Below are 230,686 nucleotides of genomic sequence, written 5' to 3'. Positions count from 1 at the left end.
TGGGGAGGGCGCGAGGTTGGTGGGGCTTTGGCCAGTCTGGGGTGGTTGGGGGCTTGTAGGGTTGTGTCGGACACGGGTTGGGGGTTGAAAAGTCGTTTGGGTGAATGGCTTTCGGTTTCGTAGGTTTCGGAGTGCTGTGGGTGTTAGGGTTCAGGTGTTGGGCGGGGTCGGTCACGGTATTCGGGTCCGGGGGGTGACGCTGCGCGGCGAGGAGTCGAGCCGCACCGACGCCTGTGGGGCGTGAACGTTCGGGGACAATGGCTTCGGACACAATGCGTCCGCTGCTGGTCCTGACGTTACCCAGCTTGTGCTGGATCGGTGACGTCGTTCCTTGCACCCGCGCCCGTGCGTGCAGCCGCACCTGGGGGGTCGTGTAGGGGATCGACCGCTACCACAGTGGTGGTGATTTCCCTCCGATTCGTTCTGAACTTCAACGTTGAAAGAAGCGTATGTCCGGGGGAGGGGTGGTAACCCGAGTAGATAGCTACTCGAATTCCCTTGTGGGATCGCGTAGTTCTGCGGCGAACTGCGGTCGGCCGGTTGGCCCGGTCGGCTGGTCGGCCGCCTCTCCGCACAGCTCAGAGCCGGTGCGGCGGGATGTGCGGGGTAGCGCGTAGGTAGCGGCTTCCGCTAGACGACTTGGTCCCGCGGCGGTGTGGGTATCGACCGGATCGCGTAAGTGATCGAACCCGCGTCGGCTGAACGGTGGATTCACAAGACCCTCGAGCATGCGGCGGCTCGGGGGTATCGGCGGCCGGATCGTGTAGGTGATCGAGAGCTCTCGGCCGAGTGGTGCGCTCTACTCGGTCTTGCTGTGGCGATGGCATGTTGGTGGCTGGATCGTGTGGGTGATCGAGGGCTGTTGGTCGGGTGGTGGGTTCTGCTCAATCTTGTTGTGGCGATGGCATATCGACGCGGCGGATTGCTCGGATTACCTCGGTTCGGAGGGGGTAGTCGAATTCGCCCTGGGCGGTTTCGGGTTGGCTGCGCAGGTAAGTCGTTATTCGATCGAGCAGTTCGGCACGCTGGTGTGCCGGTATCATCGCTGTGCGCGAGTGCGTTCCGATGGTTGCGGTGAGGGATTCGGCGGTGCGTCGATGAGTGTGGGCGAACTCGGACCCTTCGAAGTCGGTGAACAATGGGTGCGACGGCAATTTGTCATCCGAGTCTGTCGATGGAAAGGGCGCGTTCGAGTGCACAACGTGTTGTAGCCCGGCGACCCATTCGACGCGGCCGTCGTCCTTATTCCAGAATGCGGCGAATACGCCGTCCGCGCGCAGCACCCGTGCGATCTCCGGGAAGGCTCGCGCCTGGTCGAACCAGTGGAAGGCCTGCCCGGCCACGACCGCGTCGACCGAGCCGTCGGGCAGCGGAATCGTCTCTGCTGCACCGGAAAGCGCCGTCACCTCGGGGAACCGTGCGATCAGTTCCGCGCGCATCGCATCGTCGGGTTCCACGGCTATGACCTCGGCGCCGATGGCCAGTAGCCCCTCGGTGAGTTTGCCGGTGCCGGCGCCCAGATCGAGTACGACGGGTGCCTTATCGCCGATCGGTGCCAACGCCCAGCGAATGCCCGCTGCCGGATAGTCCGGCCGATGCTCCGCATAGACGGCGGCCTGCGCACCGAACGAGTTCGCCCGCTGCGCCCAAAGTTCGCCCTGGTCCATTGCCTGGTCAGTCGAATCCCGTGGTCCTGGCACGCGGATGACGGTACCGCGCAAACGCGCGCCGGTGCAGCGGATCTATCGTTGGTGGGCTTCTTTGGGGCCGATCGGGAACATGATCGGGCTCAGTAGGTACTGCGAACGACCAGGTGCCGCTGCATTTTTCAGTCGGGGCGCGATGGCGGCGCGCATATCGGCGATCAGGCCGAGGAGTTCGTCGTGGTCGAGCCAGAGCGCGTGCTGGCGGTAGCCGACGAGATCCGCTGCCGGATCGACATTTTCGCGGTCGAGGTAGGCGTTGAACTCGGCGAGCAAGGTGGCCATCGCGGCGGCGAAGATCCGGCGATGGTCCTCGGGCACGGCAGATGCGGCCTGATCGGCATCGATCACCGCACGTTCGCGGCGCAGCTGATAGCGGCGTTCCACCGCGCCACGCACGCGCTGCTCCTCGACGACCTCGAGAATGCCGCCGGAGGCGAGCAATTCGACGTGGCGGTACACCGTGGCCTTCGAGACGTCCGGCATCCGGGCGCACAGCTGCGTGGTCGTCAGGGTTTGCCCGCCCGACATGGCGTGCACGATCCGCAGCCGCACTGGATGTGCCAGCAGCTCCAAGGAGTCCATGGCCATTATTTTCTCATCTGTGATACCGTTCTCAAAGTTGAGAATGATTGACCTTCCCGGGGAGGACAGCATGGAACGAACCGAGTCGGCGCAGGCGAGCGGTAGTGACGTGGAAGCACCTTGGCGGCAGCCGGATTATGTGGACCCGGCCGCATTCGATGAGCGGGAGGTCACCGTCGGTTCCGGCGAGTTCGCTGTGCCGGGCACGCTGAGCATGCCGCGCGGCGATGGTCCGTATCCGGCGGTGGTACTGCTCGCCGGTGGTGGGCCGTTCGATCGCGAGGGCACTGTCGGGCCCAACCGGATCTACCGGGATATCGCCTGGGGCTTGGCCAGTCGCGGCATGGCGGTACTGCGCTTCGACAAGGTGACCTTGGTGCATGCCGAGAAGGTCGCGGCGACACCGGAATTCACAATGCGTGACGAATATGTGCCACATGCTCTGGCGGGCATCGAAATGCTCTGTGCGGCCACGTCTGTCGATGCCGAGCGAGTCTTCGTGGTCGGACACAGCATGGGTGGCAAAGTGGCACCGCTGGTGGCGGCGGGCGCGCCCGCCCTGGCGGGTATGGTGTTGCTCGCCGCTGATACGCAGCCCATGCAGTGGGCTATGGTGCGGGTGCTGCGCTACCTCGCGGACGTAGATCCGGCGTACGTCGCCGCGTTTCCGCCGATCGAGACCATCATCGAACAGGCGAAACTGGTTGATGGTGAGGAACTCTCACCAATCACACCCGCGGCGGAACTACCCTTCGGGATGAGCGCCGCCTTTTGGCTGGACCTGCGGGCCTACGATCCGGTGGCGGTCGCGGCGACGCTGGACAAACCCATGCTGATCCTGCAGGGCGAGCGTGACTATCAGACCACAGTGGCCGACGATCTGATCGGATGGCGGACGGGTCTCGCCGATCGGCCGGATGTGACGATCCGCATCTATCCCGCCGACGACCATCTGTTCTTCCCGGGTACCGGTCCGTCCGAGCCCGCGGATTACCAGCGGTCGCAGCATGTGGATGCCGAAGTCGTCGCGGATATTGCCGCTTGGGTGAAGTCGATCTTGGTGGGGTCCAACGGATGAACCCGAGCCTAAGCTTCGGTTAAGACGCTCGGATCGGCTCGGATCGGTGACCTAGACTCGGGATTTGCCCTGTGTCCGAGGTGAGGACGGGTGCGGGCTTCGCGGGTGTTGGAGGAGCGGTCAGTGGGAAACGAGACGGCATGGTCGGGGCTGCGGGATCAGGCCAAGGCCGGCAATATCAAGGTTGATCCGGACGTGGCGCTGGCGTGTGCGCAGGCGTGCCACGATATGCTCACCCACCTGTCGGCATCCAAGGGGCTGCTGCAGGACGCCAGGATCAAGAATGCGAAGGATTTCGGCGGCCTCCGATCCGGAAACCAGCTGGCCGGCAAGTTCAACGATAAGACGACGGACTTGAACGACAAGCTGGTCGACCATATGCGGACGATGCAGGACTTCATCGAACTGTTCAAGGCCGCAGGTGCCGCATATAAGGACGCGGAAGGGGTGTCGAAGGAAACCTTCGACAATCTCGCGAAGGTTTCCACCTCCGCCAGCGCACTCGACCTGCAGTACCACAAGCCGAAATACGAGGAGCCGAGCGGGGATAAGCCGGACTTCCCGAAGGCGCTACAGCACGATGCCAAGTCCGGGGACAAGTCGGGCTGGGACGGTGCCGATATCGTCGTCGAGAACTCGGAATACCTGGGCTATCCCGAATTCTATGATCTCGGGCAGAACATCCAGCCGCAGACGCCATCGGAGGCGGGCAAGATCTGGGACTTCTTGGCGACCCAAATCGACGGGGCGGGAACCAAACTGAAGGATTCGCTGCACAAACTGACGGCAGCCAGCTGGCACGGCTACGGTGCCGACCAAGCCGTCGGTGCGATCGGCAAGTACAGCGACAATATCCGGCAGCTGACCAACGAGATGGGGCTCGTATTCCAGAATTATGAATACACCTATCGATGGCTGTATGCGACGAAGGACAATATGCCTTCGAACGGCAGTAGCAGCTGCTGGGATCATCTATGGGCCATCGAGGTCTATCGGGAGAACTTCGACAAGTACTACGCGGAGGGTCTGAACAACTCCGACAAGGGATTTCCGGTTCTCGCCGCCCCGCCCACGCCAGCCAAACCGGCCGCGCCGAAGACCGATGATCCGAAGGGCGACGGCAAAGGTGACGGGAAGGGCGACGGCAAAGGTGACGGGAAGGGCGACGGTCGGGGCGATGGTAGGGGTGACGGACGGGGATCCGGGGCGGGTGCGGGGTCCGGTTCGGGCGGGTCCGGCTCTGGCGGCACTGGTGCGGGGAAGGCATCGATACCGGGTGGCGGCACTGGTACCGGCGACGGCACCGGGACTGGGACGGGAACTGGCAAAGATAACGGGACCGGGAACGGGACCGGGAACGGGACGGGGACTGGCACCGGCACAGGAACCGGCACCGGCACCGGCACCGGAGCTGGCACCTCGGGCACATCACAGGGCCAGGACATCATTTCCCCGCTGATGAACGCATTGTCGCAGGGCATGCAGACGGTCCCCGGCCTGCTGCAATCGCTCGGACAGTACCTGGCCCAGCATCCGGTCGCGGCGCCGATCGACTTCGACAGCTTCTTCGAAAAGTTCCCGCAGATCAAGGAATTGCTCGCCACGAACCCTGAGTTGAAGCCGCTGGCCGATCTGCTGCACATCCCGACCCAGGACGGTGCGACACCGGTCTCGGGCGAGGTCCAACCAGCGAGTGCGACCAGCGCGGTGCAGCCCGCGTCCATGGCGCGGCTGTTTCCGCGCGCCGCGCTCCCCAATGTCGGAGGCTTTGCGCTCCCGGGGATCGGCAATGTCGAAAAGCAGTTGGAGTCAGTGATTCGCCGTATTGCCGATGGCGTCGGACTGGAAATACCCGGTATGCCATCCGGTGCGGGTGTTCCCGCTACCACCGAGTCCGAGGCCGGTTCGACACTCGGCATACCCGGCGTCGGCGCGCAGGACGCCGCGGAACCCATTGCGGCCCGGGCCGAGTCGCGCGACGCCCGGACCTCGGAACAGTCCGTGCCCGCGCTGCTGGTGGATCAACTGTGACATCGACCTGGGAGTTCACCGACCTGGAATTCAAGGTGCTGTGGGAGCGATGCCTGCACAGCCGATATATGCCGGAGCCGCTCACCTACACCAGCAGAACGCCATGGCGCGACGACTACGACCGGGAGAAATTCCAGACCTGGGAACGGCTACAGGACGTACTCGACGGCTCGCTGCGGGAAGTACTCGAAATCCTGGCCCGGCCCGATGTCCTGGTGAAGGTGCTCGGCTGGAACGATGCCGATAAGGACGATCCGACGCAGTGGATACGGGCACGCGCCGTCCGAACCGGAGCTCGTGGACTGCTGCTGACCCAGCTGCCCGGTGAAACCCCTTCGCACAGTGGTGGTTACGTCATCACCGAATGCGGTCCGTGGGGTGTGGCCGATGCGGTGGTGCGGACACTGCCCAAGGCCAAGCCGGGACGGATCGGGAGCATCCCGATTCTGACCGATCGGATCGATGACCATGAGCGGTTGGATTTCGGTGGCTCGCGGGTCATCGAAACTGTCACCTCGGCAACGGTGAGTCGAAGTGATCAGTTCTTCGCTGTTCCGGCCACCCGGACCGGCGCGATCACCATCCACCAGGGGCATTCGAAATTCGGCCCGCGCGGCATTCTGGAGCGAATTCTGGTGTGGCGTGATCTGCCCGACGACGGGCGCTACGTGATCGAACTCGACCAGGCGCCGTTCGCCACCGGCATCGGTGACGAACGACTAGCGATCAAGATCGACGACCGGATCGCCGAAATGCTTCAGCGCGTGGAGACGCACTGGGAGGCGGGCTGAGTTCGTCAGCCCGCGCTGGACTTGCGGAAGAACAGCACGTTATCGCCGTAGTCGGCGAGCGGAATCGCGAGTGCGGCCTGCCGAATGCCGCTGGCGGGTAGGTGGGTGAGTTTGGCGAACATGTCGGTATTGCCGAAGGCGGCCCGGACCTGGGTTTCGGAGGCGTAGTCCGCGCCGTAGTCGGCCAGCGCGGCGAAGTCCAGCGGCGCCAGTGGGGTATCGAGTGGCGCCTGGCCGCTCGGGCGACCCAGTGCGGCGTATTGGGTGGCCACGCCATTGTCGTACCGGCACAGCTCGTAGGACATCTTTTCGTTCGCGGTCACGCTGATCACCTGCCAGCGGTTGGAAAGATGCTGTGCCAGTGGATGTTTGCCGACCGGTGTCATCTCCCAGTTCAGACTCATGACGACCACCGAACCGCCGTAGGGCTGTTCGATGAGCACCACGTCATCGCCGAGGGATTCCGTGGAGTTCAGTTCGGGATCGAAGGTGTGCCAGTGGGTTTCGTGCGCACCGCGCACCGCTGAGCGATCGACCTGGCCCGCGCTATCGGCGGCGTAGGCCGCGATAATGGCCGCGCGGACCTGGGCGACGGCGTCGCGGGAACTGCAGCGCACGCTCAGCGCACCGAATGTCGCACCGATCTCCACCGGCCGCGAGGGCGGATCGGGTAGTGCGCCCGCGGCCAGCGGCTTCAAGCCGACCAGTGCGAGCTTCCAGTTGATCTCCTCGATCGTCGACAGGTCGCCCGAGGTTTGGTATAGGATCTGCTGCTGGGTCAGATGTCCCGCGCGCTGCAGTGTCCGGCATTCGAGTTTGGTCAGCGCCGTGAAGGTCTTGTTGGTGAGGTCGATATCCTCGATCCGGGTTTCGCGCAGCCGCGCCGTCATCTCGGGCGAGGTGAAAGCCGCGTACCGCTCGCGGTACATCGCGACGGCCTGCTTGCGCTGTCTGCCGACCATGAGTGTGCGCAGCAGCATATTCAGACTCGCGAGGTACTTACCGGCCTGATCCGGATTCGCCGCGAACAGCGAACTGCGGATTCGCACCGCGTCCTCGCTGGCGGCGACGGCGGCGCTCGGGTCGAGACGGCACAGCCACACGCCGCACTTCGACAGCCCGTCCGCGCAGACGGCGGCCACCTGCGGATGTGTGTGCGCCACTTGACGATAGGTGTGGCAGGCATTGCGGATGGTGCTCGCGGCCAGTTCTCGGTGGCCGATATGGCGGGTGGCCTGCTCGAATACCCGCAGCGCCTCTTGCACTTCACCCGCGAACTGCGCGGTGACGCGTCCGGCGGCGAGCCAGTGCAGCCGGATGCCGACGGACTCCTGGGAGGGCGCCAATGCCTCGGCCGTGCGGTCACGTCCCTGGCCGTTCTTGGTGGCGACCAGCGCCTTGGCGAGGTCGCAGAGCGACGTGGCCAAACGCAACTCGTTCTCGACCGTTCGGTCGACGGCTGCCCGGCGATCCTCGGCCACCCGACGCTCGAGCGCACTCAGATCCCTCAGATCCATCGCGACCTCAACTCCCGCATTACCTTCCGCGCCACGGTCGTCGAGCGGCCGCATTCTGCTCGACCGAGTTTGCCATAGAAATGGCCGGAACGAGCAGGCAATCCACCGGCGACCGCCGCCGCCGCGATCGACCGGTTGACAGCGGGTGCACTCGGCTTCCGCGCGCTGGGGTCGTTCCGAGCGGATGACATGGTTTGTGCAGGTGTGGTCGAGCAAATCAATGCCGTGCGCAGTTTGTCAGGGGTGGTTGCGCTTGGGGGTTGTGCTCAGCCCTCGAGCAGCAATGTCACCGGTCCGTCGTTGACGAGTTCGACGCGCATATGCGCGCCGAATCGGCCGGTGGCGACGGTCGCGCCGAGCTCGCGTAGCGCCTGGGCGAAGGTCTCGACCAGCGGTTCGGCGACGGAGCCCGGGGCGGCCGCGGACCAGGACGGCCGCCGTCCCTTGCCGGTATCGGCATAGAGCGTGAACTGGCTGACCACCAGAATCGGCGCGTCCAGATCGGCCGCCGACCGCTCATCCTCCAGAATCCGCAGCCGCCACAGCTTGTCCGCCAGCGCCTTCGCGGTCGCCTCGGTATCGTCATGCGTCACCCCGACCAGTGCGACCAGTCCCTGCGGGTTCGGCTCGATCCGGCCGACGGACGCACCGTCCACGGTCACCTGAGCGGCGGATACGCGCTGCACCAGTACTCGCATGCCCCGATCCTCGCATCCGGAAATTGCACGCCGTGCGGTGCATCGGGTTGGCGCTAGGGCTCGTCCTCCAGCTCGTCCGACGTCTCGACCGTTTCGGCCTCGGCGATCGGGAGTGCCGCGATGTGTGCGGTCGGCACGGGTATTCGCCTCGGCCAGGTCGAAGAGTTCGGCGGTGCCGATCCGCCTCGGTTGTTGCCGTCCATGGGGTGCTCGGCGCATGCGGGAGCGGGTGTGTAACTGCCACGGCACCTTTCGTTCATTTTCGAGCTACTGACGAGTTGCCTCGCGCTGTCATCGTCGGATCAGAGGATCCGATGGTGATGGTGCGGGTGACCGCAGGAGCTCGAGGAGTTGGCGCGATGTCGGACAAGTTGAGGCATGACGCGGACCTGTTCGAGAAGGCCGCGGAGCGGACCAGCGCGGTCCGGGATCGGGTCAATGGCGTGCTGAGCGCGTTGGACGCGGCGCTCGCCGGACGCGGTGAGCCCTGGGGCAACGACAAGCTCGGCCGACAGTTCGCCGAGGGGCCCGATGGCTACAAGGTGGCGCGCACGAATATGACCGCCAATATCACCACCACCGCAACGAATTTCGACAACTTCTACACCGGTCAGACCAAGACCGCCAAGGAGTTGCGGCGGATGGACCAGTCCAACGGCGACGGCTTTCGGTAATCGGGGGCCGGGGGTATGACGAACGAATTCGCCAAGGCCGAGATGGCCGCGGTGCTCGATGAGGTACAGCAGCAGTTTCGCGCGATCGCGAAGGTGCAGCAGCAGCGTGCCGAACTGACCGCCAGTGCGACAGTGCGTAAACGCATTACCGTCACCGTGAACGCCGACGGCACCATCATCGAGACCAAATTCGCGTCCGATATAGACGAATTGAGCTACAGCGAGATCGCCAAGGCCGTGACGGAGGCGGCGCAGCAGGCGACCGCCGAGGTGATGCGCAAGGCGCAGGTGCTGATGACGCCCCTGCACGACCGTCGCGCGCGACTGCCGAAACTCTCCGATCTGATCGAGGGCATGCCCGATTTGAGCGCCGAAATGCCGAAGGCGCCAAAGGTTTCGCTCGCACCGCCGAATGCCGACGAGCGGCGCGCGGCCGCCGACGATGACAGCGCCCCGATGGAATTCAGCAATGTCGAGGTGGTTTCTCGGCAGCCGGGTGCGGACCGCGGGGTCACCGATTCCAGCTGGTGATCCAGGGGTGAGCGCGGATGGCTGAGCTGCCCGGATATCTCAAATGGTTGGAGTGGGTCGCCGGCTCCGACTGGCCGGCGGGCGATCCGGATGGCATGTGGGGCCTGGCCGACGACTGGCGCGCGGCCGCGGCCGGATTGCGCGATATCGTGCCCGATATCAGGGATGCGAAAGCGGCGTCGCTGAAGGCGTATCAGGACGGCGACGGCATCGAGAAGATTCTCGAGAACTTCGACAGCTATCTCGAGGGGCCGCAGTCACTCGAGAATCTGGCCAAGGACTTCGAGAAGCTGGCCGATTCGGCGACCGGCGTCGGTACCGAGATCGAATACGGCCAGCTGATGCTGATCACCTCATTGGCATTGTTGGCGGCCGAGATCGCGATCGCATGGATCTTTCCGCCGACCGCGCCTGCCGCAGAGGCAGCGGCAATCGCTGGCACTCGGGTGGCGATTCGGGTGATCGCCAAACGGATCATGGACAAGATCGTCGATATCGTCGCCAAATTCCTCGGACGGCGACTGGCTGAGTTCCTGGTCCGTCACATTGCCATCGATACCGCGCTCGGCACGGTCCAGGACTGGGGTATTCAGCAGTATCAGGTGAATTCCGGACACCGCAAGGAGGTCAACTGGGAGCAGGTCGCGGTCACCGGCGTCAGTTCGGCGGTGGGCGCTGGTGTGGCCAGTCCGCTGGGTGAGATGCTCGGCAAGAGACTGGCCGAGGTCGAGATGAAGGCCTGGCTGCGCGGGCTGATCACGGGCTCGGCGGCGGGCACCGTCGGCGCGGTCGCCGGGTTCGGCGGCAGTGTGGCCACGCAATTCGGTATCACCTGGGCCAAAGGTGGTGAACAGGGCGGCTGGGATAAGGCCGTAGAAGGTCTCGAGAGCACCGAGTTCGATCTGCGCATGTTGACGGCGGGTGCCACGAATGGCGCGATGTCCGGTGCGAATCGGGCGCTGGCCGAGCAGTTCTATCAGAGTAGGCATCCGGAGTGGTATCGGCCGAGCGGTTCGCCGGTCAATCCGGATAGCTTGACCCGCATCGGATTTCGGCCCGATGCGGGGCCGATGGGTGCTGGTGACGGCGGTACCACTGTGGGTGCTGGTGACGGCTCGGGAAGCGGCGGGGTCGGCGAAGGTGCGCCGAATGCGGGCCACTCGGGGGAGTCGGTCAATGGGCGGGCTGCCGGTGACGGGACGGCGGATGGTGCGGCCGGGGACGGGTCGACTGCGCATGTTCACGATGACGGTTCGGGGGCGGCCGGTGCTGATGGGGCGGATAGTCATGGTGCGCAGGATGATTCGGCGCAGGCGCATGGTGCTGATGGCGGAATGTCGAAGGCGGGGGCCGCCGGTGATGGTTCGACCTCGCACGCTGGTGATGATGGTTCGACGGCGCGTGCGGGCGACGGATCGACTGCGCACGCTGGTAGCGATGGTTCGACGGCGCACGCTGGCGACGGTGGTTCGGCGGCGCGTGTTGGTGACGATGGTTCGGCTGCGCGCGCTGGTGACGATGGTTCGGCAGCGCGCGCTGGAGATGATGGCTCGACTGTGCGTGCCGGTGACGGCGGCTCGGCGAATACGCACAGCGCGGGCGATGCGACCGCGAATGGGCATGCGTCCGGAGATGGTGCTGTCCGACCCGCAGGTGAGACAGATCACACTGCGGTGCAGACGAATTCGACGGCGGCTGAGTCGAATGGCGATTCGGGCGCACGTGCGGCGTCCGTCGATCACGGTGCCGGGGCGTCACCGGAAGCGAATCAGTCGGCGGCGGGTCGGGCCGATGCCGGAACGCGAGCCGATCTGGCTCCCGCAGGCGCGCACCCCGTTTCGACGGCCGACGGAACCCATGTCTCCAGTGACAACGCATCCGCACCGGGTGCTCCCGCAGCAGCGTCGGGCCCGGCCCAGACCGGCGCCACCCCACCACCCCACACCGCGACCTCCCCGACCCACTCCGGAGCCGACACCCGCGGCGGCGCAACAACATCCACGCCCCGCACGACCGCTGCCGAAATACGCCAGACCAGCACTACCTCCAGCACGGACGCCCAACGCGGCGAACCCACCCGTACACAGTCGAGCCCCGAATCGCGCACCGGAGAACGCTCGACGCCAACCTCCAGCCCGGACACCCGCACCGCCGCCGACGCCCGCACCGGCGCAGACCGGGTCCGTACCGGCGAAGGCTCCGAAGCCCGCTCCGGAACAAGCCGCGCCTCAACCGAAAACCGCGCGGGCGCAGCCGAATCCACCCCGAACCTGAACGCCGCCGAACCCGTCGCCGCCCCTCGAGCAGAAGCCGCACCGCTCCACCCCGAAACCCACACCGACACCGGCGTCGCCACCCGAGCAGACACCGATTCCACAGCCCACCCCGATACCGATCGGGCCACGAGTCCCGGTGGCGAGGGTTCGACGCGGCCCGACAGCGACAGCCCCGTGCGCCCCGAGGGCGAGAGTCCGGTTCGCCCCGAGGGTGAGCATGTGGCTCGGCCTGATGGTGATCGGGCGGTGCACCCCGACGGAGACCGTGCCGTACGCCCCGAAGCTGAGGGTGCGGTGCGTCCTGAAGGGGAGAGTTCGGTGCGGCCCGACGGCGAGCGTGTGCCTCGCCCGGGTGACGAGAGCGGCGTGCGGTCGGATGGCGAGAGCCCGGTGCGGTCGGATGGCGAGCGTGCGGTGGGTGCTGATGGTGACGGTGCCCGCCGACTCGACGGTGACGGTGTTGTTCGGGCTGATGGCGATGTAGCCGTGCGCCCGGACGGTGACGGTGTTGTTCGGGCTGATGGCGATGTAGCCGTGCGCCCGGACGGTGATGGTGTTGTTCGGGCTGATGGCGATGTAGCCGTGCGCCCGGATGGTGACGGTGTTGTTCGGGCTGATGGCGATGCGGCGGTGCGCCCGGATGGTGACGGGTCTGTTCGGGCCGCGGAGGAAGGGCCAGCGCGGCACGAACCCAGCGGCGAGCGGAGTGCGGCGGATTCGGTAGCGGGCGAGCATGGTCCGGCGCATCGGGCCGATGCCGATGCGGCGGGGCCGGCCGAGACGCATCGCGTGGACGGTGCTGATGCGGCGGGGCCGGCCGAGACGCATCGCGTGGACGGTGCTGATGCGGGGCAGAGGCGCGCCGAGGATGTCGAGGCGCGACGTGCGGCTGCTCGCGAGCGGGCCGAATCCGTCTATCCCGCAGTGGCTTTCGTGCCGATCGCGGGCCCGGAAGCGGCCGCGCACCGCACGGGCGAAGCGTCCGGCGACAGAACCGCGCCGCGCGATAGCGCGGATACTCCGCATCGGCAGGCGAGTGATGATGCCCCGCTGCGTATTCCGGAGCGCAACCGCGGTCGGTGTGCCGAGCTGTCGTTGCGGCTGATCAAAGCGCTCACCGGCAGTTCGTCGATCAGGCTGCCGGAGCGGGTGGTCGGCATGGACGGTATGTCGGCCGGGGAGGTGCAGGACGCGGCGGGTGGGCAGTTGCGCGGATACGGCGATCACGGTGAGATCGCGCGGCTGTTGGCTTCCATGCCGGAGGGGTCCTCGGCGTTGGTCGTCGACGAATACAACGCTCCCGTCGATCAGTACCGGGTCGGCGCTCACGCATACGTACTCGTACACGAGAACGGCGGCATCGTGGTGCGCGATCCCGGTGCGGGCCGGGTCGAGGGATTTCCGCCGACTGTGCCGCGCGAAATCCGTGGCACCTACGCGATTGTGTTCGACGCCGCCGGAAAGCCGCTGCATCCGCTCGGCGCCGAACCGGGTGCCCAGCACTCGGCCGATCCCGCGGCACGCATCGGCCGATCCCTGGACGCGCAACCCGATCAGGTGCGGGAACTGCTGCGGCAGACCGAGATCGGCCGCCAGATCATGGCCGAGTTCGATACCGGTCCGGTACGTGACGGATTCGAGGCCGATGCCGCCGACGGCCGGGCCGGTGCGTTCCGTCGCCGCGAGCTGAGCGCCATTGCCTACACCTCCGGCGCGGATCATGTGCAGCAGGCCCTCACGCTGGCACACGAATCCGTACATGCCGAACGCTATGTCTCGGGCCGCACGGGTGATCTCCGGTCGATGACCCGCGAGGAATTCGTCCGGACCATGGTCGACGAGGAAGCGGCCGCAACCGGGCGACGATTCCAAATGGCTCAGGAATTCCGGGATCTCGGCCACGACATCAAGGTGCATCCACTCGAGCACACCTATACCGACTCCCGCGATCGCGCCGCGGCCGACCTGGCGGCGAGCGATTCGACGCTGAGCCCGGCCGAGATCCGGCAGGCCGCACACGAGGTCGGCGTCGACGCCCTGCGCCAGCAGATCGCGACTCACGAGTGGGAAAACGGCAAGAACTACACCGACTTCTACGGCAGCACCTGGGACGACGCGCATGCGGCTATGGCCGAAACGCCACCGGGCACCCGCATGCACGAACTCGACTCGCCCGAGCGGATCGCGGAAATGCGCGCCGCGGCCATCGCTCGCGCGGCGGCGCTGCGGCATCTTGGCGAGGTCTCCGAGGATCTGACCAAGCGCGCCACGGCCCTCGGTATCGATCCGACTCTCGGTCGAGAGGCATTACAGCGTCAGGTCGCCGATCGACTTCAGCGGATCACGAATGAGCTCGCCGGCCCTGGTGTTCCGTCGCAGCGCCAGGTACAACTGCGCACCGAAGCACACGACCTGCGCCGGCTCGCCGATCTCGCCGACCAGCGCCAGCACGCCCAGGCGACCTACGATCAGCGCGCCGACCAACTGGCCACGACTGCCTTCGCGGAAGTGTTGGGCGAGCACCTGCGCAACCCCAATGCCCGAATGCTCAATGAGCACATCGTCCATATCCCCGGCGAGCCCGATCGACTGATCATCGCCTCCGGTACCGACGACCATCAGCGGGTGCTGGCCGAGGCGCGGCGTAACCCCGAAATCAGGGACCTGCTGACGCGACCGGATGTCGTCCGCGAACATCTGAATGTCGATACCGACCAGACCGGCCGCATTCGGGTCGAGGCGATCGACGAGCCATCGCCACGCCAATTCGATCGCGCCAGCGACCTGGCCCCGCTCGACCGGGCGGGCGAGGCGGCGCGGGAGCGCACGGCGCGAATCCGGCAACAGTTGGTGGAGACCGAAACCGGCCGCTGGGCCGATGAAGTGCTCACCCGCCACGGCGTCGACATCGTGTACGAATCCGGCGCCGATGACCGCTACTACCCGAGCCGTCGGATCCTGGCGCTCGATGTCGGCGCCTCCGATGCGCAGCAGATGGCCGCGCTCGTGCACGGTGCCATCCACGTCGAATTGGCCCACGCCCGTGAGACGCCGGGCGGTGCGCAGGAGCGCATGCGGCTGCCGCGCGAGGAATACGTCGCCCGGATGCTCGATGAGGAAACCAGGGCGCACGCCTTGGAAATCATTGCGGTAAAGCAATTCCGGGCGGCCGGACACGATCTCGCGGAGACGTCGCTCGAACGCACCTACACCCACGCCTATGACGAGGCCCGCGCCCGCGCACACGGCGAGCATCCGGAAACCTCGGCGGCAGAACTGGATCGGATCGCCAACCAGGCGGGCCTGGACGCGATCCGGCCCGAGGTGGCCGCCCATCGTCTCGAACATTCGAACGAAACCCACGCCGAGTTCTACGGCAACGCCTGGGACGACGCGCACGGTATCCGCTCGTTCGACGATATCGTCCGGGCGGCAATCGATTCCGGCGAGCGCAAGGTCACCGTGCTCAGCCAGGGCAGTACCGTCGATTCCGCCAGGAAGGTCGAGCTGGTCCGGTTCAACAATGGCACCGAGCTGATCCGCAAGACCGTTCTGAATCCGCGTCACGCGGTCGCCGAACGGCTGGCCTCGCTACTCGGGCGCACCATCGGCGCGAATGTGCCCGAGGTGTTCCATCCCAAATCCAATTCCAATGTTGTCTACATGGAGAAGCTGGCGGGACGCGTTGCGGCCGACCGGCATCCGCAGTTCATCGATGTGCACGAACTCGGCTATGCCGATACCGTCGCCGGTCGTGCGCTCGGTCTGCTGGACACCCTGATCCGGATTCCGGACCGCGATGCCAACGGCTGGATGATCGGCCCGCAGCGCGAGGTGCTCGGCATCGACCACAGTCGCGGGTTCGAAGACAGCGTGGCGGCAAGCAATGCGTTGAGCCCGTTCGCCGAACACTTCCTGCGCCGCAATGGCGACACCATCGAATTCATCGACCACCACCTGCCTCGCGCGGTCGTCGACGCGATCACCGAACGAGTCGCGGCACTGCGTCCGGAATTCGAGAAATATGGTCGCGGCGCCTGGCACGACACCGTCATGTCCCGGCTCGCCGAAATCCGCGCGCACGCGAGTGAACTGCCGCCCGAACACGGCGCGGGCGATATCGCGCTGCGCCCGGAGGATCCGAGCAGGCAGGAGGCGGACATCGACGACCGCCCGAATGCCTACACCAACCGGTACGGCGGCGACAACCAGCACGGCATCCACGGCCGAGTCGATGCCGACGGCGTGCTGCGTGCGACGGTCCGGGTCGGCGACGGCACCCCGACCGGGCGCGAGATGTTCCGGGACATGATGCGGGAGCTCGGTCATCGGGTGACCGAGATCCGTGCCGAATGGAATGCCGACGACCGGGTCCGGGACAATCTCGACACCTTCAATGCCGGTATGCAGGACCTGTTCCTCACCCCGGAAGAGGCGGCGCGCCAGACCTTTACCGGCAAGCTGGCCGTCGAACTCGGGTTCACCGAGGTCACCTTCGACCACGAGGCGATGCGCGGCCGACCGGGCGAATACGAGAAGGTCGTCGCGCACTTCAGCAGGCCGGAGACCCCCGAATCGGTGCACCGGCCCGAGGTGCCGGGCGACGAGTCGAACTCGCCGGAGTTCCGGCCCGAAACCGATGACCCCGCCGACCCGACGGTCGCGTGGCAATCTCGACCGCGCGATCTGACCGGTGGTCCGGTGTGGCAAGTGTTGGAGCGCACCGAGGTGGGCCGGGAGGCGGCGGCCACGCTGCGTGCGGCGGGTGCGGGCGTGCGATTCGGCGTGGCGGGCGAATCCGGCCCCAGGGATTCGTTCAACGGCCGCACGATGGATATCTCCGTCGATACCCACGACCGCAGCCAACCCGCGCAGGCGGAGGCCCTGGTGCGCGCCGCGGCACTCGCCGATGCCGTGATCTCCGGTCGGGTGCCAATGGATCCGCCGAGCGTCCGTGCTACCGATCGCTCGGATTATGTTGCGGCACAGCTGCGTACCGAGGCCGAGGCGCTGGGCAGGCAGGCCGAATTCGGTCGTGAGCTGCGCGCGGCCGGATATCCGGAGTCGAGGTCGACGCACGATCTCGCGGATTCGGCGTACACCCGGGAGCTGCATACGCAGTATCTGGATGCCTACGACGCCGCCGTTCGGGCCGCGGATCCGGCCCTGGGAGCCGAAGAACTGCGCCGACTCGGCCGCGAGGCGGGTATCGAGGCGCTGCTGTCCGGCGATCTGTTCGATTCGCCGATCTATCCGAGTGAGGGCGCCAGCCTGCGCGATATCCACGGCGGTACCTGGGATGCCCACCAGCATCCGGACGCGGTTCCGGAACATGTGCCGTCGTCGCCGACGCAGGCACGGGAACTGCAACGTCTGGTCCGCGAACACGCCGCGCTCACCAGGGAACTGCGCGCGTCCGCGCGCGATTGGGAGCGTGCCGTCCGACGATTCGGCGGCTTCGATCCCGAGACCAACAGGGCCGATCGCGAGCTCATGGAACGCGGTCGAGAGGCGGTGGCGGAGAGCAGGATCCGACCTCACGATCCGGATTCCGGCTGGACCTACCACCAGAACGCGCTCGCCGAGGCGACCCGGCGGCACGTCGAGCTCGAGGCGCGGCACAACCGACTCGTCGATGAGATCGCCGCACGCGTCGGTCGCGACATTCTCGACGCGGAAGTACGTGCGGGCGAGGGTAATTGGCTGCATGATCGAGTCGCCGTGCTGCCGGGCGAGCCGCCGCGCGTGCTCGTGGTCGATGCCCGCGGCGATCACGGCGCGATATCCCGCGCGGCGGGCGATCGCGGCAGCGATCTGCACCGCGCGGTCCATGGCGAGGCCGTCGCGGAACGGCTGCGGGTCAGCGTCGACGATTCCGGGGCCGTGCGGGTGCGCCGGGAATCGGTCGATCTGCGTGCCGCGTGGGTCGAGGACGGTGCCGCGGCGGTCCGGCGGGAGGTTGCCGAGAGCATGGTCGCGCCGCGACCGCCGGACGAACCCGCCGGAGCGCCGCCATATCTCGACGAATCGATGGCCGAACTCACGCAGGCGGCGTCGAAGCGGATGCAGCGCATCCTCGGTGGCAACGACCTCGGGCGTTGGGCGATGGAAGTCCTTGCGCGGCACGATGTTCAGATCCGCTTCAGTCTCGATTTCGATTCCGGACTGTACGACGGCAGGCAGCACCGTGGTCTCGATACCGGCTACGACCCGGCCTCGAATACCCTGCTGCTGGCCCTCGCCCCGACATCCCATGCGCACGCCGAGGCGGCGATCCGGACGGCCTACCTTGCCGAACAGCTGGGCGCGCCGCACGGTCCGCTCGAGCGGCTCACTCTGGGCCGCGACGAGTACGTCAACTTGATGCTGGACCGGCAGGCCGTGGCACACGCCAGAGCCTTCGAATTCGACCGGTGGCGGCAATTCGGCACCGAAGCCGCCGTGCCCCTGGACACTTTGCTGTCCAAGGCCTACAAAGACGCCTTCAAACAGGCACAGCAACAAGCCGAGCGGGCCTACCGCGACAATCGCGCGATCGCGGACACCATGATCGATGCCGCCGCCCATCAGGCCGCCGCACGCGAGGTCCGCAACCGACTTGTCGAATTGGGTCCGCACCTCGACGGCGGTGACCTCGCCGTGTTCTATCGCGCGCAGTGGGACAGCGCGCACGGGATCGCCCCCCAGCACGACGAAGCGCCGCCGGTGCGGCACACCGATTCCCCGGCCATACGGGACCAGCGCGCCCGTCAGTACGCGGCTGAGATCGAATCCCTTCGCCTGCTGCGTGATTCGGGCCGATTCGTCCCGGTCGGTCCCGCCGAACGCGCCTACACCGACGCCTACGATCGGGCCTACCGGCGGGCCGAGCGTGCCGCGGCCCGCTCCAATGACCCCACCGCGATCCGGCCGGAGCGGGCGGGCTACGAAGCCGGGCGCGACGCACTGCGCAAGTATCTCGACAAGACCGGACTGGAAGAGGCCGAGGTCGCGTTCGATGTCGCGCGCCACGCCGACGACAATGTCGACAACTATCGGCCCTGGGATACCGACGTCGCCGACCCGGCTGGACGGCCCGCCGATACGGAGGCGCCGACGCGTCAACTCGGCGATAGCGAGGCCGCCGACCTGGTGCGCCGCGCGCTCGATCACGAACTCGCCGAGGATCCGGGTGGTGCGCGCCTGACCGATCGGGTCGCCGAGTTCCCGGGCCACAAGCCGGTGGGGCGTGGACGGTTGGTGGTCGTCGCGCCGGAGGGCCAGCACATGGACGCGCTGCGTGAGCTGGCGGCGACGCGGCCGGAGTACTCCACCGTGCTATGGGACGGTACGCAGCGGATCGAATATCTGCAGGTAGGGCTGGGTTCCGACGGTCTACACGACGTCAGATCCATACCGGACGCGGTCGCCGAGGGGCCATATCGTCGCCCGAGCGAAGACGAGGCGGCGGCCGAGATGCTGGCGCACTACCTGCGTTTCCGCGCCGCTGGGCAGACCGATCTCGGATTCGACGCCTGGGTGCGTCAACTGGGACCGGACTGCTTCAACACCCGGGACAACGCGTCCGCGGCACTCGAAGGCCGACTGCGCCTCGACTTCATGGCCCGCGGCTATGCCGCGGCCGAGGCCGATCCGTCGGTGGCGGAACCACATCCCGCCGAGGTCGCCCGCCGACTCATGACCCGTCAGGTGCCGATGCCGGTGGGTACCGACCCGACCGGCGAGGTGCGTGCCCGGCGCTGGCCGCAGTTCACACAGGTCGCGGTCAACACCCGCACGTGGGGTTTCCCGATCACACTGCAATCCGACGGCAATGGTGGGTGGCGGGTCGCGGCGCCGGGCGGGGAGGGCCACGCCGCCGACGTGCTGGCCCGGCAGTTCCAGGGCATGTCGGATACCGATTCGGCGCGGCTGGCCGACCGGATCAGCAAGATCCTGCTCGACGGTAAAGCGGATCTGAACGAGCACGGTGCCCCGAAGGGCCTGCTGCGCAGGATCACCGACCGGCTGTCCTTCGGAACCCGCTCGGACCAGGGTGATTCCGGTAGCCGACCGATCGATCGGCCACGGCCAGAGGACGATTCGTTCGACGCGCCGGAGTTCCCGCACGGTGATCCGGACGCGGGTGCGCAGGACCGGGAGGCGGCGCAGCGCCGCCAGGACGAGCTCGATCGGCTGGCCGACGAGAACGCGCTGGCCATGCGTGAACGTGATGAGGCGAGGCTCGCGGGGGATCCCGAGCGGATCGCCGCGGCCGAGGCGCGTGTCGAGCGGCTCGATGCGGAGTTGGCGGCGGCACAGCATCGCGATGCGCTCTTGCGCGCGGGTGCGATTCCGGTGACCGATCGGGTCGGTGTGGTGCCGGGCGAACCCGCGCGGATCTACTTGGTCGGCCGGGGCCATGACGACCCGTTCCGGGTGTTGGACGCGGCGGCGGCCGAACATCCGCGGTTGGCCGAATTGCGGCAGACGCCGGGCACTGTCGTGCGTGAACTGCGGATCGGACCGCACGGCGAGACGCGGGTACTGCGCATCGATGGTGAAGCGGTGCAACGGGAATCGACGCAGCGGCCGAGTGCGGAGGTCGCGCGTCGGCCCGATTCGGAAGTCGAACAGCAGCCCGTCGCGCAGGCCGGTGGTGGCGGAAAGAAGCCGCCGTCCCAGCCGCCGGTGCCCGTCGGATCGCCGGACGATCCGGGCGCGGATCCGGCACGGAACTCGCACTCCGACAACGGATCCGTCGATCCGGACGCGCCCCGCCGGGTGGTCATCGATGCCAACGGCGACGAGGTACCGCTGCGGCTCACACCGGAAGGCGACCACTGGCGCGTCGAAGCCCCCTCGGAAGGCGCCCCACCGGCGCGGCCCGCGGAGTCCGAACCGCCGGAACGGAAGTCGCCGCTGCGCCGGGCTTGGGAACGCATTCGCGAGAAGCTGCGGGTGCGCGGCTACGTCGGCGACTACCCCAAGTATCCGTCGGGATCGGGTGAGGACCGCAAGGGGCAGACGGCGCTGAAGGATGCCGTCGAAAATGCGCCGAAGCTGTTCGAACACCATCCCGCCCAGCCGACGCCCCATGCGCCGCAGACATCGGGGCACGACGTCGTGGCCCGCCCCGCACCGGAGCATTCGGATCAAGCCCTCAATTTCGCCCGGATCGCGAAGGAGGGCTGGACCGCGTGGCGCAACCGTGAACATCTGCCGATCCTGAACAAACTCTCCGGCCGAATCCGGGATGTGGCAGGTGATTTCGTCGCTCCGCGCACTCCCGACGGCGAGGAATACCGGTTCTGGGTGAGCGATGCCGATCCGGATCTCGTGCGTCAGACCGTCACCGAACTGCTCGAGGTCGAAGCGATCGCACCGGAGGAGGCCAAGGCCGTTCTCGAGGAGGCGCTCGCCGTCGCCGATCCGGAACAGCGGCAACGCATCATCGACGATCTGGAGAACTTCGACCTCATCTCCCACGACGAGGCCAGGGCGCTGGAGGCGGAACCGCCGCCCACACAACCGGATCCGGGTGCCGAACTCGACGGCGCGCCGCCACAGGACGAATCGCTGACCGATACCGCGCACCGGCTCGGCTTCGATCTGCCCGATGAGAGCCCGGAGACCATCCAGCGGGTGCTCGCCGAGCAGGAATTCCGGGCCATGCGCGAGGCGGCCGCGATCGCCGGACTCGCCGAGGCGGCCGACCGCTTCAACGAGGAGGTCACGCGTCCCTACGTCCGGGAGGATCTGGCCGGGGTGGGGCCCGAGCTGGACGGCTCGAGGCCTCCGGCGGGCGAACTCGACGATCCCGACGCCCGCGCTCGAATCGACGAGGACGACGACTACTTCGACGAGGACGAGGCGGCCGAGCAACCGAAAGCGCGCTGGGGTGTGCAAGATGCCGAAGGCCGTCCGGTGCCGCTGGCCGACCGGGTCAGCATTTTCGACGACAACCCGATGGGCCGCTTCCTCAAGGAGCTGATCAGCGCCTTCGACGGACATCCCGGTCTGCAGAACTACACCCCGGTCGGCAATGGCTCCGATCCGCTGCGCGAGTGGGGCGATATCGGGTCGGGCCAGGAACTGGGCCGCGACCAGGGCCCACGGGTGTTCTTCGAGCACGCGCTGCGCCGCGACCAACTGCGCGATGAGGTTTCGACCTGGGCGCAGATGTTCGGTCTCGACCTGAACGATGTGAATCCGAGGAATCTGGACGCCACACTGCGCCGACTCTGGGCCGAGCACGATGCGCGCGTCGCCAGGGTCACCGAATTCGCCGCGGCCGCAGAACCGCATCTGCACGCCGAATCGCCCGAGCCCGTCGGTGAGGTCCACGGCGATCAGGTCGCCCGGGTGCCGGTCGGTGACGGCGCGCCGGACCGGCTCGTGGTCATCGACGGTCCGCTGGACCGGGCGGACGCCCTGGCCAAGGCGCTCGCCGATGATCCGGCGCTGGCCGACGCGCTCAACCGCGGCGAGGTCGAACTGGATTACCGGGCCGCTCGTGAGGACCGGCTGGGACAGATCCACCTCGACCCGGTGGAAACGCCCGAGGTGTATCACCATCGGGAGACCATCGATGGCCGGGAACTGGTCGTGACGATGGTGCGCGATAACGACGGTCAGTGGCGTGCGGTCCAGGCGCCGGTCGACGCGCCGACCGGTGGTGATCCGATCGATGCTGCCACGCAGCCGCGCACTCGACTCGAGATCGTGCGCGAACTCGTCAATGTGGCAAGGGAACTCGGCCTCGGACCGGAGGACTTGCACCCGGATCGGGTGGCGCAGACGATCGCGGAGCTGAGGCTGGCCAATGCGCTGCGGGCCGGTCAGGTCGAGGCGCTGGCCGACTTCGCGCGCACGATGGACCAGATCTCGAATTTCAACGATATCGGCGATGCGCGCGGCCAACTCGCGCACCGGCTCGATATCCCCGAGGCGGAGCTGACACCGGAGCGCGCCGGGGCGGCGCTCGCCGATGAGTCGTGGCGAAATGCCCGGCGGGATCAGCAATTCAAGGATCTGGCCGACTATGCCAAGCGACTGCGCGACATCGACCTGGACGCGGTCAATGCCGCCCGTGATCGGTTGGCTTCCCGTCTCGGACTGGTGGATTCGGATCCGCTGCAGCCGACGAAGGTCAAGGTGGCCGACGACGGCGAGATCATTCGCTCGTTGGACACGAACGGTTTGGATCCGGCCAAGCTGCGCAAGGTGATCGCCGGGCTGGAGGCCGAGGGCAAGCACGAACAGGTCGTCGGTGCGCTCACCGAATACCTGCGGGCCCTGATCGATATCGATCTGTACTCCGATGTGCCGCGAGGTGATCTCAGCGCGGATCCCCGGGCCGCGGGCGAACCGCCGATCCATGAGTTGGGCGCGGTGCGGGCATTGCGCGAAATCATTGCCGAGGCAATGCAATCCGGGAATGCGCTCGATTTCGGACAGGTGCTCGCCGAGCATCCCGGCCGCGACGGTAACTTCACGCCGGGCCAGGAGAGTTCCAACCGGCACGGGCGGCCGGAGCCCAGTCGCGATTGGGCCCGCCTGGTCGGTGTCGATATCGCGGACGCGGACGATGCGACCTTCCGCAAGGTCTATGAGGCATACCGCGACGGCAAGATCGAGAAGCACGAGGGGCTCAGCCCGGCCGAACTGACCAAGGAACTCGCCCGCATCCGTGCCGAGATCCGTGCGCGGGCGGAGCGGATTCGGGCGCTGGCCGCTCTGTATGACGAGTACTCGTCGGCACCTGAGGAGTTGACGTCTGGCGGTTCCGATCCCGGCGTCGGTGGATCGCCGAAGTTGGGTGGGCCTGACGACAGTGGGTCGGGTGCTATGCCACCGAGTGGTTCCCAGCCCGGATCGGGTGGATCGAATGACGGTGGGGCTGCTGGGACGCCGCCGCGGTCGGGTGGTTCGGAGGGAACTGAGGAGGCGCCGAAGACAGGTGGATCGGACGATGGTGGATCCGCCGCCACGCCGCCGGATGGTCGCGAGCCCGGATCCAGTGGATCGCCCAAGGTGGGCGGGTCGGACGATGGCGGGTCCGTTGCGACGCCGCTGCGGTCGGATGGTTCGACGGGGTCTGGCGAAGCGTCGAAGGTGGGCGGATCGGATGACGGTGGATCTGCTACCGCGCCGCGGCCGGGTGGTTCCGATCCTGTATCCGGCCAGACGTCGAAACCGAGTGGGTCGGACGATGGTGGGGCCGCCGCGCGTCGTACCCCAGGCGGCGAAGATCCTGCCGCACAGCCGGATTCGGGAGAAGTCCCGGATACTCGGTCGGAGTGGAAGCGGCGCATGGATGCCGAGCAGGCCGAGTGGAATGCGCGGATGCACGCGGAACTCGACGAGTGGGTCGCCCAGATGCGTGGCGGCGACGAGGTACCACCGAGCACTGCGACCGATCCGCGGACCAGGATCGATGAGGCGCTGCGGCGCGAATCCGAGGCCGCCGAGGAAAGTTTCCGGCGTCGCGATGCGGAGGGTGCGGCCGAGCATCAGGAGCTGATGGATCATCTCGACGAGTTGGCACGTCGGCTGGAGGAAGGTTCGGGCGACCCCGACCCGCGCGAAGAGGCTGTGCCGGAACATGATCCGGCGCGGATCGATGCGGCGTTGGAGCGTGAGTCGGCGGCTGCGGAGGAGGCGTTCCGGCGTCGCGATGCGGAGGGTGCGGCCGAGCATCAGGAGCTGATGGATCATCTCGACGAGTTGGCTCGTCGGCTGGAGGAACGATTCGCTGCTCTGGAAGAGCTTGTCCCGGAACCCAATTCGGCGGAACCGGAGTCGCGGATCGATGCGGCGTTGGCACGTGAGTCAGCGGCCGCGGAGGAGGCGTTCCGACGTCGGGACGAGGACGGCGAGGCCAGGCATCAAGAGCTGATGGACCACCTCGACGAGGTGGGGCGGCGGCTCGAGGAACTTCGGCAGCCGGATGAGGGCCCGGAAGAGGACGGACCCGAGCCCACCGCACCGCCATCCGGTCCGCCGCGCGCCCCATCGGACAGCCCCGCGTCCGGCGCGAAGCGGATTCCGACCTCGGATGAGGGCGGCGGTTCGCGGCGGCGCGATCCTTCGGAGGGCGCGGAGTCGGGTGTGAAGCCGGTTCCGGTGCTGGGTGAGGGTGATGGTTCGCGGCCCCGTTCGGAGGGACCGGAGTCCGGGGCGAAGCCGATTTCGGCCTCGGATGAGGCCGACGGTCCGCAGCCGCACGATCCGAATGTGGATGGGGGAGCCGAGAAGTCGGCGCACCAAGCGCCGGAACATCCACCGCTGCAGGCGGAATCGCGTCCGATTGTCGACGAATGGTCCAAGCGCAGCCCGCGTAAGGTGGCCAAGATCCTCGCGCGGCGGCATTCGATCGAGGTGGAGGGCTGCCGTCGCAAGGGCATCGATCCGGAAGTGGTTCGCGAAATCGCGCGCGCCGTGGACGAGATGCTGACCAAGCATCCGCAGATGAAACTCGCGGGCATTCGTATCGAACCCCGAAGCGCGGGTCACCCTGAGGGCGGAGTCGCCTATACGAGCACGAGCCCCCGCGTCGGCCCGGATGCGCCACTGTCCGAACGCCTCCGGCAAGTGACTCCGTCGATCATCGTCCTCGAGGAATCCGCGCGCGGGCAGTCGTGGGGGCTCGATCCGGACACGCTGGCGTCGAAGACCAGCCGCGATGGGATGCGGATCATCGGCGCGGACCGCCCCGTATACGGCGTGATGGTGCACGAACTCGGCCACGTCCTGGATTACGCCGGACAGGGCCGCGCACAGCAGCGGGCGCTGGATACGCTGCGCGACCACTACCTCGCCACCCGCGCCAACCCCACCGAGGCCGACTTCCGCGCCTGGGTCGACCAACTCACCCGCTACAGCTTCGACGGCGACAACCTGGACCCCGGCGAAGCCCTCGCCGACGCCTTCCGCGAGGTCGAGCGCTACGGCGAGAACGCATCCGAACCCGCCCAAGTCCTCCACCGCCTCCTCGTCGAGGAATCGCGAGCAGGTGCGTCGAGCTCGGTCGAGTTCGTCAACCGCGCCCTCCCGGTCTCCGTCGAACTGTGGCCCGTCGGCTCCGATATCGAACAGCCCCAACATAATTCGCAACCGTCGCGAGACGCGCAGTCCGCTCCGGCCCACCCGGAACAGCCCGGTTCCATCGACCGACCGGAGACCACGACCGCGCGCACCGACAACGAGCCGGTGGCACAACAGCCGCCTTCCCCCGACCCACAGTCCGTCCCGGCTACCCCAGCACCCGGCGACCGTCCGGAAGCTGCGACACCACACCCCGACAACGACCCAGTGGCCGAAGCCGGTGGCGGCTCCAAGAAGCCTCCCGCCGGACCCCCAGCCCCACCGTCATCCAGCCCGGACGAGCCCCCACCGTCCGATCGAAACGAGCCGGACGCATCCGAACCAGATAAGCCCCTGCCATCAGGCCCAATCGAGCCGGATCCCACGGGACAGAACAAGCGGGAAGCGCTCGAGCCGGAAGCAGGCGAGCCGGAAGCGGCCGAGCAGAGCGGACCCGAAGCGGCCAGGCCAAGCGCACCTACAGCAGCACCCGAGCAGAACGGCCCCTCGGCGGCCAGCCGGAACGAGCCACCGGCGTCCGGGCCGAGCGAGCCGAAGGAAGCTGGTTCGGGTGAGTCGAGAGTGGCTGGGCGCGAGGAGGTTCCGGCTGAGGGGCGTGCGGAGGTCGAGGGCGACTCGGGGGCCGAGAGGCGGGCGGCCGGGGATGCGCATGATGAGGATGTGCGGGCGCATGCTGATGCGGTTGCGCGGCGGGACGCGCTTGCGGCTCGGGTGCGGGAGCTGGCGGATCGGCTGCCGCCGCAGGAGGATCCGGATGCGTGGACGCCGCGGCGGATTCGGGCGACCATTGCCGAATTCGCTGGCAGGCGTCTGATTTCGGATGCGGACCGTGCTGTCATCGGTGAACTCGCCCGGCTCGCACCGGAGTTCGTGCGGGTGGATGCCGAGGTGGGTGAGTTCGCGGCCCGGATCGGGTTGGTCGACGAGTACGACCGGTTGCTGCAGGAGCGGCAGGATCTGGTGCGCGAACGAGAGTTCGTGCGGGCCAAGGCGAATGAGCGCGCCGCCAATATGGGGCTGGACGATTCGACCGAATGGGTGCGGCGGGATCCGGATTCGCGCGACGAGGCGATCCAGGGGCTGCACACCCGCGCGCGTACCGATGTCGTCGAGGTGGAGGGTGGCCTCGAGGAGGCGAACCGACAGGTACGCAGTCCGGTCGAAGGCGATGAGCAGGGGCGTCGCGAGGAAGCGCTGCGCAAGCTGATCACGGCGACCGAGGATTTCGAATCCCTCGACGACCAGATCCGCGGGATCGACCAGCGGCTGTCCGAACTCGAGGACCAGGGCGTCGCGCGGCACCGGCCACCTTCGGAGGAGGGCGCCGCCGAAATCGACCGGATGGCGCGCGAACGCGCCGAGGAACTGCGCCAGATCAAACCCCGCCGCGGCATGCGCGACGACCTCGCCGTCCGCCTCGGCGTCGTCGACGAATCGGGACATCCGGATGAGGCGGCGCTGCAACCGGATCGACTGCCCGACACCATCGCCGAACTGCGCGATCGGGCCGCGGAAACCACGCTGTACGGTGACGAATACCGCGCTCGGATGCGCGAGATCGACGCCTTGGCCGACGCCGCCGACGATGTGAACCAGGCGCACAACCGCATCGGCCGCCTGCAGGACGAAATGGCGAGGGCCGCAGGCGTATGGCGTCAGCAGGTCGAGGCCGAGGGCGGGCGCATGGTGACCGACCGGGTCGGCATCGTGGAGGGTGAGCGGCCGCGCATCATCGTGTTCGGTCCGCGCAGCGACCCCGCGTCGCCGCGCGCGGATCATGATCACGCGCTGGCCGATGCGCTGCGCCGTGACCCCGCCGTCGCGCAGGCGATGGTGCGCCTCGAGACCCGTGTCGAATACCGTCAGGTGCTCGCCGATCGCGAGGGCAATACCCGCACGGTGCAGCTGGCGCCGCCGGAGATCCGCCGCCTGAGCACCGGCTGGCACAACGGCAGGCGCATGGACATGACGTCCTGGGTCGACGCCGAAGGTGTTGTGCACCACGTCGATCCGACCCGACCGGACTGGGTGGGCAATCGCGACGGCGGCACGGTGCCCAAGAAGTTCACCCCGAAGGATCCGCCGGACGGGGTGAGCGGCTGGGCGATGGAGGATGTCGTCAACGACATCACCTTGCCCACCGATGACGTCCCGCCGGGCGAAGTCCCCGAGAGCACACTGCCGGTGCACATGCCGCAGGCGCCATCGCGTTACGACACCTCCGGGGTGCCGCCGGGGATGGGTATCTTCGAACAGCACTGGGGCAATGACGCTTACAACATCACGCGGTTGATCTTGATGGCCGCGCAGACCCCGCAGCATCCCGCGGTGAAGGCGTGGATCCAGCGTCATCCGGAGATCGGTGAATGGGTGCAGGCCCGGCCGTGGCTGCAGAAGATTCCGCCGTTCGGCACCGTCTTCCGCAACTACGACTGGTTCGCCGGGCCGGAGCGCAATGTGCAGCCGATGCACCGCCCATGGGATCCGGCCGAACACGGCAACCCGGCCGATCGGGTGGAGATTTCCGAAGCGCTGCAACGCGAATGGGATCGCGACGCCGCCAACTGGCGTCGGGTGCAGGACTGGGCCGATGCCGAATACGACCGGTTCCTCGCCGATGACAGCGATATCGACCGGATCATCGACGGACTCGATGCCCATCGGCGCGCCCAGCAGCAGGCCGCGGCGCGCGATGTGGTCGGCGCCGTACAGGACCGGCTGGTCACCGGCGATCGGGGCATCGATCCGATGCGCGACGTCGATGCGCAGCTGCGGCGGATCGATGACGAAACCGGCCGCGTCGCAGCCGATGTCGCCAACCATTTCGCTACCGACGATCCGGTCGCGGTGCGCGACACCATCGCCGACATTCGTGAACTGCTGAGTGCCGGTGCCGATCCGGATGCCATTGCCGCGATCCTGGCCCAGCACATGCGCCACGACGTACCGGATTTCACCCCTGCCGAAATCGCGCAGATCAAGAACCACCTGATGGTCGACGAACATCTGGTGCGCGACTACACCGATCCCAATGGTGCCTATGTCCGTCGCCCGATGGATCGCCTCGCCGACGTCGCCGAGGCATGGCACCGCCTGATGGCGGGCGAACCGCTGCCAGCCGATCTCGTCCTGCTCCAGGACGCCCGCGCCGAATCGAACTTCCTGCGCGCCAATCCCGGCGCCACCTGGCGGGCCGCCAATACCCACGCCATCGGCCTCGGCTTCCACTGGGACGCGAACCGTCCGCCGCTCACCGACTGGCGCGCCGAGATCCCCTACGCGGTGAATACCCTGGCCCCGGACCCGGCCTGGTCGCCGCCCGCCGATCGCGGGCCGGAACTGCCGCCGGATGAGCCGCCGTTGGGTGCTGTTCCGCCGAAGCCGGATACCCCGGGCTCCGGTGGTGGCGCGCGTCGCCCCGAATCCAGTGGTTCGGACGCCGACTCGGGGGCGGAGCCACGCCCGGACGAGCAGGCCGAATCGCCACGCAACCAAGCGTCGGAGGGGGATCCCCAGCCGGAAGGCGCTGCACCGGAACGGATTCCCGATGCGGCGGCGCGGCAGGCCGAGATCGAAGGCATCGCTGACGAATGGGCGAAAGCCTTCGTCGCCCGCGAAGAAGCACGAGCGGCACGTGACGAGACGGCATCCGATCCCAGTGCGGAACCGTCTGATGAACAACGTTCGGCGACAGCACGATTCGACGCGGCCGATGCCGAACTGACGCGCCTGAACGAAGAGTTGAGCCGTGCGGTCGCCGATGACATGGCGTATTCCGCGGCGGAAGGTGCGTCGGATCCGTCGACACCGCACAACGCAGAGAACCCGTCGACACCGCCTACCAACGAACCAGGCGATCCGGTGCGACGTATCGAGGAGGCCCGGCAGCGCGCCGAGGACGGGTTCGATGAATTGCAGCGTCGGATCGACGAGTGGCACGAGGAGGCGGTGCGGGACAACGAGCGTCGCCATGAGCAAGCCCTTCAGGCGTTGCAAGAGCCGGCACCGCCCGTCTGGCGGGCCACCGAGGACACCGCGTCCGCAGCGGATCCGACGCCGCATGCCGACGAGCCGAGCGACCCGCTACAGCGCATCGAGCAGGCGCGACAGCGGGCCGAGGCCGGGTTCGATGAGCTGCAGCGTCGGATCGACGAGTGGCACGAGGAGGCGTTGCGGGCGAACGAGCGCCGTTATCAGCAGGCGCTCGCGTCGCTGAGTGAGCCGGACCCGCGAGGCACCGAGAGTGCGGCGCGTACCGACGGGGACGACGAGCAGCATCCGGCGCCTGCCGGCGATCCGCTGCAACGTATCGAAGAGGCCTGGCAGCGTGCCGAGGCCGGATTCGATGCGTTGGAGCAGCGGATCGATGCCTGGCATGAGGAGGCCTTACGGGCAAATGAGCATCGCTACCAGGAGGCTCTCGATTCGCTGACCGACCCGGGACCGCGAGGCACCGAGAGCAGGGCCCCTTCCGACGCGGGCGAGGAGCCCCTGCGTGCGGGTGAGTCCGCCGATCCGCTGCGACGTATCGAAGAGACGTGGCAGCGTGCCGAGGCCGGGTTCGATGCGTTGGAAGATCGGATCGATGCCTGGCACGAGGAGGCGTTGCGGGAGAACGAGCGTCGCTACCGGGAGGCGCTCCAGTCGCTGAGTGAGCAGGGACCGCCGCGCGCTGAAGGCCGGTCCGACGCGGGCGGCGAGGAGCATGCACCGCGTGCGGGCGAACCCAGCGATCCGGTACGTCGCATCGAGGAGACCCGGCAGCGTGCCGAGGCCGGGTTCGATGCGTTGGAGCAGCGGATCGAGGCTTGGCACGAGGAGGCGTTGCGGGAGAACGAGCGTCGTCATCAGGAAGCTCTCCAGACGCTGAACGAGTCGGAACCGCCTGTGTGGGAAGGTGAGCCGCGGCCGACTGCCGAGCCGATCCCGGATTCCGATGCGGCGCACGATGATCCGATGCGCGCCAGCGCTGACGATCAGGGCGGCGAGCCTGGGGACGTGCGAGTGTGGCCGCTCGATGCACCCGAAGCGGAGCACCGGCCGCGGCCTTCCGACGCGGGTAACGGGGGATCGCAGCATCCGCCGCAGGAGCCGCCGAGTCCGGCGCAACCGGAGCCCGATGGGCCGGGCTCACATGGGTGGCCGCAGGACGGCCCGTCGTGGATACACGAACCTGTCACGCGGGAATTGCGTGATGCGTTGCCCGGCTTGGTCGCTCGGATCGGGGAGACCACCGCCACCCGCCAGGCCATGGAGCCCGGTATTGCCGAGGGAGCCCGGCGGCTCGGACTGAATCCGGATGGGTTGAGCCCGTTTGAAATACAGGGTGCCGTCCACGATTTGGTCGCCAGGGCAGAGGCCCGCGTCGAGGCACTGCTGGACCGGGAAAACATCCCGAGCGGCGAAATGGTGCAGCACTTCGACGATCTCCGTGCGGCCGAACGGGACGCCGCCGCGATCAGGGATGCCGCCAGCGCGTACCAGGACGAACTGCGCCGCTATATCGAGGCGGTCACCGACGAGACCGTGGCCCGACAGAGCGCGGCGGTACTCGCGTCCCGGGACGTATTGACCGGCGAGCGGGTCCACATGGTCGCCGAGGGCGTCGGGATCGCGCCCGGCGGGCAGCGGGTGCTCGTCGCGTCGCCATCATTGGCACCAGAGCAGGTCATGCCCGCCGAAGTGCGCCGTCAGTTGGCCGATCAGGGTGTTCATGTCGACTACCGCCACGTTGTCGTGAACGAATCGGGCGTCATCACCGTCACCCCGATCCGCCCGCCGGAGGAAGGCACGGCACCGGTCCACCCGTCGACGCCGCCGGAGTCGCCGGGTTCGGGTTCGGCTAGGTCGGAGTCGCCGGGTTTGGGTTCGGTTAGGCCCGAGTCGCCTGGCTCGGCGTCTGCGAGGCCGGAAGCGCCGGGTTCGGGTTCGGCTAGGCCCGAGTCGCCGGGTTCGGGTTCGGCTAGGTCGGAGTCGCCTGGTTCGGCGTCTGCGAGGCCCGAGTCGCCTGGTTCGGCGTCTGCGAGGCCCGAGTCGCCTGGCTCGGCGTCTGCGAGGCCCGAAGCGCCGGGCGCGGGCTCTGCTAGGTCGGAGTCGCCGGGGTCGGGTTCGGCGAGGCCCGAGTCGCCAGGGTCGGGGTCTGCAAGGCCAGAGAAGCCCGGCTCGAGCTCCGCCGAACCGGAAGCGACGGGCTCCAGTTCACCTGCGGAACATCGTGCGGCACAGTTCGATCCATCCGAAACGCCGCACACCGATGCGGATGGACCGGAATCCGAACCCGGCACAGTGCATGCGGACGGTCTCACCTCCGAGGCCCGAGCCGAACTCGAGCGGTTGCGCGCCGAACGCGCCGAGGCCATGGCCGAGCGCGAGGAAGTGCGCGATCTGCGCCGCATCCGGGCCGCAGGGCTGCCCGTCGATGTCGAGCGAGGGCTGCGGCCAGGTCAGCCACTCGAGCAGACGCTCGAAGAGTTGCGCAACCAGACCATGTTGGTCCAGGAGCAGGCGGCGCGGCACGAACGCATCGATGCACTCGAGCGCGCGGCCAACGAATTCAACCGTGTCGATGCCGAAGTGACGCGCCTCGACGAGGCCATCGCCGCCATCGAACTGTCCGGCACCCCGGAGGGGGTGCACGCCGAGCTGGTGCGTGAACGCGCGGCACTGGCGGCCGAGCGCGAATTCTGGCGGGCCAAGCGCAATGACCGGGCCGAGCGCTTCGATCTGCGCGATCCCGATCGCGCACTGAACCAGGACAACCTGGAACCGACCATGCGGCGGCTGAGCGGCGATATCGTCGGCACCAGGGACATTGTCGGTACCGGTGATGAAACCAGCAGGTCGGAACCGGAATTGGTGGGCTCGGTCGAACGCACGCAGCGTGAGAACGCCATGTTCAAGTTGCAGGATGCCGCCGAACGGTTCAACGAGGCCGATTCCGCGCTCGCCGACCTGGATCGGCGCATCGCCGCCCTGGAAGGCGCGAATGTCGGTGCCCACCAGCCGCTTTCAGTGGAGGTCCGGGCCGAACTCGACCGGCTGGGCGCCGAACGCGCCGCCGAGGTGCTCGCTGGTAAGCCATGGCGCGGGATGCGCGACGATCTGGCCGACCGACTCGGTGTGAACCGAGAAGCCCTGGGCCCCGGCGAGATCGATGCGACCCTGCGCGATGCGGCCGACCGGCTCGAGCCGACCGAAGAGAACACCAGGCAGCTGCGCCTGCTGCGCGAGGCCGCCGATCGAGTCAACCAGGCGGACAATAGGATCGCGCGCATCCAGGACCGGATGGCCGAGCTGGTCGGGGCCTGCCGCGACGCCTTCGGCGAAGCGGGTGCCAGGCAGATCACCGATCGAGTGGGCTTGGTCGAGGGCGAGCAACCGCGGATCATCGTGGTGGCACCGCGCGGCACACTGGAACACCCGCGCGCGGGCCACGATGCGGCGCTCGCCGATGCGATTCGACGCAATTCCGCAGTGGCACAGGCGATGACCCGCCCCGAGACCACGGTCGAATATCACGAGATCGTCGCCGAACGCGAGGAACCGGTGCGACTGCGCGATCTCGCGCCGCCACGCCGCGACTACCTCACCGCGGGTTGGCGCGAAGGTTCGCCCGGCATGCATCTGACCCGGTGGCAGGACGGCGAGGGCAACTGGCATCCGGTCAACCCGACCCGTCCGGACTGGACCACGAACCGGCAAGGCCCCCGCGTACCGAAGGCTTTCGAGCCGCGGGTGCTGCCAGAGGGCGTGAGTGGCTGGGCGGTCGATCCGTTCCAATCGTCCATCGTCGACCCGTTCCTGGATCCGCCGCCCGGTGCGATCGATGAGGAACTGCTGCCGCGGATACCCGGTATGGATCCGCTCGATCCGGGTGTGCCCACCTTCGAGCCGCCGATGGCGGGCGTGTTCTACAACACCATGCGCATCATCCTCGAATCGGCGAAGCTGACCGGCTTCACCTGGTTCAGTGATAAGGACCATCCTGGACGGATCAGCCCGGGATTCAAGGGACATCCCTACTTCCGTCCGCGCGCCGCCGATGTGCAGCCGATGGCGCGCGAATGGGATGTGCAGGATCGGGTGCCCGATCGTGGTGAGCTGTCGGAGGAGTTCAAGCAGCGCCAGCGTGATCAGGAGGCGGCGTGGTCGCGGGTGCAGGACTGGGCCGATACCGAATATCGACGGTTCCGTGCCGATGACAGCGATATCGACACCATCGCCGGTCACCTCGCGACACATCCGGATGCCGAAGGCGCGGCGCGCACCGTGCGTGCCGCGGAGATCGTCGATCAGATCGCCCGCAGGCTCGACAGCTCCGGTGATCTCGATCCGGTCGTCGACGCGCTCACCGGACAGTTGCGTGACGAACAGCCGGGCGACGCAACACGATTGGTCGACGACGTCCGCGCTCGGCTCGACGGTATCGACGCCGACCGTGCCGAACTGACCCGCTTGGTGGCGGACCGACTCGACGACTCGACCCCGGGCTTCACCCGCGCCGAAATCGAGCAGATCAAGAACCACCTCATGCGTGACCCGCATCTGGTGCACGACCCCAAGGACGGCATCCTGCGCCGTCGCCCGCTCGACGCCGTCGCCGATGTCGCCGAGGCCTGGAACCGCCTCATCGCGGGAAACCCACTCCCACAGGACATTCTGCTCCTCCAGGACGCCCTCGCCGAATCGAACTACCTGCACCGCAACCCGATCGCTGCCTGGCACGACGCCAACCAGCACGCCATCCGCATCGGCTTCGACTGGAACGCCAACCGCCCACCCCGCACCGACTGGCGCACCAAGATCCCCTATGCCCCACCCCGCGTAGACCACCAGCCCCACCTCCCACGCCCCCATTCATCGGAGCTGCCGAACACCCCCGCAACCAACCAACTCCCGCAACAACCCCACCCCGATCCAACCCCCGAATCGACTCCCGCCGAACCACATTCGGCCCCCGACCGCACCGAGACCCCATCCACCACCCACCCCCTCCCACCACGCGAACCCACCGACCCCGACAACGGATCGGCAGGCCCCGAACAGAATCCGTCGGAGCCCGCACCGGATCGCGATCCGGCAACCGATCAACTGCCGCCCGCAGGAGATGTGTCTTCGGTTGGTGAAGGTGCGGATTCCGCTGAGTTGGGTGGCGCTGATGGTCGGTTGGCGACAGACGGTGTGCCTGAACGTGGTCGGGATCCGTTGGAGCCCCAGCTGGGTCGTGATCCGGCAAGCGATCTGCCGCCTGCAGGAGATGTGTCTTCGGTTGGCGAAGGTGTGGACTCGGCTGAGTCGGGTGGCGCTGATGGTCGGTTGGCGACAGACGGTGTGCCTGAACGTGGTCGGGATCCGTTGGAGCCCCATTTGGGTCGTGATCCGGCAAGCGGTGAGCAGCGGCCCACCAGGGATACAGGTATCCGGTCCGAGTCCGACCCCGCGCCCGAACAAGGGCAGGATCCGTTGGACAGCACCGCCGGTCGTGATCGCACGGGCGCTGGCGAGCCGTCTGAGGGGGGTCCGCATCGCGGTCGCGGCGGCGCTGGAGAGGCGTCCGATAGTGCGTCGGGGCGGGATCCTGTCGGCGCTGGGGCGTCCGCCGACGATGCGCCTGGTCGTGATCGTGCGGGCGCTGGGGAGTCGTCCGACGACGGCGTCCGGCGGGGTCCGGTCGGAGATGACGAGTCCTCCGACGAAGTGGCGCAAGCTGATCGGGCGGATGATGGACAGCCGCCTGCGGGGGACTCGTCTTTGGCTCGCGAAGGTGCGGCCCCTGCTGAGCCCAGTGGCCGTGATGGTCGGCCGACGTCTCACCCTGAGACTTCCCGCGGTCCGTCGGAGAGCACGGCGGGTCGTGACCGTGCCGGTCAACAGGAGCCGTCCGAAGGCACGGGTAGTCGTCATCGTGTGAGTGAGGAGGGGAGTTCCGAAGGCGCGGTGGGACGTGGCCTTGTGGGTGAAGGCGAGCCGGTCGGAGAGACGGCGGGGCGTGGCCGCGTGGGTGCGGGGGAGTCGTCCGACGATGCTGCGGGGCGTGATCGTCTCGGTGACGAGTGGGCATCCGAAGGCGTGGTGGGTCGTGATCGTGCGGGTGAGGGGGAGTCGTCCGAAGGCGCGGCCAGTCGTGACCGTGTGGGTGAGGAGGGAGCGTCCGAAGGCGTGGTGGGTCGTGATCGTGCGGGTGAGGGGGAGTCGTCCGAAGGCGCGGCCAGTCGTGATCGTGCGGGTGAGGGGGAGTCGTCCGAAGGCGCGGCCAGTCGTGACCGTGTGGGTGAGGAGGGAGCGTCCGAAGGCGCGGTGGGTCGTGATCGTGTAGGTGAGGGGGAGTTGTCCGAAGGCGCGGTGGGTCATGACCGTCGAGGTGAGGGGGGTGCGCGTCGGGGGCGCGATGGTGGGGACGGCGAGAGTGAGGGGCGCTCGAGTCGGGGCGGTGCGCAGGAGCCGCCGCGCGGGCAGGAGCCGCCCGGTGGGCAGGAGCCTCCGGGTGGGCAGGAGCCTCCGGGTGGGCAGGGGCGTTCGGGGGATTCGGGGCCGCAGTCGCAGCTGCCGGGTTCACGGTTGCGTTCCCATATCCCGCATCCACCAAGGCAATACGACGAATTCGATCTGCCCGAACCACCGCGCCGGTCCCCCTTCGATCCGACGTGGCCGCTACCGAAGCACCCACCGGAACCCCAGCCGCCGCATCCCCCGACGACGCCGCATCCCCCGACGACGCCGCATCCCCCGACGACGCCGCATCCCCCGAAGCACCCTGTGCCGCCGAAGCTTCCGGTGCCGCCGAAGCCGCCCGCGCCGCCGGTGCCTCCGGAACCGCCGACTCCAAAGCCGCCGGTGCCCCCGGTGCCGCCGACACCTCCAGTTCCGCCGGTGCCTCCGGTGCCGCCGACACCTCCGGTGCCTCCGGAACCGCCGACTCCAAAGCCGCCGGTGCCCCCGGTGCCGCCGACACCCCCTGTTCCGCCGGTGCCCCCGGTGCCGCCGACACCCCCTGTTCCGCCGGTGCCTCCGGTGCCGCCGCCACCCCCTGTTCCGCCAGTGCCTCCGGTGCCGCCGACACCTCCTGTTCCGCCAGTGCCTCCGGTGCCGCCGACACCTCCGGAACCGCCGACTCCAAAGCCGCCGGTGCCCCCGGTGCCACCGACACCTCCAGTGCCGCCATTGCCTCCACAACCGCCGGTTCCACCCACGCCGCCGACGCTTCCGGATCTGCCGGTGCCGCCGACGCTTCCGGATCTGCCGGTGCCGCCGCATGTTCCGGTGCAGCCCACGCCCCCGTTCCCACCGCTCCCGCCGACGGTTCCGGAACCTCCGACGGCGCCGGAACCTCCGACGGCGCCGGAACCTCCGACGGTGCCGGAACTTCCGAAACCACCTACGGAGCCGGAAGTTCCGAAACCGCCCGTGCCTCCGCAATCGCCGGTGCTGCCGACAACTCCGACGCATCCGTTGCCGCCGACGCCCCCGGCTCCGCCTCCGGTGCTGCCAGTCGCGCCGACACCTCCTGTGTTCCCGAACCCGCCGACCGCCCCGCACCTGCCTGACCATCCGGCCCCACCGGCTTTCCAGTGGCAGGATCCACCGACGCCGCCGGGTCCCTACGATCCGGCGCATCCGCAGTCGCCGATGCCACCGTCATCGCATGCACAACTCACGGAGCTCCCGAACCGCCCGGGCACAGTCGTGCCTCCACCGGTAGCGGTACCGTCTGATCCGCGCGGAACCGGCTGGACCGATTCGATGCAGCAACCGGTGCATCCCGATCCAACGACCCACTTTGATTCGAGCCAGCAACAGTCCCACTTCGGTTCGACGCAACAACAGGCCCACCCTGGTGCCACGCAACACTCGGCTCCGCCTCCGAGTCGGCCTTTCTCATGGCAGGATCCGTCGGCCTCGCCGGGTCCGTACGATCCGGCGCATCCGCAGTCGCCGATGCCACCGTCATCGCCTGCACAACCCACGGAGCCCCCGCACCTGCCCCCGCCGATAGCGCCATCCGACCCGCCTGTGTCCGGCTGGCCCGATTCGTCGCAGCAACCGACGCATCCCCACATGCCACAGCAACCGGCGCATTCCGATTCAACCCAACACCACTCCGGCTCCACGCAGCAACAGACCTATGCCACGCAACAATCGGATCCGTCCTCGACCCCGCCGATGATGCCTCCGCCGGTCAACCCGCCATCATCGACGAGTCGAAATCGCCCGACCAACAACGGAATCCGGCATCGCGGCGTTCAAAATGGTGACGGCACCAATCTTTTCGTACAACCGTTCTCCGGATTCGGTGTGCCCGCGTACTTCGACCCGGAGACCGGTGCGCTGCGGGCGGTCGGTGGGGGTATCGGTCCGCAGGTCGGCGTGTACGGCGATCTGGGTGACGTATCGGTGGTGTTCTATCGCGACGGATCCGGGCTTGCGCTGCGGGTCGGTGCGGAGACGATCAATCTCGATGGCCCACTCGTCGCCACCGAATGGGAACCTCTCGCGAACCGGCAAACCCGCTTCGCCGTCACCGCCTCCGGCACTGTGGTCTGCCAGCTGCTGTACCGATCGCTCCCACCCGAACTGGACCTCGGCCACCTGATCCACGACGTCTGCGCCACCCCGACCCGCCGCACTCAAATCTTCACCCGCTGACCCAACTCCGCCTACGTCGGGCCAGCGGAGCTCACGCACACTTTCGGCACCCGTCGCATACCGACACTCCGCACGACCCGCCGGGCTGAAAATCGGAAGCTCTGCGCGAGCCAGTATTCGCCCGCGCCGACCCGCCCGGACCCAGATCTTTGTCCGTTGGGTGGCAGATGTACGCACTTTGTTCAGGGACGGTTAAGGCCTGTGGTTTTTGTGAATTGGGTGGCCTGGGGGTGTGCCAGGATAGAGCGGTAATGGTTCGGGCACAGCGTCCACCGGTCGGCGGCGCGGTGCGCAGATGAGGGAGACTGCGGCGACGTGACCAGACCTGACGGTGAGACCCCCGACAAGCGGGCCGATGACAACGAGCGGGCCGTACCCGGCGCCTCCGGCGACGCGGAATTCATGGCCGAGTTCATGCAGGCCTTCGAAGCCACCGATAACGACCCCACTGACGACGCTCCCGTCGAGGACACCCCGGACGAGGACGCCCCCGATATCGGCTTCACCCTCGACGAACCCCCGGTCGACGTGGCCGAACAGGCCAAACAACTCATCCACCGCATCGCCCGCGCACTTGCCTCGGGTGGCCCGCAGGGCTGGCGCCGCCTCGACGCCGTCTTCGTCATGACGACCACCGCCGAACTCGCGCTGGTCACCTTCGCCGATGACGAGCAGCGCGAGGCCCGCGCCCAGCCGGCCGCCGAGGTGCTCACACTGGTTCGGGAGCAGCGGCACCTATCGGCCCAACTGAGCGACGGCCCCTGGTGGCGGCTGCTGATCAACTTGGCGAGCACCGGCGAGATCGAGGTCGACTACGACTACGGTGACGAGCCCTTCCCGGACGACCACCTGTTCCCGCCCGAGGTCTACGCCGCGGATCTGCAGGCATATCCGCGCCAGCAGCTGCCGGTATGGCTGGCGGCTTACGTAGGCCACGCCGACCGGCAGTCGCGCCCGGCGCTCATCGCGGCCGTTCAGGCGCGTGAGGACCGGGAGGCCGGCGTGCGACCGGTGTTGTCGGAGCGGGACTTTCCGGCCTTCCCGGTGCTGTCGGCCCGCTGGGCGGTCATCGCGGCAGCCTTCGTCGCCGCCGGATCTCAGTGGGGGCCAAGGGTTTTGCCCGCGCTCGGCTGGTTCGAAGGGGCCAAGCGCAGCGGGTCGACGCTGTATGCCCTGCCGGGCGGTCGCGCCGTGCTGTCCGGGGGCGTGTGGAACGCGCCCGAACTCGATGCCGTCTACAACGGCGGTGCGCCGATGCCGGCGCTGTACGCCGGTGCCCCGGAGTGGATCGCCAATCCGGTGCTGAATCCCCGTGCGGCCAGCGGGTTGTTGTCGTTCTGCTATTGGTGGGACGGCGGCAGATGGTATCGCGGCGACTCGCCCTCCGCGGTCGCGCTCAGCGATGCGGTGCCCGGCGTCTGGACTTCCGATACCGTGGCCGGTGTGGTCGCCGGATTGGTGGCCGACGAGCCGACCGACGGGCAGCGTGCGGCGGTGGCCAATCTGGTGTCGGCCGCGGAAATCGGTGTCGTCACCCGCGATACGCTCGTCGAGGTCTTCGGCGACGATGGCGCCTTCGATATCGACAGCGCCCTCTATCAACTCACGCTGGCCGGGGTGACGATCACTCTGCCGCAGCCGATTTCGCGCGATGCCGCGATGGCTCAGGTCCGGCAGTACATCCTGGACCAGAACATGGATACCACCGGCTATCCGCTGGAGAATCTGCGCGCGGACCGGATCAGTGTGGGCTGGATGGTGTACGTGCCGACCGAACCCGGTGAGATCTCGATCGGCCGGGCGATCTTCTATGTCGCCGATGACGGTGTGCTGGAACAGTCTTCGTCATCGGTCGCACCGTCCGTCTATGCCGCCGAGTTCGAACAGCGCTTCCAGCAGCGGCACGGATCCGTTCAGGCCTGAGGGCCGCCATCGGTGCTCCAGCGATAGCCGAAGCCACGGATGGTGGTGATCAGACCGGGGCGATCGAGTTTCGCGCGCAGCCCCGCCATGTGCACATCCAACGCCCGCGAGACCGAGGCCGACGAATCGCCCCAGATGCGGTCCATCAGCTCTTGGCGGCTCACGGCGGTGTCCGGTCGCTCCGCGAGGATCCGGACCAGCTGGAATTCCTTGTGGGTGAGCATGATCGGCACGCCGGCCACCTCGACCTGCCGAGCCATCAGGTCGACTCGCACATCCTGGGAAACGACCGCCTCGACGGGCGAGGTGTGGATGACCACGCGCCTGGTGACCGTCTCCAGCCGCGCGACCAGCTCTGCGATGCGCGGCGGCTTCACCAGATAGTCGTCGGCACCGGAGCGCAGCGCGAGCACGATGGTGCGCTCCCCGGCCCGGGCGGTGAGGATCAGCACCGGCACCGAACTGACCTCGCGCAGTCGCCGCAAAACCTCCAAACCGTCCATATCGGGCAGTCCGAGATCGAGGATCACCGCGTCATAGTCGCGATGGGTGCGTAGTAGGTCCGCACCGCGGCGCTTGCGGTCGACGACGTAGCCGCGGGCGGTGAGCGCGGCTTGTAGCGCGTCGCCTACCCCGTCATCGTCTTCCACCAGCACAAGCCGCACGCGCCGATCCTTGCAAAGCGAAGGTTCGACGCGCAGGCGTTTGCGCATTGCCATCCTCAATGGACGGCCACCTGGGCGCCGGTCTCCGCCTCGGCCTCGATCGCCGAGTTCTTCGAGGTCTCGCGCATGAAGTAGTAGATCGTCAGCGAGATCGCGATACAGACCGCGACGTACCAGAAGTACAGCGATTCGTGATGGGCCTTCTTCAATGCCAGCGCGATGGTTTCCGCGGTGCCTCCGAAGATCGCGACGGTCAGCGCGTACGGCAGGCCGACGCCGAGGGCGCGGATCCGGGTCGGGAACAGTTCGGCCTTCACAATGGCGTTGATCGAGGTGTAGCCGGTGATGATCACCAGGGCCAGCATCATCAGTCCGAACGCGCCGATCGGATTGCGGGTGTGCGCGAGCACGGTCATGATCGGCACGGTCAGCAAGGTGCCGGCAATGCCGAAGAAGATCAGCAGCTTGCGCCGCCCGATGCGGTCGGACAGCGCTCCGGCCAGCGGTTGCAGCACCACGAAGACCAGCAGCGCGATGAAGTTGATCCAGGCCGCGGTGGGCTTGGAGATATGCGCGGTATTGATCATGAATTTCTGCATGTATGTCGTGTAGGTGTAGAACGCGACGGTGCCGCCGAGGGTGAGTCCGCAAACGATCAGGCATTCCCGCGGATACTGTGCGAGCACGCGCAGCGAGCCGCGGGCCGGGCGCTCGGATTCGGCTTGGAATTGCTCGGATTCGTCCATGCCGCGCCGCAGCCACATGATCAGCAGGGCGCCGCCCGCGCCGATCAGGAAGGGAATGCGCCAGCCCCAATTGTTCATCTGCGCGTCGCTGAGAATGTGCTGCAGCACGATCTGCACACCGAGCGCTACCAACTGACCCGCGACCAGCGTGACGTACTGGAAACTCGAATAGAACCCGCGCCTACCCGGCGATGCCACCTCGGACAGATATGTTGCGCTGGTGGCGTATTCACCGCCGAGGGACAGCCCCTGCAACAGCCGCGCCAGCACCAGCAGCACCGGGGCGGCCAGGCCGATCGTCTGATATCCGGGCGTGCACGCGATCAGCAGCGAACCCGCGGCCATCACCGTCACCGAGAGCGTCAGCGCCGCACGGCGTCCGAAGCGATCGGCGTAGCGGCCCAGCATCCAGCCGCCGATCGGACGCATCAGGAAGCCGACCGCGAAGACGGCCGCCGAGTTGAGTAGCTGTGCGGTGGAATCGCCCTTGGGGAAGAAACTGTGCGCGAAGTACACGCTGAACGCGGCGTAGACATACCAGTCGTACCACTCGGCGAGATTGCCGAGGGAGCCACGCAGCACGTTGGCGATGACCCTGCGCTCGCCCGCGAGTTGTGTCGTAGTCATTGTGAATCTCCTTCTGGCGCCGCACTTACCGGCGTAGTAATGGCGACTGTGAGCGCTGTCACAGCGCATTGCCAGGGGTCCGGCGATGTTCTAACGGTCCCTTAGGAAAAAACTTCGGTCGGATTTCGACGCCCGATAATTCGACCGCCGAGGCGGCAGATGCCCTGGTCGGAGGCCGGTTCGGATTCTTAACAATCCCTTTAGCTAGTCGTCGGCGGTATCGGGATACGACCGCCGATCCGCGTGCCACTATCGGAAATAAGGCCGATGGCGACTACTGCCGATCGCCCGAAACAACACCGGGTGATCCTGAATCGGTTGTGGTGTAACAGGAACGAGAGCAGTGAAGCAAGCAGCGCGTGGCGATTCCGTGGCGGGTGGTGATCGGGCGACGGTCGCCGACCCGGCCGAGACCTTGATCTCGCACATCGCGGACGAGTTGGCCGAATTGGGCCCACCCGGCTGGCGGCGGCTGGACGCGGTCTTCGCGCTGACCGTGACCGTCGAAACGGCGCGCGTCGAATTCGCCGGTCCGCAGCGGGTGACCCGCCTCGAGGTGCCGGAGCCGGTGCTTGCACTCGTGCGCCGCTACCGCGCCGAGGTCGCCGAGTCCGGTGCCGAGCCGTGGTGGCGACTGCTGCTGTGGGCCAACGCATCCGGTGATATCGAGGTCGACTACGACTACGGCGACGAGCCGTTCCCCGCCGATCAACTCTTCCGTCCCGAGGCCTATCGCGCCGATGTGGCGGCCTATCCGCGTCCGCGCCTGCCGGTCTGGCTCGCGGCCTATATGGGCCACGCCGACCGGCAGTGCCGTCGTCCGCGCCGGGCCGCGGCGGCGGTTGTCGCCGACCGCGCCCGCGGGGTGACGGCCCGACCGGTGGACGAGGAACTGCCGCCGTTTCCGCAGCTGTGGGCCAGGTGGGCGACGATTTCGGCGGCGCACGTCGCCGTTTCGTCCGACCGTGGTCCGCGCATGGTGGCCACGAACGGCTGGTTCGAGAGCGCGGGCACCGGCAGCAGCGGCTCCACGCTGTACACCGTGCCGGGCGGTCGTGCCGTGCTGTCGGGCGGCGTATGGGACGCACCTGCCCTGAACGCGGCATACAACGGCGGCGTCGATCTGCCGAATCTCTATGCGGGAGCGCCGGATTGGGTGACCAATGCGGTGCTGAGCCCGCGCGCGGCGGTCGGCCTGCTCTCGTTCTGCTTCTGGTGGGACGGCCACGGCTGGTATTGCGGGGAATCGCCATCGGTGCAGCAGTGCGGTGTCGCGATGCCGGAGATCTGGAATACGCACACCGCGATCGAGGCGGTGGCCCGGTTGCTCTCGGCGGACCCTGGCACCCGGCTGCGAACCGCGGTGGCGCGCTTGCTGACCGCCGCCGAACGTGGCGAGATCACCAGGGCATTGGTGGCCGACGCCTTCGGCGACGAGGGCGATATCGATGCCGCCATGCGGCAGTTGACAGCGGCCGGAGCGGTGGTGTCGCGGTCGAACCATGTTCGTGCCGTCGGTCGTTGTCCGGAGCCGATCGCCAACGGTGCACCGGGGCTTAATATTCTGGACGACAGGCGTCCATGCGATGATCGAATTGCGCTATAGCACAAGGTCATAGGAGGGTTCGAGATGAGTGAAGGCTTCCGGGCGACCCCGTCCGGGTTGAACAAGCCGTCGGCGGACCTGGCCGAAGTCGCCGCCAAGATCCAGGCGATCGTCTCGCGCCTGGATGCGGTGAATTCGCAGAACTGGGGCAGTTGGGGGACCAACGGTCGCGGCCCGAATTTCGCCACCGGAGAAAATGGCTACGAGTCGTCACACGACAATCTGATCGGCGTATTGAACGCGCAAATCGAGACGCTGCAGAACTATTCGCAGGGCGTGACCGACACCGGCGTGGCGCTGACCGATACCGACCATGCGGGCCACGACGACTTCGAGAACATCTGACGCGAAGGCGCGAAGTCCGAACTGGGGTAGTCGGGGTACCGGGGTGAGCAGGAGGATTCGATGGCGGACGACATTTCGATCGGGCAATTCACCGATCTCATGGAGATGATGCGGATGGGCGTCGAATCCATTGCGCGGGCGCAGGAGAAGCAGGCTCTGCTCACCGCGACGGGTTATGCGGCGGGCAAACGAGTCACCGTCGTGGTCAATGCCAACAATGTGGTCATCCAGACTCGATTCACCGATGACGTAACGGATTTGAGCTACGCCGAGCTGGCCGCCGCCATTACCGCCGCCGGGCAGGACGCCGCGGCCCAGATCCAACGGCGCACGCGCGAGATGGTCGACGACCTGCGCGCCCAGACCGCGCGACTACCGAAACTATCCGAGTTCGTCCCCGGACTACCCGATGTGCGCGAGATGCTGCCCGTGCGGCCCGAAGTGTCGACCGCTCCACCCTCCGCACGCCGCAGCGCGGAAGCCGAGGATACCGACCCGCCCATGGTGTTCACCGATGTCGCACCCTGGGATCACACACATGCCCCCAAAAGACAGTCGGACGTGTCCGAGTCGGGCTGGTGAGCTCGCGCTTCGGCGCGATGAGGGGGCGTTAGATGTTCATCGATATCACTCCGCTGTGGAGCTGGATTCCGGGCTGGATTCTCAGTGCGCTGAATTTCGGCATGACGTATCCGAACGGCCACGTGACCCCCATGAACGATCTCAGCGAGGTGTGGAAATGGGCCGCGGGGGAAATGCGGAAGCTCGAGGACGAGCTGAAGGCCGCTACCGATGCCGCACTGAAACATTACGAGGGCGGCGAGGGCTCCGCCGAGATGAAGAAGGAGTTCGACAAGCAGTTCACCGGTGACAATTCGGTGCCGAATGTCGCTGCGGGACTGGAAAATCTCGGTGACTACACCCACGACGGCATGAAGGGCCTCTACCAGGACCAGATGTGGTCGGCGCTGTTCGCCGGAATGACGGCCTATACGGCCATCGCTTTGATCGTGGAGCTGTGGCCCTTCGGCATGGGGGCCGCATCGATGGAGCTGGTGCTGTCCCGGGAGGTCCTCGCCCTGGCCGAGCGCGAGGCGGCCGAACTCGCGGCCGAGGAGGCGGCGAAGGCGGGTCTGCGGAATCTGCTGAAGCCCTATCTCAAGAAGATCGGCCTGCAGATGGACAAGTGGGCCGGTGACTCGCTGGCCCGCAAGGCCGCGGTCGGCGGTGTGCGCCTGGCCGGGGCCGGGGCCAAGGCCGGTATGCACGGTGCCATGGCCGATCTCGGGATCCAGTTCATCTCCGATCCCGGCGGCCCGATCGATTGGGGACAGGTCGGGACCAGTGCGCTGACCTGGGGCGCGGGCGGTATGGCCGGACGGGCCGCTGGACTCGGTGTATCCAAGGGGCTGGGCAAGGCGGTGTCCTCGGACCTCGGACAGCGGATGGCGGCCAGTGCCAATCCAGTGGCCAGGGCGGCGGTATCGCCGAGAACCATGGGTCTGGCCACCGGTTTGGTCAGCGGTGCCGCGGGTGCCGTCGGGATGTACGGGGCCATGGCCGCGGTCGACCCCAATGCGAAGTTCAGTCCGCAGATGCTCGCCGCGGGTTTCGGCATGGGTGCGCTGGGCGGCGCGCGGATGGGCAGCGCGGCGGCGACCGGTGCGTCCGCCCATGGCGAGGGCACGACATCCCATGCGGCCGACGGTCATACGGCCAAGCCCGCGGTGGTGACCGCGGAGACCAGTGCGGAAGGTAAGAAACTCTATCGGCAGGTTGTCCAGACGGCCCATCCCGACCGATACCCTCCCGGTGCGCAGCGTGACGCCGCCGAGGCCATCACCAAGGATGCCACCGCGATCAAAGGGCAGGCCAAGGTCGGTGAGCTGCATGACCAGTACAGCGACAAGCAGGTCGACGAGCTGCGGAATCTGCATCAGCGGGGTGTCGAATTGGCGAGCAGCACCGCTACCAGCCATGGCGGCGGCACCGGCGCGACACCCGCCGAGAATGCGACCAGGACGGCTGGTTCGGGTGCACAGTCGGCAGGGCCGGGTTCCCATACGCCCACCGAAGGTGCCGCCAGAACAGCGGATTCGGGTGCGCGGGTGGCCGGATCCGGCGACGGCAGCGCCCGTCCACCCGCGGCGCCGGAAAAGCCCGCCGCACAGGGACAGTCGGATCGGGGTGTCGGGCAACGCGGCGCGACCGGGCCTTCGGAGAAGTCTCGCGCCGGTATTGCCTCCGATAACGCCGGCCGCGATCCGAATCTCGCTGCCGGACAACAGGACAAACCCGCTCCATCGAGCCAGGCCGACGGCGCGGCGCAGCGCGGAGTCGAGTCCGAGGCTCGGGTTCCGGAGCAGCGCGAGCCCGAACCGGCCGACGATGGATCGCGCGCTCGGCCCGCTGCGGCCGTGCCGCGCGACGGTGGCGAGCCCGAACCGCGCGTACCGGAGCAGCGTCGACCCGGCGTACCTGTCGACGATTCGCCCGCACGGCCGGCTCCGGAGCCGGACGCCTCCGAATCCGGTGTCGCGGAGCGCCGCGGTGACGATGTGGCCCCTGATGATTCCGGGCCGCGGCCGCCGGACGATCCGGCTCCGCGACAGGACCCGCCGCGGACCGCTCGAGTCGACAGCGAATCCGCAGTAGTCCCAGCCGAATCCGACGGCAGCCATGCCTATGTCGACGATCGGTCCGCGACACCGCAACCGGCTCGGGCGCATCCGGCACCGGTCGGCGAGGAGTCGTTCCGGGTCCCCGAACAGCGCACCGCCCGGGAGCCTTCGGTCAACAGCTGTGTCCCGGATGCCTTCCGGCATCTCGAGCAGGCGCAGGGCCGCCCGGTGGCCGATGGGCCAGCGCCGCAGCAGCGAAGTCTGGCCGGGGTGCCGCTGCACGAAGTGCAGCGCGCGATACCCCAAGGCAAATTCGAGGGTTTCGCGCCGGACCGATCCGCACCTGGCCACGCCCAGATCGTCGATGCGACGGAGCGGGCGGGCAAGGGGGCGAGCGCGCTGGTCGCGGAGGAGCGCGCCAAGGTCAACGCGGGCGGTGCGCAGGGGCACGTCTACACGCTGACCTACAAGGGGGACAACCACTTCGAGGTCAATGGCAAGTCCGCGGTCCATCTCGAGACCGATGGCCAGGGCCGGGAGTGGTTCGTCGCGGCGGATGAAAACGGTAGACCACTGCCGGGGCACGAGCCGCAATCGCTGGCGGAGGTGGCGGGCGGCGCGAACCGAGCGGATGCGGTGGCCACCGAGGCCATAATCGTTCGCGCCGGTGAGGTGGTCAGCGGTCTCGGTAACCCGAATGCGCCCCGCTTGTCCAGGGAACTGATGATGGGCGCCACTCCCGAGCCGCGGGCCGAGGTCCGTACGCTGCACGCCGAATACCGCCATGCGGCCATCGAGGAGGCGCGCGCACGCGCCGAGTCGACGCGGCTGCGCGAGGAGGCGCGGCAGGCACGCGAGGACGGACTGCGCGATCGGGCACGGGCACTCGACGAGCAGGTGCGGCGGCTGGACGAGCGGGCGGATGCCGCTGGTACGCAGGCAGAGCTATTGCGCGCCAGGGTGGTCGAGTCCGAGCAGGCCAAGCTGGGCGAACAGCAGCGGGCGGTGCAAACCCAGATCCGGGAACTGGAAGAGCAGTTGACCGATGCCATCGGTGACCGGGAGCAGGTACGGCAATTCAGCACCGACCTCGAGCTGATCGACCGCGTCGAGGCCGCCACCCAGGAGCGGGACCGAGTGGACGGCGCCAGGCAGGAACTGCGGAATCAGTTGGAGCCCATCGGCGAGCAGTTGGCGACCGGCCGGGCAGCCGTGCGGGAACTGGAGGCGCAGGTCCGGACGGCCGAGGCGCCGGGAACGGCCTTGACCCCGGTGGAGCGCGGTGAACTCGTCCGCGCGACCGGACCCGCGCTGACCCGTGCCCAGGCCACGATCGATTGGCTGCAGGGCGTCTATTCCGAACTGGACCATCGGCACGGCGATCTGGTCCAGCAATATGACGCGCTGACCGGTGAGATCGAAGCGGCAACGCAGGCGCGCGACCGGGTGGCCGCCACCTTCGACGTGCAGGATCCGCAACAGCTGCATCCGTCCTATCGCGGGGTGCCCGCACCCGGCACGGAACTGGTGCACACGCTGCGCGATGCGGTGGACCGGTTGCGGCGGGCCGAGGATGAGGCGGCTCGGCTGGCCGACGGTCAGCTGGGGCTGCGGGCACTCGATGAGATGGGGCTGCTGCCGATTTCGGAGCGCGTCGGCGTCGCGCCAGCGGCCGAGCCCTCCAGGACGTTCCCGGATCAGCGCATTGTCGTGGTCGGAACCGATACTTCGCCCGCTGGCTACCGGCAGGCTTTGCAGGTCACCCTGCGGCCGGGCACCGATCTGGAACTGGTACTGCGTCTTGCCGAGTCGGACAAACTGCCGCTGCAGGTGGAGTTCGTGCGCGTCGAGGTGGCCGAGCAGGGCGCGCCGGGGCAGGCGCCGGCACCGACCGCACCGGCGGCACTGGAGAAGTCGGGCGCGTGGCCGGGGCCGAGGAAGCATGCGCGGCCCTGGGAGAAGACCAAGTGGACCGAGCCGCAGCCGCCGTTCCTGTTCAAGGTGTCGATGGTCCCGGTTTTCGACAAGATCATGGCGCCCTTCCATCATTTCGAGCCGGGAGAGGTACCCGCCTTCCTCTTCCCGCAGAACCTGCCCTTCTCGAAAACGATCTACAACGTGCCCGAGGGCGTGCACACCTTCCAGTCCGATGTGGGCATGGACCTGTTCCACGCGCGGATTCTGAGTCTGGGCATTCTCGATCGGATCCCCAACCATCCTTGGGTTCGCCAGTTCGTGCAGAACCACCCGTGGATCGGCAAGGTGATATTGGGGGTCACCAAGTGGCTGCCCGCCAATACCGCGCACGGTCGGTCGGTGCACGTGCCGCTATCGGTGGATTTCGTGAACAAGCACCCACGGGTCGCCTTCGCCTTGGGCAGTGTCGAGCAGTGGATCCCCAGTGTGCGCAACGGCCGGTGGATTCATCTGGTGCCGATGATCCGGGGGACGCGCACGCATGCGTGGTTCGACGACGCGCGGCCCGATCCGGCGCCGCTGCACCGCGCTGACCTTGCGAAGCCATCGTTCAGTCCGGAGGCACAACATCTCGACGGCGGCGTCACCCGCCCCTATACCGGTGAGAGTGTGGAGATCCCCGAATCGCTCGCGCAACGCTGGCGGGCGAATGAGCGGGCGCGCGAACAGATTCAGCAGTGGACCGAGGGCGAGTACGACCGGTTCGAGCTCGACCGGGTCGCGGGTGACAGCCTGGTCCATCGGATCGCGGACCAGGCCGTCGCGCATCCCGACCGGTATTCCGGCGGTGATCCGAAACGGTGGGTGCGCGGTAAGAGCGATGAGTGGGTCCGGGATCCGGATGGTTCGCTCTTGCCGAAACATGCCGACGGATCGACGTGGCTGCGTGATGCCGAGGGCAATGTCCGGCCGCGCGCGGAGATCGTGGCGAATCTGCAGCGGGCCCGCGACTATCTGCTGCGCAATTCGGAGCTGAATCGGATTCCCGACGTGCCGGAACTGTGGAACCGGTTGATCGCTGGAAAACCGCTGCGGGAGGACGTGATCGGCCTCGAGGCGGCATTGGTCGAGGCGAACCACCTGGCCAACCATCCCGAAGCGACCGGGCACCAGGCGCATCAGGCGGCGAAGAAGGCCGGATACGACTGGGACAGCAACCGTCCGCATCTGACCGGCGATCGGGCCGAGCGCAGCCTCCCAGCGAAGCTGACCGGTCGCCGACCCCTCAGCGTCGGAGCCACGACCGAGCTCGACCCGTACGCACCGGATCCGGCGCGCACCCGCAGGTTCGGCACGACCCTGTACTACGGTCGGCATTTCGGCGATTTCGGGCAGGTGCGCGGGCAGCTCGGCGACATCATGCACGGCTGGCCCGCCGCCAAGATCGCGCGGGCCCAGGCCGAGGTGGCCGACCTCGCCCATCAGGCGACCAGATCGCATCGTGGTGACCACGGATTGGCGCGCGGCGGCGTCCATGTTTCGGGGCAGGTGACCGGCGAGCCCGGGCAGCAGCGGCTGGTGGTCAAGGTCGAAACCGATGGCGAGGGACGACAAGTCGGTGTCCGGCGCTTCATCCTGGAGGAATCCGACGGCAGCAGCCAGCGGGCGCTGCCAGCGGTGCCGACCGGTGCCATCGCCGCGGCTTCGGCGGCGGCGCTCGCGGGTGCGGCCGCGAACAATTGTGTGCCGGTGTCGTTGGGGCAGGTCAATGCGGATCAGTACCGTGAGGACGGTGGCGGTGTCGTTGACGTGCCCGACCATCCGGTAGCCGATCCGGCCGGTATGCCGATGCGAGAGGTACAGCCGCATCTGCGCGGAGCCGAACTGGAAGGCTTTGCCACCGCCGCGGATTCGACCGGACACGGGCGTCTCGCCGATGGACTGATACACGCCGATGGCGCTGGCGAGGGTGCGACCGCCTGGGTGCTCGACCAGCGCACGACGGTGGACGAGCACGGCGTCGGCGCGCATGCGTACGCGGTGACGTATGTCCGCGATAACGGCGACGGCACTTATCTTTTCAAGGTCGATGGTGTCGAAGTCACCTATACCGGAGTCGACGCCGATGGCCGGGAATGGTTCGTCACGGCCGATGGGGATCGGGTATCGCTGGCCGAGTTGACCAATGGCTCACGCGAGGAAACCGCGGCTACCTGGGCTGCGGTGTGGCGCGACGGACATGTCGTCGAGAACGTCGGCGACCGTTCCGCCGCGGCTCCGGAGGGAAGTCTGCGCGTCGGCGCGTCGGATGAACACAGCACCGGGCGCGGTCCTGAGGAGCCGACTGCCCACAGCCCGCCCGCGGTATCGGGCGAGCGCGCTGCGACGGGAGAGTCGCAGTCGCCACTCACGCGACGCGCCGAAATCCAACAGTCGCGCAATGACTTCCGGGATGTGTTCGCCGCCGAATCGCGCGCGCGAAACGAGGTGACCCGCTTGCAGTCCGAGGCCGATCTGGCTCGCACCGCCGGTGACCAGCAGCGGGCGCAAGAATTGCAGGACCGAGCGGGCGAGCAGCAGGAGCGCGCGGATCAACTACACAGTCGGGCGAATAGCCTGCGGGTCAGGGGGATTCGGCTGGAGCTGACCGAGCTCGCCGAAGCGCGTGAGGCGGTGCGGGAGCATATCCGGCAACTGGAGCACCAGTTGACCAATGCGCTCGGCGGCACGGACGAGGTCCGCGAGTTCCAGCGCGACGTCGAACAACTCGATCTGCTCGACGGTGCGATCCAGGATCGGGACCGGTCGGCCGCCGCTCTGCAACAGGTGCGGGATTTCCTTCAGGTCGCCGGGGAGCAGCGCGATACCGGTCGTGAGGCAGTGCGCGAGCTGGAGGGTGGCCTGCGCGAACTCGAATCCGGGCAGCCGGGGGCGGAAGTCGTTCCGGCCGACCAGAAGCATGTGCAGAGCGCCGAAAAAGCGCTCGTGCGTGCGCAATTCGAACTCGATCGACTCGATGAAGCGCACGCCGAACTCACCCGCCGCCAACAGGAGTTGCAAGATCGCCATCCGGCACTGGTCGAGGCCGTCGACAATGCAGCGAACGCGCGCCAGCGGCTCGCCGGTCGATTCGGGGTGGCCGATCCGGCGCAGTTGAGCCCCAGCTATCGCGAAGCGTCGCCGAGTAGTCCGCAGGCGTTCGTCGACCTGCGCGACACCCTCGGCGAGGTGGGCCGGGCGGGTGCCGAACTGGCCCGCCTCGCCGAACAGCGCGCGAATCTGCTCGCCCTCAATGCCCTCGAGCTGCTGCCGATTTCGGATCGCGTCGGGGTGGTGCCCGCGGCCCGGCCGTCCACCCTCTTCCCGTACGAGCGCGTTGTCGTGCTCGGCACGGGTACCTCGCCCGCCGAGTACCGGCAGGCGTTGCAGCGGGCATTGCGGCCCGGGACGGATCTGAGTCTGGTTCTCGGCCTGGCGAAGTCGGAGAAACTGCCCCTGGATGTGCGGTTCATTCGGGTTGTTGTCGACGAGCACGGACGGTTCCAGGACGTCCAGCAGCTGCCATCGACGGATGCGGGCGCGGTCGAGAAGTCCGGTGGCAAGGCCAGGTATCCCGCGAAGTGGACCGATCCGCAGCCGCCGTTCCTGTTCAAGGTGTCGATGATTCCGGTATTCGACGAAATCATGGCGCCCTTCCACGATTTCGGGCCGGGAGAATATCCGGAGTTCATATTCCCGCAGAACCTGCCGTTCTCGAAGACCGTGTTCTTCGTTCCCGAAGGTGTGGACGCGTGGCAGTCCCCGGTGGGCATGGACCTGTTCCACGCGCGGATTCTGAGCCTGGGCATTCTCGATCGGATTCCGAATCATCCATGGGTCCACAACCTCATCCAGAATCGGCCCTGGATCGGCCGTGCGATATTGAGCGCCACCAAGTGGCTGCCCGCCAATACCGCGCACGGCAAATCGGTGCAGGTGCCACTGCCGGCCGATTTCGTGCGGCGGCATCCGCGCATCGCGTTCGCGTTGGACGGTGTCACGAAGTGGATTCCGGCGGTGCGCGGCGGGCGCTGGATCCACCTCGTTCCGGTGATCCGGGGCACCCGCACGCACGCGTGGTTCGATGACGCGCAACCCGACCCGCAGCCGCTGCACCGCGGTGAGATCGCGACCCCACGGCCCGGTACGGCCTCCGGCCATCTCGACGGAAGCGTGCAGCGCCCCTACACCGGTGAGAGTGTGGAGATCGCCGAATCGCTGCGAGATCGGTGGCGCGCGAATGAGGAAGCGCGCGATCGGATTCAGGAATGGACCGAGGGCGAGTACCACCGGTTCGAGCGCGATCGTGTCGACGACAACGACAGCTTTGTGCTCCGGATCGCCGAGCAGGCCGCCCAACATCCCGATCGCTATTCCGGCGGTGATCCGAAGCGTTGGGTGCGCGGCAAGAGCAAGGAATGGGTGCGGGATCCGGATGGTTCACTGCTGCCGCGGCATTCCGATGGTTCGACCTGGTTGCGAGATGCCGGAGGCAATGTGCGGCCGGAGTCGGAGATCGTCGCGAATCTGCGGTCGGTTCGCGACCATTTGATGCGGAATTCGGAGTTGAACCGGATTGCCGATGTGGCCGAAATGTGGAATCGGCTGATCGACGGGAAACCGCTGCGGGAGGACATCATCGGGCTCGAGGCGGCACTGGCCGAGGCCCAGCACCTGGCCGGCCATCCCGAGGCCACCTCTGAGCAGGCCCATCAGGTGGCGAAGAAGGCCGGATACGACTGGGACGCCAACCGCCCGCAGCTGACCGGCGATCGCGCCGAACGCAGCCTGTGGGGCAAGCTGACCGGCCGCCGCCCGCTCACCGTCGGCTTCACTCCCGAACTGAATCCGCACACGCCGGACCCCGCGCTGACCCGCCGCTTCGGCACCACCCTGTACTACGGCCGCCAAGGCCACTCCCACATCATCGGGCAACTCCGCGAAATCATGCACGGCTGGCCGGAAGGCAAGATCTCCGAGGCCGAATCCGAGGTCCGGCGAATCACCAAACAGGCCACGCAATCCCACACCGGCGACCACGGTCTGGCACGCGGCGGCGTCCACGTCTCCGCGAAGGTCACCGGCAGCCCCGGCCACCAAACCCTCGACGTCACCATCGAAAGCAGCGGCGACGGCCAACCCCCGACCATCCACTACACCCTCGACCAGGGCGGGACCGCCATCGACCCCGGCCCCGGCGGCAAGCGCCCGGCTCTGCCGGAGCCGCCGAAGGGACCGCTCCCAGAGCCGCCCGGCCCGACTGCGGAACTGCCGGGGTCGCCCTCGGCTCCGGAGCCACCTGAGTCGCCCTCGGTCCCGGAGTCGCGGGGATCGTCCTCGGCTGCCGAGACACCCGAGTCGACGGTCGCACCGGAGGAATCCGGTTCCGCGGGTACACCGGGGCATTCGGCGGTGGCGCAGCATCCTGGTTCGGCTGGGTCCGGATCTCCGGCCACGCGGACATCGTCGGGCTGGACGCAGGGCGCGACGCGCGAGCATGTGCCAACGAGCGCGGCCGTAGCGACCCGGTTCGCCGACTACGGCCGTGAAATCGCCACCGCGGCAGGCGAAACCGCGACCACGCTGGATCAGGTCTGTGAGCCGCTGCGGCAACTCGGGATTCCCGATCCCGAGCGGATGACGCCAGCGCAGATGACCGATGCCGCACTCCAGGAGCGGTACCGGCGCATCGCGGTCGCCGATGCCGCCGCGAACCGCAACCCGAGCACACCCGCGGAGATGGTCGAGTACTTCACCGAGCGCGATCGCACCCAACAGCAGGTCACCGCGGCGCGGACGCTGTCAGCGGAGCTGGACCGACGCATGCCCGCGCACGTGCGGGCGCTCGAAAACGAAGCACGGGTTCGGGACGAGGCCGCGACCGTCGCCGCACGTGACGTCCTCGATGTGGTGGGTGGGGACCGGCACGGTGACGTCGTCGCGGTGGTCTACGGCAACCCCACCCGGATCGTGGTGGCCTCGCCGTCCGCCGCACCGGATCACATTGTCGGTGCCGATCTGCGCCGCGCCTGGGCCGCACAGGGCATCGACGTCCGGTTCGAGCAGGTCGCGGTCGATGAATCCGGCCACGTCTTCGTCACCGATCTGAACCCGCCGCAAGCACCGCAGCCCGCGGTGAACAACTGCGTTCCGGAGTCGCTGGGACAGGTCAATGCCGACCAGCGGGGCACCGTGGTGAGCGTGCCCGATCCACAGCCCGGCAATCTCAGCGGCCGCCCGATCGATGAGATCCGCCCGCATCTGCACGGGGCGCAGCTCGAGGGATTCCGCACCGATGCCGCGGCCACCGGACACGGGCGTATCGCCGAAGGTCTGATCCATGCCGAGGGCGCCGGCCCGGGCGCCACGGCATGGGTGGTCGAACAGCGTGCCACCGTCGACGAGCACGGCGTCGGCGCGCACGCCTACACACTGACCTACGTGCGCGACAATGGCGACGGCACTTGGACTTTCACCCTCGACGGCGTCGAGGTCACCTACCACGGCCTGGACGCACAGGGCCGGGAATCCTTCACCGGCCGCGATGGCCGCCGGGTATCGCTGCCGGAACTGGCCGGTGGTTCCCGAGCCGAAGTCGTCGACACCTGGGCCGCGGTCTGGCGTGACGGACAGGTTGTCGAAAATGTCGGCGACCGCTCCGCCACGCCGCCCGAAGGCGGCCTGCGGGTCGGCCAGACCACCCCCGGCGAGGAATCCGGTCGCAGCCCCGACCGACCGGCGGCACACGATCCCCCCGACGCACCGGATACCGAACCCGGACGCCATTCGGAGTTGGTCGTTCACGCCGCGGACCAGGCCGCACCCGATGCCGCCGCGCGGGTGGAAGCCGCGGCCGGATCATGGGATTGGCTCGGTGAGCAGCTGCCCGACTGGCCCGCCGACAAGATCGATGACGCGGGGCTCGAGCTCGCCGACCTCGTCGAGCGCGAGCTCGCGCATCCGGACGGCGAAGTGCGCATCGTGCTCGCGGAGACCGGTGTGCCGGGCGATCGGGAGCTGCACGCGACGGTCGGCGACGCCGGCTTCACACTGACCGAATCGAACCGCCTGCCGCACTGGCTCGCCGATGCGATCGAGCCGATACGTTATGTGCGCGTCCATGTTCCGGGCGAGCTCGCGATCGCAGTGGACTCGCGCAAGATCCCGCAACTCGCCAGGGCGCTGGCCGCATTCCACCACCTCGGTTCGCCCCCCGAAGTGGCGCAGGACAATATCGATCACGGCCTGCGCCATCGCGCCCGGATCAATCGCGGGCGGCTGCACGGCTTCCGGACCAATGTCGAGGGTGAGTACATCGAGTGCCGGTTCGGCGATGAAGCGGTCGAACTCACCGTCTATCCGCTGTGGGATCAGGACTTCCGAACCGGCTGGCGCGAGTTGGCGCAGGCCGGGCAGCAGGGCCGGACGGTGCCGATCGAGCGATTCGCCGAGGTAATCGTCGCCGACCTGCGCGAACGTCACGCCAATTGGTCTGAGACGCTACCGGATACGCCGCCCGTCGATGAAGCATCGCAGTGGCCGGGTGCCGCTCAGGCCGAGTCGAGCGCCGAGCTGACCGATGCCTTGACCCGAACCGCGACGGACAGTCCGACGGTGCGGCACTCGCTGCTCGGGGAGCCCGGTAATCGAACCGTGCGGGTCGAGGTGACCGATCAGAGCCGCGATCTGCCCGTGCGGGACGAGCCGGATGCGTCGACCGAATCGGTTCCGGTCACCGAATTGCTCGACGAGAAGTCCGGAGCCTGGGGCTTCCGTTTGCACAATGATGGGACGAGAACGAGGTGGTTCGAACTCTTCGAATCGGCCGGATCCCATGATGCGCAGTCGAATCCCGAGCCGATCGTGGACCTGACCCTCCCGCGCGGAGCCGTCGAAGAGCGGGTGGGCGATGCGCGTCGCGCCGTCGTCGACGTACTCGCCGATTGGCCGGAAGAAAAGCGCGAGGATGTGCGGCTCCTGGTGTCGGAGCTGGTCACCAATGTGGCCAGGTATGCGCCGGAAGGCGGTGCGCGCCTGCGAATTTGGCTCGATGCTACGAACCTGAGGGTCGCGGTCGACGATGCCAGCCGAGGGCTGCCGAAGCGGCAGCAGGAGAGCGAATTCGACACCTTCGATGTCGACGCATCGGAGATCGATCTGGATGCGTGGGAATCGGGTGCGCTGGAGATCGGCACGCACGGTCGCGGACTGGGGCTGTTGGACGAAACGGCTGCGGTATGGGGCGTCGATCTGCACCGAGCGGGCGGAAAGAGCGTGTGGTTCGAGGTCGAGAAGCCGCCGTCCAGTGGCTCGGACGCCGAAGCCGTCGCGACCACCGACCCGGTTCCGGCTGACCGGGTTCCGGCCGACCCGGTTCCGGCTGATCGGGTTCCGGCCGACCCGGTTCCGGCTGATCGGGTTCCGGCCGACCCGGTTCCTACCGACCCGGTTCCGGCTGATCGGGTTCCTGCCGACCCGGTTCCTACCGACCCGGTTGCGGAGGATCCGGTTCCAACTGACCCGGTTGCGGAAGATCCGAATCTCGCGCAGCTCAGGTTCCTTCGCGACGATATGGCGCAGTGGCTCGAGGTGGAACCAGCCGAGCTCGGGGCGGATTCGCCACGACTGGAGCAACTGCGTGCCGAGCGCGACGGTCTCCGCGCGGAGGTGGCCGAGCAGACAGGTATCCGTGCCGAGCTGGATTCACCACTGGTGGGACAGATCCTGGCCGCACAGCGGGAGATCCTGAATGCACAGGACCAGCCGCTACCGGTCACCGTGCAGCGGGTCGAACTCCTCCAGCGGCTGCAGGATGTCCACGCGCTGGTCAACACCGCAGACTTGTACAACCGCGCGCTCGCCGGGCTGCCCGAGCCGGAATCCACTGGACCGCAGGCGGAGAACCCGGCTGGCCAGTCGGACAACCCGGATAGGCCGCCGGGGCAGAACCCGGTGCAGGAGTCGGCGGATGTCCATCCGACCAGCCGCCCCGCGGAAGCGACAGAGCTGGAACGGGTACGCCCGAGCCGAGACAAGTACGACGTCGCGCCCCCGGACGAGGGACTCGTCCACACCCACACCCCGCGCAACGCGACCACCGTCACCGCACTCGCCGCCAATGCCGACGGACTGCTGTGCGACCCGGATGAACTGCCGTACAACAGCAATCCGGACCTCGATTACTTCCTACTCGGCGCGACACCTGGCGATATCCGCACCTCCAAGGACCTCACCCACCCCGATCTCTACAACACCTTCGAGAACCCGGACGATGGTCCCGCCGGATACGGGGTCTGGTTGGTTGTCGCTGGCCAGCCCACCTATATAGCGCCGTTCAGCCTGACCTTCCTCGATATCGCGAACGAATTGAAATTCACCACCCAGCTGCGAGCCGAACTAGCCAGACAAGGTGTGGATCTCACATCGGTCAACTTCGAATCCTCGCACCAGGGCCAGTTGTGGAAGCCCGCGCCGACCGCGCCGGAGGCCGGTCAACTACTCGCGCTCGGCGGTTCGGACGCACCCGGGCTGCTCGCCGGTTTCGGCGACAACCACTGGGTGGGCGTGGACGGCAAGCAGGCCGCGACCGACCGACTATCGATCTCTCTGACACTCAATCCGATTCGTTGCGAATCCGGCCGCGCGACACTGGTGCTCGCCAGGGAGAACCAAGTGAACACGGCGGAATACACCGCCATCGACTTCGGTCCCGACGCCATCCGAACCGCTGCCTCTCTGGTCGAATTGCACAGCAGGGCGGTAGCACCGTGGCTGGCCGAGTCCGGAGTCACCGTCCTCGGATCGCCGGGCGGGCACCGGGAGTTCACGGTGACCGACGCCGCGACCGTGCACGACCGAGCGGCCCTGGCGCTGGACGAATTGCAGTGGGGCAGTGCGGATCAGCGGAATGCGGTGGCGGCCGCGACGGCCGACCTGGCGGCCGATGCCTTGGCTCTCGGCAATGATCCCGTTCGCATCGGGCTACAGGCGATCCCGGGTTCGAAACTACTACTGACGCAGGTGATCGACAGGAATCCCGGGCATCGTCCAGACGGTGTGACACTGCCGTCAGACACCTCAGGCATCGCGGATCTCGAGGACGGGCACGGAACGTCGACCTGGTTCATTGTCGACGGATCCGCAAGCGAGCATCCCGGATTGCTCGCGAATCTGCTCCCCGAACCCGAATTGCACACCGCCGAGATCATCGGGCACGACCCGACCGCATCGCTGCTGCCCGAGGAGCGCGCGGTGCTGCTGAGCGAGAAGACCGCCGATGTCCGGGTGCGTGAGGCCACCAACGGCCGGACGGCGGCCCGCCGCGCCCTGCAGAGCGTCGGCATTCCGGAGACGCCGATCCTGCGCGGTCCCAAGGGGGAGCCGCTGTGGCCCGCGGGCGTCGTCGGCGCCATTACGCACAAGGAGGGTTACTACGCCGCGGTGGTCGCGGATGCGGCGCACATCCGATCGATCGGCATCGATGCCGAGGACAACGGACCGATGTCCGAAGGGGCGATGCGCATCGCGGCCCGACCCGAGGAGCAGGTGTGGCTGGCCGAAGTCGGTCAGCGCGACGGTGTGCACTGGGATCGAGTGTTGTTCTCCGCCAAAGAGAGTGTCTACAAGGCGTGGTACCAGCTGACCGGCCGCTCGAAGATCGGCTTCCGCGACGCACTGCTCACCTTCGATATCGACGCGGGCACATTCCACGCCCAACTGCTCGTCGACGGCACGGCGCTATCCGGTCCACCGGTCACCCAGATGTCGGGCCGTTTCGTCGTACGCGACGACCGAATCCTCACCGCCGCAACGGTTCCGCACGAGGACCGGCATCATCTGCATACTCGACAGCGCCAGGTTCCCGTGCCGCGCGGTTCGGCGACGGACACGACAACCGCGCAGGATCCGACCAGGCGCGATGCGTCCGCCGATCGACCAGACGACAGCGTGCCGGAACAAGATGGCCGAGAACCTGAGCAGGACGCTCGGGTGCCTGAGCAGGACGGTCGGGCGCTGGGGCGGGATGGCGGTGGGCTGGCGCGGGACGGCGGGGCGCTGGGGCAGGACGGCAGGGTGCCGGGGCAGGGCGGTCGAGTGCCTGAGCGGGACAGCACGGCGCTGGAGCGGGACGGTCGGGTGCATGAGCAATATGCCCGAACCCCCGACGAACCCGAGCTCGCCGAGGTGAACAGCAATGCTCGGCGGCCGAACCCGAACTCTGCCCACCGGCCCGACCGGTGACGGCTCAACCGACCACCACCTCCCCGACCAATCGGAGGGCATATGACCCCAATTCTTTACCGCCCCTTAGGGCGATCGACTCCCGATCGGCCACCGCGGCCAGCCGCGCGAGTTACGCTGCGCCACAGTGGGCATAGACGTCGAGATTTCGTAAAGGACCGGCCTGCGAACCGGTGGGCCGAGATAGCCTTCGGCGTTGATGCCGATGCCGAAGAGCGCAAGGACGTTTCATGATGAGGACACCGGCTGTTCACGCACGTCATGGGATGATCGGAGTCGTGTGTGCGTGGATGAGGGGCGACGCGAGTCGGGTGTGGGGAGCGCGTCGAGGCAGCGCCGAGCGGGACAGGAGTTGACCGATGGCACCAACTGATGACAAGCCCAATGCGTGGCAGCTCTCCGGGGACGACATCGGCAAGGATTCGCAGCACCTGACGGTGAAGCAGCAGAGTCTGCAGACGCTGGCGGGGCACGCCATCGATCTGTACGAGGTCTTCAACACCATCGAGGGTTGGACCCACTTCGTGGAGAATGTCGACGGGTTCGGAAATCTTCCGTCCGGCATCGCATTACAGGGCAAGTTCCAACGCGCGGGTCGCGATCTGAAGGATCGCGCCAAGAGCCACCAGACCATGCTCAAGGATCTGGCGCAGCAGTTCATCACCGCGGGCAAGCTGTACACCGCTGCCGAAGAGGCGAACACCTCCGGATTCGATCGGCTCCGGAATGCGCGCTCCGCCCAGCGGCACGGCAGTTGGAGCCTGCCCGCCGCCGGAGCGACGAAGATCCCGGAATGGGGCGGGAAGACCGGACGCACCGATAAGTACGGTGGGCCGCCCGCCGATCTGAAGGCTTATGCCAGCGAAAAGGACGGCCGCGACAAGACACCGGTTCGCGCGGAGCCGTCCAGCATCCTGGACTATCCGACCGCTTACAGCTGGCACCAATCCTTGATCGACGGCATGGGGAAAACCGCGGATGCGTCCGGTTACTGGCAGTCGATGGCGAACCAACTGGTGGCACCGGCCACGGATCTCGGCAACCAGATGACCACGATGCAGACCTCCGGAAGTTGGAACAGCGACGCCGCGGTCAAGGCGGCAGGTGCGGTCCAGGCGTATGTGTCCGGCGTGCAGAACATGATCGACGGCATGCAGACGATCGCAGGAAATCTCTTGGACACCTCGGGTTGGCTGTGGGCGGCGCAGGCGAATACGCCCAATATTCCGCCGGATCAGGTCGGCACCCAGTACGGGCGGGAACAGGTCGAGCAGGCCAAGCGCATCTTCCGGGACTGGTACGTACCCGGTCTCGACGCATCCAGCAATGCGATTCCGCTGATGGTGCAGCCGGTGAGCCCGGTGGTGCAGCCGGTAGCGCCGCCACCGCCGGAGAAGAAGCAGGAGACCGGCGGCGGGGGTGGCGGTGGTGGCACCGGCGGCGGCGGTGGTGGCACCGGCGGTGGATCCTCGGCCGCCCAATCGCGGGCAGCCCAGCAGGCGCTCGCCGCGCAGCGCCAGGCAAGTGAACAGGCCCAGAAGACGGCTGCTGACCAGCAACGACAGCTCGAGGCGCAGCGCCAGCAGGCGCAGCAGGAGGCCGCGCAGCGCCAGGCCCAACAGGAACAGCAAGCCGCGCAACAGCGCGCTCAGCAAGCTGCGCAGCAGGCGGCCGATCAAGCGAAACAGGCTGCGGAACAGGGTTTGCAGGGTGCCAAACAAGCGATGGATCAGGCATCGCAGGCCGCCGCTCAGCAAGCAGCCGCCTCGGCGGCCAAGGACATGCAGTCGGCCGGACTGGCCGGTCTGCCGTCCGCGCTGTCGTCGGCGTTGGGCAAGGATGCGCTCAAGGCGGGCAGCGGCGGTGCCGGCGCGGGCAAGGGCGGTGGTCTCGGTGGCGGTGCGGGCAGCGGTGCCGGCGCGAGTCTTTCACCCAACAGCCTGCAGAATTCGAAGCTGTTCCCGCGTGCGGTCGCCGATGCGGCCGGGGTCGCGGCGGCGAGCCGGGCCGGCCTTGCCACCGCGGGCCAGCCGGGCTCGCCCGGCGGTATGGGCCCCGCGGGTCACGGTGCTGGTCAAGGACAGGGCAAGGAGCACAAGCGCGCCTCCTACCTCGACTCGGTCGAGCACATCGAGGAGGCGCTCGGCGACGCGCCGGTCGTCGTCAAACCTGTTGTCGAGCAATGAGTCGCACCTGGAAATTCACCGACCTCGAATTCATCGTCCAGTGGGAGGCGCTGAAGCAGGACTATCTGCCGGAACCATTCGTGTACACCTGTCGTACCTGGGTGAACGAGGATTACGTCCAGGAACAGCAGGATGCGCTGGCAAGACTGCGGCGCTGCGGGGATCGGTCGTTCGACGATGTGCTGGACGTTCTCGCCTTCCCGGACCTGCGCATTATCGCCGAGGGCTACGACCCGGCGGATCCGTGGAACCGGGAGGTTCCGGTTCGGCTGCACGGTGTCCGTCGCGGTGACCGCGGCTATGTCTTCTCCGAGGTCTCCGGCGAAACATACTGGCATTCAGGTGGTTTCACTGTTGTCGAATGCGATGCGGTCGATCTGGCCGGCGCGATCGTGCGAGCGCTGCCGCAGGTCGAACCGGGGACTCGCGCCGCCGTTGTGCTGTCCACCCAGGACGAGGGCGACGGCCTGGACTACTCGCTCGGCCGGTCCGCGGTGCACGATTCCTTCGACGATTCGATCGCCGACCGCTCCGCGGAGTTCTTGGCGTTGCCGACATCCTGCACCGGGACGATCGATGTGATCCAGGGGCGTTCGCGCTTCGGACCGCGCGGGATCACTCGACATCGGCTGCAGTGGCGCGATATTCGCGATGACGGCCGCTATGCGATCGATGACCAGACACCTCCGGTCGCGAGGGGCATCGACGCGAAACACCTGACGGTGCTGATCAATACGCGGGTCGCGGAGGTGGTCCGCGCGATCAAGGACGAGCGGGTCTGACCCGCACCGGCTTCGGTGATTCGGAGGTACACCGTGAATGATCAGCAGCAGGAACCGGTCGAATGGACCGCGACCTCCCGCAGCGGCGCGATTTCGGTACGCACCACCGAACAGGGCCTGCCCCTCGGTATTTCGATCGAGCCCACCGAGTTGAGGCGAGATCCGCAGGGTTTGGCGGCGGAGGTGCTGCGGCTGTGCAAGCAGGCGGCCAACCGGGCCGGAATGGCGCGCAGGGCGGAGTTGGCGGCGGCCGGAGTGCCCGCGGACATGTTGGCGCTGGCCGGTTTGCCGACCGCGGAAGATGTGGCGCGCCAAGAGTTTGCCGAGGAGCAGGACTACGAGACCGAGCCGGACAGTTGGTTGCGCGAGGTGTAGTCGCTGTTTGTGCGAGAGGAGCTTTCGGCATGTACGAGTCCATGGATGAACTGATGGCCAGTGTGCAGCGGCGGCTGTACCGGATTCGGGATCTGACCGACGATATGGCCGGGGTGCGCGGCCGGGAGAGCGCGCAGGACGGCTCCATCACCGTCGAGGTCGACGGCAACGGCGCGCTGCTGGATCTGCAATTTTCCCAAGCGGTTTCGACGATGACGCCAGCCGAGTTCGAGTCGACGTTGGTGGCGACCGCGGCCGCCGCGGTGCGCCGCGCCTTCGAACGCCGTAGCGAACTGGTCATCGCGTTCAACGAGGAAGTTGCCGACTAGACACCCGACGTTCATTCGGTCCCCGTAGAACTTTTGTCAAGAACCTTAAGTTTGTGCAAATTTGCTTTCGGGCCTTGCACTCTGATTGATAGGTTCTATGAGTTGGTCAATTGCATTACTGGATCGGGGAATACGATGAGCGATGTCGTAGCAACACCTGATGCGATTCGCGCGTACGGGGACGCGGCGGTAGCGATGGCGACCGGGGTGGCAACCGCAGGAGCGTTCGATCAGGTGGCAACCGTCGCGGCGGCCGCGCCGGTCTTCGGCTTGATCGGACAGGACTTTCTGATGGCCTTCGCGTACGCGCAGGCCAATCACGTGAGTTCGGTGTTCGAATTGGCCGGTGTGCACGCGGGTACCGCGCTGACCGCGCACCAGGGCGCTGCGGCGTACGAGGCGGCCGAGGCGGCATCCGGTACCGAATTCGGCGCTGCTGGCGTCTGATAATGAACGCGCCGCTAGAACCATCGATCGTCGATCTGCTGCGCGGCAGTGCCCTTGCGCCGCTGGTGGATCGCCCGGTCAACGATATTTTGAAGGATATGGGCCTCGGGCCCCTGCCCGACCTGTCCGGCCTGCCGCCGCTGCCCCAAATGCCACCGTTGCCGGTGCTCGATCTGGCCGCGCTGGCCCGGCCGCTCACCGATATGGCAAGCGGTTTCGGCACGGGAGCGCTCGGCGCGAGCGCGGGCGGTGGACCCGATCCGACCAAGGTGCTCTCCGATACCGCCCAGGCCGCACAGACCGCGATCCAACTCGGCACCCAGGCACTGCAGACCGTGATGTCGCTGTGGCAGGGATTGGCCGCCATGCAGGCGGCGAACAAGGCCGGGCAGGCCGCGGACAACGGCGCGGAACTGGCCACCCAGAGCGCACAGGAGAAGGCGACGCTGGTCGGCGGCGCGACCTCGGTGGCGACCGGCGGCGCATTGCTCGCGGCCGTCATCGCCAAATACCTGGCCACGGTGACCGCGGCCTCGCCGTGGCTGGCCACCGGTGGCGGCCAAGCGTTCATCGCGGCCGCGACGGTAGAGGCGATCACCGAGGGCGTCGCGGTGGTGACCAAGACGCGGATCGAAATGACCGCGCATTCGGCGAATATGACTGCGGCCGGCAAGAAGGTCAAGGTCACCAACGCCCCCAAGGGCGTCGACTCGATGCAGCAGGTGATGCAGATGCTGACCCCGCTGATGACCATGGCGCAGACCGGCGCGCAGACGCTCACCCAGGTGGCGACCCAGAGCGCGACACAGGCCCAGAAATTGCAGGCCGACACCATCGCGAAACAAGAGCAGGAACGCGAGGCCAAGGAGCGGGAAGAGGTCGAGCGCACCGGCGGTGGCGGCGCGGGTGGCGGCGGTGGTGGTGTCGGTGTCGGCGGAATCGGCGCGGCACCGATCACCACGCCACTGAGTCCCTGGAGCGGTCCGCGCGCCGCCGGACTCAGCGGTGTCGCCGGTTTCGGCGCATCCGGAAGTGGTTCCGCCGCAGTCGAACCCGCCGCCGCGGTGCGCGGTGCGACCGGCGCTCCCGGTAGTCCCGGCATGATGCCCTACGGCGCGGCCGGTGCGGCCGGTGCGCGTGGCGCCGGGGATGCGGGCGGCGATATGCCGAGCTTCCTGGTCAACGCCGAACACGGCGAAGAGGTCGTCGGTCCGATCGAAGGGGTCTCGCTGCCGGTGGTCGGCGCGGCCGAACAAATTTCGGAGCCACCACCCGATAAGGAACTCACCCTCTAACGGTTCAGGAGGTTGCCATGGCAAGCGGCGGTACGGATTTCGATGGTGTGCTGTTCGATCCGGCGGCGGCCCGCGACGCAGCCGCCCGGCTGGACGGGCTGGCGGCCCGTTTGGAGGCGGAGTTGCGAGAGGGCTCGCCCGCGCTGACGGTGCCGCCGGCCGGTGCCGACGAGGTGTCGGTGCGCGCGGCGCAGACGATGAGCGGTGTCGCGGACTCCTACGGACAGAGCGCGGCCGCCGGAATCGTGGAACTGCGCAAACTGGCCGCGACACTGCGCTCGCAGGCCACGCAATTCGGTCGCGCCGAGAACGATAGCGTCGGCGATTTCGGCATCCCCGGCGCGGCCTGAGACAACATCGAAAACGACACGGAGCAACAATGATCGAACCACCGCAGCCCGGTTTCACCGGTGTGGTCTGGGACGCGCGCGAGCCCGATCGGCTGGCGCGCGAACTGTCCACCGGTCCCGGCGCGGTACCGATGGCCGAGGCCGGTGCCGCGTGGACCCGGTTGGCCGCCGGTTTCGGTACGGCGGTTGCCGAATACGACATGATCGTCGCGTCGATGCGTGGTGCGTGGCAGTCCACCACGAGTGGTCCCGTGCTGGACCGGATCTCGATGCTGCGCGACTGGCTCGCCGATGCCGCGACGGCCGCTGGCAATAACGCGGTGCGCGCCGAAACCCAGGCCGCCGCCTATGAATTGGCGCGGCTGACCATGCCGCACAGCGCCGAGATCGCGGCCATCCAGGCCGTACAGCGCATGCTCGAATCGATCGGCGGCGCACTCGGTGCACCGATCAAGGCGGTGGCGGCCGATGCCGATACCGACGCCGATATGGCGAAGGCGGCCGCCTCACGCGTGATGCAGACCTATGAGGCGGCCACCGAACCGCTTGCGGCACCGTGGATTCAGCAGGAACCGCCGGTGATCGCATCGCCCGCGGCACTGGCGGCCGAGGAGGCGAGTGCGACGGTATCCGCGGAGTCGGCCATGTCCGGCATGCCCGCAATACCCGCGGTCACGCCCGGCATGTTCATGCCGGGCGGAATCGGTGCCATTGCGGCATCCGCGAAACTGCAGCCCTATCGCGCGCCGGTATTCACCGAAGCCCCCCAACCGGTGGAAGTGACGACACCGCAACCGGTTTCGACAGCCAGCACCGCGAGTTCCAGTGCATTGCCCATGGTTCCGGGTGCGATGGGGGCGGCCGGGTCGGGTGACGACGAGGAGTACGCACCGCGCGCGAGTGTGGTGACCGGCGACGCCATCGGCGCCGACCTCGGTATCGTCTCCGCCCCGGCCGTACTCGGCGCGCCGGAAGCGCCCGCCACGGCGACCGGTCGGACGGCCTCGGGAGGTGCCGGATGACCACCATGACCAACGACGGCCTGCTCGTGGTCGCCGAACGGCTCGGCGTGCAAACCCTGCCGCTGGTGCTGTCGGTTGGGCCGCAACAGGATTCGATTGATGCATGGGCCGAGGCGCAGCACCGCGCGCGGACCGAACTGGTCGGCGCCGGCGTACTCGATACCGAGGGCGATGTCGAACCCGAACTGGCCGAGGCCATGTTCACGCTGGCCCAGCCCGATCGAGAGCTGGTGGCCCGGATCTACCGGACCGCGCCCGACGCGACGCCCGCGGTGACCCGAATCTGCCTGGCGCGGCGCGGCGAACACCATGCCGTGGCGGTGCGCACCGGCGACACCTTCGATGTGCGCAGCGTATGGGCGGACGGATCGGGCGGGGCGCTGATGCGGCCGCTACTCGATGCGCTCGGCCCCGCGACGCCCGCGGAGGTCGTCAATTTCAGCGCGCTGTCGAGCGAACTGAGCGAGCGGCTCGCGGCGGCGCGGACCTCTGCGGACTACGCGGACGCGGTCTATGCCCTCGGCGTCGCCGATCGCGACGCCACCGCCTATGGGCTGGCCTTCGCCGCCTGCCACAGCTTCGCCGAGATCGTGGCCTACGCCCATCTCGACGGCACCACCACCCGGCCGCCCGGTGCGGTCGCGGTCTATGACACCGGACGCGGTCGCATTGTGGCCGCGCCCGGTATTGCTGCGGATCAGCAGGTCTGGTCCACGGTGACACCGGGCACCGATCACCGTATCGCGCAAGCGATTTCGGCATTGATCGAATCTCTGCCCGGGGGAAGGTGGCTTCCGCAGTAAACCTTCCGGCGATGTCACCCGACATCGTTTCCGGGCATTGGAATCACTACAGGAGAGGGTGTCCACGATGAGTGGTGAAGGTGTACACGTAGACGAGGCGACCGCGAAGAAGGCCGAGGAGTTCATGGCCGCGGCGGTCGACAACATGCAGCGCACGCTGAAGAAGATCGACGACGAGGTCGCCGCGGCGACCCACTGGGAAGGCGATGCGAAGGCGGCGTTCGTCGCGGCCTCCACCAACTGGGCCCAGCACTCCCAGGAGCTGCACAAGAAGCTCAACGCCATTACCGAGCAGGTCGGTCACGGTACCCAGCAGTACATCCAGATGGAGCAGGAGAACCAAGAGGGCTTCCAGCACATCAGCCTGTAATCAGCTGCGCCGCAACAATAATCAGTCTTCGAATCGGAGGAACTCATCATGTCGACGATGGCATACGCCAAGGGCCCGATGATGGCCCTGTTCAACGACCTGGTCACACTGCACGGCGACCTGGTCAAGTACGGCAGCGATATGGAGGACGCGGGCGGCGTGCTCAAGGTGGCGTGGGAGGGCAACGTGGCCCACGCCAGCTTCAAGACCGTCTACGACGCCTGGCACAACGAGTACGGCGACACGCTCACCTCGCTCAACAATGTCGCGGCGGCCGTGGAGAACTCGCTGCAGCGCGCGCTGGGCACCGACGGCAAGATCGGTGACGGCTTCGGGGCCTGAGTCCGCTCGATAGGGCCGTAGCGATCGCTTGCGGGTCGCTCGAAAAGGTCAGCTATCCGGCCGGTCCGCCAGCGCTGCGCTCGCGGACCGGCCGGATTCCGTTCGGGGTCACCGTGGGAGCGGGGTTACCGCGCCGCGGTGAGGGATTCGCCGATGTAGCGCATTTCGTCGGGGGTGGTGACCATATTGACCGTCGCACTCGCCGTCGAGGTTCGCACCGTGATCAGGTTGGGAGCCGAAATATCCTGTACCAGAACGATATCGGCATCGAATTGGCCATCCGGCTGCTCGGGCGCACGGACGTGCACGATGGTCGCGCCACCGGTCAACGCGGTGGGTGCGATGCCATCGAACACCACGACGGTCGCGTTGAGAAGGGATCCGCCGCCCGGCTGCGGTGGCACGCTGTGCTGCCCCGCACCGGCGAACCGCGGTGCGAGCGAAAGCGAATGCGGCGCCCCGACATTCGCGACCATCGACTGCCAGGCTTCGGGCCGGTCGGTGTGCACGATGGTGTGCGCGCCGAGCGCGATCGCGCGCAGGATCACCTGCTGGGCCAGATCCAGCCGCCCGATGACCTCGAGATGCCGGGTGCCGTCGCCGATCAGCGGCACCGCGATGCCCTGACCGGCATTGTCGGCGCCGATCAGCTGACCGCATCCGGCGGTCGGTACCGCGATACCGTCGAGCGCGGCGAGTGGGCCACGGTAGTCGCCCCCGCTATCGCCGTCGCGGCGGGCGGTGCGGGCGGGCAGGCTGTCCAGCAGGGCGCGGAACTGTTCACCCGGCAGGGTGCGCAGTCCGTGCACCGGCGGCTCGCCCGGTTCGGCAACGGTATCGAAGCGGACCAGCGCACCCAGTGTGATCGGCGGGGAGGTGGACTCGCGCCCATCGCCGGGCCGTCGCGCACCGGGCCGCAGGCGCACGGTCACCGTGGTGGTCAGGCTCGGGGTGGCCCAGATATCGGCGAAGCCGCGCGATCCGATGAGCTCCGGGCCGATCTCGTAGCTCGTGAGGTGAATGCCCTGGTGCACCAGCGACTTCGGGGTTTCGGCGAAGGCGTCCAATGCGATGCCGCGGGTGAGTTGGCGCACGGCGCTGTTCATTTCGGTGGCGGTCAGCACCGATACCGAGATATCGCGGGCGGCCAGTCGATTGGCCACCCGGCGGGTCGCGATGATCGCGGTGCGCAGCGCGCCGGCGCCGCCACCGCCGCGATTGCCGACGGCCTCGGCATTGGCGAGCGGATCCAGCCGCAGCACCAGCCAGACCGTGCGATGCGCGATGGCGGGCAGTGGGCCGAGGATGCGGTCGTAGAGCTGGGCCACCGGGCCGCCGCCCGCGGTCCGCGCGCCGGTGCTGATCACATCGATCGAGGCCAGGTTGATATCGAATTGACTGAGGCAGCGTCCGATTTCGGTGAGCGGAAGCACCTGGTCGGTGGACAGCGAGCCACGCCGCAGCAGGGTGAGCGCATCCGGCGGCGGGTCGATGCGCAGCATGGTGAGCAGCAGGTTGCCATCCCAGCGCACGCCGTAACTGCCGCCCTCGGGCAGTGGTACGTCGAAGGCGGCCTGGCCGGTATCGGCGGGGCCGGGCCGGGTGCGCCGCCACCGGAATGCGATCGCCCGCGCCAGCATTCCGGCGATATTGCGTGGCTCACGTCGCCGCACCGGTACCGCGCCGAGAATGAGGACAATCGCGCCGACGGCAATGACGGCCGCGGTCGGCGCATGGCAGGCGGCGGTGATCCAGGCCGCGGTCGCGGCGAACAGTGCGAGCGGAATCATGAGTCGCAAAGGGATTTGGCGCAGCAGCCAGAATTCCGGATCACGCAGCGTTGTGTGCGTTGTGTTCACGGAGTTTTCGTTTCCGGTTTCTTTACGGTTCTTCGCTCCGGAGTCGGTATCGCGTTTGTTCACAGCCCCGTCCACGATAATCGGACCAGTATTGCGATAACACTACCGTGCCGCATGCTAGTTGGTTGGCGCAGTGACGGTTTGCTGAATTGTCGCTGGATTGACATGGACGCGCCGAACGATACTGTAAATATCCTGTTCCTTCCGTAGTCCGATGGAGACCATGTGCCTGCTCAGCTGACCACCAAGGCTCAGGTCAACGGCTACCGTTTTCTGCTGCGACGGCTCGATCACGCACTGGTCCGCCGCGATATCCGGATGCTGCACGATCCCATGCGATCTCAGCTGCGTTCGATGCTCGTCGGCGCGGTGTTCGGCCTGCTCGTGGTGGCCGGCGCGGCCATCTTGGCGTTCCTGCGCCCACAGGGCGCGATCGGCGACGCGAATATCGTGATCGGCAAGGACAGCGGTGCCCTGTATGTGGTGGTGGCCGAATCCGAGGACAAGAAGGACGACAAGCGCCTGCATCCGGTGCTCAACCTGGCCTCGGCCCGGCTGATCAGCGGTAGCAACGAATCACCCAAATCGGTGAAGGACGCCAAGCTTTCGTCGCTGCCGCGCGGCCCGATGCTCGGCATTCCCGGCGCGCCCGCCGCACTGCCCGGTTCGCGGCAGGGCGGTCGTTCCGACTGGTCGCTGTGCGAGACGGTGCAGCTCTCGGTCACCGGCAGCGCGGCCGCGGCCACCGGCGTCGAAACCACGATTTTCGCGGGCAAACCCCAACTGGACGAACGCGTTCGGGCTCTCGGCCCCTCGGACGCGCTGCTGGTGCGGCGCAATGACAAGACCTATCTGATCTACGACGGCAAACGCGCGGAGGTCGACCCCACCAACTCGGTGCTGACCCGTTCGCTGAATCTGGCCGGACTCAAGCCACGGCCGGTCGGCACCGGCATGCTCGATGCCGCGATCGCGGTTCCGCCGCTGGCCGTGCCGGATATTCCGCAGGCTGGACAGCCCGGTCCGGCAAAGCTTTCCGATGTGCCGGTCGGCGGTGTCATCGTCGTCGGCGGTATGGGCCGCACCGATCAGTCCCAGCTGTACCTGGTGCTCGCCGACGGCGTGCAGCCGATCACCGATTTCGCCGCACAGGTCGTTCGCACCGCGAATTCCCAGGGCATGCGCGAGATCAAGGCGGAGCCGCCGGACGTGCTGACGAATATGCCGGTGCTGCACCGGCTCGCCCTCGACCACTTCCCGGTGAGCACCCCGAAGATCCTGTCCGCCGAGGATGCCCCGGTCACCTGTCTGAGCTGGGCGAAGGGACGCGCGCCCGATAGCGACGCGAACGAAAGTCCCACCGACCGTGCGGTGGTCAGCCTGCTCGCGGGCAACCGCGTGCCGCTGTCCGGTTCGGCCGAGCCGGTGACCCTCGCAACCTCGGATGGGACCGGCGATCGGGTCGATTCCGCGTATATCCCACCGGCTTCGGGTGAGTTCGTTCAGATAACCGGAACGGAGCCGGGCAGTCTGCGCCGCGGCGGCCTGTTCTATGTGGCGGACAACGGAATCCGCTACGGCATCCCGGACGTCGCGACCGCGAAGGTGCTCGGCCTGAGCGATGAGCCCCGGCTGGCCCCCTGGTCGATCATCGGCCAACTGGTGCCGGGACCGACGCTGTCCAAGAACGACGCCCTGGTCAAGCACGACATCCTGCCCGTCGGAAACTGATCGCGGCCCTGACATTCCAGGTCACGGCCGGGTACGCCGAGTCAGCTCCTAGACGCCGAGCGAGGCGAGCACACTGCTGAGGGCCGCCTGCATATCCGGCGCCTCGATCCGCATCAGCACCGTCTCGTCCACCGCGCTCAGATCCAGCGAATCGTCATTGGCCAGCCGGAACTCGCGTTCCTCCTCGGCGGATTCGATGATGTTGCGCACGAAGCGACCGTTGCCCGCGAGATCGATGCCACGGCGCGGCTGACCGCTCTGATCGACGCGCTCGGCCTCGTACAGCCGCCCGCACGCCTCGATCAGCAATTCCATTGCCCCGTCGGACAACTCCGAATCCCGCGAGCGCGCGATGAGGCTGCCGATCTGGCCGAGTTCGGTCGGGGTATAGGACGGGAACTGCAGCCGTTTGGCGAATCGGGACGCCAGACCGTCGTTCGCGGCGAGCAGTCGGTCGATCTCGCCGTCATAGCCCGCGATGATCACGACCAGCCGGTCACGATCGTTCTCCATGCGGGCCAGCAGGGTGTCCACCGCCTCGCGGCCGAAGGCGTCGCCGCCCTGTAGGCCGGTCTGGATCAGCGTGTACGCCTCGTCGATGAACAGCACACCGTCCATGGCGGTATCGATCAACTTGTCGGTCTTGATGGCGGTGCCGCCGAGATTCTGGCTGACGAAGTCGACTCGCTTGGCCTCGACGACCTTATCGGTCTTGAGAAGTCCGACACCACAATAGATTTTGGCTACCACCCGGGCGATGGTGGTCTTACCGGTGCCGGGCGGTCCGGTGAACGCCAGGTGGTTGCCGCGAGCCATGCTCGCCATGCCTTTCTCGGCCCGGATCTTGGCCAGCTGTGCGGTCGCCTGCAGCTTCGCCACCTGCGTTTTCACCGATTCGAGGCCGATCTGCCTATCCAGTTCGGCGCGCGCCTCGGCCAGAATCTTCTTCGCGCGGTCCTCGGCATCGGCGCTCTGCATCGCTTCGACCGAGGGCGCCGACGCCGGATCCCAGCGGTTGGTGCGCGCATCGATGGATTCCTTGCTGGTCACCGTGAGCCGGTAGGTGCGATCGCGCATCGCGGCGGTATTCGCGGCGAAATCCGGTGCCTGCGAATACACCTTCTCGAACAGGGCCTGTGCCTCGGCCTCCTTGCCGGTCTCGCGCAGGCACAGGCCGCGGCAGAACATGGCGGTCGTGCGCGCCGCCGGGATCGGTCCCGCTTCGGCCTGCTCCATGCGCCGGATGGCCTCGCCGAACAGACCGAGCTGGGCGCAGGCCGAACCGACCATCACATGTGCGCCCGCCGCCAGATACGGATCGTCCCACTCGGCGGATCCGGCGAGTACGGCCATCACATCCGGCCAGCGCTGGGTGTTGAAATGCAGTACGCCACGGATATACGCGCAGATCCGATCGTCGATTTCGCGATCGGTATCGGAGAGCATCGAGGCGCGGTGCGTGGCGAGTTCGTCGAGCACGCGTTCGGCCTCGTCGTACTCCTTCTCCGAGATCAGCTGCGCCGCTTGGGCCAGCCAGATCTCGGTGTAGCTGGCCAGGGGATAGTCGATGTACAACCCGGCGAGGAAGCGTCCGGCCAGTGCCCGCTGCGGCAGTCCGAGCCGGCGCTGCTCGCGATAAAGCGTTGTCGCACTGTTCTTGTACAGGTTGTAGAGCACCTCGGTGGTGACCTCACCCGCCGCGGCCCGGCCCAGCCAGGCGTCGCACATGGTCGGATCCCACTCGGTGGCGCGCTGGAACGCCAGTTTCGCGTACTCGAGATCGCGAGCCGATTCCTGTCCGTCGATAGTCAGGCCCAGCGACAGGATTCCGGCGTCGAAGGCCCGTTGTGCTTGGCGGTTGCCGGTCATTGCTGTCAAACCCCGAAGTCTTGGTTGGAGCTATCTATTTCGGTACGCGATTGGCCGCGTTCATCTTCCGACCAGCTTAGCGATCGCGTCGGCTCGGCTCGTCCGATACATTATGTTTGCTACCGATAGGTTGCAAAGTGTGTGACAACCAGATGCCACACGGGAGCGTTCGTGCGAGAGTGGAACCGAGAGTTGGTTCGACAAGTAGGGGACTGGGCGCAAGTGTTCGGATCGTTCGGTAAAGAGCTGGGGTCGGCGCGCAATTGACCGAGCCGATGAGTGGCGGCACTCGCGCCGCCGAACCAGAACTGTGCCGAGTCTCGGTGATCGGTGGAAATACCCAGCTCGATGTCGGGTTGCCGGCGACAGTGCCGATCGCCACATTTATCGGTGATCTGGTCGCCCTGATCGAATCCCGCAATCCCGATGTGGTGGAGAGCGACGACGGCGGCACCCCGCTGCATACCGAACACTGGACGCTTGCCCGGCTGGGCCGCGACGCCATCGCGCCGAGCCGCAGCCTCACCGAGGCCGAGGTGTACGACGGTGAGCTGCTGGTGCTGCGCTCGGTCACCGCGAAGGAATCGCCCGCGCTCTTCGACGATGTCATCGATGCCGTATCCCGGCTCACCGCAGCCGATTTCCGCGGCTGGTCGCCGAACGCGGCACGCTGGACCGGTCTGGTCGCCGCGGTGTCGGCGGTGCTGCTCGCGGTGCTGCTGCTCGGCGCCGGGCGCGCGCACGGCGGTGGTCTCGCCGCGCCGTTCCTCGCGACCGGCGTCGCCATTGTCGCCGCGGTCGCCGCGGCGGTCGCCGCGCGCAGGTACGCGGACCAATTGACCGCCACCTGGTTGTCGCTGTGCGCATTGCTGTTGTTCTTCGGTGGCGCAGCGCTTTTCGTGCCCGGCGAGCTCGGCAGCCCACATCTGCTGCTCGGCTGCTCGGTCACGCTGGTGGCCGCGGCGGTGATCTATCGCGCCACCGCGACCGGTGCCGCGCTGGCGTCGGCCGCGGTGACCGTCGCGCTCTTCGGTGGCATCGCCGCGCTGTGCCGGATGGTCTGGGACTTCGAATTGCCGAAGATCTCCGCCGCGATCCTGGTGGTGGCGATCACCTTGATCTCCGCGGTGCCGCGGCTGGCGGCGGTGCTGGCCCGGCTGCCGATTCCGCCGGTGCCCACTGCGGGCGGTGCGATCGATCCGGCCGATCACGAACCGCGCCCCACCATCGAGGGCATCGGCGCGATCGGCGCCACCGCGCTGCCCTCGGCGGCCGGCCTCGGTGAGCGCGCCAGGGCCGCCAATCAGTACCAGACCGGCATGCTCATCGCCTGTGCCATCGCCGCGGCGGTCGGTGCGCTCGGCGCCGCCGATCCGCTGGGATCCGCGCGCTGGCAAGGGATTACCCTCGCAGTCATCGCCGCGGTGATCGTGAGTCTGCGCGGCCGCTCGTTCGCCGACCTGGTGCAGGCCGGCGCGCTGATCGCGGGCGGAGCCGTCACCGTCATCGGCCTGATCACCGGCCTGGCCCTCGGCGATTCGGATCTGCTGTTGTTGGCGGGTGTACTGCTGCTGGGCCTCGCCGCCGCGGTGGTGGTGTTCGGCGTGATCGGCCCGCACCTCGAGGTGACGCCGGTGACGCGGCGGGCCATGGAGATCATCGAATATCTGCTGATCGTGGCGGTGATCCCGCTGGTGCTGTGGATCATGGGCGTGTATTCGATGGCCAGAAACCTATGACGGCTCGGGCGAGCAAGCCCGGCTGGCGACGCAGGACCGGAATCACCTGCGCCGCCGCAGTTCTCGGCGCGGCGGTCCTCGGCTCATTCGCACCTGCTGGCGCGATCCCACCGCCGACGATCGATTCGGGCGCGCTCGGACCGGCACAGGCGCTCAGCGGGCGGCCCGCGCCCTTGGAGCCGACCGAGCAGAAGGTCGTCTGCGCCGAACTGTCGCTCATCGGTGGCGCCCCGGCGGAGGCGCCGCTGCCGCAGCGCGTACTCGATCTGCCAGCGGCCTGGCAGTTCAGTCGCGGTGCCGGACAGAAGGTCGCGGTCATCGACACCGGTGTGAATCGGCATCCGCGCCTGCCCGCGCTACAGGCCGGTGGCGACTACGTCTCCGATTCCGACGGCACCGCCGACTGTGACGGTCACGGCACCCTGGTCGCTGGCATCATCGCCGCACGGCCGAGCCCCGATGACGCTTTCGTCGGCGTCGCACCCGATGCCGAGATCCTCAGCATCCGTCAGCTGAGCACGCACTATGAGCGCAAGGATCGGGCGGGCGGCGATCAGCCCCCCGATGCCATGGTGCGCTCCGGCTACGGCAGTGTGCTGGCGCTGGCCGCCGCGGTGGTCCGTGCCGTCGATATGGGCGCGACCGTCATCAATATCTCCGAAGTCTCGTGCAGTGCGGTGGGAACCGATACCGCCGACGTCCCGCTCGGCGCCGCGGTGAAGTACGCCTACGACCACAATGTGGTGGTGGTCGCGGCGGCGGGCAATGTGGAGAACGGCGGCGCATGCGAGAAGCAGAACGATGGTTCGGGCTGGGACAGCGTGCAGACCATCGCGAGTCCGGCCTGGTTCCAGCCCTACGCGCTGACGGTCGCCTCCATCGACCCGAACGGCTCGCCCTCGGCACTGTCCCTGCACGGTCCGTGGGTCGGCGCGGCCGCCATCGGACGCAATATCGTCTCGCTCGACAATAAGCCGGGCGGCACCGGACTGGTCAATGGCGCGATCACCCAGGAGGGCACCGGATCCATTCAGGGCACCAGCTTCGCCGCACCCTATGTCGCCGGGCTGGCCGCACTGGTTCGGTCCCGATTCCCGGAGCTCACGGCCGGACAGGTGATCGAGCGGATCACCCGTACCGCGCACGCGCCCGGTCCGGGCCGTGACGATCGGGTCGGACACGGTCTGATCGATCCGCTGGCCGCGCTCACCGCGCAGCTGCCGGATAAGCCGATCGGCGTCGGCGCGGACACCCCACGTGTCATGGCGGCCCCGGTGCATCCGGCCGGACCTGATCCACTGCCGCGCCGCGTCGCGGTCATCGGTTCGATCACCTGCCTGATCGTGCTGGGACTCGGTGCGGCCCTGTCGATTCCGTTCCGGCGGTCCCGTGGCTCCGCCGACCTCGACTCCGAAACAGAGCTGTAGAGGACCCATGGTTACCGAAGGTTTCGTGCGCCGCCCCCGCATCGCCCCGCCGCGTGCGCCGGGCGGCGAGGTGGCGTTGAATTCGCCGCCGGAGATCCAGCGGGCCCTGCCCGGACCGCTGATCATGAAGGTAATGCCGGTGATCATGGTGTTCGCCGTCGTCGGCATGATCGCGATGATGGTGATGATGGGTCGCAACCTGCTCGCCAACCCGTTCATGCTGATGTTCCCGATGATGATGCTCATGTCGATGGGCGGCATGATGCTCGGCATGCGGGGCAACGGCCCCAAGGGCGCCGGCGAGCTCAACGAGGAACGCAAGGACTACTTCCGGTATCTGGACCAGATGCGCAAGGACGTCCGCCGCACCGGTACCAAGCAGCTGGAGTCGCTGTCCTGGAGTCATCCGGAACCGATCGATCTGCCATCGGTGGTCGGCACCCGCCGGATGTGGGAACGTCGCCCGAACGATCCGGACTTCGGACATGTGCGGGTCGGGGTCGGCAGCCACCGGTTGGCGACGAAGCTGGCCCGCCCGGAGACCGGACCGCTGGAGGATCTGGAGCCGGTCTCCACCGTGGCGCTGCGCCGTTTCGTGCGTACCCATTCGGTGGTGCACCAGCTGCCGACCGCGGTGTCGCTGCGCGCCTTCCCGGCCATCAATCTCGGTGGCGATACCGCGTCGGCGCGGATGCTGGCGCGCTCGATGCTGATGGAGCTCACCGCATTTCACGGATCCGACCATGTCGCGGTCGCCATCGTCTGCGCCGATCCCGACGGTCCGGCCTGGGCATGGGCGAAATGGCTGCCGCACCTGCAACATCCGACCGTTCGCGACGGCATGGGCTCGGCCAGGATGATGTACGGATCGCTGGCCGAACTCGAGACCGCACTCGCCTCGGAACTGCTCGAGCGCGGCCGGTTCATGCGCAATCCGCAACCGACACAGGGCCGGTTGCATCTGGTGGTCATCATCGATGACGGCTACGTCAACGGCACCGAGCGGCTGATCAGCGAATCCGGCCTGGACTCGGTTACCGTGCTCGACCTGACCGCCCCGGAGAACGGCCTCGCCGCCCGACGCGGACTGCAATTGGTGGTCGGTGACGGTGAAGTGAGCGCGAAAAGTGCTGCGGGCACCGAGAAATTCGCCACCGCCGATGTCGTCAGCGTGGCCGAAGCCGAGGCCTTCGCCCGCAGCCTGGCCCGATTCCGGATCGCGACGGCCGCGCAGATCGTCAGCCTCGGCGATGACACCAGGACCGATCCGGGTTTGATGGCGCTGCTCAAGATTCCGGATGCCGCGCAGATCGAACCGTCGAAGGTGTGGCGTCCGCGCACCGCGCGCGAGCGGCTGCGCGTGCCGATCGGCGTTACCCCGGACGGCACGCCGGTCGAAATTGATATCAAGGAATCCGCCGAGAGCGGTATGGGTCCGCACGGATTGTGCATCGGCGCAACGGGTTCGGGTAAATCCGAATTCCTGCGCACGCTGGTGCTCTCGATGGTGACCACGCACTCACCGGACGCGCTGAACCTGGTGCTCGTCGACTTCAAGGGCGGCGCCACCTTCCTCGGCCTGGATTCCCTGCCGCACGTCGCCGCGGTCATCACCAACCTCGAGGAAGAACTCTCGATGGTGGACCGCATGAAGGACGCGCTGGCCGGTGAGATGAACCGCCGCCAGGAACTACTGCGCGCCGCGGGCAATTTCGCCAATGTCACCGATTACGAGAAGGCACGCGCGGCGGGCGTCGCACTGGACCCGCTGCCCGCACTGTTCGTCATCGTCGACGAGTTTTCCGAATTGCTCTCGCAGAAGCCGGATTTCGCGGATCTGTTCGTCATGATCGGCCGCCTCGGCCGCTCACTGCATGTGCACCTGCTGCTGGCCTCGCAGCGACTCGAGGAGAACAAGCTGCGCGGCCTCGACTCGCACCTGTCCTACCGGATCGGTCTGCGCACTTTCTCGGCCAACGAATCCCGCGCGGTGCTCGGCATCACCGATGCCTATCATCTGCCCGGCATTCCCGGCTCCGGCTATCTCAAGAGCGATGCCGATGATCCGCTGCGGTTCAACGCGACCTATGTGTCCGGGCCGTATGTCTCGCCGAGCGGTAGCAGGCAGGTGGACGGCCGGGTGGTCGGCGGTCAGTCGCCGACGGTGTTCACGGCCGGGCCGGTCGAGGTCAAGGAGCAGCCGCAGCCGGTGCGCATGGAGCTGCCCGATCTGCCACCGTCGCCGGGAGCAGAGCCGGAGGCGGAGCCGCAGAGTGGGGGCGTCCCCGAGACGCTGCTCGAGGTGGTCGTGAAACGCCTCACCGGACACGGTCGTCCGGCGCACGAGGTGTGGTTGCCGCCGCTGGACGAGTCGCCGACGGTGGATATGCTGCTGCCCGATCCGGATTGGCGTTCCCCGGTCAACCGGCACGGCCAGCTGTGGATGCCGATCGGCATCATCGATAAGCCCTACGAACAGCGCCGTGACGTGCTGACCATCCAATTGGCCGGTGCGCAGGGCAATGTCGCGGTCGTCGGCGGTCCGCAGTCCGGCAAGTCCACGGCCATCCGCACCATCGTCATGGCCGCGGCCGCGACCCACAGCCCCGAGCAGGTGCAGTTCTACTGCCTCGATTTCGGTGGTGGCAGTCTCGCCGGTCTGTCCGGTCTGCCGCATGTCGGCTCGGTCGCCGGCCGCCTCGACGGCGATCGGGTGCGGCGTACCGTCGCCGAGCTGACCACCCTGATGCGCCAGCGCGAGGAGCGTTTCGCCGCGCTCGGTATCGAGTCCATGGTGGAGTTCCGGCGCCGCAAGTACTCCCAGATGGAGGCCAGGCTCATCAACGGGACCCAGGCCGACCCGAACGATCCGCTGGCCGCAGACCAGTTCGGCGATGTCTTCCTGGTCATCGACGGCTGGCAGGCCATGCGCGAGGAGTTCGACGCGGTCGAACCGCAGATCACCGCCATTGCGGCACAGGGGCTCTCGTACGGCATCCACCTGATCATCGGCGCGGCCCGCTGGGGCGAGATCCGGCCCAATGTGAAGGACCAGATCGGCACCCGGGTGGAGCTGCGCCTCGGCGATCCGACGGACTCCGAAATGGGCCGGCGCACCGCGGCACTGGTCCCGGTCGGCCGTCCAGGCCGCGGTCTGACCCCCGATGAATTGCATATGCTCATCGCGCTGCCCAGGCTGGATTCCGATTCCGATCCGCAGACCCTGGCCGAGGGCGCGGCCCAGGCCAGGGACCAGATGCAGCAGCTCTACCCCGGCCGTCGCGCCCCCGAGGTGCGCATGCTGCCGCAGCAGATCAGCCGCGAGGAGGTCGTGGCGATCGCGCGCAGACACGAGGTCGAACTCGGGCCGACCAAGATCCTCGTCGGACTCGGCGAGAACGAATTGGACCCGTTCGTCCTGGATTTCGGCCAGGAGCCGCATTTCATGGCCTTCGCCGATGTGGAATGCGGCAAGACCACGCTGCTGCGCAATATCGCCATGGGCATTACCGAGAACGCGACCCCGGAGCAGGCGAAGATCATCCTCATCGACTACCGCCGCAGCCTGCTCGGCGTGGTCGACGAGGCCCATCTCGGCGGCTACTCCACCTCATCGCAGACCTGCGGCCCGATGGTCAACGAACTCGCCAGGTATATGTCCAAGCGCATCCCCGGCTCCGATATCACCCCGCAGCAGCTGCGCGAACGCAGTTGGTGGACCGGACCGGAGATCTACCTGCTCGTCGACGATTACGACATGATCACCGCGGGCATCAATCCGCTGCTCCCGCTGCTGGAATACCTGCCGCAGGCGCGCGATATCGGTCTGCACGTGGTCGTCACCCGGCGCACCGGCGGCGTCTCGCGCGCGCTCTACGACAATGTGCTCGGCGGTATGAAGAACCTTTCCGTCGACGCGCTGATCATGAGCGGGCCCAAGGACGAGGGCAAGCTGATCGGCGATGTCCGTCCGATGAAACTGCCGCCCGGCCGCGGCATTCTGGTGTCGCGCAACCGAGGTCAGGAGATGGTGCAGATCGCCTATCTGCCGCCGCTGTGAGCCTCGAACCCGGGCAGCGGCTCCGGCATCCGCGTCAGCACGGGTGTCATCGGCTCGAATGTCCAACTGTCGGAGCGGCGTTGGAACAGGGCCTGGGACGGGCCGGATGAGACCGGTCCCGCGATCCTGACCAGGTGGAAGCCTTCTCGGCGGTAGTAGTCGTGCAGATCGGTATTGGTGGTCCAGGCATCGAGTCGGACCCAGTGGCGCTGTTGCTCGCGCGCGAGCGATGCCGCGTGGGCCAGTAGTCGGTGGCCGATGCGCTGACCGGCGAAGCGCAGGTCGACGATCATGTAGTGCACGATCACCGCGTCGGCCAGTTCCCACGGTGACCAGAGCCCCGGGTCGGCTTGGTCGTTGACGGTGATCGTCCCGGCCGGTTCACCGGCGACCTCGGCGATCCAGGTTTCCCCCGCGTCCAGCGACCGGCCGACCGCACTGGCGAAGATCTCGATCGGCCGGCCGCGACCGGCCACGGTCCACTGATCGGAGCCGCGGGCCGTCAGCCAGGCGGTGCGCTGAATCCGCAGGCGGCAGATCGAGCCGAGATCACTGAGGGATGCCCGGCGGATCACGGTAGTCATGGCAACACCGTATTCATGGCGAAACATTTTTCATGGCAAGGCGATACCCGGCCCGTAGGAGATGCCGAGGGTGTGTCGGATGAGGCCGGTGCCCGCGTCGTCACCCAATTCGTAGGCGAGCCGGTTGCGGGTGGCGATCGAGCGGTGCCGTGTGGCCCGGGTGATCCGCTCGTGGTTGGCGCCGATGCGCAGGTGATCCAGCAGAATGGTGCCGGTCGCGACGCCGAGCACGATCGCCTCTTCCGCGCTGGCCGGGCGGGCGACGATCGTGTCGCGATGTGCGGTCTCGGCGTGTCCGCGGTCTGCGAGTCTGCGTGTCGTGCCCTCCGGAATATCGTGCGGCGAATCGATGCCGGTCGCCTCCGCCAAATCCCGTGGATAGAAGCTCACCTCCCACGACCACGGCTCGTTATCGAGATACTGGACAACCGTCCTGGCCAATACCCAGGAGTCCTCCGGCACACCGAGCCAGTGCGCCACCTCCGGACTCGCCGGTTCCATCTTGGCGCTGAATTCCTTGGTCGGCTCGCGGCGTGCCGCGCGGGCGGTCTCTTCGAAGATGTCATGGGGCGACTGCGGTCGATCCGGGCGAATATGGTCGGTGACAACCGATTCCAGCACTTCTTGGCTTCGCACGATGGTGCCGCGGGAAGTGGCTGTGTAGACCAGATTCTCGGCGACGAGCACCTGAATGGCATTGCGTGCGGTAGTGATCGAAACCTGCATCTGATCGGCCAGCTCGGTATGGCTGGGCAACCGATCACCCGGATTCCACTTGCCTGCGCGGATCTCCTCACGGAGGAGGTCTGCGATCCGGTGATACGTCGGACCGTCCGCCATCTTGCTCCTCGGTCAGTCGTGCAGGTAACGAAGTGTACTCTTCGTGACTCCCTACGGCCGGGTAACGCTTGACAGGTGCCTTCAGAGGTTTATTGTAATGAACGTCCTGATCCAGCAGGTGTTGTGCGGCGATGACGGCGAGGCAACGTGGCAGGTTCGGATTCATCTACGGTTGTGATGGCTCTTCCCGGCACATCGCGGTGTGTCGATTCGACGGTGCAGTCCCTGACTCCCGGGCTGCTTCCGACCTCGGATCTACTCGTTCGCGCGTGCCGCGGTCACCGAGTTGTCGGTGGCCCGCTCCTCTGGTTCGCCCGTGACCTCGCGGTGCTGCACGAGAGACGACTCGTCGGCCGCGGTGGTTCGGTGTCGACCGACCAGGCGACGATTCTCGAAATCGAGCGTCGCAGAGTCGAATTGGTCATGGCCATCGACGATTGGGTGGCGCGCAGTGTGCCGCAGCATCGGCTCGGCGCGACGCTACACACCGAAACCGTCGGTTCGGTCATCGACCGGATCGCGGAATCGTCGGTGCGTGCCCACCACGCGTTGATGACACTGGACGCCCACGACGACCAGTTGCACAGCGCGTGGCACCATCTCGCCGAATTGGCGGATGCCTACGACGATTTGGTGCGCGACATACTCGCGGGCCGGCGGCGGCTCCCGGAGTGGTGACGACCCCGGGTTGACGAGGGGCCGTGGCAGATCCCATGGACCGGCCACGGCCCCTTGCCGATTCGGTGTGCCGTGCGTCGACAGCTCAGCGGCGTCGGGTGTGCGGGGACAGGCACCACCGCCCGTCCTCGGCCTGACGGACCAGGTCGCCGTAGGCGGTTGCCAGTTCGGCCAGTCGCCTCCATGCCACGTGCATATGTTCCCCGGACAGATCCTCGGTCATCAGCAGGTGGAACGCGCGATCAGCGGTGGCCGCGATGCGATCGATGGTGTCGCCGAGTTGGGTGTCGAGGAGATCGGCGGATCGGCGCGGCAGGTGCTCGGTCGCCCAGGCATTGATATTGGCGACCAGTTCGATTCGCAGACAGTCGATTACCGCGGTGGACTGCGGACGCTCGCGCCGGATGCGATGCAATCGGACCAGCTCACGCGACCACTGGCACACATGTCCGCGCACCTGCTGACCGCTCATCGCGCACAGTAATTCGCTTTTGCTCGGCAGTGCGGCGCCCGCGGTCGTGCGGACCAGCGCCGGACGGCTACGGAACATCGGGTTACCACAGTGCGCGGGGGCGTTCACAGCGGTGCGGTGAGCTCGAGGTGGATACCGTCGGGATCGCTGAACGATAGGATCGCGATACCGAATGCCTCGAGCCGGATGATCTCCCCGTGCTCGATTCCGGCCTCGGACAACCGGGTTTCGGTGCGCGTCAGATCGTCCACCGATGACACCTTGAAGCTGAGATGGTCGAGTCCGACGCGCTCGGAGTCGAACCGGTCGGTCGGTGCGGCCACCGGACGCAGCCCGAAAAGCATCCCGTTCGTCTGGAAAACGACGCCGCCGTAGAGCTGGGTGGGGTCGGTGCGCACCTGCGGATCGTCGGGGCTGCCCGGTGATTCCGCGGCGATATGGAAGCCGAGCACATCCCGGTAGAACGCCTTGGACCGGTCGAGATCGGTCACGGTCAGGCGGACGTGGTGGATGCCGTAGGTTTCGACGAGCGTCATGGGAACTCCGCAGGGCAGGACGGATAAGTAGTACGAGACTAGGACGCTTGTTCCGCGGATCCGAGTGTCGGAAACGACATATTCAGTACTGTTTGCGACATGGATGTTGCGGTCTTCGTGCAGGACGGCGTTGCCGATCTCGGACTCACCGCCGTGTTGGAGACCTTCGCCACCGCGAATGGGCTACGCGGTGAACTGGAGACGGCGCCCGAACCCTGGCGGGTGCACATGGTGTCCGACGGCGGGCAGGTGCGCACGGCGCACGGTTTTCTCGCCCAGACGACACCGATGACCCAATTGCCCGATGACATCGGTCTGATGGTCGTGCCCGCCTCGCGCGTGCTGGATGCGGACGGGCTGATCGGACTGGTCTCCGCGCCCGCGAATCGGCCGGTACTGCAACTGATGACGCGCGCCTACGAATCCGGTGCACACCTCGCCGCGGCATGCACCGGCACCTTCTACTTGGCCGAGGCGGGCGTGCTGGACGGTGCGGTGGCGACAACGAGCTGGTGGCTCGGCCCGGCCTTTCGGCGCCGATATCCGCGCATCGACCTGGACGAGAGCCGGATCCTGTGCCGCGCGGACCGGCTGACGACCGCGGCGGCCACCCTGTCGCATATCGACCTCGCCCTGTCATTGATCGCCGCACAGAGTCCGACTCTGGCCGAATTGACCTCCAGATACCTGGTGGTCGGCGATCGGCGCAATCAGCTCGACAGCGCGATCCCCGAGGTGGTCGCCCGCAACGACTCCCTGGTCGCCGCCTTCGAGCGCTGGGTTCGCGACCACATCGCCGAACAGTTCCTGATCGCCGACGCGGCACAGCGCCTCGGCGTCACCGAACGCACCCTGCAACGCGCCACCCAGGCCGAAATCGGCATGTCACCGCGAGATTTCGTGCACGAGGTGCGGCTCGAACGAGCCACCAAGCTACTGCGCACCACAACCCTGACGATCGAGGCGATCGCCGTCAAGGTCGGCTACCTGAACGCGGGCACCCTACGCGGCCTCTTCCGCCGCCGCCGCGGCCGATCCATCGCCGAGGTCCGCGCGTCTCGATTGTCTTGGTGAAGTGCATGATTACGGCCTTGGTGACCACCAGGTAGCGAGTCTTGCGAGTGACCCCGTCGCGGCTCGTCTCGCGATACCCGGCGCGGTTATCGACCTGAGCCGAGCCGTGGAAGCGTGTGCACTGCACCGCCGGTGCACCCGGCGTCCGTCGGTCCGGCGCTGAACGATCCGCAGATGGGGCGACCACCACTCGGCCGCGCACGCCGAGGCGCTCATCGCGGACCGCAGCTTCGCCCGCCACTACGCGCACGTGGGAGCGAGTCTCGAGAACTCGCCGCGTTGGCGGCGCGGCACATTCAACCCAGCAGGTCAGCCACCATATCTGCGGTGGTCTATGCCGAATTCGTCGGCGACCGTCGCGGCGAGTTCGACGTAGGCGCGCTTGGTGGTTTTGTGCAGGCGGTGCAGATCGATTTCGGCGCCCTCGGACAGGTGTGAGTCGTACGGGATGATGTGCACGGCGCGGCAGCGCGACAGGAAGTATTCGCGCAGCTGCTGGATGCCGACATTCGGTGAACCCTCACGCGGCAGGTTGATCACCACGACCGCATTGCGGACCAAGTGGTCATGGCCGTGCAGGGACAGCCAGTCGAGCGTCGCCGCGGCACTGCGCGCGCCGTCGATCGCGGCCGAGGAGATCAGCACCAGCGAATGCGCCAGGTCGAGCACACCGCCCATTGCCGAATGCATCAGTCCGGTACCGCAGTCGGTCAGGATGATGTTGTAGAACCGCTGCAGGATGCGGGCGACCGCGCGGTACTCCTCGTCGTTGAATGCCTCCGATGCCGCCGGATCCCGTTCGCTGGCAAGCACTTCCAATCGGCTGGTGCCCTGCGAAGTATGTCTGCGCACATCCGAGTAGCGCTGGATCGCGGGATCGAGCAGGAGATCACGCACGGTCGAGCGGGTCTGCAACGGCACCCGCTGCGACAGTGTGCCGAAGTCCGGATTGGCGTCGACCGCGATCACCCGGTCACCTCGGATGGAGGCGAAGATCGACCCGAGACCCATTGTCGTCGTGGTCTTTCCGACACCGCCCTTGAGTGAGAGCACCGCGATCCGGTAGTCACCGCGCACCGGCTGCCTGATCCGCGCGACCAATTCCTGCAGCCGCAACTCCTCCGCGGACAACCCGGGATTGATCGCACCGCCCGACACATGGTGCACGGCCTTGCGCCACCCACTACTCGGCGACTTCTTGGCCCGCCGCAGCGGCACATCATCGAGCGAGGGCTGCGGTCCATGCGGATGCTGCGCACCCTGCTGATATGGCTGTGACATTCCGCCCGGCGGCCCATACCCCGGCACGGCAGGCGGCTGGCCGTATCCGGCCTGTTGTCCGCCAACAGGTGGTTGGCCGTATCCGGCCTGCTGATCTCCCGCGGGCGGCTGACCGTATCCGGGCTGTGCATCCCCAGCGGGCGGTTGGCGATACCCGTCCTGCGGATTCCCAACGGGCGCTTGCTGTCCGATCGGCGACGGCGCATAACCCCGACCCTGCTGCCACTGGTCGGCAGGCGGCTCACCGGTCGGCGATTGCTGCCCCAACCCACCACGGGCCGCCGGATGCTGCCACTGCTCACCTTCGGGCGCCCGCCCGATCGATGGCTGCGCATACCCGGGCCCACCCTGCCACGGTGCGCCCCCCGGCGGTTGTTGCGCCATGGGCGGCTGCTGATACCCGGTCCCATTGCGCCATGGATCATTCGGCTGATCGCTGCCCGGCGCTTGCTGGCCCGGCTGAACATATCCGGCCGCGTCGCCATGCGGTGCATCCGCACCTACTGCGGATTGCCTCGCGTCGACGGCATCGCGACCTTGTTCACCGGACCCATACGACGGATCCAACGGCTCGCCCGGCCCATCGGTCGGACGCCCGGCATCATCGGCCTCGGCTCGACCCGCCGCACCAGCATCGATCTCCGACGGCAATCGATGACGCCCACCGGCGGCCATCGATCCACCCGCGGTCCCGGGCACGGGGTGCGCGGCCCAACCAGGCGCGGCCAACCCGCGATCCCGCTTCGCCTGCCCCGAATCCAGCTGTGCGGCAGCGCCATCGGGCCCGAGCGGCCCAGCGACGTCGTTCCCGGATCCCTGTGCCCCCGTCCGCCCGAATTCATCGGCCTGCGATCCTGCCGATCCAGGGCCGGGATGTGTGGCCTGATCCGACCCCACCGATCCGCGATCCCGTTGCCCCGGTACGCCACCGGTGCCAGGCGCCCCGTGGAAATCGGTCGCCTGCGGTGTGAACGGCGGCTGGATGTACTCGCCGCCGGGTGCCTGTGGTGCGGAGGCGGGTCCGTGGAAGTCGTTGCCGGGTGCCTGCGGTATGGCAGGCGGGCGGGTGAAGTCGCCGCCGGGTGCCTGTGGTGCGGAGGCGGGTCCGTGAAGGTCGTTGCCGGGTGCCTGCGGTATGGAAGGCGGGCGGGTGAAGTCGCTGCTGGGTGCGTGCGGTGCGGAGGCGGGTCCGTGGAAGTCGTTGCCGGGTGCCTGCGGTATGGCAGGCGGGCGGGTGAAGTCGCTGCTGGGTGCGTGCGGTGCGGAGGCGGGTCCGTGGAAGTCGTTGCCGGGTGCCTGCGGTATGGCAGGCGGGCGGGTGAAGTCGCTGCCGGGTGCCTGTGGTGCGGAGGCCGGATTGCGGAAGTCGGTGGTGCGTGTCTGTCCGGTGATCGGAGCCGAATCGTGGGCGCGATCACCCGGTGTCGGTCCGTACTCCGAGGAGACGGGTGCGGCGGGAACCGGGGGCGTGGATCGACCCGCGCGCCGGGTCGGATCGACGGTCGCGGGATCGAATATCGGTGTCGCACCTTGCGATTTCGCGCTATCGCCCGTCGCGGCCGACGCCTCAGCAGCGGTGCCATTCGCGGCAGGCTCCATGCCGGTGACCTGCGGCAGGTCCGGACGACCTACTCGGTCTGCCTCGTTTTCCGTCCCCTCGGACGCCGAGCCGATACCTGCTGCGACAGATCCGGTCGGCGAATCCGTCTCTGCACTCTGCTGCGCATTGAATTCCCCTGGCGGCGGCGGCAGTTCGGGCCGCCGCCCGACCGGCGCAGCGGTCTGCTCGGGGTCGGACCGGCCCTCCGTCGGCCGCTGCGGCGCAAGCCACGGCGGCGGCTCATCGCCGCCACGCGACACCGGCGCATCAGATTCGTCGTGTCGCGGCGGCGAACTATCCGATGGGTGCGGGCCCGCCGGGTGCGCTTCGTCGTGCCGCGACGGCGGACCGTCGGTGTGCCGGCCCGCCGCTGGGCGCGGGTCATCGAGTCGCACTGGCGGGCCATCGGTTCCGCGCGCATCGGGCGAATGCCGCTCTTCGAGTCGCGCTGGCGGAGCGAGCCGGCCACTGTCCACATGCTGTTCGGCCGTACGCATCGACTCCGATTGCGGAGCAGCAGAGGTCCGCGGTCCCATACCAGCGGCTTCGTCCCCCGGCTGCTCGGTGCGCGGGGTCTCGAGCCACGGCGGAGGCCCGTCGACATCCTCGGTCGCCGACATCGCGGGCTCACCAGCCGATGGCACACTCGAGCGTTCGCCGGTTGCCGGGGCGCCGGGGCGCTCGCCCGTTGTCGGCGTCGCGGCGTGCTCACCGGTCGTCGGAAAGCCCGGGTGTTCACCGGTGGGCCGCATTGCAGTGCGTTCGCCGGTCGTCGGGACTTCGCCGGTTGTCGGCATGCCGGGGTGCTCGCCGGTTGTTGGCCCGCTGGGGTGTTCGCCCGTTGTTGGCGTCGCGGGGCGCTCACCGGTCGTCGGGAAGCCCGGGTGTTCGGTGGGCCGCATTGCGGTGCGTTCGCCGGTCGTCGGGAAGCCTGGGTGTTCGGTGGGCCGCATTGCGGTGCGTTCGCCGGTCGTCGGGTGTTCACCAGTTGCCGGCACGTTGGGGTGCCCGCCCATTGTTGGCGTCGCGGGGTGTTCGCCAGTCGTCGGGAAGCCTGGCTGTCCGGTGGGCCGCATTGCGGTGCGTTCGCCGGTCGTCGGGTGTTCACCAGTTGCCGGCACGTTGGGGTGCCCGCCCATTGTTGGCGTCGCGGGGTCTTCGCCAGTCGTCGGGAAGCCTGGCTGTCCGGTGGGCCGCATTGCAGTGCGTTCGCCGGTCGTCGGGTGTTCGCCGGTTGTCGGCATGCCGGGGGGCCCGCTGGGGTGTTCGCCCGTTGTTGGCGCGCTTGGGTGTTCGCTCGTTGTCGGCGTCGCGGGGTGCTCACCGGTCGGGGGGAAGTTGGGGTGCTCGCCGGTGGTCGGTGCGCCAGGGTGTGCACCGGTCGGCGCAGGCGGTATGGCAGGCGAATGCGGTTGTGTGGGGGCCTGATTCGGTGGTGGCGGCAGGTCGGGGCGCGGCGACTGGTAGCGCACCGTCGCCTCGACGGACGCGGGCGGTTCGGTGGTAGCAGCCGATTGGCCAGCGCCCGGCTGCTGGGCAGCCCCAGGTGGTTGGGCGGGCGATTGCGCAGCGCCCGACTGTTGGGGCGCGCCTGGGTGATCCGGTGCGGCTGGGTGCTGGGTAGCGCCTGGGTGATCGGTGGTGCCTGGCTGCTGGGTAGACCCAAGTTGTTGGGCAGCAGGCGGTTGTGCAGCACCCAGCTGTTGGGTGGCACCTGGGTGCTGCGAGGCACCTGGGTGTTGGGCGGCGCCAGGCTGTTCGGGGCCGCCTGGGTGTTGGGTCGCCGCGGGATGCTGCGGGGTTACCAGCGGTTGGGAAGGGGACGTCGGGGGCCTGCCGCCGAGGGGATCGAAGCCAGCGGAGGGTTGGCGCGGGTTGCGGGTCGGCAGAGGGTGGCCCTGCCATGCGTTGGCCGGGTGCGACGAACCCTGCGCGGGAGCATCCGGATGTGGCAGCGGACCGGAGTCGTGACGCGAATCGGGCTGCGGTGGGCCCGGTCTGCGCGGGTCGCCGAGTTCGGGGCTGTGCACCGCAGGGCCACCGTGCGGCTCGGCTCCGTGAAAGCCACCCGGTCCCCGCTGTTGCTCGGGCCCGCGGTGGGCGTCAGATCCGAGATAGGCATCCGGTCCGCGCTGTTGCTCAGGTCCGCGATAGGCCTCGGGCACACGGAAGGTTTCGGGTCCGCTGTGTTGGTCGGGTCCTCGGAAGGTTTCGGGTCCGCTGTGTTGGTCGGGTCCTCGGAAGGTTTCGGGTCCGCTGTGTTGGTCGGGTCCTCGGAAGGTTTCGGGTCCGCTGTGTTGGTCGAGTCCTCGGAAGGCTTCGGGTGCGTTCTGATGCTCAGGTCCGCGGAAGCCGTCCGGCCCGCGCTGCTCGTTCGGCGCGCTGTGCAATTCGAAACCCGGCCCGGCCAACTCACGTGGCGACGGACCGCGGCGCTGCGGATCGGCCTGATCCTCGGACTGTTCGTCCTTACCCTTGCGCCGACCGAACCGGCGCTTGTCCCGCCGCCCCGCCTCGGGCCGCTCGGTCTCGGGAGCGCGCTTGGAACGCCCACGCCGAGAGGGCGCTTCGTCGATGAGGTCGTCGTGTGGCAGGTTCTGAACGGGCGCTTCGTAGCCGCCGGTGACATCACTTTCGGAGAGCCACGGAGGCAGCATGGGGAGGCCGTCATTATTACGGCTCACACGTCCCCCTTTGGATCTGCTCGACCTATACCTGGGCTGTGGTCAGTTTACGCGACGACTCCGGCCCATCATGGGTGGGGAGTGGGCCGAATGACCGGTTTCTGAACACCCCATCGGCGGGTTCCGTTGGCCCCCTGCGCACCTCGTCAGCAACGCGCCGCGAAATAAGTTGCGAAGCAAAAGTAGCAGCGCGCCACCCCCTCGTCCTGTGTATTGCGGCACAAGGGTTTCGCGGTAGCGGCCGCCGCTGACTTACCGCACCACCACACATCTCGGCCATCCAGCCGATCCACTGCTCGCCGTCCCGCTGATGGAACGCGCCGCGCGCAAATATCTGATGATCGCTCCGGTGGGTCCGGCCGCAGTCTTCGCCACCAGCGCCCCTACTCCTCTTGATCTCAGGCGACCTCCGCACCTCTCGCGAGCAACATCATCGCGACGAACTGCATACCATCTGCCGGAGCGCTCCTGACCTATCTGCCGGAGGTACTTTCCGACTGCGCTGTCCTGTTCGGATCTACCTTGCGGTGTTCGGGGATAGTCCGCGGGGGTTGTTGCGAATTTCGGATGTAGTCGTCGGATCTCGGGGTGTGGAAGAGTGCCGTTCGTGCTTAAGCTCCGGGTGGGTGTCCTCGTTTCGCACAACGGTTCCAACCTGCGTGAGGTGCACAGGGCGTCGCTGGTGCCGGGGGCTCGGTTCGAGGTTGCTGCTGTTATCAGCAACAACAGCGGTTCGCGCGGGTTGGCCTACGCGAGAGAGAACCGGATCCCCGCTCGGCACTTGTCAGGGCGGACGCATCCCGATCCTGATGAGCTCGACGAGGCCATCAGGGCGACGCTGATGCAGGAGTCGGTAGACCTAGTGGTGACTGCCGGCTACATGAGGAAGCTGGGGCCGCGCACACGTGGGCAGTTCGTGTCTCGGATCATCAATGTCCACCCGGCCCTGTTGCCGCGCCACGGCGGTAGCGGCATGTTCGGCGAGCACGTCCATCGGGCGGTGCTGGCCGCTGGCGACAGAGTGAGCGGCGCGACGATTCATCTGGTCGACGGCGAGTACGACACCGGTGAGGTCATTGCGCAGTTGGAGGTCCCGGTATTGCCCGGCGACACCGTCGAGGTGCTGGGTCGTCGCGTGCTCGAGGCGGAGCACAGGCTTTTGCCGATGGTTGTGCAGCAGATCGCTATCGGGCAGAGGCCCTAGCTGAACCTATCGATGCGAGTACGCTGGCCGGAGCCCGCAGTCCGACGGCGGATAGGCGAGGGCGGGGATGGACAACTCCGGCGTGCCCGCACCGCCGTGCTGGTCACGATGATTACGCAGGCCGCGATCCGGTGATGTACACCGGCCAACACGCGCAAGCTGCGGAATAATAGGCGGTCCAGACCGCGATGACCAGGGCGAATTGGTCTGCCCGCGAATAAACCGGTAAGCTAGGTCGGCGGTGCACCTACGCGCCGACTGTCTGCATGCCGCCGGTCCGGTCAACTGATCGGTTACATGCAAGCAGATACAAGGCAATCAAACCAGGTTTGAGCGTAAACCGGGATCGCGGAGGACATGGCGAAGAAAGACGGGGCCATCGAGGTCGAGGGTCGAGTTGTCGAGCCGCTGCCCAATGCGATGTTCCGGATCGAGCTCGAGAACGGGCACAAGGTTCTCGCGCACATCAGCGGGAAGATGCGGCAGCACTACATTCGCATCCTCCCCGAGGACCGTGTGGTCGTCGAGCTCTCGCCCTACGACCTGTCGCGCGGCCGCATCGTTTACCGCTACAAGTGATCGCGTGCGGTCCTCGGCTCCGAGGACGGCGTGACCATCGAGCCGCCAGGCTCACCACAAGGCTTCCCCAGTCTTCCGACTGGGGAAAAACTGTGTTCACACCTGTGTGAACCGAACAAGATTGGACGGACGTGAAGGTTCAGCCGAGCGTCAAGAAGATCTGCGAGAAGTGCAAGGTGATCCGCCGTCACGGTCGGGTCATGGTGATCTGCGAGAACCTGCGCCACAAGCAGCGCCAGGGCTGATTTTCGCCGCACCAGCCGGGCACCGATCACTGATCGGCTTGGCCAACTGAAAGAAGAACTCCCAGCTCCAGCCGCACACTGCGGAATTCGGGCCGCGCGGTTCCTCGGAATCGCAGAGCCCGAGGTGTGCGAGCCAACCACCGGTACGGAGGCCGGTGCCCCACCAGACGAGGGGACGGACAGGGAGCAGACCTCCGCAACGATTAAGGAACCTGCCACATGGCACGTCTCATGGGCGTTGATCTCCCGCGCGAAAAGCGCATGGAGATCGCGCTGACCTACATCTACGGCATCGGCCGTACCCGCGCCAAGGAGATCCTCGAGGCGACGGGCGTCAGCCCCGACCTGCGCTCGAAGGACCTCAGCGACGAGCAGGTCACGCAGCTGCGTGACTACATCGAGGGTTCGGCCCTCAAGGTCGAGGGTGACCTGCGCCGTGAGGTGCAGGCCGACATTCGGCGCAAGATCGAAATCGGCTGCTACCAGGGTCTGCGCCACCGTCGTGGCCTGCCCGTGCGCGGCCAGCGCACCAAGACCAACGCGCGCACCCGCAAGGGCCCGAAGCGCACCGTCGCCGGCAAGAAGAAGTAGGGGATAAAGGATGCCTCCGAAGAGTCGGGCCTCCGGCCCCAAGAAGACCCAGAAGTCGCGTCGCCGGGAAAAGAAGAACGTCCCGCACGGCCACGCGCACATCAAGAGCACGTTCAACAACACCATCGTGTCGATCACCGACCCGTCCGGCAACGTCATCTCGTGGGCGTCCTCGGGTCACGTCGGCTTCAAGGGTTCGCGCAAGTCGACCCCGTTCGCCGCGCAGCTCGCCGCCGAGAACGCGGCCCGCAAGGCGCAGGAGAACGGCGTCAAGAAGGTCGACGTGTTCGTCAAGGGCCCGGGTTCGGGCCGCGAGACCGCGATCCGTTCGCTGCAGGCCGCTGGCCTGGAAGTCGGCACGATCTCCGATGTCACCCCGCAGCCGCACAACGGCTGCCGTCCGCCCAAGCGGCGTCGCGTCTAGCGGGAAAGGAATAACGAAACATGGCTCGTTACACAGGCCCCATCACCCGCAAGTCGCGTCGTCTGCGGGTCGACCTCGTCGGAGGCGACCAGGCGTTCGAGCGTCGTCCGTACCCGCCCGGCCAGCACGGCCGCGCGCGGATCAAGGAGAGCGAGTACCTGCTCCAGCTGCAGGAGAAGCAGAAGGCGCGCTTCTCCTACGGCGTCATGGAGAAGCAGTTCCGCCGGTACTACGAAGAGGCCAACCGCCTCAAGGGCAAGACCGGTGACAACCTGCTCCGTCTGCTGGAGACCCGCCTCGACAACGTGGTGTACCGCGCCGGTCTGGCGCGCACCCGTCGGCAGGCCCGCCAGCTGGTCAGCCACGGTCACTTCCTGGTGAACAACCGGGCCGTGAACGTCCCCAGCTTCCAGGTGACCCAGTACGACATCATCGATGTCAAGGAGAAGTCGCTCGGCACGCTGCCGTTCCAGGTCGCGCGGGAGACCGTCGGCGACCGCCCGGTTCCGGGCTGGCTGCAGGTGCTCCCCGGTCGTCTGCGGATCCTGGTGCACCAGCTCCCGGAGCGCGCTCAGATCGATGTGCCGCTGCAGGAACAGCTGATCGTCGAGTACTACTCGAAGTAAACAGCTTTCGTGCTGGTGGGTGACCGCCTGAATCAGGTGGTCACCCACAACCCCCAAAACGTGGGCATCAAATAGTGGGTGCCCGTACAGGAGGATGATCCCAATGCTGATTTCACAGCGTCCGACGCTGACCGAAGAGGTCGTCGCCGAGAACCGTTCGAAGTTCACCATCGAACCGCTCGAGCCGGGCTTTGGTTACACCCTCGGCAACTCGCTGCGGCGTACCCTGCTGTCCTCGATCCCGGGGGCCGCGGTCACGAGCATCCGTATCGACGGCGTCCTGCACGAGTTCACCACCGTTCCCGGTGTGAAGGAGGATGTCACCGACATCATCCTGAACCTCAAGGGTCTGGTCGTGTCCTCGGAGGAGGACGAGCCGGTCACGATGTACGTGCGCAAGCAGGGCCCGGGCACCGTCACCGCCGGTGACATCGTGCCGCCCGCCGGAGTCGTCGTGCACAACCCGGATATGCACATCGCCACCCTGAACGACAAGGGCAAACTGGAGATCGAGCTCGTCGTCGAGCGCGGTCGCGGTTACGTCCCGGCCGTGCAGAACAAGGCGTCCGGCGCGGAAATCGGCCGGATCCCGGTGGATTCGATCTACTCGCCGGTGCTCAAGGTGACCTACAAGGTCGAGGCCACCCGTGTCGAGCAGCGCACCGACTTCGACCGTCTGATCCTGGACGTGGAGACCAAGAACTCCATCAGCGCCAGGGACGCGCTCGCCTCGGCGGGTAAGACCCTGGTCGAGCTCTTCGGCCTGGCCCGTGAGCTCAACGTCGAAGCCGAAGGCATCGAGATCGGCCCGTCCCCGGCCGAGGCGGATCACATCGCCTCGTTCGGCCTGCCGATCGAGGATCTGGACCTCACCGTCCGGTCCTACAACTGCCTCAAGCGCGAGGGTGTGCACACCGTCGGCGAGCTGGTCGCCCGCACCGAGTCGGACCTGCTGGACATCCGCAACTTCGGCCAGAAGTCCATCGACGAGGTCAAGGTCAAGCTGCACGCGCTCGGCCTCTCGCTCAAGGACAGCCCGGCGTCGTTCGATCCTTCGTCCGTGGTGGGTTATGACGCGAGCACCGGAACGTGGAGCGACAGCGGCACGTTCAGTGACACCGATGGCGGCGAGCAGGACTACGCCGAGACCGAACAGCTCTAGGCCGTCGGGGTAGGCACCCCGGCTCGGCCTCACACAAGGAGAACAAACAATGCCCAAGCCCAAGAAGGGTGCCCGCTTCGGCGGGTCGGCGTCGCACCAGAAGGCGATCTTCGCCAATCTGGCCACGGCGCTCTTCGAGCACGGTCGTATCACGACCACCGAGGCCAAGGCCAAGGCGCTGCGCCCCTACGCCGAGAAGCTGGTCACCAAGGCGAAGGGCGGCACCCTGGCCGACCGTCGCGAGGTGCTCAAGGTGATCCGGAACAAGGACGTCGTCCACGAGCTCTTCGCCTCGATCGGGCCGTCGTTCGAGGGCCGCGAGGGCGGCTACACCCGCATCACCAAGACGCTGCCCCGCAAGGGTGACAACGCGCCGATGGCGGTCATCGAGCTGGTCCGGGAGAAGACCGTGACCAACGAGGCCGACCGCGCTCGCCGCGTTGCCGCGTCCAAGAAGGCCGAGGCGCCCGTCGCCGAGACCGTTGTCGAGGAGCAGGCCGAAGAGTCCGTCGCCGAGACCGCTGAGGCCGAGGCCCCGGCTGCCGACGAGGCCGCTGAGGACAAGAAGGACGCCTGACGTTCGCTCGCAAGTCCGGAATGAGCCCGCCGCCCCCCCCAGTGGGTCGGCGGGCTCATTCGCATCCGTCCGAGATCACCGCGCTGGCATCGGGAATGGTTCCGGCCGGAGCGCCACCGGCGTTCGTATCGATTAGGAGATCGCCTGTGACCGAGGAGGATTCGGTGGACTCGACCGCGTCGCACGAGCCTGCACCGGTGGATTCGCCGGAAGCCGCGGCGGCCGATGCGCGGCCGGAGTCCGATCTCGGCTCGGTCCGGGTGCGGCTCGATATCAGTTACGACGGTACCGATTTCATCGGCTGGGCGCGCCAGCCCGGCCTGCGCACCGTGCAGGGCGTGCTCGAGGAAGCGCTGAGCAAGGTGTTGCGCGAGCCGATCCAATTGACCGTCGCGGGCCGCACCGATGCCGGGGTGCACGCCGAGGGGCAGGTCGCGCATTTCGATACCGGCGCCGAACCCGATGCGGCCAAGCTGCTCCATCGTATGGCGCGATTTCTTCCGAAAGATGTGCGGATCACCGACATTCGCCTCGCCCCACCCGAATTCGACGCACGTTTCTCGGCGATCCGTCGGCACTATGTGTACCGGCTGACCACGGCACCCTATGGGGCTGAACCACTGCAAGCCCGCAGCGTCGTCGCGTGCCGCCACGATGTGGATCTGGAAGCCATGCGCGCGGCCTCGCAAAAGCTCTTGGGCCTGCACAATTTCGCTGCCTTCTGCCGCCGCCGCGATGGCGCGACCACCGTTCGCGAACTCCAGCGCTTCGACTGGGCGCGCGACGGCGACCTGCTCACTGCCCATGTCAGCGCGGATGCCTTCTGCTGGTCCATGGTTCGCAGCCTCGTCGGCGCGGTGCTCGCGGTGGGGGAGGGCCGCCGCACCCCCGACTGGGTCGGCGGTTTGTTGAACGAGACCGAACGCTCCAGCTCGGTGACCGTGGCCCCCGCACATGGCCTCAGCCTCATCGGCGTCGACTATCCCGACAATTCCGACTTGGCCGCCCGCAACGCCCAAACCCGCGAAATGCGTTCGGTGCCAACCGTGGACGACGGCTGCTGCGGCAGCTGACCCCGATCCGGTCCCATCCAGATCGGTCTCTCGTTAACTCGGGTCAGCCGCGGCGGTCACGGTCACCGCTCAACGCGCGGCCACATAGAGAGTTCCTGGCGTGCGATGACGCAGCCACCTGCGAGCGCGGACCGGGCCGCCCGGCGAGGGCAACACCAGTATCGATGACCCTGTCGACCGCTGTGCGAATGTCGTCCGGACGCACGATGTCGAAGCTGTGATCGCGCCGGGACTGTCGCATTTGGGCAGCACGGTTCCGCATGGGCTCCTGCGGGTATTCGAGTTGAACACGGTCGATCCCGCGGCTGCCTACACCCGACTGGATCAGGTGTTCCACGCCGAAGGGGCGTAATCCCGCACGTAGCGACGACGCTCGAAGGGAGGTGACGACATGGTGGATGTATTGGGTCCTGGGCCGGACGGTGCGGCATGCGACAACTGGAACCAAGCCCTGAACTGCGATGACGACGGTCAGGACGACTGAGTGACAGCATGCGCCGCGACACTCTGGTTCGCGAAATGTGTGCGGTGCCAACGACTACCGAGGTGATCCCGGCTGGGTGCGTGAAGTGGCGCTCCCGCACCGCGATTCGGCGGGCGCACTGCGGTGCGGAAGCATGACCACCCGATCAGCCGGACGAACCCGCCTCGATCGTCCGCGGTTGGCTGGAACCGGAGATTTCGATGCGGCGCGGCTTGGCCTTCTCGGCGATCGGAAGCGTCACCGAGAGCACGCCGTTGTTGTAGGTCGCGCTGATGTTGTCGGCGTCGACATTGTCGCCGAGGCTGAGTTGGCGCATATACGTACCGGCGAAGCGCTCGGACGCAATCCATTGGACGCCTTCATCACTGGGCAGGCTGCGCTGCGCGCGCAGGGTGAGGGTGCCGTTGTCGACGCTCACATCCACCGAGCCGGGGTCGACGCCGGGCAGGTCGGCATTGAGTACGTAATGGTCGCCTGCCTTGAACAGATCCATCGGCATGAATCGCGGCGCACGAGATGTCCCGACGGATTCGCCGAGCAGTTGGCGGGCGACGGTGTCGATGTCATGGAATGGATCGAACCGGAGCACAGCAATCACCTCCATTTCACTAGCGGCGACGCCTGCCACGGCGGCAAGCGCCGGAAGCTGTGCACTACCCAAGTTAGCACTCTCAACACGAGAGTGCTAATAGGTTACCGGCGATTATTCACCTGCGCGGCGGGTGGATCTCGCGTCGGAATAGGAACGGCCGCAGGTTGGTTGGCTCGGGGCATGACTATCGAAGGTCTCGGACGGTTCGGTATTTGGCGCGGCTACCTGGGGTTCACCCCGCAGGACGCGCGCGAGTTGGAGGAGCTCGGCTACGGCACGCTGTGGCTCGGTTCGTCCCCGCCGGCGGAGCTGCCGGAGATCGAGTCGCTGCTCGACGCGACTGAGTCGATCACCGTGGCGACCAGCATCGTGAACATCTGGACGGCGCCCGCGAAGCAGGTCGCGGAGTCGTTCCACCGCATCGATGCGCGGTTCCCCGGGCGGTTCCTGCTCGGTCTGGGCGCGGGTCATCCCGAGCACACCGGCGAGTACCGCAAACCCTATGAAGCGCTGGTCGAATACTTCGACGAGTTGGATGCCGCCGGCGTGCCCAAGGAGCGTCGCGCACTCGCGGCGCTGGGTCCGCGGGTGCTGAAGCTGGCGGCGGACCGGTCCGCCGGCGCGCTGCCCTACCTCGTCACCACCGAGCACACCGCGCGCGCCCGCGCCGTACTCGGCCCGGATGCGCTGTTGGCGACCGAACACAAGGTGGTCCTGGACGAGGATCCGGCGCGGGCCCGCGCCACCGCCCGCCCACGCGTCGAGTTCTATCTCGACCTGCAGAACTACGTCGCCAACCTGCGCAGGCTCGGCTTCACCGACGAGGACGTGACCAAGCCGGGCAGCGATCGCCTGTACGACGGCCTGGTGGCACATGGCAGCCCCGAGTCGGTCGTCGACCAGCTCGCTGCGCATCTGAGCGCGGGCGCCGATCATGTGGTGATCCAAGTCCTCGACGACGAGCCCGCCGTCCTGCGCACGCTGGCTCCCTTGCTGGCGAAGCATTCCTGAGACCGCGCGGGCGATCGGCCTAAGTTACTGGCCGATCGCCCTAAGGGAACGTTAGAAACCGGCTCGCCCGGTTCCGTGTGCGCTGTGACTGCGCACACACTGGTCTCCGACCGACGCAAGGCCGCGTCGAAGAAGGAGATCTTGTGACTACGACACAGCCCGTGGGCGAGCGCCGAGTGGTCGCCAACGTATTGCGCGGTTCCATCGGCAATCTCGTCGAGTGGTACGACTGGTATGTCTACGCCGCGTTCAGCGTGTACTTCGCGAAATCGTTCTTCCCGAAGGGTGATTCCACCGCGCAATTGCTGTCCACCGCAGCGGTTTTCGCGGTCGGCTTTCTCATGCGGCCACTCGGCGGTTGGGCACTCGGACGCTATGCGGACAAGTTCGGGCGTCGCTCGGCGCTGACCCTGTCGGTGACCGTGATGGCCGCGGGTTCGCTGCTGATCGCGCTGACGCCCGGGTACCAGACGATCGGGATCGCGGCTCCGGTGCTGTTGTTGCTCGCCCGCTTGGTGCAGGGCCTTTCGGTCGGCGGCGAATACGCGACCAGCGCAACGTATCTGTCCGAGGTGGCCTCCACGGGTAAGCGCGGGTTCTACTCGAGCTTCCAGTACGTCACGCTCGTCGCCGGTCAGCTGGTCGCGCTCGGCGTGCAGATCATCCTGCAGCAGTTCCTGAACAACGCCCAGATGAACAACTGGGGCTGGCGCATTCCGTTCGTCATCGGTGCGGCGGCCGCGCTCATCGTGATGTGGCTGCGGCGCAGCATGGACGAATCCGAGCACTTCGAGGCCGAGGTCGAGGCCGAGCGGGCGCCGCAGCAGGGGCTCGCAGCCCAGCAGCCGGCGCGCGGTTCGCTGCGGATGCTGTTGCAGTATCCCCGGGAATGCCTGCTGGTGATCGGTCTGACGCTCGGCGGCACCGTGGCGTTCTACACCTACACCACGTACATGCAGAAGTTCATGATCAATACCTCCGGCATCTCCAAGTCGACCGTCTCGTGGATCAACTTCATCGCGCTGCTGGTCTTCGTGATACTGCAGCCGCTGGCGGGGGCGCTGTCGGACCGCATCGGGCGGCGCAAGCTGCTGATCTTCTTCGGTGTGGCTGGCACCTTGCTGACCGTGCCGATCATGACCGTGCTCGCGCACACCAAGAATCCGCTCGCGGCGTGGGCGCTCATGATGGGCGCACTGGTCATCATCACCGGCTACACCTCGATCAACGCCATTGTGAAGGCCGAACTGTTCCCGACCAAGATCCGCGCGCTCGGCGTCGGCCTGCCCTATGCGCTGACCGTCGCGATCTTCGGAGGCACCGCGGAGACCATCGCGCTGTCGCTGAAGCAGGCCCATCACGAATCGCTGTACTTCTGGTACGTCGCCGGGTGCATCGGGATATCGCTGCTCACCTACTGGTTCATGCGGGAGACCTCGAGCGGGTCCGCCATCGATGCCGATGCCGATATCCCGCTGACCAAGACGGATGCGCCGGCCGCCGAGCCCGACCGTGACCTCGCAACCGTGCGACCGTGATCGCCCATCCGCACACGCCGATCATCCGCTGTGGGAGGATCGGCGTGTGCGGCTTGCGGTGGTCGAAGATGATGACGGCGTAGGCGACGCGCTGGTCGAAGCCCTCAACGCCCGCGGCTATCAGGCCGAACGCAAGCGCCGCGGCGCGGATCTGCTCACCGCCCACCGCGGTTACGACGCGGTCATTCTGGATCTCGGACTGCCCGACGGTGATGGTCTGCAGGTGCTGCGCCAATTGCGTGAGGTGAGTTCGGTGCCGGTGCTGATCCTGACCGCGCGCAGTGACGAACGCTCGATTGTGCGTGGGCTGCGCGGCGGTGCCGACGACTATCTGGTGAAGCCGCCGCGGATCGCGGAATTGATGGCCCGGCTGGAGAATGTCGTGCGGCGCGCGGCCGCCGGATCGCAACCGGAGCGGGCCGAAGTGGTCACCGGGGATGTGCGGGTCGATCTCGCGGCCCGGGTGGTCGAGGTCGCCGGTCGGCCGATCGCATTGACCCAGAAGGAATTCGAGTTGGTCGAGGCATTGGTGGAGCGGCCCGGTGCCGCGGTCAGCCGCCAGCAACTGATGGATCGGATCTGGGGCGATGCGTTCGTCGCGGTATCGCGTTCGCTGGACGTCCACATGACCGGACTGCGTGCGAAATTGGACCGACCTGGGCTGATCACCACCATTCGCGGCTACGGTTACCGCTGGGGTCAGTGATCGCATCGACCCGCGAGTTCAGGTAAGAGAAGCGGAGCCAGTATGCGCAGACGACTACTCGTCGCGCTGACGGTATTCGCGGCGATCGCGGTATTCGCCTTCGCGGTACCGCTGTCGCTGACCTTCGCGACCAGCCGCACTCAGGAATTCGTGGCCGATCGCTCCGGCGATGCCGACCGGTTCGCCGCCCTCGCCGATGCCGCCGTCGCGGAGGGGGACAGTCGGGCCCTGGCCGATGAGGTCGGCCGCTATCACGATCTATATGCGGAAAATGTGCTGGTCGTCGATGCCCGCGGCGCCCGGACGGTGAATGCGGGGGTGGATGTGGCCTCGGCTCCGGTGGTGGCCGCGGTCGCGGCGGCCCGCCGCAACCAGCGGCCGCAGCCGGTGAACCGACTGACACCGTGGAGTGGGCCGACGGTGCTGATCGCCCGGCCCGTCGGTACCGGGGTACAGGTCAACGGTGCGGTGGTGATCGAGGCCTCCACCGCGCGTGCCCGCCGCGATATCGCCCGCGCGTGGGCGGTGATCACGGTCGGGGCCGTGCTGATGATGGTGGTGTTCACAATGCTGGCGCTGAGCCTGGGGCGCTGGGTGCTGCGCCCGCTGGCGGCGCTGTCACAGGCGGTCGCCGAATTGACCGCGACCCTGCCCAAGCCGCGCGCCGAGGCCGCCGCGCACGTGTCTATCGCCCGGCATCACGGCGGGCCGCCGGAGATGCGCGCGGTCGCCGAGTCCTTCGATGCCATGGCGCTCGCCGTCGCGGATTCGGCGGACGCGCAACGTCAACTGGTCGCCGATACCGCACATGCCATGCGAAATCCGCTCGCCGCCTTGACGATTCGTCTCGACTCCCTGGAGCATGCGATCCCGGAGAGCGCGGTGGCGACCTTCCGCAGTGCGGGTGCCGAGGTCGAGCGGCTGACCGCGCTGCTCGATGGCCTGCTGAGTCTGGCGGTCGCCGAGACGCCCGCCGCCTTCGAGGCCGCGCGCACCCCGACCGGTACCGAAAACCACTGCGACGCGGTACAGGTGGTCGCGGACCGGGTCGACGCCTGGTACTCCGCATACGAGAACGCCGGACAGGAATTGTGCGCGGCACCCATGGTGCGGGAGGCCGATACCGGGGTCTCCGCCGATGTCCTCGCCCAGATTCTCGATGTGCCGCTGAGCAATTCGTGCAGCTATGCCGGATCCGGCGCGCAGACCGTCATGGTGGTCGATACCGAGCCGGGTTGGGTAACGGTGACCGTGCGCGACGATGGCGCCGGTGTCGAACCCGCGGAGATCGGCAAACTGACCACCCGCTTCTTCCGTGGCTCCGGGGCCGCCTCCGGCGGTTCCGGTCTGGGCCTCCCGATTGCCGCGGCGCTGGCCCAGGCGCGTGGCGGCACGCTGAGCGTGCGGCCGGTCGAACCGCGCGGACTCGCCATCCAGATCCGCCTGCCGGAGGCGGTGCGGACGTGATCACGCGGCGGATGTTCTTGGCGCTGACCGCCGCTGGCATCGCGGCCGGTGCCGTCGGGTGCGGCGGGGACGTGGCAACGGTGCGGCTGGCCTCCGGTGAGGTCGGCGGCTTCTATCACGCGTTCGCTCGGCTGCTCGCGGCCGTCGCCGCGGAGGCGGGGACGGTGCGGATCGAACCGGTGACCACTACCGGATCGCAGGAGAATCTGGCGCTGCTGACCAGCGGACGGGTGGATGCCGCACTGGCACTCGCCGATTCGGTACAGGGTGAGCGTCAGCCGGTCGTGGCGCTGGGCCGGGTGTACGAGAACTATCTGCAACTGGCCGTGCGGTCCGAAGGCGCGATCCAGCGGGTCACCGATCTGCGGGGCACCCGGATCAACCTCGGCGCCGCGGGCTCCGGCGCCGCGGTCACCGGAGAGCGGCTGCTGTGGGCCGCGGGCGTGAATCCCGGTGCGGACGTGGACATTTCGCATCGTCCGTTGCGCGATGCGGTGGCGGGCGTGGAATCCGGTGAGTTGGATGCGTTGCTATGGGCCGGTGGCGTACCCACCGATGCGCTCGACGTACCGGAACGGCTGCGGCTCATCGAACTCGGTGAGCTGGCGGCGCCGATGCGGGAACGGTTCGGGCATCTGTACGACCTGGTCGAGATTCCCGCCGACGCCTATGACGGCGGCGCGGCGATCCGGACGATCGGCGTCGCGAATCTGCTGCTCGCCGCCCCGACCATGTCGGACACCGCAGCGGGAGCGATCGTCGAACTGCTGGTCTCCCGGGCGGATGCGCTGGTTCCGGCCGAGGCGGCGGGAACCCAGTTCCTCGATACCCGCTCACTCATCGGAACCGATTCCGTTCCTTTGCATCCGGGCGCGGCCGCGGTCTACCGACGACGGCACGGCTGAACGCCGGTCAGGAACGGACCAGGCGCGCGATGGCGTCGGTAGCCTCCTTGATCTTGGCGTCGGCCTCCGGGCCGCCGGTGACCGCCGCGTCCACCACACAGTGGCTGATGTGGTCCTCCAGCAGACCCATGGCCACGGCCTGCAGTGCCTTTGTCATCGCGGAGACCTGGGTGAGGATGTCGATGCAGTACTTCTCCTCCTCGACCATGCGCTGCAGGCCGCGGGCTTGGCCCTCGATCCGGCGCAGGCGCTTGAGGTAGTCGTCCTTGGCGGTGATGTAGCCGTGCGAGGCATGGTCGTGCGCGGCGTGGTCGTGGCTGGTCGTGCCCTCGGCCGCGGTGTCCCGGCCCGGCGCGGGCGTGGTGTCATTGTGCGACGGGGTGGGTGTCACCGACTGTCTCCTCGCTGCTCGCCGGATCTCCGGCCCGACCTGGACTAATACCCCCCTAGGGTACAGTGTCGTTGGGGAATTGTCAGGTCGGTGTGCGCTCGGTCGCGTCGGTCGGGTCCGATGTTCGGCGCCGCTGCGGGCCGCGCGATGCCGCCGATCGCCAGCGCCCGCCGATCAGCTGCACCGGTGCGACCGATTCGGCCGACATCGGCCACGGCAACACCGCCGATGACCAGCGCGGCGCCGCCGAGTGCGACCGCCGCGCCGAGGAGGGTTGCGCCGGATGGCCGCCGCCCGCGCACCGTCCGGTTCCGGGCGATCACGACGACCGGCGCCAGGAATTGGATCATTGGCGTCACGCCGACTTGAAGATGGGGCAGTGACACGCTGGCCCGCACCCCGGCAGCCGCGATCACGCCGAACGTGCCGAGCGCAGGTGTCGCAGGCTGACGCGCGGGCCATCGTGGACGAAGGTCCAGTTGGCCGGATCCGGACCCGTCTGGTCGGGCGGCGAGGGCTGGCGAGAGAATCGGTGCATGAGTTTGGATGTTCGGCCCGCGCTCGCCGTGATCGGCGGTAGTGGCTTCTACGATTTCTTCGATAACGAGGCGACCACAGTCGAGGTCGATACGCCCTACGGCAAGCCGAGTGCGCCCATCGCGGTCGGTGAGGTGGAGGGTCGTCCGGTGGCCTTCCTGCCCCGGCACGGCAAGCAGCACGAATTCGCGCCGCACACGCTGCCGTACCAGGCCAATATGTGGGCGCTGCGCTCGATCGGAGTGCGGCGGATCTTCGCGCCGTGCGCGGTCGGCAGCCTGCGCGCGGACTGGGGGCCGGGCACCGTCGCGGTGCCGGATCAGCTGGTCGACCGGACCTCCGGCCGTCCGCAGACCTACTTCGACGGCGGAGGTGTGCACGTCTCCTTCGCCGACCCGTATTGCGACGAACTGCGTTCCGCGGCAACGAAATCCGCGACCGACGCGCTGCCGATGAAGCCCGCGGGGACCATGGTTGTAGTGCAGGGGCCGCGGTTCTCCACCCGGGCCGAGAGCCGCTGGTTCGCCGCGCAGGGCTGGGAACTGGTCAATATGACCGGCCATCCCGAGGCGGTGCTCGCCCGTGAACTCGAAATGTGCTACGCCGCAGTCGCTTTGGTGACCGACCTGGATGCCGGTCTGGAGGAGGGCGACGGTGTGCACGCGGTCGACGTCTTCGCCGAATTCAAGAAGAACCTCGGCCCCTTCAAGGAGCTGATCCGGCGTTCGGTTTCGGCGGTCACCGGAACCGACACCTGCGACCGCTGCCGTGTCCACGCGGGGGTGTCGCTGCCGTTCGAACTACCGTGAGCACTGGTACGGGCTGTACCGAGTGACCGACAGGTACGGAAATATCTTGGACAGATTGGGTTCGGAATCGAACGCGGGGTGTGGATGCGATGAGAGTGCTGGTCACCGGGGCAGCGGGGTTCATCGGGGCGCGGTTGCGGCGGGCGTTGGCCGCGGCCGGGCACGAGGTAGTCGGGATCGATGTGCTGTACGAAGCGGTGCACGGACCGGACGCGCAAGTGCCGGAAGGGGTTTCGCGGGTCGATGTGCGCGATGCCGAGGCGCTGGAACCGCTGCTGCGCGGCATCGATACCGTATGCCATCTCGCGGCGGTCACCTCCGCGACCGAATCGGCGGTGTTCGCCGCACACAATGAGCTGGGCACCGCGGTACTGCTCGATGTGATGGGACGGGCGAAGGTTCGTCATCTGGTGCTGGCCTCGTCCATCGCGGTGTACGGCGAGGGGCGCTATCGCGGAATGAACAGCGGGCCGTTCTATCCGGGGCTGCGGCGGCGGGCCGATCTGGATCGCGGCATGTTCGACCACCTGTCCCCGCGCACCGGGGAACTGCTCACCTGGGAGCCGGTCACCGAGGATGCACCGCTGCGCCCGCGCGGATTCTACGGAGCGAGCAAGATGGCGCAGGAAAACTATGCGCTCGCTTGGGGTCTGGCAACCGGTGCCGCCGTTACGGCGCTGCGGTACCACGGCGGCTACGGCGCGGGCGCGCACGCGGGGTTCATCGGAAAGTTCCTCGCCGCACTCGATCAGGGACGACCGCCGCTGGTGGACGAGGACGGCGGACAGGTCCGCGACGTCGTACACGTAGACGACATCGTGACCGCGACCGTGGCCGCCGTCGACCGCCGCCTCCCCGGCTTCGTGCCCGTGAACATCGCCTCCGGCCACCCGATCACCATGTGGGAGATCGCCTCGATCATGGCCAGGTCCCGCGGCGGCCCCGACCCGGTGGTAACCGGCCGCTACCTCCTGGCCGATGCCCGCCACATCGCCGCCGACCCCGAACGAGCCAGGCGCGCACTGGGTTTCACCGCCCGAGTCCCGCCCACCCAAGGCCTGGCCGATCTCGCCGCCCCCGCAGTGGAAACCACCACACCCCGCCCGGAATCCGCACCGCTACATGTGCGGGTCGCACCGAACCCGTCTGGGCCACAACGCCCCGAGCCACATCCCGCCGCACCGATCACGAAGGACCCACGCCCGAACCCGCCCGCCCCGAACGCCAACGCTGTGGTCCCGCATCCGAACCCGCCCGCCCCGAACGCCAACGCTGTGGTCCCGCATCCGAACCCGCCCGCCCCGAACGCCAACGCTGCGGTCCCGCATCCGAACCCGCCCGCCCCGAACGCCAACGCTGCGGTCCCGCATCCGAACCCGCCCGCCCCGAACGCCAACGCTGTGGTCCCGCATCCGAACCCGCCCGCCCCGAACGCCAACGCTGTGGTCCCGCATCCGAACCCGCCCGCCCCGAACGCCAACGCTGCGGTCCCGCTCCCGAATCCGCCCGAACGGATCGCGAAAACCGTTGCGCCCAATCCGGAGTCAGCGATATCCGGGGTCGCTTCACCGAACATGAACGCTGTCCCCCCAACTCCCGAACCGGCTGCCCCGAGGCCGGAGACCCCCACGCCGCAGTCGCCGACGCCGCAGGCGAGTGAGTCGGCGCTCCCCGGTCGAACGCCCGCACCGAAGCCAGAGGCCGCGGCGCCCTAGGCATTGTTGTGTCCTGGATTTTCCACGATTTCCAGTTGCGCCAGGACGAACTCGGGGGACCCAGGGGTGCTGCTGGGGAGGGGGGAGATTTCGAGGTCGGCGATGATCCAGTCGTTGGTTTCGCTTGCCAGGCGGACGTTGCGGAGTTGTGCGTGGGGTGCGCCGGAGAGCATTGTGTTGCGGGCGGCGATGATTCGGGCCCGGTCCGCTGGATGTGGAACGGTGCGTTCATCGACGCCGGCCCAGCGCAGTGCGGGGACGGGTTCGGTGACCCAGCGGATCAGTCGGATCTGGGCGGTGTCCATGATCGCGAGGTAGAGGTTGGGTTGGGCGCGGCGCAGCATATCGAGGGCGGTCGCCTCGAAGGACTTTCGTTGTGGCGCAATGCTGTCGGTGACGTCGACGGCCAGGCCGAGCCAGCGGTGCCGGTCCGCGACGGTATCCGCATTGCGGGCCGCCACCAGCAGCGAACGTGGGCCGGCCTTCGATCGCACAGTGGCCGTGCCGAGCCAGCGTGAATCGGGTTCGGATCGCGTGATGGTGGCGACGAGATCCAGTGCGCCGTCGAATCGTTCGACCATCTCGAAGGATTCGGCGCCCACCCAGCGGGTGCGGTCGATATCGAAATGCGGCCCGAGGCATTGTGGCAGCGCGTCCAGGCTGCGAGTGCGCGCATCGACCAAGAGCGGCGCGACCCCCGGCCGCGGCGGCGGATCACCGGGACCGACCCACACATGGATCGCGTACACCCGCTCATCCGGCCCGAAGATCGGCACGGCCCGCAGACGCCGCCCCGACCACGCCTGCCGAGACAGCGGCAGCACCTGATCCACCACCGATCCGTTCGCATGCGCGACGACGACCAGCGGCTGCAGCCGCGCGGGCACCGCCCGGTGAAAGGACTTCCATTGGCGCGGCGCCGTCCCGACCGCGAGCACCGACCAGCCCTCGGCGCGCCCGAGTGTTTCGATCAGCAGCCAGCGCTCAGTGATCACTTCGTCCCCCCTCCCCGCCCTCGAACTTACGACACCGTCACCGCCGATAGCCACTGCATATCGTGCCCGATCAGAGAGAAGCCAAAACGTAAGCGGCCTCTCATGTTTGCCAGCCGCTTTATTCGGCGGTGCGACCAGTTGTCAGCGCCACTGTGCCGGTCGATTCGGCGGTGCAACACGGGTGCCGGTCCTGCCGGGTTCCGGAGGTTGGGTGGTCGTTCGGCTACTGTGCCGGGGCTGTGAAGGCGTCGGCATGGGCGCGCGCCCATTGTTCGAAGGTGCGTGGTTCCCGGCCGGTTACCTCTCGCACGGTGGGATATACCTGGGATTCGTCCAGTGTGCCGTCGACGAAGAAGCTCCAGAATGCGTCGACGTATTTCTGCGGCATGGTCGCTTCGAGTTCGGCGCGCGTCTGCTCGTTGGTCAAACCCGCGCAGACCAGCGGCCGTTCGAGCACCTCGGCGAGCACGGCGATCTGGTCGGCGGGCACCAGCGCTCGGGCACCGGTCAGCTCCAGGATTCGACCCGCGAGTTCGCCGCCGGTCAGGGCGACCGCCGCGACGGCCGCGATATCGGCGGGATCGATGGCGGCGACGGGGACGTCGGGGAACTGGGCGCGGATCACGTCACCCTGCGCGAGCTGGGGCAACCAGCGCAGTGCATTCGACATGAACGAGCGTGGGCGCATGAACGTCCAGGTCAGACCGGATTCGCGCACATCACGCTCGGCCTGCGTCATATACGCGGAGACCGCGTTGTGCATATCCTGCAGCGCCGCCGAACCACCCGAGAGCAGGACAATGTGCTGTACGCCTGCCTTTTTCGCGCGGGCGAGCAGATCGGGGGTGTCCGCGTAACCGGGCAGCAGGAACATTCTGGTGACCCCGTCCAGCGCCTCGGTGAGGCTCTCCGGCCGATTCAGATCGCCCGTCACCGCCTCGACACCGGTGGGCAGTTGCGCGCGAGCGGGATCGCGGACCAGCGCGCGCACCGCAGTACCGGAATTGCTCAGCGCCGCAACCAGTTCCGTGCCGATATTGCCGGTTGCGCCGGTTACCAGGATCATGTTCGCTCCTCCAGTGTCGCACTGCGTTCGGTCGACGAATCGCTCGTCCCATCATGCGAAATCGCCGCAGCGGCGCCTCCCCATCCCAGGTAAACCTGCCGGAACGGTCGGCCGGTGTCGACCCGATCGAGATCGCGGCGCGCCGCCTCGACCGTACCGGCGGTGCATGGCGTTAGGCTCGCGCAGTGGAAATTCCGCTACGGCTAGAGGTCATCGTGGCCAGCACCCGCCCGGAGCGATTCGCTCCGGTGGTCGCCGACTGGTTTTTGCGCACCGTCCGGGCGAGTCCCGAGTTCGATACCGGCGTCATCGATCTCATGACCACCCCGCTGCCGACGGATCTGGTCGCAAACGCAGAGGTGGCGGCCTACCGCCAGCGCTTGGCCGCCGCCGACGCCTTCGTCGCGATCACCTCCGAGTACAACCACGGCTATCCGGCTTCCCTGAAGACCGCCTTCGACAACGCGAAACACGAATGGCGCGCCAAGCCCATCGGATTCGTCTCCTACGGTGGTCTCTCCGGCGGCCTGCGCGCCGTCGAACAACTGCGCCAGGTGGTCGCCGAAATCCACATGGTCTCCATCCGCGAAGCCGTCAGCTTCCACCAGGCCAAGAAGCAATTCGACGAAGCAGGCAACACCCAGGACGGCGCCGCCATAGACGCCGCCGAACGCCTCATCCGCCAACTGGCCTGGTGGGCAAGAACTCTCCGCGACGCCCGCACGACCAACCCCTACCCAGGCTGATACTGCACACGGAAGAGCACGCCGCAGACCACGGTGGCACAGGTGAAACGCAGTGCGCGGTCGGCGCGGTCCGACCGCACCACATGGACGGCGAGTGGGATGAGGCTGAGGTTCCGGCAACCGCGAGGGCTACTGCGGGCTGCCCGCCATTGCTCGCCGGCCGCGGGGGTGGCCGATGTAGGTGGCCTCGCGTGGAATGGAGACCAGCGTCAGGTCGACTTGGGCGGTGCCGGTTCGCAGCACGACATGGTTGCCGATGGCGCCGGGCTGGTGGATCGACAGGTCCGGGCGGGTGGCGGGCCAGCCCATCGGGTCGCCGGTTACATAGATCGTCGTGACACCGGCGTGCGGCGCGGGCGCCAGCACACCATCGACCACGGTCGCGGTGAATCCGGCATCGGACTGATGCGTCTCGACCGCGAGCTGCAGCCGTTCGGGATTCCCGATGGTGGTCACCAGGTTCTCCCAGGCATGCGCCCGATCGGTGCGGATCAGGATGCGCTCGCCGACCGCCAGCGCGCGGAACACCAACTGCTGAGCCAGATACAGCTCACCGGCCAGGTAGACCGTCGAGATGCCGGTACCGACGATGCGGACCGCGACACCCTGCCCCTCATCATCGGAGCCGATGAGCTGACCGCAGCCCGAGGACGGCAGGTGCAGCGCGCTGATGACGTCGATCGGGTACTCGGTCACCGGAACCGCATCGTCGAGATCCGGAACGGCCAGCGGCAGATGCGCGAGCAGCCCGTCGCGGTGCCGCCCGTTCATCGAGATCAGACCCTTGAGCTTGGTGCGCTCCGGCAGCTCGCGCGCGGTCAACCGCCAGGCCGCGCCGATGCTGACCGATTCGGCCGAACTACCGGGACGCAGCCGCACCGCGACGGTGGTGCCGCGCGACGGCGCGACCCACAGTTGCGACAGCAGATCCGAGCCGAGCCGCTTCGGGTCGACGGCGCTGCCGATATTCACGCTGTTGCCGACCTCGGCGTAGCGCCACCGATGGGTAAGTGTGCGCGGATCGAAACCCTGCGTGATCTGCAGGACCGCCTTGCGGATCTCCGGTGCGGTCAGGATGCGAGCGCTGCAGTCGGCGTCCTCGAGGGTGCGCATAATGCGTTGCGTCGCAATAGTTACCGCGCGCGAGGCGCCCTCGGCGCCACCACCGCGCCGGGCCGCGGCCTCCGGGCAGGCGATCGCGTCGAAACTGATCGCGAGCCAGACATTGCGGTGCGCGGTGGCGGGCAGCGGGCCGAGTAGCGATTCGTAGATCTTGCCCGCTGGCGTGCCGGAGCGGCTGCGGTGGCCGTGGCTGATGATGTCGATGCCGCTGAGCAGAATGTCGTGCTGGTTCAGGCATTTGGCCAGTTCCGGCAACGGCAGCAGGTGCGAAGCGTGCACGGTGGTGCGGGCGATCCGGGTCAGTCCGCCCTTGGGGGCCAGCACCTCGACCACCGTGACGACCCGGGTGCCGTCCCAGTACAGCCCGAGCGAGCGCCCGTCGGGGCCGCGAAAGTCGACGGTGTCACCGATCTGGTAGTCGCCGTGGGTCAGGTAGCGCCACCAGGTGGCGATCCAATCCAGGATGGTGCGTTTCGCGATCGGGATCAGCGGCAGCCCTCCCACGACCACCGCGACGCCCAACGCGAGCCAGCCGCCCAGTCCGGCGAACAAGGCGAGCAATCCGGCCGCGAGTCCGATCACCTGCGCTATCAGCAGGTTCCGCAGCGAGATGCGCCCGAGCAGCGGACGTGGTCCCGCCCCGGCTTGTTCGGCCATCGTCATCCCCCAAGTACCCGGTATCGGCCGTTTCGCATCGGCCGAGCTGAACAATAGTCCTCGGGAACTGTACTGTGTTCCGCGAACGCGAGCATTGTTCGGGGAGGGAAAAATGCCTTCAAAACCCACTACACGCTGGCAGGTGAGCGGTTACCGCTTCCTGGTCCGCCGGATGGAACACGCACTGGTCCGTCGGGACGTGCGAATGTTGCACGATCCGATGCGCTCTCAGTCCCGCGCCTACGCGGCCGGACTGATCATGGCCATTGTGGTGCTGGCCGGTTGCGGTGTGCTCGCACTGCTGCGCCCGCAGGACAAGATCGGCAGCAGCAAGATCCTGATCGGCAAGGAATCCGGCGCCGTCTATGTGGTGATCAACGATGTGGTGCATCCGACGCTGAACCTCGCATCGGCCCGGCTGGCGGCGGGTTCGCCGGAAAAGGCCGTCATCGTCAAGGAATCCGAGATCGGCAAGAAGGCGCGCGGACAGCTGATCGGCATCCCCGGCGCACCCCCCTCGCTGCGCTTCGACAAGGACGGCAAGGGCCGCACCTGGACGGTCTGCGATCAGTTGAAGGTCGACGGCAGTAAGGATTTCACCACCTCGGTGCTGGCCGGTGACCTGTCGCTCGGTGAGAAGGCCTCGGTCATGGGGAGGGACCGGGCGCTGCTGGTGCAGGGCAAGGACGCGACGTACCTGGTGTACGACAACAAGCGCGCCCGCGTCGACCTCAAGGACCGCGCCGTCACCGACGCGCTGAAGATCACCGGCGCGACCGCCCGCCCGATCGGCGAGGGCCTGCTCAATACGATTCCCGAAGTGCTGCAGATCATTCCGCCCAAGATCGACAACCCGGGCGGTTCGGTCGGCTACTCGGTCGGCAACCACCGGATCGGCGATGTGGTGCACGTGCCGGCGCAACCCAATACGGAATACGTTGTGCTACAGGACGGTCTGCAGCCGATCTCGGGGGTGACCGCCGAGATCGTCCGTAACCGGTATCGCTCGACATCGAGCAATGACGTCGTCGACCAGACGGACAAGACCTACGCGCCGGTGGCGAACACCCTGCAAGTCAGCACGTATCCGCAGACCGTGCCGTCCATCATCGACTACAAAGACCAGCCGATCAGCTGCTTGTCCTGGAAGCCACTGGCCGCCGCCGCGGACAATAAGGACGGCGGCAATCGCGCCGAGCTTTCGGTGCTGACCGGTGTGGCACTGCCGATTCCGGATAAGGCCAAACTGGTGCCCCTGGCCCAGGCGGATGGCTCCGGCGCCAACGCCGATTCGGTCTACATCCCGCCGGGCACGGGCGCATTCGTCCAGACCACCGGCATCGAACCGGACAGCCGCCGCAAGGACAGCAAGTTCTACATCGCCGACACCGGTGTCCGCTACGGCGTCAAGGACGCCGATGCGGAGAAGGCACTGGGCATGGACACCGATTCGGGCACGAAGGCCGAACCCGCACCGTGGCCGATCGTCGGCCTGCTCGCGTCCGGTCCGAGTTTGGCCCGCGCGGACGCCATGGTCGCCCACGACGGCGTCGCCGCGGACCCGTCGCCGTCGAAATCGCCTGTCGCCTCGGCGAATTGAGCGATCAGTCGGAACCGTCCCGCACCGCAGCCGCACGCAGTTCGGCGACTTCGGCTCGTAGCGCGCGGATTTCGTCGATCAGCACCGTGATCTCCCGGTCGGCGCGGTCGGCGGTGACCTCGACGGACCGCAGCTGCTCCATGACCCAACTGGTCGTGGTGCCGATGGCAAAGCTGATCAGGCCGATGCCGAGGGTCATCAGGATCAGCGCGATCATGCGGCCGTGCACGGTCACCGGATACACATCGCCGTAGCCGACGGTGGTCACCGACACCATCGACCACCACAGCGCGTCACCGAAATTGTGAATCTTGCTGTCGGGCGCGCCGTATTCGGCATCGAAGAAAGCCAGACTGCACAGCACCAGCGTCAATGCCGAACTGGTGCCGACGAATATCGCCAGCCGCGCGCGGGTCACCCGATTGCGGTTGAGCGTGTCGAGCACCAGCAAGGCGGCCCGCAGCAGCCGCACCGGTCGGAACGGCGGCAACAATACGATCAGCAGTTCCAGCGGATGGGTGCGCACGAACCGCCAGCGATCGGTCGACAGCCACATCCGGACGGCGAAGTCCGCGGCGAATACCGCCCAGATCATGATGTCGACCCGTTCGAGCCAGGCGTCCAATCGCGGTGACGCACCAGTGTCCAGCACATGCCAGGCGTAGACGCCGATGAACAACACGGCCAGCACCACCATCGGGATGCCGGTCGCCTGTTCCCAGACTTGTCTACGGCTCGGCTGTCCGTCGTCGTGTTCTGCTGCGCGCGTCAGGACCATGGGAACTACCTGTATCGATCGGGTGCGACACCCTATGTACCGCGGTTTGCCACGACGACGCTACATATCGTCGGACTTGACGCCGAACCGGCGTCGGATCGGGAACGAGGCGAGGTAGCCGAGAACCAGCGCGGCGCCGATGATCCCGGTACCGATCAGCGCGACATTGCGGGCCCGGTTGTCCGCCGGCGGTGCCGGTGCGGGCACCGCGAGCTGGGTGCTTTTGGCCGGGCTCGGCCGTTTGGGCGGCAGCGGCGTGCTGCTCACCTCATCGGTCAGCGCCGCGACCGGATCGACCGCGCCATAGCCGATGTACGGACTCCACCCCTCCGCAGGCGCGTGTGCGGTGGCCTGCATCCGCTTGACCACCTCCAGCGCGCTCAGCTCCGGAAAACGGGCACGCACGAGCGCGACCACACCGGACACCAGTGGCGTCGCGAAGCTGGTGCCGCTCATCGCCTGTTGCTGCCCTTGCTGATTCACCGTGCCGGTGGCGGTGCCGGTCCCGCGCGGGTCGAGCGAGACCATATTCTCGCCCGGTGCGGCCACACTCACCCACGGACCGGGCACGGTGAACTTCGACGGTGCGCCATTGGCATCGATCGAACCGACGGAGAGCACGTAGTCGTCCCAGCGCGCCGGGCTCACATTGATCTTGACATTGCTCCACGGATCGGCGGACGGATGCAGCGGATCGATGATCTGCTGTTCGGTCTTGCAGGATCCGTCCTGGTTACCGGCGGCCACGACCACGACCACGTTCTTCTCCAGCGTCGCGTATCGCACTGCCGCACCGATGGATCCGTCGACGTCATTGGACGAGCCGCACCACACCTCGGAGATATTGATGACGCTGACATTCGCATCGGCCGCGCGCCGGATCGCCGAGGCCATGGTGGCCAGATTGCCGTAGCCCTCGGGCAGGTCGTCGGGATTGCGCTCCCGGGACCGGCCCTCCTTCTGATACATCTTGCTGGTCTGACGGATCGTCATGATGCGGGCCTCCGGCGCGACACCGGAGAACCCCTGACCGTCGATCTTCGAAGCGGCGATCAGACCCGCGACGAAAGTACCGTGGCCGTCGCAATCCTCTGTGCCATCGCCCGAATTCGCGACGAAGTCGCCACCGGCGATCAGACCGGGCAATCGGGGATGGCGTGCCACGCCGGTGTCGATGACCGCGATGGTCTGGCCCTCGCCCTTGGAGAACCGCCACGCGCTGTCCAGATCGAGTGAGCGCTGCGCGGTCGGGATCGTCGCGCCCTCACCGCCGGATACGGTGTTCGAACAATCGGAATTCGCTGGCCGCTCGGTCTTTTCGGGCGGCGCCGCCGGATCACCGGCGGGCAGCAGCCCCGGGTTCACCGCGGGCGGGTGATCGGCGGACGCGGCGCCAGCACCGAGCCCCAACGACGCGCTCATGCCCAACGCCGCGACCGCAGCCGCGACGCGCAAATGCCGGTTCACAGCCCGCGAACGAGCGAGTAGAGCGAGGCCACCCAGAACACCAGCGGCAGCACGGCGGCCACGAACGCGTACTCCAGCAGTTCCACGCCACGGCGCATCGGCGGTGTCGCGGACTGGTTCGGAATGATGATGCCGAGAATCAGCGCGGCGACCAGCACGACCATCGCCGCACCGAAGACGGCCAGCGGCTGCTCCATACCGATGGCAACGCCGACCATCATGATCAGCACGATCGATGCGCCGCCCGCGATCAGCACCACGGCCTGCTCCGCGCCCGCATAGGTTCGACTGCGGAACATCAGCACCACCGCGGTCACCAGCGCCAGTGCGATACCGGGCCAATACGGATCGCCCGCACCGGGATCGGTGCTCGCGAGCGCGCCCGCCACCGAGACCAGCGTGGTCGCCGCGACAAGTCCGGCCAGGTACATCCGTGCCCGCTCCGACTTCACCCGCAGCGCGTCCATGGTCGGCAGCGCGCGGTGATCGTCCGGATCGTCCTCGGTCGGATCGATCGGGGTGCCGGGGGAGGGCACCGGCGGCAGCGGCAGGCTTGCGAGCAGCATCGAAACCCGCGGTGCGAGTGAGAGACCCGCGAGGCCGAGCGCGGCGACGGCCGCGCCGATGGCTTTCTCCGGCTGGTCGGTCAGCACGCCGACCAACCCGGACGGTACGGCGTATACCGCGAGCGTCGCGGCGCCGATGAACAGCGCGAGCCCGACTCCGGTGACGCGCCACGCGAGAATCGCGGTGGCACCGGCCAATACCGAACCGAGCAGCAGATGCGCCCAGCCGTAATCGTCTGGCACATAGAGCATTCCGGCGGTGAACGCGGCGGGCAGCGCACAACCGCCGAGCACCAGCGCGGTCGAGGTGTCGCCGTACATCCTGCTGAGCACCATGCCCGCGACCACGAGCAGAATCGCCACGGTCAGCGCGAGCGAACCGCTCACCCATCCCGGCAGCGCATCCTTGGACAGCAGCAGTCCGAGACAGCCCACGATCATGGTGAGCGCGGCGAGCACCGAACCGGTGATCCGCGCGACCTTCGGTGTCCAACTGCGGTAGTGATCGGCATCGGCGATCGCGACGTTGTACATGATGTCGTCGAACAGCGGCGTCGGCGCGGTGTGCGAAGCGCTTTCCAGCATCAGCAATTCGCCGTCGCGCACGCCGTGCTCGCCGAGGCTCAGCGAATTGGAGAAGGGCGGATGGCCGATTCGGGCCAGCACCCATTCCGCGGGCTCGAAGCGCTCGCCCTCATTGTCGAAATCGTTGGTGCGGCTGTGTTGAGCGACCATATCGACGACACTCGGAATCACCAGCGCGACCGGCACATCGACCGGAATCGCCATATCCACTTGGGTGTGCTTCGCAAGAATCGTGACCCGAGCAAGATCGGGTGCACGGACGATGCCGCGCGAGGATTCTTCATCGATGTGGTCAAGTCGCGCGTGCGTCAAGCTTCCCCCAACTCGGTCTCTACCTCGTATTTCCGCGTTCCGTGAGCGAGAGGGCCAAGCTTGCGAACCCACCGTTCGGGCAGCAGAATGCTGGTCGAACTGTACGACATGTCAGCTGTGCCCTCTACACTGAGGCCGAAAAAGCGCAGCTTGCGAAGAGGGGGATCTCGTTCGATGAGTACCGTCCGGTTCCAGCGGCGTGCGCGTCGCGAGATGCCGCGCACACCCGGCGGTGAGGTTACGCTGCAGCCGCCGCCCGAAATCCCACGGGTGACACCGGGCAGCCTGGTATCGAAGCTGATGCCGGTCGTGATGGTCGTCGGCATGGTCGGCATGATGGCGCTGCTGTTCACCCAGGGCGGCAGCATCGCGTCGAATCCGATGAGCATGATGTTCCCGATGATGATGGTCGTCTCCATGGTCGGCATGTTCGCCGGTCAGGGCGGCGGCAAGGGCCAGAAGGCGGCCGAGGCGAACGAGGACCGCAAGGACTACCTGCGCTATCTCGACCAGGTCCGCAAGGATGTCGACCAGACCGCCGCCCAGCAGCGTGCCTCGGTCGAGTGGAGTCACCCTGAGCCGGCCCTGATCTGGATGCTGGCCGGGACTTCCCGCATGTGGGAACGCCGCGCCGGGGACAAGGACTTCTGCCACGCCCGGATCGGCATCGGCGGGCAGCGACTCGCCACCCGTCTGGTCGCGCCGGAGACCGGCCCGGTCGAGGAATTGGAGCCGATCGCCGCGGTCTCGCTGCGCCGTTTCGTGCGCGCGCATTCGACGGTTCCCGATCTGCCGACCGCGATCGCGGTCAAGGGCTTCGCGACCATCGCCCTGGACGGCGACCGCGCCGAGGCCCGCGATATGACCCGCGCAATGTTGTTGCAGCTGTGCATGTTCCAGGCGCCGGACCAGGTCTTGATCGCCCTCGTCTGCGGCCCGGACACCGCTCGCGAATGGGAGTGGACCAAGTGGCTGCCGCACACCCAGCATCCGGACGCGCAGGACGGCATCGGCACCCAGCGCATGTTCTACGGCTCGATCCGGGAGGCCACCGCCGGCCTGCATCCGTTGCTGGCCAACCGCGTTCGCTACTCCCGCAACCAACCCGCCAACGCGAATCTGGTGCATATCGTCATTGTCGTCGATGGCGGTCTGCTCGAGGCCGAAGAAGACCAACTCCGCGAATCCGGTTACGAAGGCGTGACCATTATCGACTTGTGCGGCTACGCACCGCGTTTGGCCGTCTCGCGCGGCATCAAGATGGTCGTCGAGAACGGTGAATGCGTCGGCCGCGGCGCCACCGGCAACCAGGAGCGTTTCGCGCTCATCGACCGGATCAGCCCGCAGCAGGCCCAGCAGGTCGCGCGCCGCCTCGCCCCGTATCGCGCCGCGACCCAGCGCAGCAGCGATGTCGAACACGATGACGCCGAAGTGATCTCGACCTGGACCCAGCTGATGAAGCTCGGCGATATCGGTACCTTCAATCCCGAACATGCCTGGCGTCCGCGCTACGGCCGCGAGCGGCTGCGTGTGCCCTTCGGTGTCGGCGCGGACGGCGCGCCCATCGAACTCGATATCAAGGAAGCCGCCGAGAGCGGTATGGGTCCGCACGGATTGTGCATCGGCGCAACCGGTTCCGGTAAGTCGGAGTTCCTCCGCACCCTGGTGCTCAGCCTCTTGGCCACGCACTCACCGGATCAGTTGAACCTGGTGCTCGTCGACTTCAAGGGTGGTGCGACCTTCCTCGGACTGGACGGTGTGCCGCATGTCGCGGCCGTCATCACCAACCTCGAAGAAGAAGCCGACCTCGTCGACCGTATGCGTGACGCGCTGGCCGGTGAAATGAACCGCCGCCAGGAAGTGCTGCGCCAGGCGGGCAATTTCGCCAACGTCTCCGAATACGAGAAGGCCCGCGCCGCCGGTGCCGACCTCGACCCGCTGCCCGCACTGTTCGTGGTGCTCGACGAGTTCTCCGAATTGCTCACCCAGCACCCGGATTTCGCCGAACTGTTCGTCATGATCGGCCGCCTCGGCCGGTCGCTGCACGTGCACCTGCTACTCGCCTCGCAGCGCCTCGAGGAAGGCAAGCTGAAGGGCCTGGAGAGCCACCTCTCCTACCGCATCGGCCTGAAGACCTTCTCCGCCAATGAATCCCGCCAGGTTCTCGGCGTCCCCGACGCCTACAACCTGCCCGGCATCCCCGGCGGTGGCTATCTCAAGTCCGACTCCGGCGAGATCCAGCGCTTTCAGGCCGCCTATGTCTCCGGCCCCTACGTGGGCGGCGGCTCCCAGCGCGAGGTCACCCAGGCCGGTGTCGCGGGCGGCGAAATCGATATCAAGGCACGCCCTTTCACCGCAACCCACGTCGACTTCCGCGCCATCGACCGCGTCCCGCTGCCGTCGGAGCCGTCGCACGATCCGGAACCGCAGTCCGAAGACGGCGAACAGATCTCCAACCTCAATATGCTGGCCTCCCGCATCCGCGGCCATGGCCGCCCGGCCCACGAGATCTGGCTTCCGCCCCTGGACGAGGCGCCCACCCTCGACCAGCTCATCCCGCGCAGCGTGCTCACCGGCGAATACTCCGCCATCGCCACCCTGCGCGCCCCCATGGGCATTGTCGACCGCCCGTACGACCAGCGCCGCGACCCCTTCGTCGTCGACCTGTCGGGTTCCCGAGGCAATGTCGCCGTGGTCGGTGGCCCGCAGTCGGGCAAGTCGACCGCCCTGCGCACCATGATCATGGCGCTTTCGCTCACCCACACCGCAGAGCAGGTGCAGTTCTACTGCCTCGATTTCGGTGGTGGCACCCTGGCCAGCCTGGAAGGCCTGCCGCACGTGGGTTCGGTGGCCAGCCGCTTGGACGAGGACAAGGTCCGCCGCACCATCGCCGAGATGACCACCATCGTCCGCCAGCGCGAGGCCCGCTTCCGCCAACTCGGCATCGAATCGATGACCGAATTCCGCCGCCTGCGCGCCATGGACCCGGCCAGCAGCCCCGGCGCCGCTGGCGCACACGAGGATCCGTTCGGTGACGTCTTCCTGGTGATCGACGGCTTCGGCTCCATCCGCCAGGACTTCGACCCGCTCGAACAGCCGATCATGAACCTTGCGGTACAAGGCCTTTCCTATGGCGTGCACGTCGTCATCGCCCTCAACCGCTGGGCCGAGGCCCGCCCTGCTCTGAAAGACCAGATCGGCACCCGCATCGAACTCCGCCTCGGTGACCCGATGGACTCCGACCTGGGCCGCAAGTTCGCGTCACTGGTCCCGCAGGGCCGCCCCGGCCGCGGTATGACGCCGGAGTGCCTGCACATGTTGACAGGTCTGCCGCGCATCGATGGCAGTGCCGCCCAAGAGAATCTCGGCCAAGCCGTCGCGGACGCGGTGTCAACCATCGCCCGGCTCACCCCGGGGCGTCCGGCTCCGGCGGCCAGGATGCTGCCGGAGATGTTGCCGCGCGAACAACTGCTGCAGCTGGCGGGCAACTGGCCTTCGCAGGTCAACCGGGAAGCCAAGTGCATGCGAATTCCACTCGGCATCAACGAATCCGAGCTGGCGCCGGTATACCTCGACTTCAACGAAAGCCCACACTTCATCGTCATCGGTGACACCGAGAGCGGTAAGACGACCCTGCTTCGGTCGATCATCGAGGGCATCGCGGCCTCGAATACTCCGGACCAGGCCCGTTTCATCCTCGGCGACTATCGACGGTCCATGCTGGGCCTCGTGCCCGACGGCTATCTCGCCGGATATGGTTCCACCGCACCGCAATTCACCCAGAACATGGCCGATCTCGCCGCTTATGTCGCACAGCGGACGCCGGGACCGGATGTCACGCCGCAGCAATTGCGCGAGCGCTCCTGGTGGCGCGGTCCGGAGCTGTACGTGATCGTCGACGACTACGACCTGGTCGCCTCCTCCAGCGGCAATCCGGTGTCGGCGCTGTTGGAGCACCTTCCGCACGCCCGAGATCTCGGTTTCCACGTGATCATCGCGCGGCGCTCCGGTGGTGCGAGTCGGGCACTGTACGAAGCGACGGTTGCTCGCATGAAAGACCTCGGATCGGCCGCTCTGGTCATGAGCTGCAATAAGGACGAGGGCGTGCTGTTCGGTAACACCCGCCCGGGCATCAAACCGCCCGGGCGCGGAACCTACGTCACGCGCAATAGCGAGGGCCTGATCCAGCTGGCGTGGATGCCTCCGGCGGAATGATGCCAAGTGTCGATCTGGTGGTGACGGATACCCGCGTTTGGGCGCGCGGTCCGGCCACACATTGGGATGTGCCGCCGTCGGTGGTGCTCGGTAGCAACGGGGATCTCGTTGTCGGAGAGCCCCTTACGCCACCGACACAGGTGTGTTCCGCGATTCAGTACGTCGGCGCGGACCGGATAGCCCTGCTTCCGCGCGTTCCGGCCATCGGCGAAGCGATGACCGCGGTATTCGGCACGGTGCTGCGGAATCTCGGTGTTCCGATTCCGTGCGAACAGGTCACCATCGTGTGCCCGACCGAATGGGGCGGGCGACGACGCGCGATCATCGACGATGCCGTTCGTCGCTACGCCACCGATATCGTGTTCGAGGACACGGCGATACGTGCCGTGGTCGCCGATGCGGGTGCGGCACGCAGCAGGCGTACGGTCGTGCTGGAGTTCGGGCCGCTGTCGACTACCGCGACCGCCGTCGTGCGGAGCCACCAAGGCATTCACATCGAAACATGTGAACATGAACCGAATCTCGCGATATCCGATATTGCGCCGGAAACGACTGGATTCGACGAGCTGTCCCCACTCTTCGATCGTCTGCTCGCGGGTCAGCCCGCCGATATGGTTCAAGCGATAGGTGTTTCGGATCCGGCGAAACTGGACCTCATAAGGTCGGTAGCGCAGCAGTTCTGCGGGCCGAGCGTAGAACTGCGTGCGATAGCCGGAGCTGATCTGGTGCGCGGACCGCGACCGGAGCCGGAATACCAACCCGAGATCACGCCAATGCCGACGACGGAATGGATGCAGCCGCTACGGCAGCGGGCCGCGGCCATGCAGCCGCCAGGTCGCAATACCAAAATGTACGTGCTGGGTGCCGTTGCCGCGGTCGCGGTGGTTGCCGCAACCGCCATCGGTGCGGTGTTCGCGTTCGGTGGCTCGGAAGACAAACCCACTGCGTCCGCAACGAGCGCATCTGTGCCTGCGGGTCCGACGTCGCTGTCGACCGGCATGCGGCCGGCGCCGACGACCACACCGAAGTCCGCATCGGAAACCGTTGGGCGCGTACGCTTCCAGATGCCGGCCGGATGGCGATTCGCGCAGGCACCTGACCCGAGCAAGTCTCGGGTCGATCTCGTCCCCTCGGACGGAACTCGGGCGCGCATCAGCGTGATCCAGACTCCGGTCGCCGCGGGCACCGGTTATGAGCAGGTCGCTGCGAACCTCGACGCCCAGATGAAGCAGCGCCCGAGCGGCTCGGTCAGCGAGCTGAAGCGCGACGTCGTATTCGGCGGCAAATCGGGCCTGGCCTACACCGAACAACCGGGCGACGGCTCAACCGTGAACTGGCATGTGTTGGTAGAGCACGGACTTCAGGTCAGCACGGGGTGCCAGTACATCAGCGACTGGCAGTCGCTCGCCCAGACCTGCGAGCAGTTCGCGGCATCCATCCAGACGACGCCGTAATCGCAGTTCCACACAAATCATTCGTGCCCCCCGGCAATCTGCCGGGGGGCACGAATGGTTCCAGTGGATCTCAGAAGAGGCCAGCGAGGGCGGTGTCCGTGCCCTGAAGCTCGGAATTGCCCTTGTCGACGAGCTGAGCGGCACCCTGCAGCGTCGTGTTCAGCTGAACGACGTGCTGGTTCCAGGTCGTCTGGTACTGGTCGAAGGCATCCTTGGCCGCACCACCCTGGGTGTCGAAGAAGGCCTTGACCTTCTTCTCGAACGCCTCGAGCTCGTTCCGGATGGTCTCGGCGCGATTGATGATCTGACGGGCGCCGTCCGCAACGCCGTCGAAATTGGCGGAGATGGGCTTGCCGCTGCTACTCATTTGTTCAAGCTCCTATGCTGCGTAGTTCTGGAATTTAGACCGCCGGCAGGTCGAGGCTGGAAACCTGCGCCTGCACCTTGGAGGCGAAGTCATTGGTCTGATCGGAGAACGAGTTGCTCATCTTGAGCAGCTTCTCGGAGGTCTCCATCAGTTGGTCGTTCATCTTGTCGGCCTGGAAGTAGTAGCGCTCCATGAAGGCGTTGAACGCGTCGCGGGCCGCACCCTGCCAGTTGGCGCCGTTCGTCACGTTGTCTTCATCGGTCTTCAACTGCCGGATGGCCATCATCAGGCTGTTGTGCTGCTCCTGGAATTCCTTCGCCTTCGCATTGATACCCTCGGTATCCGCAGTGAAATTCCCTGGTGAAGTCATCGCTTCTGCTCCTGGTTCTGGTCCTGGTCAACGTCCCAAGTGCTAGTTGACCTCTTCATATGGTTGGACGCGTCCTGGGCCCGTTCGGTTCCATCCAGTTCGAACGAATCTGGTAGAGCCACCGCGTCGCACGGGCGCTGTAGCGTTGTCGACCGGCTACATCACGGTCGGAGGGCCTCACAGATCCCCCCGGATGTCTCGGACCGCAATGTCGTCGTTTCGGTCGCCACCAGCACACCGATCCCCTCCTTCCCCCTTCGCGGCCACCTGAACTGGCGAGTGGGCTGGCTGCGAACACCCTACCGAACAGCGCTGTGTCGCGTCTACAAGACGGATCCCAGTTCGATAAGGGTCGTGGGTCACGTCCGATGCGCTACTTGACGACCTTGGCGATCGTCGGAACCATCTTGTCTACCAACGTGTCCTGGGATTGCCCGGTCCACACCTGAAAGGCCTGCACGGTCGACGGATCATCGACCACAACGATTTTCGCGCTACTGGACAGAATGCTGCCCGGCAATCCGCGCAGGCCACCGTTTCCGGCTTGACTGTCGGTCCGCAGCACGATCACGACCTCGGAATCGACGTCCGTCGAATAACTGGAGGCCGACAGCGCACGCGGCGACTTCTCATCGCCGACGGCTTTGTATTTGGGGCTGTAGACGAAGCCGATATTCTGCAGGAACTTGGATTGCTCGCTGGGATTGAGCACCACCGAGAGGGTGGAGTTACCAAAGTTGAATGCAGTGACCGTCTTTCCCGCGAATTGCGGATTGGCATTGCGGGCTTCGGCCACCTTGTCGCCGCCACCGCCGGGATCCGATCCGCCCTTGGTCAAGAGGAAGGTTCCGGCTGCGATGGCGGCGACCACCACCACGGCGAGCGCACCGGGTACCAGGAAGCGACGGGTGCGCGATCGTTCTGCGTGATTCCGCTTGGTCGCGATCAGGCTCTGGTCCGTATTCTCGCGCGGCATGAATCCGGTAGTGGGAGTGTGGGTTCGAGTGTTGTATCCGGCGGCAGAACGATACTGATCCTCGACGACCGGCATCGGCATCGACGGATTCGAATAGCCCGAGACGGGCATGCGGGCATCGGTGGCGTACCCCGCCTCTGGCGCGCGGAACTGATTGCCGTAGAGCGCCGCCTCGGCCGCCTGGGTGAACTCGCGGCAGGTCGCGTAGCGCTGCTCCGGGTCCTTGGCCATAACCTTTTCGATCACGGCGTCCAGAGCGGGCGGCAGACCGGGCCGGACCGCGCTCAGCTTTGGCGGCGGCTCGTGTAGATGCCCCATCATGACCACGGCGGGCATGGTCGACGGATATGGATTCTGACCGGTCAGCAGCTTGAAGAACGCGCACCCGAGGCTGTAGATGTCGGCGCGGTGATCCAGGCTGGTTCCGACCAGTTGCTCGGGCGGGGCATAGGCGACGGTAGCCATGAAATTGCCTGTCGCCGTGAGATCTTGACCGTCCTCGGCTGACTTCGCGACACCGAAGTCGGTGAGCAGTACCCGCTCCTCGTCACCTTCCTCGGCGGCAGAGAGCAAGAAATTGGCCGGCTTGACGTCGCGGTGCAGCAGCCCGCGCCGGTGCGCGTAGTCGAGTCCCTTGCCGACCTCGGACACGATGCGCAATGCACGCAGCGGCGTCATCACCGAGGGCCCCTTCTTGGCCTCGTCGGCGGCATCGACTCCGTCGATGTACTGCATCGCGATCCAGAGCTGGCCGTTCTCTTCGCCGCGGTTGTAGACGGCGACGATATTCGGGTGGTCCAGTCCGGCAGCCAGATTCGCTTCGCGCTCGAAGCGGGCGCGGAACTCGTCATCGGTGGATAGATCGGCGCTGAGAACCTTCAGTGCGTCGCGGCGGGGCAGGATCGGGTTCTGGGCCAGATACACCGTGCCCATGCCGCCGCTGCCGAGAACCTGAAGTACCCGGTAGCCCCCAACGATTGCGCCGGGCCGCAACGCCATTCGGTCCTCCTCCATGATGTCGAATGCCCGAATACGCGAGCCTCCGCCAGAAATCTAGCAAGTCGTCGGTGGGTATTCGAGTCGCATCGCACCGTACTCAGCGACTCTGGAGCAGGGCATACTGCGCGGAGATCTTCTGGTGCAGATCCTGCAGCTGTTTGCCGAAGGCCTGCACGACGTACCGATCGACTTGGAACAGGCACAGATTCATCGACCCGTTCGGATTCTGATCGGTGACCCCATCCGCGAAGCATTCGACATGGTCACCCAGCCCGGCGGGGGCGGCCAATAATTTCTGGTCGGACTTCAGCGGCTGCCACGTCGTCCACAGGCCCACCGCATCCTGGAGCGTCTTGGTCCGGAAGACGACGGCATCCCCGAAGGACACCAGATCGACCCCGTGCTTCTCCAGCTCCGGCAGCGTCTCCTGGCTGGCATTCATCAACGCCACCGTCCCGCGGCCACTGAAGAAGCCATCGGGTTCCGCACGAATCGGCCGCTCCGGATTGCTGGGGATGGTGCGACCGAGCAAACCCTGTGGGTCGAGCGGAATACGCGAGAGCTCGCCCGCGGGAGTCGGCTGAAACTTGTCGAGCAATGGAAGCTGCACATCGAGCATCTTTTCGACCTGCGATGTCAACGCGGGCAGGTTGGGTGCGGAGGTATCGTCCACGACTTTGATGTAGATGACATATCGGTCCTGCACGGTCCACGAGCCGATGGAGGAGATATCCGGTCGCCAATGCGCGTAGGTATTCGGCTTGGCGATCGTCACCGGCTGGTTGTCGCGGTTATAGGTGAAGTCGTCGTGCTCCAAGGTCGGTCCGACGGTGGATGCGGTCTGCGCGTCCGGGAACAACAGCACCGCGATATTCAGAGTCCGCCGCTTGTCTTCCGGCGCGCCGCCGGTCTGCCATGCGTTCACCCAGCCCGCCACCAGGTCTTTGGCGACTTCATCGAAGGTGTCGTTGATGACGAGGCGACCGAGAGTCTTACGGTTGAGCACAGTATGCGGCGCGATACTCCACGCGTCTTCGACGTAGGAAGGATCGGCTTCGTAAGGCAGCGCAACGTAATCGGCCAGCCGCTGTGCCTCGCGAATCCGAGCTTGCTTATCGCTCTTGGCATTACCTACCTGGCGCGGCTTGGTCTGGTAGTTGCCGACATCGAGCTTCGATACGTCAGGTTGTACGCGGACCGGCTGGCCGGTCACCTGAGCGCCACACGCTGACAACGCAGTCAACGCCGCGGCCGTCAACAGCGCCGCCACCAATCGAACGGCCGTCGTCGTCGCGAGCTTCATGCCTCCCCTAACGCCCGTAAGCAAGTAACTTGTATTGCGCAGCGGCCTTTTGGTATGCCTCCTGCATATTGGTCCCTTGGACCCGCGCGACATATCGGTTGTACGCGAGATAGCACACCGGCGGATAGGAAAGCGAAGAGCTCTTTTTATCCTTGACATCGAAACACTTGGTGTCGGGCATATTCGGGGGTGCGTCGACCGGGCGATATCCATCGGTCTTCTGGTCGATCATGGCGGCGATCAGACGGACGGAGCTGCTCGAATCCCGTGTCCGATACACCTTCTCACCGGAATAGGCGACCAGATCGACGCCCGCATCGTCGTAGGCGGCCTTCGCGAGTGCTGGGAAGTTCTCCGAATGCAGCGCGACGTGTCCGGGCATCAGCACCGTGCGATCAATTCCGGATACGCTCTTCTGCCGCTCTTCGAGCGGTAGCGTCCGGCCGAGCAGTCCGTCGACATCCATTGGGAGGGATGCCAGTTGATCGATCGGTGTCGGCGAGTAGTCCTTCAGCATCTCGATCTGTTCGGTGAAGGCCGCCTGGGTGAAGGCGATCAGTGGCGCGGTGTCGACAGGTTCACTGATCGGATCGTCGATATAGACGTAGAGCAGCATGGCGTCGTGCACGAGGAATGAGTCGAGAGTCCGTTTGCTGGGCGACCATTTCGCACGAGCAGTCGGATGCTCAGGGATCGTCACGGTCTCGCCGGGCAGTACCTCGGCCTGACGGTTCGCAAGGCGACGAGCCGCGGTCTCGGCCTTGCCCTGGTCGGCGAACCGGAGCGTATCCATGATCACCGAACGGCCGAGCCAGAACGGGCTCCGACGCTCACCCGTCGTCTCCCATCCAGCGACGAGTCCTTGGGCGAGATCGGGGAATTCTTCGTTATCGATCGACGAGATGGTGGCCGGGGATTTCAGCGTGGTCCGCCCATCGATGGTCGCCAGGCGTTGGAAAGCGAATTTCCCGTCTATATCGAAAGGTAGCGGTACCGAGTTTCCGAGCCGTACCGACTCCAGATCGGCTCCCGAGTCGGCCTTGCGTGTTGTTTCCATATCGCGCGGTGTTGTCGGATAGTTGCCGGAATCCAGTTTGGCAATGTCGATGGACGGCGTGGTCGTGCCCTCGCTGTCACCGCAGGCAGTGGTCGCTGCGATGGCCACGGCGATAATGGCGTACAGACTGTGTCGCAATCGCATGGCCGGACTCACTCACTCTTCGCCAGAATCGCGTACTGAGCCGCGGCACGCTGGTACAGCACCGGGTCCACCGCCCCCGCAAATCCTCTTGCGACGACGACGGCTACGTATCGCCCGTAGACCACAGCACAGAACTGGTCGAAACTCCTGAGATCAGTTGCTGTGTCGAGCTTGACGCACCGGACGTCGGGAAGACCCGGCGGTGGTGCGAGTATTTCGTCATTCTTACCGGTCTTGGCCAGTGCGGACTGGAGGTGGAAGGCGCCGGGTAGGTCACGCGCACGGTAGATGATCGCGCCGCGGCGGCCGACCAGATCGACCCCGCTTTCCTCGAACGCCTGCTGAATATGGACCGGGTTGCGCTCGAAATGCAGTTCGCCCGCGGGTGCGAAGTAGCCGAAGTCCGCCTTGCCGATGAAAGGATCGCTGTGATCTGGGGCCTCTGGCAGGGCGCGCCGCATGATGCTGTCCGGATCAGTGGGCAGGTCGAGGAGATCGTCCAGCGCGATGGGCTTCTGCTGGTCCAATCGAGTGACCTGGAGGTCGATGACCTTTCCGATAGTGTCCGGGATCGCGGCCTGGTTCGTTTGGGGCAGTGCGGTATTCACCACGATGACATAGGGGCCGTGTGCGGTGAACGAGATGACCGTTCGGTCGTCCGCGGACGACGCCCGAGCATCCGTATGCCCCGGGATGGGCACCGAATGTCGGCCCGGATCACTGTTCCCGACCTGATCGAACTGGTCGGCGGCGGCACGACCTGCCGCATCGGTCGGAAAGCGCAGTACCGAGATGATCAACTTCTTGTGGTTGCGAAGATTGTTGTTGCTGCCCACGACATACACCCCGGCAAGGAGGTTGTTGTCCGTTGCGGCGGGGCGGTACTTCTCTGGAAAGGACTTCTCGCCGATCATCGATTCGGCCTCGGACATGAACTTCTGATTCGACGTATCGCTGATCTCGCTGTCGATCTCATAGGGATGCACCAGGTAGTTGAGCATCCGGCGCGCCTCGATCAGCCGTACGTCGGGAATGGTGCTGACGTGGGGGTCATAGGTAGTCGGCTCCGGGGCGTACGCCCCCGTCTTCAACGCCGCCACGTCCACCGGCGCCAGCCCCGGTTCAGGATGGCCCGTCACACTCCCAGCGCAACCCGCACTCACCACGGCCAGCAGCGCGACGAATCCGCCTCTGAACCTCATACGTCCCCCGTTCCTCCCCGCTCGCATACTCCCCGCGGGATCCTACTCGACGCAAGCCGCCAACACCGGGGGCTGGATTCGGTGCGGGGTTGGGGCATTGGGGGCTACTTGCCGAAGGCCAGCAGCTTGTACTGCGCCGCGAGCTTCTGGTCGAGGTCTTGGCGCTGGTTGGCGGTGACCGCGGCTACGTAGCGTTCATACGTTAGGTAGCAGATGAATTCGACGAGGTTGCGGGATTTGGTTGCGTCGTTGTCGAGCTGCTTCGAGCATTTAGCGGTGGGAAGGCCCGGTGGGCTGTCGGTGGGTTCGAAGAGGCCGGTGAGTTGGTCGAGGAAGCTTGCGGTGAGTCTGCTTGCGGCGGCGGGGTCGGCGGTGCGGTAGATCGAGGAGTCGCTGTGGGCGACCAGGTCGACCTTGGCGTCGTCGAATGCGCGCTTGCTGATATCGGGGCGTTCCTCGAGATGCAGTGCGGCGTGGGGGGTGTAGGCGCCAGTGATGTCGGCGTCCCCCTCGGAGGGCGGGTTCGCCAGCGTCCGGGCAACCAAGCCGTCGATATCGGCGGGTTCCTGTGCGACCTTGTCCGATGGTGTCGGGGTGTAGCCCTTCAGCAGTTCGAATTGTTTGTCGAACAGCTTCTTGGTGAAGTCGATCAGCGGGGCCGGATCCGGTGGGGTCGCGAGGCTGTTGCCGACGTAGGTGTAGAGCAGGTAGTCGTCGCGCGCGATCCAGGTTTTGACAGCATCGTATTGGCTCAGTGCGGATTTGGCGTTCGGATAGCCGGGAATCGAGAGCGGCCCTTTGCGGGAGTAGGTGTCGTTCTTCTCGTCGGAGAACACGTCCATGGCGGTCTTCGCCTGCGCATTGTTAGAGAATCGAAGCAGGGTGAGGTCGATGTTCAGCCCGAGCGAAGTGTTCTTCCTACGGGACCCCGATGTGGTCCAGCCCGCGACAAGACCCGGGGCCGCAGCGGCGAAGTTGTCGACGGATCCGCCCAGCCAGCCATCTCGCGGCGGATTCTGCGGGGTGAACGGATGCAGGTAGAACGGGCGCTGGTTGTAGACCAGGCGACTGTCCAGATCCATCATCAGCGGCACGAAGTCGGCCAGCCGGATGGACTCCTGTACCGCACCGGTTTCCGCCGTTCGCTGCTTGTCGATATCGCGCGGTGTCGTCGGATAATTTCCGGGCGCCAGCTTCGATACATCCACCGCGGGGGCGGGGTCGCTCGACCCGCCGCAGGCCGCGGTCATCGCCAGTGCGGCCGCAATTACGAGGCAGAGCAGGCCGTTTCGGTATCGATGGTGCATCGGTGCGCTCATTGGGTCTTGGCCAGGATCGAATACTGCGCGGCGGTCGCCTGGTACAGCGTCGGGTCGAATTGCCCGAGACCCTGTCCCTTGGAACCGAGCACCGCGACGTAACGGTCGTACACGAGGACGCACAGATATTTGCTGCTGAAGATCGGCTCCGATTCGTCCAGCTTCAGACAGCGCACGTCGGGTAGACCCGGTGGGCTGTCGATCGCTTCGTCATCGGTGCCCAAGTGCGCCAACGCGTTCTGGAGTCGAAATGATGCCGTGAGGTCACGGGTGCGGTAGAGGGTCGACTGGTTCTGTGCGACGAGATCGGTACCGGTTTCCTGCAGCGTCCGCTTCAAATCGGGGCCGTTGCGCTCGAAGTGCAATTGCCCGATGCCGTCATAGCTGCCGACGTAGTGGTCCCGCGAGTACTCCCGTGTCTCCTTGGTCGGCGGCAGTGTGCGCCGCATGATCCCGTCGGGGTTCAGCGGCAGGTCGAGGATATCGTCCAGCGGTGTCGGGACCAGGCTGTCCAGCTTCGGGATTTGCAGGTCCAGCATCTTCTTGAATTGCGTCCCAAGGGCTTTCGGGTCGGATTCCGGCATGGTGATCATGCTCAGCAGCACGAACGGACCACGCGCGAGGAAGACGTACCCCTTCTTATCGTTGTCCGAGGAGGCCCGGATATCCGGATAGCCGTCGATCGCTACCGGGTGCCGCCCCGGTTTGAATTCATCGGTCGCCCGGTCGAATTCGGTGGCCGCGGTGCGTGCCGCGGCGTCGGACGGGAAGCGAAGTAGCGCAATGGCCAGATTCTTGATGCTGCGCAGACTGTCGTTGGACCGCTGCGTGTACACCCCGGCGATCAAGTTGTTGTGCTCGACGACCGGCAGGTACTGACCGGGCAGTACACCGACGAAACCGTCGTCGAAGATCGAGGACGTCGCCTCCACCAAGCGGGTGTCGACGAGGTGGCCGATATCGCTGTCGACGTCATAGGGCAGCACCAAATAGCCCAGCATGCGCCGGGATTCGATGCGGAAGACATCGTCCTTCTCGAAATCGTCGGTGGTGTAGTCCCGCGGCGCGGACGGGTAGGGCCCGATATTGAGGCCCTTCGGATCCACCGCGGTCATGCCGGGTCCGGCGTGACCGGGCACCTCGGTGGCACAGCCAGCGACAACGCCGACGACGAGTATCGCCACCACCGTGGCGATCGCTGCTGTTCGAAGTTTCGATGTCGCGGCGAATCTCACGTCCCACCCGTCCGTTCACGTTCCTCCGGGCGGATCCTACTTCACCTGGGCCTCGAGCACCGGGACCAGCTTTTCCAACAGGACTGTTGGCTCTGTTGGCTCAGAGCGTATTTGAGAACTCGGGATCGGAATCGTGTGGCACCGTTGGTCACTGGAGTCGCCGTTGCTGTCGGTGGCCTGTGTCACACTCGCCGGTGATGAGCCGCCACACCACGTTCCGGTACTGCCTCGACCCCACCGTCGAGCAGCATGCTGTGCTCGCACGCCATGCTGGTGCGGCGCGGTTCGCGTTCAACACCTGCCTCGACATTGTGAAAACCGCGCTCACCCATCGGAAGTCCGATCCCGACCATTCGGTGCCGTGGACCGGGTTCAGTTTGATCAACGCCTTCAACGGGTGGAAGAAATCCGAAGCCGCCGGACGCGTGATCGCCGTCGATGCGGCTGGCGTCGCCGAAGTCGAGGTGACCGGGCTGGTGTGGCGCACCCGGGTGCGCCAGCAGGTGTTCGAAGAAGCCGCCGTCGATTGCGGGCGTGCCTTGGCCGCGTTCTCTGACTCCCGCACCGGAAAACGCAAAGGCACCAAGGTCGGGTTTCCCAAGTTCAAGAAGAAACACACCACCACCCCGTCGTTTCGGCTGCGCAACAAGACCTCGGCGACTGGGCGTGCGGCGATCCGCGTCGGCGACAACAAGATCGCACGGTCGGTGACCCTGCCCGGGATCGGGATGCTGCGGGTGCGGGAGGACACCCGTCGCCTGCGTCGCCTACTCGCGAAGAGCCGGGCGAAAATCCTCTACACCACCATCACCTACCGTGCGGGCCGTTGGCAGATCAGCATCGCCACCGAAGCCGCTGACCTGCATCCCGCCTGCCACCACCAACCGCGTAAGGCTGGCGATGACAGCGGCTGGGTGGGCCTCGACCGCGGGTTGTCGGCGTTCGTGGTCGCCGCGACCGCCGACGGTGCCGAAGTCGCTCGCATCGACGACCCACCCAAGCCCCTGGCTATCGGGCTGCATAAGCAGCGGAGGCTGGCGAAATCGTTGTCCCGCAAACAGATTAGGATCACACAACGGCCAAACCGCCACCGCCCGTCTGGCGCGACACCACCACCGCATCGCCAATATTCGCCGACACTTCCTGCATCAGGTCACCAACAGGCTGGTCAAAACCCACGACCGACTCGTTGTCGAGGACCTCCACGTGGCGGGCATGCTCGGCAATCGTCGTCTGGCGCGCGCGATCAGCGACGCTGGATGGGCGGATTTCGCGCGACTGCTGCGCTACAAACAGGTGTGGCGCAGCGGCACGGTCGCCACCGCTAGCCGCTGGTTCGCGTCGAGTAAACGCTGTTCGGCCTGCGGGGTCGTCGATCCCGCTCTTACGCTGGCGGATCGGGTGTTCGCCTGTCGGTGTGGGTATCGCGCAGACCGTGACCTGAACGCGGCGGTCAACCTCGCCGTGTGGGCGGCGACCCACCAAGACCGATCACGATCCCCGGACCCCCAGCAGGAGGCCGGGTCACCAATGCCCGCCGACGGGAAGGCGCTGACCGACACCCCACGGGTGCTGGTGAAACCGGCCCGGAAGACGCGGGAACCGACGTTCACACCTTCGTGGCGTGAACCGACTACGCCCGAGAAGGGCGGTGTCCGAGAATACCCACAAGGGTTTTCGGACACGCTGTCAGAGGCTGTTGGCGAACAGCGCGTACTGTGCGGTCACCTTCTGCCGCACATCCGGTTCCTTATCGCTGGTGACCACGCCGACGTACCGCTTGTACCCGACGTAGCAGCGGTACTTGTACTGTCGCTCGGGATCGCCTTTGCTATTGAGCTGCAAGCACTTCGCGCCCGGCACATCCTTGGGCGCGTCGATGGGGTCGAAGGTGTCGCGCACCTCGGCCATCAGGCCATCGATGAACGTCTGCCCCGCCGGATAGTCGCGGACGCGGGTGACCGAGCCGTTGTCGACAATGGCGAATTTCTCGACCCCGACCTCGTCCACCAGCCGCTGGGTCTTGGTCTCGTCCTCGGCCGATTGGACGAAGTAGCTGGGTCCGTAGACCGCGAAGTTATCGGCATTAGGGGTGTGGCCGCGCCGGTCGGCGACCACGACGCGTGCGAGCATGTTCTCCGGATCGACCTTCAGGTTGTTGAACTGGTCTTTCGGTGTGGCCTGGAATTTGTCCAGCGCGGGCACCTGAGCGTCGAGTGTCTTCTCGACCCAGCTCAGCAGGTCCGGACCGTCCGCGCGGGGCCGCCCGACGAACAGCGAGATGACGAATTCCTTGTGCGCCATGAAGGTTCCGATATTGGGAATGCCAGGACGCCAATGAATATAGGCATCCGGGTATTTGCTCGACGGCAGTTTGCGGTTGTCGGGGGAGATATTGATATCGGCGTCTTCGAGTTCGCGGGCCGCGATTTTCGCGGTGGCCTCGTCCGGGAACCGGAAGACCACATTGGTGACCGCGGTGGTGTCGGCCGAGGGGCGGGTCTGTCCGGTGGGATCGGGCTTATCCGATCCGCTGGTGGCGTATCCGGTGAGGTAGTTGCGGTTCACCAGCACCGGTTTCGACGCGGAGGCGACATGCTCGACGGCATCGTCGATGCTGCTGAGCACCTTGCCTTCGCGGCCGTAGGTGAGTGACGGGTCGATCTTCGTCGTCGCGACAACGGCCTCCGACATCCGCATGCCCTCGAGCAGCGCCCCGTGCGAGCCCGCGTCCTGGTTGTATCGGTGCCGATCGACCGGATACGTGCCGACCTCCAGTTTGCGTACGTCCTGTTCCGCCGCCAGGGGCGTGCCCTGGACGCCGCTGCATCCGGCCAGCACCCCGGCCAGCGCGATACAAGCTACGGCAAACGCGATTCGCGAAGTCCTGACCATGGCAGACCCCTTTGTTCCTCCCGTTGTGCATCTGAAGTTACCGGACGGACGCCGGGCAGGGGGGCCTATGAGGGGTGGGTTGCAATACCCTTGGGTGTGTGGTGACAACCCTGCGATGCCTATCCATAGGAGGCCGATACCGTTGAAGGATCGGCAGGTTGAGGTTGTCGCCGGAAATCACGCCGTCGCCCGGGTCGCGGGCGCGGTGGTGCTCGTCGCGCATCGTGGGCACTCTCGACCGATGTCGGACGCAACCGCCGTCATCGCAGTGGAATCACTGGCCGAACTCGTCCGCGAGGCCGCCGAACAGCATCCCGACGGTCCCGGCGCATTGGTCGCGCGCGCGGCAACCCGCTGGCTCATGAAATATGCCGAACAGATCAGTCCCGGCGAGCCGATCGATTTCGGCATTCTGTCCGCGGCCGAGACCGGCGGTGTGGCGATCTTCCTGCACGGTGCGATCACGGCGGTGCTGGCCGGTGACGGGACGCTCGAGCGCTACCGGGGCAGCGACGCCGCCTTCACGGTCGACCGGGTCGCGACGGTGCCCGCGCGGGCGGTCGCGTTATTCGTCGACGACCCCAGGGGCCGCACTCCCGAACTGCCCGCCGAACGCGGAATCGGCTGGCTGGTGGAGGGAATCGCGCAGGCGGGCGGTGCGATCGTCTGGTCCGACGCGGTGCGCGGCAGGTCCACATCGGCGCCGTCCGAGGCCGCCCATCGCCCACCGCCGCCAACCGCGCGCATCGATTCCGGTCCGACCCAACGGCCGCACCCCGAACCGCAGCTGACCGAGACCAGAGCCTCGACCGCGATGCTCGATTCGGTCCAGGACCAGCAACCGGTCGACCCGCATCACGCGCCGACCCAAACGGGCGGTACCAACCCGGCCCCGCGCCCGGATCCGGATCTGCAGCGCCGACTGGAGGCCACCGCCAAGGCCACCGCGCTCACGGTCAAGGTGATGGGATTCAAGTGCGCGCGAGCCCATCCCAGCGATCCGCGCTCGGCCTTCTGCACGGTCTGCGGGATGCCGGTGGATCAGACGCAGCAGCTGATCGAGGTGGTGCGTCCGCCGCTGGGCATGCTCGTCCTCGACGACGGCATGACCTACATGCTGGCCGCGGACGCGGTCCTCGGTCGCGATCCGGAGCATTCCGAACAGGCGCGTCGCGGCATGGTGCCGTTGAAGGTCGAGGACTCCTCGGGCGGGATGTCCCGCGCGCACGCCGAGGTGCTGCTGGTGAATTGGGATGTGTCCCTGGTGGATCGGGGATCGACCAACGGCACCCGCACCCGGCTGCCCGGCTACCGCGACTGGATCCGCCTGTCCCCGCATCAGCCGATGGTGCTGGTGCCGGGCACCGAAGTGATGATCGGCAACCGGGTGCTGCGCTACGAACCCGCCGCCCCACCGCCGTTCGGCTAGGAATACCGCGATGTGCAGGTGTGCTCGCCATTGAGCACCCCGGCGCGGAACGCGTCGACTCGGGAGAATCCACTCGGTACGGTCTTGCCCTCGGCATCGCTCGCCGCCAGCCCATCGGCCAGCAGTCCGGAGACCGCCTCGTCGAGATCGCCTGCGGCCAAGATGATATCGCCCTGCGCCTGGGTCCGCCCCGGCTCCGCCAGCTTGCCGGTGACCACACCGGACAGACAGGCCGCGCGCAGTCCGGCTTTGGCGCCGACCAGATCCTGGCCGTTGCGCTGCTGCACCGCGAGGGTATAGCGCGAGATGAAGACGACATAGCCGTTGTAGTCGCCGGTCACCTTGATCGGCAACGGATCTCTGTCATCGGCGTTCGAGGTGCCGCGCTGGGCGAGTGCGGGCACATCGGTCGCGATGGTGTTCTTGGCGGGACAGTAGGAAACCGGCGGTGTCGCGACGCCGTTCTTGCAGTCGATCTTCGCGCCGGAGTAGTCATAGGTCGGCTCCGGCTTCAGCGGCAGGATCGCGGCGAGGGCCTTGCTGAGTTCGATCAGACTGTCCTTGTCGATCGGATTCTCACCGCGGCCCGGATCGTCCTTGAAGCTCTGCGGCAAATTGCCACGGCGGCGGGCGATCTCGTTCATATCAATGGCCTTGCAGGCCTTCGGACCGTCGGTGAAGCCGATCTGCACCGCCGTGACCCGCTCGAACGCCGAACCGTGCACGCTCTCGGGATCATCGGGATTGGAATCGCGAATCGCGACCGTCGCGGCCAGCACCGAGTTCAGGCCGTCGGAGGTGTTGATGGTGAAGTGCTTCGATTTGCCTTCGGCCACATGGCGAATGAACGCGCCCGAGAAACAGTCCGCCTGCTGTTCCTTGACGATCACCGGATCCTTGGTCTGCACGATTTTGGCCAGCGTCTGGATGGCGTGCCCGTATTCATGGGCGAGCACCATGATCACCGCCATCTTGCCGAAGGTGTCCTCGATCGTCGGCAGCAGCACCGAGCGGTCCCAGCCGATGGAGTTGTCCAATCGGCAGTAGGCGGCGTTCACCAGGTGATAGGTGGATTCCTTACAGAATTCGAGCGCCTGACTGCGCGGCGCCTTCGCGCTCCAGGAGATCAGCTTGTCGACCGGCTTGAACTCACCATCGAAGTCCTTGCTGTATTCGGCGCGCCAATAGGTCTGAATATCCTCGATCGCGTTGAGCGCCAGCGCATCCACCTCACCGCTGTCGCCGTTGATCGCGGTGAGCGAGGTATCGGGGACGTTGGGGCGCGGTCCGCTCGGGCCGCTCGTGGTGGGCAGTCCGGCGACCTTGAACGGATCGTCGTAGACCGAAACCGCACGACCGCTCACCTCACGAGTACAGCCCGCCAACATTGCGATTACGCATAGCACTGCGGTAAGGACTGCGGTCGCTCGGAGTTTCGGCAAGGCTCCCCCTAGTCGGCCGGTAGCGCATTCATAACGGTCTCCGGATCGGGGTAAAAGGCGCATCGGGGGCACCGCCGAAGTCCGGGTGATGGAATAGTATCCGCTGCATGTCTTCACCGGGGGCGCAGACCATCACCGTGCGCCATGATGGAACCGAACGGGTCTTCGATTCGAATCAACAGGTCACGATGGGTCGCGCACCGGAAGTGACGCTCTTCGTGGACAGCCCGCTGGTCTCGCGAGTGCACGCGACGCTCGCCTGGCAGGGGAACAGCTGGGTACTCACCGATAATGGCAGCACCAATGGCGTTTTCGTGGATGCGCGCCGGTTGAGTCAACCGGTTCCGATCACCCGGCCCACGCAGGTGCGGCTCGGGGATGCGATCAGTGGTCCGTTGCTGCATCTGCTGCCCGCGGCGGCGACGTCGCGGCCGCGGACTCCGATGGCCCAGCCGCCCGCCCAGCCGCCCGTCGCACAGCAGCGGTCGTCGGTGCCGCCGGGGTATCAGCATCCGCGACGCACACCACACGCACAGCAGCGTCCGGAACAGCAAGCCGTACAGCAACAATCCGCACATCCGCCGTCGCAGCCGCAGGCCCAACAGCAGCACCCACAGCCACCTTCGCAGCCGCAGCCTCAGCAGGCGCCGCCCGCCCAGCCACAGCAGCCGAACGTCAATATGACCTTCAAGGCCGACTCCTCGATGCTGCCGCCGGTCCGCTCGCGCCCGTCCACCGCGCCGATCGCCAGGGCCGACCGGCTGCCGCCCGGCGGGCTCAATATCGGTCGTACCTCCGATAATCAGATCGTCGTCAACGATCCGCTGGCCTCGCGCAAGCACGCCCGCCTGGTTGCGGGCTCCGAGGGGCTGACCATCGAGGACCTCGGTTCGGCCAACGGCACCTTCGTCAACGGCCATCGCGAGCAGCGCACGGTGCTGCGCGAGCGCGACATCATCACCATCGGCAATATCGACTTCGTCGTCCAGCAGGGCACTTTGGTGCTTCGGCAGAAGCCGGTCGCCGAGCAGGGCCTGCACGTGCACGGCGTCGGCTTCACGGTCGAGGGCAACAAGCAGTTGCTCATCGATGTCAATATGCAGGCGGGGCGGGGCACACTGACCGCACTCATCGGTCCGTCGGGCGCGGGCAAGTCGACGCTGTCGAAATTGATCGCCGGCACCACCCATCCCTCCGGCGGTGTGGTCACCTTCGAGGGCCGCAACCTGCACGCCGAATACGAGGCGCTGCGCTCCCGCATCGGCATGGTGCCGCAGGACGATGTGCTGCACCGCCAACTGACCGTGCGCCAGGCCCTCGGCTATGCCGCCGAACTGCGCCTGCCGCCGGACAACTCGAAGGCCGACCGCCAGCAGGTGATCGACGGTGTGCTGAAAGAACTTTCGCTCACCGAACATGCCGACACCAGGGTCGACCGACTCTCCGGCGGTCAACGCAAGCGCGCGTCGGTGGCGCTGGAACTGCTCACCGGTCCGTCGCTGCTGATCCTGGACGAACCGACCTCGGGCCTGGACCCGGCGCTGGATCGTCAGGTCATGGTGATGCTGCGCGAGCTGGCCGATGCCGGACGCACGGTCATCGTCGTGACCCACTCGGTGGCCTGCCTCGACATGTGCGATCAGGTGCTGCTGCTCGCGCCCGGCGGCAAGACGGCCTTCTGCGGACATCCGGCCAGCGTCGGCGCGGCCATGGGCACCAGCGACTGGGCGGAGATCTTCGGCCGGGTGGCCGCGAATCCGGATCAGGCGTTCGCCGCGTACCGGTCCAGGCAGGCGTTCGCGCCACCGCCACCACCGCCCACGCCGCCGCGGCAGGGTTCGGCGGGTAGTCCACCACAATCCGGGCGCGCCAAGCAGTTCTCCACCTTGGCGCGGCGGCAGGTGCGATTGATCTTCGCGGATCGCGGTTATCTCGCGTTCCTGGTGATTCTGCCGTTCATTCTCGGTGCGCTGTCCCTGGTGGTGCCGGGCAGTAACGGTTTCCAGTCGGGTCCGCTGGAGCAGGTGCAGAGCGGCAACGAGACACTTTTCGTTCCCTCCGGCGGAGGCGAGACCCAGCAGTTGCTGGTGGTGTTGATTCTCGGCGCCTGCTTCATGGGGTCCACGCTCACTGTGCGCGACTTGGTCGGCGAGCGCACCATCTTCTATCGCGAGCGTGCGGTCGGACTGCTGCCATCGGCCTATCTGCTCGCCAAGATCGCCGTGTTCAGCATTACCGCGTTCCTGCAGTCCGCGGTGCTGGTCGGGATCACGCTGGTCGGCAAGAAGCCGCCGCTGGAGGGTTCGGTGATCTCGAACGGACCGGCCGAGCTGTATCTCGATATCGCCCTGACCGCGGTCTGCTGTGTGGTCTTCGGCCTGCTGCTGTCCAGTCTGGCGAAGTCGAACGAGCAGGTGATGCCGATGCTCGTGGTGATGATCATGGTCCAGCTGGTTATGGCCGGCGGACTGATCCCGGTGACCAACCGGGTCGTGCTCGAGCAGGTCTCGTGGCTGTTCCCATCGCGCTGGGGCTACGCGGCCGGGGCGTCGACGGTGGATATTCGGACATTGTTCGCCAGCGCGCAACCCGACGCGTTGTGGAAGCACGAGGCGAGCATCTGGTACCTCGATACCGCCCTGCTCGTGGCGATCACCGCGGTGCTCGCCATCATCACCTGGCGTCGCCTGCGGTTGCGAAAGTCGACGGCGTGAGCAGCCGGTCATCCGAGGTCTACCCGGATGCGGTGAGCATGTCGGTCGCGCAGCAGGCACACTTATGCCTGTGACGGTGCGAGTTGGGGCAGTACATCTCGGGTGGGATGTGGTGTCCGTTGCCGCAGGCGGCGGTGGGACACCGATCCGCCCGGTACAGGTAGAAGGAACATATACGCCGCCCGCATATCTGCTGGCGGATTCGTCGGGTCGGCTGCATACCGCCGGTGTGGAGCGGCAGCGGCCGGATCTGGGGATGGCGATCGCCGACGTGCGCGACATCCTCGGACATCCGCAGATCGTGGTGGCCGGTGCGACGTGGCCCGCCGAACTGGTGTTCCGGGCCCGCATGTACAACCCGCTCGCGGCCATCGGCAAATATCTGCGCGGTAAACCGGATCTGGTGGCCCTGCCCTTCCCGGACGGCTGGCCCGACGCCAAGGTCGATGTGTACGTCGATCTGGTGGAACGGCTCGATGTGACGGTGGAGCCGCTGCCGGAGAGTGTCGCGCTGTCCGGATATGTGCGTGCGCTCGGTCTGGTGCGCTCGCCGGATGAGCGCAATCCGCACGGCATCGGCGCGACCGGGGTGTACTCCGACGGGCGGACCATGCTGGTGGTTGCCGTGCACGGCGACGATGAGCAGCCGACCGAATCGGTCGATGTGCCGGTGACCGCCGAGGCCATGCGCGATGCGCGTTCGGCCGACAATGTGGTGATCGAGGTGATGGCCGCGGCCCGTTCGATCGGCGCGGACACCTCGACGGTGCTGCTGTCGGGCAATGTCTGCTTCAACGACGCATTGCGGCTGGCCTTCCAGAACCACCTGGGACACCGTTTGCACGTGGCCGATCACCCGATGCACGCGCTGGTGCTCGGTGCCTCGCATCTGCTGGTGACCGATAACGAGAACGGAGAGCCCGAGTCGGCGGGGCGGCATGCCGAGCCGGCGCCGGTGTCGCGGGAGCGGCAGATGGAGTCGGTGCAGCAGGCCGAATCCGCCCAGCAGCAGGCGCTTGCGGCGCAGCGGCAGGCCGAGGCCGCGCAGGCGTTTTCGGCGCAGCGGCAGGCGGAGGTATTGCCGGGACGGCCGGATCTGCCGTCGCGACCGGAGCAGGTGCCGGGTCGTCCGGAACCGAGGCCCGGGCATCCGGAGCCGGCGCCACCGCATGCGCCGGTGGTTCAGTACGGGCCCGGGTATCCGACCGTGCCGCCCGCCGAACCCACCGGTGAGGAGCCGACCACGCGCGTCGGCCGGGAATCCCTACCGCCGAATCTCGCCGAGTTGGGTAGTCGATTCACCCGGCCGCCCGGGCAGTACCCCGAGGAGCAGCGACCCACCGCGATGGGGCGTCCGCAAGGACCCGCACCCCAGGGCCCCCCGGCGCAACCGCCGGCGCCTCCGGTCGGACCGCGCGTTCCTTACCAACCGCCGCAACCTCCTGGTGCCGAGGGCCAGTGGGGCGAGCGGCCAGCCGAATCGGACGACGACAAGCCGCGCAAGGGCAAGCGGTGGGGCAAGTTGTTCGGCGCCCCGGCAGTGGCCGGTGCCGCCGCCTTGGCCGCCATGGGCATGCCGTCCGGCGGCGACCGGGTCGAACTGGCCGCCTCGATCGCGGACGTGACGCTGGTCTCCTGTCCGTTGACCCCGTATGTCACCAATGAGCAGCGTGCCGGCATCGCCGCGGCGCGCGGATCCGACCCGGGCATGGTGCTGGTACTGGAAGAGTCCGGCTACGACGCGGCCGGAGCGGAGTGCGCGCAGCCGAGCATCGACGTCCCCCGCTATGTCGTGCCCGGTCCGCCCGGCGCCATCGATCACGGTCCGCCGATCGAGATCTGACCGGTTTCATACCGCTCGGGCATGGCTGGTATCGTTGCCCGTTGGCGTGTGGAAGGTATGTCGAGCCCCGGGTCTCCACCGGCCGCCGGGAACTCGCTCGACCGCACGCCGCGGCTGGCAACACCGACTACAGACAGGGAACCACTGTGCCTACGTACAGCCCCAAGGCGGGTGACGTGACCCGGAAGTGGTACGTCATCGACGCCACTGACGTAGTGCTCGGCCGTCTCGCCGTCCAGGCAGCGAATCTGCTGCGCGGCAAGACCAAGCCGACCTACGCGCCGAACTTCGATGGTGGCGACTTCGTCATCATCATCAACGCCGACAAGGTTGCCATCTCCGGCAACAAGAAGTCGGACAAGCTGATCCACCACCACAGCGGACACCCGGGCGGCCTCAAGTCGCGCACTGTCGGTCAGGTGTTGGAGTCGCGCCCCGATCGTCTCGTGGAGAAGGCCGTCAAGGGCATGATCCCGAAGAACAAGCTCGGCAACGCCATCGCGGGCAAGCTGAAGGTCTACGCGGGCCCGACGCATCCGCACGCCGCCCAGCAGCCCATTCCGTTCGAGATCAAGCAGGTGGCCCAGTGACCGCTCCTGAGGAATTCAACGAGGACTACGCCGACGACGCGGTCGTCGAGGACGCCAACGTCGAGGTCGTCGAGGAGGAGTACGGCTACGAGGCCGAGCCCACCACCTTCGCCCCGATCGTGATCGACCGCCCGGTGCAGACCGTCGGTCGTCGCAAGGAGGCCGTCGTTCGCGTGCGCCTGCTGCCGGGTACCGGCAACTTCGTGCTGAACGGCCGTACCATCGAGGACTACTTCCCGAACAAGGTGCACCAGCAGCTGGTCAAGTCCCCGCTGGTGACCGTCGAGCGGACCGAGTCCTTCGACATCCACGCGCGTCTCGTCGGCGGTGGCCCCTCGGGCCAGGCCGGTGCGCTGCGTCTGGCCATCGCCCGTGCGCTCATCGAGGTCACCCCGGATGACCGTCCCGCCCTGAAGCGGGCCGGATTCCTCACCCGTGACCCGCGCGCCACCGAGCGTAAGAAGTACGGTCTCAAGAAGGCCCGCAAGGCGCCTCAGTACTCGAAGCGCTGATCTTGGCTGCGTCGGCCGCCGTCTTCCGTCACCCTGGAGGTGTTGGAGACGGTACGGTCGGCGGGGCACCTGCACGAGAGCAGGCTCCCAGTATCGCTGGGCGCCTGCTCTCGTGCTGTATGAACTCGAGGCATTCGCGGGGCACTTCCCGGTCGTACAGACTGCTGCTTTCGGGCACGCCGCGGATCCACCGATGATGGGCGAGGGTATGGGACGTTTGTTCGGCACCGACGGAGTCCGCGGGCTTGCCAACGGATCACTGAGTCCGGAACTGGCGCTACAGGTTTCCGGAGCGGCGGCGCAGATCCTGAGCCGCGGCAAGAAGCGCGCGCTCGCTGTGGTCGGTCGCGATCCGCGCGCCAGCGGCGAAATGCTCGAGGCCGCGGTGACCGCTGGTCTGACCGCAGCGGGTGTGAATGTGCTTTCGGTGGGGGTGCTTCCGACGCCCGCCGTCGCGTATCTGACCGGTCTGTACGACGCCTGCCTCGGCGTCATGATTTCGGCCTCACACAATCCCATGCCGGACAATGGGATCAAGATCTTCGCGGCGGGCGGGCACAAACTCGATGACGCGATCGAGGACCGGATCGAGGCGCTGATCGCCGAGGGCGCGCCACTGCGTCCGGTCGGTGCCGCCATCGGTCGGGTGGTGAACGCATCCGGTGCTCGCGACCACGGGCTGGTCATCCCCGATCAGTACAGCGTGGCCGGAACGCACGAGCGCTACGTCGAGCATCTGGTCGAGGCGACCGGGCAGGATCTGTCCGGGCTGACCGTCGTGGTGGACTGCGCGCACGGTGCGGCCGCCGAGGTCGGTCCCGCCGCGTACCGCGAGGCCGGAGCAACGGTGTTCGCCATCAATGCCGAGCCGGACGGCCTGAACATCAATGACGGTTGTGGCTCGACCCATCTCGACCAGATCCAGCGCGCGGTGCGTGAGCACGGCGCGGACTTGGGCATCGCACACGACGGCGACGCCGACCGCACCCTGGCCGTGGACGCCGATGGCGCGATCGTCGACGGCGACGCGATCCTGGCCATCCTCGCGTTGGCCATGCACGAAACCGGCTCGCTCGCCCAGAACACCTTGGTCGCCACCGTCATGAGCAATCTCGGCCTGCACATCGCGATGCGCGAGGCCGGAATCACCTTGCGCACCACCGCCGTCGGCGACCGCTACGTACTCGAGGAACTGCGCCGCGGTGGTTACAACCTCGGCGGCGAACAATCCGGCCACGTGGTGTTCCCCGACTACGGCACCACCGGCGACGGCATCCTCACCGGACTCAAACTGATGGCCCGCATGGCACAGACCCGCCGCACACTGGCCGATCTGGCATCGGTGCTGCAGACCGTCCCCCAGGTCCTGGTGAACGTCCCGGTCACCGACAAGGCCGCGGTCGCCGCCGCCCCCGAAATCCAGGAGGCGGTCCAGGAAGCCGAACGAGCCCTCGGCGACTCCGGCCGAATCCTGTTGCGCCCCAGCGGAACCGAACAGCTGGTCCGAGTAATGGTCGAGGCTACCGACTCGGTCCAGGCCCAACAACTGGCCGACGACCTCGCGAAGCGCGTCGCCGCGGTGTAGGGCCGCTCCTTCAGCGCCTCTTTGCGAGAGCTTCAGTACCCGGACGTGAAGCTGCCACGACGTGTGGACCGGAACCTCGCCGTTGTCGGGCGATCCCGATGCGGCGAGTTGTCCACAGGGAACCGGTTATCCACAGACTTTTTGTTTGCGCTGGTCGGTGCCGCGCGGCCGAGGCGCTGTTCGCCGATAGTTGGCACATGCGACCAGGCCTGGAAGAAGTGCGTGACAAGCAATTCGGCGTATTCACCTCATGGCAGGTGCTCTGCGAGTACACCCGCGCGGAGATGCGCGCCCTCCTCGACCAAGGCGAATGGGTCCGCGTCTTCCGCGGCGTCTTCCGTGAGGCCACCACCGCACCCTCGGCCCAATTGCGCGTAGAGGCGGCCCGCCTATCGATGGGCGTTCCCACCCTCGCCGCCGCCTACAACACCGCCGCCGAACTCCATGGCTTCGCGGTACAACACAACCACCCCACCCACGTCCTTGCTCAACAGGATTCCCGCATCGGCCGCCTCATCGTCCACCGCGACCATGTGGACCAAGACGAACTCGAACTGATCCAGGGCACCGTCGCGACCAACGCCGTCCGAACCGCGATCGACGTAGCACGAACCGCCAGCCGACCGGATGCCCTGGCGACCCTGAACGCCGCTCTGCGCCGGGGTGTCCCGCGTGCCACGCTGACCCTCGAACTCCAACGCCACCACAGACGCCGCGGCCACACCCAAGCCGCCGAACTCTTGGAACTTGCCCGAGCACGCCCCCCGCCCCCCAAGCCACCCTCCGCACCCGCCCGCACCGCCCCAACGCAGGTCTCCCAATACTGTCAGGGTGGCTGGCGTGGGGTGATGAATCTACGAGGCGATCATGCCGTCGCGCGGCCACGCCTTCTCGCGACGGGCCCGATGGACTATCCGGCCTGCCGTGGCCCGAAAGATCCCGTCCTCGGGTCGGTCCGAGCGGGCGGTGCTGCTCGTCTTGTCGATGATCAGGCTCCGGTTCAGGTTGTCCTGCGTCTCCCCGAACTGGTACTCCACTTCGGTTGGATTGTCCCGAATCTTGGTGTAGTACACCAGCAGTGCCATCGTTGGCTCCCCAGAGTGTGTCGTATCCTTCGCCGGTCGGGCCCGGGATGGCTTTCGGGTTCGTCACCCGATGGCTGACGCGGGGGCGACTCAGCTTTCGGTGAGGTGGCCGTTGTTCATGTGCCAGCGGCGGGTTGCGGTGATCGAGTCGAGCATGCGGCGGTCGTGGGTTACCAGAAGCATTGTGCCTTCGAAGGATTCGATGGCCTGCTCGAGTTGTTCGATGGCGGGTAGGTCGAGGTGATTGGTCGGCTCGTCGAGCACGAGCAGGTTGACGCCGCGGGCTTGCAGGAGGGCGAGGGCGGCGCGGGTGCGTTCGCCAGGGGACAGGGTTTCGCAGGGACGCAGGATATGTGGGCCGCGCAGGCCGAATTTGGCGAGGAGGGTGCGGACGTCGGCGTCGGACCAGTCGGGCATTTCGGCGCTGAAAGTGTTCGCGAGGGAGGCACTTCCGCGGAACAGGCCGCGCGCCTGGTCGACCTCGCCGATTTCGACGCCGGAGCCGAGCGCGGCAGTTCCATTGTCCGGCTGAATCTTTCCGAGCAGCAGTGCGAGCAGCGTGGATTTTCCCGAGCCATTGGCGCCGGTCAGCGCGATGCGGTCGGCCCAGTCGACCTGCGTGGTGATCGGGCCGAGGGTGAATTCTCCTCGGGTGACCGTGGCATTGGACAAGGTGGCGACCACCGAGCCACTGCGTGGGGCGGCGGCGATACTCATGCGCAGCTCCCACTCCTTGCGGGGCTCGTCGACCACCTCTAGGCGTTCGATGCGCCGCTGGGTCTGGCGGGCCTTGGCGGCCTGCTTCTCGGTGGATTCCGCGCGCATCTTGCGGCCCGCTTTATCGGAGTCGACCTTTTTGGGGTCGCGCGCCTTTCGCCGGGCATTGCGAACGCCGTGCTCGAGCCAGTTGCGCTGCATCTGGGCACGGGCCTCGAGCCCGGCCTTGGTATCGGCGTACTCCTCATAGGCCTCGCGGGCATGCTGGCGCGCGATCTCGCGCTCCATCAGGTACGACTCGTAGCCGCCGTCGTAGATCCCCACCTGCTGTTGTGCGAGATCGAGTTCGACGATGCGATTTACCGTGCGCGCCAGGAACTCTCGGTCATGGCTGATCACCATCAGCGGTACCCGAACGCCGGTCGCGAACTGTTCGAGCCGGGCGAGGCCGTCGAGATCCAGGTCATTGGTCGGCTCGTCGAGCAGCAGAATGTCGAAGCGGGACAACAGCACCGATGCGAGCCCCGCCCGTGCGGCCTGGCCGCCGGAGAGTCCGATCATCGGAGTATCGAGGCCGTTCGGAAGGCTTTCCACGAGACCGAGCTCCGCCGCGATCTCCTGGGCCCGCTGGTCCAGATCGGCACCGCCGAGCGCGAGCCAGCGCTCGAGGGCCGGCGAATATTCGTCCTCGCCGCCGTCTGTCAAACCCTCCGCCGCGGCATCCATGGTCCGCTGTGCCTCGGCGACACCCGTACGGCGGCCGAGGAATTCGAGCACCGTCTCCCCTGGGACCCGCTCGGGCTCCTGTGCCAGGTAGCCGACGGTGGCATCGGGCGGTGACAACGTGATGCTGCCGGTGGGTGTGGATCGGTTCGCGAGCATACGCAGCAGCGTCGACTTGCCCGCGCCGTTCATGCCGACCAGGCCGATCACATCACCCGCGGCAAGGGTGAAGTCCAGGTCGTCGAACAGGGTTCGTTCGCCGTGGCCCGCGGACAGTCCGCGGGCGTGCAGAGTGGTGCTCACCCGCACGAGTCTGCCGTGCTCGGTCGGCGCGTCCGCATCGGGCCGGGTCAACGTGGACTCGGGGTCGCACCCTGAGTTCCGACCTGCGGAAATCAGGGTCGGGATAGGTCATGCGACCGATGTCCGGCGCGGTTTTCCTCGGCAGAGTTGATGTCGTACCGAACATCACCAGAGAGGGAAATCATGACCGCCCCCGCCCCCACCCGCCGCCTGACCCGCTCCAACAACGACAAGTGGATCGCCGGTGTCTGCGGTGGCATCGCCGAATACTTCGGTTGGAACGCCAACGTCGTTCGCCTGCTCTTCGTCCTGTCCTGCCTGCTCCCCGGCCCGCAGTTCATCGTGTATCTGGTGCTGTGGCTGATCATTCCGAAAAAGTGATCGTGCCCAACAAATAGGGCAGGCGCTGCGCCCGGGACTCGCGGATGACACTATGGACCGGTATCCACCGATCGACCGCCGTGTCACCCACGCGAGTCCCGACCAGGAGGAGTCATGATCACCTCAGGTGAATTCCCGGGCATGGATCTACCCGGCATCGACGCATCCTCCTCCCTGGACGGCCTCGGTGAAGTCGAACTGCATCACCCCACTCAGGACATCGACGGCGACGGCACCCTCGACACCGTCACCACCACCGGCCCCGAGGCCATGCAGGTGTGGACCGACTGGGACCACGACGGCATCGCCGACCAGGTGACCGTGGTGGAGAAGGACGGCGACTACTCGGCATGGGAGTTCCATCGGCATCCCGATGGATCGTCGGAGTGGGTGCGGACCGATAAGGGCAAGATCGGCAACTAGCCGCTGATCCGGCCCGCACAACAAACTGCTTGCAGCACTGGGATCGCTACATCCCCAGTGCTGCGATCCGCGTACTCAACCGGTCGGCCCGTCGTAGGTCCATGTCTCGACGACACCGCGGACCCCCAATTACACTGTCCGACAACGGCCCCCACATCTCAGACCCTTCGTGGGTACCGTCGGCCGCAGGCTGCACTGATCCGCGCGACAGACGTGCGGATCAGTGGAACCTGCGGACCCGATCGATGCGGTGAGACCGCGGCGCTGGGCTGATGGTCGGTTGTAGCCGATAGACCCACCCAGTAGATTTCTGCTGATACGACCTGGGCAATCAATCCGATGGAACCGAACCCGACTCGGGCGCGTCCATAGAGATATGGCAGCACCCTGGTGGGGCATCGGATTGCACCTGGGGTGGGGACGACCGCGAAGTAGTTGGGATGGAGGGTTCTCGTGGCCAGTGGGCAGGTAACGGTAGATCCAACCGCGCTGCAGAAGCTCGGCAACAACCTGAAGACCTCGGCGGCCAACGTCGGCGGCAAGACCGCCGACGTGCAGGGCTGGAAGTTCGGTTCCGCCCAAGCGGGCAGAGACTACGCGGCCGAGGGCAAGAAGGTTGGCGACGCCCTGGGGCGTATCGGAACTTGGCTCAAGAATTGGCAGACGGCAGTCGATAAAATGGGGACCCAAGCAAGTACAAGTGCGAATACCTATGCGACCGTCGATGATGCAAATGTCAAGAAAATTACAGCGGCGGGGGTGAATCTGTGATGCTGGAATTTCGTGAAATTGCCCGACAGATTGCTGTATTCGGAATGTGTGGGGTGAGCTGATGGCCGACAATGCGTCGTCCGCGTACGCCGCCCCGCCGGATGCAACCGTCAAGGAGATGCTGGACGGGGGCGCTTCCGGGCTGCAGTATTTCGAACACTATCTGCCGAGATATGTGAAGGTATTTGCGAATTTCGGATACGGTAAGCGTGAGCTGTGCGGTGATGACGAGTACGCGAAGCTGTGTGCGAAATATGATACCGAGCGGGATATGGACCTCGCGCAGCTCGACAGTATTTCCACTACCCTCGAGAAGATCGTCAGTTCGCTCAGTGAGGAGCTGAATACGCAGCGTAGGCAGCGGTCGGCGCTGTCCACGGTGTGGCAGGGGCAGGCGGGAGACGCGGCCTTGAACATGCTGGACGCCCAGGTCAAGAGGGCTGAGACCGATTATGATCACGCCACCGGAATCTCGTTGACGCTGAAGTCGACCACTGCCGGCCTGCGAAGTATCGTCAAGGCAAAGGCGGAAACCGTCGACAAATACTGGAACGGGTCGCAGCCGGATATTCCGGACGGGAACGGTCTCGGCGGGAAAGAAATTGATTCGCTGATCGAATACGGTACTCTTCAGCCTAATTCTCAGGTCGGCGAGGATGCCAAGAAGTGGTTGCGGGAGACCTTTGTTCCGCATGTCGAAGGAACTGTGACCAAATTCGAGGAGCTGTGCAAGAGTACCGAGGATAATATTCGCCGACTGTACGGTGACCTCGAGAAGTCGCTGAACACACTGGACATCGGGGCGTACCCTACGCCAGCGGATACTACGGTGAAGCCCACCACCCACGATCCGGGGCCCAGTCCGTCGACACCCGGCAGCTCGCCGAGCAACCCCGGCAGCTCGCCCAGCAGCTCGCCGAGTAGCAACCCCGGCAGCTCGCCGAGTAGCAATCCTGGAAGCACGCCGAGCACTGCTACTACGACCGCGGCAACAACAGCGAGCAGTCTCCTGTCCGGGCTCTCATCCCTGACCTCGGCAGCGTCGCAATTGACGTCGCTGGGTGAATCCGTCGGTCAAGGACTCACATCGCTGGGCACCTCGATCAAGGACGGGGTCGAAAACGCGGTGAAAGAGATCGAGAAGGTCTTCGATGCGAACAAGACCGAGGACAAAGATGGCGACGGCAAGCCGGACAGCACGGTCAAAGCCGAGTTCGACCTGGCTGGTAAGCACCTGAAGCTCGAGATCGGCGCCGATGGTCAGCCGAAATTCGTCATGACCGATGCGGACGGCAAGACCCATGAATATGGGGTGAAGCTGGATGACAAGGGGAATCTGACAGTTTCGACCGACGACCCCAAGGGAGAGGACGACAAGTCCACACTGGGCGACAAGTCCACGTCGGAGTCGACACCGGAGAAGTCGAGTGGCGAATTTCCCGCGTCCGAAGGGACTCCCTCAGGACAGTCGGGGACTGTTCCTGGGGTCCCGTCATCGGGCAAGCGCGAGGAAGATGGCGAGCATTTTCCGGAACCGATGCCGAGCGGCACCCAACCCGGCGAGACTGCCGAGAGTGGCGCCAAACTCGCCGAGGCAGGGCCGTTGTGAGCATGCTGGCAATCAAGCGGGAGGGATGACACCGTGGACTACGCCTACGAAATCGACTGTGTCGTAGAGGAACACCTGCGCGGGGTCCGGCGGCTTCAACAGGAATACGAGGATATGAGGCAGAGCCTCAGTGGACACGGCGGAGCCGAGGTGCTCGCCGCGATTGACCAAGCTCGAGCGGAGTACGCGGAACAGGAGCGTCTCGCGGCGGAGGAGAAGGAGCGCCTCGAGGTCGAGGCGCGGGCGGAGCAAGAGCGCACCGCCACAGAGGCTCGCGAGCAGCGGGAGGCGATTGCGCGGTCGATTGCGGCTCGTAAAGCGCAGGATGTTGTGATGCCGATCGATGACGAGGGTGATGAGGAGTCGGAGTACTACCGTCGCAAGAGCTGGTTGATCTGAGGGCGCGCGATGGTTTGCGGTTTACCCGAAGACGTGATGCCGCAATAGGTTTGGGTGCGTAACCAGGCGGGGCTACCAGCGGTCTTCTTCCGCTTCACGCAGGCGTTGGGTTGTCTGGTCGATCCAGGTGGTGAAGTGGGTGGTTAGAGCTGCGGGGGTGGTGGGGCGGATTGTTATGTGGGGGCCGCGGAGTTCGGTGTAGCGGCCGTCATTGGCTATGTCGTGCCATTGGACGGTGGTGAGGGGGGTGGTGAGTTTGTTGACGGAGCCGGTGTGCAGGAGGGCCGAGCCGCCGCCGTCGGCCGGGCGGTTCAGCAGGCGTTGGTAGCGCTCGCGGGGAGAGTTGCGGGTGACGCTTTCGAGTTGGCCGTTGGGGCGGCCGTAGATGTCGTCGGGGTGGAAGGTGGCGGGTGGGTGGGTGCCGGGGGCGCAGGGTGGAAGGGAACTGGTCAGTTGGGCAGGGAGGTGGTCCACGGGGAACAGGCGGCAGCGGATGGGGCCATTGGTGTCACCGAAGGTGGCTTGGGCCAGTGACATTGCGTGGTGGTCGGTGCGGGCGCCGACTATGCGGTAGACGCGGACGCCGCCGTTGGGGTTCTTGTGTTGGGTTGTGCCGCCGAAGATCTGGATGCGGATCGTCGAGGTGGACAAGGTGTGCAGGGCGAGCTCGATCTCTTCGAGTTTGTCGGGGGAGTAGCGCTCGCGCATGGTGACGCGGTGGGCGTCGAAGTCGTCGCGGTAGGCGAAGCGGCTGGTGAAGCGGAGTGGATTGGGGAAGCGGTCGTTCGCGGGGCTGAACCACAGTGCGGCGAAATCGTCGGGCTCCCAAGTCCATTCAGCCATCTAGAGGTTCCAATCGATAGTGCGGTCTGCCCGCCCGGACGAGGTGCGTCCGGTCGGAAATGTATTCCCACTGCTGCCAGTAGGTTTGTCGGCGATGCGGAGGAGTCCGCTGGCGCTACCGAGTTGAGCCGAAGTAGCTGCGGCCGAGTGGCTGCCCCCGAGCTGAGTGGACGTGGCTGTGCCGGCACTGCGGCAGGCAGGTGCCGCGCACAGCCGGAGCGGATTCAGCGCGATCAGGGGCGTACCGGCGGAGGCGATTCGGGATTTTCACCGATCACACCACCTTCGACGGTCCTTGCTATTTCGCCGAGCAGTTCCTCGGCGTTGGCGGCATTGATGAGGTAGTCCGGTATCTGGTGGGTGCTGTCCTCATCGGATTTGCCCCGGCCAGCACCGGCGCCCATACCGCCCATTCCCATTCCGCTACGTCCGGTCGTCGAGGTGGATGTAGTGGCCGCGGCCGCAGCGGGATTGGTCGTAGTCGTGCCCGGGGTGCCGGATACGGTGCGGCCCGGGCTCGGCGACGTCGAGGTGGAACTACCCGGGAAGCCCGGCGAGCCCGTGGTGGTCGGAGTCGAACTCGGGGTTGTTGTGGTGCTGGGCATCGTTGTGGTCGGGGTAGTAGGTGTCGTTGTGGTGGGTGTGGTCGACGTCGTGCTGCTCGGGTTGGTCGAACTAGTGGTGGTATCGGTCGGGTTGGTGTCCGTGGACGACTGGTCTTCGGTGGTCTTGCCGCCATCGGTCTTCTCAGGACTTTCGCCGCCCGGGGTGGACGGACCGCCGGTCGTGCCGGGGCCTCCTGTTCCGCCGGGGCCGGACGAACCCGGTTCGTTCCCACCGGATTTGGTCGGTCCGGAGATGTCGAGTGGATTGGTCGGGTCGAGGGCGGTGGGCAGCACGGGGACTCGGCTGTCGAATTCGGCGAATTTGTTCACGTAGTTCGTGAGCATGGCATTGCGGGCGCCGGCGGTCGCCTCGTTCTTGGTGGTCTCTTCCTCGTGGGCGCGGGGCGGCCAGACATTCGCGGTCCAAGAATGGTGGTTGGCTTCCGGAATTCCGTTGGCTACGGCGCGGACTCCCTCGGCGGCGGACTGCATGTCGTTGGACACCTGCGTGATCAGCGGAGTCAGTTTGTGGGCGTCGGTGACGTAGCGGTTGATCGCGTCCTTGGCCTTGTCGGCGGCCGAACCTTCCCAAGCCTCGGCGATCGAGCCCTGGACGGAACGGGCGAAAGTCTCCAGGCCCTGGTCCCATTGGGTTGCCACGTTGGAGTACGTCATGGCCGCATCGTGGGATGGTTTAGGATCAAGCGGTTTGAACGCTTCCTCGATTTCGGTACGCTCCCAATGGAATACGTTCTCCCCCTTCGGGGGGATCTGTGTGGACTCATTGCCGGACAACGGATCGCCCCTTTCTTACAGACCTGGCCAGGAGAAGATTTTCGGCGCGGCCGGAGCCTGCTGAGGCAGGTTCGTTTCTAGGTCCTTGTATTTGGCTGCCTGGTCGGTGTCGATGCCGGTAATGCGTTCACGAACGGTGCGAAACAGGGTCTGGAAGTCTTCGATGACCTTGTAGTGCGACTCCATCACCGCGTAGACGCTGTTCTCCGACCCCTGAGATTTGTCCCGCCAGCGCCTGACCATCGTCTTGCCAGATACCAGGTCTCGATCCCCCTGTGCGGTGAAATGCTCACCAAGATCCCACTTGTCTTGCCTAGAGATGGCGGTCATCGTCGTCTGGATCTTCTGGATCTGGTCTTTGAAATATTCGCAGTCGCGGTCGATATAGACGAACTTCTCGAGATCCATCCGCACAGTCAACCGCCCCTCGCGGGCCTCGGTGATCAGGTTCGCCAGTGGGCTCGGCGAGGTTTTGTCGTCGTTTGTCATGTCGGTCGGTCCCCCAATTCGGTTTGTGGATCAGCGTTCACGCGGCTGGCAGGCTCGGCACGATCTTTTCCGCCAAACCCCTTGCGAGCACACACGAGTCGATACTGCCCGTTTCCTTCCTCGACGACGGATTGTTCAGGTTTATGTCGAGGCTGCCGCCCTTCATCTCGATGTTCACCGTGCATGCTTCTTTGATGTACGGGCCGTCGAACTGGCGGGTCGAGATCGCTCGTCGGCCATTGATGGTGAACTCGGTAGTCTCCGGGAAGTTGCGGCTGCGGGTGATATCCACGGTGAGATTTGTGGTGCTGATGATCACTCCGTAGCCGTTCGACCGGACCCACTGACAACCAACCCACCGAACTCCGCCGCTAGAGCTGTTGGTGAAGGTCTCCTTGCCGTGCAACTTCTCCGAGTCCAGCACGTCCTGCGGAACGTCCTTACATGGGTCGTAACTACTCGGCGCATCAGCAGCCAACGACGCTGCTGCACTTGTAGTCGACGCCACAGGCTTCGCCTCCCCGCCCGTCGACGACCCACACCCCGCCAACACAACAACGCCAACCGCGAACGCGGACGCAACCACGAGCTTCCCCCTGCTGACCATCTGGTCCTCCCGGTCGCCGGATGTCGATGACATCGAACAGGGCCGGACCGGCTCCCCGCCCCCTATTCAGCTGGATCGACCGTACCGAGCGGTTGACCACCGTGCAAGCGGCCAGCGAGCAAGTTCCCACAGGTCGTCCGCGGTCGACACCTGCCATCGCCCAACTCCGGGGAACCGAGCGAACAACTCCGAAACCCACACGGCCCGTTGACAGTCCGCGGTCGGGCCGACGGCAGCATTCGCGCGGACGCCACCGTCGCCGACCTCTATATGCTCGTCGGCGCGGTGGCCACGATCAGTCGTGACGGGTTCGGCGATTGGCGGCGGTTCATCGAACTCGCGCTCGATGGACTATGCCCTTGACCGAACGCGCCAGCGTGCTACTTGCGCAACAGCTGCGCGATTTGCAGGACCGAGAGCTTCGGCTTCTCCTGCTCGGGCGGCGCTTCCGGATCGACCGGCGTGGTGTGCGGGATGAGCGCCTCCGGATCGGAGAATGCCGCATATGTCTTGTCGCGCAAAAGTTTGTGCAGCAGATAGCCGGTCAAGATGGCGCGTGTGGTCCGCGTGGTCTTGGCTTCATGCTTTCCGGCACCCAGTGCCACGAGCGCCCGGCGCCCCTCGACAATGCCGTTGTGCGAGGCCCCGTCGACCTCCCGCAACACCACCGGTCCGGCCCAAGCGGCGGCCAGCGGGATCGCATTCGAGCTGACCGATTCGATATCGGTGGACCCCGCCAACACCAACGCGGGCGTATCGATATCGGGCGCGATGGTCTCGGCGGAGGGCGCGGTGGGCGCCGGGTAGAGAGCGGCGACCGCGGCGACGCGGCGCTGTCCGGCGGCGATGACCGCCGCACCGGCTCCCATCCCGTGGCCGGCCAGGGCCAGCCGTTCCGGATGCACGCTGATGGCACCGTCACCCAACCGGACGCTGGTGCAGATATCCAGGGTGGTGAGCAGATCGGTGGCCAGCCCGAGATGTGACGGAATCGGCCCGCGCTCGGTATCGGGGGCCGCGACCACAAAACCCCAGGAAGCCAGGTGTTCGAGGGTGGTGCGATAGTTGGCGGTGCCGGTCAGCCAGCCGTGGCCGAACGCGACCGCGGGCAGGCTCAGTCCGGACTCCGGGGTGAACACCACGCCGGGCTGACCTGCGATGGCGAGATTGCCGCGCAGTACGCGGTGGGGCCCCCGGCTGGTCAGGGTGCTCAGAAGTGATTTCACAGACGCCGACACGACGTGAACGTTATCCGATAAGTACTCTGGTGAGCCATGTGCGGAATCGTGGGGTACGTCGGGTACCGGGACGCCCTCGGCGTTGTCGTTGACGCTTTGCGCCGCATGGAATATCGAGGGTACGACTCCGCGGGCGTCGCGATCCTGGATGGCGCGGGCGTGTTGGCGGTGGAACGCAAGGCGGGCAAGCTGGCCAATCTCGAGGCCGAACTCGCCGAAATCGGGACCGGCCACTTCGCCGGCACCACCGGTATGGGGCATACCCGCTGGGCCACCCACGGCGCGCCGACCGACCGCAATGCCCATCCGCACCGCGACACCACCAACAAGGTGGCCGTGGTGCACAACGGCATCATCGAGAACTTCGCCCCGCTGCGCCGGGAGCTCGAGGACGCCGGGGTGGAGCTGGGCAGCGATACCGATACCGAGGTCGCCGTGCACCTGGTCGCGCGGGCGTACGCCGAGGGTCCGACCGCCGGTGACTTCGCCGCGAGCGCGCTGGCCGTGCTGCGTCGGCTCGAAGGCGCTTTCACACTGGTCTTCGCCCATGCCGACCACCCGGACGTCATTGTCGCCGCGCGCCGCTCGACACCGCTGGTCGTCGGAGTCGGCAAGGGCGAGATGTTCATCGCCTCCGATGTCACCGCATTCATCGAGCACACCCGCGAGGCCGTCGAACTCGGCCAGGACCAAGCCGTGGTGATCACCGCCGACAGCTACACCGTCACCGATTTCGCGGGCACCGACGCACTGGCGCGGACCCGCCCGTTCACCATCGACTGGGATCTGGCCGCCGCCGAGAAGGGTGGCCACGACTTCTTCATGCTGAAGGAGATCGAGGAGCAGCCAGCCGGTGTCGCCGACACGCTGATCGGACACTTCACCCACGACGAGGCCGGTGGCCGGATCGTGCTGGACGAGCAGCGCCTCGCCGATCAGGAACTGCGCGACTTCGACAAGGTGTTCGTCGTCGCATGCGGCAGCTCGTATCACGCCGGACTGCTGGCCAAGTACGCGATCGAGCACTGGACGCGACTGCCCGTCGAGGTGGAGCTGGCCAGCGAATTCCGTTACCGCGATCCGGTGTTGGACCGTTCGACGCTGGTGGTGGCCATCTCGCAGTCGGGCGAGACCGCCGACACACTCGAGGCGGTGCGGCACGCGAAGGAACAGAAGGCGCGCGTGCTGGCCATCTGCAATACCAATGGCGCACAGATTCCGCGCGAGTCCGATGCGGTGCTCTACACCCGGACCGGACCGGAGATCGGCGTCGCGTCCACCAAGGCCTTCCTCGCGCAGGTGGCGGCGAACTATCTGGTCGGACTGGCCTTGGCGCAGGCCCGCGGCACCAAGTATCCGGACGAGGTGGCGCGCGAATTCGCCGAACTCGAGGCGATGCCGCAGCTGGTGCAGCAGGTGCTGGAGACCGCGCCACAGGTGCGCGCCATCGCCCGGGAACTGGCGAACGTCCCGACGGTGCTGTTCCTGGGCCGCCACGTCGGCTACCCGGTGGCCCTCGAGGGTGCGCTCAAGCTCAAGGAACTGGCCTACATGCACGCCGAGGGGTTCGCGGCGGGTGAGCTCAAGCACGGTCCGATCGCGCTGATCGAGCAGGGACTGCCGGTCATCGTGGTCATGCCCTCGCCCAAGGGACGCGCGGTGCTGCACTCCAAGCTGCTCAGCAATATCCGGGAGATCCAGGCGCGTGGCGCCCGCACCATTGTGATCGCCGAGGAGGGCGATGACACGGTGCGGCCGTTCGCCGACGACCTCATCGAAATCCCTTCGGCGCCAACGCTGTTCCAGCCGCTGCTGTCCACCGTGCCGCTGCAGATCTTCGCGGCCGAAGTGGCGCAGGCTCGCGGCTATGACATCGATAAGCCGCGCAACCTGGCCAAATCCGTCACGGTCGAATAGCGGATTCGCGGCTGAGTACTGCCCCCGGAAGACCACGCCCCGGCCAGAGCCCACCCGACGCGTCTACGGCCGCCGAATCGTGACCTCGAACGACGCGGCCGACGACCGCACTGCGTGATTCGACCTGGACCGGGCGCACCGCACGGCCGGATCCGGCTCGCCGCCAGCCGGTTCGGGGTACTCAGAAGTGCGCGGCAACCAGCGGTTCGGTGGTCTCGCTCGCCCGTTCGGCGGCCCGGCGCTCCAGGATGCCGGACAGCGCCGCGAGTCCGACGGCACTGACGACCAGGCCGACACCGACCCAGTTCGGTGCGGTGTACCCGTACCCCGCGGCGATCACCACACCGCCGAGCCACGCGGAAACCGCATTGCCGAGGTTGAACGCGCCGATATTCAGTGCCGAGGCCAGCGTGGGTGCCGATCCCGCCTGGTCGAGGACGCGCTTCTGTAGCGGTGGGACGGTCGCGAAGCCCAGTGCGCCGATCAGTACGACGGTGATCGCGGCCGCGATTTTGTTGTGCGCCGTCAGCGTGAACAGGGCGAGCACCAGCGCGAGACCGCCGAGTGTCGTGTAGAGCATCGGCATCAGATGCCGGTCGGCGAATTTGCCGCCGATCAGATTGCCGAGGAAGAAGCCGGTGCCGAACAGGACGAGCAGCCAGGTGACCGAACTCTCCGCATAGCCGGTGACCTCGGTCATCATCGGCGCGAGGTAGGTGATCGCGGCGAAGACGCCGCCGAAGCCCAGCACCGTCATCGCCATGGCCAGCAGCACCTGCGGGTTGGCGAGTACGGCGAGTTCGTGACGCAGGCGGGCATCGTGCGGTGCGGGCTGGTCGGGCACCAGTGCGGCGACGCCGAACAGCCCGGCCGCACCGACCAGTGCGACGAGCCCGAAGGTGAGCCGCCATCCGAACTGCTGGCCGAGCAGGGTGCCGAGCGGCACACCGACAATGGTCGCGACGGTGAGTCCGGTGAACATCATGGCGATCGCACCGGCCTTGCGGTCCGGGCGCACCAGATTTCCGGCGACCACCGAGCCGATGCCGAAGAAGGCGCCGTGGGCCAGCGAGGCGACGATGCGCCCGGTCAGCATGAGGTCGAAAGTCGGTGCGAGCGCGGACAATATGTTGCCCGCGATCAACAGCAGCAGGCTGATCAGCAGCATGCGCTTGCGCGATACTCGGGTGCCGAGTCCGGTCATGATCGGCGCCCCGCCCAGCACGCCGAGTGCGTACCCGGTGACCAGCAGACCCGCAGTGGGGATCGACACCGTGTAGGTGTCGGCGATGTCGGGGAGCAGTCCGACGACGACGAATTCGGTGGTGCCGATTCCGAAGGCCCCGAGTGTCAGGGCGAGTAGTGCGAGCGGCATGAGCATGAGCCTCCACGTGATGTTGCGCCCGAGCTTTACGGGCGCTAACAATAATTGCAGACGCTTGATAATTGCAAACGCTGGCTATTGCGGCGGTCATCTATCCTGGAGGGGACGAGCCCCGACGCAGAAGGAATGCCATGACCGCGGATGCCGCCCTGACCGGCCTGGCCGATGGTTGGTACGCACTGTCACTGCTGCACGATCGGATCGAGGCGCATATCGAACGCGCCCTGCAATCCGGTCACGAACTCAGCGTGCGGGAGTACTCACTGCTCGTCGTGCTCAGCCGCCAGCACGACGGACCCGGCGGGCATCTGCGCATGAACCAGGTCGCCGAAGCCGTGGTGCTGAGTCAGAGCGCGACGACCCGGCTGGTCACCCGCCTCGAAGACCGCGGCCTACTGCAGCGTTATCTCTGCCCCGACGATCGCCGCGGCATCTACACCGATGTCACCCCCGCGGGCCTGGAACTACTGGCCCGAGCGCGCCCCACCCACGACGAGGCCCTGTCGAGCGCCCTCGGTCAAGCCGCCGCCGACCCTGAATTGGCCCCCCTGGTCGCGGCGGTGGAGGCGATGAACTCCAATGCGGCACATGGTGTGCGAGTCCCGCACGCTTAGCCAGTGGGGCGTCGGGCGACGCGATGTGATGGTGCTGTCGCTCTCGGCCGGGCCGCTGCCGACCGTGTATCGGCCGCTGGTCGCAGCCATGGGGCAATGAACCTCAATGCGGCACGTGGTGTGCGAGTCTCGCACGCTTAGCCGGTGGGGTGTGGGCGAAGCGACGTGATGGTGTCGCCGTTCTCGGCCACTGCCTACCTTGTACTGGCTGCTGGTCGCAGTCGTGGAGGCGATGAACTTCATTGCGGCACGTGGTGTGCGAGTTCCGCACGCATAGCCGGTGGGATGTCGGGCGAACGTGATCGTGCCGTTGTTCTCGGCGAGGCCATCGTCGACCTTGTATCGGCCGCTGGTCGCAGCCATGGGGCAATGAACTCCAACACGGTAGGCGGCGTGGGAGTCCCGGACGCTGAGTCGGTGGGCTACTCGACGGTGACGGTGCCGCGCATCTGGGGATGTAGCGAACACAGGTAGCGGTAGGTGCCGGGCGCGATAAAGGTGTAGCTCCATTGGCCCCGGTCGAAGATCGGGCTGTTGATGCCCATCGCCTTATCGCCGATGCCCTGCACGGTGTGCGGCACGCTGTCCTTGAACTTCCAGGTCACGGTTTCGCCGACCTTGACGGTGACGTCGGCGGGGGAGAACTTCATATCGGCGATGTCGACGGTGACGGCGGCGGTTTTCGTATCGCCGGACTTGGCAGTGGGTGCCTGGCCGCTCGACTGCGCCGCGCTGGTCGGGGTGGGTGACTTTGTTTCACCGGAGCCGCAGCCCGATAGCAATAGCGTCGTCGCCAGGACGAACCCGGCTACGACCTGGGTGGACATCGCACGGCGCACCATCGGCATGACGGCCAAGCGTAGTCTGCTGACCGTGCGGGTCTGCGCGGCGCCATGGCGGTGCCGGTTCGACCGCGACGGCGCTGCCCCGCACCAGCGGAATCGCAGTGCCCGATCGATGCAGTGGAGGCGAGCGTTCATGTCCAGCCAGCGGGGCTATTTCACCGTCGATGAAGTGCGCACGGCCGAGGCCGAGCTGTTCACCCGGGTCCCCGAGGGCATGCCCATGCACCGGGCGGCCTACGGATTGGCGACGGTGGTCGCGGGTGAGTTGCGTGCGCGAACCGGCGGCATCGCAGGCCGGTCGGTGCTGCTGCTCGTCGGCTCGGGAGATAACGGCGGTGACGTGCTCTGGGCGGGATCAATGCTGCGCCGCCGCGGTGTCGCCGTGACAGCGGTACTGCTGAATCCGGACCGTGCCCACTCGAAAGGCCTTGCCGCACTGCGCAAGGCGGGCGGCAGGATCCGAACCGCATCGGAGGTGTCGCCTTCGGGTGACGCTGCGGGATCGAGCCGCGGCACGGCAATTCTGGACGAAACGGATTCGGACGCACCCGATCTGGTGATCGATGGCATCGTGGGCATCTCCGGTCGTGGGCCACTGCGCCCGAAGGCCGCGGAACTCGTTGCCGCTCTGCATGTTCCGTTCATCGCGGCGGACCTGCCCAGCGGAGTGGGCCCGGATACCGGCGCGGTCACCGGCCCCGCCGTTCGCGCCGATGTCACTGTCACATTCGGCGCTTATAAGCCGGTGCATGCCCTGGCCGCACCCTACTGTGGACGAATCGAGCTGGTGCCCATCGGTTTACGACTGCCGGAACCGCATCTCGCGGCCTTGGAGCCAGCGGAGATCGGTGCGGGATGGCCGACCCCGGGCCCGACCGACGATAAGTACACCCAGGGTGTCACCGGTATCTGCGCTGGCAGTGCCGCCTACCCCGGAGCCGCGGTGCTGTGCACCGGCGCCGCCGTCGCGGCCACCTCGGGCATGGTCCGCTATGCCGGAACCGGTGCGGCCGAGGTACTCGACCACTTCCCCGAAGTCATTGCCGCCCCGACCATCTCGTCCACCGGCCGAGTCCAGTCCTGGGTTTTCGGTCCCGGCGCCGGTACCGATGCCGACGCCAGCAAACGGCTCGCCGAAATCCTGTCCACCGACCTTCCCGTCGTCGTCGACGCCGACGGCCTCACCCTGCTCGCCGCCGATCCCGACCTGGTCCTCGGTCGCACCGCCCCCACCGTACTGACCCCGCATGCCGGTGAATTCGCCCGGCTGACCGGACACGAGGTCGGCCAGGACCGGGTATCCGCCGCACGCGACCTCGCCGAATCCTGGCAACTCACCGTCCTGCTCAAAGGCCGCGCAACCCTGGTGGCCACCCCGGGCCGCCCGGTACTCGTCAACGAGGCTGGCGGCTCCTGGGCCGCCACGGCGGGTGCGGGCGACGTCCTGTCCGGCGTTATCGGCGCCCTCCTCGCCGCGGGCCGCGATCCGGCCTGGTCCGCGGCCGCCGCCGCCCGCGCTCACGCCCTGGCCGCCAACCTCGCCGCCCACGAAAACCACCCGTCAGCCGCCCCCACCTCGGCGACGCCCCTGCTCGACCACCTCCGCCCCGCCATCCGCATCCTGCGTGCTCTCGCGGCCAGGTGACCCGGGGGTGTGCCGGCGGTGACCGACGCCCTCGCGCGAGCGTAATGGCGAATGGCAGGATCAGTAGCCGTGGAGGCGCAAGTGGAGACGGTTGTCGATCTGGATGCCATTGCCCACAACGTGCGGATTCTGCGGGAATACGCCGGAGATGCGGCGGTGATGGCGGTGGTCAAGGCCGACGGCTACAACCACGGCGCTGTCGAGGTCGGCCGGGCCGCACTGGCGGCCGGGGCCGCTGAACTCGGGGTCACCACGGTCGCCGAGGCGGTGCAATTGCGCGAGGTGGGCATTACCGCGCCGATTCTGTGTTGGCTCAATAATTCCGATGCCGACTTCGGTGCCGCGATCGAACACGATATCGAGATCGGCGTCTCATCCCTGGCCCATCTGCGGGCCGTCGAGGCGGCGGCACGCGGCACCGGCCGGACCGCCATCGTCTCGCTCAAGGTCGACACCGGCCTCAATCGCAACGGCGTCGCGCCGCTCGAGTACCAGACGGTGCTCGCGGCGCTGCGCGCCCTGGTGGACGAGCAGGTGGTGCGGTTGCGCGCGATCTTCTCCCATCTCGCCCATGCCGACGAGCCGGAACACCCCTACCTCGACGTTCAGCGCGACCGGTTCGTCGATGCCATCGCCACGGCCAAGGAATACGGTCTCGAACCGGAGCTGGTCCACCTCGCCAACTCGGCCGCCACCGTGACCCGCCCGGATCTCGCCTTCGATATGGTCCGCCCCGGCATTGCGATGTACGGCCTCACCCCGATACCCGAACTCGGCGACTTCGGCCTGCGGCCCGCGATGACCTTCCAGGCCCGCGTCGCATTGGTGAAGCCGGTCGCCGCCGGAGAAGGCGTCTCCTACGGCCACCAGTGGATCGCACCGCACGACACCACCGTCGCCCTCATTCCGGCCGGATACGCCGACGGCGTGTTCCGCCCGTTGAGCAACCGATTCTCGGTGTGGCTCGGCGGTGCGTTGCATCCCAGTGTCGGTCGCGTCTGCATGGACCAATTCGTCGTCGACCTGGGCGATAACGCGGCGGGCGTCACCGAGGGCGACACCGCGATCCTGTTCGGCGCGGACCGACCGCGGGCCCAGGACTGGGCGGATCTGCTCGGCACCATCCACTATGAGGTCGTGTGCGCACCACACGGCCGAGTGGTCCGGCGCCATATAGGAGGGGGTACCAGATGAGAAACCGCACCGTTGTCGGTGGCGTGGCCACCGCCGGTGTGGTCGGTGCGCTGGCGGGCGCACACACCTTGCGGCGCATCGGCGCCCGGGTGCTCTGGCCCGCCCGTGTCGATGAATACCGCGACGAGAACTTCAACCTGCTCGACGAGGACCGCTCCGGCGCGGTGCTCACCGAAGACGGTGTACGTCTGGCCACCAGGGAATGCGGTCCGCGCGACGCCCCGGTCACCGTGATCTTTGTACACGGCTTCTGCAACACCATGGAGACCTTCCACTTCCAGCGCCGCGATCTGGAAAAGCATTGGGGCCCAAGGGTTCGCCTGGTCTTCTTCGATCTGCGCGGCCACGGCCGGTCCGGCACGCCGACCACCAGGAGCTGTACCGTCGCCCAACTCGGTCGCGATCTGGCGGCCGTCATCGAGTCGACCGCGCCGACCGGTCCGGTGGCCCTGGTCGGTCATTCGCTCGGCGGTATGGCGGTGCTGGCCGCGGCCGCGCAATTCCCGGAGCTGTTCGCGGCGCGAGTGATCGGAATCGGCCTGCTCTCGACCGCGGCGGCCGAGGTCACCTCGGCGGGCATTACCCAGATCCTGCGCAACCCCGCGGTCGACGGCTTCCGTTTGGCCGTGCACACCGCGCCCACCCTGGTGCAGGCCGGGCGCAGCACCGTTCGGCATGTGATCACGCCGATACTGCATGTCAGCTCATATCACGGGCACGTGAGTCCCACCCTTTCGCGCTTCTCCACGCTGATGATCGATCGCACGCCCGTCGAGACGATCGTGAAATTTCTCAAGACCTTCGAACTTCATGACGAATCGGCGGCGCTGCCCACACTCGCGCATCTGCCGGTGCTGGTGCTCGGCGGCGCGCACGATGTCGTCATCCCGTTCCGCAATTCGCGGGCGCTGGCGCGCGAATTGCCCAATAGCGAACTCATCCGCCTCGATGCCGCCGCGCATATGGCGCACCTGCAATTCCCGGATATCGTCAACGCCGCGCTCGACCGGCTACTGGTGCGCGCCGGTGCCATCGAGCACACCCCATCAACCTCGGAGGTCGCCGGTGGCTGAACGGCATCAGCGGATCCTGCCCACGGTCGCCGATACCGAGGCCTTCGGTCGCGAACTCGCCGCCGGACTCGTCGCGGGTGACCTGGTGGTGCTCGACGGACCCCTCGGCGCGGGCAAGACCGCGCTGACTCGCGGCATCGCCGAGGGACTCGGCGTGCAGGGCCGGGTCAGCTCACCGACATTCATCATCGCCCGCCAGCACCGCGCCGGGGCGCGCGTCGGCGCCGAGCCGGTGCCGCTGGTGCATGTGGACGCCTATCGACTCGGCGGTGACCTGGACGAGTTGGACGCGTTGGATCTCGACACCGATCTGCATCAGGCGGTCGTGGTGGTGGAGTGGGGCAAGGGTGTTGTGGAACACCTCGCCGAGCGGCATCTGTACGTGTTGCTCTCGCGCGAGCCGAATTCCGATGTCCGCACCGCGATCTGGGAATGGGTCGGATAGTCCGCGATCGTCGCTGATCGTCGCGGTGGTGTAGCCACCGAGTAGCTCCGCACCGCGCGCAGGTACCACCCGGTATCGTTGGGTCAATCATGCTTGTACTAGCCGTCGACACCGCGACACCCGCCGTTACCGCGGGATTGGTGGAACTGGAGCAGGCCGCATCCGGCACCGGTGCCCCGGCGCGAGTGCGCACCGTCGCCTCGCGCGTCCGGGTCGACGCCCGCGCCCATGCCGAGGTGCTCACCCCGCAAATCCTCGAATGCCTCTCGGAGGCAGGTCGTTCCAGGGCCGATATCGAAGCCGTCGTGGTCGGCATCGGGCCCGGTCCGTTCACCGGACTCCGGGTCGGCATGGCGACCGCCGCCGCCTTCGGTGACGCGCTCGGCCTGCCGGTCTACGGGGTCTGCAGCCTGGACGCGATCGCCTCCGACGCCGTGCTCGAACCTACGGTGGTGCCGGACATCACAGCCGAGAGCGAGCTCCTGGTGGTCACCGACGCGCGCCGCCGCGAGGTGTACTGGGCGCGCTACCGTGACGGACGTCGCATCGAGGGCCCGGATGTGAACAAGCCCGGTGATCTGGATCCCGTGCACGCCAGCATGATCGCCGGATCCGCCTCGCACGTCGACCTGTTCGACCTGCCCGTGCTTCCGGCCGAGACGCCATCGCCCGCCGGGTTGGTGCGCGTCGCGGCCGCCGAACTACTGGCGCGCACCGTTCCGGAACCGTTGGTTCCGCTGTACCTGCGCAGGCCGGACGCGGTGGAGCGCAGCTACCGCACGCTCGATCGGACGGGGGCGTGACGGCCGTGGAGCCCGGTAGATCCGTGATTCGCATCGAGCCCATGAACGGCGCGGATATCGAACGCTGCGTCGAACTCGAACAACTGCTGTTCCCGGAAGACGATCCGTGGCAGGCGGTGTCCTTCCGCTCCGAACTGGCCGGGCCGCACAACCGCTATATCGTCGCCCGCGACGACACCGGGCGGATGGTCGGCTATGCGGGCATCGCACTGCTCGGCGATGCCGAACACCCCGAGGCCGAGGTGCACACCATCGGCGTCGATCCCGGCTACCACCGCGGCGGCATCGGCACCATGCTGCTGGAGGCGCTGCTCGCCGAGGCGGGCAAGCGCGGCGGACCGGTTTTCCTCGAGGTGCGTACCGACAATGCTCCCGCCATAGCGATGTACGCCAAGCACGGCTTCCACATCATCGGCCTGCGCAAGAACTACTACCATCCGAGCGGCGCCGACGCCTACACCATGCGCAGGCCCGAGCTGACCGCCGCGAACCAGGCCTGGGGCCCGCAGCCGAGCGAAACGGTACAACCGAACGAGGTGCTCTCGTGATCGTCATGGGTATCGAAAGTTCCTGCGACGAAACCGGAGTCGGCATCGTGCGCCGCCACGCCGACGGAACCTGCGAACTGCTCGCCGACGAGGTCGCCTCCAGCGTCGAACAGCACGCCCGCTTCGGCGGTGTGGTGCCGGAGATCGCCTCGCGCGCACACCTCGAGGCCATCGTGCCCGCGATGCGTCGGGCGCTGGCGGCCGCGGGCATCAGCAAGCCCGACGCGCTCGCGGTGACCATCGGTCCCGGACTGGCCGGTGCGCTGCTGGTCGGTGTCGCGGCCGCGAAAGCCTATGCGGCAGCGTGGGATGTGCCCTTCTACGCCCTGAACCATCTCGGCGGACACGTCGCCGTCGACACCCTCGAGCACGGTCCGATGCCGCCGTGCGTCGCGCTGCTGGTCTCCGGCGGGCATACGCATCTGCTGCATGTCACCGATCTGTCCGAGCCGATCGTCGAACTGGGCAGCACCGTCGACGACGCCGCGGGCGAGGCATTCGACAAGGTGGCCAGGCTGCTCGGCCTCGGCTTCCCGGGCGGGCCCGCGCTGGATGCCGCTGCCGCGCACGGCGATCCGAAGGCGATCGCCTTTCCGCGCGGTATGACCGGACCGCGCGATCCGCGCTACGACTTCTCCTTCTCCGGTCTGAAGACCGCCGTCGCCCGCTATGTCGAGGCGGCCCAGCGCAATGGCTTCACCGCCGAGGAGCTGCCGATTCCGGATATCGCGGCCTCCTTCCAGGAATCGGTCGCCGATGTGCTCACCATGAAGGCGGTGCGCGCGGCCCAAGATGTCGGCGTCGACACCCTGGTGCTCGGCGGCGGTGCCACCGCCAATTCTCGAATCCGCTCCATGGCCGAAGAACGTTGTGCGGAGGCCGGATTGCGCCTGCGTGTCCCCAAGCCCCGCCTGTGCACCGACAACGGCGTAATGATCGCGGCCCTCGGTGCTCATGTGATCGCGGGCGGCGCAACTCCATCGCCCTTGACGGTCGCCACCGACCCCGGCCTCCCCGTCTCGGTCAGTCGAGTCGGCTGACTCCCGATAGGGTTCGGATCGCTACCGAGGGCGCGGCTGCCCAGCACGGCGCTGTCCGGTGACCGTGGTCAGTCGTGCGGCCCAACCCCCACCACAGCCCCGGACTGAGTGGCGGACGACCCCGAATTCGCTCTGGGCGGGAGAGGAATTCGTGATTGCGCGGGTGCCGGCGTCGGACCGATCGGCATCGGCGGCACCGTCGACGGGCCCCGGGCCGGGCCGTATTCCTGCCCCGACGAGCCTGGCGCACTCGGGTTGGCGAACAGCGGACCGAGCAACTCCGGGAACGGAATCGGCGGCAGGTTCGGATCCGGACGCAGCGTTGGCGCGTTCGGGTTGGTGGTCGCGGCCGGTGTCGAGACGGTCGAGGTGGGAGGCTGGCTCCGATCCGGGGTGAGCGAGGGGATATTGACGCCGGAGGGCCGGTTGGTGCTCTCCCGGCTCGGGCCGGTGGTCGAGGTGCCCGCGCCGGTGGGTTGTGCCGCCGACACCGGCGGCGTCGGTAGTTGCGCGCTGCTGGTGGTGCCCGCGGGGGAGATGTCGTCGTCGCCGGTCGGCGCGAAGGTTTTTACGCCATAGCCGATGACCAGCCCGACCACCACGATCGCACCCGCCAGCGTGCCGACGACCTTGGTGAAGGTGCCGACGGGCGCATCGGCCGCGCCGAGCGCGACCACCGGGAATACCGACGGCTGCACCGAATCCGCCACCAGCGCCGCGCCTTTGGCGATCACCGCCTCCGGATCGTCGACGGTGTGCACCGGCAAATTCAGCTCACGGGCGAGGGTGGAGATCACCGCGGGGATATTGGCGCCGCCGCCGATCACGATCACGGCCTGCGGGAACTCGGGCGAGCGCGCGAATGCCGCGGCGGCGAACACGGCCATATCGCGCAGCAGATCCGAGATCAGTTCGTCGAAATCGGCCCGGGTCAGCTTCAGCGGCTGCCCGGCGACATGGTCGATCGTCACCGCGGGCGCGATCGACAGATGTTCCTTGGCGGCGCGACCGCGGTTGGTCAGCATGCCCCGATTGGGTCGGGTGCCGCGCCGGGCGTAGTGCAGATCGACGAGGTGGTGATAGATCAGCTCATCGATGGCGTTGCCGCTGATCGCGCCGGTGCGTTCGGTGCGCAGGATGTTGGCGTCGGCCTGGTCGGCGACGGTGATGCTGAGGCCGGTCGCACCGAGATCGACGATGGCGACGGTTTCGTAGCGGTCGACCAGTCCGGTGTGGCGCAGATAGGTGAGCGCCGCGGTGCCTTCCGGAACCAGCCGCAGATCGCGCTGTTTGCCAGTGGCCGAACGGATTACCTGCGCCTGCTCCTTGCTGCGGTAGGCCACGGCGACACTGGTCGGCGGGCGACGGGCGGCGGAGTCGACACCGATCGGTTTGCCGCCCGCGAAGCGCGCGCCGACCGGATGCGCGGGGAAGGCCACGTCATAGGACAGCTGGGTGGTCGGTAGCTGGGTGGTCATCAGCTCGATCGAGGACGCGACGAGATCGCCGAGATCGGAGTGGGCCGCGTCCGCGGAGACCACCCGATAGTCGAAACTCTGCGCGCCGTTGGACGCGGTCGCGACCAGCGCCGAGCACACGACCTCGTTACCGGCCGAGATGCCGAGGGATGTTCGCATGTCACCTCCCTTCGAGCGGATGGTCATGGTGGTGCCGACCATCTCGAATGGACAGCCGAAACGCTCGCGTGGATGGCGAACGATTCGGACGCGGGACCCGGCCGACCCGTTGTCCGGATGGGTCGCTGGGACGGCCAAGGATCACGTGTGGTCTTGCCCTCTGGTGAAGCTTCTTCTGAGAAACGTTTGTACTGTGACGCTGGTTCGGATTGGTGCTGACGCTGATCTTGTTCTGGCGAAACGCGGGTACTGCTGTGTGCCGCAGGGTATTTCGTGACGCTTGTTGCTCCCCCCACGACGCCGGTTCATGGCGAACACGGCAAGCGGAGCACGACCGTCGTCAATACTGTCACAATCCGTTATCCGAACGTTACAGATTTGACGAAGTCTTGGGAAGCCCTACGACCCCTGGGCGTGGCGTGGTCTGCGCCACCGCGCGGCGCGGCTGACGACACGGCCGCGGCGCGGCCTATGACACCGACACGGCGCGGCCAACGGTTTGGCACAGTCCAACCTTGAGCGCTGGCACTCTCATGTATAGAGTGCTAGTCGGCACTGTGTGATGTGCGTGTGCCAGTTCGACTACTGAGCAGGGTCCCGGCACCCGCGACGACGGGGCTGATGCGCAGGGTCGAGTCCGGGTGGCCAGTGGTGACTGCTTGCGGGCCGCTCGAAACAACACCGATACCGATGGTCCGGGACAACAGTTCCGGACGACCGCAAATCCCCTGAAAGTGGAGGGCTCAACGTGGCGAGCGTGAACATCAAGCCGCTCGAGGACAAGATCCTCGTCCAGGCCAACGAGGCCGAGACGACGACGGCCTCCGGCCTGGTCATCCCCGACACGGCAAAGGAGAAGCCGCAGGAGGGCACCGTCATCGCCGTCGGCGAGGGCCGCGTCACCGACAAGGGTGACCGCATCCCGGTCGACGTCAAGGAAGGCGACGTCGTCATCTACAGCAAGTACGGCGGCACCGAGATCAAGTACCAGGGCGAGGAGTACCTCATCCTGTCGGCGCGCGACATCCTGGCCGTCGTCACCAAGTAGCCGATAAGGCACATGCGTTCCGCCCCGGTGTCTTTCGCGACCCGGGGCGGAGTGCGTTCGGCCAAGAACACACAGGAGCTGACAACACATGGCAAAGCAGATCGAGTTCGACGAGAAGGCTCGTCGTGCTCTCGAGCGCGGCGTCGACAAGCTCGCCGACGCGGTGAAGGTCACCCTCGGGCCGCGTGGTCGCCACGTCGTGCTCGCGAAGGCCTTCGGTGGCCCCACTGTCACCAATGACGGTGTCACCATCGCGCGCGATATCGACCTCGACGACCCCTTCGAGAACCTCGGCGCCCAGCTCGTCAAGAGCGTCGCCACCAAGACCAACGACGTCGCGGGTGACGGCACCACCACCGCCACCGTGCTGGCCCAGGCGCTGGTGCGCGCGGGCCTGAAGAACGTTGCCGCCGGCGCGAACCCGATCTCGGTCGGTTCGGGCATCGCCAAGGCCGCGGACCTGGTGTCCGAGGCGCTGCTGGCGCAGGCCACCCCGGTCTCCGGCGAACAGGCCATCGCGCAGGTCGCCACCGTCTCCTCGCGCGATGAGGAGATCGGCGAGATGGTCGGCAAGGCGCTGACCACCGTCGGCAAGGACGGCGTTGTCACCGTCGAGGAGTCCTCGACGCTGCAGACCGAACTCGTCGTCACCGAGGGCGTGCAGTTCGACAAGGGCTACCTCTCGCCCTACTTCGTCACCGATGCCGACAGCCAGCAGGCCGTCCTCGAGGACGCCTACATCCTGCTGAACCGGGAGAAGATCAGCTCGCTGCCCGATCTGCTCCCGCTGCTGGAGAAGATCGCCGAATCCGGCAAGCCGGTGCTGATCATCGCCGAGGACGTCGAGGGTGAGGCACTGTCCACCCTGGTCGTCAACTCGATCCGCAAGACCCTCAAGGCCGTCGCGGTGAAGGCCCCGTTCTTCGGTGACCGTCGCAAGGCGTTCCTCGATGATCTGGCCATCGTCACCGCGGGCACCGTGGTCAACCCGGATCTGGGTATCTCGCTGCGCGAGGCGGGCATCGAGGTGCTCGGCAAGGCGCGTCGCATCGTCGTCACCAAGGACGACACCACGATCATCGACGGTGCCGGCACCGCCGAGGACATCGCGGCCCGTGGCGCGCAGCTGCGTCGCGAGATCGAGGCGACCGACTCGGATTGGGATCGGGAGAAGCTCGAGGAGCGACTGGCCAAGCTGGCCGGTGGCGTCGCGGTGATCAAGGTCGGCGCGGCCACCGAGACCGCGCTCAAGGAGCGCAAGTACCGGGTCGAGGACGCGGTGAGCGCGGCCAAGGCCGCCGTTGACGAGGGCATCGTGCCCGGTGGTGGCACCGCCCTGGTGCAGGCCGCCGCCAAGCTCGTCGAACTGCGCGACTCGCTGTCCGGCGACGAGGCCGTCGGCGTCGAGGTGGTGCGCATCGCACTGCAGGCGCCGCTGTTCTGGATCGCCACCAATGCGGGCGTCGACGGCTCCGTGGTGGTCAGCAAGGTCACCGACGGTAAGGAAGGCTTCAACGCCGCCACCCTCACCTACGGTGATCTGCTCACCGACGGTGTGGTGGACCCGGTGAAGGTGACCCGCTCCGCCGTCGTGAACGCGGCCTCGGTGGCTCGGATGATCCTCACCACCGAAAGCGCCGTGGTCGACAAGCCCGAGGAAGCAGAGCACGACCACAGCCACCACGGCCACGCGCACTGAGTTCACTGCTCAGCTGACGGCCGAATGGCGAAGGCCCCCGGGACATCGTCCCGGGGGCCTTCGTTTGTGAACAATATGAACGCAACTACCGCACAACAAGTCGAAAAATATCAATCGCGGTAACCGATTTCGCCTCGAGGAGGCGGTGACTCAGGATGCGACGGGCGGTTGTTCCGCGGCGATGGCGGCGAGCAACCGGCCGCGCAGGGCGGCGGGCGGCTGGGCCGCCGTCGCCACCGCGAGGGCGGAGAGGACTTCCTTGGTCTGCTGCACTTCGGTCATGAATTCCGTGCGTAGCGCCGGGTCTTCACCGTCGAGCACTTCTTGTACCGCATTGTGGTCTTCGTCGTCGATCGATCCGAGCGCGACGGCGTGCGCGAGATCGATCTGGGCTTCGTTCATCTCACGTCACCCCCAAACTTTTCTTCAGTCGTGTCAATCCGTCCCGTATGCGGGACTTAACGGTCGGTAACCCTACGCCGAGGTAGGTTGCCACTTCGGCGTAGGTTCGCCCGCCGTAGTAGGCGAGCGATATGGCCTCCCGTTGGGTCTCTGTCAATGTCCCTAGACCATCCAGGACGGCTTGCTGCTCGAGTCGTCGCTCCACTTCTTCGGTGACCTCATCGAATTCGTTGCCGAGAACCCTTATCCCGTAAGCGACTTCACGTAGGGTATGGGCCTGCTCGGCGCGGACCCGGTCGACGGCTCGTCGGTGAGCGAGGGTCATCAACCACGTCACCGCGGATCCTTTGGCCGCGTCGAAACTTGCCGCGGTCCGCCAGATCTGAAGAAAGACCTCCTGTGTGGTCTCCTCCGCGTATCCGGGGTCGTGCAGTACGCGTAGCACCAGACCGAAGACGCGCGCACACGTTCGGTCGTAGAGCTCAGCGAATGCCTCCTGGTCGGATCGGCCGCAACGTTCGAGAAGTGCGGCGAGCTCGATACTTTCGGCGGCGCGTGCCGTAACCGCAGAATCCACCCGGATGCCGGGTGGGATGGCTTCTCTTCGGAACGAGTCGCCCTCTGCGGCCGGCGGCCGCGTTGTCACAACGCTCCATTCTGTGTCATCGGTCACTACCGTAGCGGGTCGCTATGGCACCCGATTCGGTGGGGTGTCGGCAAACCGCTTGCCGCCTGGCAACTTTCTGGAAAACTTCGACACGCCAGGTGCTTCCGGGAAGGGACACGCCGTGACGCGCCGATGGTCATCGTGAAACGCCGGATGTGCAACCGACTTGGGCTTGTGGCCATCGCCGGTTGTTTGCTAGGCATTCGGCGCGCCGCGCCGCACGGATGGGAAGAAGTTCGTTTATACGGCCATACGACGGCGGTTGCGCCGGGCGTGCATCTCGCGCTCGGTTTCGGACATACCGCCCCAGATGCCGTAGGGCTCGCTGACTTTGAGGGCGTGGCTGCGGCACTGCATGAGCACCGGGCAGGCCCGGCAGATCTCCTTGGCGCGCATCTCGCGCGCGGTGCGAGCGCGACCGCGTTCACCGTCCGGGTGGAAAAACACCGCGGAGTCCTGGCCTCGGCAGGATCCTCGCATCTGCCAATCCCAGACGTCCGCGTTCGGTCCGGGGAGGTGGGTAGGCATGGGCATGGTGAACTCCTCGTGGTGCGAGCTCGTCAGCGTTGTCGAGCAGTCGTTCTGCAACAGTTGTGGCCACGGCGCTGGATCGGCGCGGCGTGCCGGGGCTCGCCTATTGCGGTCGCTGCAATTTCGCGCGGCGCCGACCGTGGCGATGAGTTACGTTAGGTCCAGCCGCGAAATTCCGTCAATAGTTCGATGCAGCAGTTTTCTAAATCTTAAGCTGCGAAATTTAACCTCCGGGCTGTTTACTTTTAACACCTTTCCAGTAATAATGATCGGTTGACCAGAGGCCGGTATCTCTTGGCATGGCGCCAGTATTCCGCATTCCCGCAGGTGGGAACGGGTTCGGTGGTTGCGTCGCGATCGCCGGCCGGTCCACCCTAACGTGTGTCCTGTCACAGCGTCGATCGGCGGCTCCGACGTCCGCTCGATCGGAGATGGCGGAAACGGGGCGCTGAGGTTAATTGCGCGAAACGCATGTGAATTCCAGGCACACGCGCTATGGGATTGCCAGGACACTTTTACTTGATGGAAACACGACATCGGCGACAGAAATGCTGAACAGTAGCCGGACGTCCCCGGTTGGCGGCTTCTCTCGTGCCACCACAGGCGGCGCGCAGGATAGAGTTCGGCCGTGCTCGCGCCAGCTTCCCCTATATATATCGAGTCCGCCATGCTTGCCGATGCGGCCTTCGGCGCCCGCCCCGGACGTGCCGCTGCCGAGTTGCCAGCTGCCGTGCGCCCCATCGATACCTGGTATCGAGGGGTAATTCTGGGTGGCCAGGGGCGCTACGCCGCGGCGCGCGAGGAGTTGCGCTCGCTATCGGCCAGCACCGCCGATCCGGTATTGCTGTCGCTCGCCGCGAGCACCGGGGGTTCACTGCTGCGCCAGCTCGGCTGGCACGCCCGCGCCGCGGCCTTCGACGGTCGCGCGGCCGCGTTGATCCTGCCGACCGGATCCGCCGATCGCGACGAATTCGGACCGAATCGCGTCGACGCGGTATGCGATGCGCTGACCGGTCTCGCGGCCGACGCGCTCGGCACCGGCCGTCTCGCACTGGCCACCCGGCTGCTCCGGCGCACTCATGACGAGTTGACCCGTGCGGGGGCCTCGGCGGGCTGGCGAGCGCTGATCCGCTGGCACTGGGTTTGTGCGGAGACCGCGCTCGCTTCCGGGGCCGCCGATACCGCGGCGCCGCACGCCGCGACGGCCCTCGCGCTCGCCGAGGACGGACCATCGGTTCGGCACCGCGTGAAGTCCCGGCTTTTGGTCGCCGCGACCGCTGCCGCCTCCGGTGACAGCGAACGCGCGCGCGTGCTCGCCGATGAGGTCGCCGAACAGTGCCGCGAGCACGAATTGCTGCCATTGCGTTGGGCCAGTTCGATGTTGCGCGCCGGGGTGTCGACCGGGACTCGCGCGAGTGCGGCCGAGGCCGACGCGCGACGGTGTGCCGAGACCATCGGCCGTCGTGGCGGGCACTTTCGTCCCATGAGTGATTCCCGAGTCTGATCCAGAGACCACCGTGTTGCCCGTATCCACGGGTTGTATCGCTATTGTTAGTTCCGTTCCGCCCCTTCGGCGGAAGCACTGTTCATCACCGACGGTGCCACTTGTAACGCCAGGAAATTCTCTGACGATGACGAACACGGGCGAAGAGTTGGACCTCGCCGTCGCTGCCGCTGCGCAGGGCGACAGATCCGCTTTAGCCCAGGTACTCGAAATGGTCCGCCCGTTGGTGGTGCGCTATTGCCGCGCGCGGATCGGCGCCGCGGAGCGTGGACAGCTCTCTGCGGACGACGTCGCGCAGGAGGTATGTCTGGCTGTGATGACAGCCTTGCCCCGGTATCAGGACCAGGGCAGGCCCTTCATGGCCTTTGTATACGGAATCGCTTCGCACAAGGTCGCCGACGCTCATCGCAACGCCGCCCGTAACAAGGCGGAGGCAATGGCCGAAGTACCAGATGTCATATCCACCGACCAAGGCCCGGAGCAGCGAGCACTGGAATCCGAAACGAGCAGGCAGATGAACAGCCTGCTCGCGACGCTTCCAGAGAAGCATCGCGAGATTCTGATCCTGCGTTTGGTCATGGGTTTGTCAGCAGAAGAAACCGCAGTCGCCGTGGGCAGTACGGCGGGTGCGATACGCGTCGCTCAACACCGGGCGCTCGCGAAACTGAAGTCACAAGTGGCGAGGGCAGGTGAAATGTATGGCTAGGGATGGCGAGCGCGGTCGGGGCGACTGGAAGGCGCGACGTGGATCGCGAAACAGCGGTCCCTACGCCGGGAGCGATGACACCGGACCGGTGGACATCGCAGCGGTGCGCCGAGACGATGCGCTGATCGATGCCATTGCTAGCAACGGGCCGGTGCAAACCGACAGCGCGGAGGAGTACCAGCTCGCGGCGCTGCTGGCGGACTGGCGAGCGGAGCTGATTTCCCCACCGCTGCCGAGCGAACCGAATCTCGATGAGATCGTTGCCGCGGTCAACCAGGAGATCGGTGCCCGGCAGGTTCGTATCGGCGCGCAGTCCGGTGGGCGACTACGGCTTATTCGTCCGATCCTCGGAGCGGCGGCCGCGCTGGCTCTGGTCATCGGAGGTCTCTCGGCGTTTTCCTATGGCGCCGCCCCGGGTGATCCGCTGTGGCGGGTCAAGGAAGTCGTGTTCAGCGAACAGGCGCAGAGCACCGTGGTGCAACGTGCCGACAATGATCTGGCGAACGCGAAAGTGATGCTCGATCAGGGCAATCCGGATATGGCCAGGCAAAAGCTGGAGGGCGCCAAGGCAAATGCGGAGCTGATCGATGATCCGGTCAAGCGGGACAAGCGGATCAGCGAGTTCGACGCATTGCTCGCGCAGTTGAGCAAGGTCGCCCCGGAGATCGCGAAGTCGCTCGCGCCGAGCACGCCGCCGACGACGCCGAGTTCGGTGACCGATGGCAGCACCATCACCGCACCGACCACCAGGCCGTCCGGCGATGGTGGGGCGACCTCCGCGGGGGTGCCGCCGGTCGATACGAAGGCGCCCACGACGACGGAGCCGACGGTGGCGGGTACACCGAGTGCACCGGGCAAGCCGACGGTGCCGACAACGCCGGTGACCACCGAACCGCCGACGCAGCCGAGTCAGACGCACTCGCCCCAGGGACCGCCGTCCACCGTCGTGGGAACGCAGCCCCCGCCGGTCCAGCCGACTGCGGACACCGGCGTGCCCGTGCAGCCGCCGACCCATCAGCAGCCGTCGACCGGTGGTGGCAACACCTTTGTGATTCCCAGCGGTTTGCCTGCTCTGCCCGGGTTGCCCGGATCGGTACCCGCCGCATAAATCGGAGTTGGTGCTCCACAAGCGCTTTGGCTTCTGGAGAAGCGCTGAACCCGCAGCCACGCTGGGGCGTACGCATATTCGGACGCCCCAGTGTGTGCGTGCCCAGACATCCGAATTGCCGTGCATGAACCGATCGCCGACCGGCGGTCGGCTTTTTGTCTGTCAGCTATTTCACATCGCGCCCGCGCGTCATCGCGCGTGGTACTCGGGGTGCGATATCAGCTGTCGAACCCGTCGAACCCATCGCCGTGGAAGGCCTCGTTCATCGAGGCATCGGCGTATCCCCGGCAGTAGTCCCAGGTGACGTACGCCTCCGGCATCGGATCGTAGGCGGGCTCGTGCGGGCGCACCGTGCCGTCGACCAGCAGTTGAAGCAGGTTGGCGCGCAGCATGTCCCAGTCGTGGTAGTGGTCCTGTCTGCAGTCCTCGCAGCTGACCACAAGTCCTCGGATGCCACGGTGCGCTAGTAGTGCCTCATACACCGCAAGGTCGGCGAGATCCTCCTCGACCGCAAGGCGCTCGTGGGGATCCAGCGGCTCGCCGGGCTCGATTGCGTCGAGTGCGGCGGACGGGTCGGAGGGGTCTCCGGCGAACGGATCCGGCGGCAAGCCAGGTGGTAGATGGTCACGCACACCCCCACGGTACGCAGAACAGGGTGCTCTTCGCCAGCTATGTGGCGCGCCAGTTTCGGCGGTGGGCTCAGTTCATCGGTGTGTTTGCGGGGCAGATACCATGGTTTCCAGGCCCGGCCGGCACCCGACATCGCTGGCGGAGCCGCCACCGTCCATTCCATCAGTCCACGACGCCGGTCATCCGGCGTTCGTTGCTTTCGACGTCCAGGAGGGGTCGATCCGAATGAGTAATCCCGTATCGGGCGAACGAATCGCGGTCCGCCCTCCTACGGGTGGTGACGATCCGAACAAGATCGCCATGCTCGGCCTTACGTTCGACGATGTGCTGTTGCTACCGGCCGCTTCGGATCTCATCCCCAGCTCGGTGGAGACCTCCAGCCAGCTGACCCGCGAGATTCGGCTGCGCACCCCGCTGTGCAGTTCCGCGATGGATACCGTCACCGAGGCGCGGATGGCCATCTCCATGGCGCGCGCCGGTGGCATGGGTGTGCTGCACCGCAACCTGGCCGTCGCCGATCAGGCCGCGCAGGTCGAGACGGTGAAGCGGTCCGAGGCGGGCATGGTCACCGATCCGGTGACCTGTCGTCCCACCGACACCCTGGCCGAGGTCGACGCCATGTGTGCGCGCTTCCGCATCTCCGGTCTGCCCGTGGTGGACGAGACCGGCGCGCTTGTGGGCATTATCACCAACCGCGATATGCGCTTCGAGGTGGATCAGAACCGCCGGGTCGCCGATGTGATGACCAAGGCGCCGCTGATCACCGCGCAGGAGGGCGTTACCGCCGAGGCCGCGCTCGGCCTGCTGCGCCGCCACAAGATCGAGAAGCTGCCGATCGTCGACGGTAACGGCCGCCTGCGCGGACTCATCACCGTCAAGGACTTCGTCAAGACCGATCAGTACCCGAACGCCACCAAGGACCGTGACGGCCGCCTGCTCGTCGGCGCCGCGATCGGCGTCGGCGAGGACTCCTGGTCGCGCGCGATGACCCTGTCCGACGCCGGGGTGGACGTGCTCATTGTCGATACCGCGCACGGCCACCAGGCCGGTGTGCTGCAGATGGTGACCAAGGTCAAGGCCGAGGTCGGCGATCGCATCCAGATCGTCGGCGGCAATGTGGCCACCCGGGCCGGTGCGGCCGCGCTGGTCGAGGCGGGCGCGGATGCGGTGAAGGTCGGTGTCGGGCCCGGCTCCATCTGCACCACCCGCGTGGTCGCCGGTGTCGGCGCGCCGCAGATCACCGCGATCCTCGAGGCCGTGGCCGCGTGCAAGCCGCACGGCGTTCCGGTGATCGCCGACGGTGGCATCCAGTTCTCCGGCGATATCGCCAAGGCCATCGCAGCGGGCGCGTCCACGGTGATGCTCGGCTCGCTGCTGGCCGGTACCGCCGAATCGCCGGGTGAGCTGATCCTCGTGGGCGGCAAGCAGTTCAAGAGCTACCGCGGTATGGGTTCGCTCGGCGCCATGCAGGGCCGGGGCCAGGCCAAGTCCTACTCCAAGGACCGCTACTTCCAGGACGACGTGCTCGCCGAGGACAAGCTGGTGCCCGAGGGCATCGAGGGCCGCGTGCCGTTCCGCGGACCGGTCAACCAGGTGATCCACCAGCTCGTCGGCGGGTTGCGGGCGGCCATGGGCTACACCGGGTCGCAGTCCATCGCCGATCTGCAGGAGGCGCAGTTCGTGCAGATCACGGCGGCGGGGCTCAAGGAGAGCCACCCGCACGACATCACCATGACCGTCGAGGCGCCCAACTACACTGGTCGCGGCTAGCCTGCTCGACGGGTTGTGTACTGGACGGAATGGTCCGGGCATGATTGACCTTGTTCGCGGTCATCGAAATACATAGCGGCCTCGCGAGGCGAAGGGGCAGGATCACGAGTCCTGACCTGCCGCCCGGAGGTAGTCGCCTGTTCGCGATCGACGATTCGATATGCGACCACGACGGAGCGAGTCTTACGAGCGACCGTTCGCGGCCCGTATCGCTTCCGAGCCGTCGAAGCGCAGGCGCGAGTCTCGACGGCTCGGACGCGAGACCAAAGGGGGCCGCGAACACGCAGCGCCGCAGGCGTTGCAAATCAAACACAGCCGTGAACACGCCGCGCCAGTGCGGCCAAAATAAAGGAGAAGACGCGTGCGCGACATGGTCGAGATCGGCATGGGCCGGACCGCCCGGCGTACCTATGAACTGGACGACGTCGATATCGTCCCGTCGCGGCGGACCCGTTCGTCGAAGCAGGTATCGCTGGCGTGGCAGCTGGACGCCTACCGGTTCGAGATCCCGTTCCTCGCGCACCCGACCGACGCGCTGGTCTCGCCGGAGTTCGCCATCGAACTCGGCAGGCTCGGCGGACTCGGTGTCATCAATGGTGAGGGGCTGTGGGCCCGGCACGCCGATGTCGCCGCGAAGATCGATCAGCTGCTCGAGCTGGTCGCCAAGGGCGGGTACGAGCGTGCCGTCGGACTGTTGCAGGAGCTGCACGCCGCGCCGATGCAGCCGGATCTGCTGGCCGCCGCGGTCGCGCAGGTGCGCGCCGCCGGTGTCACGGTTGCGGTGCGGGTCAGCCCGCAGAACGCACGTGCGCTGACCCCCGCGCTGGTGCAGGCCGGTATCGACCTGCTCGTGGTGCACGGCACCATCATCTCCGCCGAACACGTCGGCGACGGTGAGCCATTGAACCTCAAGACCTTCATCGCCGAACTCGACGTGCCGGTGGTCGCCGGTGGTGTCAGCGATCACAAGACCGCGCTGCATCTGATGCGCACCGGCGCCGCGGGCGTGATCGTCGGCTACGGCTCCTACCCGGGCGCGACCACCACCGGCGAGGTGCTCGGCATCGGGGTTCCGATGGCGACCGCGATCGCCGACGCCGCCGCCGCGCGCCGCGACTACCTGGACGAGACCGGTGGACGCTATGTGCACGTGATCGCCGACGGTGATATCGCGACCTCGGGCCAGCTGGCCAAGGCCATTGCCTGTGGCGCCGATGCGGCCATGCTCGGCGTGCCGCTGGCCTTGGCCGCCGAGGCGCCCGGTCGCGGCTGGTTCTGGCCGTCCTCGGCCGCGCATCCGTCGGTGCCGCGCGGTTCGCTGCTGCACGTGGAGGATCCGTGGGATCTGGGCGGCGAGCTGTCCGGTGATACCGGCGAAACCGTGCGCCCGAGTCTGGAGCGGGTGCTCTTCGGGCCCTCCGACGATCCGTTCGGCTCGCTGAATCTCGTTGGCGGCCTACGCCGTTCGATGGCCAAGGCGGGCTACTCCGACCTCAAGGAGTTCCAGCGGGTCGGGCTGAGTGTGCGCGCCTGACCACACCGTTTTCGCCCAGCACGCGCTGGGGCGGCGTTCAGCGGACGCGGGTCGGCGCGGTGTGTTCGCGCAGGAACTGCCGGATGACGGCGTTGACCGGTTCGGGGTGCGTCATCGTGACGGCTAGGCGTGCGCCCGCGATTTCGACGTAGGTGGATACGGTCAGCCCCTTGGCCAGTTGTTTGGCGCGGTCGCGGGCGATGCCGCTGTCGGTGGCGTGAATCACCAAGGCGGGGCAGGTGATTTCGGATAAGCGGTCCAACACCGAATCGCGGCCGAGCAGACAGCCCGCGGCGACTTCGATGCCGCGGCGGTCGCGGACCAGCCAGCGTTTGGTCCAGATCGAGCGGTACCAATCGTCATCGCCGATCAGCCAGTGCGCGAGTTGTTCGACGGCCTCCTGCCGGGAGCCGTCGTCGTACCACTCGTCCAGGAATTTCTGGGTCGCAGTGGACTGTTCAGGTGTCGGGCCGTGCGCCTCGGTGCTGATCAAGATCAGCGCGGAAACCCGCTCGGGTGCGATGAGCGCGGTGCGCAGCGCGGTGAACCCCCCTTGCGCGGTACCGCCGAACACCGCGCGCTCGGCGCCGAGATGGTCCAGCACGGTGAGGGCATCGCGCGCGGCGGTCCAGTAGGTGAACGGCAGCCCCGAGTCCCTGGTGCGGCCATGTCCGCGCGCATCCCAGGACACGATCCGGAATTCCGGTGCGAGCGCGGCCATCTGCGACGCGAACATCGTTCGGTCCATGAAGAATTCGTGTGCTAGTAAGACCACCGGACCGTCGCCGCCACTGTCCTCGTAATGGATGTCGGCGTCTATCGCACGGGCGAAGGGCACGGCATGAGGATAACCAGCGGTGCGGGGGTGCGCGGGACGATTCAGCCCCTCACTAAACTGGGTGCGTGGCAGAAACCCAGAGACCGGTCCTCGTCGTCGACTTCGGCGCACAATACGCCCAGCTGATCGCCCGGCGGGTCCGTGAATCGAGTGTGTTCTCGGAGGTGATCCCGCATACCACCACGGTGGACGAGATCGCCGAGAAGCAGCCGCTCGCGGTGATTCTGTCCGGCGGACCGTCCAGTGTGTACGCCGAGGGCGCGCCGCAATTGGATGCGCGGTTGTTCGATCTGGGCATTCCGGTATTCGGCATCTGCTACGGATTCCAGGCCATGGCGCAGGCGCTCGGCGGCACTGTCGCGCACACCGGCACCCGCGAATACGGCCGCACCGAGCTCAGCATCGACGGCGGTGTGCTGCACGGCGGCCTGCCGACCAAACAGCCGGTGTGGATGAGCCACGGCGACGCGGTCACCGATGCGCCCGAGGGCTTCGAGGTCACCGGTACCAGCGCGGGTGCGCCGGTCGCCGCGTTCGAGGATCGGGCCCGCAAGCTGGCCGGTGTGCAGTACCACCCCGAGGTGCTGCACTCGCCGCACGGCCAGCAGGTGCTCAGCCGCTTTCTGCACGACCTCGCCGGAATCCCGGCCACCTGGACCCCGGCCAATATCGCCGATTCGCTGATCGCCGCGGTGCGCGAGCAGGTCGGCGACGGTCATGCGATCTGCGGGCTGTCGGGCGGTGTGGACAGCGCGGTCGCCGCCGCGCTCGTGCAGCGTGCCATTGGTGACCGGCTGACCTGCGTGTTCGTCGATCACGGCCTGTTGCGCGCCGGGGAGCGCGAGCAGGTGCAGCAGGACTTCGTCGCCGCGACCGGCGCCAAACTGGTGACCGTCGACGCGGTGGACAAATTCCTCGGTGAGCTGAAGGGCGTCACCGATCCGGAGGAGAAGCGCAAGATCATCGGGCGGGAGTTCATCCGGTCGTTCGAGGATGCGGTCTCCGAGGTCGTCGCCGCCGACGGCGCGGCATCGGATTCCGGTCCGGCCGTGGAATTCCTCGTGCAGGGCACCCTGTACCCGGATGTCGTCGAGTCCGGCGGCGGCTCGGGCACCGCGAATATCAAGAGCCACCACAATGTCGGCGGTCTGCCCGACGATCTGGAGTTCGAACTCGTCGAGCCGCTGCGACTGTTGTTCAAGGACGAGGTGCGCGCGGTGGGCCGCGAACTCGGGCTGCCCGAGGAAATCGTTGCCCGCCAGCCGTTCCCGGGCCCCGGCCTGGCCATCCGCATTGTCGGCGAGGTCACCGAGGACCGGCTGGACACGCTGCGGCAGGCCGATGCCATCGCGCGCGAAGAGCTGACCGCCGCCGGTCTGGACCGCCAGATCTGGCAGTGCCCGGTGGTGTTGCTCGCGGATGTCCGCAGTGTCGGCGTACAGGGTGACGGCCGCACCTACGGTCACCCGATCGTGCTGCGCCCGGTCTCCAGCGAGGACGCCATGACCGCGGACTGGACCCGTCTGCCCTATGACGTCCTCGAGCGGATCTCCACCCGCATCACCAATGAGGTGGCGGAGGTCAACCGGGTGGTCCTCGACGTGACGAGCAAGCCGCCGGGCACCATCGAATGGGAGTGACACGCGATCAGGGCTGATCGAGGCGGTTTCGGGAGTACCGTCAGCCGGGAAGACCAGTTCCCAGGGGGTCCGGATGGCAGCGAAGAAGCCGCTCTGCACAGTCAACGCGGTCGTCGAGGCCCCGTGCGGGGTGGTGGCCGCGCTGCTCACCGGGGTCAGTGCGGGTCCGGTCGGTCCGGACAATGCCTTCTTCCTCGCCGACGGTCCGGATCCCGCGATGCGGTTGCGCGGTGGCCCGAACGAATTCCGGGCCGCGATCGCGGGTGATCCCAATGGGATTCGGGTCGAGGTGGATCGGGCGCAGGCCATGCTCGCGGTGGAGGGGCAGTGGTGGTTTCGCGCCGAATGCCGAGTGTTGCCGCATCCGAAGGGATCTCGGATGATCCAGCAGGTGTTCAATGTCGCCACCACCGGGCGGTGGATGGTGCCGATGATCGCGCGTGGTGTCGAGGGGAAGCAGCGGCAGAGCATGCAGCGGTTGCTGGATCGGATCAGCGAACATCTCAGCTGCTCGGCCTATTTGGAGTAGGAGTGTCGCTGGTGGCGTGCCGCGCAGTGCTATTCGACGTGGTCGGTCCGAGTCGGCTGGATGTGCCGCCGAGAACGAATTGCCCGAGTAGTAGACCGCCGCCGAGGTAGCTGCGGCTCGGTGTCAGTGGCATGAACCGGCCCAGCGGAATTCCCAGGTGGTCGGTCGGTTGGTCGTCGATGTCGAACTGTTCCATGGGCATTGGCGTTCTCCTGCGCCGGAAAGAAAATGGCCCGTCGTGGAGGCGGGCCATTGGTGTCGGTTCATTCGGTTGTCGATCAGTGCGGTTTGCGTGGGGAGATGACCAGCAGGATGCCGACCACGATGGCGGCGATCACGACGACCCAGCCGAGCGAGATGACGCCGCTGGCGGTCGTGGTCGGGCCGGTGAAGGCCCAGATGCTGACACCGAGGGCGAGCAGGCCGACGATCAGCAGCGAGACCGACGGTCCACGCTTGGTCGCGTTGTTATCGGTTGGGTCAGCCACGGTGCACCTCCACATTGCCGGTCCGGACATGGACTTTCAGGTCGAGCATCGGTGTGCCGTCGGCGTGCGGGCCGGTGATCCCGGTGGGGCAGTGGACATCTCCCAGATTGACGGTGCAGTCGGTACGCACCGCCATCCCCTCGGGCAGCAGGATCTTGGCATCGCCGAGCTGGACCGCGACCTCGACGGTCCGGCTCTCGGTCAGTTTCAGCGACCGCAGATCCAAAACGCCACTCCCTACGGTCAACTCGTACCTCGGGGCCAGGTCGGCCATCGAGGTCGGCGTCCAAGTGCGATCGCCGATGGTGGCGCTGTCGAATTCGATGGGGCCGATCATCGAGGCCAGCACCACGAATCCGGCGAGCGGCGCGGTCAGTACCAGCAGGCCGTAGCCGCGGCGCAGGAACGCGCCGACCACCAGACCTAGGCCGATCACCGCCAGCGCCACCGCGCCGATGCGCCCGGGTGTCATCCAGTCCTCGCCCGAGGCGGCCAGTGCGCCCGCACCCGCGGCGGCCAGAATGGCCAGGCCGAGCACCACCGCGGTCAGTCGGGAGCGGGGACGCTTGGGCGGGGGTGCGACGACGGTGGCGGTCGGAGTGGGTTCGGGGAGGTCCCAGGCGAGGGGGGCGACGCCGAGCGGGTCCCAGGAGGGTGGGGTTACGGTGGCCGGCGTCGGTTTCGCGAGGGCCGCGACCGGGGGTCGGGATGCGCTTGTGCCGGAGCCGGATGCGGATTTCGACGAGCCGCCGCCGGTACTCGCGGTGGGGGTGTCGGTGTTGCTCGCGCTCGGCGTGGCGGCAGCCTTATCGAGAGACGGGCTGGCTCCCGGCGCGTTGGACGTCGTGCCCGGTGCTGTAGCCGCGGCGGTTCCGATCGGTGTCGTGCCGTTGTCGGGCTGGGTGGTCTCGATGCCGCCGCGGGACATGGTTTCCGCGTCGCCCTTATCGAGCAACACCGTGTCCTTGGTCAGCGGCACCGTCTCGGCATCAGCTGGCGGAGCGCCCGCATCGGTCGGCGTGCTGCCCTTTTCGATCAGTTCGGTTTCGGCGTCGTCTTTATCGGCGTCGTGCAACAGAACCGTGTCCGGATCTGCCTGCTGCGCCGGTGCCTCCTGGACCGGATTGTCCGGAACATAGGCGTCCGGCAACTTCGTGTACGGGGTGTACATGCTGGTCGGCGGGACATCGGGGGAGTAGAAATCGCCGGGAACCGTGCGCTGCGGAAATACGGCACCGGGATAGCCGGTCGCGGTGAGACTGCCATCGAAGGCGCCGAGCGCACTGGTGCCGGGCGGCGGCTGCGGATTGCGCATATGCAGCATCCACCAGCCGGCCAGCATCAGCGCCATGCTGATCAGGCCCGAGCCCGCGAGTCCGACGCCGACCGGTCCCATGGTGCTGACCGCGATGGCGAGCGCCACGATCAAGACGATGGTCTTGGTCTGCGACTGCGAGCTGTGCCCCTTGCCGAGCAGCGACTCGGCCGCGGACGACTGATCACCCGTCTCGCTCAGCAGCAGCCAGGCGAGCAGGTACAACACGATGCCCGCACCGCCGAAGATCGTCGACACCACCAGCGCGACCCGGATGAGCACCGGATCGATGCTGTACCGCTGCCCGAATCCGGCCGCGACGCCGGCGATCGGACCTTGCCGCGGCAACCGGACGGGCCGCGTCTGCCACATCTGGTGAAGCTGATCGCCGAAGGTCGTTTTCGTCATATTTCCCATGGTGGTGCTGACCAGCACTTCGGCGCATCGGGGGGAACCCTGAGAAAATCTCTGATCTCTTTGGACCAAGCGGTCTGTTGTTCAGTCGCAGGGTGGGCGGTGGGGGAGATGTCTGGGCCAGACGTCGGGGGTCATCAGGCCATGGGTGGCACGGCAGACCGGTCGGCCGCACTGCTCGTTCAGGTCGCAGATTCGCAATCCGCTGTCCTTGCCGACGCCGACCAGGTAGCCGCCGATCGGGGTGAATTCGATGCTCCAGTAAACGTCGTCAACAGCCAGTGTGATCGAGTCTCCGATCCGGCTCGGACGGTGGCGGTCAAGCGGTCCCCGATCCTGGCGCCGATAGGACATCAGCCACGGGCAGGGGCAGGCGGTGTCGTCCTCGGCGATCACGGTGGTACCGCGGACGGGCCTGGTACGGGTCGAGCGGCGATGCGATACCGCATCGCCGCTCGAGGCTTGGCGGGTTACAGGAAGATTCGGTCTCCTGTTACCACGTCGGCGGCGGTGACGTCGGGCGATTCTCCCGTCAGGGTCACGTAGGACTGGATGGTGAGTGGTCCGCCGCAGTTCTTCACGATCAGGTGGTAGTCGTGGCTGACCAGGTACCCGGTGCCGCCGTGCGTCAGGTCCTTCGTGCCCACCTCGATCGGCTTGATCTCGCCGGGCGCGATCGACATGTCGAGGCTGACCCCGGCGTAGATCTTCGGGCCGATGCTGGCATCGAAGTTCGGTGACATCGAGTCTTCGCCGCCGCTGACACCGATGCTGAACCCGGCGTCGAAGCCGATTCCGGCCTGGATGCCGATGGTGAGATCGACGTTCACGGCGCAGGCGACGAGGTAGCCCACCTTCATGGTGCCTGTCGCATTCGCGGGAATCGTGCCGTAGAAGGTGTTGTCCAGGAAAACCTCCCGGTTGGTCGGCATGCCGTTGAGCGGGGGTACCGGCCGGAATTGCTCGTCCATGTGGCCGACGGTCATCTCGAATCTCGCTGGGCCCGAATAGTTCTTCTCATGCGGTGCCATTCCCTGTGCGTTGGCGATCGGTGCACCCGCCAGGGCGACCCCGACCAAGGTGGCGGCGGTGACCAGTACCGACTTGATGTTCATGGTTCCTCCCCGAACCTGTGCTCCGCCCCCTGCGGAGCGAGTGCCGCCGTCTCCGGCGGCGGTGTTGAGTGGGCCGGTTTCCGACCCGGAAGAAACGTATGACGCGGGGCTGTGCGCTGCCTAAGACATTGATCGGTGTTCGATCTGAAAAGCGCTGGTAGACATGTCCAGCGGCAGTTATCCGGTCCGGCGGTGCACGGGTCGGCGGCGGATCCGTCGGTGATCCGCTCCGGGCGTCGCCAGATGCCTGAGCTCGATATAAGAACGGCAGTTCAGCATGGCTTTCTTGTCCGGACCGGACAGGAATCGGCGGCCCGCGCATGATCACCACGTCTGAGAACGCCGTAGCGTTCTGCTGATATCGGACAAACGGGAGAAATAAGTGTCACGCACCAGGTTCGCCGTAAGCGTTTGCGTCGCTACGGCATTGGCGGGTACCGCCTTCACCAGCGCGCCAGCATCCGCTGATGTGCTCCCCAACCTGACCGGCCCCGCGGTTCCCGCGATCGCCGACCTCAACGGCGACGGCTACACCGACGTCGTGTTCAGCGATTTCGTGCTCGGGTTCGGAGTGTCGGTTTTCCTGGGACGGCCCGACGGAGGCTTCCAGCCCGCCGTCCGCTACGCCACCGGCGGCCAGGCGGACTACGTCGCCATCGCGGACTTCGACCACGACGGCAAACTCGATATGGCCGTCACCAACTTCACCACGAGCGACGTCTCCATACTGATGGGCAACGGCGACGGCACTTTCGTCAAGGCCGTCAACTATGCGACGGACCTGGCCCCCGGGGCGGTCGTCGTCGGCGACTTCGACCACGACGGCAACCCCGACTTGGCCACCTCCAACCAGGCTCCGTCCTGGTCGGTGCTCCTGGGCAACGGCGATGGCACTTTCCGCGCGGCATACACCCTCTCCAGCAACCTGGGCGTCGGCTCCGGGTCCGCCGACGTCGCGGACTTCGATGGGGATGGCAATCTCGACCTGCTGCGCGGCAACTACGTCAACAGCACCATCCAGATCTACCGCGGCCATGGTGACGGCACCTTCGCCGCGCCGACCACGTTCAGCGAGGGTGCCCTGACCGCCTGGTACGGCATGACGCGCGACATCAACGCCGACGGCAAGCCGGACATCCTCTTCTCCAACCTGGTCGCAGGCACCGTATCCACGCTGTTCAACAATGGTGACGGCACCTTCGGCGCGCTCCGGGCATATCAAACCGGCGGTCTGCTCCCGCAGTGCTTCGACCTCGCCGACCTCAACGGCGACGGTCTGCTCGACATGGTGGTTGCCAATGGCGGCACCTCCAGCATCAGCGTGCTGCTCGGGACCGGCAACGGCACCTTCGGTCCGCCGCACACATACCCCTCCCGCGGGCTCGTTCCCCTGTCCACCCCGATTCTCGCCGACTTCAATGGCGACGGAAAGATCGACACGGTCATCGGCAACACCGGCACGGGGAACATCACCCTGCGCTACGGCAACGGTGACGGCACCTTCGGCCCCGCCATCGACTACTCGGCCTGATCGACCGCTACGGGTTCCCTGTCACCGATAGATCAGGGTGATTCCTGATGGTCGGTGGCGGTGGGCCGTGCCAGTATCGAAGACATGTACCCGTCCACGCCCGCGTTCGATGCTGCCCGAGGGGACGACCCTCGCAGTGCCGCGTGGGGCGCTGGGCCGGGTCCGGGTGTCGCGCCCGGGTTTGCCCCGGGGTCCGGGCGCGGCTTCGGCCCCGCGCCGGTGCTGTTGTACACCGAGCCGCCGTACCCCAGAATGGTGCGGCGCTCGGGTGGCCGGATCGTCGGCGGTGTGGCCGGTGGTATCGCCGATCACCTCGGGCTCGACGTCTTCAAGGTGCGGATAGCGTTCGTCTTGCTGTCCGCGCTGGCCGGGGCGGGGATCGTCGCCTACGGGATGCTGTGGATCTTCACCCCGGGCGGCCACGATGCGGTGAAGCCGACCGGTCGGGAGCGCCGTCAGGCGATCGGGCTGGCACTGCTCGGCATCGGGCTCGCGGTCGGGGTGTCGTGGTTGCTGAGCGGAACCGCGGCGAAGGTGATCGTCCCGATCGTCGTGGTTGCGGTCGGTGCGGCGCTGGTGTGGCGCGAGTACGACACCGACGGCCCGCGATCGCTACTCGGACTGCCCGCGCGCCCCTCGGTGGTGACCTGGTCGCGCATCGTCGCCGGTATCACGATGATCGTGCTCGGGCTCAGTGTGGTGGTGCTGGCCAGGATCGATCTGAGCTCACTCGGTTCCGCGCTGCTCGCGGTGGCGGTCACCTTGATCGGCGCCGGTCTGTTGACGGTGCCGCTGTGGCTGCGCATGATGCGGGCGCTGAATGCCGAGCGCTCCGCCCGCATCCGCAATGAGGAACGTGAGGAAATCGCGTCGCACCTGCATGATTCGGTGCTGCAGACGCTGGCGCTGATCCAGCGTCAGGCCGACGATCCGCAAGAGGTGGTCCGGCTGGCGCGCAGTCAGGAACGGGAACTGCGCCGCTGGCTCTTCGAGGATTCCGGTCCCGCACAGTCGAGCCTGGCCGCCGCGCTGCGCACGATCGCGGGCGAAGTGGAGGACCACCACGGCGTGAAGGTGACCCCGGTGACCGTCGGCGATGTGACGATGGATGGTGACGACAGCGGATCCGGGCTGCCGAAGGAGCATTTCACCGCATTGCTCGGCGCGAGCCGGGAGGCGCTGGTGAATGCCGCCAAACACGCGGGCGTCCCGGAGATCGATCTGTTCGCCGAGGCGGAACCGCATCAGGTGAGCGTCTTCGTGCGCGATCGCGGGGCCGGATTCGATATCGCGGCGGTGCCGCAGGATCGGCAGGGTGTCGCGAAATCCATCCGCGCCAGGATCGAGCGGCGCGGCGGTTCGGTGGAGATTCTTTCCACGCCGGGCCGGGGCACCGAGGTCCGGATCATCATGCCGCGCACCGATTCCGGTGATCAGGATCGGACCGACGAGGCGCAGGTGTCGGTCGGCGACGAACAGCGTCACGGGGTACGACAGACGGTTCGCGACGGTCGATGATCGCGGCCGTCGAACGGCGCTGCGTGCGGCCGCGGCGCGGGTTCCCGGATCTGTCGTGAGCCGATGCTGTCGCATCGGTGGAATTCGGGACCGGCGGCGACTCGGATATCCGGGTGCTGCCGATTCCGGTCCGATTGGCGGGCAGCGCATTCGAGGAATCGCATTCGGTCGCTGCGGTGGCGCGGCTGTGGGAAGTGACCCGGATGACGACAGACGCGATGGCAGTTGTGGTACCGATGAAGTGCGGACGGCCTGCGGGCGGTCCGTGCGTCAGGGTGGTCGATCCACCGAGGATGAGGAGAAGTAGGTGACCGTGCGGGTCTTTCTCGTCGATGATCACGCCGTATTCCGCTCGGGTGTGCGGGCGGAGCTGAGCCGGGAAACCGATATGGAGGTGGTCGGGGAGGCCGGTGGCGTGGCCGAGGCGGTCGCCGGGATCAATGCGGCGCGGCCGGATGTGGTGCTGCTCGATGTGCATATGCCCGACGGTGGTGGGGTCGCGGTGCTATCCGGTATCGATGACGGTCCGGTGTGCTTGGCGCTGAGCGTCTCCGATGCCGCCGAGGATGTGATCGCGGTGATCCGGGCGGGCGCGCGCGGCTATGTCACCAAGACCATCTCGGGATCCGAACTGGCCGACGGCATTCGGCGGGTTGCCGGTGGCGATGCGGTATTCAGCCCGCGCCTGGCCGGATTCGTGCTGGACTCGTTCACCGGAAAGTCACCGGTGCCGGAGCCGCCGCTGGATCCCGAACTGGACTCGCTCACCCCGCGCGAACTGGAGGTGCTGCGCCTGCTCGCCCGCGGCTATACCTACCGGGAAATCGCCGAAAACCTCTACATCTCGGTGAAAACCGTGGAAACCCACGCCTCCAACGTCCTGCGCAAAACCCAACAGTCCAACCGCAACGCCCTGACCCGCTGGGCCCACCGCCGTCGCATCGACTGAACCATTCCGCAGTCCAGCCTCTCGGACAAGCGATCACCATGTGCTCACGCAGGTCAACGTCGAGTGCGCACCTGCATTAGCGCATTTCGCGGCTGGCACCCGGTCGGCGCGCCGGATTACCTCGCGCAGCTGGGGCCGCGGTTCTGCCAGTTGCACGGGTTCTCGTGCGGCGTGGCGTGAAGTCGGGCGGCAGTTGAGGAGCTGCGGCGCAGCGGGTTCCGGGCGCGGCCGTAGTGGCGATCGTTGGGTAGGGCAGCGGTTACATCATGGCGATGATGACGGCGATGATGAGGACCAGGCCGATCAGGAGTCCGATGGCGATGGCCAGGGGGGCGTTGCTCGGTTCTTTTGGCTTGGGGCGTTGGGGGGTGGGCGCGGTGGGGCCTGGGGTGTTGCGGTGGGGGCGGGGGAGGGGGGTCGAGTGGGGGCTGCGGAGGCCCGAGGCTGAATTGCGGGCGGCCCAGGCTGGGATGGTGCCGTCTTCGGTACGTACGGGGGCGCCGAGGATGTAGGGGCCGGTGCCGGGACCGAATGCGGCGGTGAGGATTTCGTCGCGCGCCTCGGCCATTGTCGGCCTGCGCTGCGGTGCCGGTTCCATCATGTGCAGCAGCGCATTGGTGAGCATGCCGCTGCGGCTGGGCGGGATGATCTGGGCCATGGCCGCGCGATGGACCACGGCGTCGGTGTCATCGTCCATACCGAACGGCGGTTGCCCCTCGATCGCGGTGTACAGCGTCGCGCCGAGGGAGAACACATCGCTCGCCGTGGTCGGCTGCGCGCCTCGCGCCACCTCGGGGGGGAGGTAGGCGGGGGTGCCGGTGATCACGCCGTCCGGTTCATCGGAATTGTCGGTCGCACCGCGGGAGATGCCGAAGTCGCTGAGCTTGGCCATGCCGACGCCGGGTCCGCGGTCGGCGACGAGAATATTGCCCGGCTTGATATCGCGGTGCACGATGCCCGCGGCGTGCGCGGCCGCCAACGCGTCGGCGACCTGCGCCCCGATCTGCGCGACCTCGATCGGCGACAGGGTGTCCACCAGCGCCAATGCCCTTGCAACACTGCGTGATGGCAGATGCTCCATCACCAGCCACGGCTCGCCCGCCTCCAGCACCACGTCGTACACCGCGATGGCGTGCTCATGCGAGAGCTTGGCCGCGACCCGGCCCTCGTGCATGATCCGATTGCGGATCTCGGTGGCCTCGGCCTCGGGGAGTCCGGCGGTGGAGAGTACCTGCTTGATCGCGACATCCCGGTTGAGCAGACGATCGTGTGCGAGCCAGACCGCACCCATGCCACCGCCACCCAGCTTCGACTGCAGACGGTAGCGGCCGGCAACCAGATAATCGGGGCCGACTATGGGACGAGCGCGTTCGGTCACGGGTGCAGGGTATCGGAAAATGGGGTTAACCGGCCTGATTCGAGACCGACACCCTATTGCGCCAGTAGCCGATCCGGGTGCATGCCGTCCACCATGCCGATGAAGGGCGGGTGGATGCTGTAGCCGAGCATGCGCCGGATTTCCGGCGATACCGCGCGCACCGTATCGCGACTCGTCGAGAGGGTGAACGCCTCCTGTGTGCGCAACCACGGTTCGCAGTACTGCGCGGTGGCCGCCAGGCGTGCGCGCGCCGAGCGGTTCGCGCCGCCGCCGTGCCAGAGGGTGCCGAGGAAGAAGACGCACGATCCGGCGGACATGACGCCGGGCACGCGCACGTCGTCCTGCTGCGGTGTCCGACCGTCCGGCCAGCGGTGGCTGCCCGGGATCAGCACGGTCGCACCGTTCTCGGCGGTGAATTCATCGATCGCCCAGACAGTGGCCGCCGACAATGCCTTTCGCGGCCGCGGCACCGGGTAGAAGCCGTCGTCGGGATGCAGGAGTTGGGCATTCTCGCCGGGGGCGATATTGATGATCTGCAACTGTGACAGCAGGTAATTGGGCAGTAGGAGTCGATCCAGCAGAGCGAGTACGCGGGGATGGTCGACCAGCCGATCGACCATGCGAGTCTTGCCGAGCACGCTGTAGAGCCGCTGAGTGCAGTGTCCCTCGAAGGCATTTCGCCCGTTCGGGCCCAGGAGGGGCAGCAGTTCGGCCCGCAGGGCGGCACACTGCGCCGGGTCGAGCAGTCCCTCGAGGATGACGTAGCCGTCACGGTCGAGGGCGGCGAGGTCGGCGTCCACCTGTGCGGCGGGGACATCGCGCGGCGCGTGCACCGCGCGATGGGTGCGGGACAGGTCGCCGGCCAGATCCTCGAGTCGTCCGACCTCGGGCTGGATATTGCTCATCGTTGTTCTTCCCTTCCCGCACCGGTTGCTCCGGCCACGAATTCCCACACTTGATCGGCGACGACGGCACGGTCCGGTCGAGGGCTGCGGGTGAGCGCCACCGCAACGGCCATATGCACGCCGCCGAGGACGGCCGCGACGAGCAACTCCGGGTCGCGATCGGCGGGCACCGCGCCTTGGCGCTGGCCCTGAGCCATATTCCGGATGCCGACCTCGATCGCCTGCTGTAGTCGCTGGCGTTCCACACCCGCCGCTTCGGCATCGCCGAAGCGGCCGAGTGCGACGGGGGCGAGCGGATCGTCATAGAGGAAGTTCACCCAGGCCACGACGCGCGCGTGTTCGCGTTCGCGCCAATCCTTTCCGGCGAACTCCGCATAGGTGACCGTCTCGCCGAGGCGGTCGTAGAAGTCGGTGATGACGGCGGTGAGCAGGCCGCTGCGTGAGCCGAAGTATCGGTAGGGCAGCCCGACGCTGACCCCGGCGCGGCGGGCGACGGCCGCCACCTCGAGTTCCCCGGTTTCGCTCAGCTCCGCATGCGCCGCCTCCAGCAGTCGTCTGCGTGCGGTCGCCCCGCGTCGGGACAGTCCTTGGTCGCTCATGACTCCGCCTCGCTGGCGCTCGGCTCCGTCATGACCGACCTGTCGGCTGTGCCGATGTTCGCTCGCTGCGCTCGCTCATGACTCCGCCTCGCTGGCGCTCGGCTCCGTCATGACCGACCTGTCGGCTGTGCCGATGTTCGCTCGCTGCGCTCGCTCATGACTCCGCCTCGCTGGCGCTCGGCTCCGTCATGACCGACCTGTCGGCTGTGCCGATGTTCGCTCGCTCATATCCTCGATAGTAAGTTGAGTTCAACTCAAAAACAACGGCATCATTGCGAAGTAGTCGGGGTCGGTGCGCGGACTTGACGGAAATCGGGGGTGGGTTTCTACTGGGCGGGTATCGAACGTATATTCGATACCGATCGATAGCTGGATCGGTGCTGACTTCTTATTCGTGAGGGTTCGCTCCGTGTGCTTCGCCTCGGGTCCATCGTGGAAGTAGGTGGTTGTGATGGGTTCGGATGAGGATTCAGGGGCGGGGAGACGGCGGGACGGTATGCCGCCGAGGGATAGACCGACATTGGATGAGCTGCGCCGACGGATGGCGGCGATACCCGGACGCGGGGAAGCTGCGGCCGAGCGGATGCCTCGTGCCGTCGAATTGCGCCGGGAAGCGCTGGCCGTGCCGCCCGCTCTTGCCGATCTGTTGCCCGAAGGCGGTCTGGTCAAGGGTTCGGTCGTGGCCTACTCGGGTGCGAATTCACTGCTGGTCGGGCTGCTGGCCGCGGTGACCGAGGGCGGCGGACATGCCGCGGTGGTCGGGATGCCCCGGCTCGGGCTGCTCGCCGCGGTCGAGATGGGTGCGCAGCTGCAACGCCTCGCCGTCGTCGCCGATCCCGGCCCGGATCCGGTGGAGGTGGCCGCGGTATTGCTCGACGGTCTCGATCTGGTGGTGCTCGGTCTCGGCGGCGCCGCCGTCGCCGCGTCGCGCACCCGTGTCATCGCCGCCCGCGCCCGCAGCAAGGGCGCCACCCTGGTGGTCACCGACGGTCGCTGGCCCAATCCGTCGCTGCGTCTGGACACCCGCGTCGCCGGATACGGCGGCCTCGGCGCTGGTCGCGGTCGGCTCCGCTCGGTGCGCCTGGAGGTCGCGGTCCGCGGCAAGGCGGGCCCGCCGTGCCACGGCCGAATCGAACTGCGGCCCAATGCGAGTCGCGTGGAGTGGGTGTCGCTGGAAACGGTCGCATCGGTGCCCGAGGAAACGGTCGAGGCGCGCGGTGCGGCCTCATGAAGAGGTGAGATCCGATGCGTGCGGTGCGGCACCGTGATTCGGATGGATGCGCGATGTCGATCGGCATCGGCGGGGTGCTCGCGGGAGCGGGGCGGTGATTCGGCCGAGTCGGGTGTGCGGTGGTGCGCGGGTGCTGGCGCTGTGGTGTCAGGACTGGGGGGCGGTTACGGCGGCGGCGGTGGCGCGGGTGCCCGCGACGCGGCCGGTGGCGGTGCTGTTCGGCAATAAGGTGGTGGAGTGTTCGGCCATTGCCAGGGCCGAGGGGGTGCGGTGCGGGCTGACCAGGCGGGAGGCGCAGTCGCGATGTCCGAATGTGTATGTCGAGCAGGCGGATCCGGATCGGGATGCGCGGCTGTTCGAGCCGGTGGTCGCGGCCATCGATGCGACGGTGCCGGGGGTGGAGGTGTTGCGTCCGGGGCTGCTCGTGCTCGGTGCACGGGGTGCGGCCCGGTATTTCGGGTCCGAGGAGGCGGCGGCCGAGCGGCTCGTCGACGCGGCGGCCGCAGTGGGGGTGGAGGCGCAGATCGGCATTGCCGATGAGCTGTCGACGGCGGTGATCGCGGCGCGGTTCGCCGCGATCGTGCCGGCCGGCGCGGGTGCGCGGTTCCTGGCGCCGCTATCGGTGCGTGAACTCGCGCTCGAACCAAGCCTGGCCGCACCGGAGCGCATGGATCTGGTGGATCTGTTGCACCGCTTGGGGTTGCGGCGGATCGGTGATTTCGCGGCGCTGACCTCGACCGAGGTCACCTCGCGCTTCGGCGCGGATGCCGTGTTGGCGCACCGCTGCGCCAGGGCCGTGCCGGAGCGCCCGCCGTCCGCGCGCCGTCCGCCGCCGGATCTGGCGGTGCAGTACCGCTGTGATCCGCCGATCGATCGGGTCGATGCCGCCGCCTTCGCCGGCCGCATGCTCGCCACTCAACTGCACGAGGCGCTGTCGCGTGCCTCGATGGCGTGCACCCGGTTGTCCGTATCAGCGGAAACCGAGGCGGGTGAACAGCTTTCGCGCATCTGGCGGTGCGCGGAACCGCTGACTCCGGAGGGCACCGCGGATCGGGTGCGCTGGCAGCTGGACGGCTGGCTCACCCGCCGCGACCGCCCCACGGCACCGATCACCCTGCTGCGCCTGGAACCCGTCGAAGTCGTTGCGGCGGGCGCACTTCAGCTCGGCCTGTGGGGCGGCGTGGGCGAGGAGGACGAGCGGGCCCGTCGCGCCCTGATCCGGGTGCAGGGCCTGCTCGGCGGCGAGGCGGTCCGGGTCGGCGTGCTCAGCGGCGGACGCGGACCCGTCGAACGCATCACCATGGTCGCGCTCGGCGACGAGCCGGTTCCGGCCGCCGACCCGGCCCTGCCCTGGCCCGGCCGCCTGCCCCGCCCCGCGCCCACGGTGATCCTGGTGAACCGCCCGGTGGTGTATCTGGAGGCCGCCGACGGAGCCCCGGTGCAGGTCACCGACCGCGGCCTGTTCACCGCCGATCCGGCCCTGCTGCGCTGGGGCAGCAAACAATGGCAACTCGCGGGCTGGGCGGGTCCGTGGCCGGTGGACGAACACTGGTGGATGCCGGAATCCGATACCCTCTCCGCCGGAATCGCCGCCCGCATCCAGGCGCAGCTCGCCGGTGAACCGGCCGATGTGCGCGTGCTACTGCTCATCTATAACGATCGAACATGGCGTGCTGAGGGGCTTTACGACTAATGGCGCGCAGATGCGTTGCGCAGCTGGCTGTTACAGATGGCACCGGGTACGGCTGGCTTCGGTTCAGCCCAGAAACCAGCAGGTCGCCGCCCCGGCCCGACCGCCGATCGGGCGCGCAGGTCGGTGCGGTGACAGCCTGTTACGGGCGCGACCACACCAAAGCGAGTGTGAACGGATGTCCGCGCAGCTCGGCCCATTTCGGCTTGGCCGCGATCCACGCGTCATCCACCAGCGCCTCGGCCATCTCGGTAAGCACCCATCCGGCCGCCAATGCCGCCGATATCTGCTCGCTGATCAAGTGCAGATGTGTACTGATCGCCACCGGTTCGCCCGCCTCGGGCGTGTAGTGCGTCGGCATACCGGTCACCATCATGAATTGCGGGTGATAGCTGACCGTGACGCAGTTGCCGCCCGGCTCGGTCAGCCGCCATGCCTCGGCGTAGTAGGGCGCGAGGTCGTCCAAATGCTCATCGATCAGCGAGGAGATCACCAAATCATATGCGCCACCAGCTAATCCGGTAGCGCGTACATCGGCCTCGGTGAGCGTGGTGTGCGCCCCGCGCTCGCGGGCCCGCGCGAGCATCCCCGCACTCACGTCGACGCCATCGATCCGCCGAATTCCCCGCTCCCGCAACCAAGCTCCGGTGCGCCCGGTCCCGCAGCCGAGATCGGCGGCGCGCCGCACCCCGCTCCAGTCCGGGTGTCGCAGCCGATCCAGCAGTGCGAGATCCATCTCGTCCATGACGGTCTGCTCATACGTCGGCGCCCACCCGTCATATCCCGCGGCGACATCAACGGTGCGATAGTTGCGGCGATCGAAGTCCGCGAAGGAGGGCATGTCCGCAGTATCACCGTGAGCCACCGGCATCCGCCAGGCGATTTTCGGTGAGGTACTCGGTGATCGCGAGACGGTTGGGACTGGTGGGGCGGATGGGGAGTGATGCGCGCGACAAGTCCGGGGTGGTCGCATGACAACGCCGGTAACCTCGGAAATCGTGGATCTCACGGTGACCAGGGCTGCGTTCGACGGCGTGCAGATCGCCTATCGGGATTCCGCGGTCGGCGCTGGCACGCCGGTCGTGTTGGTGCACGGCATGGGCGGGGACGGGCATACCTGGGATCGGTTCGCGCACGCATTGGTGCGGTCCGGGCGGCGGGTCATCGTTCCCGATCTGCGCGGACACGGGCGTAGCGCGCATACCGAGTCGTATCTGTTCGCCGAATTCGGCGCCGACGTGCTGAACCTGTGTGAGCGGCTCGGCTTGGATTCGGTCGATCTGGTCGGGCATTCGCTGGGTGGTTACGCGGTCTCCTGCGTCGCGCAGGAGCGGCCCGAGCTGGTGCGTCGGCTGGTCATCGAGGAGTGTCCGATGCCGCTGCGCTCGGGCGACGAAGAGGTGAAGCTGACCCGTCGCTTCCCGACGATTCCGGAACTCTGGCACGCCACCACCAGCCTGATCCGGCACCCGCGTGCGGTGCTGGCCTTCGATCGCTCGATGACGCGGACCGCGCTCGAGCAGTTCCGCAAACCGAATCCGGAGTGGTGGGATCGGCTCTCCGATATCACCGCGCCCACCCTGGTGCTGCGCGGTGGCCCCGGCGGCATGGTCGATCCGGAAAAGCTGGCGATCCTGCGCACTGCCGTCCCGAACTGCGCGGTGGCCGCCTTCAGCTGCGGTCACAGCATTCACCGCGACCGCTACCGCGAATTCGAGGCCACCGTGCTGCCATTCCTCGCCGTGAACTGAGCCAACCCGCCCTTCCGACTCCTGCCGCGCCGGCAATCGACGTGGATTTCGCCGTGCAAGCCGCGGTCTCGGGGCGACGGATTCTAGAGTGAAGCGGTGTCCGCGCTAGACCGTCCGGTTCTGTTCTTCGCTGACGAGCAGTCGTTCCGCGATTGGCTCGTCGACAACCACGCCTCGGTGGACGGGGTCTGGCTGCGCTTCGCCGACGGACAGACGCTGGGCTGATGACCGGATTCGAAGGAATGCTCTGTTCGGCGGCGGCCGCGGTCGATGTGCCCCTGCCCGGCACGGCAACTCGGGTGACGGGGTGGTTGTGCGTCGAGCAGCCGGGTGCGTGGGGCCGGGATGTGATCGGTGACGAGGTGCTCGGCCCGGAGATCACCGCCGAACTCGCTGCCCGCACGTCCGCGGCGAAGGTGCGCCTGACGCTGATCCGGCGATCCGGCCGCAGCGAATTCACCGGCACCCGAACGGTTTTGTTCGCCAATTCGCGTGCACAGGGCTCTTGGTGCGAACGCTTCGAGATCACCGACCTGAAGCAGTTGCTCGAGCTGGACCTGCAACTGTTGAACGGACCGTCGCCGGGAATCGGTGCGCCCGTGCGTGATCCGTTGGTCCTGGTCTGCGCGCACGGGAAACGCGATCAATGCTGTGCGCTGTTCGGCCGTCCGATCGCCGCGAATCTGGCCGCGGACTATCCGGGCCAGGTCTGGGAGTGCTCGCACACCGGCGGCCATCGGTTCGCTCCGGCCATGGTGCTGCTGCCCTCCGGTCTGACCTATGGCCGCGTCGATACCACGGCCGCCATCGCGGCGGTCGAGGCCGCGCGCCGCGGCATGGTCTCACTGCCCGGTCTGCGCGGTCGCAGCGGGCATGGGCCGGTCGAACAGGCCGCCGAAATCGCGGTACGCGAACAGGTTTCGGCGGGCGTCGATGATCTTACCGTGGTACTCGAAACCGACTCCGCCGCAATCGATCCCGCCATCACCGGGGTCACGGTAGTAACCCATCGCGACGGTCGCCGCTGGCGGGTGACTGTTCGTACCGTCGGATTGCCTCCGCGCCAGGCTAGTTGCGGTGCCGCGCCGAAACCGGTCACCGCGGTCGTGGCCGACCGGATCCAGCCCTTATCCACAGGCTGACCGCGCGGTCGACACCGTGCGGGTATGTGAACGGCCCGGGCGCGCCAGGACATGCCTGCCAGTCCCGGAAGCTGCCTCGTCTCCGGCTGAGAACGACGAACGGGACATGGCCGCGGCGGCGAAAACCAGTGCGGCCATATCCCGTTCGCGGCGACCTTTATCGCCCCCTGCGGGATGAAGGTCGCGAGATCACCAGTGGGTGCCGGGGACCCAGCGGGCGGCGCGGCGCAGTGCGGTGCCGGTAACCCGGCGGGCCGTCGACTGGTGGCGCGGTTCCCGCCGGGTCGGGGATTGCGCGGGTTCGTCGTCCGCGGCATCCACCTGCTCGCCCTTGGCGGCGGGTGAATCGGGCAGGGCGCGGTAGTAGCGGTGCAGGATGCGGTCGCGAATCCTCGGGGTGAGCAGCGCGCCGTATTCGGCAAAGGTGCCCAGCGGTACGTCGATGCGCTTGGGACGTTCGGTCAGCGCGCGCACAATGGTGGCCGCCGCCCATTCGGGCGATTCCGACGGTCCCTGATCACCGCTCGGCGCGATCATCGGGGTGCGCACCAGCGGCATGTGGATGGTGGTGAAGGTGACGCCGTCGGCCATGGTTTCGACCGCGGCGACCTCGGTGAACTTATCCAGCGCCGCCTTGCTCGCGAGATAGGCGGCGAAGCGCGGGGTGGCCACCTGCACGCCCGCACTGCTGATATTGACGATGTGGCCGAACTCGCGCTCGCGCATCTGCGGCAGCAGCGCCAGTGTCAATCGCAGTGCGCCGAAGTAATTGACCGCCATGGTGCGTTCGAAATCGTGCAGCCGGTCGGTGGAGCGGTGGATGGCGCGGCGGATGGAGCGCCCCGCATTGTTCACCAGCATGTCGACGTGGCCGTGTTCGTCCAGGATGGTCTTGACGGTGTGGTCGACGGAATCGGAATCGGTTACGTCGCATTGGTATCCGTAGGCGGTGCCACCCTCGGCCCGGATCTCCTCGACCACGGCCGTGAGTTCGTCGGCGCGCCGGGCGAGCAGGAAGACGATGGCGCCCTTATCCGCGACGGCCAGCGCGGCGGCCCGGCCGATGCCGGAGGACGCGCCGGTGATGAGCACATGCCGCCCCGTGAGGTCGCGGTTGCGGCGGTTGCGCCGGATCTGCCCGCGCAGGTCGGCGTCGTCAGCGGAAGCTCGGGTCATCGCTGCTCCTTTGCAGGTCGAGTGGGCATGAACTTACTCTGAAGTAAGTTTACCTGCCAAGTGCGGTTCGTCACGTCGAGCGTTCGGATCGAGGGCGCGCCGAGGTGTTCGAACCGCCCTCGAATCTATCGAACATATGTGCGATACTCTGCGCATGGCGGACGATCGGATGGCGGAAATCTTTGCCGCGGTGCGGCTCTCCGGCAGTGATCCGGAGGCGGCGCGGCGAATGCTGGAGGGACTGTGGGACGAGCTCGGCGACGGTGGAGATCCGTTGCAGCGCTGTGTGATTGCGCATCACCTTGCCGATCTGCAGCACGTGGCCGAAGATGCGCTGCGCTGGGATCAGCGCGCGCTGGCCGCGGTATTCGGCCCCGGCGTTCCGCTCGATGAGGGGCTACGCGGATTCCTGCCCTCGCTCTATCTGAACCTCGCCGACAGTCACCGTCGCGTGGGTGACTTCGATGTGGCCTATATGCAGCTGACCATCGCGCGCGGCCATCTCGACGTCCTCGCCAATGACGCCTATGGCGCCGTGATCCGCTCGAGTCTGGACAAGGTCGAGGTCGCGCTGGCCGAGAAGTCGACGGAGCCGCTCCCCGCCGCCTGATTCGGCGGGTACCCGCACCTCCCGCGTAGTTCGAATGTATGTTCGACTATATGAGGAGGTGATGTGTCATGGGTTGGGGTAACGGCCCGCCGACCTGGGCGGAGATGGAGCGGGTGCTGTCCGGGCGACCCGGCCGGACGAATCCGGACGCGATGTATCCGGGCGACGGCGGCGACAGCCCGGCGTGGTCACGCAAGCGCGGGGCGTATCGGGCCGAGCCGGTCGAACCAGCCGGTGCACCGGTGGTGCCTTACGCCGAGTTGCACGCGCATTCGGCCTACAGCTTCCTCGACGGTGCGAGTCAGCCGGAGGAACTGGTGGAGGAGGCGGTGCGGCTGGGTTTGGAGGCGATCGCGCTCACCGACCACGACGGCTTCTACGGGACCGTGCGCTTCGCCGAGGCGGCCAGAGCATGGGGTATGCCGACGGTCTTCGGATCGGAGTTGTCGCTCGGATCACAGGGTGACTCGGAGTCTGTGCGACGCGGTCGGTCCGTGCCTGGTTCGGTGACCGAAGGCCATGCGGGCGCCCCGGATTCGATGCCGCGCACCGGTTCGCCGGATCCGGCCGGTCCGCATCTCTTGGTCCTGGCTCGCGGCCAAGAGGGCTACCGCCGCCTGTCCCGCGAGATCGCGGTGGCGCATATGGCCGCGGGCGAGAAGGGCATCCTGCGCTACGACCTGGACGCACTCACCGCGGCGGCGGACGGGCACTGGCACATCCTCACCGGATGCCGCAAAGGCCATGTGCGCCAAGCCCTCGACCGCGATCTGCGGGCGGGGGATACCGAGCTCGTGCGGGCGGAGGCCGCGCTGCGCGATCTGACCGAGCGCTTCGGCAGCGACCGGGTGAGCGTGGAACTCACCCACCACGGCATCCCCGAGGACGACGAACGCAACGCCCTCCTGATCACACTCGCCGACCGCCTCGGTCTACCCGTAGTGGCCACCACCGGAGCGCATTTCGCCGCGCCCGCGCAGCGCCGCCGCGCCATGGCGCTCGCGGCCATCCGGGCGCGCCGGAGTCTCGACGATATCGCGGGCTGGCTGGCGCCGACCGGTGGCGCGCATCTGCGCTCCGGCGCGGAGATGACGCAGTTGTTCGCCGCCTGTCCGCAGGCGGTGGCGAATGCGGTGACGCTGGCCCGCGAATGCGCCTTCGATCTGAAGCTGATCGCGCCGAAGCTGCCGCCGTTCGACGTGCCCAATGGCCACGATGAGGCGTCGTGGCTGCGTGAACTCACCCTCGCGGGCGCCGCCCGACGCTACGGTCCGCCGGCGGGAAATCCCAAGGCGTATCGGCAGATCGAGCACGAACTCGCGATCATCAACCGGATGAAGTTTCCGGGCTACTTCCTGGTGGTGCACGATATCGTCAGCTTCTGCAGGGACAATGACATCCTGTGTCAGGGCCGGGGTTCGGCGGCCAATTCGGCCGTCTGCTACGCGATCGGCATCACCAATGTCGACCCGGTCGCCGCCGACCTGCTGTTCGAACGATTCCTCGCCCCGGAGCGCGACGGCCCACCCGATATCGATGTCGATATCGAATCCGATCGCCGTGAAGAAGCGATCCAGCACGTTTACACCAGGTACGGCCGGGAATATGCCGCTCAGGTGGCGAATGTGATCACCTATCGCGGTAAGTCCGCGGTCCGCGATGCCGCACGCGCACTGGGCTTTTCGCCCGGGCAGCAGGATGCCTGGAGCAAGCAGGTGAGCCGCTGGACCGGAGTCGGCGCCGAGACCGGCACCGATATTCCCGCCGAAGTGCTGGAGCTCGCCACCGAAATCGAGGGTCTGCCGAGGCATCTCGGCATTCACTCCGGTGGCATGGTGATCTGTGACCGGCCCATCGCCGATGTCTGCCCGGTCGAGTGGGCGCGCATGCCCGGTCGCAGCGTGCTGCAGTGGGATAAGGACGATTGCGCCGCAATAGATCTGGTGAAGTTCGACCTGCTCGGCCTCGGCATGCTCTCCGCGCTGCACTACATGATCGATATGGTGCGCGAGCACAAGGGCGAAACGGTTGAGCTGCACAAGCTGGACCTGAAGGAAGCCGCCGTCTACGACATGCTTTCGCGCGCCGATTCGGTGGGCGTGTTCCAGGTGGAGTCGCGGGCGCAGATGGCCACACTGCCGCGGCTGAAGCCGCGGAAGTTCTACGACCTGGTGGTGGAGGTGGCGCTGATCCGCCCCGGACCGATCCAGGGTGGTTCGGTGCACCCCTACATCCGGCGCCGCAATGGCCGCGAGAAGGTGCGCTATGACCATCCGGCGCTGGAGAATTCGCTGGAACGCACCCTCGGCGTCCCGCTGTTCCAGGAGCAGCTCATGCAGATGGCCATCGATGTCGCCGGTTTCACCGCCGCCGAGGCCGATCAGCTGCGCCGTGCCATGGGTTCCAAGCGCTCCCCGGAACGCATGGAACGCCTCAAGGGCAGGCTGTACCAAGGCATGCGCGATCTGCACGGCATTACCGGCGATGTCGCCGACCGCATCTACGAGAAGCTCTACGCTTTCGCGAATTTCGGTTTCCCGGAAAGCCATTCGCAGAGCTTCGCCTCGATCGTGTTCTACTCGGCATGGTTCAAACTGCACCATCCGGCGGCCTTCTGCGCCGGCCTGCTGCGCGCCCAGCCGATGGGTTTCTACTCCCCGCAGTCGCTGGTTGCCGACGCCCGCAGGCACGGAGTTCTGGTGCACGGCCCCGATATCAACGCCAGCCGCGCCGAACCCACCCTCGAAAACCACGGTGCGGAGGTGCGTCTCGGTCTCGCGACGATCCGCCACATCGGCACCGATCTCGCCGAACACATTGTCGCCGCCCGCTCGACGGGTCCGTATATCTCATTTCTCGACCTGACCGGACGGGTGGAACTCACCGTTGCCCAAGCCGAATCCCTCGCCACCGCAGGCGCTCTGGGCTGTCTCGGCATCACCCGCCGTGAGGCGCTGTGGGCGGCGGGCGCGGCGGCGGGCGAGCGCCCCGACCGTCTCCCCGGCACCGGCGCCACCACCACCGCACCGGCCCTGCCCGGTATGAGCGAACTCGAATTGGCCGCCGCCGACGTCTGGGCCACCGGCGTCTCCCCGGGCAGCTATCCCACCGAATTCCTGCGCCCCCAACTGGATGCGCTCGGCGTCATCCCGGCCGCCGGACTTCTCGATGTGCCCGACGGCTCGCGCGTCCTGGTCGGCGGTGCCGTCACGCACCGCCAACGCCCCGCCACCGCCGCCGGCGTCACCTTCCTCAACCTGGAGGACGAAACCGGCATGGTGAACGTCGTCTGCTCGGTCGGCCTCTGGACCCGCTACCGCCGCTTGGCCCAGAGCGCCACCGCCCTGCTCATTCGCGGCCGGGTCCAGAACGCCGAGGGCGCGGTCAGTGTGGTCGCCGAACATCTGCAGCGCATGGACCTCCGTGTCGACTCGAAATCGCGCGACTTCCGTTGAGGCTCAGAACATTCCGTTCGTATGAACGGTCTGCTCCGGTACCGGCTGGATGACATCCCAGTGCTCGATCAGTTTGCCCTCGTCGAGGCGGAAGATATCCATGATCGCCAGCCCGCGCTCGCCGGGTTCGCGCACGCCGTGCACGTGAGCGACCACGTAATCACCCTCTGCCACAATGCGTTTCACTTCGACGCGAAGTTTCGGAAAGCCTTCTTTCAGGCCGGTGAGCCGGGCGAGCAGTCCATCGAATCCATCGGCGATTTCCGGATTGTGCTGGGTGTAGTGCGTACCGAAGAACTCCCTGGTGGCCGCGAAGTCCTTGGCATTGAAGGCGGCTTCGTAGAACGCGAGGACGGTTCGCTTATTCGATTCGAGCTTCGGATCGATGGAAGTGCTGGTCATGGGCGCATCTCCGATCTTTCGAGCGACCTGCAAGCAGTCGCCAGAGGTAAACTGAACAGCTGTAGCGCTACGACTGTAGCGCTACGCATGTCCGGCTACAATCCTTGGATGCCGTCCGATACGACGACCCGGCGCGGTCGCAACCCGCGCGGCCACGGCGGCCGACTTCGTGAGGAGATCGTCGACGCCGCGATTCGGCTGCTCGATGAACTCGGCGATGATCAGGCTCTGTCCATGCGCGCGGTCACCCGCGAAATCGGCAGTGCCGCAACGTCGGTGTACCTGCACTTCGCCGATCGAGACGCCCTGGTGCTGGCCGCGCTGGAGCGCTATCACGCCGAGCTGGTGCGTGCGATCGATGAGGCGGTGGCCGCCGTCGACGATCCCGTCGAACAACTGCGCGCCCGCATCCGCGTGCTCGGCGACTGGGCTTACCGACATCCGGGCATGTACAAGGTGTTGCACGAGAGCACCCTCAATCAGCGCGCGGACATGGCGTTCAAGCAGGAACTGACCGAACGCACCGCTGCCGCGATCCGGCGGTGTATGGATGCCGGTCTCGTACCCGTCGACGATCCGGTATCGGTCATGCTCGACCTGCGCGCCGCGGTGCACGGCGCGGTGTCGATGCGGCTCAATGAACCCGGCCCGAACTGGCCGCCACTCGCCGATCAGATCGAACGATTCTTCGTCAAACTGGTCGGTATCGATCCGACCTCGGGGAACGGCCCGCGACGAGCTTCGTGACCGAATTCACCACAGCGGCTAACCTGCGTCCATGCGGAAGCTTGCTGTGCTGGTGATCGGCCTGCTGGGTGTGACGTTGCTAGTCGGGTGTGGCGATGACAAGGGCGACGACAGCGCCGGTTCCGGCCGGTCGAGCATGGCGACCGCCGCGCCGATGGCGCCGCCGCCGAGCCTGCGCGAGGGATCCCCGGCGAAGGGCGATACCGGCGGGAACACCGTCGAGACGCGCAAGGAGGTCATTACCGGCAACGTCGATATCACCGTGGGGGATCCGATCAAGGCGGCCGGTCAGGTGACCGATCGGGTGCGCGAGGCCGGCGGTCGGGTCGACAGCCGCACCGAACAGCCGGGGACCGGCGACACCGATCCGGAGGCCACGCTCACCGTTCGGGTGCCCGCGGATAAGACGGACAAATTCATCGATGGCCTCGGCGGGGTGGGCCAGGTCACCCGGATGAGCACCAATCGCGATGACGTGACCATGCAGTGGGAGGACCTCGACGCCAGGATCAAGGCGCTGCAGGCCTCGGTCGACCGGCTGCGCGCGCTCATCGCCGGGGCGACCAATACCGCGGATCTCATTGCCGCCGAACAGGCGCTGTCGAGTCGTCAGGGGGAACTCGACAGCCTCACCGCGCAGAAGCGCCATCTCGACGATCAGGTCGCGTTGTCCACGCTCACCATCGAAATCACCACCGAGGACAAGAAATCCGATGCGGGTCCGTCCAATTTCTGGGACGGCATCGTCTCCGGCTGGCACTCGCTGGTGGATTGGCTGAAGGACGCGGTTGTCTTCACCGGGAAGGCGATTCCGTGGCTCGGGTTCGTCGTGGTGATCGGCGCGGTCGTGTGGGGCGTGCTGCGGGGCGTGCGGCGTGCGCGCAAGGGCGGGGCCGCGAGCCCGGAAGAATCCGCCGGCGGGGCAGATGCGTCCGCTGCGCTGGTCGGTGCTGGCGCAACGGCAGCGGAGGGTGCTGACGCAGGTACGAGTGCCGGGACCGGTGCGGGCGTTGACACGGCGAAAGGTGCTGACACCGCGAAAAGTACTGACACCGCGAAAAGTACTGACACCGCGAAAAGTACTGATACCGCGAAAAGTACTGATACCGCGAAAGGTGCTGATACGGCGAAAGGTACTGACACCGCGAAAGGTGCTGACGGCGAAAGGCGCTGACACCGCGAAAGGCGCTGACGGCGAAAGGCGCTGACACCGCGAAAGGCGCTGACGGCGAAAGACGCTGGCATGGCGAAAGATGCCGACGGCGAAAGGCGCTGACGGCGAAAGACGCTGGCATGGCGAAAGATGCCGACGGCGAAAGGCGCTGACACGGCGAAGGCGCTGGGACGGCAAAGAACGCTGTGACGGCGAAAAGCGCTGGGATGATTAGGAGATGCAGGTGCCGACGGTGGTCAGGGCGACGATCAAACCGAACAGCCGTAAGGGCCCGCTCGTCGAAACCCTCGACGACGGCACCCTGCAGTTGTACGTCCGCGCCCCCGCCGTGGAAGGCAAGGCGAACAAGGCCGCCATCGAACTCCTGGCCGACCACTACGGCGTGCCCAAATCCGCCGTCCGCCTCGCCGCGGGCGCGACCTCGCGCTTCAAGCGCTTCGAGGTCGACGTCTGAAACCCACTCCAGCGCAGGCGTTATACCGCGCCCGGAAAGCCGGACTGGCGCCAAGCCTCGTACACGGTGACGGCGGCGGCATTGGAGAGGTTCATCGAGCGGCGGCCGGGCAGCATCGGAATGCGCAGCCGGTCGGTGATATGCGGATCGTCGAGCACCTCCGCCGGCAACCCCGTCGGTTCGGTGCCGAACAGCAGCACATCACCCTCACGATAGGCCACCTCCGTATACCGCCTGCTCGCCTGTGTCGTGAACGCGAACACCCGCTCGGGCCGCACCGCATCCCACGCCGCCGCGAGATTCTTGTGCACCGTCACCGAAGCCAGATCGTGGTAATCCAATCCCGCCCGCCGCAACTTCGCCTCCGAAAGATCGAACCCCAACGGCTCGATCAGATGCAGCTCACACCCCGTTCCGGCGACCAGGCGAATCGCATTGCCGGTATTGCCCGGGATGACTGGCTCGTGAAACATCAGACGGAACACCCGTGCAGTCAACCAGGTGCGCCGGGCCGGCCGGGAATGGCGTGGCCTACTTCGCCGGGCGCTCCGGCAGTGCACATGCGCCGCCTTCGGCCATGCCGGTCGGGCGGACGCCGAGGCCCTGATTGTGGCGGGCGCGCTGGTTCTCCCAGGCGATGGTGGCCGCCAACTCGGCGAACTGCGCCTTCGACAGGCGGGTCAGCAATTGGGCGCGCAGGTCGTCGATGCCGACGGCGGGGGTGGCGGTCATGGCCTCGGCGAAGGAGATGACCAGCTTTTCCAGGTCGGTGTAGGCATCGCTGGTGCGGTAGCGCGGCAGGTCGACGAGCTTTTGTTCGGTGAGACCGCTCGATTGCGCCAGTGCCGAGCCGATATCCAGGCAGAACTCGCAGTTCACCAGCCCGGCGGTCTTCAGTTCGGCCAGCTCCTTGAGCCTCGGATCCAGTTGGTTGCTGAACAGCAAGGCCGTCTCGTAGCCGACCGTGCCGAACAGGATCTGTGGGCGGCGGATGAGCCAGCCGAACAGGTCGGATCGGTGCCGTTTCGCCTGCCGAACCGCCCGCACATAGTGCCGAATCCGGGTCAGTGCTCGCATTGTTCCGTACCCCCTTGTGCCGGATGGATCTCTTCATGTTGAAACTACGCCGTGTAGTAGTTGAGGGCAATGTCTGATTCCGCACAACGTCACTCGGCACGAAACCTGTTGCGGGACAGTAGCCATGAACGGCCATCCGCTGCGTCGATACGTCGACGCAGCGCACTGCTGTGAGCGGTCGCGGGGCGTCTGCAAGAATCGGGGCGTGACCGACGTGGACTCGACTGGCGCCGAGCGGCAGTCCGACAGGAGCAGCCCTGGCGAGCAGTTCCTGCGCTGTCACCTGCCCATGCTGGTTGTGACGGCGGTCATTCTGCTCGCGGTCGTCTTCGTGGCCTGGGACCGCTGGCGCCGTGGCGCGCTGTTCTTCGGCGGTGCGACGCTGCTGGCGGCCACATTCCGGTTGTGCCTGCCGACCGCGCGGGTCGGACTGCTCGCGGTGCGCAGCAAGCCTTTCGACGTCGCCGCGCTGAGCATCCTCGGCGCCGCCATCGTCTTCATCGCCGCCACCATCAACACCCTCGGCGTCAGCTGAGACGCAACGACTTTCGCCGGATCCGGCGGTGTTCCCCGCTAGTTGTGGCAGGTGTCCCTGTCGTTGTAGAGCATCAGCTGGGTGACCTTGGCATCGGCTGGCATATTCCGGTAGATGCCGAGGAAGCCGTAGTGTCCGGGGTGGTCGGGGACCGCGGCGGAACTCCAGTTGTAGCCGATCTCGAGTGTCGGATAGGCGGCACGGACTTCGTCGACGGTGGAGCCGAGGCCGATGCCCTCGGGGGTGCGGGCCACGAGTTTGCCGGGCATGATCGCGACTATTTCGCCGTTATTGGTGAAGCCCTGCCAGCCCGCTCGTGCGGTGTATCGGCCGCAGCCGGGCGGATCGTTGGTGTCGGCGAAGGCGGCGATCTCCCCGGAGGCCTCGGCCTCGGCGCGGTTCATCCCGAGTCGCAGCTTGCCGAAGCCGAGCGGGCCGAGGACGGTCGGCGCCGGGGCCACCGTGGTCGACACCGCGACCGGGCTGGTCGCGGCGGGCCCGTCCGAGCACGCCGTCGCACCGGTGAACACCGCGCCCAGCAGCGCGAACGTCATGACGGCACGATGAATACGCATGGTCTACCCCCAATTTCGTCCATGAACCGGAATGCCCGTCGACCCGACCGGGCGCGATATCGGCCCAGTCTGCCCATCGCCGACTCGCCCCGTCAAGGCGGCATCCGAAGGCCCAGGTGCAACCTATGCGCCACCGCCGTTCCGCGATGTCGGCTGAGGCGCAACGACTTTCACCCGAGCGCACCAGCTCGCGACGCCACCCTCCCGGGGGAGCCCATTAGCGGCATCTCGAACAGTTCTCGCCGTCGGGTGCCGCGCCTGCGACCATGCCTGGAATGCTCGCCTCTGCACCATGCCGCCGAGCTACTGACCCGGTGTTGGCGTTGATACGCCGAGCCAGGTCAGTCCGCGAGCACGTCCGGGAATCCGAACGTCGCGACCAGTGTGGGATCCTCGAACGCGATCACACGGGAGACACCGGCGGCGGTCGGGGCCAGCACCACGATGCCGTTGGCCCGGAGTGCGCCGTCCCCGTCCCGGTGGTACACGACGGCGGCGGGTTGGCCGTTGGCGGTGATGGGGACCATCCGCCAGTCGCCCGGAGTGCCCAGCACGTACGCGTCGAGCATGTGGATGCACATCGCCCGGCCCGCCTGCCATTCGCGGAATGGCGTCGCTTCCAGCGTGGCGTCCGTGCGCAGCACCTGTTCCAGCAGTCCGGCGTCGGAGCGCTCGAAGGCCGCGATGTAGCCGTCGAGTAGCGCGCGTGCCCGCTGGTCGGTCGGTTCGAGCAGCTCCTCGGACTCCGGCTCCAGCGCGTTGAGCCGAGCGCGGGCGCGCTGCAGGCCGCTCTTGACCGCTGCCGTGGTGGTGTCGAGGATCTCCGCGGTCTCGGCCGCGGAGAACGCCAGCACCTCGCGCAGGATGAGGATCGCGCGCTGGCGGGCGGGCAGGTGCTGCAGGCTCGCGATGAGGGCAAGCCGCAGCGACTCGCGTGCGACCACTACCGCGGCCGGATCGTCATCGGCCCGGGCGATCCACCCGTCCGGCAGCGGTTCGAGCCACGAGACCTCGTCCGGCGCAACGGGATTCGGCGGATGGTCGGGTCTATCGCGAGGACCTGTCAGCCCCGAGGGCAGCACCCGGATCCGCCGCGACTCCAATGCCGTCAGGCAGACATTGGTGGCGATCTTGTAGAGCCAGGACCGAATCGAGGCGCGACCCTCGAAGCCGTCGTAGGACCGCCACGCCCGCAGATAGGTCTCCTGCACCAAATCCTCGGCGTCGTGCGCCGAGCCGACCAAGCGGTAGCAGTGCGCCAACAGTTCCCGGCGGAACCGCTCGGTCTCGGCGGTGAACCGGTCTCGGTTCGGCGCCGTCCGCACGTGCGACGTCATGCGGCGAGCCTAGGCCGCTCTGCGGTTCGGCGTCGGGCCGTCCAGCACAGGTCCGCCGCCGGAACCGTCAACCGCCGGTACAGCTGCACCACCACCGACTGCTTGCACACCATGGGCTGCTCCTTTCACGACCGGCCCCGCTGGTCGGGACCGTCGCCCATTACGACCGCCAGGCCGCGGCAAAGGAATCGAACCCCAGGTCAGCTGAATTCAGGCGGAGGCAACCAGCCGTGACGTCGCGGGGTGCCTCGACGATCGGCGACGGCAGAGCGCGGGGATGTCACGCGTCGTCGAGTTGGACGATCATGCCGCGAATCGTGGTGTATCGGGACAGATTCGTCATGGCGTCTTCGGCCGTTCTGTTGCCGGCCTCGGAGCTCAGCGCCGCGGCCAGCGATTCCATGTCATCCCAGTCGAGCATTGCCACCAGGTAATAGGGCTCGCCGATCACCGGCGTCGCATCGTGGCCGACCGTGTATCGCCGCAGGCCGGGAAGCTGCCTGGCCAGCGGAATATGAACGTCGCGATAGTGACGTTCGAACGCCTCGATATCCGACGGCTTGTCGTACATCACCATGAATCGCGCCATCCGCTCGGTGGTCCGCTGGTTCTGCATCGCTGTGCTCACTTGTTCTGCTCCTCAGCTCGAAGAATGGCTGGAGTTTCAGGGCAGCAGGGCCAATTTGCCGACGGTGGCCCTGGCTTCCAGTTCCGCGACCGCTTTCGGGCCGTCGGCCAGTTCGTACGCGGTCGGCCGGCCGGGGGGCAGCACGCCACCGGCGATGAGCGCGGACAGCTCACCCATGAGCTCACCGAAGATCTGCGGTGCCGCCTGGATCAGCACGCCGATATTGAGACCGATGATGTGGACCTGGTGTTTGTACACCAACTCCCAGTTGGTGACCGCGGCTTCGCCGCCCGCCACACCGTAGACGACCACCCGGCCGGTGACCCGCTTGGCCGCGTCCAGGCTGGCGGCGAAGGTGTCCCCGCCCGCCGACTCCAACACCAGATCGGCACCGGCGCCGCCGGTCAGCCGCAGCACCTCGGCGGCGACGTCGCCGCCGCGGGAGTCCAGGACGTGGTCGGCGCCCAGTGCCAGCACCGTCTCGTGCTTGGCCGGCGCGGCGGTGGCGATGACCGTCGCGCCGTAATGCTCGGCCATCCTGACCGCGGCCTGTCCGGTCGCGCCCGCCGCGGCGTGGATCAGCACGGTCTGTCCTGCGGCGATGCCGCCCAGATGCCTGAGTGCGGCCAACGCGGTGGGCCAGTTCACGACCAGCCCCAGCGCCTGCGGTGCCGTCCAACCCGCGGGCACCGGCACCGCCGCGGCTGCGGACAGCACCATGTACTCGGCGAAAGCACCGTCGCCGACGCCGACGACACGGGCTCCCGGTTGTGGGCCGGTCACCGCCTCGCCCACGGCGACGACCTCGCCGGCAGCCTCGAAACCCGCCGGGTACGGCGGCCGCGGGCCGCCCAGGAACGTGCCGTAGGCCCTCGAGATGTCGGCGAAGTTGACGCCCGCGGCACCGACCCGGATCAGGACCTCGCCCGGGCCGGGGACCGGCACCGGCGCGTCGGTGATCAGACGCATGTCCTGTGGACCGTTGAGGGAGGTCTGCCGCAGGGCGCGCATGGTGGCGGGGATGCTCATCGTGATCAGCCTTCTTTCTCGGTGCGTGATCGAGACCGGCCCGTCCAGCGGGCCGCTCCTTCCACCCTGTAGACCCCCGCCGCCACCAAAAGGAATCGGCTACCCGATGCATCAGTGCCGTATAAGATTCAGCTCGACGGATAGCGCTCGGTGAATACCGTGCGCTCGCGCGGGCGACGGCCCGGGTGCGGCGGGGTGGTATCGCTGTAGCCGACCGCGACCATGACCGCGATGGCGAGGTCGGGACGGTCATCGATGCCGATGGCCTTCTTGACCAGGTCCGGATCCCAGCCGTTCATCGGCGCGGAGGACAGACCGAGGCTGGTGGCGGCGAGCATGACGTAGGTCGCGGCGATCATCGCATTCTTCACGGCGTTCTCCCGGAGCAGTCCGCGCTCGCGCAGCGAGTGGAATTCGGCGCGCGAGGCGAACATTGCGGTGAACTCCGCATTCCACGCGCCATTGCGACCGGCCAGTTCGGCGATATCGGCGTTCTCGGCCGTCCAAGCCGCCGTCTCGGCGACAAAGACCAGCACCACCGGCGCCTCCAGCGGTTGCGGCTGGCCGAAGGCGGCGTTCGACAGTTCGCGGCGACCGGATGTGCTGGTCACCACCACGATCGAACGGTCCTGCATATTCCAGGCGGTGGGCGCCTCCACCGCCAGATCCAGCAGTTCGGTGAGCAGTTCGGGCGGCACCGGATCCGGGCGGTAGTGGCGGGTGGTGCGGCGAGTGCGGATCGCGGCGGGAACCGAAAGTGTCTGTGCGTTCATGATTCTTACTATTGGAGAGTGGCGCACTATTGGGAAGACAGCACTTGATAGTGCGCTACACTCCGAAAGGTGCGTACGGTGATCGAGGCCAGTGGGCTGCCTGCCGATGTCTACTCGGCGAAATGCCCCACCCGACAGGTACTCGACCATGTCGCGGGCAAATGGACCGTGCTGATCGTGGACGCCCTCGCCGACGGCACCATGCGCTACACCGATCTGCACCGCCGCATCGAGGGCATCTCACAGAAAATGCTCACCCAAACGCTGCGGCAACTCGAGACCGACGGATTCGTCACGCGCACAGTGCATCCCACGGTTCCGCCCCGCGTCGACTACGACCTCACCGACCTCGGCCGCAGCCTGCGCACTCCGATCGCCGCGCTGCGCGATTGGATCGAGGTCAATATCAATCGCATCGAGGAAGCTCGCCGCCGCGCTGCGGGCTGATCGCTGGAATGCGGATTCGGCTGCCGCGCAGCGTATCTCGTGGAACGACCCCGGCCGCAAAGCGGGCCTGCGACGATCGACACCACCGTTGTCGCCGCCCGAGCTGTGGCATACCGGACCGGACGATGTGGTCAGAACATCGGAAGGGATGAATTCGCTGCGACGAACTCGGCAGCGAATTCATCACGCGTACAGGTCATCTCGGCAGGCTGGCCCGGTGCATCGTGACAGGCGATGCGCCGGGCCAGCCGGTCCGATTATCCCTGAACGGAATTCGGGGCAGCGTTAGCTCGCCTCGATGACCGCACGCCGTCCGTGCCCACCGTACAACTGCCGCGCCTCGCTCGGCGTAACCGTCTCCGGTCGCGTCGGCGGTTCGCCCTTCAGATGCTGTTCCAGAATCTGCCCCGCCATCGGCGCGATATACGGCGCGGCGACGATCAGCCCGAACGAGTTGAACGCCTTCGTGCCCCACACGATGATCTTGGCGGCCGGGCGCACCGCCAGATCCACGATTCCCGGCCGATCGAAGCGGCCGAGCCTGCGCATCCACTTCGGCAGCGTGGCAACCGAAGCCAGTGACAGCAACCGACTGCCGAGGGCATAGCTGATCCCGGCGCCATGGCGCGGGGAGGTCCACAGTAGGTGATGCATGCCCGCCTCGGCGCGCTCGGACGTGCACAGGCGCGGGCGGACTTTCGCAAAGTACGCGCGCACCTCCTCGCGCGAGCGCGGCACCTCCTCCGGTTTGCAGGTCTGCAGTTCGGCGGCGATCGCGCACTCCTGCCAGTAGCGCGCCTCCTCCTCGGGGCTGAGCGGCCCGGGGCCGAAGACCTCGTAGGCCTTGAGTACCGAATGCCAGCCGGTGATGTGGATCCACAGCTGGGTTTCCGGGCTGTTCGCGCTGTAGCGCTGACCGCTGATCGGTTCGATGCCGGTCATCGGCGCGTGCACCTGCATCAGGTGTTCCGCGGCCTGGATGGCGGTGCGGCCGTCGGCGATCGCGACGAGCAGGAAGTAGGCGAAGGTGTGGTCGAGGCGGCTGCGCGGATCGGTGTAGATGCCCTGCGAGTCGGCGACGGCCGCGGTCAGGAATGGGTCGAAATGCTCGAGGACCACCGCGCGCTGGAAGCCGATTACCGCGGTCGGTGCGGTCCAGACCTTCCAACTGGGCGAATCCGGGCCGAAGAATCCGTAGTCGTCCCGGCGAAGTGTGGTCGGATCGAAGGCCATCTGCTGCTCCTTTGCCTGCTCGCCTTCCCTGAGCGGCGAATACAACGCAACCGTAGCAATTGCGGTCGGGCAATGCAACGGCCCCGTAGCATTTATCTGTGGACGGATTCCGAATCCGCCGCCGGTGCTGACAGGATGGATGCGAATGGAGGTGAACCCGACAGTGACCAAATCGCGTTCCGCGCCGAAGCCGGCCGCACCGGACCGGCCGCGACGGCGATACGCGCCCCGCCTGCCGCCCGACGAGCGTCGTGCCCAACTGCTCGACGCCGCCTACACGGTGCTGAGCCGAATGGAACTGCACGAACTGAGCATGGAGGCGGTCGCGCACGAGGCCGGTGTCGGAAAACCGGTGCTGTACACCGTGTTCAAGACGCGCGCCGAACTCGTTGCGGCGCTCTTGGAACGCGAACGCGAACGCGGCCTGGAGCAGGTGGCCGCGACGCTGCCGACCGATCTGCTCGGCGCGGACCCCGTCGCGGTCGCTTCCGCGACCGTTGCGGCATTTGTCGGTGTCGCACTGGAGAATCCGACGCGCTGGCGGCTGATCCTCGCCGGACCCGGCACTGCCCCCGACGAATACCGTGCGGCACTTGTCGATTCGCGCACCGGCGTCTTCGATCAGGCCGAGTCGCTGGTCCGCATGGGCATGGCGGTCGATTCGCGCTGGGCGGGAATGGATTCCGGACTGCTCACCAACTCGCTGTTGAGCGTCGCGGAAATGCTCGGCAGACTCGCGGTCAGCGCACCGGAGGAATATCCCCGCGAGCGACTCGAAGGCTTCGTCCACTCCATCGTGCAGTTGCTCGTCGGCGCGCCCGACGCAGGCGCCCTGCGAGCTGAATAATGTTGCGGTCCAACTAGATCAGGTTTCCCAACCCGGAAAACATGGGTGAGCCGATGGGAATGGCATGATCTCGATCATGACCAATCGACGACTTCCCGTACTCGCGCTGACCGCGCTTCCTGCCATGGCGATCGCGTTCGGCTCGGGCGCCACCGCCACCGCCAGCGGGCTGGAGCCCCCGGTGATGGAAGAGGTCTTCGCGCTGACGGGAACCGTCTCGGCGAAATTCCACAACCCGAACGACCGTGGCGTGTGCTGGGTCTACAACGCCGACACCGGCGAAATCTTCGGCGGCAACAACCCGACCTCCTTCGCCGTTCCGGACGGCAAGATGGTCCAGACCTCCCTGGGCAACGGCAACCTCCCCACCGGCCAGGTACACGTCCGCGGCGCCTGCGCCTTCGACCGCCCAACCGGCAACCACGACTACGCCTCCACCACCGACATCATCACCGTCGACGTAACCGGCAAGCCGAGCACCGGCAGCTTCGGCTGACCCACCCAAGACCGAATAGCACCCGGGCCCAGCGGTCTGGCCCGGGGCGCTGTTGCCCGACCAATCGATCGCGGACAGACCGGCGTCGCGGGGCGGCACCGATGCCGAACCGCTGAACATCGCGGCGAGAGTTCAGCGGGTGCGGCTGATTCGGGCCAGGCGCATGGTTTCGGTCAGGAGTTTCGAGACCGCTGCCGCTTCGGTGAGGAAGCCGTCGTGTCCGTCGCGGGAATGGACGATTTCCAGACCTTCGCAGCCGGGGAGGCCGTCGGCCAACTCCTGCTGGGTTCGCAATGGGTACAGGCGATCGGAATCGACACCGCCGACCACGCACGGGACCGGAGTGGCGGCCAGGGCGGCCGATACGCCGCCGCGGCCGCGGCCGATATCGTGGCGGTTCATCGCCTCGGAGAGCAGCACGTAGGTAGCGGGATCGAAACGGCTACAGAGCTTTTGGGCCTGGTGGTCCAGATAGCTCTGCACCGCGTAGCGGCCGCCGTGCCACGGATCCTCATCGCCCTGCGCGTGGTTCTCGAACCGGTGATCGAGTTCGCCCTCGGTCCGGTAGGTCAGGTGCGCGATGCGCCGGGCGATGCCCATACCGGCCATGGGGGCGCGGTCGGTGTCATGATAATCGCCGCCCTGCCAGTCCGGATCGGCCTTGATGGCGGCGATTTGCGTTGTCTGCGTGCCGATCTGGTCGGCGGTGGCGCGTGCGCCGACGGCCAGCACCAGTGCGGAACCGACCCGATCGGGAGCGCCGACCATCCACTCCAGCACGCGCATGCCGCCCATCGAACCGCCGACCACGGCGGCAAGGCGCTCGATGCCGAGCAGATCGAGCAGCGCCGCTTCCGCGGTCACCTGATCGCGGATGGAGATCTCCGGAAACCTTGCGCCCCAGGGCTTTCCGTCCGGTGCCAGCGATGACGGGCCGGTGCTGCCCTTGCAGCCGCCGAGCACATTCGTCGCGACGACGCACCATTCGTCGGTATCCACCGGCGCACCGGGCCCGACCATGCCGTCCCACCAGCCGGGCAGCGGGTGGATATCGTCGGGCACCCCGACGACGTGCGAGTCACCGGTCAGCGCGTGCTCGACCAGCACCACATTGTCCAGCATGGGGGAGAGCTCGCCCCAGCGCTGCACGGCCAGATGGACGTCCGGGATGACCGCGCCGTTCTCCAGCCGCACATCCCCGATGGCGATGATGCCGAGCCGCCCGTCCGGCGGTGGCAGGGCCACCGCGGACGAACGGACGGTACTCGGGTCGGCACTCACAGTCACGTCGTAGCCGCCGCGAAACCGGCTCGCAGATCGGCCAGGATGTCATCGATCCCCTCGATGCCCACGGCGAGTCGGACCAGCCCCGGGGTGACGCCGGAGGCCAGTTGCTCAGCGGGCGTCAACTGCGAGTGTGTCGTGGACGCCGGGTGGATTACGAGAGAACGCACATCCCCGATGTTAGCTACATGGCTGTGCAGGGCTAACGCGTCCACGAACTTCTTGCCCGCATCGACGCCGCCGCGCAGTTCGAACGCGACGATCGCGCCCGCGCCCTTCGGTGCCAGTTCGGCGGCGCGTCGATGCCACGGCGAGGACGGCAGGCCCGCGTAGAACACCGATTCCACGGCCGGATGCGTGCTCAGGAATTCGGCGACCGCCTGTGCGTTGGCGACGTGGCGCTCCAGCCGCAGGCTCAGCGTTTCGATGCCCTGACTGATCAGGAACGCGTTGAACGGCGATATCGCCGCGCCGAGGTCGCGCAGCAGCTGCACCCGCGCCTTGAGTGCATAGGCCGGAGCGCCGAGATCGGCGAAGACCGCGCCGTGGTAGCTCGGGTCCGGGGTGGTGAAACCGGGGAAGCGGGATTCGCCCTGCGCGTCGCGCACGGTCCAGTCGAAGGCGCCGCCGTCGACGATCACGCCGGCCACCGCCGAACCGTGCCCGCCCAGGTACTTGGTCGCCGAATGCACGACGATGTCCGCGCCGTGGGCCAGCGGCTGGATCAGGTACGGGGTCGCGACCGTATTGTCGACGATCAGCGGCAGGCCCGCCGCGTGCGCGATCGCGGAAATGCCGCGGATATCGAAGATCGCACTGCTCGGGTTGGCGATGGTCTCGCCGTAGAAGGCCTTGGTATTCGGCCGGATCGCCGCGCGCCACTGCTCGAGATCGTCCGGATCCTCGACGAAGGACACCTCGATGCCGAGCTTGGGCAGCGAGTAGTGGAACAGGTTGTAGGTGCCGCCGTAGAGGTGCGGGCTGGAGACGATGTGATCGCCAGCGGCGGCGAGATTGAGGATCGCGTAGGTCTCCGCGGCCTGACCGGAGGCCAGCAACAGCGCGGCGACACCGCCCTCCAGGGCGGCGATGCGCTGCTCGACCACATCCTGGGTCGGGTTCATGATCCGGGTGTAGATATTGCCCGGCTCGGCCAGCCCGAACAGTGCGGCCGCGTGATCGGTATCACGGAAGGCGTACGAGGTGGTCTGGTAGATCGGGAGTGCGCGTGCGCCGGTGATCTCGTCGGGCGTCTGGCCCGCGTGGATCTGCTTGGTCTCGAAGGACCACTGCGCCGGATCGATTCCGGCGGAATCGATATCGGTCGCGGACGCGTTGGGGTCACTCATGTCTTGCTCCAAAGGGGTTGTTCGCCAGCAGGTTTCAACGGAATGCGGGTGACGGACAACAACACATGGCGGGAACCTCCTGAAGTGCGCGCTTGCTCTCGGCTTTCGAGAGCCCGGTCATCACCCGGAGCACCCCACCGCAGCTGGAGGGTTGCCGTCCAGCAAGCCGGGGCTTCGCGCTGGCACTCATGACCTGACCGACATGGTAACCGGAGTGCGGTCGGCGGCTGAAATCCGTTACCGGTTTTCCGCCGCGGCGACGTCGGTGCGCCCGGTGCACACCCGCATGAACTCGTCGAATGATGTGGTGAACGCGTTGCGGGCGTCGGCAGCGGCGGCCGAGGTGTCGGCCTCGTCGAAGATCGAGTTCGAACATTCCATGCTGAGATGACCGATCAGCTGCCAGGCGCCGACGACCAGGCGCACCGGCAGCGCGTCGGGCTGGGTGTCGAGTCGGTCGGCGATCGCTTCGGCGATCGCGACGTTCTTATCGTCGGCGAGTTCCATGCTCTGCGCGCTGACCGTCGGACTGCTGCGCAGGATCCGCTGCATCTGCTGGAAGCGCCGGAACGAAATGGGGCCATCGACGCTTTCCGCGGCGTGATCGACGACTTGCAGGAATGCCTCGCGCAGCGATAGCAGTTCATTGCCGGTGACCGGAAGTCCGCGCAGGCATTCGGCGATGGCGAGGCCGAAGTCCTTGACCGGCCCGAGGACGATGTCCTCTTTGCTGTCGAAGTACCGGTTGATGGTGCGCGGTGACACGTCCGCGCCGTTCGCGATCTGCTCGACCGTCGTCGCGTCGAATCCCTGTGCGTCGCAAAGGTCCAACGCGACCTCGATGATGCGCAGCCGGGTCTGCTGCTTCTTGCGTTCGCGCAATCCCACGCTCGCGCCGGCGCCGGACGAACCGAGCCCTGGGTTTGCTGTGGCGCGCACAGCGTTGTCGGCTGCGGCGCTCGCGCCGATCGGCGTCGATGACTCGAGCATGGCCCCATGCTATCGCAATCGGGACATTTCGTGTCCTTAACAGTCAAATGTCGTGATGCGACATTTTTCTCTTGACGACAAATGTCCGTCGATGACAGGATGACTGCACGACTTCGGACGGCTAGGAGAAGACAGTGAGCGAGACCGCGACAGTGGTGGAAGTTCCAGGAAGACAGGCCAGCTCGACGCGCTGGCTGGCGCTGGGTGTGATTGCATTGGCCCAGCTCATGGTGGTTCTCGACGCCACCATCGTGACCATCTCGCTGCCCTTCGCGCAGCAGGACCTCGACATCAGCGACGGCAACAGGCAGTGGATGCTCACCGCCTACACACTGATCTTCGGCGGTCTGCTGCTGCTCGGCGGACGGCTGGCCGACTATATGGGGCGGCGCCGAATCTTCATCGTCGGTCTCGTCGGCTTCGCCGGGGCATCCGCGGTGGCCGGTCTGGCGCAGAACGGCGCCGAGCTGTTTGCCGGGCGTGCGCTGCAGGGCGCGTTCGCGGCGTTGCTCGCACCGGCGGCGCTGTCATTGCTCTCGGTGACCTTCACCGAGGCGAAGGAGCGCGCGACCGCATTCGGCGTGTTCGCCGGAATCTCCGCGGGTGGTGCGGCGCTCGGCCTGATCGCGGGTGGGGCGCTGACCGAGTACGCCTCGTGGCGCTGGTGCCTGCTGGTGAACACCCCGATCGCACTGCTCGCGCTGCTCGGCGCGCTGGCGTTCGTGGTGCGGGATGTGCCGACGCCGCGCACCGGCGGCTATGACGTGCCGGGTGCGGTCACCGTGACGCTCGGTCTGATCGCCATCGTGTACGGATTCAGCCGCGCCGCCGAGGACGGCTGGCTGGCCGGGAGCACCCTCGGATTGCTCGTCGTCGGTGTCGCATTGCTGATCGCCTTCGTCGTCATCGAGCGCCGCTCGACGAATCCGCTGCTGCCGCTGCATATTCCGGGTGAGATCAACCGCGGCGGCGCGTTCCTCGCCGCATTGCTGATCCCGATCGCCATGTTCGCGATGTTCCTGTTCCTGAGCTACTACTTCCAGATCACCCTCGGCTACTCGTCGCTGAAGGCCGGCTTCGCCTTCCTGCCGTTCCCGGCGGGCATCGCGATCTCCGCCGGTGTCACCAGCGCGCTGCTGCCGAAGCTCGGCCCGCGTCCGCTGATGGTGGCGGGCGCCGTGCTCGGTGTCCTCGGGCTGGTGTGGCTGGCGCAGCTGAGCTTCGGCGACAGCTACGCGGCCAGCGTGCTGCCCGCGCAGGTGCTGATCGCGCTCGGCATGGGCCCGCTGTTCGTCGGCATGCAGACCGTCGCGCTGCATCAGGTCGAGGAGGAGGACTCGGGTGTGGCCAGTGCGCTGCTGAACGCGGCTCAGCAGGTCGGCGGTGCGGTCGGTACCGCGCTGCTCACCACGATCTCGGTGCAGACGGCCAAGACCTTCGCGCAGAACAACCCGATGGTCGACAACCTGATGGCCCGTGCCTCGATCCACAGCTACGACGTCGCGTTCTATGTCGGCGCCGGATTCTTCCTCGCCGCAATTCCGGTGATCGCGTTGATGATTCGGGACAAGCCGGAAAACCTGATCGAGGGATCCGAGGAGGACGCGCGGATTCCGGTCGCGGTCTGATCATGAAATAGCTTGTCCGGGTGTCCTTCGGGATACCCGGACATTGCTATTTCGCGGTGGCGCACGTCACTGCCGACCTACTTGTCGGTAACTATTTCGAGCGTCTTCACATCGGGGGCTGCCCGCGCGGTGAGGTCAATGGCAGCAGTACGCTTGTCTTGTTTGCACCACATGTCTCGCGGACAACGCGGGACATATACGTTGTCTGTTGGAACAGCTAGGGTCCGCTCACAAGCGTGTTCGCCTGGCCGTGCAATGAGGGCACCATCCTAGGAGGACACGAAGATCCATGTCCAAGATCAAGGTTGAAGGCACCGTCGTAGAACTCGACGGCGACGAGATGACCCGGATCATCTGGCAGTTCATCAAGGACAAGCTGATCCACCCGTATCTCGATGTGAACCTGGAGTACTACGACCTCGGCATCGAGTATCGGGACAAGACCGACGACCAGGTCACCATCGACGCCGCGAACGCCATCAAAGAGCACGGCGTCGGTGTCAAATGTGCCACCATCACCCCCGATGAGGCCCGGGTCGAGGAATTCGGCCTGAAGAAGATGTGGCGCTCGCCCAACGGCACCATCCGCAATATTCTCGGCGGCACCATTTTCCGCGCGCCGATCATCATCTCGAATGTGCCGCGTCTGGTTCCCGGTTGGACCAAGCCGATCATCATCGGCCGTCACGCGTTCGGTGACCAGTACCGCGCCACCGACTTCAAGGTGTTCGAGGGCGGCACGGTCACCCTCACCTTCACCCCGGACGACGGCAGCGAGCCGATCGTGCACGAAGTCGTGAAGATGCCCGAGGACGGCGGCGTCATCATGGGCATGTACAACTTCAAGAAGTCCATCGAGGACTTCGCGCGCGCGTCGCTCAACTACGGCCTGCAGCAGAACTACCCGGTGTACATGTCGACGAAGAACACCATCCTCAAGGCCTACGACGGCATGTTCAAGGACACCTTCCAGGAAGTCTTCGACACCGAGTTCAAGACCCAGTACGACGCCGCGGGCCTCACCTACGAGCACCGCCTGATCGACGATATGGTCGCCTCCTCCATGAAGTGGGAGGGCGGCTACGTCTGGGCCTGCAAGAACTACGACGGCGACGTGCAGTCCGACACCGTGGCCCAGGGCTTCGGCTCGCTCGGCCTGATGACCTCGGTGCTGCTGACCCCGGACGGCAAGACCTGTGAGGCCGAGGCCGCGCACGGCACCGTCACCCGGCACTACCGCCAGCACCAGCAGGGCAAGCCGACCTCGACCAACCCGATCGCGTCGATCTTCGCCTGGACCCGCGGCCTCGAGCACCGCGGCAAGCTGGACAACACCCCCGAGGTGATCGGCTTCGCGCAGACCCTCGAGGACGTCGTCATCAAGACCGTCGAAGGCGGCCAGATGACCAAGGACCTCGCGCTGCTCGTCGGCGGCGACCAGGGCTACCTGACCACCGAGGAATTCCTCGGTGCGCTCGACGCCAACCTGGCCCGCGCCCTGCGCTGACGGTTGACCGTCGATCCGGTCGCGCGCCCCGCGCCGACCGGTCGAACCGAATACCCGGCGCTGGGCAAGAGCCAGCGCCGGGCGCGACATACGGGCACCCGCACCACACCGGTGGTACGGGTGCCCGCACTGTTTCCGCGACCCATATGGCCGGACCTTCACCTTCCTGCTGAGCGCCCGCAAGCGGTGTGTTGCCGTCGGGCTGCCCGGTATGCGCGGTACGGCAGTCGTTCGTCCGAATTCTCGATGCTGACGTGGGGCAACTCACGTCTACGCGGGAAGCGACCGGAGTCGCCAGGCGGTTACATCAAGACGTGACCGGTTCCGTTGCCACTCAGACCCCAGCACCCGCCGAGGCCGAACGGACGGACTGGCATATTCCCGCGATGCTGGCGCTGGCCCTCGGCGGATTCGGAATCGGCACAACCGAATTCGTCACGATGGGTTTGCTGCCCGATATTGCCGGCGCCATGAACGTCTCCGAGCCGACCGCGGGACATGCGGTATCGGCCTATGCGCTCGGCGTGGTCATCGGAGCGCCGGTGATCGCCGCGCTGGCCGCGCGGGTACCGCGCAAACGTCTCCTCATCGCGCTGATGGTGGCGTTCATCATCGGAAATGCGGCGACCGTCGGCGCGCCCTCGTTCGAAACCCTCGTCATCGCCCGATTCGTCTCCGGCCTGCCGCACGGTGCGTATTTCGGTGTCGCGTCGCTGGCCGCCGCCACATTGGCTCCGGTAGGGCAGCGCGCAAAGGCGGTTGCTGCGGTTATGCTGGGATTGAGCGCCGCCAATGTCGTCGGCGTTCCCAGCGCCACCTGGCTGGGCCAGCATCTCGGCTGGCGCGACGCCTTCGTGGTGGTCGCGGTGATCGGAATCGTCACGGTCGCCGCCCTCATTCGGTTCGTTCCCGAACTACACGGCATCCGGATCACCAACCCGATGACCGAACTCGGCGCACTCCGCCGCCCGCAAGTACTGCTGACCCTGCTGGTCGGCGCCGTCGGCTTCGGCGGCATGTTCGCCGTCTACACCTACATCACCACCACGCTGACCGATGTGGCGGGCATGCGGCTCGGTCTGGTTCCGTTCGTGCTCATGCTCTTCGGCCTGGGCATGGTCGCGGGCAATATCGTCGGCGGCTTTCTCGCCGACCGCGGCGTCGACCGGGCGATCTATCTCTCGATGATCGCCATGGTGGTGATTCTCGCGGGGTTCGTTGCCGCCGCGCACAATCCGTACACCGCGGGCGTCGGTTCCTTCCTCATCGGCGCGTCGGGTGCGGCGCTCGCGCCAGCTCTGCAGACGCGGCTGATGGATGTCGCCGCCGACGCGCAGACGCTCGCGGCGGCGCTCAATCACGCCGCCCTCAATATCGCCAATGCCGCGGGCGCGTGGCTGGGCGGACTCGTCATCGCGGCGGGTCTCGGCTATACCGCTCCGGCGACCGTCGGTGCGGGTCTGGCCGTTCTCGGTGTTCTGTTGTTCACCCTCACGGTCTGGGCCGCGCGTCGAACGTAGTCCTCAGGTGCTCGGTTGCAGCGCGACGACCGGGATCACCCGACTGGTCCTGGTCTCGTATTCGGCGAAGCCCGGCATGACAGCCACCATCGCGGCGTAGAGCCGATCGCGTTCCGGGCCCTCGGTGATCGGGGTGGCGGTCGCCTCGAGGGTTTCGGTGCCGATTTCCAGCTTGACCTTCGGATTCGCCAGCAGATTGTGGTACCAGTCCGGGTGGCCGGGTGCACCGGCCTTGGACGCGATGATCACCAGACGGTCGCCGTCGCGGATATAGGCCGTCGGATTGGTCCGCGGCAGCCCGGTTCTCGCGCCGGTCGTGGTGAGCAACAGCAGGTCCTTGCCTTCGAACGGGCCGCCGACCTTTCCGCTATTGGTCCGGAACTCCTCGATGATGTTCTTGTTCCAGTCGGTCATATGCGCTCCTCGATCGAGATCGGGTTACCAGGCAATCCTCGCGGATAGCGGTGCACTCCGGGGGGCAATGTCGACAGCCAGGTGTCGATTTCCCGGTGTCCGGAACGGCTGGGGCTCAGTTCTGTACGAGGCAGCCCATATCGCGGATCACCCGAGCGAATGCGCGGATCTGCTCGGTTTCGGAGTCGCTGCGCCAGACCGGTGCCCACCGAACAAGGTGGGAATCGGTGATGGGCAGGTAAGAGATGCCGGGTCGGTTGTAATAGCGGGCGATGTGGCTCATGCAGCTGGTGAAGACGTCGCTGGTGCTGGCGGTAGCCAGGATGTCCTCGAGCGTCGAGATCGGCGCGACGCGGTGGATGGGGCGGCCCGAGGGCGTGTAGAAGGGGCTGACGGCGTCCTCCCAGTAATCGGGCAGTGGTGCGCTGGGTTCCAGCACGCCGCGGTCGCCGAATACCTCCAGCGATACCCACTTCTCGCCAGCCAGTTCGTGGCGGTCGGGCATCATCGCCACCATGGGCTCCGTGGCGATGATCGGCCCGACCGTCAGGCCGGGTTCTTCGACGGGCAGCCAGGCGATGACGATGTCGGCTTCGTCGCGACTCAGTGGGCCGAACTGGTCGCTGAACTCGCTACTGCGGATCTGCAGCTCCCAGGCCGGGTGTTCGCGGCGGAAGGCGTCCCAGAACGGCTGATAGTCATAGGGGTTGTAGCCGATCATGGTGACGCGCAGTACGTCGGAGATGCCCTGTGCGGTGCGCCGGGCATGTTCGATCGCTCGGACCACGCCCCGATAATTCGGGAGCAGTTCGACGAGAAGTTGGCGGCCGAGCGGGGTGAGCTGGACGTTGCGCGGATTGGAGCGGTCCACCAAGCGACCGCCGATGCGGCGTTCCTGACTCTTGATGGATTGACTCACTCGCGCCTGGGAAAGGTGCAGTCGTTGGGCGGTCCTGCCGAAATGCAGCTCGTCGGCCAACGTCAGGAAGATCTCGATATCTCGGAGCTCCATCGAGACCTCCCGATCGTAAGTTCAGCGTGCGATCTGAAGGTTACGGTGTCGTCAGTGCTCGCGCAGCGGGGCGCCGCTGTGCTTCGCGCCTGCGATCACGCCGACCAGCACCGCCTCCTGGTCGCCGTCGTTGCGCCAGGCGTGCACCACACCATTGAGGACGAGCCAGTCCCCGGGCGCCAACCGAATCTCGGTGTCCTCCAGCACGCATACCGACTCGCCCGTGATCTGCATCAGGCAGTCCATCGACGCGGTCGCGTAGAACCCAGTGAAATCCGGTGCCGCACCGTAGGTTTCGGGCGGGTTCGGATCGTCGACAACAGCCACCGAGGTCGAGATCTGGGCCATGGCGGCGGCCGCGGCGTGGACCGGATCCGAGGAGTCGGCCCAATTATCCGGGTCGAAGCGTGGTGGGAAACTCAGCCGGATGACATGGAAACCGCCGGGGAGAGGAATGAGTGGACCCGCGAATTCGGGCCTGGCACCCATATCGGGGAAGCTGGGCGGTGCGTCGGCCGCCCAGATGGAGTCCGGACCGTGACCGCTCGACGCGAACTCCGCATCGCTGACGACGACGGCCTTGCCGTTCGCATCGTGGCCGGTGACGACGCGTCGAAAACCCATATCTCAGATGACTTTCCGGAAGAAATCGCGGATATCCGCGAGTAGCAGGTCGGGCACCTCGTAGGCGGCCCAGTGCCCGCCTTGGTCGTATTCGTGCCATTGCACAATGTTGGCGTGATCGCGCTCGGCGAACTTGCGTGGCGGCTTGAAGTCGTGGCCGAAACAGGCGAGCCCCATCGGCGTTGTAGTCGGGGTCGAATATTCATTCTCGAAGTAGAACCGGCACACGGGCGCCGAGGTGTTGGTGAACCAATAGATCGAGACATTGGTCAGGATCTCGTCCCGGGTCATGGAATCGGTCAGCAACTGCGCACTCCAGGCGAGCTGGCCGACCGGCGAATCGGAGCGAGCGTGGCCGGGGGACTGCGGCCGGGCCTGCTGGGTGAAGTCCGTGGCGGAGTACTCCCGGAATTTCCGGCCGAATTGGATGAGCATCAGCTCCTGGTCGGTGAGTCCGTCCAACTCGCCCGGCTCGCCCTTGGGGAAGGAGAAGATCTGATCGACGTGCACGCCGACCACGTTCTCCGGTGCGAGCCTACCCATTTCGGGTGCGACGGTGGCGCCGCTGTCATTGCCGTGGACACCGTAACGGTCATAGCCGAGCTGGATCATCAGCGCATTGAAGATCGCCGCGATCCGTACCGGATGCCAGCCCGCTGTGTGCGTCGGCCCGGAGAACGCGAAGCCCGGATAGGACGGGATCACCACGTGGAAGGCGTCTGCCGGATCACCACCATGAGCGCGCGGATCGGTCAATTCGCCTACCAGCCCGAGGAATTCGGTGAATGTGGTGGGCCACCCATGGGCCAGCAGTAGCGGCATCGCATCCGGCTCCGGCGACCTGACGTGCACGAAATGAATCTGCTGCCCATCGATGTCGGTGGTGAACTGTGCAAAGGAGTTGAGTCGCTGCTCTTGTGCGCGCCAATCGAACTGGTCGCGCCAGTATTCGAGCAGCGGACCGACATACGACAGCGGAACTCCGTATTCCGAATCGGGCCGTACCGGTATGCCGATGTCGCCCCGGCCCGCGATTGCCATGGCGGGCAGTTGCGAGATGAGCCGGGTGCGCAGCAGGCGGAGGGCGAGGTCGTCGAGATCGGCCTGCGGTATGTCGATGCGGAAGGGCTTGATCTCGGACAATTCGGCTCCAACGGGTCGTTCCAATATGCCGTTTCAGCCTGTACCAGCGGCAATGCGGGAACAACGCCGTTTTCGAGCCGGTTCGATCACTTCTACTTATCGAACGGCGCTGATGCTCAAACAGGCGGTCGACCAAGCGGACATGCTCGCGACCATGCGCGATATGGGCATGGACAACTTCCGCGTGCCCGGGATGTTCGGCCCCGAGCTGTCGATGTCCGAGGACGCCCCCGCGCATCGCAGGCTGTGCGCCTACCTCGGCCGGGCCTGCTGATATCCAATGAACATACAGATGTGTATGTAAGTGTAGAATCGCCGGAATGACCAGGCCCGCAGCGTCCAAACAGCGCCGTACGCAGGAGCAGCGTAGCAGCGAGATGCGGACGCGGCTGCTCGACGCGACCATCGACTGCCTGGTCGAGTACGGCTATGGGGGAACGACGACGCCCCGGGTCGCCGAGCGGGCCGGGGTCACCCGTGGGGCGCAGGTGCATCACTTCGGGTCCAAGACCGATCTGGTGGTGGCGGCGATCAGTCACCTGGCGCAGCTGCGGGCCGAGACCGCGATGCGGGAGATGCCCAAGGTCCACGCCGGGGATGATCCGGTCGGGGTGGCCCTGGAATTTCTCTGGGAGCTGCATCAGGGGCCGCTGTTCATCGCGACGGTCGAGCTGTGGGTGGCGGGCCGGACCGATCCGGTGCTCGCCTCGGCCATGGAGAAGGTCGAGCCGTTCGTCAATAACGCGGTGCTGATGGCGGTCGCCCGATTCGTCCCGGATGAGATGCGGCGCAAGGAGACTCGCGACTTCATCTATACCGCGATGGACGCGCTGCGCGGCATTCTGGTCTCCAACTTCATCGATCCGGATACCGCGCGGGCACACCGGCGGTGGCGGCGCGCCTCGGCGCATCTGCGGCAGGTCGCGGCGGCAGCGCTCGCCGCGCAATCGCTGGTGGATCGGACGTCGGTCGAATAGATCACTGCCGTTGTCGCTGCGTCGCGGGTAGCGCTGGCCATGGTCTGCGCGCAGCACTCAGCCCTGCCGCTTGCGCGCGTTCTTCGGCGTGCGGTGCCGGATGCAGATAGTCGACTCCGGAGCTGTTGGTACCCACCCCATGGTGTGACACGCATCACGGCACTCGGAGTTGGATACGGGAGTCCGAACATCGTGCGATCCCTGTTACCAGCGCCTATTGGTTGCACATACACGTCCAGCTGTATGTACTGCCTTAGCCGCAATTACCTGGCTACTTGCTGATATTTGTAGTGCGAGCCAGGTGCCCATCTTGCGTAGTTACATACAGCTTTGTATGTTTGTTACCAGTTCGGTCCCGCTGGATCGGCCACTGTCGTCCGTCACGGGTGCGGACGGCCCTACCTGAGGGAGTTCGATGACGAACAAGGTCTACGTCGTCGGCGTCGGCATGACGAAGTTCGAGAAGCCGGGCCGCCGCAAGAACGAAGATGGCAGTGCGTGGGACTACCCGGATATGGCGCGGGAATCGGGCACCAAGGCGCTCGCCGATGCCGGAATCGACTATCGCGAGGTCGAACAGGCCTACGTCGGGTACGTGTACGGGGAATCCACTTCCGGCCAGCGTGCGGTCTACGAACTCGGTATGACCGGTATTCCGGTGGTCAATGTCAACAACAACTGCTCGACCGGATCTACCGCGCTTTTCCTTGCGGCACAGGCGATTCGGGGCGGACTGGCCGATTGCACGCTGGCGCTCGGCTTCGAGAAGATGCAACCGGGTTCGCTCGGCTCCACCTGGGACGACCGCGAGCAGCCGATGGCCGAGCACATCATGGCGCTGGCCGAGATCTCCGAGGTGCTGTTCCCGGTGGCGCCGTGGATGTTCGGTGCCGCCGGTCGCGAGCACATGAAGCAATACGGCACCACCGCTGAGCATTTCGCGAAGATCGGCTACAAGAACCACAAGCATTCGGTGAACAACCCGTATTCGCAGTTCCAGGACGAGTATTCGCTCGATGACATCCTGGGCTCGCGGATGATCTACGACCCACTGACCAAGCTGCAGTGTTCGCCGACCTCGGACGGGTCCGGCGCGGTCATCCTCGCCAGCGAGGATTTCGTGAACTCGCACGACCTCGCGGCGCAGGCGGTCGAGATCGTCGGTCAGGCGATGACCACCGATTTCGCCTCCACCTTCGACAACACCGCAAAGAACCT

Annotated in this window: 174 protein-coding genes, 3 pseudogenes and 1 riboswitch (1 of these 178 only partly in view); of the genes and pseudogenes, 104 read left to right on the top strand and 73 right to left on the bottom strand. The window is 66.9% G+C overall.

The features are described 5' to 3' along the window. Positions 1-884: 884 nt before the first annotated feature. Both ACQP2D_RS39295 and ACQP2D_RS39290 read right to left on the bottom strand, forming a co-directional pair. Positions 885-1,700: a class I SAM-dependent methyltransferase gene (locus ACQP2D_RS39295; RefSeq protein ID WP_433680961.1), complete on the bottom strand. Its 816-nt coding sequence runs from the start codon at positions 1,698-1,700 to the stop codon at positions 885-887. A 42-nt stretch (positions 1,701-1,742) separates the two neighbouring features. Continuing rightward, positions 1,743-2,288 (bottom strand): helix-turn-helix domain-containing protein, encoded by a 546-nt coding sequence (locus ACQP2D_RS39290; protein ID WP_433680960.1) that lies wholly within the window; start codon positions 2,286-2,288, stop codon positions 1,743-1,745. Positions 2,289-2,358: 70 nt separating this feature from the next. Here ACQP2D_RS39290 and ACQP2D_RS39285 point away from each other — a divergent pair, with 70 nt between their 5' ends. The 3 genes from ACQP2D_RS39285 to ACQP2D_RS39275 all read left to right on the top strand — a co-directional run bounded on the left by ACQP2D_RS39285 (position 2,359) and on the right by ACQP2D_RS39275 (position 6,188). Beyond that, positions 2,359-3,366 (top strand): alpha/beta hydrolase family protein, encoded by a 1,008-nt coding sequence (locus ACQP2D_RS39285; RefSeq protein WP_433680959.1) that lies wholly within the window; start codon positions 2,359-2,361, stop codon positions 3,364-3,366. Positions 3,367-3,489: 123 nt separating this feature from the next. Beyond that, positions 3,490-5,397, top strand: coding sequence for a hypothetical protein (locus ACQP2D_RS39280; protein ID WP_433680958.1), 1,908 nt, complete (start codon positions 3,490-3,492; stop codon positions 5,395-5,397). Further along, entirely contained in the window at positions 5,394-6,188 is a 795-nt protein-coding gene (locus ACQP2D_RS39275) for an ESX secretion-associated protein EspG (protein ID WP_433680957.1), read from the top strand. The genes ACQP2D_RS39280 and ACQP2D_RS39275 overlap by 4 nt, the downstream gene beginning before the upstream one ends. Before the next feature lie 5 nt (positions 6,189-6,193). Here the strand turns inward: ACQP2D_RS39275 and ACQP2D_RS39270 are convergent, their stop codons facing one another. Beyond that, complete coding sequence (locus ACQP2D_RS39270) at positions 6,194-7,705, bottom strand: hypothetical protein (protein ID WP_433680956.1); 1,512 nt, start codon at positions 7,703-7,705, stop codon at positions 6,194-6,196. Positions 7,706-7,971: 266 nt separating this feature from the next. Further along, complete coding sequence (dtd, locus tag ACQP2D_RS39265) at positions 7,972-8,403, bottom strand: D-aminoacyl-tRNA deacylase (RefSeq protein WP_433680955.1); 432 nt, start codon at positions 8,401-8,403, stop codon at positions 7,972-7,974. A 359-nt stretch (positions 8,404-8,762) separates the two neighbouring features. Here dtd and ACQP2D_RS39260 point away from each other — a divergent pair, with 359 nt between their 5' ends. From ACQP2D_RS39260 to ACQP2D_RS39245, 4 genes are all read left to right on the top strand, one after another. Further along, entirely contained in the window at positions 8,763-9,077 is a 315-nt protein-coding gene (locus tag ACQP2D_RS39260; RefSeq protein ID WP_433680954.1) for a hypothetical protein, read from the top strand. Positions 9,078-9,092: 15 nt separating this feature from the next. Continuing rightward, positions 9,093-9,608: a YbaB/EbfC family nucleoid-associated protein gene (locus tag ACQP2D_RS39255; protein ID WP_433680953.1), complete on the top strand. Its 516-nt coding sequence runs from the start codon at positions 9,093-9,095 to the stop codon at positions 9,606-9,608. Between the two features lie 17 nt (positions 9,609-9,625). Next, entirely contained in the window at positions 9,626-38,614 is a 28,989-nt protein-coding gene (locus ACQP2D_RS39250; protein WP_433680952.1) for a hypothetical protein, read from the top strand. A gap of 315 nt (positions 38,615-38,929) precedes the next feature. Next, entirely contained in the window at positions 38,930-40,537 is a 1,608-nt protein-coding gene (locus tag ACQP2D_RS39245; protein WP_433680951.1) for a hypothetical protein, read from the top strand. On the opposite strand, the gene ACQP2D_RS39240 is transcribed toward ACQP2D_RS39245, so the two are convergent. Together ACQP2D_RS39240 and ACQP2D_RS39235 are read right to left on the bottom strand one after the other, a co-directional pair. Then, positions 40,528-41,202: a response regulator transcription factor gene (locus ACQP2D_RS39240; RefSeq protein WP_355183774.1), complete on the bottom strand. Its 675-nt coding sequence runs from the start codon at positions 41,200-41,202 to the stop codon at positions 40,528-40,530. The two genes, ACQP2D_RS39245 and ACQP2D_RS39240, sit on opposite strands and share 10 nt — an antisense overlap. Positions 41,203-41,258: 56 nt before the next feature. After that, entirely contained in the window at positions 41,259-42,575 is a 1,317-nt protein-coding gene (locus ACQP2D_RS39235) for an MFS transporter (protein ID WP_433680950.1), read from the bottom strand. Positions 42,576-42,918: 343 nt separating this feature from the next. On the opposite strand from ACQP2D_RS39235, the gene ACQP2D_RS39230 reads away from it, so the two are divergent. The 15 genes from ACQP2D_RS39230 (at position 42,919) to ACQP2D_RS39160 (ending at position 68,645) form a co-directional block, all read left to right on the top strand. Further along, the gene (locus ACQP2D_RS39230) at positions 42,919-44,181 is read left to right on the top strand and encodes a hypothetical protein (protein ID WP_433680949.1); all 1,263 of its coding nucleotides are present in this window, start codon (positions 42,919-42,921) and stop codon (positions 44,179-44,181) included. Between the two features lie 24 nt (positions 44,182-44,205). Next, complete coding sequence (locus ACQP2D_RS39225) at positions 44,206-44,526, top strand: hypothetical protein (protein WP_433680948.1); 321 nt, start codon at positions 44,206-44,208, stop codon at positions 44,524-44,526. A gap of 60 nt (positions 44,527-44,586) precedes the next feature. Further along, complete coding sequence (locus ACQP2D_RS39220; protein ID WP_433680947.1) at positions 44,587-45,108, top strand: YbaB/EbfC family nucleoid-associated protein; 522 nt, start codon at positions 44,587-44,589, stop codon at positions 45,106-45,108. 32 nt (positions 45,109-45,140) lie between these two features. After that, entirely contained in the window at positions 45,141-60,344 is a 15,204-nt protein-coding gene (locus ACQP2D_RS39215; protein WP_433680946.1) for a 4'-phosphopantetheinyl transferase superfamily protein, read from the top strand. A 359-nt stretch (positions 60,345-60,703) separates the two neighbouring features. Then, positions 60,704-62,530: a hypothetical protein gene (locus ACQP2D_RS39210; protein ID WP_433680945.1), complete on the top strand. Its 1,827-nt coding sequence runs from the start codon at positions 60,704-60,706 to the stop codon at positions 62,528-62,530. Beyond that, complete coding sequence (locus tag ACQP2D_RS39205) at positions 62,527-63,312, top strand: ESX secretion-associated protein EspG (RefSeq protein ID WP_433680944.1); 786 nt, start codon at positions 62,527-62,529, stop codon at positions 63,310-63,312. The genes ACQP2D_RS39210 and ACQP2D_RS39205 overlap by 4 nt, the downstream gene beginning before the upstream one ends. Before the next feature lie 33 nt (positions 63,313-63,345). After that, positions 63,346-63,687 carry a hypothetical protein gene (locus ACQP2D_RS39200; RefSeq protein WP_433680943.1) on the top strand — a complete coding sequence of 114 codons (342 nt, stop codon included), beginning with the start codon at positions 63,346-63,348 and terminating at the stop codon, positions 63,685-63,687. A gap of 29 nt (positions 63,688-63,716) precedes the next feature. Next, entirely contained in the window at positions 63,717-64,016 is a 300-nt protein-coding gene (locus tag ACQP2D_RS39195) for a YbaB/EbfC family nucleoid-associated protein (RefSeq protein WP_433680942.1), read from the top strand. Positions 64,017-64,151: 135 nt separating this feature from the next. Next, entirely contained in the window at positions 64,152-64,463 is a 312-nt protein-coding gene (locus ACQP2D_RS39190) for a type VII secretion target (RefSeq protein ID WP_433680941.1), read from the top strand. Positions 64,464-64,465: 2 nt separating this feature from the next. Continuing rightward, positions 64,466-65,758, top strand: coding sequence for a hypothetical protein (locus ACQP2D_RS39185; protein WP_433680940.1), 1,293 nt, complete (start codon positions 64,466-64,468; stop codon positions 65,756-65,758). Positions 65,759-65,775: 17 nt separating this feature from the next. Next, the gene (locus ACQP2D_RS39180; protein ID WP_433680939.1) at positions 65,776-66,108 is read left to right on the top strand and encodes a PE family protein; all 333 of its coding nucleotides are present in this window, start codon (positions 65,776-65,778) and stop codon (positions 66,106-66,108) included. 29 nt (positions 66,109-66,137) lie between these two features. After that, positions 66,138-67,130 (top strand): PPE domain-containing protein, encoded by a 993-nt coding sequence (locus ACQP2D_RS39175; RefSeq protein ID WP_433680938.1) that lies wholly within the window; start codon positions 66,138-66,140, stop codon positions 67,128-67,130. Continuing rightward, positions 67,127-67,933: an ESX secretion-associated protein EspG gene (locus ACQP2D_RS39170; RefSeq protein WP_433680937.1), complete on the top strand. Its 807-nt coding sequence runs from the start codon at positions 67,127-67,129 to the stop codon at positions 67,931-67,933. The genes ACQP2D_RS39175 and ACQP2D_RS39170 overlap by 4 nt, the downstream gene beginning before the upstream one ends. Positions 67,934-68,000: 67 nt before the next feature. Continuing rightward, entirely contained in the window at positions 68,001-68,303 is a 303-nt protein-coding gene (locus tag ACQP2D_RS39165) for a WXG100 family type VII secretion target (RefSeq protein WP_433680936.1), read from the top strand. Positions 68,304-68,351: 48 nt separating this feature from the next. After that, complete coding sequence (locus ACQP2D_RS39160) at positions 68,352-68,645, top strand: hypothetical protein (RefSeq protein WP_433680935.1); 294 nt, start codon at positions 68,352-68,354, stop codon at positions 68,643-68,645. A 125-nt stretch (positions 68,646-68,770) separates the two neighbouring features. Here ACQP2D_RS39160 and eccE (ACQP2D_RS39155) read toward each other — a convergent pair whose 3' ends face one another. Then, entirely contained in the window at positions 68,771-70,504 is a 1,734-nt protein-coding gene (eccE, locus tag ACQP2D_RS39155) for a type VII secretion protein EccE (RefSeq protein ID WP_433680934.1), read from the bottom strand. A 225-nt stretch (positions 70,505-70,729) separates the two neighbouring features. Here eccE (ACQP2D_RS39155) and eccB (ACQP2D_RS39150) point away from each other — a divergent pair, with 225 nt between their 5' ends. Further along, complete coding sequence (gene eccB, locus ACQP2D_RS39150) at positions 70,730-72,235, top strand: type VII secretion protein EccB (protein ID WP_433680933.1); 1,506 nt, start codon at positions 70,730-70,732, stop codon at positions 72,233-72,235. Between the two features lie 48 nt (positions 72,236-72,283). Here eccB (ACQP2D_RS39150) and eccA read toward each other — a convergent pair whose 3' ends face one another. Further along, complete coding sequence (eccA, locus tag ACQP2D_RS39145) at positions 72,284-74,104, bottom strand: type VII secretion AAA-ATPase EccA (RefSeq protein ID WP_433685900.1); 1,821 nt, start codon at positions 74,102-74,104, stop codon at positions 72,284-72,286. Positions 74,105-74,379: 275 nt separating this feature from the next. Between eccA and eccD (ACQP2D_RS39140) the strand changes: the two genes are divergently transcribed. The 3 genes from eccD (ACQP2D_RS39140) to eccCa (ACQP2D_RS39130) are packed head-to-tail and all read left to right on the top strand — an operon-like array spanning position 74,380 to position 81,330. After that, positions 74,380-75,843, top strand: coding sequence for a type VII secretion integral membrane protein EccD (gene eccD / locus ACQP2D_RS39140; RefSeq protein ID WP_433680932.1), 1,464 nt, complete (start codon positions 74,380-74,382; stop codon positions 75,841-75,843). After that, a complete protein-coding gene (mycP, locus tag ACQP2D_RS39135) occupies positions 75,840-77,270 on the top strand; it encodes a type VII secretion-associated serine protease mycosin (protein WP_433680931.1) in 1,431 nt (476 codons plus the stop codon). The genes eccD (ACQP2D_RS39140) and mycP (ACQP2D_RS39135) overlap by 4 nt, the downstream gene beginning before the upstream one ends. Positions 77,271-77,277: 7 nt before the next feature. Further along, positions 77,278-81,330, top strand: a complete 4,053-nt coding sequence (gene eccCa / locus ACQP2D_RS39130) for a type VII secretion protein EccCa (RefSeq protein ID WP_433680930.1) — start codon at positions 77,278-77,280, stop codon at positions 81,328-81,330. On the opposite strand, the gene ACQP2D_RS39125 is transcribed toward eccCa (ACQP2D_RS39130), so the two are convergent. Next, positions 81,312-81,914: a GNAT family N-acetyltransferase gene (locus ACQP2D_RS39125; protein ID WP_433680929.1), complete on the bottom strand. Its 603-nt coding sequence runs from the start codon at positions 81,912-81,914 to the stop codon at positions 81,312-81,314. The genes eccCa (ACQP2D_RS39130) and ACQP2D_RS39125 overlap by 19 nt on opposite strands. A gap of 30 nt (positions 81,915-81,944) precedes the next feature. Continuing rightward, positions 81,945-82,754: a GntR family transcriptional regulator gene (locus ACQP2D_RS39120; protein WP_433680928.1), complete on the bottom strand. Its 810-nt coding sequence runs from the start codon at positions 82,752-82,754 to the stop codon at positions 81,945-81,947. 366 nt (positions 82,755-83,120) lie between these two features. On the opposite strand from ACQP2D_RS39120, the gene ACQP2D_RS39115 reads away from it, so the two are divergent. Continuing rightward, positions 83,121-83,432 (top strand): DUF4254 domain-containing protein, encoded by a 312-nt coding sequence (locus ACQP2D_RS39115; protein ID WP_354951822.1) that lies wholly within the window; start codon positions 83,121-83,123, stop codon positions 83,430-83,432. A gap of 85 nt (positions 83,433-83,517) precedes the next feature. Here ACQP2D_RS39115 and ACQP2D_RS39110 read toward each other — a convergent pair whose 3' ends face one another. Beyond that, a complete protein-coding gene (locus ACQP2D_RS39110; protein WP_433680927.1) occupies positions 83,518-83,982 on the bottom strand; it encodes a DUF4254 domain-containing protein in 465 nt (154 codons plus the stop codon). Positions 83,983-84,008: 26 nt separating this feature from the next. Then, entirely contained in the window at positions 84,009-84,440 is a 432-nt protein-coding gene (locus ACQP2D_RS39105) for a VOC family protein (protein ID WP_433680926.1), read from the bottom strand. A 99-nt stretch (positions 84,441-84,539) separates the two neighbouring features. On the opposite strand from ACQP2D_RS39105, the gene ACQP2D_RS39100 reads away from it, so the two are divergent. Beyond that, on the top strand, positions 84,540-85,514 hold the full coding sequence (locus tag ACQP2D_RS39100) for a GlxA family transcriptional regulator (protein ID WP_433680925.1): 975 nt from the start codon (positions 84,540-84,542) through the stop codon (positions 85,512-85,514). A 309-nt stretch (positions 85,515-85,823) separates the two neighbouring features. Here the strand turns inward: ACQP2D_RS39100 and ACQP2D_RS39095 are convergent, their stop codons facing one another. Beyond that, positions 85,824-89,348: an AAA family ATPase gene (locus ACQP2D_RS39095; RefSeq protein ID WP_433680924.1), complete on the bottom strand. Its 3,525-nt coding sequence runs from the start codon at positions 89,346-89,348 to the stop codon at positions 85,824-85,826. Positions 89,349-91,677: 2,329 nt separating this feature from the next. On the opposite strand from ACQP2D_RS39095, the gene purN reads away from it, so the two are divergent. The 9 genes from purN to truA all read left to right on the top strand — a co-directional run bounded on the left by purN (position 91,678) and on the right by truA (position 97,560). Further along, positions 91,678-92,283 carry a phosphoribosylglycinamide formyltransferase gene (gene purN, locus ACQP2D_RS39090; RefSeq protein ID WP_433680923.1) on the top strand — a complete coding sequence of 202 codons (606 nt, stop codon included), beginning with the start codon at positions 91,678-91,680 and terminating at the stop codon, positions 92,281-92,283. 357 nt (positions 92,284-92,640) lie between these two features. Next, a complete protein-coding gene (gene infA / locus ACQP2D_RS39085; RefSeq protein WP_003418601.1) occupies positions 92,641-92,862 on the top strand; it encodes a translation initiation factor IF-1 in 222 nt (73 codons plus the stop codon). 131 nt (positions 92,863-92,993) lie between these two features. Then, positions 92,994-93,107, top strand: coding sequence for a 50S ribosomal protein L36 (rpmJ, locus tag ACQP2D_RS39080; RefSeq protein ID WP_040686659.1), 114 nt, complete (start codon positions 92,994-92,996; stop codon positions 93,105-93,107). Between the two features lie 219 nt (positions 93,108-93,326). Further along, a complete protein-coding gene (gene rpsM, locus ACQP2D_RS39075) occupies positions 93,327-93,698 on the top strand; it encodes a 30S ribosomal protein S13 (RefSeq protein ID WP_364390903.1) in 372 nt (123 codons plus the stop codon). A 10-nt stretch (positions 93,699-93,708) separates the two neighbouring features. Further along, the gene (gene rpsK / locus ACQP2D_RS39070; protein ID WP_014349147.1) at positions 93,709-94,122 is read left to right on the top strand and encodes a 30S ribosomal protein S11; all 414 of its coding nucleotides are present in this window, start codon (positions 93,709-93,711) and stop codon (positions 94,120-94,122) included. Between the two features lie 20 nt (positions 94,123-94,142). Continuing rightward, positions 94,143-94,748 carry a 30S ribosomal protein S4 gene (gene rpsD, locus ACQP2D_RS39065; RefSeq protein ID WP_063039138.1) on the top strand — a complete coding sequence of 202 codons (606 nt, stop codon included), beginning with the start codon at positions 94,143-94,145 and terminating at the stop codon, positions 94,746-94,748. A gap of 103 nt (positions 94,749-94,851) precedes the next feature. Then, positions 94,852-95,910, top strand: a complete 1,059-nt coding sequence (locus ACQP2D_RS39060; RefSeq protein WP_067785162.1) for a DNA-directed RNA polymerase subunit alpha — start codon at positions 94,852-94,854, stop codon at positions 95,908-95,910. Positions 95,911-95,959: 49 nt separating this feature from the next. After that, positions 95,960-96,487, top strand: coding sequence for a 50S ribosomal protein L17 (gene rplQ, locus ACQP2D_RS39055; protein WP_433680922.1), 528 nt, complete (start codon positions 95,960-95,962; stop codon positions 96,485-96,487). A 197-nt stretch (positions 96,488-96,684) separates the two neighbouring features. Continuing rightward, positions 96,685-97,560 (top strand): tRNA pseudouridine(38-40) synthase TruA, encoded by an 876-nt coding sequence (gene truA, locus ACQP2D_RS39050; RefSeq protein WP_433685899.1) that lies wholly within the window; start codon positions 96,685-96,687, stop codon positions 97,558-97,560. Positions 97,561-98,189: 629 nt separating this feature from the next. Here truA and ACQP2D_RS39045 read toward each other — a convergent pair. Continuing rightward, positions 98,190-98,633: an Hsp20/alpha crystallin family protein gene (locus ACQP2D_RS39045; protein ID WP_433680921.1), complete on the bottom strand. Its 444-nt coding sequence runs from the start codon at positions 98,631-98,633 to the stop codon at positions 98,190-98,192. 183 nt (positions 98,634-98,816) lie between these two features. Here ACQP2D_RS39045 and ACQP2D_RS39040 point away from each other — a divergent pair, with 183 nt between their 5' ends. The 5 genes from ACQP2D_RS39040 (at position 98,817) to ACQP2D_RS39020 (ending at position 104,263) form a co-directional block, all read left to right on the top strand. Further along, the gene (locus ACQP2D_RS39040; protein ID WP_433680920.1) at positions 98,817-99,647 is read left to right on the top strand and encodes an LLM class F420-dependent oxidoreductase; all 831 of its coding nucleotides are present in this window, start codon (positions 98,817-98,819) and stop codon (positions 99,645-99,647) included. 143 nt (positions 99,648-99,790) lie between these two features. After that, positions 99,791-101,185: an MFS transporter gene (locus ACQP2D_RS39035; protein WP_433680919.1), complete on the top strand. Its 1,395-nt coding sequence runs from the start codon at positions 99,791-99,793 to the stop codon at positions 101,183-101,185. 46 nt (positions 101,186-101,231) lie between these two features. Further along, positions 101,232-101,891 (top strand): response regulator transcription factor, encoded by a 660-nt coding sequence (locus ACQP2D_RS39030; protein WP_433195470.1) that lies wholly within the window; start codon positions 101,232-101,234, stop codon positions 101,889-101,891. A 42-nt stretch (positions 101,892-101,933) separates the two neighbouring features. Next, entirely contained in the window at positions 101,934-103,358 is a 1,425-nt protein-coding gene (locus ACQP2D_RS39025) for a sensor histidine kinase (RefSeq protein WP_433680918.1), read from the top strand. Next, positions 103,355-104,263 (top strand): TAXI family TRAP transporter solute-binding subunit, encoded by a 909-nt coding sequence (locus ACQP2D_RS39020; RefSeq protein ID WP_433680917.1) that lies wholly within the window; start codon positions 103,355-103,357, stop codon positions 104,261-104,263. Before ACQP2D_RS39025 ends, ACQP2D_RS39020 begins: the two co-directional genes overlap by 4 nt. 7 nt (positions 104,264-104,270) lie before the next feature. On the opposite strand, the gene ACQP2D_RS39015 is transcribed toward ACQP2D_RS39020, so the two are convergent. Beyond that, positions 104,271-104,540 (bottom strand): metal-sensitive transcriptional regulator, encoded by a 270-nt coding sequence (locus ACQP2D_RS39015; RefSeq protein ID WP_433685898.1) that lies wholly within the window; start codon positions 104,538-104,540, stop codon positions 104,271-104,273. A gap of 179 nt (positions 104,541-104,719) precedes the next feature. Here ACQP2D_RS39015 and ACQP2D_RS39010 point away from each other — a divergent pair, with 179 nt between their 5' ends. From ACQP2D_RS39010 to ACQP2D_RS39000, 3 genes and pseudogenes are all read left to right on the top strand, one after another. Beyond that, positions 104,720-105,037, top strand: a complete 318-nt coding sequence (locus ACQP2D_RS39010) for a hypothetical protein (RefSeq protein ID WP_433680916.1) — start codon at positions 104,720-104,722, stop codon at positions 105,035-105,037. A gap of 153 nt (positions 105,038-105,190) precedes the next feature. After that, the gene (locus ACQP2D_RS39005) at positions 105,191-106,000 is read left to right on the top strand and encodes an S-methyl-5'-thioadenosine phosphorylase (protein ID WP_433680915.1); all 810 of its coding nucleotides are present in this window, start codon (positions 105,191-105,193) and stop codon (positions 105,998-106,000) included. Between the two features lie 89 nt (positions 106,001-106,089). Beyond that, positions 106,090-107,073 (top strand): annotated as a pseudogene (locus tag ACQP2D_RS39000) (NAD-dependent epimerase/dehydratase family protein); the annotation flags it as partial. 638 nt (positions 107,074-107,711) lie between these two features. On the opposite strand, the gene ACQP2D_RS38995 reads toward ACQP2D_RS39000, so the two are convergent. Together ACQP2D_RS38995 and ACQP2D_RS38990 are read right to left on the bottom strand one after the other, a co-directional pair. Continuing rightward, positions 107,712-108,710 (bottom strand): GAF domain-containing protein, encoded by a 999-nt coding sequence (locus ACQP2D_RS38995; RefSeq protein WP_433680914.1) that lies wholly within the window; start codon positions 108,708-108,710, stop codon positions 107,712-107,714. Between the two features lie 223 nt (positions 108,711-108,933). Beyond that, positions 108,934-109,776 (bottom strand): NAD(P)H-binding protein, encoded by an 843-nt coding sequence (locus ACQP2D_RS38990; protein WP_433680913.1) that lies wholly within the window; start codon positions 109,774-109,776, stop codon positions 108,934-108,936. Positions 109,777-109,961: 185 nt separating this feature from the next. Between ACQP2D_RS38990 and ACQP2D_RS38985 the strand changes: the two genes are divergently transcribed. Then, positions 109,962-110,522: an NADPH-dependent FMN reductase gene (locus tag ACQP2D_RS38985; protein ID WP_433680912.1), complete on the top strand. Its 561-nt coding sequence runs from the start codon at positions 109,962-109,964 to the stop codon at positions 110,520-110,522. Positions 110,523-110,651: 129 nt separating this feature from the next. Here ACQP2D_RS38985 and eccE (ACQP2D_RS38980) read toward each other — a convergent pair whose 3' ends face one another. After that, positions 110,652-112,301 (bottom strand): type VII secretion protein EccE, encoded by a 1,650-nt coding sequence (eccE, locus tag ACQP2D_RS38980; protein ID WP_433680911.1) that lies wholly within the window; start codon positions 112,299-112,301, stop codon positions 110,652-110,654. Between the two features lie 112 nt (positions 112,302-112,413). Between eccE (ACQP2D_RS38980) and eccB (ACQP2D_RS38975) the strand changes: the two genes are divergently transcribed. Beyond that, positions 112,414-113,901, top strand: a complete 1,488-nt coding sequence (gene eccB / locus ACQP2D_RS38975) for a type VII secretion protein EccB (protein WP_433680910.1) — start codon at positions 112,414-112,416, stop codon at positions 113,899-113,901. A 4-nt stretch (positions 113,902-113,905) separates the two neighbouring features. Here eccB (ACQP2D_RS38975) and ACQP2D_RS38970 read toward each other — a convergent pair whose 3' ends face one another. The 3 genes from ACQP2D_RS38970 to eccD (ACQP2D_RS38960) are packed head-to-tail and all read right to left on the bottom strand — an operon-like array spanning position 113,906 to position 117,609. Continuing rightward, on the bottom strand, positions 113,906-114,679 hold the full coding sequence (locus ACQP2D_RS38970; protein WP_433680909.1) for a potassium channel family protein: 774 nt from the start codon (positions 114,677-114,679) through the stop codon (positions 113,906-113,908). A 60-nt stretch (positions 114,680-114,739) separates the two neighbouring features. Then, on the bottom strand, positions 114,740-116,101 hold the full coding sequence (gene mycP, locus ACQP2D_RS38965) for a type VII secretion-associated serine protease mycosin (RefSeq protein ID WP_433680908.1): 1,362 nt from the start codon (positions 116,099-116,101) through the stop codon (positions 114,740-114,742). Between the two features lie 41 nt (positions 116,102-116,142). Beyond that, positions 116,143-117,609 carry a type VII secretion integral membrane protein EccD gene (eccD, locus tag ACQP2D_RS38960; protein ID WP_433680907.1) on the bottom strand — a complete coding sequence of 489 codons (1,467 nt, stop codon included), beginning with the start codon at positions 117,607-117,609 and terminating at the stop codon, positions 116,143-116,145. Positions 117,610-117,783: 174 nt separating this feature from the next. Between eccD (ACQP2D_RS38960) and eccCa (ACQP2D_RS38955) the strand changes: the two genes are divergently transcribed. Together eccCa (ACQP2D_RS38955) and ACQP2D_RS38950 are read left to right on the top strand one after the other, a co-directional pair. Continuing rightward, positions 117,784-121,824 (top strand): type VII secretion protein EccCa, encoded by a 4,041-nt coding sequence (gene eccCa / locus ACQP2D_RS38955; protein WP_433680906.1) that lies wholly within the window; start codon positions 117,784-117,786, stop codon positions 121,822-121,824. After that, the gene (locus tag ACQP2D_RS38950) at positions 121,824-123,278 is read left to right on the top strand and encodes a type VII secretion-associated protein (protein WP_433680905.1); all 1,455 of its coding nucleotides are present in this window, start codon (positions 121,824-121,826) and stop codon (positions 123,276-123,278) included. Before eccCa (ACQP2D_RS38955) ends, ACQP2D_RS38950 begins: the two co-directional genes overlap by 1 nt. 70 nt (positions 123,279-123,348) lie before the next feature. Here ACQP2D_RS38950 and ACQP2D_RS38945 read toward each other — a convergent pair whose 3' ends face one another. From ACQP2D_RS38945 to ACQP2D_RS38910, 8 genes are all read right to left on the bottom strand, one after another. Beyond that, on the bottom strand, positions 123,349-123,645 hold the full coding sequence (locus ACQP2D_RS38945; RefSeq protein ID WP_433680904.1) for a WXG100 family type VII secretion target: 297 nt from the start codon (positions 123,643-123,645) through the stop codon (positions 123,349-123,351). A gap of 34 nt (positions 123,646-123,679) precedes the next feature. Next, positions 123,680-124,015, bottom strand: a complete 336-nt coding sequence (locus ACQP2D_RS38940; RefSeq protein ID WP_433680903.1) for a WXG100 family type VII secretion target — start codon at positions 124,013-124,015, stop codon at positions 123,680-123,682. 373 nt (positions 124,016-124,388) lie between these two features. Then, a complete protein-coding gene (locus ACQP2D_RS38935; protein WP_433680902.1) occupies positions 124,389-125,990 on the bottom strand; it encodes a serine/threonine-protein kinase in 1,602 nt (533 codons plus the stop codon). 97 nt (positions 125,991-126,087) lie between these two features. After that, positions 126,088-127,293, bottom strand: coding sequence for a DUF7373 family lipoprotein (locus ACQP2D_RS38930; RefSeq protein WP_433680901.1), 1,206 nt, complete (start codon positions 127,291-127,293; stop codon positions 126,088-126,090). Positions 127,294-127,300: 7 nt separating this feature from the next. Further along, positions 127,301-128,494, bottom strand: a complete 1,194-nt coding sequence (locus tag ACQP2D_RS38925) for a DUF7373 family lipoprotein (protein WP_433680900.1) — start codon at positions 128,492-128,494, stop codon at positions 127,301-127,303. Positions 128,495-128,502: 8 nt separating this feature from the next. Then, positions 128,503-129,696: a DUF7373 family lipoprotein gene (locus tag ACQP2D_RS38920; RefSeq protein WP_433680899.1), complete on the bottom strand. Its 1,194-nt coding sequence runs from the start codon at positions 129,694-129,696 to the stop codon at positions 128,503-128,505. Positions 129,697-129,800: 104 nt separating this feature from the next. Continuing rightward, a complete protein-coding gene (locus ACQP2D_RS38915) occupies positions 129,801-131,003 on the bottom strand; it encodes a DUF7373 family lipoprotein (protein WP_433680898.1) in 1,203 nt (400 codons plus the stop codon). A gap of 8 nt (positions 131,004-131,011) precedes the next feature. Further along, entirely contained in the window at positions 131,012-132,250 is a 1,239-nt protein-coding gene (locus tag ACQP2D_RS38910) for a DUF7373 family lipoprotein (RefSeq protein WP_433680897.1), read from the bottom strand. Between ACQP2D_RS38910 and ACQP2D_RS38905 the strand changes: the two are divergent. Further along, positions 132,232-132,576, top strand: a pseudogene (locus ACQP2D_RS38905) (helix-turn-helix domain-containing protein); the annotation flags it as partial. The gene ACQP2D_RS38910 and the pseudogene ACQP2D_RS38905 overlap by 19 nt on opposite strands. A gap of 574 nt (positions 132,577-133,150) precedes the next feature. After that, positions 133,151-133,654: pseudogene (locus tag ACQP2D_RS38900) on the top strand (RNA-guided endonuclease InsQ/TnpB family protein); the annotation flags it as partial. A gap of 285 nt (positions 133,655-133,939) precedes the next feature. Here the strand turns inward: ACQP2D_RS38900 and ACQP2D_RS38895 are convergent. Further along, positions 133,940-135,145 (bottom strand): DUF7373 family lipoprotein, encoded by a 1,206-nt coding sequence (locus tag ACQP2D_RS38895; RefSeq protein WP_433680896.1) that lies wholly within the window; start codon positions 135,143-135,145, stop codon positions 133,940-133,942. A gap of 241 nt (positions 135,146-135,386) precedes the next feature. On the opposite strand from ACQP2D_RS38895, the gene ACQP2D_RS38890 reads away from it, so the two are divergent. Then, positions 135,387-136,574, top strand: coding sequence for an FHA domain-containing protein (locus ACQP2D_RS38890; protein WP_433680895.1), 1,188 nt, complete (start codon positions 135,387-135,389; stop codon positions 136,572-136,574). On the opposite strand, the gene ACQP2D_RS38885 is transcribed toward ACQP2D_RS38890, so the two are convergent. After that, complete coding sequence (locus ACQP2D_RS38885) at positions 136,571-137,962, bottom strand: metallopeptidase (protein WP_433680894.1); 1,392 nt, start codon at positions 137,960-137,962, stop codon at positions 136,571-136,573. The genes ACQP2D_RS38890 and ACQP2D_RS38885 overlap by 4 nt on opposite strands. 161 nt (positions 137,963-138,123) lie before the next feature. Between ACQP2D_RS38885 and ACQP2D_RS38880 the strand changes: the two genes are divergently transcribed. From ACQP2D_RS38880 to glmM, 5 genes are all read left to right on the top strand, one after another. Further along, complete coding sequence (locus ACQP2D_RS38880; protein WP_433680893.1) at positions 138,124-140,730, top strand: FHA domain-containing protein; 2,607 nt, start codon at positions 138,124-138,126, stop codon at positions 140,728-140,730. Positions 140,731-140,800: 70 nt separating this feature from the next. Further along, positions 140,801-142,573: a hypothetical protein gene (locus tag ACQP2D_RS38875; RefSeq protein WP_433680892.1), complete on the top strand. Its 1,773-nt coding sequence runs from the start codon at positions 140,801-140,803 to the stop codon at positions 142,571-142,573. 146 nt (positions 142,574-142,719) lie between these two features. Next, the gene (gene rplM, locus ACQP2D_RS38870; protein WP_354951732.1) at positions 142,720-143,163 is read left to right on the top strand and encodes a 50S ribosomal protein L13; all 444 of its coding nucleotides are present in this window, start codon (positions 142,720-142,722) and stop codon (positions 143,161-143,163) included. Beyond that, the gene (rpsI, locus tag ACQP2D_RS38865; RefSeq protein ID WP_433680891.1) at positions 143,160-143,675 is read left to right on the top strand and encodes a 30S ribosomal protein S9; all 516 of its coding nucleotides are present in this window, start codon (positions 143,160-143,162) and stop codon (positions 143,673-143,675) included. The genes rplM and rpsI overlap by 4 nt, the downstream gene beginning before the upstream one ends. A 208-nt stretch (positions 143,676-143,883) precedes the next feature. Beyond that, positions 143,884-145,260, top strand: a complete 1,377-nt coding sequence (gene glmM, locus ACQP2D_RS38860) for a phosphoglucosamine mutase (protein ID WP_433685897.1) — start codon at positions 143,884-143,886, stop codon at positions 145,258-145,260. 389 nt (positions 145,261-145,649) lie between these two features. Here glmM and ACQP2D_RS38855 read toward each other — a convergent pair whose 3' ends face one another. The 3 genes from ACQP2D_RS38855 to ACQP2D_RS38845 all read right to left on the bottom strand — a co-directional run bounded on the left by ACQP2D_RS38855 (position 145,650) and on the right by ACQP2D_RS38845 (position 148,088). Continuing rightward, positions 145,650-145,982, bottom strand: coding sequence for a hypothetical protein (locus ACQP2D_RS38855; RefSeq protein WP_433680890.1), 333 nt, complete (start codon positions 145,980-145,982; stop codon positions 145,650-145,652). A gap of 132 nt (positions 145,983-146,114) precedes the next feature. After that, on the bottom strand, positions 146,115-146,345 hold the full coding sequence (locus ACQP2D_RS38850; RefSeq protein ID WP_433680889.1) for a hypothetical protein: 231 nt from the start codon (positions 146,343-146,345) through the stop codon (positions 146,115-146,117). A 90-nt stretch (positions 146,346-146,435) separates the two neighbouring features. After that, positions 146,436-148,088, bottom strand: a complete 1,653-nt coding sequence (locus ACQP2D_RS38845; protein WP_433680888.1) for an ABC-F family ATP-binding cassette domain-containing protein — start codon at positions 148,086-148,088, stop codon at positions 146,436-146,438. 183 nt (positions 148,089-148,271) lie between these two features. Here ACQP2D_RS38845 and ACQP2D_RS38840 point away from each other — a divergent pair, with 183 nt between their 5' ends. The 5 genes from ACQP2D_RS38840 (at position 148,272) to ACQP2D_RS38820 (ending at position 151,671) form a co-directional block, all read left to right on the top strand. Beyond that, entirely contained in the window at positions 148,272-148,469 is a 198-nt protein-coding gene (locus ACQP2D_RS38840; protein WP_433195412.1) for a PspC domain-containing protein, read from the top strand. Positions 148,470-148,583: 114 nt separating this feature from the next. Continuing rightward, on the top strand, positions 148,584-148,892 hold the full coding sequence (locus ACQP2D_RS38835) for a DUF6802 family protein (protein WP_433680887.1): 309 nt from the start codon (positions 148,584-148,586) through the stop codon (positions 148,890-148,892). 453 nt (positions 148,893-149,345) lie between these two features. Next, positions 149,346-149,663 (top strand): hypothetical protein, encoded by a 318-nt coding sequence (locus ACQP2D_RS38830; RefSeq protein WP_433680886.1) that lies wholly within the window; start codon positions 149,346-149,348, stop codon positions 149,661-149,663. A 61-nt stretch (positions 149,664-149,724) separates the two neighbouring features. After that, positions 149,725-151,272 (top strand): WXG100 family type VII secretion target, encoded by a 1,548-nt coding sequence (locus tag ACQP2D_RS38825; RefSeq protein WP_433680885.1) that lies wholly within the window; start codon positions 149,725-149,727, stop codon positions 151,270-151,272. A 33-nt stretch (positions 151,273-151,305) separates the two neighbouring features. Next, the gene (locus ACQP2D_RS38820; RefSeq protein ID WP_433680884.1) at positions 151,306-151,671 is read left to right on the top strand and encodes a hypothetical protein; all 366 of its coding nucleotides are present in this window, start codon (positions 151,306-151,308) and stop codon (positions 151,669-151,671) included. A 72-nt stretch (positions 151,672-151,743) separates the two neighbouring features. On the opposite strand, the gene ACQP2D_RS38815 is transcribed toward ACQP2D_RS38820, so the two are convergent. From ACQP2D_RS38815 to ACQP2D_RS38800, 4 genes are all read right to left on the bottom strand, one after another. Beyond that, the gene (locus ACQP2D_RS38815) at positions 151,744-152,514 is read right to left on the bottom strand and encodes an ESX secretion-associated protein EspG (protein WP_433680883.1); all 771 of its coding nucleotides are present in this window, start codon (positions 152,512-152,514) and stop codon (positions 151,744-151,746) included. 233 nt (positions 152,515-152,747) lie between these two features. Continuing rightward, the gene (locus ACQP2D_RS38810; protein ID WP_433680882.1) at positions 152,748-153,794 is read right to left on the bottom strand and encodes a WXG100 family type VII secretion target; all 1,047 of its coding nucleotides are present in this window, start codon (positions 153,792-153,794) and stop codon (positions 152,748-152,750) included. 135 nt (positions 153,795-153,929) lie between these two features. Continuing rightward, positions 153,930-154,403, bottom strand: a complete 474-nt coding sequence (locus tag ACQP2D_RS38805; protein WP_433680881.1) for a hypothetical protein — start codon at positions 154,401-154,403, stop codon at positions 153,930-153,932. A gap of 37 nt (positions 154,404-154,440) precedes the next feature. After that, a complete protein-coding gene (locus ACQP2D_RS38800; protein ID WP_433685896.1) occupies positions 154,441-155,010 on the bottom strand; it encodes a DUF3558 domain-containing protein in 570 nt (189 codons plus the stop codon). A gap of 207 nt (positions 155,011-155,217) precedes the next feature. Here ACQP2D_RS38800 and ACQP2D_RS38795 point away from each other — a divergent pair, with 207 nt between their 5' ends. Next, entirely contained in the window at positions 155,218-155,373 is a 156-nt protein-coding gene (locus ACQP2D_RS38795; RefSeq protein ID WP_433680880.1) for a hypothetical protein, read from the top strand. A gap of 17 nt (positions 155,374-155,390) precedes the next feature. Here the strand turns inward: ACQP2D_RS38795 and ACQP2D_RS38790 are convergent, their stop codons facing one another. Next, on the bottom strand, positions 155,391-156,248 hold the full coding sequence (locus tag ACQP2D_RS38790) for a dienelactone hydrolase family protein (protein ID WP_433680879.1): 858 nt from the start codon (positions 156,246-156,248) through the stop codon (positions 155,391-155,393). Positions 156,249-156,284: 36 nt separating this feature from the next. Between ACQP2D_RS38790 and glmS the strand changes: the two genes are divergently transcribed. Next, the gene (gene glmS / locus ACQP2D_RS38785) at positions 156,285-158,165 is read left to right on the top strand and encodes a glutamine--fructose-6-phosphate transaminase (isomerizing) (RefSeq protein WP_433680878.1); all 1,881 of its coding nucleotides are present in this window, start codon (positions 156,285-156,287) and stop codon (positions 158,163-158,165) included. A gap of 181 nt (positions 158,166-158,346) precedes the next feature. On the opposite strand, the gene ACQP2D_RS38780 is transcribed toward glmS, so the two are convergent. Further along, positions 158,347-159,540 carry an MFS transporter gene (locus ACQP2D_RS38780; RefSeq protein WP_433680877.1) on the bottom strand — a complete coding sequence of 398 codons (1,194 nt, stop codon included), beginning with the start codon at positions 159,538-159,540 and terminating at the stop codon, positions 158,347-158,349. A 140-nt stretch (positions 159,541-159,680) separates the two neighbouring features. On the opposite strand from ACQP2D_RS38780, the gene ACQP2D_RS38775 reads away from it, so the two are divergent. Continuing rightward, positions 159,681-160,163, top strand: a complete 483-nt coding sequence (locus ACQP2D_RS38775) for a MarR family winged helix-turn-helix transcriptional regulator (RefSeq protein WP_433680876.1) — start codon at positions 159,681-159,683, stop codon at positions 160,161-160,163. A gap of 422 nt (positions 160,164-160,585) precedes the next feature. On the opposite strand, the gene ACQP2D_RS38770 is transcribed toward ACQP2D_RS38775, so the two are convergent. Further along, entirely contained in the window at positions 160,586-161,011 is a 426-nt protein-coding gene (locus ACQP2D_RS38770; RefSeq protein WP_433680875.1) for a cupredoxin domain-containing protein, read from the bottom strand. Between the two features lie 130 nt (positions 161,012-161,141). Between ACQP2D_RS38770 and ACQP2D_RS38765 the strand changes: the two genes are divergently transcribed. The 7 genes from ACQP2D_RS38765 to tsaD all read left to right on the top strand — a co-directional run bounded on the left by ACQP2D_RS38765 (position 161,142) and on the right by tsaD (position 167,756). Next, on the top strand, positions 161,142-162,653 hold the full coding sequence (locus ACQP2D_RS38765; protein ID WP_433680874.1) for an NAD(P)H-hydrate dehydratase: 1,512 nt from the start codon (positions 161,142-161,144) through the stop codon (positions 162,651-162,653). A gap of 51 nt (positions 162,654-162,704) precedes the next feature. Then, positions 162,705-163,847: an alanine racemase gene (alr, locus tag ACQP2D_RS38760; protein ID WP_433680873.1), complete on the top strand. Its 1,143-nt coding sequence runs from the start codon at positions 162,705-162,707 to the stop codon at positions 163,845-163,847. Beyond that, positions 163,844-164,920 carry an alpha/beta fold hydrolase gene (locus ACQP2D_RS38755; RefSeq protein ID WP_433680872.1) on the top strand — a complete coding sequence of 359 codons (1,077 nt, stop codon included), beginning with the start codon at positions 163,844-163,846 and terminating at the stop codon, positions 164,918-164,920. The genes alr and ACQP2D_RS38755 overlap by 4 nt, the downstream gene beginning before the upstream one ends. Continuing rightward, positions 164,913-165,365, top strand: coding sequence for a tRNA (adenosine(37)-N6)-threonylcarbamoyltransferase complex ATPase subunit type 1 TsaE (tsaE, locus tag ACQP2D_RS38750; protein ID WP_433680871.1), 453 nt, complete (start codon positions 164,913-164,915; stop codon positions 165,363-165,365). Before ACQP2D_RS38755 ends, tsaE begins: the two co-directional genes overlap by 8 nt. 89 nt (positions 165,366-165,454) lie before the next feature. Beyond that, a complete protein-coding gene (gene tsaB / locus ACQP2D_RS38745) occupies positions 165,455-166,168 on the top strand; it encodes a tRNA (adenosine(37)-N6)-threonylcarbamoyltransferase complex dimerization subunit type 1 TsaB (protein ID WP_433680870.1) in 714 nt (237 codons plus the stop codon). A gap of 41 nt (positions 166,169-166,209) precedes the next feature. After that, positions 166,210-166,716 (top strand): ribosomal protein S18-alanine N-acetyltransferase, encoded by a 507-nt coding sequence (rimI, locus tag ACQP2D_RS38740; RefSeq protein ID WP_433685895.1) that lies wholly within the window; start codon positions 166,210-166,212, stop codon positions 166,714-166,716. Continuing rightward, the gene (tsaD, locus tag ACQP2D_RS38735) at positions 166,713-167,756 is read left to right on the top strand and encodes a tRNA (adenosine(37)-N6)-threonylcarbamoyltransferase complex transferase subunit TsaD (protein ID WP_433680869.1); all 1,044 of its coding nucleotides are present in this window, start codon (positions 166,713-166,715) and stop codon (positions 167,754-167,756) included. The genes rimI and tsaD overlap by 4 nt, the downstream gene beginning before the upstream one ends. Before the next feature lie 68 nt (positions 167,757-167,824). On the opposite strand, the gene ACQP2D_RS38730 is transcribed toward tsaD, so the two are convergent. After that, entirely contained in the window at positions 167,825-169,393 is a 1,569-nt protein-coding gene (locus tag ACQP2D_RS38730; RefSeq protein ID WP_433680868.1) for an Hsp70 family protein, read from the bottom strand. A 748-nt stretch (positions 169,394-170,141) separates the two neighbouring features. Between ACQP2D_RS38730 and groES the strand changes: the two genes are divergently transcribed. Continuing rightward, complete coding sequence (gene groES / locus ACQP2D_RS38725; protein ID WP_040686722.1) at positions 170,142-170,441, top strand: co-chaperone GroES; 300 nt, start codon at positions 170,142-170,144, stop codon at positions 170,439-170,441. Between the two features lie 88 nt (positions 170,442-170,529). Further along, positions 170,530-172,140, top strand: a complete 1,611-nt coding sequence (groL, locus tag ACQP2D_RS38720) for a chaperonin GroEL (RefSeq protein ID WP_433680867.1) — start codon at positions 170,530-170,532, stop codon at positions 172,138-172,140. A gap of 150 nt (positions 172,141-172,290) precedes the next feature. Here the strand turns inward: groL and ACQP2D_RS38715 are convergent, their stop codons facing one another. The 3 genes from ACQP2D_RS38715 to ACQP2D_RS38705 form a co-directional block, all read right to left on the bottom strand. Further along, entirely contained in the window at positions 172,291-172,542 is a 252-nt protein-coding gene (locus ACQP2D_RS38715; RefSeq protein ID WP_433680866.1) for an RskA family anti-sigma factor, read from the bottom strand. Position 172,543: 1 nt separating this feature from the next. After that, the gene (locus ACQP2D_RS38710; protein WP_433685894.1) at positions 172,544-173,119 is read right to left on the bottom strand and encodes a sigma-70 family RNA polymerase sigma factor; all 576 of its coding nucleotides are present in this window, start codon (positions 173,117-173,119) and stop codon (positions 172,544-172,546) included. Between the two features lie 330 nt (positions 173,120-173,449). Then, on the bottom strand, positions 173,450-173,743 hold the full coding sequence (locus ACQP2D_RS38705; protein WP_014981828.1) for a WhiB family transcriptional regulator: 294 nt from the start codon (positions 173,741-173,743) through the stop codon (positions 173,450-173,452). A 625-nt stretch (positions 173,744-174,368) separates the two neighbouring features. On the opposite strand from ACQP2D_RS38705, the gene ACQP2D_RS38700 reads away from it, so the two are divergent. From ACQP2D_RS38700 to ACQP2D_RS38690, 3 genes are all read left to right on the top strand, one after another. Next, positions 174,369-175,244 carry a hypothetical protein gene (locus ACQP2D_RS38700; protein WP_433680865.1) on the top strand — a complete coding sequence of 292 codons (876 nt, stop codon included), beginning with the start codon at positions 174,369-174,371 and terminating at the stop codon, positions 175,242-175,244. 127 nt (positions 175,245-175,371) lie between these two features. After that, complete coding sequence (locus ACQP2D_RS38695) at positions 175,372-175,950, top strand: sigma-70 family RNA polymerase sigma factor (protein ID WP_354951867.1); 579 nt, start codon at positions 175,372-175,374, stop codon at positions 175,948-175,950. Further along, positions 175,943-177,058 carry an anti-sigma-D factor RsdA gene (locus tag ACQP2D_RS38690; protein WP_433680864.1) on the top strand — a complete coding sequence of 372 codons (1,116 nt, stop codon included), beginning with the start codon at positions 175,943-175,945 and terminating at the stop codon, positions 177,056-177,058. The genes ACQP2D_RS38695 and ACQP2D_RS38690 overlap by 8 nt, the downstream gene beginning before the upstream one ends. Positions 177,059-177,276: 218 nt before the next feature. Here the strand turns inward: ACQP2D_RS38690 and ACQP2D_RS38685 are convergent, their stop codons facing one another. Next, positions 177,277-177,690 (bottom strand): DUF5319 domain-containing protein, encoded by a 414-nt coding sequence (locus ACQP2D_RS38685; protein WP_040686729.1) that lies wholly within the window; start codon positions 177,688-177,690, stop codon positions 177,277-177,279. A gap of 223 nt (positions 177,691-177,913) precedes the next feature. On the opposite strand from ACQP2D_RS38685, the gene guaB reads away from it, so the two are divergent. Both guaB and ACQP2D_RS38675 read left to right on the top strand, forming a co-directional pair. Next, positions 177,914-179,458: an IMP dehydrogenase gene (gene guaB / locus ACQP2D_RS38680; RefSeq protein ID WP_433680863.1), complete on the top strand. Its 1,545-nt coding sequence runs from the start codon at positions 177,914-177,916 to the stop codon at positions 179,456-179,458. Positions 179,459-179,819: 361 nt separating this feature from the next. Next, complete coding sequence (locus tag ACQP2D_RS38675) at positions 179,820-180,992, top strand: GuaB3 family IMP dehydrogenase-related protein (protein WP_355185396.1); 1,173 nt, start codon at positions 179,820-179,822, stop codon at positions 180,990-180,992. A 37-nt stretch (positions 180,993-181,029) separates the two neighbouring features. On the opposite strand, the gene ACQP2D_RS38670 is transcribed toward ACQP2D_RS38675, so the two are convergent. Then, positions 181,030-181,830 carry an alpha/beta fold hydrolase gene (locus tag ACQP2D_RS38670; RefSeq protein ID WP_433680862.1) on the bottom strand — a complete coding sequence of 267 codons (801 nt, stop codon included), beginning with the start codon at positions 181,828-181,830 and terminating at the stop codon, positions 181,030-181,032. A 65-nt stretch (positions 181,831-181,895) separates the two neighbouring features. On the opposite strand from ACQP2D_RS38670, the gene guaA reads away from it, so the two are divergent. Further along, the gene (gene guaA / locus ACQP2D_RS38665; protein WP_433680861.1) at positions 181,896-183,470 is read left to right on the top strand and encodes a glutamine-hydrolyzing GMP synthase; all 1,575 of its coding nucleotides are present in this window, start codon (positions 181,896-181,898) and stop codon (positions 183,468-183,470) included. Between the two features lie 73 nt (positions 183,471-183,543). Continuing rightward, positions 183,544-183,999 (top strand): hypothetical protein, encoded by a 456-nt coding sequence (locus tag ACQP2D_RS38660; RefSeq protein WP_433680860.1) that lies wholly within the window; start codon positions 183,544-183,546, stop codon positions 183,997-183,999. Here the strand turns inward: ACQP2D_RS38660 and ACQP2D_RS38655 are convergent. The 5 genes from ACQP2D_RS38655 to ACQP2D_RS38635 form a co-directional block, all read right to left on the bottom strand. Then, positions 183,974-184,201 carry a hypothetical protein gene (locus ACQP2D_RS38655; protein WP_433680859.1) on the bottom strand — a complete coding sequence of 76 codons (228 nt, stop codon included), beginning with the start codon at positions 184,199-184,201 and terminating at the stop codon, positions 183,974-183,976. The genes ACQP2D_RS38660 and ACQP2D_RS38655 overlap by 26 nt on opposite strands. A 76-nt stretch (positions 184,202-184,277) precedes the next feature. Continuing rightward, positions 184,278-184,487, bottom strand: a complete 210-nt coding sequence (locus ACQP2D_RS38650) for a hypothetical protein (protein WP_433680858.1) — start codon at positions 184,485-184,487, stop codon at positions 184,278-184,280. Next, entirely contained in the window at positions 184,480-186,210 is a 1,731-nt protein-coding gene (locus ACQP2D_RS38645) for a PspC domain-containing protein (RefSeq protein WP_433680857.1), read from the bottom strand. The genes ACQP2D_RS38650 and ACQP2D_RS38645 overlap by 8 nt, the downstream gene beginning before the upstream one ends. 90 nt (positions 186,211-186,300) lie before the next feature. Further along, positions 186,301-186,612 (bottom strand): hypothetical protein, encoded by a 312-nt coding sequence (locus ACQP2D_RS38640; RefSeq protein WP_433680856.1) that lies wholly within the window; start codon positions 186,610-186,612, stop codon positions 186,301-186,303. A 74-nt stretch (positions 186,613-186,686) separates the two neighbouring features. Next, positions 186,687-187,331, bottom strand: a complete 645-nt coding sequence (locus ACQP2D_RS38635) for an MspA family porin (RefSeq protein WP_433680855.1) — start codon at positions 187,329-187,331, stop codon at positions 186,687-186,689. A gap of 382 nt (positions 187,332-187,713) precedes the next feature. Here ACQP2D_RS38635 and ACQP2D_RS38630 point away from each other — a divergent pair, with 382 nt between their 5' ends. From ACQP2D_RS38630 to ACQP2D_RS38620, 3 genes are all read left to right on the top strand, one after another. Then, positions 187,714-188,862 carry an FG-GAP repeat domain-containing protein gene (locus ACQP2D_RS38630; RefSeq protein WP_433680854.1) on the top strand — a complete coding sequence of 383 codons (1,149 nt, stop codon included), beginning with the start codon at positions 187,714-187,716 and terminating at the stop codon, positions 188,860-188,862. A gap of 252 nt (positions 188,863-189,114) precedes the next feature. After that, positions 189,115-190,380: an ATP-binding protein gene (locus ACQP2D_RS38625; RefSeq protein ID WP_433685893.1), complete on the top strand. Its 1,266-nt coding sequence runs from the start codon at positions 189,115-189,117 to the stop codon at positions 190,378-190,380. 313 nt (positions 190,381-190,693) lie between these two features. Continuing rightward, positions 190,694-191,329 carry a response regulator transcription factor gene (locus tag ACQP2D_RS38620; RefSeq protein ID WP_354951859.1) on the top strand — a complete coding sequence of 212 codons (636 nt, stop codon included), beginning with the start codon at positions 190,694-190,696 and terminating at the stop codon, positions 191,327-191,329. A gap of 259 nt (positions 191,330-191,588) precedes the next feature. Here the strand turns inward: ACQP2D_RS38620 and ACQP2D_RS38615 are convergent, their stop codons facing one another. Genes ACQP2D_RS38615 through ACQP2D_RS38605 form a run of 3 tightly spaced genes read right to left on the bottom strand, consistent with a single transcriptional unit; the run spans position 191,589 to position 194,211 of the window. Further along, entirely contained in the window at positions 191,589-192,707 is a 1,119-nt protein-coding gene (locus ACQP2D_RS38615; protein ID WP_433680853.1) for a serine/threonine-protein kinase, read from the bottom strand. Positions 192,708-192,760: 53 nt separating this feature from the next. Then, positions 192,761-193,612, bottom strand: a complete 852-nt coding sequence (locus ACQP2D_RS38610; RefSeq protein ID WP_433680852.1) for a phytanoyl-CoA dioxygenase family protein — start codon at positions 193,610-193,612, stop codon at positions 192,761-192,763. Next, the gene (locus tag ACQP2D_RS38605; RefSeq protein WP_433680851.1) at positions 193,609-194,211 is read right to left on the bottom strand and encodes a TetR/AcrR family transcriptional regulator; all 603 of its coding nucleotides are present in this window, start codon (positions 194,209-194,211) and stop codon (positions 193,609-193,611) included. The genes ACQP2D_RS38610 and ACQP2D_RS38605 overlap by 4 nt, the downstream gene beginning before the upstream one ends. Positions 194,212-194,707: 496 nt before the next feature. Between ACQP2D_RS38605 and ACQP2D_RS38600 the strand changes: the two genes are divergently transcribed. Both ACQP2D_RS38600 and ACQP2D_RS38595 read left to right on the top strand, forming a co-directional pair. After that, on the top strand, positions 194,708-195,442 hold the full coding sequence (locus ACQP2D_RS38600; protein ID WP_433680850.1) for a hypothetical protein: 735 nt from the start codon (positions 194,708-194,710) through the stop codon (positions 195,440-195,442). Positions 195,443-195,536: 94 nt separating this feature from the next. Continuing rightward, positions 195,537-197,135 (top strand): DNA polymerase Y family protein, encoded by a 1,599-nt coding sequence (locus ACQP2D_RS38595; protein ID WP_433680849.1) that lies wholly within the window; start codon positions 195,537-195,539, stop codon positions 197,133-197,135. 139 nt (positions 197,136-197,274) lie between these two features. Here ACQP2D_RS38595 and ACQP2D_RS38590 read toward each other — a convergent pair whose 3' ends face one another. Next, on the bottom strand, positions 197,275-197,973 hold the full coding sequence (locus ACQP2D_RS38590) for a class I SAM-dependent DNA methyltransferase (protein WP_433680848.1): 699 nt from the start codon (positions 197,971-197,973) through the stop codon (positions 197,275-197,277). A gap of 130 nt (positions 197,974-198,103) precedes the next feature. On the opposite strand from ACQP2D_RS38590, the gene ACQP2D_RS38585 reads away from it, so the two are divergent. From ACQP2D_RS38585 to ACQP2D_RS38575, 3 genes are all read left to right on the top strand, one after another. Then, positions 198,104-198,883, top strand: a complete 780-nt coding sequence (locus tag ACQP2D_RS38585) for an alpha/beta fold hydrolase (RefSeq protein WP_433680847.1) — start codon at positions 198,104-198,106, stop codon at positions 198,881-198,883. 96 nt (positions 198,884-198,979) lie between these two features. Continuing rightward, on the top strand, positions 198,980-199,108 hold the full coding sequence (locus ACQP2D_RS38580) for a hypothetical protein (protein ID WP_433680846.1): 129 nt from the start codon (positions 198,980-198,982) through the stop codon (positions 199,106-199,108). Next, positions 199,108-200,025, top strand: a complete 918-nt coding sequence (locus ACQP2D_RS38575) for a sucrase ferredoxin (RefSeq protein ID WP_433680845.1) — start codon at positions 199,108-199,110, stop codon at positions 200,023-200,025. The genes ACQP2D_RS38580 and ACQP2D_RS38575 overlap by 1 nt, the downstream gene beginning before the upstream one ends. 189 nt (positions 200,026-200,214) lie before the next feature. Here ACQP2D_RS38575 and ACQP2D_RS38570 read toward each other — a convergent pair whose 3' ends face one another. After that, positions 200,215-201,201, bottom strand: a complete 987-nt coding sequence (locus ACQP2D_RS38570; protein WP_433680844.1) for an SDR family NAD(P)-dependent oxidoreductase — start codon at positions 201,199-201,201, stop codon at positions 200,215-200,217. A gap of 154 nt (positions 201,202-201,355) precedes the next feature. Here ACQP2D_RS38570 and ACQP2D_RS38565 point away from each other — a divergent pair, with 154 nt between their 5' ends. Next, positions 201,356-201,811, top strand: a complete 456-nt coding sequence (locus ACQP2D_RS38565; protein ID WP_433680843.1) for a hypothetical protein — start codon at positions 201,356-201,358, stop codon at positions 201,809-201,811. 68 nt (positions 201,812-201,879) lie between these two features. Continuing rightward, positions 201,880-205,266, top strand: a complete 3,387-nt coding sequence (locus ACQP2D_RS38560) for an error-prone DNA polymerase (RefSeq protein ID WP_433680842.1) — start codon at positions 201,880-201,882, stop codon at positions 205,264-205,266. A gap of 3 nt (positions 205,267-205,269) precedes the next feature. Here ACQP2D_RS38560 and ACQP2D_RS38555 read toward each other — a convergent pair whose 3' ends face one another. Further along, positions 205,270-205,668, bottom strand: a complete 399-nt coding sequence (locus ACQP2D_RS38555) for a nuclear transport factor 2 family protein (RefSeq protein ID WP_433680841.1) — start codon at positions 205,666-205,668, stop codon at positions 205,270-205,272. Between the two features lie 108 nt (positions 205,669-205,776). Here ACQP2D_RS38555 and ACQP2D_RS38550 point away from each other — a divergent pair, with 108 nt between their 5' ends. The 3 genes from ACQP2D_RS38550 (at position 205,777) to ACQP2D_RS38540 (ending at position 208,043) form a co-directional block, all read left to right on the top strand. Beyond that, positions 205,777-206,415, top strand: a complete 639-nt coding sequence (locus ACQP2D_RS38550; RefSeq protein ID WP_433680840.1) for a TetR/AcrR family transcriptional regulator — start codon at positions 205,777-205,779, stop codon at positions 206,413-206,415. A 31-nt stretch (positions 206,416-206,446) separates the two neighbouring features. Then, complete coding sequence (locus ACQP2D_RS38545; RefSeq protein WP_433680839.1) at positions 206,447-207,589, top strand: DUF4349 domain-containing protein; 1,143 nt, start codon at positions 206,447-206,449, stop codon at positions 207,587-207,589. 217 nt (positions 207,590-207,806) lie between these two features. Beyond that, on the top strand, positions 207,807-208,043 hold the full coding sequence (locus ACQP2D_RS38540) for a DUF167 domain-containing protein (RefSeq protein WP_433680838.1): 237 nt from the start codon (positions 207,807-207,809) through the stop codon (positions 208,041-208,043). 20 nt (positions 208,044-208,063) lie between these two features. Here ACQP2D_RS38540 and ACQP2D_RS38535 read toward each other — a convergent pair whose 3' ends face one another. Both ACQP2D_RS38535 and ACQP2D_RS38530 read right to left on the bottom strand, forming a co-directional pair. After that, positions 208,064-208,528 carry a tRNA (cytidine(34)-2'-O)-methyltransferase gene (locus ACQP2D_RS38535; RefSeq protein ID WP_433680837.1) on the bottom strand — a complete coding sequence of 155 codons (465 nt, stop codon included), beginning with the start codon at positions 208,526-208,528 and terminating at the stop codon, positions 208,064-208,066. A gap of 46 nt (positions 208,529-208,574) precedes the next feature. Beyond that, positions 208,575-209,120, bottom strand: a complete 546-nt coding sequence (locus ACQP2D_RS38530; protein WP_433680836.1) for a carboxymuconolactone decarboxylase family protein — start codon at positions 209,118-209,120, stop codon at positions 208,575-208,577. Positions 209,121-209,409: 289 nt separating this feature from the next. On the opposite strand from ACQP2D_RS38530, the gene ACQP2D_RS38525 reads away from it, so the two are divergent. Continuing rightward, positions 209,410-209,655: a DUF3017 domain-containing protein gene (locus ACQP2D_RS38525; protein WP_354960176.1), complete on the top strand. Its 246-nt coding sequence runs from the start codon at positions 209,410-209,412 to the stop codon at positions 209,653-209,655. A 38-nt stretch (positions 209,656-209,693) separates the two neighbouring features. Here the strand turns inward: ACQP2D_RS38525 and ACQP2D_RS38520 are convergent, their stop codons facing one another. The 5 genes from ACQP2D_RS38520 to ACQP2D_RS38500 form a co-directional block, all read right to left on the bottom strand. Then, positions 209,694-210,209 carry a hypothetical protein gene (locus ACQP2D_RS38520; protein WP_433680835.1) on the bottom strand — a complete coding sequence of 172 codons (516 nt, stop codon included), beginning with the start codon at positions 210,207-210,209 and terminating at the stop codon, positions 209,694-209,696. A gap of 362 nt (positions 210,210-210,571) precedes the next feature. Further along, positions 210,572-211,567 carry a sigma-70 family RNA polymerase sigma factor gene (locus ACQP2D_RS38515; protein ID WP_433680834.1) on the bottom strand — a complete coding sequence of 332 codons (996 nt, stop codon included), beginning with the start codon at positions 211,565-211,567 and terminating at the stop codon, positions 210,572-210,574. A gap of 280 nt (positions 211,568-211,847) precedes the next feature. After that, complete coding sequence (locus ACQP2D_RS38510) at positions 211,848-212,195, bottom strand: EthD family reductase (protein ID WP_433680833.1); 348 nt, start codon at positions 212,193-212,195, stop codon at positions 211,848-211,850. Between the two features lie 36 nt (positions 212,196-212,231). Continuing rightward, positions 212,232-213,224, bottom strand: coding sequence for a zinc-binding dehydrogenase (locus ACQP2D_RS38505; protein ID WP_433680832.1), 993 nt, complete (start codon positions 213,222-213,224; stop codon positions 212,232-212,234). Between the two features lie 128 nt (positions 213,225-213,352). Continuing rightward, a complete protein-coding gene (locus ACQP2D_RS38500; protein WP_433680831.1) occupies positions 213,353-213,997 on the bottom strand; it encodes a nitroreductase family protein in 645 nt (214 codons plus the stop codon). A gap of 69 nt (positions 213,998-214,066) precedes the next feature. On the opposite strand from ACQP2D_RS38500, the gene ACQP2D_RS38495 reads away from it, so the two are divergent. After that, positions 214,067-214,444, top strand: coding sequence for a winged helix-turn-helix transcriptional regulator (locus tag ACQP2D_RS38495; protein WP_433680830.1), 378 nt, complete (start codon positions 214,067-214,069; stop codon positions 214,442-214,444). 285 nt (positions 214,445-214,729) lie between these two features. On the opposite strand, the gene ACQP2D_RS38490 is transcribed toward ACQP2D_RS38495, so the two are convergent. Continuing rightward, positions 214,730-215,677, bottom strand: coding sequence for an oxygenase MpaB family protein (locus ACQP2D_RS38490; RefSeq protein ID WP_433680829.1), 948 nt, complete (start codon positions 215,675-215,677; stop codon positions 214,730-214,732). A gap of 145 nt (positions 215,678-215,822) precedes the next feature. Between ACQP2D_RS38490 and ACQP2D_RS38485 the strand changes: the two genes are divergently transcribed. Together ACQP2D_RS38485 and ACQP2D_RS38480 are read left to right on the top strand one after the other, a co-directional pair. Further along, the gene (locus ACQP2D_RS38485; RefSeq protein ID WP_433680828.1) at positions 215,823-216,524 is read left to right on the top strand and encodes a TetR/AcrR family transcriptional regulator; all 702 of its coding nucleotides are present in this window, start codon (positions 215,823-215,825) and stop codon (positions 216,522-216,524) included. Between the two features lie 76 nt (positions 216,525-216,600). Beyond that, on the top strand, positions 216,601-217,020 hold the full coding sequence (locus ACQP2D_RS38480) for a hypothetical protein (RefSeq protein ID WP_433680827.1): 420 nt from the start codon (positions 216,601-216,603) through the stop codon (positions 217,018-217,020). Positions 217,021-217,152: 132 nt separating this feature from the next. Here the strand turns inward: ACQP2D_RS38480 and metX are convergent, their stop codons facing one another. The 3 genes from metX to ACQP2D_RS38465 form a co-directional block, all read right to left on the bottom strand. After that, the gene (gene metX / locus ACQP2D_RS38475) at positions 217,153-218,307 is read right to left on the bottom strand and encodes a homoserine O-acetyltransferase MetX (RefSeq protein WP_433680826.1); all 1,155 of its coding nucleotides are present in this window, start codon (positions 218,305-218,307) and stop codon (positions 217,153-217,155) included. Then, positions 218,304-219,653, bottom strand: coding sequence for a bifunctional o-acetylhomoserine/o-acetylserine sulfhydrylase (locus tag ACQP2D_RS38470; RefSeq protein ID WP_433680825.1), 1,350 nt, complete (start codon positions 219,651-219,653; stop codon positions 218,304-218,306). The genes metX and ACQP2D_RS38470 overlap by 4 nt, the downstream gene beginning before the upstream one ends. Before the next feature lie 83 nt (positions 219,654-219,736). Continuing rightward, positions 219,737-219,847: riboswitch (SAM riboswitch) on the bottom strand. Between the two features lie 43 nt (positions 219,848-219,890). Next, positions 219,891-220,643, bottom strand: a complete 753-nt coding sequence (locus ACQP2D_RS38465; protein WP_433680824.1) for a TetR family transcriptional regulator — start codon at positions 220,641-220,643, stop codon at positions 219,891-219,893. A gap of 134 nt (positions 220,644-220,777) precedes the next feature. On the opposite strand from ACQP2D_RS38465, the gene ACQP2D_RS38460 reads away from it, so the two are divergent. The 3 genes from ACQP2D_RS38460 to ACQP2D_RS38450 all read left to right on the top strand — a co-directional run bounded on the left by ACQP2D_RS38460 (position 220,778) and on the right by ACQP2D_RS38450 (position 225,298). Further along, positions 220,778-222,271 carry an MFS transporter gene (locus ACQP2D_RS38460; protein ID WP_433680823.1) on the top strand — a complete coding sequence of 498 codons (1,494 nt, stop codon included), beginning with the start codon at positions 220,778-220,780 and terminating at the stop codon, positions 222,269-222,271. Positions 222,272-222,560: 289 nt separating this feature from the next. Then, positions 222,561-223,778 (top strand): NADP-dependent isocitrate dehydrogenase, encoded by a 1,218-nt coding sequence (locus ACQP2D_RS38455; RefSeq protein WP_433680822.1) that lies wholly within the window; start codon positions 222,561-222,563, stop codon positions 223,776-223,778. 386 nt (positions 223,779-224,164) lie between these two features. Next, positions 224,165-225,298, top strand: coding sequence for an MFS transporter (locus ACQP2D_RS38450; protein ID WP_433685892.1), 1,134 nt, complete (start codon positions 224,165-224,167; stop codon positions 225,296-225,298). Positions 225,299-225,301: 3 nt separating this feature from the next. Here the strand turns inward: ACQP2D_RS38450 and ACQP2D_RS38445 are convergent, their stop codons facing one another. The 4 genes from ACQP2D_RS38445 to ACQP2D_RS38430 all read right to left on the bottom strand — a co-directional run bounded on the left by ACQP2D_RS38445 (position 225,302) and on the right by ACQP2D_RS38430 (position 228,491). Further along, complete coding sequence (locus ACQP2D_RS38445; protein WP_433680821.1) at positions 225,302-225,712, bottom strand: nitroreductase family deazaflavin-dependent oxidoreductase; 411 nt, start codon at positions 225,710-225,712, stop codon at positions 225,302-225,304. A 115-nt stretch (positions 225,713-225,827) separates the two neighbouring features. Next, positions 225,828-226,724, bottom strand: a complete 897-nt coding sequence (locus ACQP2D_RS38440; protein WP_433680820.1) for a LysR family transcriptional regulator — start codon at positions 226,722-226,724, stop codon at positions 225,828-225,830. Between the two features lie 51 nt (positions 226,725-226,775). Beyond that, complete coding sequence (locus ACQP2D_RS38435) at positions 226,776-227,348, bottom strand: hypothetical protein (RefSeq protein ID WP_433680819.1); 573 nt, start codon at positions 227,346-227,348, stop codon at positions 226,776-226,778. Positions 227,349-227,351: 3 nt separating this feature from the next. Next, positions 227,352-228,491 carry an epoxide hydrolase gene (locus ACQP2D_RS38430; protein WP_433680818.1) on the bottom strand — a complete coding sequence of 380 codons (1,140 nt, stop codon included), beginning with the start codon at positions 228,489-228,491 and terminating at the stop codon, positions 227,352-227,354. Between the two features lie 112 nt (positions 228,492-228,603). Here ACQP2D_RS38430 and ACQP2D_RS38425 point away from each other — a divergent pair, with 112 nt between their 5' ends. The 3 genes from ACQP2D_RS38425 to ACQP2D_RS38415 all read left to right on the top strand — a co-directional run. Next, the gene (locus ACQP2D_RS38425) at positions 228,604-228,765 is read left to right on the top strand and encodes a hypothetical protein (RefSeq protein ID WP_433680817.1); all 162 of its coding nucleotides are present in this window, start codon (positions 228,604-228,606) and stop codon (positions 228,763-228,765) included. A 46-nt stretch (positions 228,766-228,811) separates the two neighbouring features. After that, the gene (locus ACQP2D_RS38420) at positions 228,812-229,468 is read left to right on the top strand and encodes a TetR/AcrR family transcriptional regulator (protein ID WP_433680816.1); all 657 of its coding nucleotides are present in this window, start codon (positions 228,812-228,814) and stop codon (positions 229,466-229,468) included. A gap of 415 nt (positions 229,469-229,883) precedes the next feature. Further along, on the top strand, positions 229,884-230,686 hold the 5' portion of the coding sequence (locus tag ACQP2D_RS38415) for a lipid-transfer protein (protein WP_433680815.1). 403 nt of this gene lie beyond the right edge of the window; only the first 803 of its 1,206 coding nucleotides appear in the window; the start codon lies at positions 229,884-229,886; the stop codon falls past the right edge of the window.

Source organism: Nocardia sp. CA-119907 (assembly GCF_050955995.1).
In the GTDB taxonomy this organism is placed as follows: domain Bacteria; phylum Actinomycetota; class Actinomycetes; order Mycobacteriales; family Mycobacteriaceae; genus Nocardia.
Note: the sequence above shows the minus strand (reverse complement) of the source record. Positions and strands in the feature narration are given on the sequence as shown.

Excerpts from the sequence above, each read along its gene's own strand:
- ACQP2D_RS39290 (WP_433680960.1), bottom strand. The coding sequence starts at position 2,288 with ATGGACTCCTTGGAGCTGCTGGCACATCCAGTGCGGCTGCGGATCGTG.
- ACQP2D_RS39285 (WP_433680959.1), top strand. The coding sequence starts at position 2,359 with ATGGAACGAACCGAGTCGGCGCAGGCGAGCGGTAGTGACGTGGAAGCA.
- ACQP2D_RS39270 (WP_433680956.1), bottom strand. The coding sequence starts at position 7,705 with ATGGATCTGAGGGATCTGAGTGCGCTCGAGCGTCGGGTGGCCGAGGAT.
- dtd (WP_433680955.1), bottom strand. The coding sequence starts at position 8,403 with ATGCGAGTACTGGTGCAGCGCGTATCCGCCGCTCAGGTGACCGTGGAC.
- ACQP2D_RS39260 (WP_433680954.1), top strand. The coding sequence starts at position 8,763 with ATGTCGGACAAGTTGAGGCATGACGCGGACCTGTTCGAGAAGGCCGCG.
- ACQP2D_RS39255 (WP_433680953.1), top strand. The coding sequence starts at position 9,093 with ATGACGAACGAATTCGCCAAGGCCGAGATGGCCGCGGTGCTCGATGAG.
- ACQP2D_RS39250 (WP_433680952.1), top strand. The coding sequence starts at position 9,626 with ATGGCTGAGCTGCCCGGATATCTCAAATGGTTGGAGTGGGTCGCCGGC.
- ACQP2D_RS39235 (WP_433680950.1), bottom strand. The coding sequence starts at position 42,575 with ATGACTACGACACAACTCGCGGGCGAGCGCAGGGTCATCGCCAACGTG.
- ACQP2D_RS39225 (WP_433680948.1), top strand. The coding sequence starts at position 44,206 with ATGAGTGAAGGCTTCCGGGCGACCCCGTCCGGGTTGAACAAGCCGTCG.
- ACQP2D_RS39220 (WP_433680947.1), top strand. The coding sequence starts at position 44,587 with ATGGCGGACGACATTTCGATCGGGCAATTCACCGATCTCATGGAGATG.
- ACQP2D_RS39215 (WP_433680946.1), top strand. The coding sequence starts at position 45,141 with ATGTTCATCGATATCACTCCGCTGTGGAGCTGGATTCCGGGCTGGATT.
- ACQP2D_RS39210 (WP_433680945.1), top strand. The coding sequence starts at position 60,704 with ATGGCACCAACTGATGACAAGCCCAATGCGTGGCAGCTCTCCGGGGAC.
- ACQP2D_RS39205 (WP_433680944.1), top strand. The coding sequence starts at position 62,527 with ATGAGTCGCACCTGGAAATTCACCGACCTCGAATTCATCGTCCAGTGG.
- ACQP2D_RS39195 (WP_433680942.1), top strand. The coding sequence starts at position 63,717 with ATGTACGAGTCCATGGATGAACTGATGGCCAGTGTGCAGCGGCGGCTG.
- ACQP2D_RS39190 (WP_433680941.1), top strand. The coding sequence starts at position 64,152 with ATGAGCGATGTCGTAGCAACACCTGATGCGATTCGCGCGTACGGGGAC.
- ACQP2D_RS39185 (WP_433680940.1), top strand. The coding sequence starts at position 64,466 with ATGAACGCGCCGCTAGAACCATCGATCGTCGATCTGCTGCGCGGCAGT.
- ACQP2D_RS39180 (WP_433680939.1), top strand. The coding sequence starts at position 65,776 with ATGGCAAGCGGCGGTACGGATTTCGATGGTGTGCTGTTCGATCCGGCG.
- ACQP2D_RS39175 (WP_433680938.1), top strand. The coding sequence starts at position 66,138 with ATGATCGAACCACCGCAGCCCGGTTTCACCGGTGTGGTCTGGGACGCG.
- ACQP2D_RS39170 (WP_433680937.1), top strand. The coding sequence starts at position 67,127 with ATGACCACCATGACCAACGACGGCCTGCTCGTGGTCGCCGAACGGCTC.
- ACQP2D_RS39165 (WP_433680936.1), top strand. The coding sequence starts at position 68,001 with ATGAGTGGTGAAGGTGTACACGTAGACGAGGCGACCGCGAAGAAGGCC.
- ACQP2D_RS39160 (WP_433680935.1), top strand. The coding sequence starts at position 68,352 with ATGTCGACGATGGCATACGCCAAGGGCCCGATGATGGCCCTGTTCAAC.
- eccA (WP_433685900.1), bottom strand. The coding sequence starts at position 74,104 with ATGACCGGCAACCGCCAAGCACAACGGGCCTTCGACGCCGGAATCCTG.
- eccD (WP_433680932.1), top strand. The coding sequence starts at position 74,380 with ATGAGTGGCGGCACTCGCGCCGCCGAACCAGAACTGTGCCGAGTCTCG.
- mycP (WP_433680931.1), top strand. The coding sequence starts at position 75,840 with ATGACGGCTCGGGCGAGCAAGCCCGGCTGGCGACGCAGGACCGGAATC.
- eccCa (WP_433680930.1), top strand. The coding sequence starts at position 77,278 with ATGGTTACCGAAGGTTTCGTGCGCCGCCCCCGCATCGCCCCGCCGCGT.
- ACQP2D_RS39125 (WP_433680929.1), bottom strand. The coding sequence starts at position 81,914 with ATGACTACCGTGATCCGCCGGGCATCCCTCAGTGATCTCGGCTCGATC.
- ACQP2D_RS39120 (WP_433680928.1), bottom strand. The coding sequence starts at position 82,754 with ATGGCGGACGGTCCGACGTATCACCGGATCGCAGACCTCCTCCGTGAG.
- ACQP2D_RS39110 (WP_433680927.1), bottom strand. The coding sequence starts at position 83,982 with ATGTTCCGTAGCCGTCCGGCGCTGGTCCGCACGACCGCGGGCGCCGCA.
- ACQP2D_RS39105 (WP_433680926.1), bottom strand. The coding sequence starts at position 84,440 with ATGACGCTCGTCGAAACCTACGGCATCCACCACGTCCGCCTGACCGTG.
- ACQP2D_RS39100 (WP_433680925.1), top strand. The coding sequence starts at position 84,540 with ATGGATGTTGCGGTCTTCGTGCAGGACGGCGTTGCCGATCTCGGACTC.
- ACQP2D_RS39095 (WP_433680924.1), bottom strand. The coding sequence starts at position 89,348 with ATGCGGCCCACCGAACACCCAGGCTTCCCGACGACCGGCGAACGCACC.
- infA (WP_003418601.1), top strand. The coding sequence starts at position 92,641 with ATGGCGAAGAAAGACGGGGCCATCGAGGTCGAGGGTCGAGTTGTCGAG.
- rpsM (WP_364390903.1), top strand. The coding sequence starts at position 93,327 with ATGGCACGTCTCATGGGCGTTGATCTCCCGCGCGAAAAGCGCATGGAG.
- rpsK (WP_014349147.1), top strand. The coding sequence starts at position 93,709 with ATGCCTCCGAAGAGTCGGGCCTCCGGCCCCAAGAAGACCCAGAAGTCG.
- rpsD (WP_063039138.1), top strand. The coding sequence starts at position 94,143 with ATGGCTCGTTACACAGGCCCCATCACCCGCAAGTCGCGTCGTCTGCGG.
- ACQP2D_RS39060 (WP_067785162.1), top strand. The coding sequence starts at position 94,852 with ATGCTGATTTCACAGCGTCCGACGCTGACCGAAGAGGTCGTCGCCGAG.
- rplQ (WP_433680922.1), top strand. The coding sequence starts at position 95,960 with ATGCCCAAGCCCAAGAAGGGTGCCCGCTTCGGCGGGTCGGCGTCGCAC.
- ACQP2D_RS39040 (WP_433680920.1), top strand. The coding sequence starts at position 98,817 with ATGACTATCGAAGGTCTCGGACGGTTCGGTATTTGGCGCGGCTACCTG.
- ACQP2D_RS39025 (WP_433680918.1), top strand. The coding sequence starts at position 101,934 with ATGCGCAGACGACTACTCGTCGCGCTGACGGTATTCGCGGCGATCGCG.
- ACQP2D_RS39005 (WP_433680915.1), top strand. The coding sequence starts at position 105,191 with ATGAGTTTGGATGTTCGGCCCGCGCTCGCCGTGATCGGCGGTAGTGGC.
- ACQP2D_RS38990 (WP_433680913.1), bottom strand. The coding sequence starts at position 109,776 with ATGATCCTGGTAACCGGCGCAACCGGCAATATCGGCACGGAACTGGTT.
- eccE (WP_433680911.1), bottom strand. The coding sequence starts at position 112,301 with ATGGCCGAACAAGCCGGGGCGGGACCACGTCCGCTGCTCGGGCGCATC.
- eccB (WP_433680910.1), top strand. The coding sequence starts at position 112,414 with ATGCCTTCAAAACCCACTACACGCTGGCAGGTGAGCGGTTACCGCTTC.
- ACQP2D_RS38970 (WP_433680909.1), bottom strand. The coding sequence starts at position 114,679 with ATGGTCCTGACGCGCGCAGCAGAACACGACGACGGACAGCCGAGCCGT.
- mycP (WP_433680908.1), bottom strand. The coding sequence starts at position 116,101 with ATGAGCGCGTCGTTGGGGCTCGGTGCTGGCGCCGCGTCCGCCGATCAC.
- eccCa (WP_433680906.1), top strand. The coding sequence starts at position 117,784 with ATGAGTACCGTCCGGTTCCAGCGGCGTGCGCGTCGCGAGATGCCGCGC.
- ACQP2D_RS38950 (WP_433680905.1), top strand. The coding sequence starts at position 121,824 with ATGCCAAGTGTCGATCTGGTGGTGACGGATACCCGCGTTTGGGCGCGC.
- ACQP2D_RS38945 (WP_433680904.1), bottom strand. The coding sequence starts at position 123,645 with ATGAGTAGCAGCGGCAAGCCCATCTCCGCCAATTTCGACGGCGTTGCG.
- ACQP2D_RS38940 (WP_433680903.1), bottom strand. The coding sequence starts at position 124,015 with ATGACTTCACCAGGGAATTTCACTGCGGATACCGAGGGTATCAATGCG.
- ACQP2D_RS38935 (WP_433680902.1), bottom strand. The coding sequence starts at position 125,990 with ATGGCGTTGCGGCCCGGCGCAATCGTTGGGGGCTACCGGGTACTTCAG.
- ACQP2D_RS38930 (WP_433680901.1), bottom strand. The coding sequence starts at position 127,293 with ATGAAGCTCGCGACGACGACGGCCGTTCGATTGGTGGCGGCGCTGTTG.
- ACQP2D_RS38925 (WP_433680900.1), bottom strand. The coding sequence starts at position 128,494 with ATGCGATTGCGACACAGTCTGTACGCCATTATCGCCGTGGCCATCGCA.
- ACQP2D_RS38920 (WP_433680899.1), bottom strand. The coding sequence starts at position 129,696 with ATGAGGTTCAGAGGCGGATTCGTCGCGCTGCTGGCCGTGGTGAGTGCG.
- ACQP2D_RS38915 (WP_433680898.1), bottom strand. The coding sequence starts at position 131,003 with ATGCACCATCGATACCGAAACGGCCTGCTCTGCCTCGTAATTGCGGCC.
- ACQP2D_RS38895 (WP_433680896.1), bottom strand. The coding sequence starts at position 135,145 with ATGGTCAGGACTTCGCGAATCGCGTTTGCCGTAGCTTGTATCGCGCTG.
- ACQP2D_RS38890 (WP_433680895.1), top strand. The coding sequence starts at position 135,387 with ATGTCGGACGCAACCGCCGTCATCGCAGTGGAATCACTGGCCGAACTC.
- ACQP2D_RS38885 (WP_433680894.1), bottom strand. The coding sequence starts at position 137,962 with ATGTTGGCGGGCTGTACTCGTGAGGTGAGCGGTCGTGCGGTTTCGGTC.
- ACQP2D_RS38880 (WP_433680893.1), top strand. The coding sequence starts at position 138,124 with ATGTCTTCACCGGGGGCGCAGACCATCACCGTGCGCCATGATGGAACC.
- glmM (WP_433685897.1), top strand. The coding sequence starts at position 143,884 with ATGGGACGTTTGTTCGGCACCGACGGAGTCCGCGGGCTTGCCAACGGA.
- ACQP2D_RS38850 (WP_433680889.1), bottom strand. The coding sequence starts at position 146,345 with ATGGCACTGCTGGTGTACTACACCAAGATTCGGGACAATCCAACCGAA.
- ACQP2D_RS38840 (WP_433195412.1), top strand. The coding sequence starts at position 148,272 with ATGACCGCCCCCGCCCCCACCCGCCGCCTGACCCGCTCCAACAACGAC.
- ACQP2D_RS38835 (WP_433680887.1), top strand. The coding sequence starts at position 148,584 with ATGATCACCTCAGGTGAATTCCCGGGCATGGATCTACCCGGCATCGAC.
- ACQP2D_RS38825 (WP_433680885.1), top strand. The coding sequence starts at position 149,725 with ATGGCCGACAATGCGTCGTCCGCGTACGCCGCCCCGCCGGATGCAACC.
- ACQP2D_RS38815 (WP_433680883.1), bottom strand. The coding sequence starts at position 152,514 with ATGGCTGAATGGACTTGGGAGCCCGACGATTTCGCCGCACTGTGGTTC.
- ACQP2D_RS38810 (WP_433680882.1), bottom strand. The coding sequence starts at position 153,794 with ATGACGTACTCCAACGTGGCAACCCAATGGGACCAGGGCCTGGAGACT.
- ACQP2D_RS38805 (WP_433680881.1), bottom strand. The coding sequence starts at position 154,403 with ATGACAAACGACGACAAAACCTCGCCGAGCCCACTGGCGAACCTGATC.
- ACQP2D_RS38800 (WP_433685896.1), bottom strand. The coding sequence starts at position 155,010 with ATGGTCAGCAGGGGGAAGCTCGTGGTTGCGTCCGCGTTCGCGGTTGGC.
- glmS (WP_433680878.1), top strand. The coding sequence starts at position 156,285 with ATGTGCGGAATCGTGGGGTACGTCGGGTACCGGGACGCCCTCGGCGTT.
- ACQP2D_RS38780 (WP_433680877.1), bottom strand. The coding sequence starts at position 159,540 with ATGCCGCTCGCACTACTCGCCCTGACACTCGGGGCCTTCGGAATCGGC.
- ACQP2D_RS38775 (WP_433680876.1), top strand. The coding sequence starts at position 159,681 with ATGACCGCGGATGCCGCCCTGACCGGCCTGGCCGATGGTTGGTACGCA.
- ACQP2D_RS38770 (WP_433680875.1), bottom strand. The coding sequence starts at position 161,011 with ATGCCGATGGTGCGCCGTGCGATGTCCACCCAGGTCGTAGCCGGGTTC.
- ACQP2D_RS38765 (WP_433680874.1), top strand. The coding sequence starts at position 161,142 with ATGTCCAGCCAGCGGGGCTATTTCACCGTCGATGAAGTGCGCACGGCC.
- alr (WP_433680873.1), top strand. The coding sequence starts at position 162,705 with ATGGCAGGATCAGTAGCCGTGGAGGCGCAAGTGGAGACGGTTGTCGAT.
- ACQP2D_RS38755 (WP_433680872.1), top strand. The coding sequence starts at position 163,844 with ATGAGAAACCGCACCGTTGTCGGTGGCGTGGCCACCGCCGGTGTGGTC.
- tsaB (WP_433680870.1), top strand. The coding sequence starts at position 165,455 with ATGCTTGTACTAGCCGTCGACACCGCGACACCCGCCGTTACCGCGGGA.
- rimI (WP_433685895.1), top strand. The coding sequence starts at position 166,210 with ATGAACGGCGCGGATATCGAACGCTGCGTCGAACTCGAACAACTGCTG.
- ACQP2D_RS38730 (WP_433680868.1), bottom strand. The coding sequence starts at position 169,393 with ATGCGAACATCCCTCGGCATCTCGGCCGGTAACGAGGTCGTGTGCTCG.
- groL (WP_433680867.1), top strand. The coding sequence starts at position 170,530 with ATGGCAAAGCAGATCGAGTTCGACGAGAAGGCTCGTCGTGCTCTCGAG.
- ACQP2D_RS38715 (WP_433680866.1), bottom strand. The coding sequence starts at position 172,542 with ATGAACGAAGCCCAGATCGATCTCGCGCACGCCGTCGCGCTCGGATCG.
- ACQP2D_RS38705 (WP_014981828.1), bottom strand. The coding sequence starts at position 173,743 with ATGCCCATGCCTACCCACCTCCCCGGACCGAACGCGGACGTCTGGGAT.
- ACQP2D_RS38695 (WP_354951867.1), top strand. The coding sequence starts at position 175,372 with ATGACGAACACGGGCGAAGAGTTGGACCTCGCCGTCGCTGCCGCTGCG.
- ACQP2D_RS38690 (WP_433680864.1), top strand. The coding sequence starts at position 175,943 with ATGGCTAGGGATGGCGAGCGCGGTCGGGGCGACTGGAAGGCGCGACGT.
- guaB (WP_433680863.1), top strand. The coding sequence starts at position 177,914 with ATGAGTAATCCCGTATCGGGCGAACGAATCGCGGTCCGCCCTCCTACG.
- ACQP2D_RS38660 (WP_433680860.1), top strand. The coding sequence starts at position 183,544 with ATGGCAGCGAAGAAGCCGCTCTGCACAGTCAACGCGGTCGTCGAGGCC.
- ACQP2D_RS38655 (WP_433680859.1), bottom strand. The coding sequence starts at position 184,201 with ATGCCCATGGAACAGTTCGACATCGACGACCAACCGACCGACCACCTG.
- ACQP2D_RS38645 (WP_433680857.1), bottom strand. The coding sequence starts at position 186,210 with ATGACGAAAACGACCTTCGGCGATCAGCTTCACCAGATGTGGCAGACG.
- ACQP2D_RS38635 (WP_433680855.1), bottom strand. The coding sequence starts at position 187,331 with ATGAACATCAAGTCGGTACTGGTCACCGCCGCCACCTTGGTCGGGGTC.
- ACQP2D_RS38625 (WP_433685893.1), top strand. The coding sequence starts at position 189,115 with ATGGTGCGGCGCTCGGGTGGCCGGATCGTCGGCGGTGTGGCCGGTGGT.
- ACQP2D_RS38610 (WP_433680852.1), bottom strand. The coding sequence starts at position 193,612 with ATGAGCAATATCCAGCCCGAGGTCGGACGACTCGAGGATCTGGCCGGC.
- ACQP2D_RS38605 (WP_433680851.1), bottom strand. The coding sequence starts at position 194,211 with ATGAGCGACCAAGGACTGTCCCGACGCGGGGCGACCGCACGCAGACGA.
- ACQP2D_RS38600 (WP_433680850.1), top strand. The coding sequence starts at position 194,708 with ATGCCGCCGAGGGATAGACCGACATTGGATGAGCTGCGCCGACGGATG.
- ACQP2D_RS38590 (WP_433680848.1), bottom strand. The coding sequence starts at position 197,973 with ATGCCCTCCTTCGCGGACTTCGATCGCCGCAACTATCGCACCGTTGAT.
- ACQP2D_RS38585 (WP_433680847.1), top strand. The coding sequence starts at position 198,104 with ATGACAACGCCGGTAACCTCGGAAATCGTGGATCTCACGGTGACCAGG.
- ACQP2D_RS38575 (WP_433680845.1), top strand. The coding sequence starts at position 199,108 with ATGACCGGATTCGAAGGAATGCTCTGTTCGGCGGCGGCCGCGGTCGAT.
- ACQP2D_RS38570 (WP_433680844.1), bottom strand. The coding sequence starts at position 201,201 with ATGACCCGAGCTTCCGCTGACGACGCCGACCTGCGCGGGCAGATCCGG.
- ACQP2D_RS38565 (WP_433680843.1), top strand. The coding sequence starts at position 201,356 with ATGGCGGACGATCGGATGGCGGAAATCTTTGCCGCGGTGCGGCTCTCC.
- ACQP2D_RS38560 (WP_433680842.1), top strand. The coding sequence starts at position 201,880 with ATGGGTTGGGGTAACGGCCCGCCGACCTGGGCGGAGATGGAGCGGGTG.
- ACQP2D_RS38555 (WP_433680841.1), bottom strand. The coding sequence starts at position 205,668 with ATGACCAGCACTTCCATCGATCCGAAGCTCGAATCGAATAAGCGAACC.
- ACQP2D_RS38550 (WP_433680840.1), top strand. The coding sequence starts at position 205,777 with ATGCCGTCCGATACGACGACCCGGCGCGGTCGCAACCCGCGCGGCCAC.
- ACQP2D_RS38545 (WP_433680839.1), top strand. The coding sequence starts at position 206,447 with ATGCGGAAGCTTGCTGTGCTGGTGATCGGCCTGCTGGGTGTGACGTTG.
- ACQP2D_RS38540 (WP_433680838.1), top strand. The coding sequence starts at position 207,807 with ATGCAGGTGCCGACGGTGGTCAGGGCGACGATCAAACCGAACAGCCGT.
- ACQP2D_RS38530 (WP_433680836.1), bottom strand. The coding sequence starts at position 209,120 with ATGCGAGCACTGACCCGGATTCGGCACTATGTGCGGGCGGTTCGGCAG.
- ACQP2D_RS38525 (WP_354960176.1), top strand. The coding sequence starts at position 209,410 with ATGCTGGTTGTGACGGCGGTCATTCTGCTCGCGGTCGTCTTCGTGGCC.
- ACQP2D_RS38520 (WP_433680835.1), bottom strand. The coding sequence starts at position 210,209 with ATGACGTTCGCGCTGCTGGGCGCGGTGTTCACCGGTGCGACGGCGTGC.
- ACQP2D_RS38515 (WP_433680834.1), bottom strand. The coding sequence starts at position 211,567 with ATGACGTCGCACGTGCGGACGGCGCCGAACCGAGACCGGTTCACCGCC.
- ACQP2D_RS38505 (WP_433680832.1), bottom strand. The coding sequence starts at position 213,224 with ATGAGCATCCCCGCCACCATGCGCGCCCTGCGGCAGACCTCCCTCAAC.
- ACQP2D_RS38500 (WP_433680831.1), bottom strand. The coding sequence starts at position 213,997 with ATGAACGCACAGACACTTTCGGTTCCCGCCGCGATCCGCACTCGCCGC.
- ACQP2D_RS38490 (WP_433680829.1), bottom strand. The coding sequence starts at position 215,677 with ATGGCCTTCGATCCGACCACACTTCGCCGGGACGACTACGGATTCTTC.
- ACQP2D_RS38485 (WP_433680828.1), top strand. The coding sequence starts at position 215,823 with ATGGAGGTGAACCCGACAGTGACCAAATCGCGTTCCGCGCCGAAGCCG.
- ACQP2D_RS38480 (WP_433680827.1), top strand. The coding sequence starts at position 216,601 with ATGACCAATCGACGACTTCCCGTACTCGCGCTGACCGCGCTTCCTGCC.
- ACQP2D_RS38470 (WP_433680825.1), bottom strand. The coding sequence starts at position 219,653 with ATGAGTGACCCCAACGCGTCCGCGACCGATATCGATTCCGCCGGAATC.
- ACQP2D_RS38465 (WP_433680824.1), bottom strand. The coding sequence starts at position 220,643 with ATGCTCGAGTCATCGACGCCGATCGGCGCGAGCGCCGCAGCCGACAAC.
- ACQP2D_RS38455 (WP_433680822.1), top strand. The coding sequence starts at position 222,561 with ATGTCCAAGATCAAGGTTGAAGGCACCGTCGTAGAACTCGACGGCGAC.
- ACQP2D_RS38450 (WP_433685892.1), top strand. The coding sequence starts at position 224,165 with ATGCTGGCGCTGGCCCTCGGCGGATTCGGAATCGGCACAACCGAATTC.
- ACQP2D_RS38445 (WP_433680821.1), bottom strand. The coding sequence starts at position 225,712 with ATGACCGACTGGAACAAGAACATCATCGAGGAGTTCCGGACCAATAGC.
- ACQP2D_RS38440 (WP_433680820.1), bottom strand. The coding sequence starts at position 226,724 with ATGGAGCTCCGAGATATCGAGATCTTCCTGACGTTGGCCGACGAGCTG.
- ACQP2D_RS38435 (WP_433680819.1), bottom strand. The coding sequence starts at position 227,348 with ATGGGTTTTCGACGCGTCGTCACCGGCCACGATGCGAACGGCAAGGCC.
- ACQP2D_RS38425 (WP_433680817.1), top strand. The coding sequence starts at position 228,604 with ATGCTCAAACAGGCGGTCGACCAAGCGGACATGCTCGCGACCATGCGC.
- ACQP2D_RS38420 (WP_433680816.1), top strand. The coding sequence starts at position 228,812 with ATGACCAGGCCCGCAGCGTCCAAACAGCGCCGTACGCAGGAGCAGCGT.